Genomic DNA, 223,554 nt, shown 5'->3' with positions numbered 1-223,554 from the left:
TTGACGTTGTTGGCGGTGGTGACGACCTGACCCGCCACGGCGCCTTCGACATTGCCGCCGCGCTCGACGGCGAGGTCGACCAGCACCGAGCCCGGCTTCATCGAAGCGACCATGGCCGCCGAAACCAGCTTGGGCGCCGGCCGGCCGGGAATGAGCGCCGTGGTGATGACGATATCCTGCTTGGCGATGTGCTCTGATGTGAGTGCCGCCTGCTTGGCCTGATATTCCTTCGACATTTCCTTGGCGTAGCCGCCGGCCGTTTCGGCCGCCTTGAATTCCTCGTCCTCGACCGCGAGGAACTTGGCGCCGAGCGAGGCGACCTGTTCCTTGGCGGCGGGGCGAACGTCGGTGGCGGTGACAACCGCACCAAGCCGGCGCGCGGTGGCGATCGCCTGCAGGCCGGCGACGCCAACGCCCATGATGAAGACCTTCGCCGCCGGCACCGTGCCGGCCGCCGTCATCATCATCGGCAAGGCGCGGTCATATTCCGAAGCCCCGTCGATCACCGCCTGATAGCCGGCCAAATTGGCCTGCGAGGACAAGACGTCCATCGACTGCGCGCGGGTGATCCGGGGCATGAATTCCATCGAGAAAGCGGTGACGCCGGCCTTGGCAAGAGCTGCCACGGCGGCATCGTTGCCGTAGGGGTCCATGATGGCGATCACAGCCGCGCCGGGCTTGTAGCTCTTCAGCTCAGCATCACCAGGCCGGCGCACCTTCAGCACCACATCGGCCTTGGCGACATCGGAAGCCTTGCCGATAGCAGCGCCGGCGCTCGCATAGTCGGCATCGATGATGCGCGATTTCAGACCGGCACCGGCCTCGACGACGACGTCGAAGCCCAACGCCGCCAGCCGTTTCACCGTATCGGGCGAAGCCGCGACGCGCGGCTCGTTGACATCGAGCTCACGAGGGATGAAAACCGTCTGTCCCACCGCATGATCCTTTCGGCCGGAAGCTATTTCCCGCAAGACGCCGGCCGGCCTCGCGGCGGCGCCGTGGACAAGATGTCGGAAAAATCTATCGGAGGATAAAGGCGCCGACAGCCAGAATCAGCACGAACAGAATGGTCGCCGAGAAGAAGCCGCCCGCGAAGAAGCCGAAGGCCATCGCCAGGAGCAGGGCGCCACAAAACAGCGAGCCGTACTTGGCCAGCGCGAGGAAGCCCGCATAGGTGCGGTCATGCTCGGCATAGTCCATCTTCGCGCCCAGTTCGACAGGACCAGTCGGCGAGTGATCAGCCATAGGAATACCCCTTCGAAGACATCTTTCAGGCACATAGCGAAAAGCCGCGCCGAGAGCAATGGCGCTATTGCCGCACAACAACCGACAACTGCCTCAAAGAAAGATTGAAGCCAGCAGTCGACGCCGCGACGGAGTCCGATCGCTGGATTCTGATGCTTGATGCGGAACTCCGAAGGGCGGACGCTTGCGTGGCCTAAGCCGGCGCCTCAGCCGGCTAGATGCGGAAATAGCCCGAGCAACCCGACGACGATCAGATAGAGCGCGACGATGTAGTTCAACAGCCTTGGCATGACCAGGATCAGCACGCCGGCGATCAGCGAGATGAGCGGGGTTAGCGCAAGTGTGGAAATGGTCATGGCGGGTTCCCTCAAAAACCTCAGATCGACCCGGAGCGCTGCTCGTGGCCTCACCCAGAACGCCGAAGTCGCCAAAAGGCTCCTGTCGGCCCTGCAAAATCGTGTGGATCCCTGCCGTATCAGGCGGCTTCGTGATAGTATTTTGCCGTCGGCAGGATGGTCAGCGGCGCGAGTTCCCCGACATGCGGCGTATCGAACAGCATGCGCTGCTCCATTGGCGTCGAGCGGAAGAACGGGAACCGTGAGAAGGACCGCTCGCGGATTGCGTTGACGTCGGCGCGGTAGAGCACGACCTTGTTGAAAACGCCCGGATAGGCGCGCGACTCGCTGATCTTCTCCGAGTAGTAGATACGCTTGTAGAAGCCGGCGTGATCCTCGCGAATGGTCGACAGGCAGTAGGGCGCGTTGAAATGGAAGCACGCCATGCCGGCCAGCCGCAGCGTCAGGTAGGGAATCTGCGGGTAGACGCGCGACCATTCGGGATCGGACGCAAACCGGCTGGGACAGATGAAGCTCAGTCCGTCACGAAGCATCGGCATGACGATGTCGCCAAAGGCCTTGGTGGAAGGCGACATCGGCGTCGCCAAGGTGACGTGATGGATACGCAGCGTGCTGACGAGTTCCTGGTCGATATAGACCCCGAAGCGGTACACATTCGGTGCCTCGTCGAGCTCATCGTTAATGGTATGGTTTTCGTTGTCGGGCACCATATCGTTCGAGCGATATGACTTGTAGCGCAGGCGGTAGATGTCCTCGAGATCTTCGCCCTTGTCGCAGCGGCGGTATTCTGTCCGCTCAAGCATCGCCGAGACGTTGCGGGCGAAGCTGGACATGGTGTCGGCGGCGTCCTTGCCGTCCTCGCCCGTCACCGGACGAAGCGAACTCAACTGCACAATCATCAACTCAATCCCCGTACATTGCCGCCGCGATCCGACACTACGACAGGGTCTTGGGATGTAAAAGATGAAAACAGGAAGCAGCCCGTTTACCAGTCGTTAAGGTTAACGATTGCTAAAATAAAACTAAAATTGGTGGTTTTCTTCGTTTTCTGCGTCGCGACGGGGAAAGAGCGTGTCTCGAACATGACGGGAAGCGGCTGAAATTCTGGCATGGCCCGCGATGTGCAAAGAAACCTCGAATGCAGTGAATGCCTAAAGCCTGGGCGCCTGTTCAATCCTGATGGAAACAGGGATGGGCTCTCAGTGCCTGGGCACCATGCGCCAGGCGCCGCAAATCAGCGGCGTACCGCCTTTTTGGCGGTCCTGATATCCTTGGCGAAGGGCCATACCGTGTTCGACATCGTCTCGATGCCGGAAGCGCTGAGCGCCGAACCGAACAGGAACCCCTGGACAAGATCAGGCTTGACCTGCAGCGCCAGGATCTTGAGCTGCTCGAAGGTCTCGACCCCTTCGACGGTCACCGAAAGCCCCAGCGGCCGCGACAGGTTGACGATACCCTTGAGCAGCTCGAGCGAACGGGGATTCTGGGTGACGTCCATCAGGAAAGAGCGGTCGATCTTGATCTTGTCGAGCGGCAGCTTGTGCAGGTAGCTCAGGCTCGAATAGCCGGTGCCGAAATCGTCGAGCGCGATGCGCACGCCAAGCTGCTTCAGCTCCTCAATATACTGGCGCGTCAGCGACTTGTCATCGAGCAGCGCCGTTTCGGTGACCTCGATCTCGAGCCTACTGGCGGCGAGGCCGGAGCCGGCCAACGCATCGCGAACCTTCTGGATGACATCGCGGCTGCGGAAATCCTTGGCCGAGAGATTGACCGAGACGCTGGTCTGGTCGGGCCATTTGGCGCATTCGGCGCAGGCTGCCTGCAGCACGAAGGTGCTGATCTCGGAAATGATGCCCATTTCCTCGGCCAGTGGAATGAAGATGCTGGGCGAGATTGGCCCGAGATCTGGATGATCCCACCGGCACAGCGCCTCGCAACTGGCGATACGCATGGTGCTCATCGCCACGATCGGCTGATAGACCACCCGCAGGCTCTTGCCCTCTACCGCGGTGCGCAGATCCGCCTTCATCAGCTGACGGTTGCGGAAGGCGGCATCCATCGAAGCTTCGAACAATCGCCAGCTGTTCTTGCCGAGTTCCTTGGCCTTGTAGAGCGCCAGGTCCGCCTTCACGATCATGGCGTCGACATCGGTATCCTTGACCCGTGACAGCACCGCGCCGCCGCTGGCCTGAATGCGCAGCCCGTGACCGGCGACGTCGACTTCCCCTTGCAGGCCGGCGAAAATCTCGTCGAGTTGGCTGGTCAGATGGCTCTCATCCTCGACGCGGTCGAAGAAGATCATGAACTCGTCGCCACCGAAACGGCTGACCGTGATATCTTGCTTGGCAATGGCGCCAAGCCGCTCGGCAACGGCATAGATCAAGCCGTCGCCGATCGGATGGCCAAGCGTGTCGTTGACGCTCTTGAAATCGTCGAGATCGAGCACCGCAAGGCCGCAGAGACGGTCGTGATCGCCGGACGCCATGGCCTCGCCCACCAATTCATGGAAATAGGCGCGGTTGGGCAGGCCGGTGAGATTGTCGTAGCGTGCCATGAAGCGGATCTTGTCTTCCGCCTCGACACGGGCGGTGACGTCCTCGAAGGTTATGACGCCCAGTTCCTGGCTGCCTTCGCGAGCCGAGAACTCGTAATGCTGGCCGTTGGCGAGGGAAACCAGCACCTTGCGGTCGCGACCCTCACGCAGCGCACGCGTCAGCTGCGCCTCGATGTAGCGGCAATCCTTGGGCGCCAGCATGCCGCCGGCGACACCGCGCATCAACAGACCGTGGATCGACCGTCCGAGCAGCGCGTCGGGCGACTTGAGCGACATCAGATGCGCGGCCTCGGCATTGGCCACCGCGACGCGGCCGTCCGGACCGAGCATGACAAGGCCGTGCGACATGGTGTTGAGCGCCCGGTTGAAGCGCTGGGCAATGCGGTTGGCCTTCTTCTCTTCCGAGACGGCCGCAAAAAGCACATCGCGTACGGTGTTGGCGAATTTCCGGATGGCGAACAGGAACGGCGCCGACAGGAGCCCGAGGAGGACATGGTAGATGTCGCCGCGCAGCAGGAAGCCAAGCGAGATCGGCCAGGTCAAGGCAATGGTCAGGATGGTGACCATGCGCGGCGAGCCGTAGTTGCGGCCGGCGATGGAGGTCGCCGTCGCGAGCGTCAGGCAAACGGAGGCGATTTCGGCGAAACCATCGCGCGCGAAATAGATGCCGAGCAGGCAGAAAGCGCCAAGCGTCAAGCCATGCAGGGAGCCATAGAGAATGTAGTCATTCTCACGCTTGTGCGCCTCTTCCCAGGTCGTCGGCGACGGCATGCTGTTGTATTTTCGAAAGTTTCTCATGCGGAACACACCGACGAGAACCATCGAGATCGCGACCAGCAAATACCGCGGATCGCCGCTCTTCCACCAGACCAGGCCGATCAGGAAAGTCTGCGCGAGAATGCCGATCGAAAGCGTCAGCCCGTCGCGAAACAGGGTTTCCACGAACGGAATATAGACGTCGACCGGGATCTCGTTCTTTTTTCGCAGATTCAACGCCTGAATCCCAACCCTGGGGAGCCAAGCAGTGCCACATCCGCCTTAAGAAAGATTTAGAGAGACCCTCGCGCTCCTGCCGTCAAGCCGGGTGACGCATCGGAAAGCAAGGAAACTGTCGTTCAGGTAAACAAGGCGTATCGATCATTCGGCGGCCTGAAGTTCGGGCCGCGCCGGCGTACTCGACAGGCGTTCGAGCAGCCTTTGGCGCTCGCCGGCGGCCTTTTGCGCGCTGGCTTGACGGACGTGGCCATAGCCGCGGATGAGGGCAGGCACCGAGGCCAGCGCAACCGCCGCATCGACCCTGGCTGGGGCCAACGATCCGGCGATGAGCTCCAGATCCGCCTCGTACCGCGCCAGCAGCTGCCGCTCCATGCGCCGTTCGGCGGTGTAGCCGAACAGGTCGAAGGCAGTGCCGCGCAGGCCCTTCATCGCCGCCAGCACGCGAAAACCCTTCATCATCCACGGGCCGAAGCTCGATTTCCGCGGGCTTCCGTCATTGCCGCGACGGCCCATGATCGGCGGAGCGAGGTGGAATTCGAGCCTTTCGTAGCTCTGGAACTGCTTGCCCAGTTCGGCGGCGAAAGAGCCGTCCGTGTAAAGACGCGCCACCTCGTATTCGTCCTTGATCGCCATCAGCTTGAACAGGTTCCTGGCGGCAGCCTGCGACACCGCGGTCGAACCAGGCACGGCCTTCGCTTCGGCGGCGCGCAACGCGGCCAGTTTTCCGGCATAACGCCTGCCATAGGCGGCGTTCTGATAGGCGGTCAGGAAGGCGACGCGGCGGGCAATGATGTCGTCCAGCGTCTCGGCGGTATCCGTGGCCTGGCCTGCCTTTCCAGCCGCGGTCGGACCCGGCTGGGCAACCAGCCCGCGCACGAAATCCGGCTGATGGGCAGCGCGACGGCCCCAGCGGAAGGCGGCGATGTTCATCGCCACGGCTTCGCCATTGAGCTCGATCGCCTTCTCGACCGCCTCGGCGGACAGCGGCAGGCCGCTGTGCTGGAAGGCAAAGCCAAGCATGAACATGTTGGCGCCGAGTGAATTGCCGAAAAGTGCCGAGGCAGTGCGGGTGGCATCGAAGAAATGTGCCTTGTCGTCGCCCGCAGCCGCGCGGATCGCCTTTTTCAGCCGCTCTATCGGCAACGAAAAATCGGCCGAGCGGGCGAATTCGCCGGGCATGATCTCGGCGGTGTTGGCGACGAAGATGGTGTGGCCCTCGCGCACCGCGGTCAGCACCTTCTTGGCGCCCGACACGACGAGATCGCAGCCAAGCACGAGATCGGCCTTCCCCGCCGAAACGCGGATTGCATGGATGTCGTCCGGGGTACGAGCGATGCGGACATGGGTGAACACCGAGCCGCCCTTCTGGGCGAGGCCGGCCATGTCGATCATGCCGCAGCCCTTGTCCTCAAGATGCGCCGCCATGCCTAGCACCGCACCGACGGTGACGACGCCGGTGCCGCCGACGCCGTCGATGATCGCCGCCCAGCCCTGCTCGCCAAGCGGGAATTGCGCCGGCACGGGCACGCCTTCCAGCGGATCGGCCTTGCCGGCCAGGCCCTCGGCCTTGCGGATCTTGGCGCCGTGCACAGTGACGAAGGACGGGCAGAAGCCGTTGACGCAGGAGAAATCCTTGTTGCAACTCGACTGGTCGATCTTGCGCTTGCGGCCGAATTCGGTCTCGACCGGCTGGATCGAGACGCAGTTCGACTGTACGCCGCAATCGCCGCAGCCTTCGCAGACCAGTTCGTTGATGAAGACGCGCTTGTCGGGATCGGGGAATGTGCCGCGCTTGCGGCGGCGGCGTTTTTCGGCGGCGCAGGTCTGGTCGTAGAGCAAGACCGAAACGCCCTTGACGTCGCGCAGCTCGCGCTGGACGAGATCGAGGTCGTCGCGGTGATGGATAGTGGCGCCGGCCGGGAATTCGGCTTTGCCAGCATATTTGCCCGGCTCATCCGTGACGATGGCAATGCGGTCGACACCCTCGGCCCGCACCTGCCTGGCAATCATATCGACGGTCAGGCCGCCTTCGTGCGGCTGGCCGCCGGTCATGGCGACCGCGTCGTTGTAGAGGATCTTGTAGGTGATGTTGGCATCGCTCGACAGCGCGAAGCGGATCGCCAGCGTACCGGAATGGTTGTAGGTGCCGTCGCCAAGATTCTGGAAGATGTGCTCGCGCTTGGAGAACGGCGCCTGGCCGACCCATTGCGCGCCCTCGCCGCCCATGGCCGTGAAGCCGACTGTGTTGCGGTCCATCCACAGCGCCATGAAGTGGCAGCCGATGCCGGCCGCGGCGATCGAGCCGTCCGGCACCTTGGTGGACGAATTGTGCGGGCAACCGGAACAGAAGAACGGCGTGCGCGAGCCGATGTCGGTGGCCTCGGTGAGCATTGCCTGGAACTGGCGCAGTTTTGCCACCCGCGCCGAAATCTCTTCGGACGGGCCGATGGTCCTGACGATCCTCTCGCCAAGCGCGATGGCGATCTCGTTGGGATCGAGCGCGCCTTTGGCCGGAAACAGCCAGTCGCCGCGCTCGTCCTTCTTGCCGATAATGACCGGTTGGGTGGCAGTGCCATAAAGGCTTTCGCGCAACTGTACCTCGATCAGCGAGCGCTTCTCCTCGACGACGACGATGGTGTCGAGGCCGCGGGCGAAACCGGCGATGTGATGCAGGTCGAGCGGCCAGGGGCAGCCGACCTTGAACAGCCTCACCCCGATGCGGTTGGCGGCCGCTTCGTCGATGCCGATATCCTCCAGCGCCTGGCGAACGTCGAGATAGCTCTTGCCGAGCGTGATGATGCCGATCTTCGGGTTGCGGCCCCCCGAATAGACGATGCGGTTCAGCCCATTGGCAAGGATGAAGGCGGAGGCCGCGGCGCGCTTGTGTTCATGCAGCCGCTCTTCCTGGCCGAGCATGTCGATCTCGTGGCGGATGTTGAGACCGCCAGGCGGCATGTCGAACTCCGGCACGACGATGTTCAGCCGCTCGAGCGCGGCATCGACCGAGGCGGTCGATTCGATGTTGTCCTTGACGCATTTGATCGCCGCCCACGTGCCGGCAAAGCGCGACATGGCGAAGCCGTAGAGCCCGTAGTCGATGATCTCCTGGACACCGGCCGGGTTGAGGATCGGCACCATCGTGTCGACGAACAGGAATTCGGTGGCGTGCGCATTGGTCGAGGATTCGGCCATATGGTCGTCGCCCATCAGCGCAAGCACGCCGCCATGCTTCGACGATCCGGCGAGGTTGGCGTGGCGGAACACATCGCCTGAGCGGTCGACGCCCGGTCCCTTGCCGTACCAGACCGAAAAGACGCCGTCATGAGTGCCCTCGCCCAGCAGCTCCGTCTGCTGCGCCCCCCAGCAGGCGGTGGCGGCAAGCTCCTCGTTGAGACCCGGCTGGAAGACGATGTCAGCCTGGGCGAGCTGTTTCTTCGCCTTCCACAGCTGCATGTCGAGGCCGCCGAGCGGCGAACCGCGATAACCGGAGACGAAGCCGGCCGTGTTCAAGCCGGCGCGACGGTCGCGCTCGCGCTGCATCAAGAGCATGCGAATGACCGCCTGCGCGCCGGACAGGAAGATGCGCTCCTTTGCGAGATCGAACTTGTCGTCGAGCGCGACGTCGTGCAGCGTCATCAGGCATTTCCTCTGCGGAGGCCACGCGGGGCAGGCAGCCAACGTCGGGGTCGGATGACGCATCCTTTCTCCCCTTGCAAGGCAGGTCAAACAAAATCGCAGATGCCAGGCAACGCGCAACGAACAGTCCGCGGCCATCCTGAATCGGGTATGAAACCGATCCGCGGACATTGCCCGGCGCATGAACATTACAGCTGCGGCACGGGCGGCCGCGACGCGTCAGCCGCCTTTCGAGCAATCTGGCTTCGGCTCGCCCGGCAGCTTGCCGTCGGGATGGCCGACGAGATCGGGATTGGCGGTGTAGAGCTGGTCGATGACCAGCGGCCGGTCGGGCAGGATCGACTGGTCTTCCGTCGACATCAGCGTGGTGTCGATCTTCTGCAGGACCGCGCCGTCGGCGCCCTTGATGCTGATGGCAATCGCATAGGGCTTGTTCTTGACGACGCAGGTCAGTGCCGGGCTCTCCAGCGTCACCTTGTCGAGCTTCGGCCAGACCTTCTGCTCGACCACCAGAGGTGCGCCGCCGGCGGGATCCTGGAAGCTGGCGACCGCCACCTGGCCCTCTCCCATCGGCTTCAGCGGCCGCAGGGTCACCACATAAGTCGCCCTGGCGAGGCGGTAGTTGAAAACGAATATCTTGCCGGAAACCTCGAACAGCTTGCCTTCGGCGTCGCCGGTGTCGCGGCAGGCGCCGAGCGCAACGGCCACGATGAGCGCCGCGCCAACAAGGATCGAACGGGAAAGGCCGCTACGCATTCTTGACCTCATTTTCCGCCATGCGACGGCGGCGATAGTGACGGCTTGCCTTCTGACGGTTGCCGCACACTGCCATGTCGCACCACAGGCGGCTGGAATTGCGGCTTCTGTCGACGAACAGCCAGGTGCAGTTGGGACAGATCCTGAGCCTTGCGACGGTATCGTCGCGCAGAAGCGATAGCGCCGAAACCGCCAGCGCCGCCTCGAAGGCGATCGGCGTCAGGGGATCACCGAACGGCCTTCCCGGCACACCGATCTCGGTCCGGCTGCCGGCCAGACCCTCGGCGCAGGCGCTCAGGAATCCGGGCAGATCAGCGGTGGCGACCGCGCCCTTCGACACCGCTCCACGAAACAGCCGGTCCGTCGCCTCGCGGATCGACAGCACGACGGGTGCGATCGCCACCGCTGAGGATACCGCCAGCGGCCTTTCGCCAAGCTCGGCGGCGCGAAAGCGGCTCGCCGCGTCGGCGAAGCGGGCAATCTCGGCCGGATCTTCGAAGCGGTCGAACGTCCGCTCCGGATCGCCGCGCAGCACGACGGTGTTCGCCGTGTCGAGCGCGAGCAGGCCGCCGGTGAAGCGGTGCGGGGTCCATGATACCGTCATGGCGAAAATCTAACCGATAAATCGTATTTGACAAGTTAGATTCCGCGATGCAACCTCACTCCGGGATGCGGTGGTCTCCGCAGCCTTTTGAGCATGCTGTTGGCCAGGACCGCTTCGCACTTTTGGGCGGCATGCTTCGAGGTTTTGCATGCTCTATTTCTTCCAGCAGGTGCTGAACGGGCTGCATTCGGGCGCGCTGTATGCGTTGCTCGCCTTTGGCTATGTGCTGACCAACGGCATCCTGCACCGCACCAATCTCGCCTATGGCGCGTTGTTCGCCTTTTGCGGCCAGACCATGATCCTGACCGCGGCCTTCGGCTATCAGGTGCTGTGGCTGACGCTGCTGGCGGCGGTGGCGCTCGGCGTCGTCGCTGCGTTCCTCTATGCCGCGCTGATCAGCCACGTGCTGTCGCGCAGTGTCTTCGAACCGTTGGCCGACCGCACGCCCAATGCAATCGTGGTGACGACGCTCGGCATCCTGCTGCTGCTGTCCGAAGCGAGCCGCATCGCCGCCGACACGCATGATCTGTGGCTGCCGCCGATGCTGGCGCAGCCCATCGTTTTCGCGCAGGGCGCGACCTTCAAGGCAACGCTGACGCTCATCCAGCTTATCGACTGCGCCGTGGTGGTGGCGGCAATCGCGCTGGCAAGCTGGGCTTTTGCCCGGTCGAGCTTCGGACGGTGCTGGCGCGCCGTCTCCGACGACCCCAAGGCTGCCGCGATGTGCGGCGTCGACGTACGCACGGTGTTCCGGCACGCGGTGCTGTTCGGCGGCTTCTGCGCCGCGCTGGCCGGTGTCATGGCCGGGCTCTATTACGGCAATGTCAGCTTCGGGTCGGGCCTCGTCTACGGACTGAAGATCCTGTTCGTGACGGCGGTCGGCGGCTATCTCTCGCCACCGCGCGCGGCGCTCGGCGCGGCCGTCTTCGGCATGGCCGAATCACTGTGGGCCGGCTATTTCCCGGTCGAGTGGCGCGACGCGTGGATGTACCTGTTCCTGGTCACGACGCTGATCCTGATCGGCGCCGGCCGCGACACCGGCAAAATCGCCTGAAAACGTCAGACTTTGGTTGCATGACGCGAGGGCAGATCGCCGGTATTGGGCACTGTCTGCGATGCGATGATATTCGCTGCCTCTATCCTTGTTGACCCGTCAGTCCACGCGCGGCATACCGTTGGACCACGTGGCGTGACGGACAAAAAGGGGGAAGCCGGCACGCCTCCGGTACAAGGGAGGAATGCATGGCAGGGCTTCTCGCTCTATCCAGGACTATTGATCGCGCCAACGAGTTCATCGGCAAATGGATATCGTGGCTGATCCTGCTGGCGATCCTGGTGAGCGCCGCCAACGCCATTATCCGCAAGGTGTTCGACATATCCTCGAACGCTTGGCTCGAGCTGCAATGGTATCTGTTCGGCGCCGCCTTCATGCTGGCCGCCGCCTATACGCTGAAGCAGAACGAACATATCCGCATCGACGTCGTCTACGGCCTGTTTCCACGCCGCGTGCAGCACTGGATCGACCTTTTCGGGCATGTCTTTTTTCTGATGCCGTTCGTGACGCTGATGGTGATCTATTTCGTTCCTTATGTGTCGCTGTCGTTTCGCAGCGGCGAGATGTCCAACAATTCCGGCGGCCTGATCATCTGGCCCGCCAAGGCCATCCTGCTCGTCGGGTTTTTCCTGCTGGCGCTGCAGGGCATCTCCGAGATCATCAAGAAGATCGCCATCATGCGCGGAGACATGGACGACCCCAATCCCTTCATATCGGTGCATGAGCAGGCCGAACTCGAAGCCAAGGCGCTGGCCGACGAGGTGCGTTCGTGATGGAGTTCATCGCGCAGAACATGGCGCCGATCATGTTCGCTTCGCTGATCATCTTCCTGCTGATCGGCTACCCCGTCGCTTTTTCCTTGGCCGCCAACGGCTTGATGTTCTTCTTCATCGGTGTGCTGCTGTCTCCCTATTCCGGAGGATCGATCAACCTCGCCTGGCCGCTCCTGCACGCATTGCCGGATAATTTCTACGGCAGCCGGGTGATGTCGAACGACACGCTGCTGGCCATCCCGTTCTTCACCTTCATGGGCATCGTGCTCGAGCGATCGGGCATGGCCGAAGACCTGCTCGACACGATCGGCCAACTGTTCGGGCCAATCCGCGGCGGCCTCGCCTATGCGGTGATCTTCGTCGGCGCGCTTTTGGCGGCGACCACCGGCGTGGTGGCGGCTTCCGTCATCGCCATGGGCCTGATCTCGCTGCCGATCATGCTGCGCTATGGCTATGACCGCCGGCTCGCATCCGGTGTCATTGCCGCCTCCGGCACGCTTGCCCAGATCATCCCGCCGTCGCTGGTGCTGATCGTGCTTGCCGACCAGCTCGGCCGCTCGGTCGGCGATATGTACGCGGGCGCGTTGATCCCGGGCCTCGTGCTCACCGGCCTCTATATGTCCTATATCCTGATCATGTCGATCATCCGGCCGAACTCGATGCCGGCGCTGCCGCTCGAGGCCCGTACACTTGGCCATGGCGTGATGTCGCTGCTGGTGGCTTTGCTGGTCACATCGGCGGTTTCCTACGCGGCGTATCGTTATCTGGCGCCGGCGCATGGCGACAATGCCGACATTCTTGGCGCGACTGCCGGGGTGCTGTTCATCTACATCGTCGCCATTGCCGACAAGCGCCTGAACTTCAACATGATGTCCAGGCTCGCGCAGCAGGTGATCATCGTGCTGATCCCGCCACTGGCGCTGATCTTCCTGGTGCTGGGCACCATCTTCCTGGGCATCGCCACGCCGACCGAAGGCGGCGCCATGGGCTCGGTCGGCGCCTTGTTCATGGCGGCGGCCAAGGGGCGCTTGTCGCTTGACGTCGTCAAGCAGGCACTGGCCTCGACGACAAGGCTGTCGTCCTTCGTGCTGTTCATCCTGATCGGCGCACGGGTGTTCTCGCTGACCTTCTACGGCGTCAACGGCCACATCTGGGTCGAGCACCTTTTGACGTCGCTGCCGGGCGGCGAGGTCGGCTTCCTGATCGGCGTCAACATGCTCGTCTTCTTCCTCGCCTTCTTCCTCGACTTCTTCGAACTGGCGTTCATCATCGTACCGCTGCTGGCGCCCGCCGCCGACAAGCTCGGCATCGACCTGATCTGGTTCGGCGTGCTCCTGGGCGTCAACATGCAGACCAGCTTCATGCACCCGCCCTTCGGCTTCGCGCTGTTCTATCTGCGTTCGGTGGCCGCGCGCGTGCCCTATCTCGATCGTCTCACCGGCAAACAAATCGCGCCGGTGACCACCGGCCAGATCTATTGGGGCGCGGTGCCCTTTGTCTGCATCCAGGTGATCATGATCGGGCTGACCATCGCCTTCCCGCAAATGGTGATGCACTACAAGGGAACGACCGTCGATCCGGGCACCATCGACTACAAGGTACCGGAGGTGCCCGGCCTATCGCCGCTGGGCACGCCGCCGGCGGTTGGAGCGGCGCCCGCTGGTGGCGCCACGGCGCCGGCCGCTCCTGACCTTTCGCAACCGCCCAGTTTCGGCGATCCGACACCGGCAAAGCCGGCAGCGCCGCAGCCCGACTTGTCGCAACCGCCAAGCTTCAACTGAACCGGCATGGTCAAGACCATGAAAGCGGTGCGGCTGGAAGCAGTGGGCGACATCACGCTGCGCGACGTCGACATGCCCGACATCGGTGCGGATGAGCTACTGGTGCGCATCGAAGCCTGCGGCGTCTGCGGCACGGACCGGCATCTGTTTCACGGTGAATTTCCTTGCACGCCACCGGTGACGCCCGGCCATGAGTTTTCCGGCATCGTCGAGGCGATCGGAAAATCGGTCTCGGGTTTTGCCATCGGCGATCGTGTTACCGGCGACCCCAACATAGCCTGCGGGCGCTGCGCACACTGTCACGCGGGACAAGTCAATCTCTGCAGCAATCTGTGCGCGATCGGCATTCATCGCGACGGCGGCTTTGCCGAATATCTTGCCTTGCCGCAGAAGCAGGCTTTCGTCCTGCCTGTAGGCCTGAACCCCCTGCACGGTGCCTTCTGCGAGCCGCTCGGCTGTTGCCTGCACGGCGTCGACCTGGCCGGTATCAAACCGGGCAGGTCGGTGGTCGTGCTTGGCGGCGGCGTGATCGGCCTGCTCACCGTGCAGCTGGCAAGACTGGCGGGAGCCACGACCATCATCCTGTCGACCAGGCAGGCTTCGCGGCGCGCCCTCGCCGAGGACCTCGGCGCGACAGCGACGATCGATCCGACAGCCACCGATGTCATCGATGCGATCGCCGGACCGGCCGGTCTGGCGCCAGGTGGCGTCGACGTCGTCTTCGAATGCGCCGGCGTGCGAGAGACCGTCGAGCAGTCCATGCGGCTGGCCCGAGCCGGCGGCACGGTCGTCATTGTCGGCGTGACGCCGCAAGGCATGAAAGCGGAATTCGAGCCGTTCGACCTGTTGTTCCGGGAACTGAAGGTGCTCGGTTCCTTCCTCAATCCCTACACCCATCGCCGCGCCGCCGAACTCATCGCTTCCGGTGCGGTCGAGATCGACAGGCTGATCTCCAGGCAGGTGTCGCTTGAAGAAGCGCCAGCGGTGATCGCCAATCCGCCGGCGCCCGGCGAGGTCAAGGTTCTGGTGGTGCCGCGCCGCGGCTGAACCGCCGGCTTCGCCTCCCGGCATATACAGAAAAGCTCCCTGAGCGGGTCCGCCCAGAGAGCTTTTGAGCAGAAGTCCGGCCGGCTACAGCTTGCCGTTGCGCTGCTGGACCATCATGAAGGTGTCGTAATTGTATTCGGCCACCTGTGCCCAGAGATAATGCTCCTTGCGGAAGCCCTTGATCGATTCCCAGATCTTCTTGAACGGGGCGTTGGAGGCTTCCATTTCGGTATAGACCTCGTTGGCCTTTTCGAAGCAGGCGGCCATGATCTCCTGGCTGAACGGGCGCAGTTTCGCGCCGCCGGCCACCAGCCGCTTCACCGCCGCAGGGTTCAGATAATCGTATTTCTGCAGCATGTTGGCGTCGGCCGCCTGCGCGGCAGTGTGCAGCAGCGACTTGTACGTCGGCGAAAGCTCTTCGTACTTCGCCTTGTTGAACATCAGGTGGACAGTCGGGCCGCCCTCCCACCAGCCGGGATAGTAATAATAGGGCGCCACCTTGTAGAAGCCGAGCTTCTCGTCGTCATAGGGGCCCACCCATTCGGCCGCGTCGATGGTGCCTTTTTCCAACGCCGGATAGATGTCGCCGCCGGCGATCTGCTGCGGCACGACGCCGAGTTTCTGCACCACCTTGCCGGCAAAACCGCCGATTCGCATCTTGAGGCCGGAAAGGTCGGCCACCGTGTTGATTTCCTTTCGGAACCAGCCACCCATCTGCACGCCGGTGTTGCCGCCCGGCAGGCCGAAAAGACCCTGCGTGGCGAGAAACTCGTTGAACAGGTCGATGCCGCCGCCATGGTAATGCCAGGCATTCATGCCGCGTGCGTTGAGCGAAAAGGGAACCGCCGCACCGAGCGCCCATGTCGGGTCCTTGCCCCAGTAATAATATGCCACCGTATGGCAGGCCTCGACCGTGCCGGCCGTGGTGGCGTCGGCGGCCTGCAGGCCAGGCACCAGCTCACCGGCAGCAAAAACCTGGATCTGGAAATTGCCGTCGGTGGCTTCCGACAGCATCTTCGAGAACACCTCGGCGCCGCCATAGATGGTGTCGAGCGACTTCGGGAAGGACGACGCCAGCCGCCATGTCACCTTGGGATTGGACTGGGCGATTGCAGGCGCCGCCAGCGTGGCCGCCGCCGCCGCGGCACCGACGCCGGTGACACCGGCCTTGCGAATGAATGAACGACGATCCATGAAGTTCCTCCCTTTTGGATGAACAGGCCGACGTCAGAAAATCCTCGGTTTCCGTGTCGGTTCGTTCGAGACAATACACAGGCAAGAAGTCGAGTCCAGCAGGCCGGCCCGATTTGACGGCGAAGCCCGGCTGCACTGCAACTATAGTCTAACAGGCCGTTTCGTGGCCCATGCGACACGCCGAAACTTGGCATGGAAAAATAACGTGGGATCGCCTATTTTGAAGGCAGGTATCCCTTGCCCCGATGGAACATAGAGCCAAAATGCATCAGCCGCTCGTCGCCATATCGACCGACGTCCGTCAGTTCGACAACTACACCTGGCACGCCGCCCCACAACAATATCTGGAAGCGGCGATCGCCGGCGCCGGCGTGTTCCCGGTGCTGGTGCCATCGTTCGGCGACCGGCTCGATTTCGACGAACTCCTGTCGTCGGTCGACGGCGTCATGGTCACCGGCTCGAAATCCAATGTGCATCCCTCGCTCTATGGCGGCGACGCCAGTGAAGCCAATGGCCCCTATGATCCGGCGCGCGACGCCACGACGCTGCCGCTGATCCGCCGGGCGATCGAACGCGGCGTGCCGCTGCTCGCCATCTGCCGCGGCATCCAGGAACTGAACGTGGCGTTGGGCGGCACGCTCGGCACCGAGATCCAGGAGCGCGAGGGCTCGCTCGATCACCGCGCGCCGGTGAGCGAGAAGCAGGACGAACGCTTCGCCATCCACCAGACCATTTCGATCAAACCTGACAGTTGCCTGGCCGGTGTGTTCGGTGCCGGCGACATCAAGGTCAATTCGTTGCACCGCCAGGCGATCGACCGGCTCGGCTCGAAGCTGCAGATCGAGGCCGTCGCCACCGACGGTACGGTCGAGGCGGTTTCGGTGCGGGACGCCCGCGCCTTCGCCGTCGGCGTGCAATGGCACCCGGAATACTGGGTCAAGTCGGACAGCAATTCGGTGAAAATATTCCGTGCCTTCGGCGATGCGGTTCGGCTGCACGCCGCAGCGAAGGCGGGCGCGCGGGCCGCAGCGGAATAATCAGTCGCCGGATTTTTTATCACGGGTGGCCGCCAGCGACAGCAGCGGCAGCGCCGGGGCATAGGATTCGTAGCCGTCGCCATCGGCAGCCGCGAAGGTGACGATTGGATCGGTGCCATTGGCGCTGAAGGCAACGGTGCCATCGTTTTGCTCGCGCCAGAACTTCGCCTGTTCTATGCCCGGCAAGAGCCGACGGCATTTGGGAGCAACGGTGAGCAACGACAAACCGTCCGAAATTTCGGCTCCGCGGCTGACTGCACAGACCGCCTCATCGCCATTGGCGACCAGCCTGTAGCTGTTGGACGGGGCGGCCTCGTTGGCTACGCTTTCCCGGCTGCCGCCATGAAACAGCTGAATGCCACCAAACAGCGCTGCGGCAGCGATCAATGCGGAAAGTGCTTTCATCATTCTTCATCCACGTACACGGACAGGTTGAACAATGATTCCAAAGGGTTAAGCTGACGTTAATAAATGTGGCAGCCACCGATCAGTTTCTAGCCTTCACATGCGCCGTCTCGGGCACCGGCGTCAGCGGCCGGCGCTCGGTGAACCAGGACACCAGATTGTCGACGCACAGATCCGCCATGGCGCGGCGTGTATGGTCCGAGGCCGAGCCGACATGCGGCAGCAGCGAGGTGTTGGGCGCGTCGAGCAGCGCCTTGGGCACGTTCGGTTCGTCGGCAAAGACATCGAGGCCGGCAGCGGCGATGGTGCCGTTGGCAAGGGCTGCCGCAAGCGCTGCCTCATCGACCGTGCTGCCACGGCCGATGTTGACGAAGACGCCGTTGGCGCCAAGCGCCGACAGTATCTCGGCATTGACCGCCTTCTCCGTCGAGGCGCCGCCCGGCGCGACCGAAATCAGCGTATCCACGGCTTCGGCAAGCCCTTTCAGGGTCGCATGATAGTGGTAGGAAAGACCTTCGACACGGCGCCGGTTGTGGTAGGCGACCGGCAAGCCAAAGGCCTCCAGACGCCGGGCAATGGCCTGCCCGATGCGGCCCATGCCGAAAATACCCACACTGCGCCCGCGCAAGGTCAGCCGGCTCAGCGGATAGTTGCCCTTGCGCACCCAGCTGCCGTCGCGCAGCCAGGTCTCGGCGCGCGGCAGGTCGCGGATGGTGTTGATCAACAGCCCGATCGTGGTGTCGGCGACCTCCTCGGTCAACACGTCGGGCGTGTTGGTGACCATGATGTTTTTCGCCGCCGCATGACCGACATCGACCGAATCATAGCCGACGCCGAAGGAAGCGATGAGTTCGAGGTTGGGCAATGCATCCATCATCGCCGCGTTGATGCCGGCGAACGAAGCGACGCCGCGCACATCACTGCGCATCTCGTCGGTGACGAGCGCCGGATCGGCGCGTTCAATTCTGACACGCCTGAACGTGCGGTTGATGCGGTCGACCGCGTGGTCGTTGAAATCGCCCGGCACCAGGATGGCGACGGTCTGCAACTGTTCGGCCTTGGTCATGCACGCTCCACCGGCTTGCCGGTCGACTGACGCACATGCAGTTCCGGCTTGATCAATTCCTGCGAGGGTCGCACCGTCTGCCCGTTGAGCTTGTCGAGCAGCGCGCTGGCGGCGCGGCGGCCCACCTCGCGCTGGCCGTTCCAGACTGTGGTCAGCGCCGGCGTCGCGATCGCCGCCTCTTCGAGGTCGTCATAGCCGGTGACCGAGATGTCGACGCCCGGGACCAGGCCGGCGCGGGCAATGCCGTTCATCAGGCCGATGGCGACGAGGTCGTTCCAGCAGCAGGCTGCCGTCGGCCTGTCCTTCAGCGCCAGGAACTGTCCGGCGGCCTCGAAGCCGGCCTGCTTGGTGCGCGGCCCGGCGATGCGCCAGGATGGCCTGACTTCCAGCCCGGCCGCCTCCATCGCGTTGATATAGCCTTGGTAGCGGTCACGGCCGGTCGAGGTCTGGTCGGTGCCGCCGATCATGGCGATGCGCTTGTGGCCGAGCGAGATCAGGTGGTTGGTGGCGAGGCCTGTTCCATAAGAGTCGTCGCCGCGAAAGACCGGCACGTCGGCACCCTCGACGGTGCGCGCGATCAGCACAGCCGGCAGGCCGTTCTCCTCGGCCATCACGATGTCGGAAGCCGGCGTGCCTATCGCCGGCGACATGATGACGCCGTCGGCGCCGAGTTGCAAAAGCGTATCGATGAAAGTGCGCTGCTTTTCGAGCTGATCATAGTGGTTGGACAGGATGAAGGTTTGCCGGCTGCGGTCGAGCTCGCTTTCGATCGAGCGCAGGATCTCGGCGAAGAACGGGTTCATGATGTCGTGCACGACGACGCCGACAATGCCGGAACGCGAGGTGCGCAGGCTGGCGGCGCGTCGGTTGTAGATATAGCCGATGGCGCGGGCATGTTCCTTGATGCGGTCACGGGTGGTCCCGGCAACAAGAGGGCTGTCGCGCAGCGCCAGCGAGACCGTGGCCGTGGACACGCCGAGCGCATCCGCGATCGTCGAAAGCTTGATTTTTTGTGCCAGCGACGTGTGCTCCCCGGACCTGACTTTCCAGACCTAAACTGTTTAAAGGCGGCGTTATGCCACCGATCGGGGGCAAATCAAAGTTTTTTTGCCAACGCCTCGGCCTCGACGTCCGAGGCCGCGCGGCTCCGCAGCCGAAGCCTATGCTCGCGATGGACGATGTAGAGGCCGCTGGCGACGATGATGGCGGCGCCGACCAGCGTCCAGCGGTCGGGAAACTGCTTGAAGACGATCCATCCGGAAATGATCATCCACACCATCTGCGAATAGGGATAGGGCGCCAAAGCCGTGGTCGTCGCCAGCCGGTAGGCCTGGACGAGCAGCCAGTGACCGACGCCGCCGAACACGCCGAGCATCAGCAGCACGAACCAGTGCCAGCCGTCATGCGGCAAGGAAAACGAAAACGGCAGCAGGGGCAACAGCAGCAGCGCCGGCGCCAGCGCCGAAAACAGGATGAGGCTCTCCGATGTCTCGGTCGCCGACATGCGGCGCGTCATGATGACGTAGAAGCAGTTCGACAGCATCGAGCCGAGCGCGAAGAGATGTCCGATGCCGAACACGCCGACGCCCGGTCGGGTGATGATGAGGACGCCGGCAAAGGCCGCCAGGATGGCCAGCCAGCGCCGCCAGCCCGCCCACTCGCCAAGCAGCGGACCGGCCAGCGCCGTGATCACCATCGGCCCAAAGAAATAGATCGAGGTTGTCTCGGCCAGTTGCAGGGATTTGAGCGCCAGGACATTGAATATGGTCGATCCGAACAGGAAAGCCCCGCGCAGGATATGCGCAGGCAGGTTGACCGGGCGAAACCGCATGGGTTGGCGCCAGCCGCGCAACAGGGTGCCGACCAGGATGACATGCACGGCAAAGCGCACCCAGGCAACGACCAGCACGGAAATGCCGGCGAGGACGAGGTATTTGCTTGATGTGTCGAGGAAGGTGAAGCAGACGTAAGTGGAAAGCATGCACAGGATCGCCACCGGGGGCGTCGCGCTTTCTACATGTCTTTGGGGAGCACTCACTTGCAGGCCGGGTGGGAACTGGGCTGGACCCACCTTTGCGGGAATTGCCGGCTCCCGGCAAGCCAATTGTCGGCTGTCGCCACGCCAAAGCCGGCTGGCACAACAAGTGTCGGCGGCAGGCTTAGTCGATGCCTTTGAAAGCTACGGGTGCATACGGGCGCCCTTGGTGATCTTATCGACCAGCTTCTTGTCGGCGCGAAGCGCGATCCCGACCACCTTGGCATCTTCAGGCGCAAATTCGGCGAAGACGGCCCGGTTGGCCGCGTCAAAGCCGGTCGAAAACATCTCCTCGACATAGAGCGAGGTGGTCACGCCGCGCTCCAATGTGCGCCGGTGGATCGTGCCCAGCGTGGCCTGGTCGGCGGACAAAACGATGACCGGCTGGATCGACAGCGGGTTATAGAGATTGCCGGCGCGGTCGCGATAGGGTTCGCCGATGATGTCGCGAAACTGGGCGACAATGCCGCTGGTCAGGAAGGCGGTGACGTTGAGTTTCTGCCAGACCGGCAGATCCTCCCTGAGCACGATTGCAAATTTCGTATCGAACATGAGACATTGGCCATTCGGTTTGTGCCCCAATGCGAGGCTTAAGGAGACGATGTCGCACGATCTAGACAGCCAGGCCTTCGAGGGTCTTGGACGTTTGTGCATCGATGCGGCGGAAAACCGTATTATCTCCGGTCCCGATCCCGCAGGCATGGAGCGGATCGAGGCACGCTTCCATGGCAGCGCGTTCGACCTGCATCGCCACGACACCTATGCGATCGGGGTAACGCTGCACGGTGTGCAGACGTTTCGCTATCTTGGTGCTGCGCGTCACAGCCTTCCAGGCCAGATCATCGTGCTACACCCCGACGAACTGCATGACGGCGGCGCCGGCACCGAGGACGGCTTGCGCTACCGAATGCTCTATTTGGAGCCGTCGCTGATGCTCGACTGCCTCGGCGGCGCTTCGCTGCCTTTTGTGAGGGATGGCGTGGTGACGGACGCGGCCTTTTGCGCAACGCTGCTTTCGGCTCTGGGGCCGCTGGAGCAGGAACTCGACGACCTGTTCGTCGACGACTTCCTGGTCCAACTGATGCAAAGCCTGACCCGGCACGGCGGCCAGCCGGCAAAGCCGATGACACGGACGGCGTGGCGGGCGGCTGCACTGGCGCGCGGCTATCTCACGGAAAACCTGACCCGGCCGGTGCGCTCCGGCGAACTGGAAGCGATAACCGGGCTCGACCGCTATGCCTTGTCACGGCATTTCCGCGCGGCGTTCTCGACCAGTCCGCATCGCTTCCTGGTGATGCGCCGGCTTCAGCGTGCGCGGCGGATGATCGCCGCCGGCGAACCGTTGGCGCAGATCGCGGTCGAAGCCGGCTTCAGCGACCAGAGCCATTTCATCAGGCAGTTCAAGAAGGCGTTCGGCATGACACCGGGACGCTGGTCATCGCTGATCCAGGGCTCTGCCGCGGCGGCTTGATCGCCTGCCGCGACAATCCGCCGGTCAGTCGTCCGACTCGGCGTCGTCGTCGATGAGCACCAGTTCCTCGTTCGAGAGGTTGGCCTCGATGCGGGCAAGCAGTTTGAACAGCGACTTCTGGTCCTTCTTGTCGAGGCCCTTCAGCGCCTGCTTTTCGGTCTTCTTCACCGATTTCTCGATGGCGTGGATGATGTCGCGGCCTGTATCGGTGAGGAAGATGTGGGCCTGGCGGGCATCGGCTTCAGAAGCGCGCTTCTCCAGGAAACCCTGGGCCTGCAGCCGGTTGATGGTCTTGGTGATCGTCGGCGGGCGCACGCCGAGACGTCCGGCAAGATTGCCCGGCGTCTGGCCGTCCTCACGGTCGAGCGCCAGCATGATCTGGTCCTGGCCGGCATAGAAGCCGTGCGCCAGAAGCCGGGCAGCCAGCGCCGTCCTTGCCAGCCTTGCCGCGGAATGCAGCCGGCTCATTGTCGCAGTCTTGTCCGCCTTGGCCATGGTCTTCCCTCTTCGGCCGTACCGGTGCGGGCAGCATAGAGGCAGCCGGCCGGTTGGCAATCGACGATCAAAAAGATTCCGGTGCTTCAAACAGCTTTGCCGGCAAGCATTGTGGTGTCCGCCGTGGCTAATGCCAGATGTTTATTTCAGTTAGATGACAAACGAATTCCCAGCCGGAGTTTTCGTCGCGAGCAGGGTGGTGGTGGTGGAGTGACCGCCGCTCAGCCGGACTTCACCGCCACGATCATCAGCGCCTGATAGGCATCCTCCAACTCGCGCAGCGCAGCCTGCGATTGCGATCCGGCCCGCCTGGCGATGCCGTCATCGGCATTTGAAGTGTCGCGCTTGCCGGGCCGGTCATTGTAGGGCGCGACAGAGGTGAAGATCTGCTCGCTGAGGCTGTCGGGGAAAAACAACTGGCCGGTCATCACCGACCTGTCGTCAGGGAAGACCTTGAAATGGATATGGGTGGTGCGGCCGCGATACCAGCCGGGATAGATCGTGGCGAAGGAGACGATGCCGCTTGCATCGGTTTTCTGCCAACCACGCAGGAAGGTCTGGCCCGACGTGTCGACGTCGCGGCCGTCACCCTGTCCGGGATAGCCGGAATAGGCGCCCTGCGCGTCGCAATGCCAGATATCGACGCGGGCGCCGGCAAGTGGGCGGCAGTCCACGTCGACAACCTGCAGCCGGACGTCAAGGGCAATACCTTTCTTGCCTTCGGTGACATCGGCACGTTCGAGTTTCGGGTCGAAATAGAACGGTCCCTCGGTCACTTCAGGCGTAATGGTGCAGACACCGGCGCCGTTTTCGAACAAGGCCAGTCCGGCATAGGGTGAAGCCTGGGCAGCCGAAGATTGAGCGGCCATTGCCGAGGCCGGCAGGAAGGCACCACCTCCGGCGGTGACCGCGATCAACCCGAGCGCCTGGCGCCGGCTCAATGAGAAGGAGGATGGCTTGCCGGACATATCATGCCTCTCAAATTGACCTTCCGCATCCCGAGCTAGGCAATCACAGCGGCTTTCGCCAGTCAAAATCCGGTATTGTAGCAAGCCGGTTTGGCCCATCGGTTTGCCCCGTGCAAAAGCCCGGCACACATCCTATATGGAACCGACAATCCCTTTTGAGGGCCGGATCTTTCGCGGCCCAGCACTTTCGAGGCAAGCCATGAGCGACGCACAGACGCAAATCCCCGTAACCGTTCTCACCGGCTATCTCGGCGCCGGCAAGACGACGCTGCTCAACCGCATCCTGTCGGAAAACCACGGCAAGCGCTACGCCGTCATCGTCAACGAGTTCGGTGAAATCGGCATCGACAACGATCTGATCGTGGAATCCGACGAGGAAATCTACGAGATGAACAATGGTTGTGTCTGCTGCACGGTGCGCGGCGACCTGATCCGTGTCGTCGAGGGCCTGATGCGCCGCCCCGGCCGCTTCGACGCCATCGTCGTCGAGACCACCGGGCTCGCCGATCCGGTGCCGGTGGCGCAGACCTTCTTCATGGACGACGATGTGCGCTCCAAGACCAAGCTTGACGCGGTGGTGGCGCTGGTCGACGCCAAGCACCTGCCGTTGCGGCTCAAGGATTCCAGGGAAGCCGAGGACCAGATCGCCTTCGCCGACGTCGTCGTGCTCAACAAGACCGACCTCGTCACGTCAGAAGAACTCGCCAAGGTCGAGGCAACGATCCGCGCCATCAATCCGGCGGCAAAGATCCATCGTACCACCCGCGCCGGCGTCGACCTGACCGAAGTACTCGACCGCGGCGCTTTCGATCTGTCCCGGGCACTGGAAAACGATCCGCACTTCCTCGAGGCGCATGACGATCACGATCATCATGACCACGACGGCCACGATCACCACCACCATGATCATGACGGGCACGACCACCACCATCATGCGCATGCTTCCGACATTCATGACGTGACGGTGCAATCGGTGTCGCTGCGCGGCGGCGAGATGGATCCGAAGAAATTCTTCCCCTGGATCGAGAAGATCACCCAGATGGAAGGCCCCAACATCCTGCGGCTGAAAGGCATCATCGCGCTCAAGGGCGACGACGAGCGCTATGTCATCCAGGGCGTGCACATGATCATCGAAGGCGACCACCAGCGCGCCTGGAAAGACGGCGAAAAGCACGAGAGCCGGCTGGTGTTCATCGGCAGGGAACTCGACGCCGAGCGGCTGAAGAAGAGTTTTGACGCCTGCCAGGCGGCTTGATTTCCAAGCCTTATAACGCTAGCGCTGCCCCTTCTGTCCTTCTCCCCTTGTGGGAGAAGGTGGCCGTGCGAAGCTCGGTCGGATGAGGGGTGCTCCAGCTGGGCACCGACGGCGATCCGTCCAACACCCCTCAACCGTCTCGGCGCTGCGCGCCGATCCACCTTCTCCCACAAGGGGAGAAGGTTGGCGCCACACCCGGCCGCGCTGGCGACTTCCCGGGGATGGCAACAAACTTCATTGGAATGGTTCCCTGATGCCCACAGTCGCCCCCCTAGACCTCGAAGGCCATTGCATCGCCGCCGTCTTTCTCGGCGACGTGCCGCATTTCGCGATGGCCGACGGCGCCATCCATCGGCTCGACCATGGCCACAAGACGGTTCAGGCCAATGACGGGCTGCTCGCCGCCTTCCATGATGCGGCCAATGACCGGCTGATCACCGGCGGCGAGGACGGCAAGGTGTTTGCCGTGAAAACGGGCGGCGAGGCCACGGAATTGGCAAGCGCGGCCAGGAAGTGGATCACCAGCGTTGCCGCCGGGCCGCAAGGCGCCATCGCCTATGCCTCAGGCAAGACTGCCTTCGTGCGCTTCGCCGACGGCAAGACTAGGGAATTCGTCCATCCGCGTTCGGTGGAGGGGCTGGCCTTCTCGCCCAAGGGCATGCGCTTCGGCGTCGCCCGCTACAATGGCGCGACGCTGCATTTCCCGGCCGCCGAGGGCAAGCCGGTGGAACTCGAATGGGCCGGCGCCCATACCGGCATCACCTTCTCGCCGGATGGCGCCTTCCTCATCACCACCATGCAAGAAAACGCATTGCACGGCTGGAAGCTCGCCGACGGCAAGCACATGCGCATGACCGGCTATCCCGGCAAGGTCAAAAGCCTGTCGTGGAGCGTAAAGGGCAAGTGGCTTGCGAGTTCCGGCGCGCCGGCGGCGATCGTCTGGCCGTTTTCCGGCAAGGACGGGCCGATGGGCAAGGCACCGCTGGAACTCGGCACGCGCGGCAACGCCATGGTGACGGCTGTCGCCTGTCACCCGAGCCAGGATGTCGTCGCCGTCGGCTATGATGACGGCATGGTGATGGCGGTGCGTTTTGCCGACGCCAAGGAAGTGCTGTTGCGGCGGCCGGGCAAGGGCGCCATCACCTCGATGATGTGGGACAAGGAAGAACGCCGCGTCGCCTTTGGCAGCGCGGCAGGCGACTGCGGCGTCATCGACATCACGGCCTGACCCCGCTCACTCCGCTCCGCACGACACTTTGCCGCTGATTTCAACCGGTTTGCCGTCCTGGTCCGTATCCGCCGCGGCGTCGTAGATGGAGAGCGTATAGCTCCCGTCGTAGACGCCTTCGTCGCTGGTCCTGGTCAGGATCGTCAGTTCGACCGAGTTGATCTTTTGCGCGGCCTCGTGCTCACGATAGATGTTCAGCCGCAATTCCTTGCCGTCGAGCCAGTACTGCGTCAGGTTGGAATCCTCGAACACAGTCTTGCGCAGGCTGTCGCTGGCAGGCCGGCTCAGAATTTCGAGGTTGCCGCGAAAGTTGAAGGTCGGCCCGCCCATGCCTCTGGTGACGCCGGCCTCGACCTCGAATGTCGCCGCCGTGTCGTCGGTGGAGCACCAGATGCCGCCCGAGGCGAAGGCCGCGCTCGCCGACGACAGGTGCATCGCCACACAGATGACTGTCCTCATCACCCCTCCCCCCTCAATTCCCGCTCATATTGGCGCCGACTTCGGCAGCACGGTCAAGCGCCGCCGCCAAAGGCTGAGCCAACGCAGGACAGATGCGCGGCCAATTGCGGATGCAGACACGGATTGGCTAAGAGGAATCGACCAGAGGGGTTTTCATGCACAGCGATATGTCCAAGACGTCCATCGGCGGCATCGGCCGCGACCGCATTGCCGATCTGCGCGAGACCGAGGGGGCAGCCTTCCGCAAGGCGCGGCCGCAATCTCAGGCGAAGGTCGGCAACGGCCTGCCCGGCTTCTTCGGCGGCGTGCCGATGCACTGGATGAACGACTGGCCGACGCCGTTCCCGATCCTGGTAGACAGCGCCAAGGGCGCCACGATCACCGACATCGACGGAAACAAGCTCGACGATTTCTGCCTTGGCGACACCGGCTCGATGTTCGGCCATTCGCCGCCGCCGGTGGCGCGCGCCATCCGCCGCCAGGCCGGACGTGGCCTGACCTATATGCTGCCTTCGGAAGACGCGCTGGCCATCGGGCCGCTGCTGCAGCAGCGCTTCGGCCTGCCGTTCTGGCAGATCGCGACGACGGCAACCGACGCAAACCGTTTTGCATTGCGCGTCGCCCGCGCCGTCACCGGCCGGGAGAAGATCCTTGTCTTCAACGGCTGCTACCATGGCTCGGTCGACGAGACGATGGTGCGGCTGATCGACGGCAAGCCCGTCAACCGGCCGGGATTGGCGGGCGAGTTCCGCGACCTGACCCGTACGGCCAAGGTCATCGAGTTCAACGATATCTCAGCACTCGAAGCCGCGCTTGGGGATAAGGACGTCGCCTGCGTCATCGCCGAACCGGTGCTGACCAACTCCTGCATGGTGCTTGCCGATCCGGGCTACCATGACGCCCTGCGCAAACTGACACGCCAAGCCGGCACACTGCTTCTGATCGACGAGACGCACACGATCTCGACCGGCCCCGGCGGCTACACGAGGAAATATGGTCTCGACCCGGACTTCTTCGTCCTGGGCAAGCCGATCGCCGGCGGCGTGCCGGCCAGTGTCTGGGGCATGAGCGACGACGTCGCCTCGCGCTACGCGGACTACAATAGGACCAAGGAGCCGGGCTATTCCGGCATGGGCACGACGCTCTCGGCCAACCCGCTGCAGTTCGCGGCGATGCGGGCCGCGCTTGAAGAGGTGATGACGCCGGAAAATTATGACCGCATGGATCACCTGGCGCGGCGGCTCGATGCCGGGTTGACCGGCGTGATCGATCGCTATCGCCTGCCCTGGCATGTTTCCCGTGTCGGCGCCCGCGTCGAGTTCATCTGCGCGCCCGGTCCGCTGCGCAATGGCGCCGAGGCGGAAGTGGCGCATGCGCCGGAACTGGAGGCCGCCATCCATGTCGCGCTGGTCAATCGCGGCGTGCTGATCGCACCCTTCCACAACATGATGCTGATCTCGCCGGCGACCACTGCGACCCAGGTCAACCGGCTGATCACCGCCTTCGGCGCGGTTGCGGCAAAGCTTGCGGCATGAGACAAGCGGCGATGGACAATCCCAATGCCATGATGACCTCACCTTCGGGCTCGACATCAGCCGAGGCGCACGCCTTTCTCGACGCCCATCCCGAGATCGAGGCCTTCGATATCGTGCTGACCGACGCCAATGGCGTCGGCCGCGGCAAGATCGTGCGCCGGCATGAGCTGAAGAGCATCTTCGAGGGCGGCCGCCACATGCCGATCTCGATCCTGGGCCTCGACATCACCGGCGAGGATGTGCACGAGACCGGGTTGATCTGGACTACCGGCGACGGCGATCTCAGGGCATGGCCGATCCCCGGTACGCTGGTGCCGCTCTACGGCACGAGCCCGCCGCGTGGCCAGCTGCTGATGGCGATGTACATGCTCGACGGCCGGCCGATGTCGTCGGATCCGCGGCTGGCGTTGGCTCGGCAAGTCGACATCCTGGCGGCCAAGGGCCTCTATCCGGCTGGCGCCTTCGAACTTGAATTCTTCCTGCTGGCCAATGAGCGCGATGCCGACGGCAAGGTGCAGCCGGCGCGCGCCGTGCTCGACGGCCGCGTCTCGGGCAAGACGGAAGTCTATTCCGTCGACCATCTGCACGGCATGGAGCCGCTGTTCTCCGACATCTATGCCGCAGCCAAGGCGCAAGGCATTCCGGCCGAGACGGTCATTTCCGAATATGCGCCCGGCCAGTACGAATTGACGCTGAACTACCGCAAGGATGTGATGCGGGCGGCCGACGATCTGGTCATGCTGAAGCGGCTGGTGCGGGCGCAGGCGCGCCGCCACGGCGTCACCGCCTGTTTCATGGCCAAGCCGATCGAGAAATATGCCGGCTCGGGCATGCATTTCCATGTATCGCTGCAGGACAAGGCCGGCCGGAACGTCTTTGCCGAAGCCGGCGGCGAGAGCTGGTCGCTGCCGCTGCTGCAAGGGCTCGGCGGCCTCATCCAGACCATGGCGGAATCGATGCTGGTGTTTGCGCCGCACGCCAATTCCTGGCGGCGCTTCGTCTCGCAATCCTATGCGCCGGTGGCACCGACATGGGGCGTCAACAACCGATCGGTGGCGCTGCGTGTGCCGGCCGGCGACGCCAAGAACCGGCGCATCGAGCACCGGCCGTCGGGCGTCGACGCCAACCCCTATCTGATCGCCGCAACCGTGCTCGCCGGCATCATCAAGGGCATGGATGAAGGGCTCGATCCGGGGCCCGAAACGACCGGCAACGGCTATGAGGCAGCGGTCACGCGCACAACCATGCCTGTCGACTGGCGCGCCGCGATCGAATCGGCCCGGGCGTCCAGCTTCCTGAAGAACGCGCTCGGCGAGGACCTGCACCGGACCTTCGTGGCAATCAAACAGTCCGAATACCTGCGCGTGGCACGCACGGTCAGCGAACTGGATTACCACCTCTATCTGCACGAAGTCTAAGGGCCGGGCGGGCGATCACTTTTTCGCCGTTTCCATCAAATGAGGTGGCATAAGGGCGGATAAGAACATATCATGAACGGATGAGCGCACTCACCGTCCGTGAAAAACTGGCTGTCCTCTCCGACGCCGCCAAATACGATGCGTCCTGCGCCTCATCGGGCGCGGCGAAAAAGGACTCGCTGGAATCAGGCGGCATCGGCTCCACCGAGGGCATGGGCATCTGCCATTCCTACGCGCCGGACGGCCGCTGCATTTCGCTGCTGAAAATCCTGCTGACCAATTTCTGCATCTATGATTGCAGCTACTGCATCAACCGATCGTCGTCCAATGTGCGGCGCGCCCGTTTCACCATCGACGAGGTGGTGAAACTGACAATGGATTTCTACCGGCGCAACTATATCGAAGGCCTGTTTCTGTCCTCCGGCGTCGTCCGCTCACCGGACGGGACCATGGGCGAGATGGTCGAAGTGGCACGCCGGCTGCGGCTGGAGGAGAAGTTCTCCGGCTATATCCACCTGAAAACCATTCCGGAAAGTTCGGCCGAACTGGTCGAGAAGGCAGGGCTTTATGCCGACCGGCTGTCGATCAATGTCGAGCTGCCGACCGACGAGGGTGTGAAGCGGCTGGCGCCCGAGAAGAAGCCGGAGACAATCCGGCTTTCCATGGCCAGGCTGCGCCAGAAGATGGAGGAGAAGGCCGAGCCGACTTTGAAGACCAAAAAGCGCGAACGCTTTGCGCCGGGCGGCCAGTCGACGCAGATGATCATCGGCGCCGACAAGACATCTGACGACGGCATATTGCACACGAGCGCCCGGCTCTATGGCAGCTACCATCTGCGGCGGGTCTATTACTCGGCCTTCAGTCCGATTCCGGATTCGTCGTCGTCGCTGCCCCTGCAGAAGCCGCCGCTGATGCGTGAGCACCGGCTTTATCAGGCCGACTGGCTGATGCGGTTTTACGGCTTTTCGCAACCGGAAATCCTCGCCGGCAGCAGCGACGGCATGCTCGATCTCGCCATCGACCCGAAGCTGGGCTGGGCACTGCGCAACCGGGGGCAGTTTCCCGTCGACATCAATCGCGCCGACCGCGAAGCGCTGCTGCGGGTGCCGGGTCTCGGCACCAAGGTGGTGGCGAAGATTTTGGAGACGCGTCGGCACCGGCGCATGCGGCTCGAGGACGTCGGACGGATCTGCCAGTCGATCGCCAAGCTCAGGCCGTTCATCATCGCCGAAGGCTGGTCACCTGGCGCGCTGACCGACAAGGCCGGCCTGCGCGAAAAGATTGCCTCCTCCTGCGAACAGTTGTCGTTGTTCTGATCATGCGGCCGGCGGAACTCGATCTCGCCAGATACAGAGTTCGGCTCGACAGCGAGACGGATTTTGCGGGCTGGCGTGACGCGGCACGGCGGCTGGCCTTGAATGAGGTCAGGCCCGAGGACGTCGACTGGCATGTCGCGCCAGGCTCTGATCAGGCACAATTGCCTGAAGTGCCTGCGGGCGCGCAACTCGTCGTACCGCGCGACTTCCTCGGGCATGCCGAAACGGCGTTCTGCCATTCCGATCCCGGCCGGTTTGCCTTTCTCTACCGAATGCTGTGGCGATTGCGCGACGAGCCTAAACTGCTGGAAATCGCGTCGGATTCCGACACCAGGCGGCTCGAGGCCATGGAGAAGGCGGTGCGGCGCGACAGCCACAAGATGCACGCCTTCGTACGTTTCCGGAAAATCGGCGACGGTGCCGATGAGCGCTATGTCGCCTGGTTCGAGCCGGATCATTTCATCGTCGAGCGCAACGCCGATTTCTTCGTCAGACGTTTCACCGGCATGCGCTGGACGATCCTGACCCCTTATGCCTCTGCCGACTGGGATGGCGAAAGGCTGGCGATCGGGCCGGGCGCGGCCAAGGGCGATGCGCCTGATCAGGACGATACCGAGGCGCTCTGGCGCACCTATTTCGAGAACATCTTCAACCCGGCGCGATTGAAGGTGAAAGCCATGCAGAAGGAGATGCCGAAGAAATATTGGCGGAACCTTCCCGAGGCCTCGCTCATTCCAGACATGATCGCAGGAGCGGACAAGGCCGCCAAGGACATGATTGCGAAGATGCCGACAACACCCGCGCCGCACCACGCAAAGGTGCAGGCACGGCATTGGCCGAAGCAGCCCGTCGAAGCACCGGAAGATGATGCAAGCACGATTCCGGAATTGCGCGAGGCAGCGAAAGGCTGCCGCCGCTGCCCGCTGTGGCGCGACGCGACGCAGACCGTCTTCGGTGAAGGCCCTGACAATGCCAAGGTGATCTTCGTCGGCGAACAGCCGGGGGATCAGGAGGACCTCGCCGGCAAACCTTTCGTAGGTCCGGCCGGCAAGGTGTTCGATGCGATCCTGGACGATGCCGGTGTCGACCGGCAAAAGGTCTATGTCACCAACGCGGTCAAGCACTTCAAGTTCGAGCCGCGCGGCAAGCGCCGCATCCACTCCAAACCGAATTCCGGTGAGATTCAGGCCTGCCGCTGGTGGATCGAACAAGAATTCGAGCTGATCAAGCCGAACCTCGCCGTGGCACTCGGCGCGACAGCGGCGATGTCGCTGCTCGGCAAGGCGATTCCGGTGACAAAGATGCGCGGACAAGTGATCGAGCGCGAGGACGGATTGCGCGTGTTCATCACCATCCATCCCTCCTTCATCCTGCGCATCCGCGAACCCGCGGACAAGGAGGCTGAACGCGAACGGTTCCTGCAGGATATGAAGCTGGTGAAGCGGCTGATGGCCGCCTGATTGTCTGTTTTGCGCGATTCCGGACGGAAAACCGCTTCACGGTTTTCCTGGAATTGCTGCAGCTACCTGATCAGAATTGCCCTGAGATCGTTGACATTCGTACCGGTCGGGCCGGGTACGAAGAGATCGTCAACCGCGTTGAAGGCCGTCCAGGCATTGTTGCCGGCAAGCATAGCCTTGGCGTCCACCCCGGCAGCGCGCATGCGCGACACGGTCGAAGCATCGGCAAAGGCACCGGCATTGTTTTCCGAACCGTCGATGCCGTCAGTGTCGGCGGCCAGCGCATTGATACCGTCGACGCCATTGATGCCGATGGCGAAGGCGAGCAGGAATTCCGAATTGCGGCCGCCCTTGCCTTTTGCGCGCAGCGTCACGGTTGTCTCGCCGCCCGACAGGATCAGCACCGGCTTCGAGAAAGGCCTGTTGCGCGTCGCCACTTCACGCGCGATCGCGGCGTGGACACCGCCAACCTCGCGCGCCTCGCCTTCGATGGCATCGGAGAGGATAACCGCCTCGACGCCTTGCCGTTTCGCTTCCGCAGCGGCGGCTTCCAGCGATACACCGGCCGAAGCGATCAGATGCACCTCGTTGCGCAAAAAGCGCTCGTCATCCGGGCTTGGCGCATCGGCGGCCGGCGAATTGATATGCGCCATCACCGAGGCCGGCAGTTTCATGCCATAGGCCGATATCGAGGCCAGCGCGTCGGCGCGGCTGCCTGTATCCGGTACGGTTGGGCCGGAGGCGACCATTGCCGGATTATCGCCGGGAATATCGGAGACGATCAGCGACACCACCCTGGCCGGCCATGCGGCCGCCGCCAGCCTGCCGCCCTTGATGGTGGAAAGGTGCTTGCGGATAGTGTTCATCGCCGCGATCGGCGCACCCGAGGCGAGCAGCGCCTCATTGACGGCGATCTCGTCGGCCAGCGTCAAGCTGCCGGCCGGCGACGGCAACAGCGCCGAGCCGCCGCCGGAAACCAGCGCCACCACCAGATCGTCCGCCGTCAGCCCTTGCACCTTCGCCAGCAGCCGGCGCGAGGCTTCAAGGCCGGCAGCGTCCGGCACCGGGTGCGCCGCCTCGATGATCTCGATGCGCTCGCAGGTCGCGCCATAGCCATAGCGGGTGACGACCAGCCCTTCGATGGGGGCGTCCCACACTTTCTCGAAGGCTGCCGCCATTTGCGCCGAGCCTTTGCCCGCGCCGATGACGATGGTACGGCCCTTGGGCTTGGCCGGCAGATGATCCCTGATGGTTCGTTCCGGATCGGCGGCGGCGACGGCGGCGTTGAAGATAGAGACGAGGAACGATTTGGGGTCGAGCACGGTCATTCGGCTTCCCGAGGCAATGCCAAGCCGCGCTTGTCGACGCCCAAATGATCGCACAGCGCATCGACGACGACGCCGTGATCCTCGCGCTCCGGCAGTCCGGAAACGGCGATGACGCCAATGACGCCGATGCCCTTGGCGGCCACCGGAAAGCCACCGCCGGCCAGCACGTAGTCGGCAATATCCAGCCCTTCACCAATCTTGAAGGTGCGGTCGGGGCGCTGCTGTTCCAACACCATGCGATAGGTGCTTCTCAGGAACCGTTTGACCACATTGATCTTGCGCCGCGCCCAGTCGGGATTGGAAGCGTTCGAGCCCGGCAGCGCGGCGTAGAACAGCGGCCGGTCCCACAGCCTGATGTCGACTATGATGGGTAGATCTTCGGCGATTGCACGATCGCGAATGGCGGAGCCGATTTTGAAAGCGACGGCCTCGTCGAAGGTCGCGAAGACAAGGGTCTCTTCCTGTCTCTTGATCAGAGCGATGTCGTCAGCAACGGCCATTTTCTTTCTCCGAAATCGTCACACGTCGTGTGTACGACAAGCTCCGCTCGGTCAAGCTTCCGTGGCGTGGCCACCTTCTCCCGAGGGGAGAAGAGACGAGCACGGGCCTCGGCTTCCTCCTCTCCCCTCGGGGAGAGGCCGGATTGCCCCGAATTGCCTTCGCAATTCGGTTGGCAATCCGGGTGAGGGGGTCTTACCCCGCGCTCATGTCAGCCTTGGCTGGCCGCCCCGCCACATAAACTTCGCGGACGGAGCGGTCGTCGCCCAGCGTCTGCAGGAGAAACAGTTCCTGCGCCAGCGTCTCGACCGTCTCCATCCTGAGCCGCATTCCCGGCGTTGCCCTGGCGTCCAGCACGACGATGTCGGCGTCGCTGCCTTCGTCCAGCGTGCCTATCTTTTCCACCACCGACAGCGCCTCGGCATTGCCGCGCGTCGTCTGCCAGAAGGACTGGAACGGGTTGAGCTTTTCGCCATTCAGCGCGATCACCTTGTAGCCTTCGTCCATGGTGCGCAGCATGGAGTAGTTGGTGCCGCCGCCGACATCGGTGGCGGCGGCGATGCGGATCGGCTTGTCGCGTCGGCGAAAGCGCTGATAATCGAAGAGGCCGGAGCCGAGGAAAAGGTTCGAAGTCGGGCAGAACACCGCCACCGAGCCCGAGTCCGAAAGCGCATCCGCTTCGCGCTCCGACAAATGGATGCAGTGGCCGAACAGGCTCTTTTTGCCTAACAGCCCGTAATGCTCGTAGACATCGGTGTAGTCGCGCGCCCACGGGTAGAGTTCCTGCGTGAAAGCGATCTCGGCGTGGTTTTCCGACAGATGCGTCTGCATGTGCAGGCCGGGATGTTCGCGGCACAACACGCCCGCCATCTCCATCTGCTCCGGCGACGAGGTGATGGCGAAGCGCGGCGTGATGGCGTAGTGCTGGCGGCCCTTGCCGTGCCACTCCTTGATCAGCGCCTTTGTGTCGTCATAGCCGGATTGCGGGGTGTCGAGCACGCCGTCGGGCGCATTGCGATCCATCATCACCTTGCCGGCGATGTTGAGCATGTTGCGGTCATGCGATTCTGCGAAGAAGGCTTCGGCCGAGGCCTTGTGCACCGAGCAGTAGGCGGCGACCGTCGTGGTGCCGTGGCGCACCATTTCGTCGAGGAACAGCCGCGCGATGCGGCGGCCGTGCTGGGCGTTGGCGAACTTCGTTTCTTCCGGAAAAGTGTAGGTGTTCAGCCAGTCGAGCAGTTCGGCGCCGTAGGAGGCGATGATCTGCATCTGCGGAAAATGCGCATGGGCATCTATGAAGCCGGGCAGCAGCAGATGCGGCCGGTGGTCAATCCTTTTCACCGTCTCGTCGGCTTGCTTTTCAACATCGGCATAAGTACCCGCGGCGACGATCCTGCCGTCACGGATCAGCAGTCCGCCATCCTCCTCGTAGCGCCAGGCGGAATGGTCTTCGATAGTTTGCGGCCAGCGCACAAAGGACAGCGTGCGGCCGCGCAGAAGTGTCGAATTCATGCTATTTCCCTGCGCCTTCGAACCAGGCCACCAGCAGCGCCCGTTCCTTGTCGGTGATCTGAGAGACGTTGGCGGGCGGCATGGCGTGGCTGCGGCCGGCCTGCAGATAGATTTCGCGGGCGTGGTTGGCGATATCCGCATCGGTGTCGAGCATCACGCCCTTGGGCGCATGATAGATGCCCTCATAGACCGGCTCCGCCGCGTGGCACATCGAACAGCGGCCGAGCACGGTGTCGCGCACTGCCGGGAAATGCGCTGAAGCGACATAGATTTGCGCCGACGCGGATTCCTTGGGTTCGCCGGTCAGCACCTTCGGCGCGGTCGACAGCCAAATGATGACGATGAACAGGACGAGTGCCGCCATCCAGGTCCAGGTCGGATTGCCCTTGCGCGCATGGACCGAGTTGAAATAGTGCCGGATCAGCACGCCGATGATGAACACCAGCGAGGCGATGACCCAGTTGAACTCAGTGCCGAACGCCAGCGGATAGTGGTTCGACAGCATCAGGAACAGCACCGGCAGCGTCAGGTAATTGTTATGGAGAGAGCGCTGCTTGGCGATCTTGCCGTATTTCGGGTCGGGCTTGCGGCCGGCGATGAGGTCGGCGACGACGATCTTCTGGTTGGGGATGATGACCATGAAGACATTGGCCGACATGATCGTGGCGGTGATGGCGCCCAGATGCAGGAAGGCGGCACGGCCGGTGAACAGGTGGGTCAGTCCCCAGGCGATGAACACCAGCACGCAATAGAGCACCAGCATCAGGCCGGTGTCGCTTTTGCCCAGCGGCGAGCGGCACAGCAGATCGTAGACCACCCAGCCGACGCCGATCGTTGCCAGAGACAGCAGGATGCCGACCGGCACCGACATCGGCAGCACGTTCGGATCGATCAGGAACAGATCGGCCCCGGCATAATAGACGACGCACAGCATGGCGAAGCCGGAAAGCCAGGTGGCGTAGGATTCCCATTTGAACCAGGTCAGGTGTTCCGGCATTTCGGCCGGCGCCACCAGATATTTCTGGATGTGATAAAAGCCGCCGCCATGCACCTGCCATTCCTCGCCGAAGGCGCCGACGGGCATGCCGGGACGCTGGCGCAGGCCGAGATCGAGCGCGACGAAATAGAACGACGAGCCGATCCAGGCGATGCCGGTGACGACATGCAGCCAGCGCACGGCAAAACTCAGCCAATCCCAGAAAATCGCGAAATCCATCATTGAAATCGTCCCTGCCGATTGGGTGACTTTACGGGCTGGAGCGCAAACGGAAAGAGGCGAGGCGCACGAGGACTTTCAAAAAAAAATGGAAAATACTAGGTTGATCCTGCAAACCGGCGAAGGTGCTCCGCATGGCCTATCTCGACAACATCGCCGTCTTCGTTCGCGTCGTTGAACTCGGCAATCTGTCGGCGGCCGGGCGCGACATGCGCATTTCGCCGGCGGTCGCTTCCAACCGCATCAAGGAACTGGAGAAGCACCTTGGCGTGCGGCTGTTCAACCGCACCACACGGCAATTGATGCCGACCGAGCATGGCACGGTTTTTTACGGGGGCGCCAAGCAGGTGCTGGAGGCAATCACCGAGGCGGAAGCGGCGGTCTCTGCCCTTTCCGGCCAGCCGCGCGGCACCATCCGCGTCACGGCACCGCTCGGCCTCGGCCGCCGGCTGGTCGCTTCGGGCATCCCCGATTTCCACGACAAATACCCTGATATCGAGGTGCGGCTCAGGCTCTCGGACCACAATGTCGACATCATGAAGGAAGGCATCGACGTCGCCTTCCGGCTCGGCATCATCGAGGATTCCAGCCTCAGGATGCGCGGCATCATGGAATGCGAGCGCGTGCTGGTGGCGGCGCCGAAATATCTCGAAGCGCGCGGCGAACCGTTGGAGCCGCAGGAGCTGATCGGCAAGAAGCACGACTGCCTGATGCTGCGTTATTCCGGCGCGCGCGAATATGTGTGGACGCTGCAGACCCCCACCGGCCCGCAGAAATTCGAGGTACACGGGCCCTACGACACCGACGATGGCGACGTGCTCACCGGCTGGGCGCTTTCAGGCCGCGGCATCATCAACAAGCCGCGCTTCGAGGTCGAGCCATTCATCCGCGACCGGCGGCTGAAGGTGATCCTGCCCAGCACGCCACCGACACCGGTGCAGTTCGCCGCCGTCTATCCGCACAAGAAGCTGCAGGACCCAAAAGTGCGGCTGCTGCTCGACTTCATGGCCGAGCGCTGCCAGCGGCTGATCAACGATCTTCTTGCTGGCAAGTAAAGGCTGGCCGGCAAATAGGGACTGGCCGGTAGGTGAGCGGCGGTTTGGCCCAGCGCCGGCGGTTGCCATCCCAGGATGTGGCGAACATAGTTCGGGTGGCATTTCATCTCATAGGGAACCCTCGATGGACAACGGCGCCACAATGCATCTTGCCGTTTCGCTCGCCGATCCATCACTCGAGACTGGGTTGGAATTCAGCCGCCTGGCTGGTTTCGTACAAAAGGCTGAAGCAGCCGGGCTGGACATGGTGCTGCTTGCCGATGCCGCGCCAGCGTCCGAAAGCGAAGCCGCGAACAAACGGATGCCCTTCGAAGCGACGACCTTGCTGGCCGCTCTGGCGACTGTCACAAGCAGGATCGGCTTGGTTGCCGCTGCCTCGACAATTGCCCACCAACCCTACAATCTGGCACGCCGTTTCGCTTCGCTCGACGTTATCAGCCACGGCCGCAGTGGCTGGAACGCAACCATGACGCAAGCGCCACGGGAAGCAGCCAATTTCAGCCGGCCCGAAGGATTTTCGCCTAACGATTTCCGCCGTCGCAGTGAGGAATATATCGGCATCGTGCAAGGTCTGTGGCAGGGCTGGGATGCGGACGCGCTGCTGTTCGACCAGCGCGGCGGCCGCTTCCACGACCCCGAAAAGATGCACCTGCTGGAGCACAAGGGCGAATTCTTTTCCGTGCGCGGACCGCTGAACGTCGCCCGGTCGCCGCAGGATACGCCAGTGCTCGTCTTGTCGGGCCTGCAGGAATCCGACTTCGATATTGCCACTAGCACCGCCGATGTCATCCTGCTGGACGGCGGACTGGTGGAGGGCGCGACCGAACGCTATGACGATATCAGGCGCCGTGTCACGGCGTGCGGACGCGATCCGGATGCTGTGAAAGTGCTGACGAACGTCGCGCTTATCGCCGATAGTAAGCCGGCTGCCGTCGCCGAGAGGCTGGAAAAGGAATTCCTGGCGAAAAGCTGCGACGGGTTCAACATCCTGATGCCGGCACAGCTTTCAGCGCTCGACGATTTCGTCGGCTTGGTTCTGCCGGAACTGCGGCGGCGTGGCCTGGTTCGAGAAAGCTATCGCGGAAAAACGTTGCGCTCGCATCTCGGGCTTGCCGGCGGAGGTGACCGATGACCGCTCGCCAGATGAGGCTGGGCGCCTTCCTGTGGGCGACAGGCCACCACATCGCCGCCTGGCGCCATCCCAAGGCACACGTCACCGCCGGCATCGACATCGACCATTACATCGCATTGGCGCGCACGGCGGAGACGGCAAAATTCGACATGGTGTTCTGCGAGGACGCCGCCGGCCTGCGTGAAGCCAAATTCGGCATTGCCAGCCAGACGTCGCGCTCGATCGGTTTCGAGCCGATCAGCCTGCTCTCGGCGCTCGCCGTCCAGACCAGCCGCATCGGCCTCGTCTCGACAGCGTCGACAAGCTACAACGAGCCCTATGGGCTGGCACGAACCTTCCTGTCGTTCGACCATCTGAGCGGCGGCCGGGCCGGCTGGAATCTGGTCACCTCGGCCAGCCCCATCGAAGCAGCCAATTTCGGCGCGACGGGCCTCAAGCCCCATGCCGACCGCTACGAACGGGCGCGCGAGTTTGCCGAGGTGGTGACCGGCCTGTGGCACGGCAAGGCTTCCGGCCATAACGGCCAGAGCTTTTCGGTTCGCGATCCGCTCGACCTGCCGCGCTCGCCGCAGGGCGCGCCGGTGATAGTTCAGGCCGGCGCCTCGGATGTCGGCCGCGACCTTGCCGCCCGCACCGCCGATGTGGTGTTCACGGCGGCGCAGACCTTCGAGGAAGCCAAGGCCTTCTATGACGATCTCAAAGGACGTCTGCCGGCCTACGGGCGCGAGCCGGACGACATCAAGATCATGCCGGGCGTCGCACCGGTGGTGGCGGAGACCGAAGCGGAGGCCCGTGAAAAATACGAGGAATTGCAGGAGCTGATCCCCGACGATGTCGGCGTGGCGCTGCTGTCCAGCTATCTCAGCATCTCCGATCTGTGGCGCTATCCGATCGATGGGCCACTGCCGGAACTGCCGGAGAGCGAGGGGATGAAGAGCAGGCAAGCGCTGGTGATCGAGCAATCGCGCCGCGACGGCCTCTCCATCCGCCAGCTCGCCCGGCATTTTGCCGGCGCGCGGGGCCATTGGCGCATCGTCGGCACAGCGGCCCAAGTCGCCGACGAACTGCAGACGCGGTTCGAGGGTGGGGCGGCCGACGGTTTCAACGTCATGCCCTCATATTTCCCCGGGGAACTCGATGCCTTTGCCACGCTCGTCGTGCCGGAGTTGCAGCGGCGCGGCCTGTTCCGGACGGAATACCAGGGCCGCACGCTGCGCGACCATCTGGGTTTGAAACGGCCGGTTTAGCTGCGGCGCAGCTTAGCCTGCCATCACCTTGCCATGCGGAATTTGATGGTCGGCATTTAAGGCTGCGTTGTGATTGACCAGCGCCGTCATGATCTCGGCCGCAGCCAGCGCCGCGATGACCTGAGGGCGCTTGTCCTTGACGGTGTCGCCGCCAATTGGCGAGACGAGGCGGGCAAACTCGGCCTGGCTGCCGTCCGCCGATTTCAGGAACCAAGTCCTGAACGTCGCTTTCTTGGTCTTCGAGCCGATCATGCCGACATAGGCGGTGTCACCGCGTTTCAGCGCTTCCGCGACGATCAGGAAATCCAGCGCATGATCGTGGGTAAGGATGGCGAAGGCGGCGCCGGCGGGGGCATTCCGCACCATCGCTTCCGGCATAGCTGTCAGCCGTGTCTCGATGATTTCGGGCATGCCTTCCAGTGCTTCGGCCCGCGTCTCGATGACGACGCCGTGCACGGGAAGAAGTGCGATCGCCGATGCCAGCGCCTGGCCGACATGGCCGCCACCGAAGATGTAGACGTACGGCAGGTGCGCCTCCTCGGCTTCCGCGGCCGCAACCAGGTCGCCGGCAAGCGCAGCATCGACGAGCCGGATCAAGACTTCGACGCGCCCGCCGCAGCATTGGCCGATCTCGGGACCCAGCGGGACGTCTAGGATAGCGCAGACTTCGTCAACCTCGATGCGGACTTCTTTGCCCAACATCTGCCTGGCCTTGTCGATTGCCATATATTCGAGCTGACCGCCGCCGATGGTGCCAAAGATCGCCGTCTGCGAGACGAGCATGAAGGCGCCCTTCTCGCGTGGCGTCGAGCCTTTTGTTCCGGCCACTTCGACCAGGGCAACCCGACCGGCGCTGGCGAGAAAGGCTTTCAGGCTTTGCACTTTCGAGTTCATGGTTCACGTTCCCGAATGGGAAATATAGGTTTTTTCGGCCCGGATTGCACGCATTGCCGACCCTGGGGCCGGATTCAGGCGCCGGCCTCCTTCTTCAGCCGCTCGATCGCCATTAGAACCCGCTCCGGGGTCGCCGGAGCATCGAGGCGCGGGCAGATCCTGTTGTCGGCGACACTGGCCACCGCGTCCGATAGCGCATGCAGCACCGACATGCCGAGCGGGAACGGCGGCTCGCCGACCGCCTTGGAGCGGTGGATGGTCGGCTCGCCGGCTTCCGGCCAGTCGGCCAAGGTGACGTTGAAGATCTTCGGCCGGTCGGAGGCGAGCGGGATCTTGTAGGTCGACGGTGCATGCGTGCGCAGCCGGCCCTTGGCGTCCCACCACAGTTCTTCCGTCGTCAGCCAGCCCATGCCCTGGATGAAGCCGCCCTCGATCTGGCCGATATCGATCGCCCGGTTCAGCGAGCGGCCACAGTCATGGAGAATATCGGTGCGCTCGACCATGTATTCGCCGGTCAGCGTGTCGACCGAGACTTCCGAGCACGAGGCGCCATAGGCGAAATAATAGAAGGGGCGGCCCTCGCCCTTGTCGCGGTTCCAGTGGATTTTCGGCGTCTTGTAGAAACCAGCCGCCGACAGCTGGATGCGGGCCATATAGGCCTGCTTGACGAGGTCGGCGAAGGCGATTTCCTGGTTGCCGATACGCACCCGGTTGGGCAGGAACAGCACCTGATCACGCGGCACCTGATATTTTTCGGCGGCGAAATCGGTCAGCCGATCCTTGATCTGGCGCGCGCCATTCTGCGCCGCCATGCCATTGAGGTCGGAGCCGGACGACGCTGCCGTAGCCGAAGTGTTCGGCACCTTGCCGGTCGTAGTCGCGGTGATCTTCACCTGGTCGAGATCGATCTGGAACTCTTCCGCCACCACCTGTGCCACCTTGACGTAGAGGCCCTGCCCCATCTCGGTTCCGCCATGGTTCAGATGCACCGAACCGTCGGTGTAGACATGCACCAGCGCGCCGGCCTGATTGTAATGCGTGGCGGTGAACGAGATGCCAAACTTGACCGGCGTCAGAGCGAGGCCCCGCTTGATGAAACGACTGTTGGCATTGAAGGCCGATATTTCACGCCGCCGCCGCGCATAGCTCGCGCTTTGCTCCAGCTCGGCGACGATGCGCTGGATGATGTTATCCTCGACCGTCTGGTGGTAGGGCGTGATGTTGCGGCCCCCCTCGCTACTGGTGCCGTAGAAATTCTTCTTGCGGATTTCGAGCGGATCCTTGCCAACGGCAAAGGCCACCTCGTCGATGACGCGCTCGGCGCCGACCATGCCTTGCGGGCCGCCGAACCCCCGAAAGGCGGTGTTCGACACGGTGTTGGTGTAGAGCGGCGCCGACTGCGCATGCACCGCCGGCCAGAAATAAGTGTTGTCGCAGTGGAACAGCGCGCGATCGGTTACCGGGCCGGAAAGGTCCGACGAAAAACCGCAGCGCGCCGCGAAAATGAAATCGACGCCGAGGATGTTGCCCTCGTCATCGAAGCCGACCTCGTAATCGACGAGGAAATCATGACGCTTTCCGGTGGCGATCATGTCGTCGTCGCGGTCGGGCCGGATCTTCACGGCGCGGTGGTGCTTCTTCGCGGCGATCGCGGCCAATGCGGAAAACTGATTTCCCTGCGTTTCCTTGCCGCCGAAGCCGCCTCCCATGCGGCGGATTTCCACCGTGACGGCATTGCTCGGCACGCCGAGCGCATGGCTGACCATGTGCTGGACTTCGCTTGGATGCTGGGTCGAGGAATAGATGGTGACGTCCTGATCCTCGCCAGGAACGGCCATGGCGATATGGCCTTCGAGGTAGAAGTGTTCCTGGCCGCCGATGCGCATTTTTCCCTTTAGCCGGCGCGGCGCCTGACGGATCGCCGTAGCGGCATCGCCGCGCTTCAGGGTGAGAGGCGGCGTGACGAGCTTGTCCTTCTTCGGATCGAGCGCGCCGATGTCGGTGACGAAAGGCAATTCCTTGTATTCGACCTTTGCCAATCTTGTGGCGCGGCGCGCCTGCTCGCGAGTTTGCGCAATAACGCAGAAGATAGGCTGGCCGTAGAATTGCACCTTGCCGTCGGCAAGCACCGGCTCGTCGTGGCGGCCGGTCGGCGAAATGTCGTTTTCGCCCGGCACGTCACTGGCCGTCAACACGTCGACCACACCGGGCGCTGTACGCACCGCCGAAAGATCCATGCTGGTGATGGTGGCATGCGTGGCACCGGAAAGCCCTAGGCAGCCATGCAGCGTGCCTGATGGTTCCGGCATGTCGTCGATGTAGACGGCGGTACCGCTGACATGTTTGTGCGCGGAATCGTGGCGCTGATCGGTGGCGACGCCGCCAGCGATCTTTTCAGCCTTGAGGTTGGGGGCAGCGTGCTTGTTCATCATGCCGCCTCGTGCCTTGAAACCTGGACCGGCTCTCTGGTGCCGCTGCTCTCGGCAAAAAAGCGCAGCAGCAGGTTTTTCGCTGCCAGGGCGCGATATTCGGCCGAGGCCCGCATGTCGGTCAGCGGGGTGAAATCCCTGGCATATTCGGCCATCGCCGCTTCAACCGTCTGTTCGGTCCATGGCTTGCCGAACAGCGCTTTTTCGACGGAAGACGCCCGCTTCGGCGTCGCCGCCATGCCGCCATAGGCGATGCGCACCTCCGCCACCGTGCCGTCCTTGGCCAGATTCAGGAAAAACGCGCCAAGGGCCGCGGTAATGTCCTCGTCGCGACGCTTGGTGATCTTGTAGACGGCAAACTTCGTTTCCTTGGCCGGCACCGGCACATGCACGGCCTCGACGAACTCACCCGGCTGCCGATCCTGTTTGCCGTAGGCGATGAAGAAGGTTTCCAACGGGATCGTCCGCTGCTTCTTGCCCTTGCGCAAGGTGAGACTTGCGCCAAGCGCGATCAATGGCGGTGGCGTATCTCCGATCGGCGAGCCGTTGGCGATGTTGCCGCCGATGGTGCCCATGTTGCGCACCTGTTCGCCGCCGATGCGATCGAACAATGGCCCCAACGCCGGGATGCGCTTCGCCAATGTCGCGAAGGCGTCAGTGTAGGTGACGCCGGCGCCGATCGAAATGACGCCCTTGTCTTCCGAGATGGTGCAAAGCCCGTCGAGATCGCCGATGAAAATGGCCGGTGAAATATCGCGCATGTGCTTGGTCACCCACAGGCCGACATCGGTCGAGCCGGCCACGATGGTAGCGCCGGGTTCCTTGTCCAGCACGGCGGCGAAATCGTCGACATCGGCCGGCACGACCAGCCGCGCCTTGCCGGTTCCGATCTCGACCCGGGCGCCGTCACGCATGGCCTCGAGCCTTGCGGTGATCGCCTTGCGTTCCGTGGCCAGCGGGTCCTTTGCCGCCTTGCCGTAGCTGGAGATGGCATGCGCGGCGCGCATGATCGCCTCGTAGCCGGTGCAGCGGCAGAGATTGCCTTGCAAAGCCTTTTCGACATCCGCGTTCGAGGGACCAGGCGACTTCATCCACAAGCCATAGAGCGACATGACGAAGCCGGGCGTGCAGAAGCCGCATTGCGAGCCGTGGAAATCGACCATCGCCTGCTGCACCGGATGCAACTGGCCGGGTGAACCGCGCAGATGCTCGACCGTCACGACATGGGTGCCGTCGAGCGAGCCGAGGAAGCGGATGCAGGCATTGACGCTTTCATAGACCAAGCCGCCCTCCGACAGCTTGCCGACCAGCACGGTGCAGGCACCGCAGTCTCCCTCGGCACACCCTTCCTTGGTGCCGCGCAGCGAACGGTCGAGCCGCAGCCAGTCGAGCAAGGTCGCGTCGGGTGCCACCGACGAAAGCGCCACATCCCTGCCATTGAGAATGAAGCGGATTTCGTTGCGGATGCTAATTTTGGTCATACCTCAGCTCCCCCTGTAGGTCGAGTAACCGTAGGGCGAGACCAGCAGTGGCACATGATAATGCACAGGCTCGGCCATGCCGAAGCGGATCGGTATCACATCGAGAAAGGCCGGTTTCGGCAGGCTCAACCCCTGTTGGCGCAAATAGTCGCCGGCGGCGAAGACCAGTTCGTATTCGCCGGTGCGGAATTCCGCGCCGGCGAGCAGCGGCTTGTCGCAACGGCCGTCGGCATTGGTGAGAACGGTCTTCAGATGTGTCCGCGCCTTGCCCTCGAGGTGATAGAGCGCAATCGACAGTCCCGCCGCCGGCTTGCCGGTCGCCGTGTCGAGGACATGGGTCGTCAGACGCCCGCCGTCGGCTTTCGACGTTTCTGCCATTGGCCGCCTCCCATTTCCGGTACGAGCGAATTGGCCCGGTACGGTCAAGTATCAACAGTGAATTGTGCGCCAATTAAAGGCGATGCATAAGTCCCGGTCGAGCGGAGTGCGACAAAAACACTTTCAAAAATTTTCGGGGGAATGCGAGAAGCACCCTTTCGATATTCTGATCATACTTCGGGCCGTGCCCGGCGGGAGGGACGATGCGTTACAGCAGAGACATGCGTGGCTACGGAGCCAATCCGCCGGACCCGAAATGGCCTGGCGGTGCACATGTCGCCGTGCAGTTCGTCGTCAATTACGAGGAAGGCGGCGAAAACTGCGTGTTGCATGGCGACAAGGCGTCCGAAGCCTTCCTGTCGGAAATCGTCGGCGCGGCACCCTGGGTGGGTCAACGCCACTGGAACATGGAATCCATCTACGAATACGGCGCCCGCGCCGGCTTCTGGCGGCTGCTCCGGCTGTTCACCGAGTCGCAAGTGCCGATCACCTGCTACGGCGTCGCCACAGCGCTCGCCCGTTCGCCGGATCAGGTAGCGGCCATGCAGGACGCCGGCTGGGAGATCGCTTCGCACGGCTTAAGATGGATCGACTACCGCGACCACAGCGCCGAGGATGAGCGCCGCGACCTCGAGGCGGCGATCAAGCTGCACTACGAAGTGACCGGCGCGCGCCCGACCGGCTGGTATACGGGTCGCACATCGATCAACACGGTGCGGATTGTGGCGGAAGAAGGCGGCTTCGACTATGTGTCGGACACCTATGACGACGAGCTGCCGTACTGGTTCGAGCATGAGGGCGGCGCGCAGCTCATCATCCCCTATACGCTCGACGCCAACGACATGCGGTTCGCCACGCCGCAAGGTTTCAACTCGGGTGACCAGTTCTTTGCCTATTTGAAGGACAGCTTCGATACGCTCTATGCCGAGGGCAAGGCCGGCCGGCCACGCATGATGAACATCGGCCTGCACTGCCGCCTCGTCGGGCGGCCGGGCCGGGTGGCGGCGCTGAAGCGCTTCGTCGACTATGTGAAGTCGCACGACAAGGTCTGGCTGGCGAGGCGCATCGACATCGCCAAGCACTGGCAAGAGGTCAATCCTTATCAACCGGCGGCACTCCGCCCATCGAAGATGGAATTCGAGACCTTCGTCCACACTTTCGGCGGCGTATTCGAGCATTCGCCCTGGATCGCCGAACGCGCCTACGAACTGGAACTAGGCCCGGCGCATGACACTTCGGGCGGCCTGCACAATGCGCTTTGCCGTATCTTCCGCTCCGCCAGCGAAACCGAGCGGCTTTCGGTGCTCAACGCCCATCCCGACCTTGCCGGCAAGCTGGCCAAGGCCAAACGGCTGACGGCGGAATCGACCAGGGAACAGGCCTCGGCCGGCCTCGACGCGCTGACCGACAAGGAGCGCGAACTGTTTTCCAAGCTCAACGCCGCCTACGTCACCACCTTCGGCTTCCCTTTCATCATCGCGGTGAAGGGCAAGACGAAGCAGGAAATCCTGGCGGAGTTCGAGGCGCGCATCGGCAACAGCCGCGGCGTCGAATTCGAGACCGCCTGCAAACAGGTCGAGCGCATCGCGCTGCTCCGCCTCAAGGACATGCTTCCGCAATAGGTTTGAAACCATGGATACGATCAGGATGCCCGAGCGAACCTATTACGCGCCACATGGCGGTCATTCCGGCCAGAACGAGCTTCTGACCGGCCGCGCCGTCTTCACCGAGGCCTATGCCGTCATTCCCCGGGGTGTGATGCAGGACATCGTCACCAGTGCGTTGCCGTTCTGGGACGAAACCCGCGTCTGGATCTTGTCGCGACCGCTATCGGGTTTTGCCGAGACGTTCTCGCAATACATTGTCGAGGTCGCGCCCGGCGGCGGCAGCGATCGGCCGGAACCCGATGCCGGCGCCGAAGGCGCTCTGTTCGTGGTCGAAGGCGAACTGACGGTTCTGCTTGCCGGCAAGACGCATGTGTTGCGGCCCGGCGGCTTTGCCTTCCTGCCGCCGGCCAGCGGCTGGACGGTTCGCAACGAAAGCAGGGCCGCCGTGCGCTTCCACTGGATTCGCAAGGCTTACGAGGTGGTCGACGGTCTCGATGTGCCGGAAGCCTTCTTCACCAATGAGCAGGAGATCGCGCCAACGCCGATGCCCGGCACCGAAGGCCGCTGGGCGACGACGCGGTTCGTCGATCCGGCAGATTTGCGCCACGACATGCACATGACCATTGTCACGCTGGAACCCGGCGCGGTCATTCCCTTCGCCGAGACCCATGTCATGGAGCACGGTCTCTATGTGCTGGAGGGTAAGGCCGTCTACCGCCTCAACCAGGACTGGGTCGAGGTCGAGGCCGGCGACTATATGTGGCTGCGCGCCTTCTGCCCGCAGGCCTGCTATGCCGGTGGCCCGGGTAAATTCCGCTATCTGCTCTACAAGGACGTCAACCGGCACGCCAAGCTCGGCGGCGCCGGCATCGCAAGGCGCGCGCTGTGACCCGTATCGTCGCGCGGCCGCTGACCCGCGAGGGCTTTGCCCCCTTCGGCGATGTCATCGACATGGGCGGCGACAACCACTACCCGATCAATGGCGGCAGGGCCGAGCGCTATCATGATCTGGCTACCGCCGAAGCAACCGGTCCGAACGCCCGCGTGCTGATCTCGATGGTGCGCGGCACGCCCTACGAATTGCCCCTGAAATTGAGCATGGTCGAGCGCCATCCCTTCGGCAGCCAGGCCTTCATCCCGCTCTCGCCGCGCCCCTTCCTGGTCGTCGTCTGCCATGACGGGGAGCAGGGGCCGGGCGAGCCGCATGCCTTCATCACCGCACCCGGACAAGGCATCAATTACCGGCGCAATCTCTGGCATGGCGTGCTGACGCCGCTCGGCGAGGCTCAGGACTTCCTGATCGTCGACCGTGGCGGCGATGGCTCCAATCTCGAAGAGTTCCATTTCTCGCACGCCTACGAGATCCACTTGCCCAACGAGAGCCTCCTGTGACCGATATTTCACTGATCGACCGCCTGCTCGATGTGATCGAGCACGACATCGTGCCGAAGACGGCCGAGGGCGTTACCTATGGCAACAAGCTGTTCGGCGCGGCGATCCTGCGCAAGGACGACCGTTCGCTGGTGCTGGCTGAAACCAACAACGAGATGGAAAACCCGCTCTGGCATGGCGAGGTACACTGCCTGAAGCGTTTCTACGAAATGCCCAGGGCTGAGCGCGTCGATACGAAAGACGCCATCTTCATCGCCACGCACGAACCCTGCTCGTTGTGCCTGTCGGCGATCACCTGGACCGGCTTCGATAATTTCTACTATCTGTTCAGCCACGAGGATTCGCGCGACAGCTTCGCCATCCCGCACGACCTGAAGATCCTGAAAGAGGTCTTCACCCTCGATCCCGGCGGCTACAATGCCGAGAATGCCTATTGGAAGAGCTTTTCTATCCGCAGGCTGGTGCGAGCGTTGCCCGAGGCAGAGCGGCGACGGCTGGAGACCCGTATCGGCGCGATTTCGGCGCGCTACGATGAATTGTCCAACATCTATCAGGCGAACAAGGACGATAACGATATCCCGCTGAACTGACGCGGATTGACCAGCCGAATTCGTTGGCTGGCCCACGACGCGGCACGGCAGGTTCCATCATCTGGCGATCCTGGAGCATGCCATGAAAACCGTCACCGAATTTGCCCGCAAAATCGTCGAATTCCCGGATATGGGCATCGTCACGCCGGATGGCTGCCGCCTGTCGGCGCGGGTGTGGATGCCGGAGGATGCGGGCGACGATCCGGTGCCTGTCATCCTAGAGCATCTGCCCTACCGCAAGCGCGACGGCACCATCTTTCGCGATCAGCTGACGCATCCTTATTTCGCCGGCCACGGCTATGCTTCGATCCGCGTCGACATGCGCGGCAATGGCGATTCCGAAGGGCTGATGGACGACGAATATTCCGAGCAGGAATTGCAGGACGCCTGCGACGTCATCGCCTGGGCGGCAAGCCAGCCCTGGTGCAACGGCAATGTCGGCATGATGGGCATTTCCTGGGGCGGCTTCAACTGCCTGCAGGTGGCGGCCAAGCGGCCGCCGGCGCTGAAAGCGGTGATCAGCCTGTGCTCGACCGTCGACCGCTATGCCGACGACATCCACTACAAGGGCGGCTGCCTGCTGATCGAGAATTTCGGCTGGGCCTCGACCATGCTGTCCTACTCGTCGCGGCCGCCGGATCCGCTTTTGGCCGGCGACAACCGGTGGCGCGATCTGTGGCTGACCCGGCTGGAGAACCAATCCTTCCTGGCGCCGCTGTGGCTGAAACACCAGCACCGTGATGCCTACTGGAAGCGCGGCTCGATCTGCGAGGATTTTTCCGCCGTCAAAGCCGCCGTGCTGTCGATCGGCGGCTGGCATGACGGCTACCGCAACACCGTCTCGCATCTGGCGACCAACATCCAAGCCCCGGTCAAGGGCATCGTCGGGCCATGGATCCACAAATACCCGCACTACGCCGGGCCCAAGCCTGCCATCGGCTTCCTGCAGGAGGCCTTGCGCTGGTGGGACCGCTGGCTGAAGGGTGTCGACACCGGCGTCGAGGCCGACCCGGCCTACCGCGCCTATGTCATGGACAGCGTGCGTCCGGCGCGCTGGCACCCCGAGCGTCCCGGCCGTTGGGTGGCGGAGCAGGAATGGCCCTCGCCAACCATCAAGATGCAAACGGTTGATCTGATCCCCTCAACGGAAAAACCCGCCATCATCGCCTCTCCGCAAAGCTGCGGCCTGGCCGGCGGCGAGTATTTTCCCTTCACCTTCGGCCCCGAACTGCCCGGCGACCAGCGCCCCGACGATGCCCTGTCGGTGTGTTTCGACCAGCCGGAACTCAGCGAGCCGATCGACATCGTCGGAGCGCCGGAGGTCGAGCTGCGGCTATCCTCTGATCGTCCGCAGGCCAACATCGCGGTCCGGCTTTGCGATGTGCATCCCGACGGCGCCTCGGAGTTGATCTCCTATGGCGTGCTCAATCTGACGCACCGCAATTCGCACGAATTCCCCGAGGCGCTGGTGCCGGGCGAAACCGTCTCGGTGCGCGTCGTGCTCGATCAATGCGCCTATCGTGTGCCGGCCGGCCACCGGCTGCGTGTTGCCGTTTCGAACGCCTATTGGCCTGCCATCTGGCCGTCGCCGGAGCCGGTCCAGCTCACCTTGTCGACGGCGACGCTCAATTTGCCGCTGCGGCCGCTGGCGACAGGCGACGAAGTAACGTTCGCCGAGCCGGAAGGTGCCACCCCCTGGGCAACAGAGACGATCCGCGCCGCCAATTCAGAGCGTCATGTCGATCGTGATGAGAAGACCGGAATGGTGACGCTTTCCATTGTTGACGATTTCGGCGAGGTGCGCGATCTCGCCCATGGCCTCGCCAATGGCAGCATCGCCCGCGAGACCTGGACGATCCATCCCGACGATCCGCTGTCGGCCTCGGGGAAGACGCACTGGACGCAGACCCTGTCGCGAAACGGATGGTCAGTACGCACCGAAACGACAGCCGAAATGCGATCGGATGCGCAAAAATTCATCGTCAGCGCCAGAATCGAGGCCTATGAGGACGAAACTCTCGTCTTCGAGCGCAATTTCGAGGAGAAGGTGCCGCGCGCGCTTCTTTGAATGCCGATTTGATTGGTCCAATTGCGACGTACGATTTACGCCACGGCATGTCGCATTCGGTCTTGCTTACCGCTTTCCCTTGCGGTCATTATTCTCCTCACAAGAAACAAGAAAAACGACCGCAGAGTCGAACCAACAGAGTGAGGAACTCAAAATGTCGAACGAACTGGAATTTCTTAGCCGGCGTGTCGCGTCGGGCAAACTGAGCCGTCGTGATTTTCTCGGCCGGGCGGCGGCGCTCGGTATCTCCGCGCCCTTCGCCAACTCGCTGCTTTCAAGCGCTGCACGCGCGGCAGGCCCGGTCAAGGGCGGCACACTGAAGGCCGGACTTGTCGGCGGCGAATCCACCAACAGCCTTGATCCGGCACTGTTCATGACTCAGGTGCCGTTCGCCTTCGGCAAGATGTGGGGCGAATTGATTGTCGAGCTTTCGCCGGAAGGCAAGCTCGAGAACCGCATCGCCGAGGAGATCGGCTCGTCGGACGACGCCAAGGTGTGGACGCTGAAGATCCGCGACGGCGTCGAATTCCACAACGGCAAGACAGTGACCGCCGAGGACGTGGCCGCCACACTTGAGCGCCATTCCGACGAGAAGTCGAAATCCGGCGCGCTCGGCTACATGAAAGGTATCGAGACCATCAAGGCCAGCGGCAAGGAAGTCGTGCTGACGCTGAAGGAGGCCAATGCCGATCTGCCCTATTTGCTCAGCGACTATCACCTGATCGTCCAACCAAATGGCGGCAAGGACAAGGCTGACGCAGGCATCTCGGCCGGTCCTTACAAGGTCACGACCAATGAGCCCGGTGTGCGCCATGGCGGCGAGCGTTTCGCCAATTACTGGCAGGGCGACAAGATGGGCCATGCCGACCAGATCGAGATCATCGTCATCAACGATGCGACAGCGCGCACGGCCGCCCTGCAGGGCGGCCAGGTCAACGTGATCAACCGCGTCGAGCCGAAGATCGTCGACCTGATCAAGCGCCTGCCGGGCGTCACCATCCGCAACCACGCGGGTCCTGGCCACTACGTGTTCATCATGCATTGCAACACGGCGCCGTTCGACAACGCCGATTTGCGCATGGCACTGAAGCTGGCCATCGACCGCGAGGAAATGCTGGACAAGATCCTGCGCGGCTACGGTTCGCTCGGCAACGACTTCCCGATCAATGCGTCCTATCCGCTGTTTACCGAGATCGAGCAGCGCAAGTACGATCCCGACAAGGCCAAGTTCCACTTCAAGAAGTCCGGTCACGACGGCGCCGTCCTGCTGCGGACCTCGGACGTCGCTTTCCCGGGTGCCGTCGATGCATCGCAGTTGTTCCAGCAGAGCGCGGCCAAGGCCGGCATTCAGATCGAGCTGAAGCGTGAGCCCGGCGACGGCTATTGGAACGAGGTCTGGAACAAGCAGCCCTTCTGCGCGTCCTACTGGGGCGGCCGCTCGACCCAGGACCAGATGTACTCCACCGCTTATCTGTCGACCGCCGACTGGAACGACACGCGCTTCAAGCGTCCTGACTTCGACAAGATGGTGCTGGCGGCGCGCGCCGAGCTCGACGAGACCAAGCGCAAGCAGATGTATCATGACATGGCTGTCCTGGTACGAGACGAGGGCGGCCTGATCCTGCCGATGTTCAACCAGTTCATCGACGCTACCGGCGCCAAGGTCGGCGGCTGGGTCGACGATCCGCATCAGGAGCTGATGAACGGCTACGCGCTGGCGAAGTGCTGGCTCGAAGCCTGAGCTTGGCCTTGCGGATATGTCCTCACCCATCTTGAAACTGGTGGCCCAGCGCGTTGCGCTGGGCATTCTGCTCTTGTTGGCCGTTTCGGTCCTGATCTTCGCCGGCACCCAGATCCTGCCCGGCGACGTCGCGCAAGCCATTCTCGGACAGTCGGCGACGCCGGAGTCGCTTGCCAATCTGCGCGAGCAGCTCGGACTCAACCAGCCAGCCTATCTCAGGTATTTTCATTGGCTGGGCGGCGTGCTGACCGGAGATCTCGGCACGGCCATGTCGAGCGGGCAGGACATCGCCACGTCGATCAAGGGACGGCTGTGGAACACGCTGTTCCTCGCCTTCTGGGCGGCGATCGTCGCCGTGCCGCTGGCGATCATCCTCGGCCTGATCGCGGTGCGCTACCGCAATGGCTGGGTCGACAAGCTGATCTCCGGGCTGGCGCTGGCCTCGACCTCGTTTCCCGAATTCTTCATCGGCTATGTGCTGGTCTATTTCTTCGCCGTGAAATGGCAGATATTCCCCGGCATTTCGACCGTCTATGACGGCATGCCTTTTGGCGAACGGATGCAGGCGATCGCCTTGCCGGCGACGGCGCTGACGCTGGTCGTGCTCGCCCACATGATGCGCATGACACGCGCGGCGATCCTCAATGTCATGCAGTCGGCCTATGTCGAGACGGCGGAACTGAAGGGCCTGTCGGCCTTCAACGTCATCCGCAAGCACGCCTTCCCCAATGCCATCGCGCCGATCATCAATGTCGTCATGCTCAACCTCGCCTACTTGATCGTCGGCGTCGTCGTGGTCGAGGTGATCTTCGTCTATCCGGGCATGGGACAGTATCTGGTCGACCACGTCACCAAGCGAGACGTGCCGGTGGTGCAGGCGGTCGGCCTGATCTTCGCCGCCGTCTATATCAGCCTGAACATCATTGCGGACATAGCGGCGATCGTCGCCAATCCGCGTCTCAGACATCCGAAATAAGGGGCGGATATGCTCGATATCAAACGCATCCCCATCCCTGCGCTGATCGGCATCGTGCTGACGGCACTGTTCGTGCTTGCGGCGGTCTTCGCCCCCTGGATCGCGCCGCACGGCAATGGCGAGATCGTCGGCGACGTCTGGGAACCGATGTCGGCTGCCCATTTGCTGGGCACCGATAATCTCGGCCGCGATCTGCTGTCGCGCATGATCTACGGCGCCCGCATCACTTTGTTCATCGCGGTGCTGGCCACCGCGCTGTCGTTCTCGCTCGGCGCCATCCTCGGCTTCTCGGCGGCGGTGTTCGGCGGCTGGTTCGATACGCTGCTGTCGCGTCTTGTCGACCTCTTGATGTCGATCCCGACGCTGATCATGGGTCTCGTCGTGCTGTCCGTACTGCCGACCAATCTGGTGACGCTGATCCTGGTGATGGGCATTCTGGATTCGACCCGCGTCTATCGCCTGTCGCGCGCGGTCGCCGTCGACATCAACGTCATGGACTATGTCGAAGCGGCGAAACTGCGCGGTGAGGGCAGCGGCTGGATCATCTTCCGCGAGATTCTCCCCAACGCATTGTCGCCGCTGGTTTCCGAACTCGGTCTGCGCTTCATCTACGCGGTGCTGTTCCTGTCGACGCTGTCGTTCCTCGGCCTTGGCGTGCAGCCACCGGACGCCGACTGGGGCGGCATGGTCAAGGAAAACAAAGACGGCATCGTGTTCGGCATCGCGGCCGCACTCATCCCAGCGGGGGCGATCGCGCTGCTGGCGATTTCCGTCAACCTGGTTGCCGACTGGGTGCTCAACCGGACGACAAGCCTCAAGGGAGGACGCGGGTGATGGCCGACACCAAAGCGAAGCTCGGGCAACCGAAGTCAGGCCTGCTGCTCGACATCCGCAATCTGCGCATCGAGGCTACCGTCTTCCCGCCCGGCGAACCGCCGAAGAACATCGTGCTGGTGCACGATGTCTCGCTGACGCTCGAGAAGGGCAAGGTGCTCGGCCTGATCGGCGAATCCGGCGCCGGCAAGTCGACTATCGGCTTGTCGTCTATGGGCTACGGCCGCGGCGGCGTGCGCATCACAGGCGGCGAGGTGATCCTGAACGGCCGCGACATCCTCAAGGGCGGCAAGGACGGCTTCCGCAAATTACGCGGCCGCGAGGTCTGCTATGTCGCGCAGTCGGCGGCCGCGGCCTTCAACCCGGCGCACAGACTGATGGACCAGGTGGTGGAAGCCACCCTGCTGCACGGCACCGCGACACGCGCCGAGGCCGAGAAGCGCGCGGTTGCGCTGTTCAAGAAGCTCAGCCTGCCGAACCCTGAAACCATCGGCGAGCGTTTTCCGCACCAGGTTTCGGGCGGCCAGTTGCAGCGTGTGATGACGGCGATGGCCCTGTGCTCCGAGCCGGACCTGATCGTCTTCGACGAGCCGACCACGGCGCTCGACGTGACGACGCAGATCGACGTGCTGGCGGCGATCAAAGACGCCATCCGCGACACCCATGTCGCTGCGCTCTACATCACGCACGACCTTGCCGTCGTCGCCCAGGTCTCCGACGAGATCATGGTGCTGCGCCATGGGAGGCTGGTCGAATGGGGCGGCACAAGGCAGATCATCAAGGAGCCGCGCCAGGAATACACCAACGCGCTGGTCTCGGTGCATGAGATCGAACACCAGGAGCAGAAGCCCGGCACGTCGCCGTTCCTGTCGGTGAAGAACGTCACCGCCGCTTATGGCCGCAGCCATATCAAGGTGCTGAAGGACGTATCCGTCGACATCTATCCGGGCCAGACGCTGGCCGTGGTCGGCGAGTCCGGCTCCGGCAAGTCGACGCTGGCGCGCGCCATCACGGGACTTTTGCCACCCGAACAGGGCACCGTCACCTTCGACGGACGCCCGCTGGCCAACAGGCTGGCCGACCGGCCGAAGGAGGATCTGCGCCAGTTGCAGATGATCTACCAGATGGCCGATGTGGCGATGAACCCGCGTCAGACCGTCGGCACCATCATCGGCCGGCCGCTGGAGTTTTATTTCGGCATGCGCGGCCGTGAGCGCGACAGACGCGTTGCCGAACTGCTCGACAAGATCGAGATGGGCAAGGGATTTTCCGACCGCTACCCGGCCGAGCTTTCCGGCGGCCAGAAACAGCGTGTCTGCATCGCCCGGTCGCTTGCCGCCAAGCCGAAGCTGATCATCTGCGACGAGGTGACCTCGGCGCTTGATCCGCTGGTGGCACACGGCATCCTCGAGCTGCTGCTGGAGCTGCAGAAGGAAGAGAACGTCGCCTATCTGTTCATCACGCATGACCTTGCCACGGTGAAGTCGATCGCCGATTCAATCGCGGTTATGTATCGCGGCGAGGTGGTGCGTTACGGCCCCAAGGGCAAGGTGCTGAGCCCGCCCTTCGACGCCTACACCGACCTGCTGCTCTCCTCGGTTCCAGAGATGGAAATCGGCTGGCTGGAAAAGGCAATCAAGGGACGGCGCATGGCCAGCGCGGGGAACTAAAGCAATTCCGGGAAAACTGGGAACCAATACTGCCGGAAGAAAAAGGCAGGCGCTTCCCCTGGAAATTGTGTCAGACCAAGCTGCCACATAGGGGCGTCAGCGACCGTCATCCGGATGCAACACTAGAGCGCCACACGTCCTTCGGGACGAGCGCCGCTCGCACGACTTTTAAACAGGGGTAGGACATGAAAACTGAACTCGATTATCTCGCCGAACTCGCCGGTCACGGCCGGATATCGCGCCGTGCCTTTCTTGGGCGCGCCGCCGCGCTCGGCGTATCGGCGGCCATGATGCCGGCGCTGGCCGGCAAGGCATTTGCCCAGACGGCGGTGAAGGGCGGTATCATCAAAGCTGGCCTGCAGGGCGGGGAATCCACCAACAGCCTCGATCCGGCGCTGAATCTCAGCCAGGTAACCTTCAGCTTCGGCAAGCTTTGGGGCGAGTATCTTGTGCGCCTCACACCGGACAACAAGCTGGTCAACCTGATTGCCGAAGAGATTGGCGCCTCAGCCGACGCCAAGACATGGACGATCAAGATCCGCGATGGCATCGAGTTCCACAATGGCAAGACGGTCGGCGCGGAGGACGTTGCCGCCACCATCGAGCGCCATGCGGACGAGAAGTCCAAGTCCGGAGCACTCGGCATCCTCAAGAACATCAAGGGCGTCAAGGCGAGCGGCAAGGAAGTCATCGTCACGCTCGGCGACGCCGATGCCGACTTCCCCTATCTGATGGCCGACTACCATCTCGTCATCCAGCCGAATGGCGGCAAGGACGATCCGAATGCCGGCATCAGCGCCGGACCCTACAAGGTTAGCGTCAACCAGCCAGGCGTGCGCCATGGCGGCGAGCGTTTCGCCAATTACTGGCTTGGCGACAAGGCCGGCCATGCCGACCAGGTCGAGATCATCGTCATCAATGATGCGACCGCACGGCTTGCAGCCTTGCAAGGCGGCCAGGTGCACATGATCAACCGCGTCGAACCCAAGGTCGTCGATCTGGTCAAGCGCATCGCGGGCGTTTCCATCGAGAACGTCTCGGGCAAGGGCTACTATCCGTTCAACATGTTCTGCGACACCGCACCTTTCGACAGCAACGATCTGCGCATGGCGCTGAAGCTAGCCATGGACCGCGACGAGATGCTGGAAAAGATCTTGCGCGGCTATGGCTCGGTGGGTAACGACTTCCCGATCAACGAGGCCTATCCGCTGTTTTCCGCCGATATCGAACAGCGCAAGTTCGATCCGGACAAGGCGGCGGCAGCCTACAAGAAATCAGGCCACAGCGGCTCGATCGTGCTGCGCACCTCGGACGTCGCCTTCCCGGGCGCCGTCGATGCCGCACAGCTCTATCAGCAGTCCTGCGCCAAAGCCGGCATCAAGATCGAGATCAAGCGCGAACCCGGCGACGGCTACTGGTCGGAGGTCTGGAACAAGCAGCCCTTCTCGCTCTCCTACTGGGGCGGACGCGCCACGCAGGACCAGATGTATTCCACCGGCTATGTCTCGACCGCCGACTGGAACGACACGCGCTTCAAGCGGCCGGAATTCGACAAGATGCTGTTTACCGCGCGCGGCGAGCTCGACCAGGCCAAGCGCCAGGCGATCTACCACGATATGGCAGTGATGATGCGTGACGAAGGCGGGCTGATCGTGCCCTTCTTCAACCAGTTCATCGACGCGGCCGCCACCAACAAGATCGGCGGCTATGCCAAGAGCCCTATCGGCGAAATGATGGACGGCTACGCGCTTGCCGAGTGCTGGCTCAACGCTTGAGCGGACCCTGATCGGCCGATTTCATCTATCAGAACGCCGTGTGCCCGGGACGGCACACGGCGTTCCCGTTTCAACCGCCAACCGCATGGAGCAGCCCGTGGCGCTCAAATCCAAGCTTCTGCTGATCATCCTCGATGGCGTGCCTTACCGGAACTGGCGCCGGCTGATGGGCAATCTCGAAGGCTGGGTGCAATCGGGCGAGGCGCAGGTCTGGAAGATGCGCTCGGTGCTGCCGTCGACCTCGGCCTGCTGCTATGCCTCGATCCACACCGGGGTTTCGCCGCAGGTGCACGGGATTCTCTCCAATGAGAACCGTTTCCGCGTCGAGCAGCCCGATATCTTCTCCGAGGTCAGCAAGGCAGGCGGCAAGACGGGGGCGGTGACCCATTCCTACTGGTCGGAATTCTTCCGCGCCTACCCGTTCGACCTGGTGGAGGGCATGGAATTCGACGAGCCAGGCGGGCCGATCACGCATGGCCGCTTCCACACCATGACCGGTTACAATCTTCGCAACCAGATGACGCCGAGCGATGTCGACCTGTTCGCGACGCTGACCATGCTGACGAAACGCCATGGCATCGACTACGGCATCCTGCACACCTGCACGCTGGATTCGATGGGACACCGCTTCGGCCACGACTGCCACGAGATGGACCATGCCGTCTATGCGATGGACGGCATGCTGGCCGCCTTCCTGCCGCGCTGGATCGAAGCCGGCTATGAGGTGATCGTGACCGCCGATCACGGCCAGACCGATCGTGGCCATCACGGCGGCCATGACGACGAGATGCAGGATTTCGCGCTGTATTATTTTGGACAAGGCAAAGGGCCGGATGCGGACACACTACTCGACCAGCTGCAGCTGGCGCCGACGGTGCTGAGCCGACTGGGCGTTCCCGTGCCCGCAACGATGAAGGCGAAGTCTTTCTTGGAGTGAGAAGCGATCCGCGAAGCTCTTCCCTTCTGCCCTTATGGGAGAAGGAAGAGGCGCACCTCTGGCAACCTCCGCGCTCTTCGGTTAGCCTCCGCAAAATTCCTTGGCGGAGGATGAACCTTTTTGGGCCGATCAGCGACAGAGCAGACAGGAGCCAGGCGGCTCGACCGGCCATGACGGCAGCGACGGAGACCGATCGCGCGCTTGTCGACCGGGTCGCGAAGGGCGACCGAGCCGCCGTGCGGCTCCTGTTCATGCGTCACCACGCGCGGGTCTACCGCTTCGTGGCGCGCCAGACGGGATCGGAAATGATGGCCGACGATATCGCCAACGAAGTCTTCCTCGAGCTGTGGCGCCAGGCGCCCGGCTTCGAAGGGCGTTCCGAAGTCTCGACATGGCTGCTCGGCATTGCCCGTTTCAAGGCGCTGTCCTTTCTGCGCAAGAAAAAGGAAGACTGGATCGACGACGAGGCCGCCGCCGCAGTGCCCGACGGCGCCGACACGCCGGAAGTCGTCACCATGAAGGAAGACAAGGCGGCCGCCCTGCGGCGCTTCGTCGACGCCTTGCCGGAAGAGCATCGCGTCGTCATCGATCTTGCCTATTATCACGGGCAGTCGGTGAGCGAGATCAGCGAGGTGCTCGACATTCCGGTCGCCACCGTCAAGACCCGGATGTTCTACGCCCGCAAGAAACTCGGCGAGGCTCTCAAGGTGGCCGGTTACGACAGGGGGTGGCCATGAGCGCCGCTGAAAAGATGTCGCGCCGCGACGAAATGGAAACGCTGCTGCCGTTCTACCTGAACGGCTCGCTGGAAGGTTCCGACCTGGAAGCGGTCGAGGAATGGCTGGCCAGCGATCCGGCCGCACTTGCCGCCCTTGGCGAAGCTGAAGCCGAATTCTCCGGCGCCACGGCCGCCAACGAAGCAATCCGGCCGCCGGCCGATGCGCTCAGCCGCTTTGCCAAGGCACTCGACGCCGAGGCCGGGCCTGCGCGCAAGCCGGCAGGATCGTCCTGGCTGGCGCAGGCCTGGGGCCGCTTCATGGCGGTGCCGGTCGGCGTCGCCTGGGCGGCAGCCGCGGTTCTGCTGGCGCTGGTCATGGTGCAGTCGTTTGTCGAACCCGGCGGAAAGGGCAATGATTTCGAGATTGCCGGCGCGCAAGACGATCTGGCGAAAATGCCGTACGCCCTGGTCAAGTTCAAGCCGGATGCGAAGATGTCGGACATTTCCGCCTTCCTCGGCAGCAACGGGCTGAAGATCGTCGGCGGACCGACCGCCGACGGCGTGTTCCGGCTTGGCATCCCTGCTGCCAACGCAGCCGACTACACCAGGCAAATCGGCCTTGTTGCCGCCCAGGCTTTCACGGAGACTGTGATCGAGGGAAGGAAACCGGTTGATGGCGGCTGAGGCGGTCATTCGATTTGCGGCAATGCTTGCGGCGGCGATGATAACCGTCGCCGTGCCCGCGTCGGCGCAGACCAAAGATCCCAATCCCGACCAGACGAAAATCGACTGCCGCGACGGGACCAATGCGGCAGGCGCCGACTGCGCCAAGGATGGCAGCGACACAGAGGGCGGATCGGATGCGGCGCAATCCGGCGCGGTGTTCCTGCCGGCCCTGATCGTCGACCTGTTTCCCAGCCCGGCGGCGCCCCCGACCCCTGTGCCGACGCCACGGCCCGAACCGGCGATGCCGCCGGCCGATACTCAAGCCGGCCCCCCGCCCGGTGGCCCGATCGTCTCGCCGACCGATCTCATTGCCGTTCAGCCGCGGCGCGCGGTGGTTGGCGACTTCGTACCCGACGAGGTGCTGGTGACCGTCGACGGCGATGCCGGCGCTATCCAGCAGATCGCCGCCTCCTTCGGCCTGCAGGTGCGCTCGCAGCGCCAGTCGCGCCTGCTTGGCACCACGCTGGTGCGCTTCGGCATTCCCGACGGCCGGCCCGTCGGCGTCGTGCTGGCGCAACTGGCCGCCGACGGCCGCACCCAGCGGCGCGAGCCCAATCACGTCTATTCGCTGCAGCAGGCCGCCGGCATCGTCAACTATGCGTTCGACCGCATTGCACTCGATTCCAAGCAGGCCAGCGGAGAAAACGTCCGCATCGCGGTGATCGACACAGGCATCGACGACACCAACCCGGCGCTCTCGGGCGTCATTGCCGGGCAGTTCGACGCCATGCCCGACGTGCCGATCGAAAAGCGCGATCACGGCACGTCGATCGACGGGCTGATCGCCGGCGTCGGCGCGCTGGAAGGCATGGCACCGGGCGCAAAAATCTATCACGCCCGCGCCTTCGAGGGCGGCAAGTCGACCATGGACGTCATCCTGTCGGCGCTCGACTGGGCGGCGGAACAGGACGTGCGCATCATCAATATGAGCTTTGTCGGGCCGAAGAACGATTTGCTCGGCGTCGCCTGCCGCAATGCCCGTGCGCTCGGCATGGTGCTGGTCGCCGCAGCCGGTAACAACGGGCCGAAGGCGCCCTATGGCTATCCGGCCGCCTTCGATGGTGTCATCGCGGTGACCGCCACCGATGCCAAGGACGGGCTGATGCCGCAGGCCAATCGCGGCGCCTATGTCTTCATCTCGGCACCCGGCGTCGAGATGGTGGCGCCGAGCGGCGCCGGCTCGGATGTGGTCACAGGCACCTCGTTTGCCGCGGCGATCGTGAGCGGCGCCATCGCCAATCTCATCCATGCCGCGCCCGATCGCTCGGCCGACGACATCGAAAAGGCGCTCGCGGCAACGGCCAGGGATCTCGGCCCCAAGGGACGCGACAATGATTTCGGCTACGGCCTGCTGGACATCAAGGCGGCGGCGGCAAAGGACTAGTCTGCGACAGTCCAAGCCGCGGCTTGCGGAGGACGCACCAGAAAATAGAACGCGACGATGTGCGTGATCATCAGCAGCGGCACGTAGATGATCGGGATCGCGTAGGTGGCGCCCAGTTCGCCCGCACGCTGGGGGAGGCCGACCTGGATGGCGTGGTAATAGTCTACGATCAGATCAACCGCCCCGACCAGATTGAAGGCGACGACGAGCGCCCAGAAGAGCCGAGGTATCCTTGCCGTGAGCAGCGCCAGCATGGCCAGCACTCCTGTTGCAAGGTCGCCGTAGGCAGCAAACACGGCAAAGCCGGCAGGCAAATCGGGGCTGACGACACCCGGAACGAGGAAGACCAGCCCGAAGAAGCGGAAGCTGTGCAGAGCGGCAACAGCGCGCTGCGCCGCGACCCGGTCCATCGACCTGAGCCACGGCAAACCGTATGTAGCGAAGCAAAGCAGCCACGCGACATAGCCCAGAACAAGATGGATTTGGAATAGGACTTCGGTGGACATCTGGCCTCCTCTCGACAATTGGTTCATGCGGCCTCGAACACTGCGGTCAGGATACCGAGCCGACCTTGCATAAGATTTCGTCCGAGGTTGGCCGCAAGCTCAGCGAAGTCCGGTCCCATCACCACGCCGAGATTGGGCGAAGGCGGCGGCCCCGACGCGCGCAACTGTGCGAACCACGCCTTGGCGGCGTCGGTGTCGTCTTGCCATGCCAGCATGCGGAAGCTGGCCGGTTCGATCGCCTCGCGCGTCGCACCGGCTGTTAGGAGAAAGCTCGTCGCCGGCGTTCTCGCCCAGGGAAGCGGATAGTGCGGCTCGCCTCCAGACAACACGACGTCGTATGTGGCAAACCTGCCGCCTGGCTTCAGCACGCGCCGAATCTCGCTGTAGAGCAGCGTCCGGTCAGAGATGTTCATCGCCACGTGCTGCAACAGCACCGCGTCGAAACGGCCATCGTCGAATGGGAGCTCCAATGCGCTGGCGGTCTGGAACGACAGCTGCCCGCTCTGTCCCGTGCGCTCGGTCAGATAGCGCGCGGCATCCACGAAAGGCTCGCTGAGATCCACGCCAGTAACCCGGCAGCCATAGGTCGCAGCCAGAAAGCGCGCCGGCCCACCGACGCCCGAGCCGACGTCCAGTATCGACATGCCGGCAGCGATCCCCGCCAATTGGGCAAGCTCGGCGGTGGCAGCTAGCCCACGGGTGTGAAACTGGTCCAGAACGCCCAATTGTTGGGGCGTGAGGAGCTGGTCCTCCGGGCCGAGGGCAGCCAACACCGTCTTCAGCCGCTCGGTCAGGCCCGTCGCGCGATAATGGTCGCGTACCCCTTCAAGTTCATCGGTCATCGCATGATGTCTCCTAGGTTCAGCTCATACCTAGGCCCACTTCCATAATTCGACTACCCGGCGTAATAACAACAACCTATGAAGCAGAACTACACAGTCCGACATGGTGCGCTGGAGGGCATCGAGGCGTTCCTGGCTGTCGCCAGGCACCGCAACTTCCGCCGCGCCGCAGCGCAACTCGGCGTGACACCGTCCGCCGTGAGCCAGGCGGTGCGCGCGCTGGAGGCACGCATGGGTGCGGCGCTGTTCGTCCGCACGACACGGAGCGTCGGCTTGACCGAGCCTGGCCAGCGGTTCCTCGATCGTGCCGGCCCTGCTTTCGAAGAACTCGTCGCGGCCGGCGAGGCCGTGCGTGACATCGGCCAACGGCCGACCGGTCTGCTGCGCCTGTCCGTGCCCCGCGCTGTCGTGCCGTTGATCCTGGAGCCAATGATCGCGTCGTTCTGCCGGGCTTACCCCGAGATCGAACTGGAGATCGCCGCGAGCGACGAGATGGTCGATCTCGCGGCCGGCGGGTTCGATGCCGGCATCCGTCTCGGCCAGTTCATCGCGGTCGACATGATCGCGGTGCGGCTAACCCCATCGTTCTCGTTCGTGGTCGTCGGCAGCCCTGACTATCTCAAACGCCACGGCCGCCCCGAACGCGTCGATGATCTGCGCAACCACGCCTGCCTGCGCTTGCGCCGTTCGAATGGCGCCATAGCGCCCTGGGCTTTCGTCGACGGCAACGAGGCGATCGAGGCGATGCTCTCAGGCCCGCTGATAGCGCACGATTATCCGACATTGCTCGGGGCCGCGATGCGGGGCGTCGGGCTGGCGCAGACGCCTCGACCAATCGCTGAAGCTCCGATAGCCGAAGGTAAACTGGAACCGGTGCTGGACGGCATCGCCGCCACGACGCCGGGCGTCTTCCTGTATCATCCCGGCAAGCGCCAAGTCCTGCCGAAGCTGCGCGCCTTCATCGACCACCTCAAATCCGCGGCGTGAGATATCGGAATCCGGCCCCCTTGCGGTGGTCTCCCTACTGCCGGCGTCGGGCGAGATTGATGCGGCGTGAGTGTCGCGTCTCAACTCGATCCCGCAGAGCACATGGATTTGATCTCCAGCTACGCCGGCGCACCGGCGACTGACCCTCTCACCACCAGGTCGACCGGCCAGACCTCGCCTCGCGCGCCCTCCTCCAGTCCTGAAATCCGTGCCGCCAGCCGCTCGGCGACACGGGCGCCGGCGAGACGGATCGATGAACGCGTCGTCGACAGCGGCACCGAGAAATTCTCCGGCCTCAGCCAGGGGAAGACATCGTCATGGGCGATCAGCGAGACGTCGCCCGGAATGCTCAAGCCGAGGTCGCGCACCGCACGCACGACGCCCAGCGCCATGATCAGGCTGGAGCAGGCGATCGCCGTCGGCGCATCGTCCCCTTCCAGCAAACGCCTGGTGGCGCGGTAGCCGTTCTCCTCGGTCATGTCGACCGAGCAGACATGGCGTTCGATCAATGTCAGTCCGCTCGCGGCGAGTGCCCGGCGCACGCCGCGTTCGCGATGGATGGCGAAGGTCTCGCGGTCGTCACCGTTGATCAGCGCCAGCCGCCGATGACCGAGCTGGATCAGCAGCCTGGCCGCTTCGTGGAAGGCGCCCTCATTGTCGATATCGGTGAAGGCGTAGTCGAAATCGAAGCCCTCACTGCGGCCATGGACGATGAAGGGAATGCCGAGCGTGTTGACCAGCGCCACGCGCCGGTCGGCGGGCCTTGGAGAGGAGATATAAACAGCGTCGACCTGCCGGTTGGCGACGATGCGCCGGTAGGTCGTCTCCTGGTCGTCGGCGTCGGCCGGCGACAGCACAAGGTCGAGCTCGTGCGAGCGGGCATAGTCGCCAAGGCCGGACAGGAACTCGACGAAATGCGGATCGATGTCGACGGACGCACCGGTCGGCAGGACATAGCCGATCATGCCGGTCTTGCCGGTCGCCAGCCGGCGCGCGCTCGGGTTGGGCCGATAGCCATGGCGCTTGGCGGCATCCATGACACGCCTGCGCGTCTCCTCGTTGACCTCGGGATAGCCGTTCAGCGCGCGGCTTACCGTGGTTTGCGAAAGTGCCAGCATGTGGGCGAGCTGCTTGAGGTTCACGAAAGTCTCCATTCCCTCAAAGCGCTTTTAAATTGAATCGACCCAAGTGCCACCGGGGCCGAGCCATACGAAGCCCAACCATAGACGCGGTTTGGGCATGTTTGAAACAAAAATTGCTGCTGCACTGCCATAATAGCGTGCTGCGACGCACTTTTTGGGCGCAAATGCGCGAACCTAAATCGATTGATTCGCCAGCCCCTTGACTTCCCCGCGATTCAATGGCGTGATCGAAAAAGCCAAAGCGCTTTGGAAGACTCTTCGAAAGGTTGCGGTTCCTTTCCGACTGAGTCACAGTCCTGCGGCGTCGGCGGGCGGAATGGAGGTTCCGTCCGGTGTGTGAGACCCACTGGGAGGAATACCGATGAAGAAAATGCTTTTGCTGGGTGCTGCGTTTGCCACGTTCGCCCTGAACGCGCCCGCGCAGGCCGAACTGAAGTTCAAGCCCGGCGAAGACAAGCGCTTCAACTGGGCGAACTACGAAGAGCTCAAGAAAGTCGACCTCAAGGGTGAAACGCTGTCGATCTTCGGACCGTGGCGCGGCGAGGACGAAGGCCTGGTGCGCGGCGTCCTCGACTATTTCTCGGAAGCCACCGGCGTCGAGATCAAATACTCCTCCTCGGAGAATTACGAGCAGCAGATCGTCATCGACACGCAGGCCGGCAGCCCGCCGAACATCGCCGTGCTGCCGCAGCCGGGCCTCATCCAGGACCTGGCGTCGAAGGGCCTTTTGACGCCGCTCGGTGACGACACCGCCAAATGGGTCAAGGACAATTACGGCGCCGGCCAGTCATGGGTCGATCTCGGCACCTTCAAGGACAAGGACGGCAAGCCGGGCTTCTTCGCCTTCCCTTACAAGGCCGACGTGAAGTCGCTGGTCTGGTACTCGCCGGATAATTTCGAGGAAGCCGGCTACAAGGTGCCGAAGACCCAGGAAGAACTCGCCGATCTCGAAAAGAAGATCATCGCCGATGGCGGCAAGCCGTGGTGCATCGGCCTCGGCTCCGGCGGTGCCACCGGCTGGCCGGCAACCGACTGGGTCGAAGACCTGATGCTGCGCACCCAGCCTCCGGAGGTCTACGACAAATGGGTGAAGAACGAGATCCCGTTCAACGATCCGGCGGTGGTCAACGCCATCGACATTTTCGGCAAGATCGCGACCGACGACAAGATGGTCGACGGCGGCGCCAAGGCGGTTGCGGCGACCGACTTCCGCGACAGCCCGAAGGGCCTCTTTTCGGTGCCGCCGAAATGCTACCTGCACCACCAGGCATCGTTCATTCCGACCTTCTTCCCGGAAGGCACCAAGGTCGGCCAGGACGCGGACTTCTTCTACTTCCCGCCCTATGCCGCCAAGCCTGAACTGGGCACGCCCGTGCTCGGCGCCGGTACGCTGGCGATGATCACCAAGGACAGCAAGAGTGCGCGCGCGTTCATCGAATTCCTGAAGATGCCGCTCGCCCACGAGATCTGGATGGCCGAGGGCGGCTTCGTGACGCCGCTCAAGTCGGTCAACAAGGATGCCTATGCCAGCGACGCGCTGAAGAAGCAGGGCGAAATCCTCGCCAATGCCTCGACTTTCCGCTTCGACGGTTCCGACCTGATGCCGGGCAAGATCGGCGCCGGCGCCTTCTGGACCGGCATGATCGACCTGGTCGGCGGCAAGTCGGCGCAGGACGTCGCCACCGACATCCAGAAGAGCTGGGACGCCATCAAGTAGACGGCTGGCACGTAGACGACCAACCATTCTCGCACTGGATCCGGACCGTACCGGCCCGGATCCGACGGCGGCCCGTGCCGCAGCCTTTCGTCATGAGCGCATTGACATGAAGCGCGATCGGCAATGTGCGCAAGCCGCCGATGACGCGCTCCAAACAACTGAATCGGCGCCTGGTCCCCGTCACCAAGGTCATTCCTTGTCGGGTCATGCGCAGGGGGAGAGGGACCCATGGCGGCTCAGATTTTCTCGGCCATATTCGTCATCATCGTCGGCGTCGGCGGTTGCGTCGCCTATTTCTGGGGCGCCAACAAACTGGTCGACCTGATATTCCCATCACGCGGCGTCGCCGGTGCCGCGGCCATCGACAATCTACGCCGGCAAGGGTTGGTCCGCCCATGGCTGTTCGTCGGCCCGGCGATGATCATCCTCACCATCTACCTGATCTATCCGGTGGTCGAGACGCTGCGGCTGTCGTTCCTCGATCGCGGCGGCATCAATTTCGTCGGCCTGGCGAACTATGAATGGGCGTTCGGCGACCGCGAGTTCCGCAACTCGATCCTCAACAACATCATCTGGCTGGCGGTGGTGCCGGCCGCCTGCACCTTCCTCGGGCTGATCATCGCCGTGCTTACGGACAAGATCTGGTGGGGCACGATCGCCAAGAGCCTGATCTTCCTGCCGCTGGCGATCTCCTTCGTCGGCGCCAGCGTGATCTGGAAATTCATCTACGAGTATCGGGGCGAGGGCCAGACGCAGATCGGCATCCTCAACGCCATCATCCAGCATTTCGGCGGCCAGCCGCAGGTCTGGATATCGCTGCCGTTCTGGAACAATTTCTTCCTGATGATCATCCTGATCTGGATCCAGACCGGCTTTGCCATGGTCATCCTGTCTTCCGCCCTGCGCGGCATCCCCGAGGAAACGCTGGAAGCCGCCGTCATCGACGGCGCCAATCCGTTCCAGATCTTCTGGAAGATCATGGTGCCGCAGATCTGGGGCACCATCGCCGTGGTCTGGACCACGATCACCATTCTGGTGCTCAAAGTATTCGACATCGTGCTGACCATGACCAACGGCCAGTGGAACAGCCAGGTGCTGGCCAATCTGATGTTCGACTGGATGTTCCGCGGCGGCGGCGATTTCGGCCGCGGCGCCACCATCGCCATCATCATCATGATTGCGGTCATTCCGATCATGGTCTGGAACATCCGACAGGCGAACAAAGAGACGGGAGGACATTGAGATGGCAGTCGCGACCGGAAATTCCTTCGCCAGCCGCTTTGGCGTCCACATCGCCGTGCTCATCTTCGTCGCGATCTGGACCATACCGACCCTCGGCATCCTGGTTTCATCGCTGCGCGACAAGAACCAGATCATCGCCTCGGGCTGGTGGAACTCGTTCGCCAGTTCCACCCAGACCGAAGCCGGCCGGCTGCCGCCCGCCTCGGCGCAAGTCGAGAAGGACGGCAAGTTCGTGCTCGAGGGCAATATCTTCGGCGACGGCGCCAAGCGCGACATCAGCGCCTTCGGGGTCAAATCGGCGGCACCGACGCAGTATCCCGCCGGCACCACAGCCGATCTCGGCGACGGCGTGACCTTGCAGCTCAATGCCGACGGCAGCTTCGTCATGCAGTCCCCGAAAGCGTTCGAAGGCGATCGCGGCCAGCGCGTCTATTATGCTTCGTCGGCGCCGCCGAAATTCACCACCGATAATTACAAAACCGTGCTGTTCTCCGAAGGCATCGGACGGTCTTTCATGAATTCCCTGACCGTCACCATTCCGGCAACCGTCATCCCGATCCTGATCGCCGCCTTTGCCGCTTATGCGCTGGCCTGGATGCGGTTTCCCGGCCGGGCGCTGCTGATCGCGGTCATCATCGGCTTGCTGGTGGTGCCGTTGCAGATGTCGCTGATCCCGCTGTTGAAACTCTACAACGGCGTCGGCGCTTTCTTCGGCATGCCGTCGAAGACCTATCTCGGCATCTGGCTGGCGCATACCGGCTTCGGCCTGCCCTTCGCCATCTACCTGCTGCGCAGCTACATTGCCGGCCTGCCGCGCGAAATCATGGAATCGGCGCGCATCGACGGCGCCAGCGATTTCGAGATCTTCGTCAAGATCGTCTTGCCGCTGTCGTTTCCGGTGCTGGCTTCGTTTGCCATCTTCCAGTTCCTGTGGGTATGGAACGATCTGCTGGTGGCGATGGTTTTCCTCGGCACAGAGGCAGACCAGATCGTGCTGACCGCCAAGCTCAACGCGCTGTTGGGCTCACGCGGCGGCGACTGGGAGATTCTGACGACATCGGCTTTCGTGACCATCATCGTGCCGCTGATCGTGTTCTTCTCGCTGCAGCGCTATTTTGTCCGCGGGCTGCTTGCCGGCTCGGTGAAAGGAGGCTGAGACGATGCAATCCGCTTTGAAGGCCAGCTCGAAGCCTGACCTCGCCATCGATCGCGACTGGTGGCGGGGCGCGGTGATCTACCAGATTTATCCGCGCAGCTACCAGGACTCGAACGGCGACGGCATCGGTGACCTTAAGGGCATCATCGGGCGGCTACCCTACATCGCGGCACTCGGTGCGGACGCCATCTGGATTTCGCCGTTCTTCAAGTCGCCGATGAAGGATTTCGGCTATGACGTGTCGGATTACTGCGACGTCGATCCGATGTTCGGCACGCTGGCCGACTTCGACGCGCTGACCGCCGAGGCACACAGGCTGGGCTTGAAGGTGATGATCGACGAGGTGCTGTCGCACACCGCCGACAACCACCCATGGTTCAAGGAAAGCCGGTCGAGCCGCAGCAACCCGAAGGCCGACTGGTACGTCTGGGCAGACGCCAGGCCGGACGGCACGCCGCCCAACAACTGGCTGTCGATCTTCGGCGGCTCGGCCTGGCAATGGGACACCAGCCGCCAGCAATATTACATGCACAATTTTCTGGCCGAGCAGCCCGACCTCAACTTCCACAACCACGAGGTTCAGGACGCGTTGCTCGACGTCACCCGCTTCTGGCTGGAGCGCGGCGTCGATGGTTTCCGGCTCGACACCATCAATTTCTACTTCCACAGCCAGGGGTTGGAAAACAACCCGCCGCTGCCGCCGGAAGAGCGCAACGACCAGACCGCGCCGGCGGTCAACCCCTACAACTACCAGGACCATCTCTACGACAAGAGCCGGCCCGAGAATCTCGGCTTCCTCGAACGGTTCCGTGCCCTGCTCGATGAATATCCGGCAACGGCAGCGGTCGGCGAGGTCGGCGATTCGCAGCGTGGGCTTGAAGTGGTGGCCGCCTACACCGCCGGCGGCAAGCGCGTGCACATGTGCTACTCCTTCGATTTCCTGGCGCCGGAAAAGATCAGCGCGGGCAAGGTCCGCTCGGTGCTGGAATCCTTCGGCAAGGTCGCCAGCGATGGCTGGTCGTGCTGGGCCTTCTCCAACCACGATGTAATGCGCCCGGCCTCGCGCTGGGCCGCCAATGAGCCCGACCCGACCGCCTACCTGAAGGTCATCTCGGCGCTGCTGATGTCCTTGCGCGGTTCGGTCTGCATCTATCAGGGTGAGGAACTTGGGCTCGGCGAGGCCGACCTTCGGTTCGAGGATTTGCAGGATCCCTACGGCATCCGCTTCTGGCCTGAATTCAAGGGCCGCGACGGCTGCCGCACACCGATGGTGTGGGACGGCGGCGCCAAGAATGGCGGCTTCTCCCAGGCAAAACCCTGGCTGCCGGTGCCGGCCAAGCATTTGGCGCAAGCGGTCAATGTCCAGCAGGGCGACGAGGCTTCGCTGCTCGAGCACTACCGGCGCTTTCTTACCTTCCGGCGTGCCCATCCGGCGCTGGCCAAGGGCGACATCACCTTCATCGAAAGTGAGGGAGATACCGTCGCCTTCACGCGCCGCGCAGGCAACGAGCAGATCGTCTGCGTCTTCAATCTGGGAGCCGGGCGGGCCAAGGTTGACCTTGGCGGCCGATCGCTGCAACCTCTGCCCGGGCACGGATTTTCGGGGCAGGCGAGCAGCGGTTCCATCGAGCTTGGCGGCTACGGCGCCTGGTTCGGGCGTCTCGACTGAATTTCCAATCACTGGAGGAAACCAATGGCCGATGTCACGCTAAGACAAGTGAAGAAGTCCTACGGCAATCTGAACATTCTCCACGGCATCGACCTCGATATTAAGTCGGGCGAGTTCATCGTCTTCGTCGGCCCGTCGGGCTGCGGCAAGTCGACATTGCTGAGGTCGATCGCCGGGCTCGAGGAAATCACCTCCGGCGAACTCAGAATAGCCGGCGAAGTGGTGAACGACGTGCCGCCGTCGAAGCGGGGCATCGCCATGGTGTTCCAGTCCTACGCGCTGTACCCGCACATGACCGTCTACGACAACATGGCGTTCTCGATGAAGATCGGCAAAGAGAACAAGGCCGAGATCGACCGCCGCGTGCGCCAGGCCGCCGAGATCCTGCAGCTGACCAAATATCTCGACCGCCTGCCCAAGGCGATGTCGGGTGGCCAGCGCCAGCGCGTCGCCATCGGCCGCGCCATCGTGCGCAATCCGAAGGTGTTCCTGTTCGACGAGCCGCTTTCGAACCTCGACGCCGCGCTGCGCGTCGCCACCCGCATCGAGATCGCCAAGCTCAAGGAATCGATGCCCAACACGACCATGATCTACGTTACCCACGACCAGGTCGAGGCGATGACGCTGGCCGACCGCATCGTGGTGCTCAAGGACGGCCATATCGAGCAGGTCGGCACGCCGATGGACCTCTACAAGAAGCCCGGCAATCTGTTCGTTGCCCAGTTCATCGGCTCGCCGGCCATGAACATCCTGCCGGCGACCATCGAAAAGACCGGAAACCCGACCGTCGTCAGCCATGTCGGCGGACGCAAGGCGACCGTGCCGATTGCGACGCCGGCTTCGGCAAAGGGCGCTGCGGTGAGCTTTGGCGTGCGGCCGGAGGACCTGATCATCGCCAGCGGCGCGGACTATCTGTTCGAGGGGACGGTCGACTATGTCGAGCAACTCGGCGAGGTGCAGCTTGTCTATGTCGACATCGGCCGCGCCGATCTGCCGCTGGTGACCAAGCTGCCCGGCAATGTCGAGGTCAAGCGCGGCTCGACATTGCGGCTGAGCGCCAATGGCGAGGACCTGCATATCTTCGACGCGGATGGACGTTCTTTCGCGTTGCATGAAGTGGAAGCAAAGGCGGCTTAACCGCAATTACCGTGTCAGGCACAAAAAGAGCGGCGGGCCGGGCCCGCCGCTCTTTGACTTGGAGATCGACTTCGGTTGTTAGTTGTTGCCGAAGAGGTTGCGGTCGGCACCTTGCGGAGCAGACTTCTGGGTGGTGTCACCCGACGAGTTCAGCAGCTTGTAAACCGGCGAACCGGTGTTGCGTACCGAAGAGGTGCGCGTGCTGTCGACCGAAGTCGTGGCGGCAGGCTGATTGGCACCATTGGAGCCAAAGTTGTCGCTGCCGGCGAAGGCACTGCCGGTGATGGCCAGAACGGCGGCGGCAGCAATAAGGATCTTGTTCATTTTAGTCTCCTGAATTCTGGATTTCGCCAGGACGGCAGACACAGCTGCCGTCGGTTGCGAAATTGGTTGTTAGCGACCGAAGAGGTTACGGTCGCTGCCCTGAGCGGGCGTCTGGGCAGCCGGTTCCGAGGTCTTGGTGGAAGCCGTGTACGACTGGTCCACAGCGGCGGCAGGCTGGTTGGGGCCGTTCGAACCGTAGTTGTCGCTGCCCGCGAAAGCGCTGCCGGTGATGGCCAGAACGGCGGCGGCAGCAATGAGGATCTTGTTCATCTTGAATACTCCTGAATGTCTGGATTTCGCCAGGGCGGCGGGCGAGCCCGCCGTCGACCGGGAAACTGGGAATCGGCTGTTAGTTGTTGCCGAAGAGGTTGCGGTCAGCACCCTGGGCAGGCGCCTGAGCAGCCGGTTCCGACTTCTTGGTCGAAGCGGTGTACGAGCTGTCGACAGCAGTGGCTGCCGCGGCGTTGGAACCGTAGTGGTCGCTACCAGCGAAGGCGCTGCCGGAAATGGCCAGAAGGGCTGCGGCAGTGAGAATGATCTTTTTCATTTTTGGTACTCCAGTATCGTCTTTTTTCCGTCCGTCTAGCGGCGTGTCTTGGAAATGAAATCGCGTCGTTCGGACAGCCCCGATGTGGGAGGGCAAGGTCGTCTTTTCCAATCACGAAGTTGTTCCGTGTGGACCATGAATCCACACCTTGAAATTGTGCCAATGGAATCTAGGGATGCATTTTTCTTCTTCATATCAGTGTGTTAGGTGTAGCCACCTGATGGATCACTGACTGTTTCAGAGGCCCAGCGTTCACACCGTCCTGCACGCACCGTCAACAGAAACGAACCGTTCGGTTCGATTTTAGGGCGAGCTAATAGTCACTTTTCGAAACCATTAACCTTTTTTGATCCCCGCGAAGGGTCGGATTCGGGAAGATCGCAGCCGGCAAATGGCCGCCCGGGAGGTGAGATCTCGGCCCGCGACGATCTGCAGTAGCGTTTCGCATGCCGTGTCGCGCCGCATGGATACGATGTCGTTTTCATGCCGACGGCGCGCCCGCGATCGTGGTTAGATCATACCATCTCAGGTGCCGCTTCGTGACGACGAGGCGGAGAATTGGGAAGCCGGTCAGAATCCGGCGCTGCCCCCGCAACGGTGGTGGAGTTCAAGTCGCAACGGGAGACCACTGGGCAACCGCCTGGGAAGGTGTCGCGATGGTCCGCAAGGACAACTCCAGAGCCCGGAAACCAGCCCGAGATTTTTAGACTCGACTGATCGCGGTGGGCGGTCAAGAGGTGGATAGCGCATGTCCGGCACACAGCCGGCCTGCGTTTCAATCCTTCCTCCGTCACCACCAGTTCAGTCCTTAGGAACGAGGACAGGACATGGATATCCGCAACGACATGCTGAGGCTCCTGAAGGGGCGCCGGCAAGGCTTTTCGCTGGAGCAGCCCTTCTACACCGATCCGGACTACTTCAAGCTCGACATGGAGCTGATCTGGTATCGCGACTGGCTGTTCATCGGCCATGATTGCGAACTGCCGAAGCCGGGCAGCTACATCACCGTGCAGGTCGGCGATTATCCGGTCGTCCTTGTCCGCGACCAGCACGGCAAGATCAACGCCTTCCACAATTCCTGCCGCCATCGCGGCAGCCGCGTGTGCAACACGGAGAAGGGTACCGCGGCAAAGCTCGTCTGCCCGTATCATCAGTGGACCTACGAGCTGGACGGCCGCCTGCTGTTTGCCCGCCAGATGGCCGACGGTTTCGACAAGAGTGATTTCGGCCTGAAGCCGGTCGCTTGCGAGAGCGTCGGCGGCTACTTCTTCATCTGCCTGGCCAAGGAACCGGCAGATTTCGCGCCGATGCGGGCGATGATCGAACCCTATCTTTTGCCGCACCGGCTGCGTGAAGCAAAGATCGCCTTCGAGAGCACGATCGTCGAGAAGGGCAACTGGAAGCTGGTCTGGGAAAACAACCGCGAGTGCTACCACTGCGCCGCCAATCATCCCGAGTTGTGCAAGACCTTCCCCGAGGCTCCAACCATAACCGGCGTCCATGGCGCCGACAGCGACCCTGAAATGGTCGCACACTGGGCCAAATGCGAGGCATCAGGCTTGCCGAGCAAATTCCGCATCGATCCGGCAGGGCAGTACCGCGCCACCCGCGCGCCGCTGCTGCGCGATGCCGTCAGCTACACCATGACGGGAAAACGGGCGGTCCAGAAGAACTTGTCCGACAGCGTTTCAACCGACCGCATCGGCTCCTTGCTGCTCTATCACTATCCGACGACCTGGAACCATATCCTCGGCGACCACGCCGTTACCTTCCGCGTGCTGCCGATCAGTGCCACGGAAACCGCGGTGACAACGAAATGGCTCGTCCACAAGGATGCGGTCGAAGGCGTCGACTACGACCTCGCTGAGCTCACCCATGTCTGGACCGAGACCAACGACCAGGACCGCCGCATCGTCGAGGAAAACGCCTTCGGCATCCTGTCGCCGGCCTATGAACCAGGCCCCTATTCGGAGCTGCATGAGGGCGGCGTGATCCAGTTCGTCGAGTGGTACGCGTCGTTCATCGGGCCGCGCCTTGCCGAAGGCGGCCGGCCGGCCCTGCGCAGCGTCGCCTAGCCCAGGGGATAAGAGGATGAATGCGATGACGGACCTTGGCCTCTATCGCCATCTCGACCAGATGACGCCCTGGAACGACAGGCTGCAGGTGCTGGAAGTGATCGGCGTCAGCGACGAAGCGCCTGACGTGAAGACCTTCACCTTCCGCTCCGACAACCAGACCTGGTTTCGCTACAAACCGGGGCAGTTCGTGACTCTGGAATTGCCGACATCGGACGGGCCGCTGATGCGCACCTACACGCTGTCGTCCTCGCCGTCGCGGCCGTTCTCGATCGCGGTGACGGTCAAGGCGCAGGCGGGCAGCACCGGTACGCGCTGGATGTTCGACCATCTGACGCCCGGTTCGCACGTCAAGGCCTATGGGCCGACCGGCGACTTCTCGCTGCACAGCCACCCGGCCGCCAAATACCTGTTCATTTCGGCCGGTTCCGGCGTGACGCCGATGATGTCGATGCTGCGCTGGCTGAACGACTGCGCGCCATGGACCGATGTCGGCTTCGTCAACTGCGCGCGCCGCCCGGAAGAGATCATTTTCCGCAAGGAGCTCGAACTGCTCGGCAGCCGCATGCCTGGGCTGTCGCTCGGCTTCATGATCGAGGAGCGGTCGAGCCGCGAGGGCTGGTTCGGCCATATGGGCCGCATCGACGCGATCCGGCTGCCATTGCTGGCGCCCGATTTCCGCGAGCGCGAGATTTTCTGCTGCGGCCCCGATCCTTTCATGCGCGCCGTGCGCGGCATGCTGGACGCAGCCGGCTTCGACATGGCGAAATACCATCAGGAAAGCTTTGCCGCGCCTGCCGTGGAGGAGATCCCGGCGCCGTTCTCGCCGCCGGCGGACGACGGCGCCGCTGCCACCGTGGAGGCCGTGACACCGATCCGGTTCTCGCATTCCGATGTCGATGCCGAATGCGTCGCCGGCCAGACCGTGCTGCAGACGGCACGCGCCTCGGGGGTGCGGATTCCCGCCGCCTGCGAGTTCGGCCTGTGCGGCACCTGCAAGGTGAGGAAGGTCGCGGGCGACGTCGAGATGAGCCACAATGGCGGCATCCTCGATCACGAAATCGAGGACGGCTTTATCCTCGCCTGTTGCTCGAAGCCGCTTTCGGCGCTTGAAATCGAGGCGTGACCGGCAGGCACGGTCAGAGACTGTCCATGCCCGCGCGGCCTGCAGCTGCGCTCGCCCGGGCCTAAGCCATCTTGCCAAAAACCCTGCAAATGGTTAGACGCCTGCAACGGTGGGGTTGACCGTAGGGCCCGAAGATCATCTCCGCGGCCTGCTTCGGCGGGGAGCAAACATGCGACAATCCGGCGTATATGCCATTGCCAGCAAGGATATCGTCTTTGAATCCTTCGATGGCGAAGCCGTCGTTCTCGACCTGACCACCGGTAAATATTTCGGCTTCTCTGATTCAGGCAGCAGGCTTTGGGATGCACTGTCGTCCGGCGTGCCTGCCTCCGAACTGGTCGGCGCCGCGACCGGAATTGGCGCCCTCGATGCCGCCGCGATTGACGGCTTTGTTTCACAATTGCTCGAATTCGGTTTGCTGGCGGCCGCAACCGATGGCGTGGCAAGACCGGTTCCCAGCGAATTGCTGGCTCAGCTCGCCGCTGCCGGCGAGCCCCTCAAGGTCGACATCCATGACGACCTTGCCGACCTCATTGTCGTCGATCCCATCCACGAGGTCGAGGAGCCCCTCGGCTGGCCCGCGGTGAAGCAGGCCAACTGAGGCGCCCGCCAGGCTCTCGTTGCCGGACAGCTCCGGAACAGGCAGACCATGCCAAACGTCACTCTCGAAAACCTGACTGACTACGCACGTCATGTCCTGGCGCAAGCGCAGAGCAGCGCCGCGCATTATCCACTGACCTGCAAGGTGGGCTTGCCGCATCTGGAGTTGACCGCGCTTGTGAGTGCCGGCGCGTTGGCGGATGCCTTCGCTCATGGCTTTGTCACGGCTCCGGACAACCGAGCGCCTGCCGACATCTGCCGCATCTTCGTCGCACATCCCGGCATTGACGGCATCGCGGCACCGGCCAGATGGGGCCAAGGACCCTTCACGCAGCATGGCTTCGCCACCAGGCTGGCGGAAGCCGGATTGCGCGGCAACCATTTCCATGACCTGGATTTCTGGCAGTTCTATGATCCGCAACGTCGCGTTGGCGTGCAATTGATGGCCTCGGCCGATGCCTTTCCACCGTGGGAGCCGGGAGCGCCGCTGCGCCCCTTCCTCCATTGGGAATATGCGGCACGTGGCATGCGGCTGGCCCATGCGGGGACGCTCGGCACCAAAGGCAGGGGCGTACTGCTGGCCGGCGCGGGCGGCGCCGGGAAATCCGGGACCGTCGCCGCCGGCCTCCTCCACGGGCTGGACAGCGTCGGCGACGATTATGTGCTGGTCGACCTCTCCAACGGCGTGACTGCCCGCCCGTTGTTTTCAACACTCAAGCAGGATCCCCAGGGATTCGCGCGACTTGGGCTGAAGCACCGGCTGAAGGCGCACGGTCCGCTCAACTGGCAAGGCAAGCATGCTTTTCACATTGACGACATCGCGCCACGGCCGGTGCCCGAAACTCTGGACATCGTTGCGCTGCTGGTGCCACATATCGGCGGAGGCGAGGCAAGTTCGATCGTGCCGGTGTCGCGCAGGGATGCCATGATTGCCTTGGCGCCGTCCGGCATAGCGCAGATGCCGGGCGAGCGGGAGAGCGGCTTTCGCTTCTTCAGCGACCTGACCCGCCTGCTGCCGTGCTATCGTCTGTCGCTGGGGACGCAGCCACAGGAGATAGCCGGCACGATTGCGGACTTTCTTGTGCGGGGCGCTTCGTGAAACTGAGCGTGATAATGCCCGTCTACAACCGTGAGCGCTATGTCGTTTCGGCATTGCGCTCGCTGGTGCGGCAGCGGGACGCCGCCGATCTCGACATCATCGTCATCGACGACGGTTCGACCGACGGCTCTGCTGAGGCCGTACGCTCGATGATGCGCGAAAACCCCTGCATCCGACTCTTCCAGCAATCGAACATGGGCGTGGCCAGGGCGCGCAACGCCGGGCTGCGGCAACTGCCGCCGGATGCGGAGTTCGTTTCATTCCTGGATTCTGACGACATCTCGCTGGCCGGACGGTTCAAGGCCGATCTCGCCCGCTTCGAGGCTACCTCCGGGCTTGAGCTAACCTATTCGCTGATGACGCTGGTCGACCGGATCGACGACGAGAAGCTCGAGCCGGAGGCGGACTGCTGTACCATGACGCTTCGCGGAATTTCGCTGAGCACCGCTCTCTTCAGTCGAACGCTTGTCGATCGCATCGGCCATTTCGACGAGGACTTTGAGCAGTCCGAGGACACGGATTATCTGTTGCGAGTCTTCGAAACCGGTCCGCGCTACGAATTGCCGAACACCGTCGCGATCTACTACCGACGCCACGCCGGAAATGTCACCAAGGAACATAGCGGCAGGGTCCGCAACCACTTGCGTGCAATCCACAAGTCGATGCGGCGGCGCAAGGCCGATCCGTCACGGCGAGAGGTCCAGGGTATCTTCGAATTGAAGAGTCCCGCCGATTGGCGGATGCCATGATGCTCGACACAATCGGCTCGGATCAGCCAAGCCCGCAACGCTGCTGGAGACGCCGATGAGGCTGAGCGTCATCATGCCGGTCTACAATCGCGAACAATTCGTTGGCCTGGCGCTGCGCTCGTTGCTCAGGCAGCGCGAAGACATCGATCTCGACATCATCGTCATCGACGACGGGTCGACCGATGGCTCGGCAGCCGTCGTACGGTCGTTGATCGACGAGGCCCCATGCATTCGTCTTTTCCAGCAGATCAATGGCGGGGTCACCAAGGCGCGCAATGCCGGGCTGAAGCAGTTGCTGCCGCAGACGCGTCTGGTGTCGTTTCTCGATTCGGACGACATCTCCCCGATAGGCCGCTTCAAGGCGGATCTCGCCTGCTTCGAAGAGGATCCTGGCCTCGAGCTGACCTATTCGCGCATGACGCTGATAGACAAGATAGATGGCGAGACACTGGAACCGGCCGCCGACAGCCACTCCATCACCGTGCGAGGAATCCACCTGTCCGCCGGGATCTTCGCGCGAGACCTCATCGAGCGCACCGGTGGTTTCGACGAGGATTTCAAACAGGCCGAGGACACCGACTATCTGTTGCGTATCTTTGAGAGCCAGGCAAAATACGTTATGCCCGATACGGTGGCTCTCTATTACAGGCGTCATCCCGGCAACATGACCAAGGAAGCCGATGTGCCCTTTCGCGAGTTCATGCGCGCCATTCACAAGTCGATGAAGCGTCGCAAGGCCGATCCCAGCTTGCGCCGGGTGGAGGGGATCTTCGACTTCAAGGATCTCGCGCAGTGGCGGTTCCTTTGATGGCAGGCTACGGCGTCGTCATTCCGGCTTTCAACGCGGCCGCCACCATAGGCGCGGCCCTGAACTCCGTTCTGGCCCAGACGGCAAAGGCGGAGGCCATCGTCGTGGTCGACGACGGTTCGACCGATGATACGGCCGCGGTGATCGATGCGATGAACCTGCCGGTGACGGTGCTGCGACAGGACAATGCCGGACCCGGCAGCGCAACGACCCGTGGCATTGCGGCACTCTCGACGCCGCTCATCGCGACGCTCGATGCCGACGATTTGTGGTTGGCGGACAAGATCGAACAGCAGCTGGCCTATCTCGGCCGTCATCCCGGGACAGCGGGCGTCTTTACGCACTGGCGGACGTTTCGCGGCGACAGCCCCGATTTGCCCGATGCGGCCAGTGGAGCGGGCTGGTCGCGCACGACGATGATGATCCGCCAGGAGGTGGTGCAGAGCGTCGGTTCCATCATCGACCCACCAGGCGGTCGCGGCGAGATGATCGACTGGATCGCCCGGGTTCGTGAGGCAGGCTTTGTACTTGCCATGCTCGACGACGTGCTTGCATTGCGCCGCATCCGTCCGGGCAGCCTTTCCTACGGCCGCGATCCGGCACGCGACCGGGGCTATCTCCAGGTCGCAAGGCTCGCCATGCAGCGGCGGGCCCAGAACAAGGCGGGCTCCAGTTGAACGCCAGGCCTGTTCGCCGCATCAGCCGCCGCTTCCCGGACTATGGCTGGTCGTGGCCCACCGGCCAGTTGGACCTGTTGCTGAAGGCGGCGCTGCTCTCCGATGAGGACGCAGCCGCTGCCTGCGCCGCGCGCTGGCTCGACGAGAACGACATCGACCTCGTCTCGTTTCGAGAACATCGTCTGCTCGCCGCCATCTCCGACAGGTTCGGCAGAAAACTGGCCGGGCATACCGCGCACCCGCGCCTCGTCGGCCTGCAGAAGATGCTGTGGACGAAGTCGCGCATGGCGATGCGCGAGGCCGAGCCGGCGCTGAAGGCGATGGCCGACGGCGGCGCCGACATCATGCTGATCAAGGGCGCCAGCCGCATTGCGTTGAACGCGTCGGCGCAGCGTGGTCGGGTGGCGCATGACATCGACATACTGGTGCGCCCGCGCGACATGGCTGCCGTCTTCGACATCTTGCGCGACCGCGACTGGCAGATCGCCTCGGGCGTCAGCGCGCAATATCTGCGAACCCGGTTGGCGTCGCTGCGGTCGATGAACTTCTTCAAGGGCCGTTTCGGCGACATCGACCTGCACCAGCTCGGCTATGATGGGTCGCAGACGAGCGCGGAAGACGACCTGGCGATCTGGCAACGGGCGGTCCCGGCACAATTCAGCGGCGTCGCGGTCTTCGTGCCATCGCCGGCCGATCGCATGGCACTGGCCATCGCCCATGGCGGCCTCGACGCCCACACCCACAGCGACTGGCTTGTCGACTGCGCGGTCGCCATTCATGCCGAAGACGTCGATTGGGGGATGTTCCTCGACATCGTCGGAAGACGCGGCCTGGCGGTTCCAGCGGCGGTGGCGTTATCCTATCTGGCGTTCGAGATCGGCATTCCGGTGCCGGAACGGACAATGGCCAGAATCTTCGAGATGGCCGACCGGGCTGGCCTGTCGCGTTGGTCGTCGGTTCTGCAAGCCAAGCCGCGCACGGATTTCGGCGGCCTGGTCTGGCTGTCGCGCGGCCTTGCCAAGCAGTTGCGCCTGAAGCGGAAGAAGGGCCGGTTGCAGCAGGAGCCGCCCGCCAAACCCTGGCGCGGGAGACCGGCCGCGGGCAAGCCGCAAGCCGCATCGGCGCCTCTGGTGTTTTCGCAGGCCATCGCCTGTCCGCAAACGACCGGCGACATGATGCTCGACATCACCGTCAGGATCGGCGTTCCGCCGGTCCGGCGCCGCATCGAAATGGAGATCAATGACGGTGGCGAGCATATCGCTCGCCTGCGTGCCGTGGCTATCAGCCGATCCGGCAGGGAACGCGTGCTGCATTTTCGCGGCAAGGTGACGCTCGACGGCGCGCGAGTTGCCTTGACGCTCGAGGCGCGACCATCGCGACAGTTTCGCGAGTGGAACGACGCGGCCACGGTGGCCGCCTATGGCGCCTTGCCTTTCCAGTTGCTGTCGGCGGGTTTCTTGCCGATCGGCTGAAGGCGAATCCGACGAACCTTTCTCGCAAGGCGGCGTCCGCTCAAACTCCGTAGCGTTCGGTGCGGATGATTTCGGCTGCAACGCCGGCATCGATCAGCGCCTGGGCTGCCGCGGAAACGAAGGCATTGGAGCCGCAGACGAAGGCGAGACCGGGCGGCTCGGGCAGCCGCGCCATGGCTTGCGCCATCATCGCGACGTCCACCCGCCGCGCATAGTCGGCCGGGCGGCGTGCGGCTTCGCGGGTCAGTGTCAGCACCAGCTCGAAGCCGTCCTGACGCTCGTCGAGGGCGATCAGCTCGTCACGAAAGATCACTTCGTCCCAGACCCGGACCGAAAAGACCAGGACGACGGGCACCGCTGAATTCCGTGCGGCGCGGTGGCGGATCATCGACATCAAGGGCACGACGCCCGAACCGCCGCCGACCATCACAAGCGGCCCACTCTCATCCTTCGGCCAGACGAAATGCCCGCCAAGCGGCCCGCGCAGTTCGATTTCGTCGCCAATTGCCGCGACTTCGTGGAAGAAGGGCGAAACCTCGCCATCGTCGAGTTTTTCGATCGCCAGTTCGATTGCGCCATTCGTTTCGGGCGCGGAGGCGATGGAATAGGAGCGGCGCGCCTGATAGCCGTCCGGCGCCGTCAGCCTGACGTCGACATGCTGCCCGGCGCGATAGGCGAAGGGCCGAGACGGCTGAAAAAAGAAGCTGGTGACACGCGGCGTGCGCTTTTCGATGCGGACGATGCCGGCTGTTTGCCAGGGCGACTGCACTGCCGCCGTATCGCTCACGGATCGTCCGTGTAGCGTTGCTCGCGCCATGGGTCGCCATAGATATGGTAGCCGCGCAATTCCCAGAAACCGGGCTCGTCGCGCGTGGTGAATTGCAGGCCGTTCAGCCATTTGGCCGACTTCCAGAAATAGAGATGCGGCACCAGCAGCCTTGCCGGGCCGCCATGATCCGGTGAGATCGGCTTGCCTTCGTAGAGCAGCGCGACCATGGCCTTGCCGGCGGTGAGATCCTTGACCGGCACATTGGTGGTGTAACCGTCGAACGCGTGCGCCAGCGTGAAGCCGGTCGGCGGCTCCACACCCGCGTCGGCAAGGATATCGTCGACCAGCACGCCCTGCCACGGCGTGTCGAACTTGGTCCATGCGGTCACGCAATGGATATCGCGCGTCATCTTGGTCAACGGCAGCGCGTTGAACTCGGCCCAATTCCATTTCTTGATCGGGCGTGGCCCATGTTTCAGCGTGAAAGACCAATCCTCGGTGCGCACGCGCGGCGTCGGACCGGCCGACAGCACCGGAAAACCCTGTTCAAGATGTTGGCCGGGCGGGATGCGGGCATCGTCATCGGTTGGCGGGCGCCGTCCTGAAGAGAAACCTCGGGTGACCATCGCGGCAATCTCCCTGCATCGGGCCGACATCAACCTGATGCAATGTTCTCGAAGATGTCGTGGCGGGCAACCAAAATCTTGACGGGCGGAGGCCGGAGGGGATCGTCGCCGACGAACCCTGCCGGTCCCGTTCACGTCAAGGCCATTACTCAGCCATTGGCAAAAGGCACCGCGATGTAGATCTGAGCGTCGCCACGCTCGACCAGCAACAGCACCGACTTGCGGCCAGACTTGCCGGCTTGCGCGATTGCCTGGGTTACCTGCCTGGCGTTCTTAACCGGCACCTGATTGACGGCAACGATGATGTCGCCGGCCTGTATTCCGGAAGCGGCGGCAGCTTTGTCGGGATTGACGCTGGCAACCACCGCGCCGTGCTGCTTGCCGGCTAGGTTCATCTGCTGGCGAATGTCGGGCGTTATATCCATCAAGCCGAGCCCTATCGCCGGAGCGCGCCCGGCACTGGGCGTGTCGGACCCGTCATCCAGCGACGCGGTCTTCGCATCGGCGCTGTTCTGGCCGACATCGACGGAAATCCGCATCGGCTTGCCTTTGCGCCAGACATCGACCGTTTCCGTGGCGCCCGGCGCGACATCGGCGACCGCCCGCGACAGGTCCTTGGGGTCCTTCACGTCCTGCCCGGCAAAGCTGGTGATGACGTCGCCCGTCTCGATGCCGGCCTTGGCCGCCGGCGAGCCGTCATTGACCTCTGAAACCAGCGCGCCGCCGGGATGGTCGAGCCCGATGGCGCTCGCGACATCCGGTGTCACCTCCTGGATCTGAACGCCGAGATAGCCGTACTGGATGGAGCCGCCCTTCATCAGCTTTGCCACCACCTTCTGGGCCTGGTCCGACGGAATGGCAAAGCCGACGCCGACGCTGCCGCCATTGGGCGAATAGATCGCCGTGTTGATGCCGACGACATTGCCGGCGACATCCACCAGCGGACCGCCGGAATTGCCGTGGTTGATCGGCGCGTCGATCTGGATGAAATCGTCGAACGGGCCGCTATGCAGGTCACGGCCGCGCGCCGAGACGATACCTGCCGTGACGGTGGTGCCGATGCCGAACGGGTTGCCGAAGGCCAGCACCTGGTCGCCTGGCATAAGCTTGTCGGAATCGCCCCATTTGACGGTCGGCAGGGGTTTGTCCGACTTGATCTTCAGCACGGCGAGATCGTTCTTGGCATCGCGGCCGATGAGCTTGGCCGGAAGTTCGGTGCCGTCGTCGAGCGTCACCTTGATCGAAGAGGCCCCATCGATGACGTGATTGTTGGTGACGATGGTGCCGTCGGAGGCGACGATGAAGCCGGAACCCAGCGCCTCGGCGCGCTGCGGTTGCTGTTGCGGCGGCGTCTTGGGCGTCGGCATGCCCTGGTCACCGAAGAACTGGCGGAAATAGTCGTCGAAAGGCGAGCCGCCGTCGAAAGGAGAGGCATCGCTCATCGTTTCAGGCTGTGCCTTCATGACCGTGGTGACCGTCACCACCGCCGGCTTGTCGGCGGCCACGATGGGTGCGAACGAGCCATTGGGCGCTGTGATGCCGGCGACAGGTGTCTGGGTCGTCGGAACGGTGTTGCCCGCGCTTTGGGCGAAAGACATGACGAAGGGGGATATGATCAGCGCAGCGCCCAGCAAGGCCGCGACGCGATGCCTACGAAGGATATCTGACATGGTCGTTTGTCCGGGCGAGAGTTGATCCAGCGCCGTGGCCTCCCATGCGGGAAATCGGTCATCGGCGTGTCGAGGTTGCAATTGCCCGTCTCGCCTACATGGCAGCCAACCGGATCGACGGCCTTGCATCTAGGGCGCGGATTGGCCCGATTTAGGGTTTTCGGGCGACCTTACGAAGATTTAATATCCGCACGGCGGCAGGGTCACAAAGTCGTCGGGTCGCGCCTTGCTGCCTCGCTGAAGCCTCAGCCACCGGCGGTTCGTCCGAGATAGGCCGTGGCAATCTCGCGCATGCGCTTGCCGTCGAAGCTCGGTCCGTGTCCTCCATGACCGATACGGATCGGCAGGTCGAACAGGCGCCGCATCGTACTGATATAGGCGGCCCGGTCGGAATCCGGCAGGTCGTCTATCAGCATGGCGTCGTAGATGGCATCGCCGCTGAAGAACAGTCCGTCGGCCTCGTCGAACAGCGCGATCGAATCCGGTGAATGGCCCGGCAAATGCAGCACGCGAAATTGCCGGTCGCCAAGATCGACGACATCGCCCTCGTCCAGGGTTCGCGTCAACGGCGCGGGCGGGATCCTGTAGTCGGCCGACTTCCATCCGGGCGCCGGCAGTTTCGAGACGGCACCCTCGAGGTCGTGGAACATGTAGGCGTAGGTCGCGGCCTCATGCATGGTCTCGAACCGGGCCGCGCTCATTCTTGGCCCGGCCCGCAACGGGAATTCATGCAGCGAGCCGACGTGGTCGAGATGGATGTGGGTGGCAACGACCAGCAACGGCTTGCCCTGCGGCGTCTCGATCTGCGGCGCCAGCGGACAGATGCCCATACCGGTGTCGACGAGCAGGTCGGCATCGCGTCCGCGCAGATGCCAGATATTGGCCCGAACATAGGCATGCACGAAGGGCTCGGTCAGCATCGTCGTCTTGCCGTCGACCACGCTCCTGCTGAACCAGCTCGGCATCAAGTGTGAGTCCGGTATACGAAGTGAGCCGGGCATCAGGTGTGAGCCCGGCATCAGACGAAGGGCTTCCCGACCTTGTACTTTTCCGGCACCAGCCGCTTGAGATAGGCCATGCCGGCATCCGACAGCTGATTGACGTCGGGCTTCATGAAATCGTCCGGCATGTGGCGGGTCTTGCCGGCGACGTTCTTGAGCGGCACTTTCTTCAGCACCGTTCTGGTGCCGTCATATTGCAGCGCCACCGAGCCGCCGCCCTGTTCGGCGACGGTGACGGCGAAAGCGCCGGCATCGAAAGCCTCCTGCGCGTCGACCGCGCTGATAGCGCCGATATAGCCGCGCGGCATGTAGCCGAGCGCGTCGACGCGGGCACGTTTGCCCGGCAGGCCTTCCGCCAACGCGCGCTCGAGTGCGGCCGGCAGATCGCTGCCCGACAGCTTGACGTTGCCATGCGCGTCGCGCTCAAGCTTGTCCGGCGGCACCAGGCTTTCGACCAATGCCTTGCCGTCGGCGGTGCTGACGCCTTCCGAAACGGCGACGATGCAGCGCTTGTGGCGATCGAGCGTGGCACGCACGTCGTCGATGAAGCCAGCGGCCGAGAACGGCCGCTCGGGCACGTAGACGAGATGAGGGCCGCTGTCGGGGTCGAGCTGCCAGGCAGCGGCAGCCGCGGTCAGGAAGCCCGCATGCCGGCCCATGACGATGCCGACATAGATGCCGGGCAGCGCGCGAAAATCGAGATCGACGGACAGGAAGGCGCCGGCGACGAACTCGGCCGCCGAAATGAAGCCCGGCGTGTGGTCGTTTTCCTCGAGATCATTGTCGATGGTTTTTGGCGCATGAACAAAGGCAATTGAGCCGCCGGCGGCGTCGGTCAGGATCTGCTGGGTACCCGACGTGTCGTTGCCGCCGATATAGATGAAGGCGTCGGCGCCGGCCTTCTTCAGGCCGTTGAGGATGACATCGCAATAGGTGGCGTCGGGCTTGTCGCGCGTCGAGCCGAGGGCGGCGCTCGGCGTGCCGGCAATCAGCCGCAGGCGGTCTTCCGGAATGGCGGAAAGGTCGACATAATTGCCGTCACGGATGCCGCGCACGCCATGGATCGAGCCCAGCACCTTGGCACCGGGATGCCGCTTGCGGATCTCCAGCGTCGCCCCGACAACCGTCTGGTTGATGACGGCGGTTGGGCCGCCGCCCTGCGCGATGACAAACGTTCCAGCCATGCTTGATTTCTCCCGGCGCGATGGTTTTCAAGGCACCTTGGCCTGTCTTGCCGCATCGCGCAACGGGAGTTTCGAGCGGCGCCAACACGCCGCATAAGCGTCAGACGACGACGACCGGATTTTTCTTGGAGACGCGGCTGTAGAGGTCGATGATGTCCTGGTTGATCAGGCGCACGCAGCCCGACGACATCGCTTGCCCGATGCTCCACCATTCGGGCGAGCCGTGGATGCGATAGCCGGTGTCCTTGCCGTCCTGGTAGATGTAGAGGGCACGCGCGCCGAGCGGATTGGTTAGGCCGCCGGGCTGTCCGGCCTGCCATTTCACCAGTTCAGGCTTGCGGGCGATCATCTCCGGCGGCGGCGTCCAGGTCGGCCATTCCCTGCCGTACTGGATGTTGGCGCGGCCGGACCAGCGGAAACCGTCCTTGCCGATGCCGACGCCATAACGGATGGCATCGCCACCCGGCTGGACGAGATAGAGCATGCGCTCCTTGAGATGGACGACGATGGTGCCGGGCGCCTCGCCTGTCGTGTCGACGACGATCTGGCGGCGGAATTCCGGCTTGACCTTCAGATATGGCACTTCCGGCACGTTGAAGCCGCCGTCGGTCAGCCCGGCATACATGACCCCGGGGCTGGTGACGTTCTTGTCGACGCTGATGCTTGGCCGGATCGGCCGCACGGAACCCGTGGTGACGTCGTCGAGCTCGAGCGCCGGCAGGCCGCCGCCCGAGGTCGAGCAACCGGCGGCGCTCAGCAGCGCAAGCGCCCCTGCCCCGGACAGGATGGCGCGGCGGGAAAGATGATGATCGGTTTCGATTGCGTCGCCATTTCGCGGCGGCGTCAGACCTTGCGGCAACTCACGCATATACCCAGACCCTACGCTGTCGGCGGGAAGCACGGTCCGGCCGGATAGCGGGCATTTTCCTCATTCATGGTTGATAAAGCGTGAAGACCTTGCACAGCCTGCATTTGCGCATGGCCTTGACGATGTTCGACCTTCTTGCCTGAACTTGAGCGCAGGCTGCTGCACAAAAAGACCTCGGTCGAGTCATATTCCCGGCGCCGGCGTCTCCTACTCCTCGAACCATCAGCGAGGGGCCTCCATGTGCAAGACCTTAAAAACCGACATCAAGCTTTTTGCCGCTGCCATTGTCGCGGCGGCTACCGTTCTCGGTGCCAATGTCAGCCTGGCCGATATAGTGAGCACGCTGAGCGGCGCGAACTGACACCGATCTGCCGCTGGCGCAGTTAGGGAAATCGCCTCTTTACATTCTCCCGGGCCTAAGGATTTATCCTCTTCTTTAAGCTCAAAGGAGACGAGCATGTCCTTCGAAAACTGGGCCGCCTTCGCTGCCGCATCGACGATCCTTCTCATCATTCCGGGACCGACCATCCTTCTCGTCGTGTCCTATGCGCTGGGCCAGGGCTGGCGTACCGCTCTGCCGATGGCCGTCGGCGTGGCGTTGGGGGATTTCACTGCGATGACGTTGTCGATGCTGGGTATCGGCGCGCTGCTGGCGGCCTCGGCGACCGTCTTCACCATCCTGAAGCTGATCGGCGCCGGTTATCTGATCTATCTTGGCGTGAAACTGTTTCGCGCCGGCGGCGCGTTGAAGGCCGAACCGCGCACCGACGCGGTCTCCTCGGCCAAGATGATGGCGCACGCCTGGCTGGTCACCGCGCTCAACCCGAAAAGCATCACGTTCTTCGTTGCTTTCCTGCCGCAGTTCCTCGACCGGCACGCCGATTTCTGGACGCAGATGCTGATCTTCGAGACGACCTTCCTGGCGCTCGCCTTCGCCAATGCCTTCGGCTATGCGCTGATCGCGGCACGCGCACGCAACGTGGTGCGCAATCCCAAGGCGATCCGCATCTTCAACCGCACCGGCGGCACGCTGCTGGTCGGCGCCGGCATCGCCACGGTGGCGATGCGTTCCAGCAATTAAGCTGTCTTTTTGATCATGATCCCGAAACTGGTTTTCGGGATCATGAACGGCCTTACCATTTGACGCTGAAGCCCAGATTGCCTTCGAGGATCCGACGCTTGTCGCCACCGAGATTGGTGGTGTAGTCGCCGGTGGCGAAGATGCTGACCTTGTCCGTCACCTTGGCAATCACGCCGCCGCCGAACTCGAACGAGGTCGATCTGCCCTCGGTCGAGATGTCGGTGGTGTCGAAATTCACATGGCTGGTGCCGCCGAAATCGTGCCAGATGTTGGCCTTGAGATACGGCTGCAGCGCCATGCCATTGATCGCTGTTTCGCCTTGCAGCCGTGCGCCGAGCCGGCCGGTCACGCTGCCGTCCGTATCGAAGGAAACCGAAGCAAAGCGGTCCGACGCATCGTCGAGCGACAATTGCTGCCAGACCAGTTGCGCCTGCGGTTCAAGCGTCCAGCCTTGCGCCAGCGCGATGGGATAGCCGCCTTCCAGCGAAGCGGTGACGCCGGTCCCGCCGACGTCGATGCCAATGTCGCGCGACGATGTTGCGTTGCCGCCGAAGAAGGTGGCCATGAGGACGCCGTCCAGGTACCAGCCACCCTGACCGATCCGGGTCCAGTAGCCGCCGATACTGGTGCCGTTGATATCCATGCTGCCGACGGACAGATTGTCCCTGCCCAGCGCCTGGCCGCGCACGTCGCCATTCATGCTGGCATAGGCGACGAACAGGCCGGCGCGATCGGTCTGGCCCGACGCGGTTTCGCGGCCGAACAGATCGAAGCCCGCCTGGAGGCCGAACAGGGTGCCGTCAAAGGACGGCGATACCGTTCCTGAATAGGCCATCTTGCTGTCCTGACCGAAGATGCGGCCCCAGACCGGCGACAGCTCGGTGTTCGACAACAGGCTCTGCTCGCCGCGCCGTTCGTGGAATGTGCCGAGCGTCGTCATCGCCAGATGTTCGGCGACCGGCGGCAAGGCCGAATAGACCGGAACCTCGATGCGATAGAGCAGGATTTCCTCGCCCGCCGACGGTGTCGGCAGGTCGGGCACCTCAGTTGGCACCACCGGCGGCGGCGGGGGCGGATCCGCCACTGGTGCCGGTGGTGGTGCCGGTGGTGTCGCGGGCGGCGGATCGGTCGGCACGACCGGCGGCGCCGGATCAACCGGATCGGGATCGCCGGGGGTGGATTCCGGCGGAGGCGGCGGCGCAGGGTCGATGGGCGGCGGCGGCGGCGGTTCGGCCGCCGGCGGCTCAGGTGCCGGCGGCGGAGCAGGCTCCAGCGCCGGCGGGGCTGCGGCCGGCGGGGCCGGCGTGTTCAGCGTCGAGCGCAGGTACCAGTTCTCCTCGCTGCCGGCGCTGACGCCGCCCTTGAACAGATAATATTCAAAGGCCCCGGCGGCGACCGGGGCGTCGAGCGCGAATGTCGTGGCGCCCGAGGTGGCGCCGTTGATTGCCTGGATGACCATGATGCCGTCCTGCGTGGTCGCAGCCCCCGCGCCGCCGAGATTGACCACGGAGATGCCGGTCGAACCGGAAGCCGTTCCGCTCGACAGGACCAACTTGTCGGATGCGGAGGAATCGTCACCGAGCTCGGTCTGGATAAGCAGCAGGCCACCCAGGCCGACATAATTGCCCGAAATCGTCAGGCTGTCGGTGGCGCCGGTGCTGCCATTGGTCAGGTCGATGCGGCCGGCATTGGTGACCTGAGCCAGCTGGCCTGCCGTAAACGCCTGGATCGCCGCATTGAAGCCGCCGCCATAGAGCGTGCTTGCGGCATCGACACTGAGCGAACCCGTGCCGGTGCCGCTGTCGCCGAGCACCAGATTGCTGTCCATCGTCAGCTGGGTGTCATTGGTGGCGTCGATGCTTTCCCAGTTCTGGAGCCGGCTGACGCCATCCAGTTTGACGTTGTCCAGGGTCAGCGCATCGGTGCCGGCACCACCTGATATGGCATCCGTGGCACCGAGATTGGCGTTGGTGAGGTTGCTGAGCCTGGCGGTGTCGTTATCGCCGCCGAGATCGACGGAACCATAGACGATGCCGCCACCGTTCCAGACGAAATTGTCGGCGCCAAAGCTCATCAGTATATCGCCACCGACCGTGCCGCCGGTGACCGTGACGCTGTCATTGCCGCCGCTGACGCTGATGTTGCCGCCGATGGTGCCGCCCGACAGGATGATCGTGTCCTTGTCGAAGCCAGTGACGAGGTTGCGGTCGATGGTGCCGCCTGACATGTTGAAATAGTTCTGATCGAGCTTCATGTTGACCCGGCCGATGCGGCCACCGGTCATCACGGCGTGGTCGCCATCGTCGAAGAAATCGACGATGCGTCCGCCGGTCATGGTGAAGGTGTCGAGGCCGTCGCCCTGGTTGAGCGAGCCGATCTGGCCGCCGCTCATGTTGAAGTCGTCGATGCCGGCGCCCTGCTGGACATTGCCGGTGACGGTGCCCGCGCCAATTTTGAAGAAATCCGTGCCGCCACCCTGATCGACGGTGCCGGTTATGGTGCCTGACTGCATGTCGATGCGGTCCGTGCCGACGCCAAAGGTCACATTGCCTGATATCTGCCCGGTGCCGCCGGCGGGAAAATTCAGCGTGTTGTCGCCGTCGAGATCGGTGAGGCTGCCGCCTGAGTCGCCGCTGTCACAGGTGTAGACGGTGTTTCCGGCGGATGGAGCCAGCACGCATGCGGCAAACGCGGCGGAGTTGGGCAGCAACGCAAAAGCTGTAGTTGAGAGGATGCTAATAAGCCACGGATGTAACGGATGCGGCTTTCGCCATTGCGAAGCAATTGTCACCTGCGCATCCGCCGAACGACTGTTCGGAAGCGAGTTCTTCACATGCCGCATCGCGTCCCCTCTCGATTCGCGATTTCCAGCCCCCGCCAGCCGCCGCAATGAAGACACAATTCATTCAATTTTACAAAGCCTAATCTGCCCCGCATGGTTGCTAAACTGCAAAGACTACTGAAAGGTCTGGCGTAGCGCACGGTTGGCGTGTCCGTGGCCTATGCTTTAGGATCGGTTTGGGCCGAAGGATCAAGGGCCTGTCACGGGTCGATAAAGGACATCGCATGGCAATCAGGGACGCATTCGGCCTGGCACTTTCGGGCGCGACGGAGGCGGGATTCACGCCTTACAACCAGGCAGTGCGTGAACTGCAGTGCTTCATCGGCGATCCCGTAGCCTCCGTCGACCGGGCCATCGCGGAAGATCCCGGCTTCGTCATGGCCCATGTCTTCAAGGGATACCTGTTCGGCCTCGCCACCGAGCGGGAGGCGACGGCCGTGGCCAAGGCTTGCCATGAGGCCGCACTGCCGCTTGCCGCGACCACGCGCGAGCGGGCGCATGTCTCGGCCCTTGGCCATCTCGCCAGCGGGCGCTGGCATGAGGCCAGCCGCGTTCTCGAGGACATCACCATCGAGACCCCGCGCGACGGGCTGGCGCTGCAGGTCGGCCACCAGATCGATTTCTTCACCGGCAATGCCCGCATGCTGCGCGACCGCATCGCTCGTGCCCTGCCTTCGTGGCAAAGCGGCATGCCCGGCTACCACGCCATGCTCGGCATGCAGGCTTTCGGGCTGGAGGAAATGGGTGACTATGTCAGGGCCGAGCAGCTTGGCCGCGAGGCAGTCGACATCGAGCCGCGCGACGGCTGGGCGCAGCACGCCGTCGCCCATGTCATGGAGATGCAAAGCCGGCAAAGGGATGGCATTGCCTGGATGCGCGCCAATCCGGAAGCGTGGACACGGGAGAGCTTCCTGCAGGTCCACAATTGGTGGCACCTGGCGCTGTTCCACTATGATCTCGGCGAGACCGACGCGGTGCTGGCCCTCTATGACGGCCCTATCTACAGCGTGCAATCGACGATGGCGCTCAACATGGTCGATGCCTCGGCAATCCTGTGGCGGCTCCACCTCGGCGGCGTCGATGTCGGCGACCGCTGGGCGGCGCTCGCCGCCAACTGGGGCAAGGCGGGAGCGGGCCTTTATGCCTTCAACGACGCCCACGCGATGATGGCCTTCGTGGGTGCCGGGTTAGATGCGCCGGCCCTCGCCTTGCTCGAGGCTCAGCGCGAGGCCATGCGTGGCATCGACGACAATGCGGCTTTCACGCGGGATGTCGGCCATCCGCTGACGCTCGCCATCAAGGCATTCGGTGAGGGCAGCTATGCCGAGACCGCGCGCCTGATCCGGCCGATCCGCGCGATCGCACATCGTTTCGGTGGCAGCCACGCCCAGCGCGACGTCATCGACCTGACGCTGATCGAGGCGGCCTTGCGCGCCGGTGAGGGTGCGCTGGCCAGGGCGCTCACGGCGGAGCGTTCGATGGCGCGGCCCGACAGTCCGCTGTCAGCGCTGTTTGTGCGACGCGCCGCCGATTTGTCGGAGAATTGACCCGAAGCGGATCTTGTTTTAAAAACTGGCCAAGCCAGATTTTTTCGAGACCCGAAAAAATTAACTGGCGTGGGAGGAAGACATGTATCTGGGCCTCGATCTCGGGACGTCGGGCGTCAAGGCGCTGCTGATCGATGCCGGGCAAACCGTCATCGGTTCCGGCCATGGTTCGCTTGATGTTTCACGGCCGCACCCCGGCTGGTCGGAACAGAATCCCGAGCACTGGATCCGGGCCTGCGAAGACGCAATCGCCGAGCTCAAATCCTCCCATCCGCATGAACTCGCGGCAGTCAAGGGCATTGGCCTGTCCGGCCAGATGCATGGCGCCACGCTGCTTGACGCCGCCGACAAGGTGCTGCGCCCCTGCATCCTGTGGAACGACACGCGCAGCCATGCCGAGGCCGCCGTCCTCGATGCCGATCCGCGTTTCCGCGTCCTGACCGGCAACATCGTCTTTCCCGGGTTCACCGCGCCGAAACTGGCCTGGGTGAAGAACAACGAGCCCGCTGTCTTCGCCAAGGTCGCAAAAGTGCTGCTGCCCAAGGATTTCCTGCGGCTCTGGCTTTCGGGCGAGCACATTTCGGAAATGTCGGATTCTGCCGGCACGTCCTGGCTCGATGTCGGCAAGCGGCGCTGGAGTGCGGATTTGCTCGCGGCGACATCGCTCGATGAAAAGCAGATGCCGTCGCTGGTCGAGGGTACGCAGAAGGCAGGCGCGTTGCGCAGCGAATTGGCATCGAAGTGGGGCGTTCAGGCCGGCATTCCGATCGCCGGTGGCGCCGGCGACAACGCGGCCTCGGCCTGCGGCATGGGCACGGTTGGCGCCGGCCACGCTTTTGTTTCGCTCGGCACGTCGGGTGTGCTGTTTGCCGCCAACGCTTCCTACCTGCCCAACCCGGCTAGCGCGGTTCACACCTTCTGCCACGCGCTTCCGAACACCTGGCACCAGATGGGGGTCATCCTGTCGGCAACCGATTCGCTCAACTGGCTGTCGGAAATCACCGGGAAGAGCGCCGGCGAGTTGACCACTGAGCTCGGCGACACATTGAAGGCGCCGAGCGGCGTGTCCTTCCTGCCATACCTCTCGGGTGAGCGCACGCCCTACAATGATTCCGCCATTCGCGGCGCGTTCACCGGGCTGGCGCATCAATCGAGCCGTGCCGTGCTGACCCAGGCCGTGCTGGAGGGTGTAGCCTTTGCCTTCCGCGACAGCCTCGAAGCGCTGGCCACGGCCGGCACAGCCTTGACGCGGGTGACGGCGATCGGCGGCGGTTCGCGCTCACGCTACTGGTTGAAGGCGATTGCCACCGCGCTTCAACTGCCTGTCGACATTCCTGCCGACGGCGATTTCGGCGCCGCCTTTGGTGCCGCGCGGCTCGGCCTGATCGCGGCGACGGGTGCCGATCCGCTCGAAATCTGTACGGCCCCGAGGACGGACGCAACTATCGAACCGGATGCGGCGCTCGGCGGCGCCTATGCCGATGCCTATCAGCGCTACCGGGCGCTTTATCCGGCAATCAAGGTCGCCACGGCGTGAGCGATCTTTCGCCCACGCCGCGGCTGTCCGGCTCACTGCGCCGGCACCTTGTCGAGAAAACCGGTGACGCTCTTGAGGCGGCCGTTCTCGATGATTCCGATGTCGGTACCTTCGATCACCGAAGGCGTCCCCTCAGGTCCGAGATTCCACGAGAAGCGGATCTTGTCGGCAAAACCGTCCGGCGTACCCTTCAGCGAGAACCGGAAACCGGCAAAGCGCTGCTGCACGCCGTCGATCAGAGCCGCGACGCCTTCATGGCCATCACCCTGCATGAGCGGATCGCGGTAGCTGACGTCTTCCGTGAAGGTCGCCTTGAGCAATTCGGCCCGGCGGCCGGCATCGCTTTCGTTCCAGGCGGTGATGTAGTTTTTAGCGATCTTGGTGAGGTCGGTCATGGTCTGTCTCCTTCGTTTGGTGGCTTTGACATGACCCTTTTCAACCAGCGCCGGCGTGAAACCAATTACGCCTGAGGTAATGGCGTCAGAACTTTGTGAGAGGACAGAAATCATGAGCAGTGGATTTTTCGGCGACATCCAGAAGATCAAATATGAAGGGCCGGATTCGACCAATCCGCTGGCCTATAGGTTCTACAATCCCGATGAGGTCGTCGCCGGCAAGCGGCTGGAAGATCATCTGCGCTTCGCCGTTGCCTACTGGCACTCCTTTGCCTGGCCGGGTGGCGATCCGTTCGGCGGCCAGACTTTCGACCGGCCGTGGTTTCCCAAGGCCGGCGGCGTCGACACGATGGAGCTGGCAAAACTGAAAGCAGACGTCGCCTTCGAGATGTTCTCGTTGCTCGGCGCGCCCTACTTCTGCTTCCACGACGCCGATGTACGGCCGGAAGGCAAGGATTTTTCCGAGAGTGCGGCGCGCCTCGATGAGATCGCCGACTACTTCGCGGGCAAGATGAAGCAGACCGGCGTCAAGCTGCTTTGGGGCACCGCCAATCTGTTCTCCAACCGCCGCTTCATGTCGGGCGCGGCCACCAATCCCGATCCGGATGTCTTTGCCTACGCGGCGGCGACGGTGAAAAGCTGTATCGACGTCACCAAGCGGCTGAAGGGCGAAAACTACGTGCTGTGGGGCGGGCGCGAAGGCTATGAGACCCTGCTCAACACCGACCTTGCGCGCGAGCAGGAACAGGCCGGCCGGTTCCTCAGCATAGTCGTCGACTACAAGCACAAGATCGGCTTCAAGGGCACGATCCTGATCGAGCCGAAGCCGCAGGAGCCAACCAAGCATCAGTACGATTACGATGTCGCCACGGTCTACGGCTTCCTCAAGCGCTTCGGGCTGGAGAAGGAGGTCAAGGTCAATATCGAGCAGGGCCACGCCATCCTGGCCGGCCATTCCTTCGAGCACGAACTGGCTCTGGCCAATGCGCTCGGCATTTTCGGTTCGATCGATATGAATCGCAACGACTACCAGTCGGGCTGGGACACCGACCAGTTCCCCAACAACGTGCCGGAAATGGCACTGGCCTACTACCAAGTCCTGCAGGCTGGCGGCTTCAAGACCGGCGGCACCAATTTCGACGCCAAGCTGCGCCGCCAGTCGCTCGATCCGCAGGACCTGCTGATCGGCCATATCGGCGGCATGGACTCTTGCGCTCGCGGCCTGAAAGCCGCGGCGCGCATGGTCGAGGACAAGGCACTGTCGGCGCCGCTGGCCGAACGCTATGCCGGCTGGAACACGGCCGAGGGCAAGGCGATGCTTGCCGGCAAGCGCACGCTTGAGGATATCGCCGAGCGTGTCGTCAAGAAGAAGATCGAGCCGCAGCCGAGGTCCGGCCGCCAGGAACTGCTGGAAAACATCGTCAACCGCTACGTGTAGGGCGAGCGCCGCTTCATCTTTGGACCGACATCCGGCGCCACTGGCTGAAAGCCGCCGCCATCGCCATCTGCTAGTCAGCCCACTTCGCGACAAGCTGCCGAGGATCGCACAGATCTTCGGCAGCCTGCGTGGGACCAGGACGCTACACGTGTCACCGAAAGAGGGCCCGTGCGGCGGCATGTCGTCGTCCCAAATCGCTGTGCACTTTGGGCGACATGCATTGGCAGGAGACGGAAATGGCAGAGGATCGAATCATCGTGCGCCCGGCGCAGGCGAGCGATATTCCGGCGCTGAAGCAGGTGCTGCAGGAAACCTTCGAAGGCACCTGGCTGCCGAACATCACCGAAGCAGCCGCGCAACGCTATGTCGAGACGGATATTGGCGGGCGCTATGTCGACCAGAGCTGGCCTGAATTCGCCGTTGCCGAGATCGATGGCGAGGTCGCCGGCTTGATCCATTGGCGCGCGGATTTCATCGAGGCCCTGCACGTGATGGCATCCCGTCAAGGCCAAGGTGTCGGCCGCAAGCTGCTTTCCCATGCCGAACAGGCGGTCAGTGCGGCCGGATTGGCGCAGGCGCGGCTGGAGACCGACACGTTCAACCTGCCCGCACAAGCACTCTACAAAGCGGTCGGCTATATCGAGAAAAGCCGCTATCCCGATGACGAATGGGACAGTGGCTTCACCACGGTGCTGTTCGAAAAGCGGCTTTGAGCAATTCCAGGAAAAGTGGGTAACGGTTTCCCCGGGAAAAGCGTACAGCGCTTTGCCTTGGGAATTGCGCAATCCAACAATAGATTTCTCGTTGACCTGACCTGCCTGGGCGCAGGAACAGCTTTGCGCATGGCCCGGTCCAGCGACATGGTTTTGCCCTTCGACGCCCTTCAATGACCTCGCTCTTGCCTTCAAACTGCCGTCACGAATCTCGTATAAGAGTGGCTCGTGGCGGGAGAGGAAGAAGGAGGCGAACCGATATGCAGAACGAACGTGAAATCGACGCCCTGCTCTCACCTGGCGAGGCTGGATCGATCATCGACCGGCTGATGGCAATGCCGCATCCGAAGGACGGCACGCGCCGCTCGAACGAATGGGATCGCGCTGTGGCCAGCCGTTTCGAGACCCATCTTGCCAAGCAAATGCGCTCGCAGATCGACGGCGGCAGCGACCGTCAGAACGCTGCCTGATTCTATCATAGTCAGCTCCGGCGCAGCCTGACCGGCGCTTCGCCGAAAGCCCTTGAAAACGCTCTTGAAAACGCCGCGGCGGATGAGAATCCGGTCCGCCCGGCAATATCGGCCATGGCGATCCTTGTATCGACCACCAGCCGGCGCGCGGCGCCCAGGCGCAGCCTGAGGTAATAGGCGCCCGGTGTCTCGCCGATCGATTTGCGAAAGATGCTCTCCAGCGTCCGTGCCGTCACGCCGGCGCGCTTGGCCACCGCTTCAATGGTCAGCGGCTGGTCGACATGCGCTTCCATCAGCCGGATCGCTTGCGCCAGCCGCGGATCGTAGCCATCGAGCCGGCCGAGCGAGACCAGCGGCTGTGCGTCGGTGGCGGCGCGCGCCTGGTCGTAGATGAAGACGCTGGCGACATCGAGCGCGACGGCCATGCCGAGCCTCGTGCGGATGAGATGCAGCATCAGGTCGAAGGTCGGCGACGCGCCGCCCGAGGTGAACACCGGCCCGTCGATAACATAGCGGTCAGGGCGGACATCGACGCCGGGGAATGCCGAGGAAAAATCCTCCATGTCCTCCCAGTGGGTGGTGGCGCTGCGTCCTTCCAGCAGGCCGGCGCGCGCCACCAGCCAGGTGCCGGCTTCGACACCGCCGCAAGCGCGTGCTGTCCGTGCGGCCCGGCGCAGGCCGGACAACAGAGCCGAGGTTGCATAGTTCTGGGTGCCGAAGCCGGCGACGACGACAAGAACGTCGGTCGACTCGCCCGCATCGAAGCGGCCGCCGACCGCCACCGGCAGGCCGCAAGTGGTGACTGGAGCCTCGCCGGTCACCGAGACCAGCTTGAAATCGAACAGGGTCTCGCCGGAGATGCGGTTGGCCGCGCGCAGTGGATCGACGGCGGATGCGACGCACATGATCGACGAACCGGAAAATACCAGCAGCGTCACCCTAAGCGGCGAGCGCTCGGCGCGAAAGATCGTTGGTTTTTCGCTTTTCGTCATGGAAGCTTCGTAAAACGCAAAACAGTTTCCGGCAAGTCGGGCATTGTTGAGGGCTATTTCTTTCGGAGGAGAGTTCCATGCCGCTTGCGATGAACCGTGAGGTCTTCATTACCTGTGCCGTGACCGGGTCCGGCGGGTCGCAGGACCGCAGCCCGCATGTGCCGCGCTCGCCCAAGCAGATCGCGGATTCCGCCATCGATGCGGCCAAGGCGGGCGCCGCCATCGTGCATTGCCATGTGCGCGATCCCGAGACCGGTAGGCCGAGGCGCGACGTACATCTCTACCGCGAAGTGACCGAGCGCATCCGCGCGGCAGAAGTCGACGTCATCCTGAACCTGACCGCCGGCATGGGCGGCGACATGGTGTTCGGATCGCCGGAAGCGCCGCTGCCGCTCAACGAAAAAGGCACCGACATGGGCGGTGCCACCAACCGCATGGAACATGTGCGCCAATGCCTGCCGGAAATCTGCACACTCGACTGCGGCACCATGAATTTCGCCGAGGCCGACTATGTCATGACCAACACGCCCGGCATGCTGCGCGCCATGGGCGGCATGATGACGGCGCTCGGCGTCAAGCCGGAGATCGAGGCTTTCGACACCGGCCATCTGTGGTTCGCCAAGCAACTGGTCGAGGAAAAGGTGCTCAACCCGGATGCGCTGGTGCAGCTTTGCATGGGCGTGCCGTGGGGTGCGCCTGACGACCTCAACACCTTCATGGCCATGGTCAACAATGTGCCGTCGACCTGGAACTGGTCGGCCTTCGCCATCGGCCGCAATCAGATGGCCTATGCCGCGGCGGCGGTGCTGGCCGGCGGCAATGTCCGCGTCGGCCTCGAAGACAATCTGTGGCTCGACAAGGGCGTGCTGGCCACCAACGCACAGCTGGTCGAGCGCGCCGCCAGCATCGTCACCAATCTCGGCGCCAGAATCATTGGACCGGAAGAGGTACGGCAGAAGCTCAACCTCACCAAGCGGGCGCCGATCGCGGCATAGATTATTCGTCGGGAGGGTCGGCATGACTACCGTAAAATTCACCGCGATGAAGGATGGCGACCGGGACGACTACGAGTTCCTGACCGCGCATGAAATCGACTATGCGGCCAGGACCGGCGAGCGGCTGGTCGACGCGCTGGTGCAGCTCGACGCGGGTCTTTCCGGCTACAAGATCACCCGGCTCGGCCATTCGCTGCAGGCAGCGACACGTGCCTGGCGCGACGGCGCAGACACCGACTGGATCGCTTGCGCGCTGCTGCACGACATCGGCGACATCTATGCGCCTTACAATCACGACGAATATGCCGCTTCGATCCTGAAACCTTTCGTGCGCGAGCAATGCACTTGGGTGGTGGAAAAGCATGGCGACTTCCAGCGGCTCTATTATGCCCATCATCTCGGCGGCAACCGCCACGCCCGCGACCGCTTTGCCGGCCATGCTTATTTCGACGATTGCGACCAGTTTTGCGAACGCTGGGACCAGTCCAGCTTCGACCCCGACTATGACACGCTGTCGATGGAATTCTTCCGGCCCTTCGTGCTCGAAGTCTTTGCCCGCAAGGCCTACGATCCCTCGGTGATCCGAGCCGGCGAGCGCGTGCCCCTCATCGATCCCGCAACCGCCGCGACAAGAACCGGAGCTTCAGCATGAGCATCATCAACAAGGCAGCCGCCATCGGCGGCGGTGTGATCGGCGCCGGCTGGGTGGCGCGCCTGCTGCTCAACGGCATCGACGTGTCGATCTTCGATCCCGATCCCGAGGCGTCGCGCAAGGTCGGCGAAGTGATGAAGGGCGCGCGCCGCGCCTACAAGCAGATGGTGCCCGGCGGCCTGCCGAAAGAGGGCAAGCTGACCTTCGCCAAGACCATCGCCGAAGCGGTCGCCGATGCCGATTTCATCCAGGAGAGCGTGCCGGAGCGGCTCGACCTGAAACACCGCGTGCTGGCCGAGATCGACGCTCACGCGCCGGCCAACGCGATTGTCGGCTCCTCGACTTCCGGCATCAAGCCGACCGACATGCAGGTGGCGATGAAGAAGCATCCGGAGCGGCTGGTCGTCGGCCATCCGTTCAACCCGGTCTATCTCCTGCCGCTGGTGGAGATCGTCGGTGGCGAGCAGACCTTCCCCGAGGCGATCGAGGTCGCCAAGGAGATGTATGCCTCGATCGGCATGAAGCCTGTCGTCATCCGCAAGGAGATCGAGGCCTTCGTCGGCGACCGCCTGCTCGAAGCGGCATGGCGCGAGGCGCTGTGGCTGATCAAGGACGGCATCTGCACGGTCGAGGAACTCGACGACATCATGCGCTACGGCTTCGGCCTGCGCTGGGCGCAGATGGGCATGTTCCAGGTCTATCGCGTCGCCGGCGGCGAGGCCGGCATGCGCCATTTCATGGCGCAGTTCGGGCCGTGCCTGAAATGGCCATGGACCAAGCTGATGGACGTGCCTGAGTTCAACGACGAACTGGTCGACCTGATCGCCACGCAGTCGGACGAACAGGCGCATGGGCTGTCGATCCGCGAGCTGGAAAAGATCCGCGACGACAATCTGGTCGCCATCATGGATGCGCTGTCGAAACAAAACAAAGGCAAGGGCTGGGGCGCCGGCGCGCTGCATAAGGACTATACCAGGCAGCTGGCCAAGCTGGCGGCGAAGAAGCCCATGGCCTCCAAGGCGGCCGAGAAGGCCAAAGCCTTGAAACCGGTCAAGAAAGCCGAAAAGCCGAAGAAAAAGACCGGCAAGAAGAAAGGCTGAGAGCATGGATTTCGGGCTGTCGGAGGAACAGAAGCTCATCGTCGAGACGACGCGCGCGTTCGTCGAGAACGAGCTTTACCCGCATGAGCGCGAGGTCGAGCGCACCGGCGTGCTGCGCCGCGACCTGATCGAGGAGATCAAGGTAAAGGCGATCGAGGCAGGGCTCTATGCCGCCAACATGCCGGCCGATGTCGGCGGAGCCGGCCTCGATACGGTGACCTGGCTGCTCTACGAGAAGGAACTCGGCCGCGCCAATTACGCGCTGCACTGGACCTGCGTGGCGCGCCCCTCCAACATCCTCCTGGCCGGCACGCCCGAACAGCGCGAAAAGTATCTGTTCCCCTGCATCCGTGGCGAGAAATGGGACTGCCTGGCGATGACCGAGCCGGGCGCCGGCTCCGATTTGCGTGGCATGAAGGCAACCGCCGTGCAGGACGGTGACGACTGGGTGCTGAACGGCACCAAGCATTTTATCTCCCACGCCGACCTCGCCGACTTCGCCATCGTTTTCATGGCCTCAGGCGAAGAGGATTCGCCGCGCGGCAAACGCAAGAAGATCACCGCCTTCTTCGTCGATAAGGGCACCAAAGGCTTCACCGTCCGTGACGGCTACCGCAACGTCTCGCATCGCGGCTACACCAACGCCATCCTCGAATTCGACGATTGCCGGCTACCCGGAGCCCAAGTGTTGGGCGAAGTCCACAAGGGGTTCGATGTCGCCAATTCCTGGCTAGGCGCCACCCGGCTGCAGGTCGGCGCCACCTGCCTCGGTCGCGCCGAGCGTGCGCTTGGCCATGCCGTCGAATACGCCGCGCAACGCCAGCAGTTCGGCCAGCAGATCGGCAAGTTCCAGGGCGTATCGTTCAAGCTTGCCGACATGGCGACCGAATTGAAGGCCGCCGACCTGATGGTGTTCGAAGCCGGCTGGAAGTACGATCAGGGCACCGTCACCGACCAGGACATGGCCATGGCCAAGCTGAAGGCCACCGAAATGCTCGCATACGTCGCCGATGAAGCGATCCAGATCCATGGCGGCATGGGGCTGATGGACGATCTGCCGCTGGAGCGCATCTGGCGCGACGCGCGCGTCGAGCGCATCTGGGAAGGCACATCCGAGATCCAGCGCCACATCATTTCAAGGGCGCTGCTGCGCCCGTTCGGGGCATAACATATGCATAAACTGGAGCGTCTCCTGCGGCCTAAATCGATCGCCGTCTTCGGCGGCGCGCAGGCCGCAGCCGTCGTCGCGCAATCGATCAAGATGGGTTTTGCCGGCGAGATCTGGCCGGTGCATCCGACCAAGGACGAGGTTGCCGGTCGCAAGGCCTATCGTTCGGTGGCTGACCTGCCCGGCGCGCCGGATGCTGCCTTTGTCGGCGTCAACCGGCATTTGACCATCGAGGTGATCAAGGCGCTGGCCGAACGCGGCGCCGGCGGCGCCGTCTGCTTTGCCGCCGGCTTCCTCGAAACCGAGGCCTATGACGATGATGGCGAGCGGCTGCAGGCCGAGCTGGTCGCGGCGGCCGGCCAGATGCCGATCATCGGGCCGAATTGCTACGGCCTGATCAATTATGCCGACGGCGCGCTGCTGTGGCCCGACCAGCATGGCGGCATAAGACTGGCCGAGGGCGGCAAGGGCGTCGCCATCATCACCCAGTCCTCCAACATCGCCATCAACATGACCATGCAGAAGCGCGGCCTGCCGATCGCCTTCCTGATGACCGCCGGCAACCAGGCGCAGACCGGCCTATCCGAAATGGCGCTCGGCCTGATCGAGGATGAGCGCGTCACGTCGCTCGGCCTGCACATCGAGGCCTTCGATTCGGTAGCCGGCTTCGAACGGCTGGCGGCACGAGCCCGCGAGCTGAAGAAGCCGATCATCGCCATGAAGGTCGGCCGTTCCGAACAGGCCAGGCAAGCGACTGTCTCGCATACCGCGTCGCTCGCCGGCTCGGACGCGGCCTCGGGTGCGTTCCTGCGGCGGCTCGGCATTGCGCGTGTCGATTCGATCCCCGCCTTCATCGAGGCGCTGAAGCTGCTGCACATCACCGGACCTTTGCCCGGCTATAGGCTGTCGTCGATGAGCTGCTCCGGCGGCGAGGCCTCCGTCATGGCCGACAGCGCCGAAGGCCGCTGGGTCAATTTCCCTGTGCTGACCGACAGCCATCGCGCCCATGTCAAATCGACGCTCGGGCCGCTGGTCGCGGTCGCCAATCCCTTGGACTATCACACCTTCATCTGGAACAACGAGCCGGCGATGACCGCCACCTTCACCGCCATGGTGTCGGGCGGTTTCGACCTCAACATGCTGGTGCTCGATTTTCCGCGACCCGACCGCTGCTCGGTCACCGACTGGTGGGCGACGTTGCGCGCTTTCGAATCGGCGCTCAAGACCAACAAGGCGCATGGTGCGATCGTCTCCTCGCTGCCGGAGAACCTGCCGGAGGAATACACCGCCGAACTGATGGCGCGCGGCATGGTGCCGTTGTTCGGCATTTCGGAAGCGATGGATGCAGCCGGCGCAGCAGCCTTCATCGGCTGGGCTTGGGCTGAACCGCAGGCGCAGCCGATCGACACGTCGGCCTCCGGCGCCTCTGGCGGGGACCACGTCACGCCCGACGAAGCCGAGGCGAAGTCACGGCTGATCAAAGCCGGCCTGCCGGTGCCGAAGGGCGAGCGCGCCGCCAATGCCGTCGAAGCGGTGATTTCGTCGATGGCGCTCGGCTTTCCCGTCGCGTTGAAGGCGCTCGGCGTCACCCACAAATCCGAAGTTGGCGCTGTCAGGCTCAATCTCAGGGATGCCGAATCCGTCAGCACCGCAGCGCATGACCTGTTGCCGCTCGGCACCGGGCTCTATGTCGAGCGCATGGTGCGCGACGGTGTTGCCGAACTCATCGTCGGCTTCACCCGCGATCCGATGTTCGGCGCGGTGATGACGCTCGGCACTGGTGGCGTGCTGGTCGAACTGTTGCGCGACAGCGTCACGCTGATGCTGCCGGCGACCCGCGACGATATCGAGGCGGCGCTGCGCGGCCTGAAACTGTTCCCGCTGCTCGAAGGCTATCGCGGCCGGCCGAAGGCCGATGTCGCGGCTGCCATCGATGCTATCTCTGGCATTGCCGCCTTCGTGCAGCAGAATGCCGGTGAGATCGAGGAACTGGACATCAACCCGCTGATCGTCTGTGCAGAGGGCAAGGGCGCCTGGATCGCCGACGCGCTGCTGGTGCTGGGAGAGAACAAGAATGTCTGACGTCATTTCGACCCGCCGCGAGGGCACCATCCTCGAAGTCACCCTCGACCGGCCCAAGGCCAACGCCATCGACCTGAAGACCTCGCGGCTGATGGGCGAGACCTTCAAGGCGTTCCGAGACGATCCGGAATTGCGCGTCGCCATCGTCAAGACCGCTGGCGACAAGTTCTTCTGCGCGGGCTGGGACCTCAAAGCAGCTGCCGGCGGCGATGCGGTCGACGGCGACTATGGCGTCGGCGGCTTTGCCGGCCTGCAGGAGCTGCGCGACCTCAACAAGCCGATCATCGCGTGCGTCAACGGCATGGCGGTCGGCGGCGGCTTCGAGCTGGCGCTGTCCTGCGACCTCATCTACGCCTCCGATCATTCCTCCTTCGCGCTGCCCGAGATCCGAGCCGGCACGCTGGCCGACGCGGCGACGATCAAGCTGCCGAAGCGCATCCCCTACCATGTCGCCATGGACCTTCTGCTCACCGGCCGCTGGATGGATGTCGCTGAAGCGCATCGCTGGGGCTTGGTCAACGAAGTGCTGCCCAAGGAAAAGCTGGAAGATCGCGTCTGGGAGATCGCCCGGCTGCTCGCAGGCGGCCCACCGCTGGTGTTTGCCGCGATCAAGGAGACGGCGCGCGTGGCCGAGGCGCTGACCTTCCAGGACGCCATGAACAAGGTGACCCGCCGGCAATTGCCGACGGTCGATGCGCTCTATGGCTCCGAGGACAATATGGAGGGTTTTCGGGCTTTTGCGGAGAAGCGTGAGCCGGTGTGGAAGGGGAAGTAAGGATTGTTGCCGAAATGACGGCGCTCACCCCCCTCTGTCCTGCCGGACATCTCCCCCTCAAGGGAGGAGATTGGCAGCTTCGATCTCTGCACTCTTCTTGCGACGCAGAAGGTTGGCGAAAGCCTTCGCAACATCCGATCTCCCCCCTTGAGGGGGAGATGTCCGGCAGGACAGAGGGGGGCGCCCAGGCTCAGCCTTGGCCGCCTCTCCAGCACCCATGACCGACTACATCAAGCTCATCGATGCCGAGACCTGGGCCTTCATCGAGCGGACCAATTCCTATTACCCGCCCGATACGATCGACTACACGATCGCGCAGCAGCGCGAGATTTACGACCGCATGTGCCGGGAATTCTTTGCCGGCTACCCCGAGGGCGTCGCTGTCGAAACCTCCGCCATTGCAACGCCGACGCATGACATCCCGATCCGCATCTACCGAAGCACACTTCAGGAAGCCGTGACGGTGCTCTATGTCCATGGCGGTGGCTTCATCCTTGGTGGGCTGGACAGCCACGACGATGTTTGCGCGGAGCTGTGCTCGCGCACAGGCTATGAGGTGGTCTCCGTAGATTACCGGCTGGCGCCGGAACATTTGCATCCAGCCGCCTTTGACGATGCCATGAGCGCCTTCGAATGGGCCGCCGCCAATCGCGATCATCCTATCGTGCTCTGCGGCGACAGCGCCGGCGGCAATCTCTGCGCCGCCGTCAGTCACGCCACGCGCGGCCATTCGAAAAGGCCGGTCGGCCAGGTGCTGATCTATCCCGGCCTCGGCGGAGACCGCTCGAAAGGCTCCTATGTCAAGCACGCCGAAGCGCCGATGCTGACCGTGCGCGATCTCGAATTCTACAAGCACATTCGCACTGGAGGGCAAGACCGTAGCGGCGATGCGACGCTGGCCCCGCTTGCCGACACCGATTTCTCCAACTTGCCGCCGACAGTGCTGATCACCGCCGAATGCGACCCGCTGTCATCGGATGGCGAGACCTATCGCGACCTGATCATCACGGCAGGTGGCCACGCGACGTGGTTCGAGGAGCCGGGATTGGTTCACGGCTATCTCAGAGCCCGGCACACGGTTGGCCGCGCCCGCACCAGCTTCACCCGGATCGTCGATGCGGTGACCGCGCTTGGACGGGGCGGCTGGCGCTGGTGATCGCGGCAAAACTCTGAGGACCAAGTGGCGCCCCTTCACGCCACCGAGGCAGCCGCTGCCCGGCCGGCGCTGCGGCCGGAAAAGATGCAGCCGCCGAGGAAGGTGCCTTCGAGCGCCGCATAGCCATGCACGCCGCCGCCGCCGAAACCGGCGGCTTCGCCGACGGCATAGAGCCCGGCGACCGGCTGCCCATCTGCCCCCAGCACGCGGCTGTCGAGATCGGTCTGCAGGCCGCCCAGCGTCTTGCGGGTCAGGATGTTAAGCCGCACCGCGATCAGCGGGCCATTTGCCGGATCGAGCATCTTGTGCGGCTTGGCCGTGCGGATCAGCCGGTCGCCGAGATAGGCGCGCGCGCCGCGCAGAGCGGTGATCTGCATATCCTTGGAGAACGGGTTGTCGAGCTGCCTATCGCGGGCGCGGATCTCGCGCTCGACTTGAGCCACCCCAAGCAGCGCCTCGCCGCCGGCCAGCGCGTTCATGCGCGCGACCAGCGCCGGCAAATCGGCCTCGACGATGAAGTCTTCGCCCTTTTCCATGAACGCCTTGACGGGGCCCGGAATGCCCGATGTGGCGCGGCCGAGCACCTGGCGCCAGCTCTTGCCGGTCAGATCGGGGTTCTGCTCGGAGCCCGACAGCGCGAACTCCTTCTGGATGATCTTCTTGGTCAGGATGAACCAGGAATAGTCGAAGCCGGTGCTCATGATGTGGGAGAGCGTGCCCAGAGTGTCGAAGCCGGGATAGAGCGGCACCGGCAGGCGCTTGCCGCGCGCATCGAGCCACAGCGATGATGGGCCGGGCAGGATGCGTATCGCATGGTCGGTCCAGATCGGCGCCCAGTTCTTGATGCCCTCGACATAGTGCCACATGCGGTCGCGGTTGATGATCGAACCGCCGGCCTGTTCCGTGATCGCCAGCATGCGGCCGTCGACATGGTCGGGCACGCCGGTGATCATGCGCTTGGGCGCCGCGCCCAGCCGCTGCGGCCAGTTTTCCCGTACAAGCTGATGGTTGGCGCCGATGCCGCCGGAAGCGACGATCACGGCTTGCGCGCGAAGCTCGAAATCTCCTGATATTTCGCGCGAACTCTTGTGGCCGCGCTCGGCGGTGCTCGGTTGCAGGATGTCGCCGCGCACCCCGTCGACAGTCGCACCCGTGCGGGTCAATTCATCGACCCGATGGCGGAATTTGAAACTGATCAGTCCGCGCTTCTGCGCCTCGCGCACGCGCTGTACGAAAGGTTCGAGAACGCCGGGGCCCGTGCCCCAGGTGATGTGGAAGCGCGGTACCGAATTGCCGTGGCCGATGGCATTGCCGCCGCCTCGCTCGGCCCAACCGACCACGGGAAAGAATTTCAGGCCGCGCTGTATCAGCCAGGAGCGTTTTTCGCCGGCGGCAAAGCCGACATAGGCTTGCGCCCATTTGCGCGGCCAGAAATCCTCGGGCCGATCGAAAGCCGCGGTGCCCAGCCAGTCTTCCAGCGCCAGGTCATGCGAATCGCGGATGCGCATGCGCCGCTGCTCGGGCGAATCGACGAGGAAAAGGCCGCCGAACGACCAGAATGCCTGGCCGCCGAGCGACTGCTCCGGCTCCTGGTCGACGATGATGGTTTTCTTGCCGGCCTCGGCGAGCTCGGCGGCGGCAACCAGCCCTGCAAGGCCGGCGCCGACAATGATCACGTCCGCATCGTCAGCCATTTTTCCTCCCAGAATTAGCCGGCTATTTCAATGCGAGGAATTCAGACGGTCTCCCAGCCTTCTTTGCCGCCGGCGCGGAAGATGGCGTCGATGACTTTCTGGTTGAGCACCGATTCCTCCAGCGTGAAGACGCGCTCCTTGCCGCCCTGTGCCGCGCGCGCGAAGGTCTCGACCTCCAGCCGGTACTGCTGCGTGCCGGGAAAGCGGAAAACCTGCGCCTCGGTGTGGTTCTGGTTGTGCAGTTCGACGCGGTGGTGGTCGTAGAGCCCGGCATTGAAAGGCGAGAACAACTCGATGAAACCCTTCTCGCCGTGGAACACCATCACCTGGCGCGCCGCCATCTGCGTCGACAGATAGAACGACAGCTCGAAGTCACCGAAATCGGCACGGATCGAGGAGTAGATGTCGGTGCCGAATGTCTTGTCGCGCTCGATCGTCGCCTGCACGCGCAGCGGCTCCTTGCCGGTGGAAAAGCGCGTCGACACGGTCGGGTAAACGCCGATGTCGGGCAGCGCGCCGCCGCCGAGGTCGAGCTGGTTGCGCATGTTGCTGGGGTCGACGTTGTAGTAGGAGAACGCGCCCTGCACATGGCGCAGCCGGCCGATGGCGCCGCTGGCGATGAGCTCGCGCACCTTGATCCATTGCGGGTGGTAGATGACCATGAAGGCTTCGCAGACCAGCACCTTTTTCTGGTCGCGCAGCTTGATCAGCGGCAGGATGTCCTTGGCGTCGAGCGCCAGCGGCTTTTCGACCAGCACATGCTTGCCGGCTTCGATGGCCTTGGCCGACCACTCGACATGCTGCGAGGTCGGCAGCGGGATGTAGACGCCGTCTACTTCTTTCGAGGCGAGCAGTTCCTCATAGGAGCCGAAGGCATGGCGTGCACCGAAGCGGTCGGCCAGCGCCTTGGCCTTCGACAGGTCGCGGCTGGCGATCGCCGACAGCACGCCATTCTCCGCCTCGACCATCGCCGGCAACAAATGCTCGCGGCCGATCTTGGCCGTCGACAACACACCCCATCGGAACATCAGGTTTCTCCATCACGATTACAGGCGACGAGGTTTGCCCGAAATCGCCGGAAAAGCCAATGACGAGGTCAGCCCCTTTTGCCGGTCAGCGTCATGTCGAAGTCGACGATGTTGGAATAGATCGGCGTGCCGACATCCATGCCGTAGCGCGACCTCAGCACCTTGCCGGTGACATGGAATTTGATCATGCCGGCCTTGAGACCGCCGAGCTCGGCCGTGAATTTTTCCGGGAACGTCTTGCCGCGCGCCGTCAGCCGGCCGCTGACCAGAGCCGTGGTGTCGCTGGTTCGGGTCACGCTGGTAGAGCGGAACTGGATTTCCGGGCTGTTGGCGGCATCAAACACCGCGTCGGAGCGCAGGAAGGCATCGATACGGCCCTGGCCGGTGCCGACGCTTTCGGGAAAAATGGTGAAATTGACAGCTGAGCGCCCGACATCGCTGTTGTCGATGCGGATCGAGCCCTTGAAGCGGGCGAAGGTGCCATTGAGGCCGCCGCCGCCGACCTTGCCGATGGAGAAGCGGATGCTGGAACTGGCCGGGCTGATCGAATAGCTGCCGGCGGCGTCACCCAGCGCGACGGCCGCAGAAACAGGCATGGCAAGGCAAGCGGCGACCGCCGCAAATCCGAGGATGCGCGTGTACATGGGGATGTTCCTTGTTGGAGGCAGCGCATTTCTTGCGCCCTCACTCCATGAACGAATGAACCGCTCGCTCTATTCCGAATCTGACGAAGGCGTGACCATGCGCGTGAGCACGCCATCCCTGAGCTGGAAATGATGCCGCAGCGCCGCCGCGACGTGGAGAGCCACAAGCGTCATGCCGGCATAGGCGAGATACCAATGTGCCGCCGCCCAGAAGCTCTCGGCACCATCCGATTCGGCCAGCGGCAGGTTCGGCATGACGAACAGGTTGAATGGCAGGCTGGGGATCTCCAGCATCGAGACCGACACCAGCGCCCAGCCGGACAAGGGCAAGGCAAGCTGAAACGCGTAGAGCGCAAGATGGGCCAACGGTGCTGCCCGACGCTCCAGGGTTCCGACCGAGCGCGGCAGCGCCGGCGTTGCATTGCCAAGACGCCAGGCGATGCGCAGCAACACAAGCCCGAGCAGCAGGAAGCCGAAAGATTTGTGCAGTTGGATCAGCTCGAAGGCGGTGCGCTGGCTGGTCAGCCGCACCATGACGAAGCCGAGCCCGAACTGGCCGATGAAAATGAGCGCAATCAGCCAGTGGAGAAGGATCGCGCCCCAGCCATAGCGGGTGGCGCTGTTGGTGATCGATGTTTGCATGGGGAGTGAACGAATGTTGGTTCGGCTTTCTTCCAGCGCGCTTCACCCTCCCCCTTGTGGGGAGGGGCGCGCAGCAAATGCCGCGAAGCGGCTTTTGCGAGGCGGGGTGGGGGTCTCGTAGGGCGCTACCCACCCCGTCCCTCAGCCGACCTATCGGGGCGAGCCGCCGATCTCGCCCGTCCTTCGGACTCCCATCAGGGCCCTCCGGAGGGAGACGAAAGGCGCGAGCTTATCACAGCCGGTGCCCTTCCTCTCCCTCCGGAGGGCCACAAGGGGAGGGGCGAGCCCGCTCTATCCACTCACCTTGAAGAAATCGACAAACGCCCGGAGCGCCGGGCGCATTTGCCGGCGGCTCGGATAATAGACGAAGAAGCCGTCGAAGGAGGGGCACCAGTCCTCCAGCACACGGATCAGCCTGCCGTCGGCGAGCGGCGCGCGGACATAATCCTCAAAGACGAAGGCGAGCCCAGCGCCGTCGACCGCCGCCTGGGCGATCAAGTGGTCCTCGTCGAGGATCAGCGGTCCCTCCACCGCCATCTCGATCGCCTCGCGGCCTTTCTCGAACTCCCAGCGGTAGAGGATGCCGCTGGAGAAGCGGAAGCGGATGCAGCGGTGGTCAGCCAGGTCGCGCGGGTGACGCGGCTTGGGGTTGACCTCGAAATAGACCGGGGCGCCGACCACCGCGCCGCGAAGGTCCGGCCCGATGCGCACCGCGATCATGTCGCGCTGCAGGCTCTCGCCTAGCCTGACGCCAGCATCGAAGCCCCCTTCCACCACGTCGGTGAAACGGTCCTCGATGACGATCTCCAGCACGATATCGGGATAGGCCGACGCAAAGGCGCCCAACCGTGGCGTCAGCGCCAAATGGGCTGCGGTGCGCGGCACGGTCAGGCGCAGATTGCCGGCCGGCCGGTCGCGTGTCTCGATTGCCGTCTCCAGCGCCAGATCGATCTCCGACAGCGCCGGCCGCAGCCGTTCCAGCAACTGCGCACCTTCTTCGGTCGGCGCGACGCTGCGTGTGCTGCGCGCCAGCAGCCGAACGCCAAGCCGCGCCTCTAGGCTGGACACCGCATGGCTGACCGCCGAAGGCGCGATGGCCAATTCCCTGGCCGCGCCGCGAAAGCTGCCGCATTGGGCAACGGTTGCCAGCACGGCCAGTTGGGAAAGATGCGCGCGATTCATTGATCTATCTTTTAGAACAGCCCGTGCAAATGAGAGCCGATTATCGAACACAAGGCAAGGCGCTATTTCTCCCGCATCGCAACAAGGAGACGCGTTATGCAAACCCGCAAGCTAGGAACTGAATTGAACGTCTATCCCGTCGGCCTCGGCTGCATGGGCATGAGCTTCGCCTATGGCGGCCAGGCGGAAGCCGACGCAATCGCCACGCTGCACCGCGCCATCGATATCGGCGTCAATTTCTTCGACACGGCGGAGGTCTATGGCCCGTTCGAGAACGAGATCCTGCTCGGCAAGGCGCTGAAGTCCGCGCGTGACAAGGTGACGATCGCGACAAAATTCGGCTTCAGGATTTTGGAGGAAGGTACAGGCCTCGACCGCATGGCCGGCGTCGACAGCCGCCCCAAGCACGTCAAGGCGGTCGCCGAGGCGTCGCTGAAGCGGCTCGGCACGGATGTGATCGACCTCTACTACCAGCACCGTGTCGACCCCAACGTGCCGATCGAAGACACGGTCGGTGCCATGGCCGAGCTGGTGCGCGAGGGCAAGGTGCGCGCGCTCGGCCTGTCGGAGGCGAGTGCGGCGACCATCCGCCGGGCCCATGCCGTGCATCCAATTGCTGCCGTGCAGAGCGAATATTCGCTGTGGAGCCGCGACCCGGAAGACGAGGTGTTCGCCGTCTGCCGCGAACTCGGCATCGGTTTTGTTCCCTACAGCCCGCTCGGCCGTGGCCTGCTGACCGGCACGATCGCCAAGCCCGAGGCGCTGAGCGACGACGACTGGCGCCGGACCTTGCCGCGCTTCCAGGCCGAGGCGATGGAAGCCAACGCCGCTGTCATCGCGACGCTGGAAAAGCTGGCAGCTGAAAAGGGGGTAACTTCGGCCCAACTGGCGCTGGCCTGGGTGCTGCACCAGGGCGATTTCATCGTGCCGATCCCCGGCGCAAGAAGGATACGCCATCTGGAGCAGAATGCGGCGGCTGCCGGGATCGCGCTGAGCGCGGTCGAGGTGCAGGCGATTGGTGACGCGCTGTCGCCCGACAAGGTGGTCGGTAGGCGCTATGCGGAGAAGGAGCTGACGCTGGTCAATGGTTGAAAACTGGTGAGTAATCGGAAGGGGCGCCGCGCGCCCCTTTTTCGTACGCAGCGCGGTGCAGAAGGTGGGGACGCTGACGTGAAGCGCCCCCCTCTGCCCTGCCGACATTTTTACCAAGGCTCGACACTAATCTCCGGCCAGTTCTCCCTTGCACGCTTACCCTTCGCCTCATGCGTGCGCTGATTGTCCATCACCCGGTTCGGCGTGATGCGAAACGAGAAAATGTCGTCAAGACCAAACGGTGCCACGATCTCGAGCTGCCCGTCAGCGTCGTATCGAACCCCGACGGCGTGCGTCTTCGAGGCAAAATGGCTGACGGATTCGCTGGCGCTCGAATAGCGCGGGCACGGCCGTCCGAACTTCTGCGGATACCACAGATGCACCCGCGCCTGGTTGCGCACCTCGACCGGCAACGCCAGCCCCTCGAAATGCTTCTCCGCCCGGCGGATCACCGCGTCCTCGGCCTCATAGGACAGGTCGCTGTCATCGAAGTAGAAAAGATCAACATCCTTGATGCCGTAGCCCGACGGTTTGCCGGTCAGGTGGTTCCAGATGCTGTTGTAGAGAGCGCCGGATACCGCCAGCCAGTCCGGCAGGTCGAGCGTGCGAGCCCGCGCCACCGCGTCGCATAACAGCGGGTCGGCAGACACGATGGCGAGAAACGCCGCGCGCTGTTCTTCAAGGGGAAGGCCGGAATACCGCAGATGGTCCATCGCCCTTTGGAGGGCGATTCGCCATCTGCTCGCAAGTTTTTTAGCCCCGCAGAACGCCCCCGGTCTGCTTGCCGACATTCTCGATGATGCGCTTGGCCAACGCCTCGAAATCCTCGTCGGTGAGCGTCTTTTCGACCGGCTGGATCGACACTTCGATGGCGATCGATTTTTTGCCCTCGCCCAGCGAAGCGCCTTCGAAAATATCGAAGACCGAGACGGCGGTGATGAGCTTCTTGTCGGCGGCGAGCGCTGCGCGCACCAGCGTGCCGGCCTCGACCGACTTGTCGACGACGAAAGCGAAATCGCGCTTGACCGCCTGGAAGGGCGACAGTTCCAGTTTCGGCTTGGTTTTCGTCGGCTTGGCCTTCGGTTCAGGCACGGCATCGACGAAGACCTCGAAGCCGCACAGCGGGCCGGAAACATCGAGGCCCTCCAGCGTCTTCGGATGGAATTCACCGAAAGTGCCGAGTACGGTTTTCGGGCCGAGCTTGATCGTGCCGGAACGGCCGGGATGATACCAGGCCGGGCCGCCGGCCTCGATCTGCAGCCGGTCGACAGGCGCACCGCAGGCTTCAAGTGCGGCGATCGCATCGGCCTTGGCGTCGAACACGCCGACCGGGCCGGAATTGCCGGCCCAGTTGCGGCCGGAACCGTCGAGCTTGGCGGTGCCGCGGCGCACGCCGGCGGCGACGCGCCGCTGCTGGTCGGCGCCGTCGCCCTCATAGGTGCCCGACACTTCGAACAGCGCCACGTCGCCAATACCCTTGTCGGCATTGCGCTGGGCAGCCGCGATCAGCCCCGGCAGCAGTGAGGGCCGCATGTCGGACATGTCGGCGGCGATCGGGTTGGCGAGCTTCAGCGCGGTCTGGCCGCCGCCGAACAGCTCGGCGTGCTTGGCCGGAATGAACGACCAGGTAACGGCTTCCATCATGCCGCGCACGGCAAGCGCGCGCTTGGCCGTGCGGGTACGGACCTGCAGCGTGGTGAGGATCTTTGCATTGACCGCGTCATGCGCACCGAGCGGCTGCGGCGCGATGTTGTCGACACCGTGGATGCGCATGACCTCCTCGACCAGGTCTGCCTTGCCATCGACGTCGGGGCGCCAGGACGGCACGGCGACATCGACGACATCGCCCGAGCCCTCCGGCTTGAAGCCGAGGCGCGACAGGATGTCGAGGCTTTCCGCGCTGGGAACCTCGATGCCGGTCAGCCGCTTCACTTCCGAAAGCGGGAAGGAAACGATCTTCGGCGTGTGACCGGCATAACCGACGACCTCCATTTCGGTCGGCGTGCCGCCGCAGAAATCGAGCACCAGTTTCGTTGCCAGTTCGACGCCCGGAACCATGAATTCGGGGTCGACGCCGCGCTCGAAGCGGTAGCGCGCATCGGTGATGATGCCGAGCGTGCGGCCGGTGCGCGCCGTGGTGATCGTATCCCAAAGGGCGGATTCGATCAGCACATCTGAGGTGTTCTCGTCGCAGCCCGAATGCTCGCCGCCCATAATGCCGGCGATCGACTCGACGCCGTTGTCATCTGCGATGACGCACATTTCCGGCGTCAGCGTGTATTCGCGGCCGTCGAGCGCCTGCACCTTTTCGCCATCGCGCGCGCGGCGCACGACGAGATTGCCGGCAACCTTGCTGGCGTCGAACACATGCAGCGGGCGGCCGCGGTCGAAGGTGACGTAGTTGGTGATGTCGACCAGTGCGCTGATGGGTCTCAGCCCAATGGCGATCAGCCGCTGCTGCAGCCATTTTGGCGAGGGTCCATTCTTGACGCCCTTGACCAAGTTGAGCGCGAAGCCGGGGCAAAGCTCCGGCGCTTCGATCGTCACCTTGACCGGACACATGCCATTGCCGACATGCGGCATGATGGCGCCGCCGACGAGGCGGCCAAGCCCGCTCGCCGCCAGATCCCTGGCGATGCCGTAGACGCTGGTGGCATCCGGCCGGTTCGGCGTCAAGTTGATCTCGATGACCGGATCGTCGATGTGCGCATAGGCGGCGAAGCTGGTGCCGACCGGCGCATCCTCAGGCAGGTCGATGATGCCATTGTGTTCGTCGGACAGCTCCAGCTCGCGCTCGGAACACATCATCCCGTGGCTTTCGACGCCCCTGATCTTGCCGACCGTCAGCGTTACGTCGATGCCGGGCACATAGGTGCCGGGCGCGGCAAAGGCGCCGATCAGGCCCGCGCGAGCGTTTGGCGCGCCGCAAACGACCTGCACCGGAGGCTTGCCGTCGCCGGTGTCGACGGTCAGCACGCGCAGCCGGTCGGCATCGGGATGCTGAACCGCCGTCAGCACCCTGGCGATGACGAATGGTTTCAGGCTCGACTTGTCGTCGACATGCTCGACTTCGAGACCGATCGAAGTCAGCCGCTCGACGATCTCGTCGAGCGTGGCGTCGGTCTCGAGGTGGTCCTTGAGCCAGGAGAGGGTGAATTTCATGGGACTGTTCCGTCTGGTCTTTTGACGCTTGATTTCAGATGTCTCGGCAGGTCGTCGGACATATGCAGGAAGGCAAGCTGCTCGCCGATATAGGCATGCAGCGTCGGCTGGAAATCGGCCGGCATGTCCATGGCGCCGAGCATGAAGTAGATGTCTTCTTCCAGCTGCTCGTCGACATAGGCGATGGGTGAGCCGCAGGTGCCGCAGAAAGAGCGCGTCACCGGGCCGTTCTCATACATCTTCAGCGCCTTGCCGGTGAACGCGACCTGATCGACCAGGAAGCCGACAAAGGCCGACACCGGCGCGCCGCTGGCCCGCCGGCAATCGCCGCAATGGCAGTAGCTGACGTGATGCGGTTCGGCAGAGGCCTCGAACCGCACGGCGCCGCAGCGGCAGCCGCCGGCATAGGGCGCTGTCATGCGCTCAGGCCTCCGAACAAAGTCGGCATGTCGAGCGGCCGGAAGCCGTAATGCGACAGCCAGCGCACGTCTGCATCGAAGAAGGCGCGCAGGTCCGGCATGCCGTATTTCAGCATGGCGATGCGGTCGATGCCCATGCCCCAGGCAAAACCCTGATATTCGTCCGGATCGAGACCGCCATGGCGCAGCACGTTGGGATGCACCATGCCACAGCCGAGGATCTCCATCCAATCGGAGCCTTCGCCGAAGCGCACTTCGCCGGGCCGCGAGCGATCGCACTGGATGTCAACCTCGAGGCTTGGCTCGGTGAACGGGAAGAAGGACGGCCGGAAGCGCATCTTGACCTGCGGCACCTCGAAGAAGGCCTTGCAGAACTCCTCCAGCACCCATTTCATGTTGGCAACGTTGGCGGTCTTGTCGATCACCAGCCCCTCGACCTGATGGAACATCGGCGAGTGGGTGGCGTCCGAATCCTGCCGGTACGTCTTGCCAGGTATGACGATGCGGATCGGCGGCTTCTTCGTTTCCATGGTGCGGATCTGCACCGGCGAAGTGTGCGTGCGCAAAAGCTTGCGCTCGCCCTTCTCGTCCGGCTGGAAGAAGAAGGTGTCGTGCATCTCGCGCGCCGGATGGCCTTCGGGGAAATTCAGCGCGGTGAAATTGTAATAGTCGGTCTCGATGTCGGGACCTTCCGCGATGGAAAACCCGAGGTCGCCGAAGATCGCAGCAATCTCGTCGATGACCTGGCTGATCGGATGGATACGGCCGCGCTCGGCCGGCGACTGCCGCACCGGCAGCGTCACGTCGACCTTTTCGGCGGCGAGGCGGGCGGTGATCGCCACATCCTTGAGCTCAGCCTTGCGGGCAGTCAGCGCGTCGGTGACGCGGTTCTTGAGGCCGTTGATGGCTGGGCCTTTGATCTGGCGCTCCTCGGCGGTCATGGCGCCAAGTGTCTTCAGCATCTCGGACACGCTGCCCTTCTTACCGAAAGCAGCGATGCGCACGGCCTCGATGGCCGGCTCATCGGCGGCCGAGGCGATCTCGGCCAGAAGTGAGTTTTCAAGCGTATCCAGGCCAGTGGTTGCGTCGTTCACGGTCAAACTCGCTGCGTTGGGAGGTCGGCCTCAAAGTGAAAGTCACTCCTAAAGTGAAATCACTCCAAGGATCAGGCAAAAGAAAAACCCGCGCCAGCCGTGCCAGCGCGGGTTCCCCAAATCAGAATTGCGAATGCTTGGGAAGCGCTGGTCTTAGGCGACAGCGCTTTCAAAAGCGTTCGGCGTGGTGTTCTTCAGATATTCGAGCGCCACCTTGGCCTTGGCGACCAGGGCCGCGAAAGCCTGCGGCTCGTGGATGGCCATGTCCGACAGGATCTTGCGATCGATCTCGATGCCCGACTTGTTGAGGCCGTCGATGAAGCGGCCATAGGTCAGGCCATGCTCGTGGGTCGCGGCGTTGATACGCTGGATCCACAGCGCGCGGAAGGAGCGCTTGCGGTTCTTGCGGTCGCGGTAAGCGTATTGCAGCGACTTTTCCACCGCCTGCTTGGCGATGCGGATGGTGTTCTTGCGGCGGCCGTAGAAGCCTTTCGCGGCTTTCAGGACCTTCTTGTGCTTGGCGTGCGAAGTGACGCCTCTTTTTACGCGTGCCATGTCATGATCTCCTTAAAAGCAATTCCAGGAAAAGTGCCTTGCGGTTTTCCGTTCGGAATTGCGTAAAACAAATGCGTGTCCGGACCGAATGCCTTAGAGGCCGTTCGGCAGAAAATTCTTGATGACCTTCTTGCCATCCGGTTCAGCCAGAACCATCGTGCCGCGGGCATTTCGAATGAACTTGTTGGAACGCTTGATCATGCCGTGACGCTTGCCGGCCGCAGCCGACAGGACTTTACCCGTACCTGTGATCTTGAACCGCTTCTTGGCGGCCGATTTGGTCTTCATCTTGGGCATTTTGCTACTCCGTATTGTTGGCGCACTATCGCGCTTCTTGTTCGCTTCAGGCCGACCAAAGCCCGAAAAGCAAATGAAACCGCCACGGCATGCCCTGCCGGGCGGTTTTCTTGAACGGCGGTGCTATACGTCAAAGACGGCCCGCGCGCAACACCTGTGGAGATGCGGCGCTGTGTCCTCGTCAGGGCAGCGTGAACCAGACCGGCAACATGCCTGACAGCTGGGCGCCGTCGATCAATTCGAAGGCCGGCAGCGCGATCAGAAACACCAGGCCGTCGAGCAGCGTGGTCAACAGCAGGCGCGGCTTGAAGTTTCCGGTATCGCCCTCCTGGTAGAGCGACAGTTTTGGGAAGAAGCGCGGCACCCGCGCCAGATAGGCCTGATACGGCGCGCCGAGCGCTTCCTTGAGGAACTTCTCCTCGCGCAGGATGACGATATGGAACGCCCCCGCGCACAAAAGCCCGAAGAGGATGATACCGGAGAACGAACCGATCTGCGCGCCGACACCGGCTGCGGCTACGGTCGAGAACACATAGAGCGGGTTGCGAGTGATCGAGTAAGGCCCGCCAGTCACCACCTCGGACGATTTGCGCCCGCCTATGTAGAGTGTCGCCCAAAGGCGGCCCACGATGCCGAGGAAAATCAGCAGCACGCCGAACATTTCGATCGTCTCGTGCACGGCTGTGTCGGGCGGAAACGTCGATTGGCCAAATAGCAATGCTGCAAACAGCACGACCACGAGAACGGCAAGCACTATCCGGCGCATATGCTGGTAATTGCCCAGCCCGTGTTTGAAGTCCACGTCCGAAACCTTGACTTCATCGACCATAGTGAATCCGATCGTCAGGAATTTTGCCGGCGATCGCAGCGTCTGAACAAGAAGAAGGCGTCCCGCCGATCGCCGGGACGCCTTGCGATGTGATTCAGGCGGATTTAAGCGCGATGGCCAAGCCTGACGTCATCGTGATCCTAGATACGCGCCGATGCAGATCTTAGCGCGGCGACAGCACCATCATCATCTGGCGGCCTTCGAGCTTCGGTTCCGCTTCGACCTTGGCAATCGTCGCCACTTCCTCGCGGACCTTGTTCAGAAGCTGCATGCCGAGTTCCATATGCGCCATCTCGCGGCCACGGAACCGCAGCGTCAGCTTGACCTTGTCGCCTTCCTCGAAGAAGCGGCGAACCGCCTTCATCTTGGTCTCGTAGTCATGGCTGTCGATGTTCGGGCGCATCTTGATCTCCTTGATCTCGATGACCTTCTGGTTCTTGCGCGCCTCGGCCGCCTTCTTCTGGTTGGCGTATTTCAACTTGCCGAGATCAAGGATCTTGACGACGGGGGGCACCGCGTTGGGCGATATCTCGACGAGATCGAGCCCGGCCTCTTCGGCCAGCAGCAATGCGTCGTTGATGGAAACATCGCCGCGGTTCTGGCCTTCGGCGTCGATAAGCTGGACCCGGGGAACCCGGATGTCACGGTTGGAGCGCGGGCCATCCTTGGTCGGCGCCGCTGCTTTGAAAGGTCTGCGAATGGTCGTGGTCTCCTTGGCCGTTTCGTTCAGGATTTGTCAGTGTTGATGCATGGACGCGCCAATGTGGTGAGCGCGCGGGCGGAGTCAATAGCACAGCATTGACAGAAAATCACCCTGATCGCTGCCCTGCACCAAACAAAGAACATAGTGAGCACTTTTCGCCACGCCACCGACCGTGCCACAAGAATCCCGCGCCAGAAGAGGGCCTGAGGAAAAAGCCATGACCGCAACGCCCCCCGTCTTTATGGATGTCGACGGATCGCGCATCGCGGTGCGCCATACTGCTGGCTCTGCGCCCGGCATCGTCTGGTTCGGCGGCTACAAGTCGGACATGCTGGGCGCGAAGGCGCAGACGCTGTCGGGCTGGGCGGCAAAAGAAGGCCGCGCCTTTCTGCGCCACGATTATTCCGGCCATGGCGAATCCGGCGGCGCCTTTGCCGACGGCACGATTTCGACATGGCTTGCACAAAGCCTTGCCGTGTTCCGGCATTTCACCAAGGGCAAACAGATCCTGGTCGGCTCCTCGATGGGCGCCTGGATCGCGCTGCGCATGGTGCAGGAATTGCGCAAGGCTGATGACAGCAACGTCGCCGGCCTGGTGCTGCTGGCGCCGGCACCGGATTTTACCGCTGAACTGATCGAACCGGTGCTGACCAAGGCGCAGAAGCGCGATCTCGCCAAAAAAGGTTTCTTCGAAGAGCCGTCGGACTATTCCACGGAACCCTACATCTACACCCGCGCCCTGATCGAGGACGGGCGCGACAACCTGACAATGACAGGCCCGATCGACACCCATTGCCCGGTGCATATCCTGCAGGGCCTGGCCGATGCGGATGTGCCGGCAAGCCATGCACTGAAGCTGGTCAGCCTGCTGCCCGCCGACGACGTGACCCTGTCGCTGATCCCTGACGGCGACCATCGCCTGTCGCGACCGCAGGATCTCGACATGCTGGTGCGGGCCGTCGATGCGATGGCGCAGAGGGGAAACTGATGCGCCTTTCCATTCCGATATCCGCCTTCGTCGCGGCGATCGTCGGCTTCGGCGGCACGCTGGCCATCGTCATCGCCGCCGCCAACGCAGTCGGCGCGACGCAGATCGAGACGGCAAGCTGGGTGACGACGATCTGCCTGGCCATGGCGATCGAGAGCCTGTGGCTGTCATGGCGCACGAAAATGCCGGTCATCACCGCCTGGTCGACACCGGGCCTGGCGCTGATCGCGGCATCGAGCGGCTTTTCGATGGGTGAGGCCGTCGCCGCCTTCATCGTCACCGGCGTCCTTCTGATCGCCACCGGGCTGTTTCGGCCCCTGACGAAGCTGATCTCGAGAATACCGCCTTCCGTCGCCTCGGGCATGCTGGCCGGTATCGTCGTCACCTTCGCGCTCAATGCGGTGAAGACCATTCCCATCGACCCGTGGCTGATCCTGCCGCTGATTGCAGCCTTCTTCGTCATCCGGCTGTTCAACCCGGCGCTGTCGGTGCTGGCGGTGCTGATCGGCGGTGGCCTTGCCGCTTTCCTCACCGGCCGTGTCGGCGGCCTGCCGACACCGGAACTGTCGACGCTGACGCTGATTGCGCCTGATTTCACCGCCAAGGCGATGATCGGGCTGGCACTGCCGCTCTATCTCGTCACCATGGCTTCGCAGAACCTGTCCGGCCTCGCCGTGCTGCGCGCCGCCGGCTACCATCCGGAGCCCGGCCCGCTGATCGGCGTCACCGGCCTGTTTTCGCTGCTGTCGGCGCCGTTCGGCGGCTCGACCACAAATCTGGCGGCGATCTCGGCCGCGATCTGCACCGGGCCGGACGTCCACCCCGACCCCGCCGAGCGCTGGAAGACCGGGCCGTTCTATGCGCTCGCCTATCTCATCTTTGCGATTTTCGGCGCTTCGCTGGTGGCGATCTTCGCGGTGCTGCCACAGAGCCTGATCGTGCTGGTGGCGGGCCTGGCGCTGATGGCTTCCCTCGCCAACGCGCTGTCTATCGCGCTGAAGGAAGAGGCGGATCGCATGGCCGCCACCGTCACCTTTGTCGTCACCGCGTCGGGTCTGACGTTGTTCGGCGTTGGCGCCGCATTCTGGGGCCTGGTTGCCGGGCTGGTCGTGCTTTTCCTCGATATGATCAAAAAGCGATAAACATTTCAGATGCTTGTCCGGATTTGGCGGACATTGTCTTGAATCGCCGTTTTTCTCTTCCCATTTCGATTCCACGCAGCCGGGTTTGGCTGTCTCCAACCGAAGGAATGGGAGAAAATGAACACATCCGCATTGATCCGTCCGGCCTGGACGCCGGCAACCATCGCGTTGATGGTTGTGGGTTTCATGGTGTTCTGGCCACTCGGCTTCGCCATGCTCGCCTACATCATCTGGGGCGACCGCCTCGATGGCTTCAAGCGTGACGTCAACCGCGCGACCGACGGCATCTTCGCCGGTTGCCGCCGCGGTTCCGACAAGGCCGCGCGCTGGGGCAATGGTTCCGCCCGCACCGGCAACGTCGCTTTCGACGACTGGCGCGAAAAGGAACTTGAGCGGCTGAACGAAGAGCGCCGCAAGCTCGACGAGATGCTGACCCAGTTCGACGAATACGCCCGCGAATTGCGCCGCGCCAAGGATCAGGACGAGTTCGACCGCTTCATGGCCAACCGCAACAAGTCGACGGCGCCGACGAAGACCGATCCGAGCACCGGAACGACGACCACCAAGCGTGGCAAGGGTTCGAACCTGCTTGACGACTGAGATCCGGCGACTGGTCACATCGTGAAAAAACGGCGTCGCGCGAGCGGCGCCGTTTCTTTTTTGTTCTAGTCGTTTTTCTCGAATCGCGTATCGTCCCGCCATGACTCTCGGCTTCTTTCGCAATCTGACAAAGCCCAAGCCCACGCCTGTCGTGGAGCGCGAATATTGCGTCGCCGGTCGCACGCTGCCGCTCAAGATCGTCGAGAGCGCCAGGGCGCGCCGAATGACGCTGCGTATCGATTCAGGCGGCCAGGGTCTGCGCATCACCGTGCCGCCAGGCCTGCGCCGCGGCGAAGTAGACAGGTTCCTCGAGCGGCATCAGGACTGGCTGGAGCAGCGACTGGCCAAGGTGCCGACGCGGCCGCAGGTGCGGCCCGGCATCAGGATCCCGGTGCGCGGCGTGCCGCACCGCATCGTCCATGAACCGTCAAAGCGCGGCACCGTCACCGTGTCGCGCGACGAACGTGGTCCGCTCTTGATCGTGCATGGCGACCGCATACATCTGCCGCGCCGCCTCGCCGATTTCCTCAAGCGCGAGGCCAAGAAGGAAATCGAGAAGCTGGTGGCCAAGCACACCGAGGCGCTTGGCAAGCGCGCCAAGGCGATCCGCTTCAAGGACACGTCAAGCCGCTGGGGGTCATGCACCTCCGAAGGCAATCTGTCCTTTTCCTGGCGCATCATGATGGCGCCGTCGCCGGTCATCAACTATCTCGTCGCGCATGAAGTGGCGCATCTCAAGGAGATGAACCACGGCCCGAAATTCTGGAAACTGTGCGAAAAGCTCTGCCCCGACACCGATCGCTGCAAGGACTGGCTGAAGCGCAATGGCGGTGCGCTGCAGGCGATCATGTTCGAGTAGATCGCTCAATCGTCGTTGGCGGCGTTCAAGTCTTCGGGCCGCAACCCCTCATCGCCATGATGCGGCCACGGCAGGAAATTGCCGTCGAACTCATCGCCGCCGAAATAGTCGAGCGCGCGGTGCGCCTCGGCGCCATTGAAGGCGGCCTTGTCGATCAGGTGCGCGATGACCTCGCGCGCCTGCGCAATCTTCTGCCTGAGTTCGGCTACGGTTCTGTCGGCCATGATCGTGCTCCCGCCTTGCGTCCTGTCCATCCATAGATAGCGCCTTTGGCCGTGCCGGCAAACAGCATGCTTTTTCTCGACTCTTATCGCTTTTCATGCCAATTCCCGCGCCATGGCACTCGACATCAAGATCTGCGGCTTGAAGACCGACGCGGCAATGGCCGCGGCGCTGGCCGGCGGCGCCAGCCATGTCGGGTTTATCTTCTTCGCCAAAAGCCCGCGCTATGTCGAACCTGCCGAGGCTGGCCGTCTGCGCGAGGGCGCGCGCGGCAAGGCGATGGCGGTTGCCGTCACCGTCGATGCCGGCGACGCCTTCCTGGATGAAATCGTTGCCAAAATGCAGCCCGACATGCTGCAGCTGCACGGCGCGGAAACGCCCGAGCGCGTCGCCGAGGTCAAAGCCCGCTATGGCCTGCCGGTGATGAAGGCGCTGCCGCTCAGCGAGGCCGCCGATCTCGAACGAATGAAGCCATTCATCGGCATAGCCGACCGGTTCCTGTTCGACGCCAAGCCACCGAAAGGCTCCGAACTGCCGGGCGGCAATGGTGTTGCCTTCGACTGGCGCATTCTCGCCGGCCTTGACGGCGGCGTCGATTACATGCTTTCCGGTGGGCTCAACGCCGCCAATATCGGCGATGCCCTTCGGCTTGCCAACCCGCCTGGGATCGACATTTCTTCAGGCGTGGAAAGCGCGCCGGGCGTCAAGGATCCGGCGCTGATCGAACAGTTTTTCCGGGCCGTCAGGGCCGCGCGGAACACCCGCGCAGCCTAGTGGTGCCTCAAACCAGAGCATGTCCCGGAAAAGTGGGAACCGGTTTTCCGACAAGGACATGCCTCATAGTCAAGATGCTAGGAGATCGGCGATGAACAAGCCGGCGACACCCAATTCCTTCCGCACCGGGCCCGACGAACAGGGCATGTTCGGCATTTTCGGCGGTCGTTTCGTTGCCGAAACGCTGATGCCGCTGATCCTCGATCTGGAGCGGCACTGGAACGAGGTCAAGAACGATGCGGATTTCAGGGCTGAGCTGACTGACCTGTCGACCCACTATGCCGGACGGCCGTCGAAGCTTTATTTCGCCGAAGGCCTCACGAAGCATCTTCGTGAGGTTTCCTCGGCCAGGGGCCTCGCGGGCGGCGCGAAGGTCTACTTCAAGCGGGAGGATTTGAACCACACCGGTTCGCACAAGATCAACAACTGCCTCGGCCAGATCCTGCTGGCCAAGCGCATGGGCAAGAAGCGCATCATCGCCGAGACCGGCGCCGGCCAGCACGGCGTGGCCTCGGCCACGGTTGCGGCCCGCTTCGGCTTTCCCTGCGTCGTCTACATGGGCGCCACAGACGTTGCCCGGCAAAGCCCGAACGTCTTCCGCATGAAGCTGCTCGGCGCCGAAGTGCGCCCGGTGACCGCCGGCCACGGCACGCTGAAGGACGCCATGAACGAGGCGTTGCGCGACTGGGTCACCAATGTCGAGGACACTTATTACCTGATCGGCACCGCCGCCGGCCCGCATCCCTATCCGGAGCTGGTGCGCGACTTCCAGTCGGTGATCGGCATCGAGGCGCGGGCACAGATCCTCGAGCAGGAAGGCCGGCTGCCCGACACCATCATCGCCGCTGTCGGCGGTGGTTCGAACGCCATCGGCCTGTTCCATCCCTTCCTCGACGACAAGGAGGTCCGCATCATCGGCATCGAAGCCGGCGGTCGCGGTCTCGACGGCATCGAGCATTGCGCCTCGATGAATGCCGGCGCGCCGGGCGTGCTGCATGGCAACCGCACCTATCTCCTGCAGAATTCCGACGGCCAGATCATGGACGGCCATTCGATCTCGGCCGGCCTCGACTATCCCGGCGTCGGGCCGGAGCATTCCTGGCTGCGCGATTCAGGCCGGGTCGAATACGTGCCGATCCTCGATGACGAGGCGCTGGAGGCTTTCAAGCTGACGACGCGCGTCGAAGGCATCATCCCGGCGCTGGAATCGGCGCATGCCATCGCGCATGCGGTGAAGATCGTGCCTGCCATGAACAAGGATCAGATCGTCATCGTCAACCTGTCCGGCCGTGGCGACAAGGACGTGCACACGGTGGCCAGCATGCTGGGCATGGAGATCTGATCATGGCCACCCGCATCGACCGCCGCATGGCGAAGCTCAGGAACGAAGGCCGCCCGGCGCTCGTCACCTATTTCATGGGCGGCGACCCCGACTACGACACCTCTTTGTCGATCATGAAGGCGTTGCCGGGCGCAGGTTCCGATATCATCGAGCTCGGCATGCCGTTCTCCGATCCGATGGCCGACGGCCCGGCGATCCAGGCGGCGGGCTTGCGGGCGCTGAAAGGCGGTCAGACGCTGGCCAAGACGCTGAAGATGGCGGCCGACTTCCGCGCCGGCGACAATGAAACGCCGATCGTGCTGATGGGCTACTACAATCCGATCTACATCTATGGCGTCGACCGCTTCCTCAAGGACGCGATCGCCAGCGGCATCGACGGGCTGATCGTCGTCGACCTGCCCCCGGAGATGGACGAGGAACTGTGCATTCCGGCATTGAAAGCCGGCATCAACTTCATCCGGCTGGCGACGCCGACGACCGACGACAAACGCCTGCCCAAGGTGCTGCAGAACACGTCGGGCTTCGTCTATTACGTGTCGATGACCGGCATCACCGGCTCGGCACTGGCCGACACCGGCAAGGTGGCGGCGGCGGTCAAGCGCATCAAGGGCCACACCGACCTGCCGGTCTGCGTCGGCTTCGGCGTCAAGACCGCCGAGCAGGCCCGGGTGATCGGCGCCAATGCCGACGGCGTCGTCGTCGGCACCGCGATCGTCAATGCGGTGGCCAATGTGCTGGGGCCGAAGGGCGAGAAGACCGCCGATCCGGCCGAGGCCGTCGCCACGCTGGTCAGCGGCCTAGCGCAAGGCGTGCGCTCGGCCCGCCTTGCTGCTGCCGAATAGTTTCCCTACGTCAGGTCTTGTGCATGCCGTTATCCCAGAACCGGTTCCCACTTTTGGGCGACATGCATTAGCAACTCTTCGTCAGGACAGGAGCCGAAGCGATGAACTGGATCACCAATTACGTTCGCCCGAAGATCAATTCGATGCTCGGCCGGCGCACCGACATGCCCGAGAATCTCTGGATCAAGGATCCGGAGACCGGCGAGATGGTGTTCCACAAGGACCTGGAATCGAACCAGTTCGTCATTCCCTCGTCCGGTCATCACATGAAGATCTCGGCCAAGGAGCGGCTGAAATTCTTCTTCGATGGCGGCAAATACGAGACCCTGGACAACCCCAAGGTCATGCAGGATCCGCTGAAATTCCGCGACGAGAAGCGCTATGTCGACCGGTTGAAGGACGCCAAGGCCAAGACCGGCCTTGAGGACGCGATCATCAATGCGCTGGGCACCGTCGAGGGTCTGCCGGTTGTGGTCACGGTGCAGGACTTCGCCTTCATGGGCGGTTCGCTCGGCATGGCCGCCGGCGACGCCATCGTGCACGGCTTCGAAGTGGCCCTGCAGCGCAAGCGGCCGCTGATCCTGTTTGCTGCTTCCGGCGGCGCCCGCATGCAGGAAGGTATTTTGTCCCTGATGCAATTGCCGCGGACAACGGTCGGTGTCGACCGGCTGAAGGAAGCCGGCCTGCCCTACATCGTCGTTTTGACCAACCCGACCACGGGCGGCGTGACCGCCTCCTACGCCATGCTGGGCGACGTGCACATCGCCGAGCCCGGCGCGCTGATCGGCTTTGCCGGACCGCGCGTCATCGAACAGACCATCCGCGAGAAACTGCCCGATGGCTTCCAGCGCTCCGAATATCTGATGGAGCACGGCATGGTCGACATGGTCGTATCCAGGCTGGAAATGCGTGAAACGATCGCGCGCCTGCTCAAGATGCTGCTCAAGCTGCCGGAAGAGCAAAAAACGCTGGAGCCGGAAATCCTGCCGCCGGCGGTGGTTGCCGCGGAAGCTCGGCCGCAAGCCTGAAGCGACACGAAGCGCCGCGACCGCGATTGCACGAGGGCTTCGGCGCGCTGTAGCCTTTGATTGCCATGGCCATTCGAAACCGATTCTGGTTTTCAGGCCCATGCGCTAGGATTCCACCATGACGACGCTTGCCGCCGACCGCGAAATCGAAGCCCTGATGGCGCTTCATCCGAAAGGCTTCGACCTTTCGCTCGACCGCATTTCGCGGCTGCTGGAGCGGCTTGACAATCCGCAGGACCGGCTGCCCCCGGTCATCCACATCGCCGGCACCAACGGCAAAGGTTCGTGCGCAGCCTTTTCACGCGCCCTGCTCGAGGCTGCGGACTACCGCGTCCATGTCCACACCTCGCCGCATCTGGTCAACTGGCATGAGCGTTACCGGCTGGCCGCCGATGGCGGCGGCAGGCTGGTCGAGGACAGGGTTTTCGCCGATGCCATTGCCCGTGCGGCCAGGGCCAATGAAGGCGAGAAGATCACCGTCTTCGAGATCCTCACCGCCGTCACCTTCCTGTTGTTTTCCGAACACCAGGCCGACGCTGCGATCATCGAAGTCGGGCTCGGCGGCCGCTTCGACGCGACCAATGTCATCAAGGAGCCGGCCGTGTCGGTGATCATGCCGGTGTCGCTCGACCACGAGGCCTATCTCGGCGACCGGGTCGAACTGATCGCGGCCGAAAAGGCCGGTATCATCAAGCCCGGCTGTCCGGTGGTCATCGGCGCGCAGGAGAGCGAAACGGCGCTGCAGGTGCTGATCGAAACCGCCGAGCGGCTTGAATGCCCCACCTTCGTCTACGGCCAAGACTTCCTTGCCTTCGAGGAAAACGGCCGCATGGTCTACCAGGACGAAGACGGCTTGATGGACCTGCCGCCGCCCAGGCTGCCCGGCCGCCACCAGTTCGCCAATGCGGCGGCGGCGATCGCCGCGGTCAAAGCGGCCGGTTTCGAGATCAGCCATCGCGCCGCCGAAAAGGCGATGGTCAATGTCGCCTGGCCCGGCCGCATGCAGAAGCTGGTGCAGGGCCGGCTGGCCGAACTGGCACCCAAGGGCGCCGATATCTGGCTCGACGGCGGCCACAATCCCGGTGCCGGCGTGGTGGTTGCCGAAGCGCTGGCCGAGCAGGAAGAGAAGAACCCGCGTCCGCTGTTCCTCATCTCGGGCATGATCAACACCAAGGACCAGAGCGGCTATTTCCGTGCCTTCAAGGGCCTCGCCCGGCATGTCTACACGGTGCCGGTGAGCCTCAGCGAGGCCGGCGTGCCGAACGACGAACTGGCGATCCGCGCAACGGAAGCCGGGCTGACCGCCGAGCCGGTGAGTTCCGTCGCCAGCGCGCTGATGCTGCTGCGCGACACCTGGGACGGCCCGTCGCCACGCATCCTGATCAGCGGTTCGTTGTATCTGACCGGAGCGGTGCTGGCCGAGAACGGCACCCCGCCGACCTGAAGCAGGCGACTATTCATGCCTTGGGTGGCTGCGGCGGCTGAGGCCGAACCTTGGCTTTCGACCTTCAGAAATCCCACGGTGAGATCAGATCAAGGCTGGTGGTGCCAAAGTCGCTGAGATTGCGCGTTGCCAGCCGGCCACCGTTCACGCGCGCTATCGCCGCAATCATGCCATCGGGGGCTGACATGCCGCGACCTTGGCGTGTCGCGGCCCCCATGATCTCGCCGTAAGCCAAGGCAGCATCTTCAGTCAATCCAAAAATCCGGCCGGCAAATCGATGGCGCCACCGGGAAAGTCCCTGCTCCAGCCGATCGGCACGCTCATCAGGCCGTATTTTTTGGATGCCGAAGGCGATTTCAGCAATCGTCACTGTGGGAAGGGCCAGTTCAGCGTCATTGCGGACAAGCCACGCCAGGACAGCTTGGTCCGGCGCCTTCTTCAGACTCTCCGAAATCACGTTGGTATCGACGAAAATCAAAGCTCAAGTCCCGAATGAACCTGGCGGCCTTCGCGAATGATCTTTTCCAGATCGATGTCGGCGCCATGGTTTGCAGTCAAGCTGGCATAGAAGGTGGAAGCAGGTTCACGGCCAGCTTCACGAATTTCGTAGGATTCGAGCGCACGTTCGACCACATCGGCTATCGAACGATTTTCACGACGAGCAAGTCTATGAGCCAGGTCGCGTGCTTTTGCGCTTCGGACTGAGAGTTGTGGTTCGGCCATTTCGAACTCCCTTTTAGAACGGATATAGGCCGATCCACCGCTGCCATCAAGGTGGCAGTTGATGGCGTGCCATCACGCGGTGGATTTCCAGCGCATTGATAGGCGGCGTTACTTCAACTCTATCTCGATAAAGGCGTATTCGCCTTCATTGGCGTTGATGACGTCGTGCTCTACGCCCTCCTTGCGGAAATAGGGCGCGCCCTTCTTCATCTCGGCAAAGGATTCGCCGTCCTTGGTCAACAGCTTCACCTTGCCGTCCATCAGCGGCACGACGACATAGTCGTGGCCGTGGCGATGCCAGCCGGTGTTCTCGCCCGGCGCGAAGCGGTATTCGGTGACGATGACACGCTCGTTGTCGATGAAGACGGTGGCCTTGGCGGATCCGGTCATGGAGTTCTCCTGTCTGCCTCGAGCAGATGACATGGAGTGCCCGGATGCGAGAGCCAGAGCCACGCACCGATGACGCCAACAAAAAGCCCGGCGCGAGGCCGGGCTTGATACCAGGAATTTCAGATGGGTCAGGCGAGGTTGCCATTGATCCAGTGCGACAGCGCGGTCTTCGGCGCGGCACCGACCTTCATGTCGGCCATTTCGCCGCCCTTGAAGATCATCAGCGTCGGGATCGAGCGCACGCCGAACTGGGCGGCAAGCTCCGGATTCTCGTCGATGTTGAGCTTGGCGATCTTGACCTTGGCGCCAAGTTCGGTGGCGATATCTTCGAGCGCCGGCGCAATCATCTTGCAGGGACCGCACCATTCCGCCCAGAAATCGACGACGACCGGTACGTTGGCGTCAAGCACGTCAGCCTGGAAGTTGCTCTTGTCGACCTTCACGGTTGCCATATGGAAAAATCCTTTTGAAAGTTTTTGTCCCACCAAATGTGGTGGTGATCGCGCCCTTCTTCAAGCAGGTGTTGTGTCACGCTCCCGTGAGTCGAGCAAGGGCGTCGTCCATGGCGCTGGCAGGCAGTTCGATCAGCTGCGGCGCCTCGGTGAACAGCAAGGCCGCCTTGACCGTGCGGCCGGGATAGAGCGGCTGCAACAGCGCGCGGTAGAGCGCCAACTGCAGGACATAGGCCGGCGGCACCTCGGCCAGACTGGCGGGCGCCGGCCGGTTGGTCTTGTAGTCGACAATCGATACCGTGTCCGGCGTTACCGCCAGCCGGTCGATCTTGCCGGAAATCGAGCGCTTCTTGCCCTTGACCTCCAGGCTGCCCATGATCGCAACCTCGGCACGCGACGATGGCGCAAACAGCTGACCGAAGCCGGGATCGGCAAGGATCGATGTGACCGACGCCAGGGCCTTTTCACGCTCTGATGGCGGCCAGTCCGCACCGGTTCGCAAGAGATAGCGTTCTGCCGCTCCCGCACGTTCGGGCTCGGCAATACCGGGCAGCATCTGCAGCAGTTTGTGGAGGGCGAGCCCACGCAGCACGGCAAAGCCGGGCTCGGCGTCGGCGTCGAGCACCGGCGACGCCTTGTCGACAACGGCTTGCTTGCCTTCGTCGATCAGCGCCGAGGCGCCCGATGGCGACAACGGACGCGGCAGATCCTCGAAGGGCAGCAAGGGCCGGAACAGCGTCGCCGGCAAAGGCGCGAAAGCGTCGGCCTGCCGTACCTGCTCGGCGGAACTTGGCGCGACGGGGGGCAGCTTGGTGACATGGAAACGGTGCACCGGCTCGCCGCCGGCGGGATGCGCACGCTGCTCGCTCTCCGACGCGCCGATCAGCGCGCGGCTGACGATCGAGTGCCAGGTGCCGGCGTTCGGCGCCCGCTTGCCATGATAGCCGCAGACGATCAGCCGGTCCTCGGCACGGGTCATGCCGACATAGAGCAGCCGGCGGTATTCGTCGTCGGCGAGTTCCCGTGCCCTTGAGGCCGCTGCTTTCGAAAAACCGTTGGCGACCTCGCTGGCCGAGCGCCAGAGATAGCCCTTGCCGTCCCAGTTCGCGCCGGAGCCATCGAAGGGCATCAGGCGCGGCAAATGCTGGTCGCTGAACGGCGCGGAACCGCCATCGACCAGGAACACGACGGGCGCTTCCAAGCCCTTGGCGGCGTGCACGGTCATGACCCGGACCTCGTCGCGGGTCTGGTCCATCTCGCGCTTGATCTCGGGACCGGCGTTTTCCAACGTCGACAGGAAGGCTTCCAGCCCCGGCAGGCCGGTTCGCTCCTCGGCGAGGCAGAAGCTCAGGAACTCGTCGAGAATATCGCCGGCTTCGGGCCCGAGCCGCGCGATCATCTTGCGGCGCACGCCATCGCGCGCCAGCAGGGCGGCATAGAATTCGAACACCGGCTTAAACGCGGCTTCGTTCGTCCAGATGTCGACCTGGGCGACGATCTTCGCCAGTCTCTCGCTGTCGCCGGCGTGCTGTCGCAGCGACGCGATCAGCGACAGACCCGACGGCCTCTGCGCGGCGAGCATGAACAGCGTCTCTTCCGGCAGATCGAAGATCGGGCTGCGCAACACGGCGGCAAGCGACAAATCGTCCTGCGGCTGGATGAGGAGGTGACCGAGCGCGATCAGGTCCTTGACCGCGATGTGCCCGGGCAGGCTCAGCCGGTCGGCGCCGGCAACCGGAATGTCGCGGCGTTTGAGTGCGCGGGTCAGGGCATGGACGAAGCGATCGCGCTTGCGCACCAGCACCAGCACATCGCCCGGCCGCAGCCGCTTGCCGCGGCCCTCGATGATTTCGCCACTGCCGATCCAGCCGGCGATGGTGGCGGCGACGTTCTCGGCCACGCGCACCGCCGGCGCATGGGCATGGTCGATGGCTTGTGTCCAGTCATCTGGCTCATCGACGGCTTCAGCGCCGACCGACGGCCACACCTCGACATAGCCCGGCGCGTCGGTGCGGATCGCCTGGTGGCGAAGCGGATCGGGATCATGACTGATGCCGCGCCGCACGGCTGGATCGGCGAAGACGCGGTCGACCGCGGTCAGAACATCGTCGGTCGAGCGGAACGACCAGGTCAGCTTGAGATCGGCGAAGGACGCCTCGGCGTCACGCACTCGTCCGGCAAACAACAGCCGGCTGTCGGCGAAGGAGTCCGGGGCCGCACCCTGGAACGAATAGATCGACTGCTTCTCGTCGCCGACGGCGAACACCGTGCGATGGACCCTGTCGCGTGCGCCAAAGCCGGCAAAGAATTCCTCCGCCAGCCGTTTCACCACTTCCCATTGGTCCGGACTGGTGTCCTGCGCCTCGTCGAGCAGGATGTGGTCGATGCCCTGGTCGAGCTTGTACTGCACCCAGGGGCCGGCGTCCGGCCGCGCCAGCAGGTTGACGGTGCGGGTGATCAGGTCGTTGAAATCGAGGAAGCCGCGGCTGCGCTTCAGCATTTCGTAGCGGGCGATCAGCCAGTCGGCGATGGTCAGCGCGGCAGCCGTGCCTTCAAGCATCCGGAACAGGGCCAGCCGATCGGTGGTTTCGACTATGGCGTTGGCGGCCGAGAGATAACGCTCCGCCAGATCCGGCAACCGGTCGACCAGGGCCTTCTTGAAGGCCTTTGCCGGGTCGTAAGCGTCGCCATCGGTCTTGAGGAAGGCTCGCGCGAGCAGTTGCAGGCGGCGAATGGGATCGCCCTCGGCAAAAGCCTGCCGCGCATAGGGCAGGATGTTGTTCAGTACCGATCTGGCGTCGGTGGCCTCGGCGGCGTGGGCGAAGCCGGCAAAATAGTCGGGCAGGAAGCCCGGCAACGGCCATACCGAAGCGGCTATGCCCTCGGCTGTCTGGCCTGGATGGAAATGGAATTCGTCGAACAGGGCCTGGAAGTGCGTGCCATCGCGCCCGACCGCGTCGATGAAATGGCGCAAGCCGTCGCGCTTGCGCACAATCTCACCCAGCAAGGCGTCGAGCCCGGCTTCGCCGCCCCGATCGAGAATGGCGGCAAAAGCCTCGGCCAGATCCCTGTCACCGGCGGACGTGCCCGAAATCATCTCGCGGCGCGCCGCGGCAAACAGCGATGCCTCCATCTGGCCGTCGAGCATCTCGAAATGGGCCGGGATGTTGGCCTCCAGCGGGAACTGGTGCAGCACCGATTCGCAGAAGGCGTGAATGGTCTGGATCTTCAGCCCGCCGGGCGTTTCCAGCGCCTCGGCGAACAGGCGCCGCGCCCGGCGCATGGTCTCGAGATCGGGCCGGCGCCCCTCCAGCGCCTCGACCTTTGCCGCCAGATCCACGTCACCAAGCGTCGTCCACTCCGACAGTGTCGAAAAGACCCGGTTCGACATGTTGGCGGCGGCGGCGCGCGTATAGGTCAGGCACAGGATCTTCGACGGATCGGTGCCGCGCAGCAGCAGCCGGATGACGCGCTGCGCCAGCACATGGGTCTTGCCGGAGCCGGCATTGGCCGACACCCAGGCGGAATTGCCGGGGTCGGCGGCGCGGGCCTGGCTGGTCGCGGTGTCGCTGGGAATGGGATAGGCCTTCTTCATGCCTCCCCTCCCTCGTCGCCGCCATCGCCGCCTGCCGACCATTCGAGCACGCGGGCAAGATGGTCGTAGTCGCCATCCGTCTCGCCTTCGCGGAACGGCAGCGCGCGCGACAGATACCCGGTCGCAGGGTCTGCATAGTGGATCAGCAGCTTTTCCAGCCGTGCCCAAGCCTCTTCGGCAAGATCGGTCGCGGTTCGCGGCTGGCGGTTGTGTTCGAGGATGGATTCCTCGAACACCTCGCCATTCGGCTTCAGCCTGATGAAAGCCAGCTGAGAGGGCTCACGCACGCCCAAATCCTTGAAGGCGCCGCGCCTGAGCAGCGCGCCCTCCAGCGCCAGTTGCGGCGCAAGCAGTGTGTGCGCCTGCGCCTTGGACGGCGAGGAGCCGGTCTTGTAGTCCAGTATGTCGGCCATGCCGCCGGCCAGAAGGTCGACCCGGTCGGCGTAGCCGGACAGCGTCACGCCGGACTGGCCGACAACGGTCTTTCCGGCGCGCTCCTCGGCATGGCGCCTTGTCACAGCATCAGCGCGCGTGCGCTCCCACTCGATGATGTTGGCGGCGAGTTTTTCGAAGCGCGGCCACCACACCGCCTCGACGTCGGCCGGAAGGGCGGCTTCGGCAAAGCAGGCGCGGCCGGCGGCGATGAGGCCCGCAAGCGCATCGGGAGCGCGCGGATCGGCGACGCTGCCTGAGAACAGGTACAGGATGGCGTGAAACAGCGTGCCGCGCTCGGCCGCACCGGGGTCGCGAATAACCAGATCGAGCGGCATCAGGCCGAGGATGCGTCTTGCATAGACGGCGTAGGGATCACGGCGCAGGGTCTCGATCTCGGTGACCGAGAAATGCGTCGGGCGCACCGACAGCGGCGGCTTCGGCTGCGGCCGTGGCGCGAAATCCTGCCTTGGGCCGGTATCGAGCGCGCGCGCCCAGGTAAGCAATTCGTCGCCGCGCCGGCGCAGCGCGGCCGCCTGGTCATTACCTATGAAGGTGAGCAGCCGCTGAAGCCAGCGCGACGGCACGGCGGGTGCATCGCCGGCACGTGCCGAGCGGGACAGAACCACCTTCCCGGCGCCCATGGCCATCTGGAAATCATGCGCGGCAAGGCCGATACGCCGCTCGGGCGGCTCGAGGTCGATGCCGGTCTTCATCAGCCGCGACATGAAGCGGTCGCTCTCTGGCTTGCGCGGCCATACGCCCTCGTTGAGCCCGCCGATGACCAGCGTGTCGACCGTCTGCAACCGGGCTTCCAGCGCGCCCCAGATGGCGATGTTCCGGTCGGTGCCTTGTGCCGGCTTGACCGTTTCAGGCGCGATCAGCGCCGCCATGATGTCGGGCCACTCGGTCGCCGCGAAGGACAGCGAAGCCGAAGCCGCGACCAGCCCGCGCAGCAGTTCGGCAAGCTTCTCGCCGGCGTCACCGGCATAGATCTCGCCAAGACCCCCGTCGGCGGAGCGGCCGAGATTTTCGAGTGTCACGACACTGGCCCTGACAAGCGCGGCAAGGTCGGCGTCATCCCGGCCTCGGAAGGCTGCGAGCGGCGCCAGCGCCTGCTTGAGACGTTCGAGCAAATTCCGCGCAGTTTCGATAGAGCGCACGGTCAGCCGGGAAAACCAGAAGGGCTGTCGGCTGCCGCCGCCCAAGCCGGTGAGGCGGGCTTCGAACAGTTCCGGTAGCGAAACGATGTCGGGGCGGCCTGTGCCGCCGCGCAACGCCACCAGTTCGATCAGCTCCGCCGCGTGGCGCACATCGGCCCGTTCGAGGCCGAGGCCGAGCAGCGGATGCTTGAGCAGCGACAGCAGGCCAACCGGATCGCCTGGCCGGAACAGTGCCTCGAGCGCCAGCCTGAGCAGGCTGGCCGCCGGGGTGTTGGCGAGCGGTGTGCCACCGGAATCGTCGGCAACGACGCCGAAGCGCTGGAGCTCGATCGAGACGCGCCGCGCCAATGCGCGGTCGCCGGTGACGAGAGCCGCCCTTTGGCCGGGATGTTCGACCGCGCGCTTGAGCGCGACGGCGATGGCCACGGCCTCATCACGTTCGCTGGCGGCTTCGAGCAAGGTCACCTCGGCGAAGGCGCCGGCAATGTCGGACGCCGGGAAACCGGCACGTGTCTCGGCCCAGAGTTCGGTGGTTTCGGCCGGCCGCAGCGCTTCGCCGACAAGGGCAGCGCGAAGCGCACGTCGCGGTTCGGCCACGCCAATCTCCTCGACGTCGCCGCGCAATACGCCGATCTTGCCGATCAGCCTGGCCAAGCCATATTGCGGGTGGCCGAGTACGGCTGGACGCGCGCCAGGCGCGGCAATCGCCTGGAACGACGCTTCGTCCAGCGTCCGGTCGAGACCCGGCAGCACGATGGCGCCGCCGGGCAGGCGCGCGATCGCGGCAAGCAATTCGGCCGTCGCTGGTATCGAGCCGGTCGAGCCTGCGGCGATGACCGGGCCGACGGGCGGATTGCGCTGCAGCCGCGCCGCCTCGGCGCGGATCAGCGCGCTGCGATGCGCGGCCGGATTGGAGCAGTCGCTTTCCGCGAGGAATTTCGGCCAGGCTTCGGTGACGATGCCGAGGAATTCGAGCGTCACCTGCCACCATCCGGCAAGATTGCCGGTCACCAGATCGGTGAGCTTGGCCCAGTCGGTGCCTTCCGTCTCGATCTCGTCCATCAGCCGGGCGAGATCGCGCGCCAGCCAGATCGCGTCGGCGGTGGAAGCCGGGATGACGATCTCCTCGGCGAAAAGGGCGGCGACATGCGCCGGCAGCCGGCGTTTCCAGGCGCGCACCAGCGGCGTCAGCAGCAACAGGCGTTCGGTTGCCGAAATCGGCGGCGCCAGATCGATGGCCGCCGATGCCTCGGTCTCGAACGCGGCCTCATCCTCGTCGAATTCGCCGAGTGGCCGGATGACCGGCAGGATCGCCGAGCCGCCGCCGCCGCGTGCCGCCAGGCTGTCGACGAAGACACCCCGCAAGGCACGCGCGGCACGGCGTGTCGGCACATAGATGGTGGCATCGGCCAAACCGAGCGGGTCGCCGTCGAATCGAAACCCCGGAACAAGACGGCCGGCAAGCAGCGCCTCGGCAAGCGTCGGCAGAAACGGCGCTCCGGGCGGGATCGAGAAAACGCGGCTGGAGCCGCTCATTGCGACTCGATGAGCGCACCGGCGACCGCCGCTTCCGCGAGCGGTACGGCATCGGGCGTGCCGACGGTGATCCAGTGGCCATGCAGGGGCATGCCGAACAGGCGCCCTGCGGCGATGGCGGAATCGAAATAGGCGTTGAGCGAGTGCGGCCCGGCCGGTGCGCCCTTGAACAGGCGCGGATGGACGATCGCCGCGCCGGCATAGATCAGCCCCGCCGGATCCCCCTTTGAACGCCGCAAGCCGCCATCCGGCGCCACCAGGAAATCGGTGCTGCCGCAGTGTCCGGTCGCCTGTTGGAGATCCGCCAGCATCAGCAGAATATCCATTTTCGCCGCGTCCCATGCAAGGGCGAGGCGCTGGAGATTGAGAGGACCGTCATCGATCCAGAAGGTGTCGGCATTGAGGATGTAGAAGGGTCGCTCGCCCAGTTCCGGCAGCGCCTTGACGATGCCGCCGGCGGAATCGAGCAGTTGTTCGCTCTCATCGGAAATGACGATTTTTGGCGCGCGGCGGGCGGCGACATGGGCGACGATCTGTTCGGGAAAATAGTGGACGTTGACCACGGCCTTCGCGACACCGGCGGCAGCCAGGCTGTCGAGGCTCCAGTCGAGCAACGTCTTGCCGGCAATCCTGACCAGCGGCTTGGGAATGGTGTCGGTAATCGGCCGCATGCGTTTGCCAAGGCCGGCGGCAAGTACGATGGCGGTGTCCGGTCCTGCTGTCACAGCGCTCGCTCCTCCAGCAAACCGTGGGCGTCGTAGAACTCGCGCAGGCTTGCCAGCGCCGGATGAGACAAGGCCCGGCGCAGATAATCGCGAATGCGCGGCAGGTGTTTTAGATAATAGGGCTTGCCGTCGCGCTTTTCGAGGCGGACGAAGATGCCGAGGATCTTGGAATTTCGTTGCGCCGCCATGATGGCGTAGGATTCCAGGAAGCTTGCCTCGTCGAAAGCACCGGCTGCGTGGCGCGCCGCGACATAGGCATCCAGCGTCTTTCTCTCGATCTCGGGCGACATCGTAACACGCGCGTCCATGGCCAGCGAGGCGACGTCATAGGCGGACGGGCCGATCAGCGCGTCCTGGAAATCGACGATGCCCAGCCGATCATGCCCTGAACGGTCGCCGCGCCAGATGATGTTGGGCGAATGGAAGTCGCGCAGCATCAGCGTATATTCGCGGCCGTGCAGCCGGTCGAGGAGCGCGCCCCATTGCTTGTGGTAGCCGGCGCGCAAGGCACCGCTTGCCGGGCTGCCCGTTATTGCCGGCACGTACCAGTCGACCAGCAGATCGGCCTCGATCATCATGGCCTCGCGGTCGAAAGGCGGGACATCGTGGAAGCCGCCATGCCCTGTTTCCAGGCGCTGCGGCCAGGTCCTGCCATGCATCATGGCCAGCAGCTCGGCCGCCGCCGCGCAGCGCTCGGGCAGCGGCTGGCCATCGCTGCCGAGGAACCCTTCCGAGCCAAGATGTTCGAGTAGCAGGAATCCCTGCTCCTGGTCCTCGGCATGGATTTCCGGAACGCTGACGCCGCCTGCCTTCAAGGCGCGGTCGATGGCGACGAAAGCGGAAACCGACTGGGCGGTGTGGGCGATCTCGGCATAGGGCTTGCCGTCGCGGACCGGCGGGCCGAGCACCAGCCGTGGCGAGTTCATCAGCACTTGCGGCTTTTGGCCCGGCAGCGAAACGATCTCGTAAGAGCGGGCAGAAGCATCGCCAATGAAATGGCGGCGCTGCGCTTGCGCCCAGCCGGCGCTCACGAGAAAGTCGCGCATGGCCAGCGACCGTGCGGCCCGATCGAAGGCAGGTCCCTGCCCCGACAATCGTGCCAGCCGGCCGTCGCCATGCTGGACGAGCTCGATCAGGACCGTGGTTTTCGGCAGATGGGCTTCCGCCCGCTCCGGCCATTCGACCAAAGCAGCACCTTGCGCCAAGGCTTCGTCGAAACCAAGCTCATCGATCTCGTCGGCCGAGGACAGGCGGTAGAGATCGAAATGATGCACCGGAATGCGGGTGTCGTAGCTCTGCACCAGCGTGAAGGTCGGGCTCGGAACGTCGAGGCCGGCATCGTCGGCCAAGGTCCTGATCAAGGCCCGCGCCAGCGTCGACTTGCCGGCGCCCAGATCGCCCTTCAGGGCAAGCACGTCGCCTGGGCGCAGCGACAGCGCCAGATCTTCGCCCAGCCGCGCTGTCTGGGTCTCGTCGGCGAGTAATCGCTCCAGCACCAGTCCGGTCATCGAACGCGCTACTCGGCCGCGGCACGGATGCCCGGCATGTCTGGAAAGGTGCAGATGACGGTCGTGCCCTTGTCCTTGCCGGTTTCGATGCGAACGCTGCCGCCATGCAGCTCGACGAAGCTCTTGACGATCGACAGGCCGAGGCCGGCGCCGCGCCGGCGGCCACCATTGGCGCGCGGCTCGAAACGGCGGAACACCGAATCGAGCACATCGGGCGGCATGCCGGGACCGTCGTCATGGACCGAGAATTCCACCCCATCCGCCAGATGGCGGCAAGTGAGCCGGATGGTGCTGGCTTCCGGGGCGTAATTGGCGGCATTGCTGAGCAGATTGTAGAGGATCTGGCGGACGCGGACCTCATCGCCGTGAAACGTCTTCGGCGCCGAGGCTGCTTCGACCTCGAGCCTGATCGAATGCTCTTCCAGGCGGTCGGCCACCAGTTCGGCCGCAGCGGCGATGGTGCGATCGACCTGCACCTCGGAAATATCGAGCTGCATGATGCCGGCGTCCACCGTCGCCAGGTCGAGTATGTCGTTGACGATGGTGAGCAGGACCGCGGAGGAGGAGCTGACATGCTCGACATATTCCCGCTGCTTCTGCGTCAGCGGACCGGTCGTGGGCTGTGACAGGAGTTCGGTGAAGCCGATGATGTTGGTCAGCGGCGAGCGCAGTTCATAGGAAACATGCTGGACGAATTCGTTCTTGAGCTGGTCGGATTTTTGCAGCGCCTCGTTCTTGTCCTTCAGCGCCCGCTCGACATGGACGCTGTCGGTGACGTCGACGAAGGTCATCATCACCTGCCCGTTGGGCAGCGGGATCATGGCGTAACTCAACACGTTGCCGTTGTTGAGCTCGGTCTGTCCGTGGCGGTCGCGGCGCTCGTCGTCGAAGCCGGTGACGGCGGCAACAAAGCCGGGCCAGGGGCTGTCCGCCGCCTGCCGGTCGCAAAGGTCGCGGATGGTGGAAACATGGACGCTGGGCTTGGCCGCTTCGCCGCTCAATCCCCAGAGCGTGGCAAAGGCAGGATTCGACAGCCGGAGCCTGCCGTCGGGTCCGAACACCGCTACGCCTTCGGCAAGATTGTCGAGCGTCTCGCCCTGGACCCGCACCGCTGTCTGGTAGCGGCTCTCGAGGTCCATCTTCTCGGTCAGGTTCTCGAACACCCAGGTCACGCCGCCCTTGGGCTGGGGGTTGGCGACGACGCGGATGGTCTTGCCATCCGGCAGATGCCACCAATGTTCCTGGGATTCCACAGCGCGATAGGCGCCGAGCAGGCCTTCCTTCCAGCGGCGCCATTCAGGCTGTTCGGCGATCTTGCCTTCGCTGCGCAGCCGGTCGAGCAGCAAGGCATTGTCTGGAGCGCTGTGCAGGAAGCCTGCGTCCAGGCCCCAAAGCTTCTGGAAGGCCTGGTTGAAGAACCGCAGCTTCTCGTCGGTGTCGAAAATGGCGACCGCCGTGTTGAGCTGGTCGAGCGTGTCGGCGTGGCTTCGCACCGTCCGTTCGTATTCGCCGCGAACGGCTTCGATGGCACTGGTGTCGCAGGCAAGGCCGGCCGAGCCATCGCTGCCGGCGAAATCGGTGACCGCGAACACACGGCGATCGCCTTCGATCACGGTGGACAGCGACTGCTCGAAAACCGGATGCGTCCTGTGCTGGGCGGCAATCGCATCGCGCGCCTGGCCGCCGAGGAACTCTTTCTTCTCCCGAACCGCGGCTTCGGCATTTTCGGCTTCGACGGCATCGGCATAGGCGCGGTTGACCCACTTCAGCCCGCCATCCTCGCCGCGGAGCCACGCCGGCATGTTCAGCGCGTCGAGCAGGCCGATCATCGTGTCGTGGTCGGCGGCCAGCCGCTGGTTCTCGATCTTCAGTCTGGCCTGGCTGCGCTGCGTCTCCGAGAGCGAGAGGAAACGCACGAGCACATGCGCGGCACTCTTGCGGCCATGCACTTCGAGCGGCGCACCGGCCTGCGATTCGATGACCAGGTCGAAGGGTTTGGCCTTTTCGCGCAATCCCGCGACGGCATGTTCGAGTGCCGCCGCCGAACGCGGCATCAGCCAGCGGCCGAAAGCAAGAAAAGCGGCCCTATCCTCGGGAGCGCCGCTTTCGACGGGCAATGTGCCGATGAGCTCGGGCTTCTTGTTTTCCGCAGCCCAGACGACGACGCGCTGGTCGCGCAGATTGAGCAGCGCCTCGGAACGGCGGAGCGCCGCGTTGATGTCGGCGAGGCGGCTCCTGAGTTCGACATTCTCCGCCGAGGTGCGGGCTCTTTCGCGGATGAGAACGATGGCCGATATCAGTGCGGCACCCGTCACGCCGACGAACACTGCAAGCTGCATGACATCAATGGCGCTCACCGACAGTCCGGCGACGCTGGCAACAGCGGTCTCGGCATGCGCGGCGGCGCCGGCCAAGGGCCCCGCGAGCGCGGAGGTGGCAAGGAATGTCGACGCGCGGGCGCGCCAGGACAGGCTCCCCCCTTCCAGGGCGGAGCCAGCAATCCCCGAATCGTCATGGCCGCCGGAAACGGCCCGTCCCGCTCTGTGCGGGTGTTGCCCCGGCATGTCTTGGTCCTCTCCGCCGCCTGAATGCAAGACCGCCCTGATGCGTGCCTCTCTTGACCCTCTCGGGCTGGAAGCATCGCCGAATCACCTGACAATAACCCCTCGCCGAATCGGCGTGAAGGCTGATGGCGCGCAAAAATAAGGCCGGGCGAAAAGTCAATCGCCCGGCCTCAATATCTGGTAGTAATTTTAGCTTTGGTTAATAGCGGTAGTGTTCCGGCTTGAACGGACCCTGCGGCGTGACGCCGATATAGGCGGCCTGTTCACCCGACAGTTCGGTCAGGCGGGCGCCGAGCTTGTCGAGATGCAGGCGGGCGACCTTTTCGTCGAGATGCTTGGGCAGGACATAGACCTGGTTCTCGTACTGGCCGGGCTTGGTGTAGAGCTCGATCTGCGCCAGCACCTGGTTGGTGAAGGATGCCGACATGACGAAGCTCGGGTGGCCGGTGGCGTTGCCGAGATTGAGCAGCCGTCCTTCCGACAAAAGGATCATCCGCTTGCCGTCCGCGAAGGTGATCATATCGACCTGCGGCTTGACGTTGGTCCATTTCAAATTGCGCAGCGCGGCGACCTGGATCTCATTGTCGAAGTGGCCGATGTTGCCGACGATGACCATGTCCTTCATAGAGCGCATATGGTCGAGGGTGACGACATCCTTGTTGCCGGTGGTGGTGATGACGATATCGGCGGTGGGGGCTGCATCTTCCAGCGTGACGACTTCAAAACCGTCCATCGCAGCCTGCAGGGCGCAGATCGGATCGACCTCGGTGACCTTGACGCGGGCACCGGCGCCCTTGAGCGAGGCCGACGAGCCCTTGCCGACGTCGCCATAACCGCACACGACAGCGACCTTGCCGGCCATCATCGTGTCGGTGCCGCGGCGGATGCCGTCGACCAGCGATTCCTTGCAGCCATACTTGTTGTCGAACTTCGACTTGGTGACCGAGTCGTTGACGTTGATGGCAGGGAAGGGCAGCAGGCCCTTCTTCTGCAGCTGGTAGAGCCGGTTGACGCCGGTGGTCGTCTCTTCGGTGACGCCGCGGATCGCCGCCTTCTGCTTGGTGAAGAAGCCGGGCGAAGCCTTCAGGCGCTTCTTGACCTGGGCGTAGAAATATTCCTCTTCCTCGCTCTGCGGGTTGGACAGCACGTCCTCGCCGGCCTCGGCGCGGGCGCCGATCAGGATGTACATGGTGGCGTCGCCGCCATCATCGAGGATCATGTTGGAGAGGCCGCCATCGGCCCACTGGAAAATCTTGTCGGTGTAGTCCCAATACTCCTCGAGCGACTCGCCCTTGACGGCGAACACCGGGATGCCGGCTTCGGCGATGGCCGCAGCCGCGTGATCCTGGGTCGAAAAGATGTTGCAGGAGGCCCAGCGGATGTCGGCGCCCAGTGCCTTCAGCGTTTCGATCAGCACCGCCGTCTGGATGGTCATGTGCAGCGAGCCGGTGATGCGCGCGCCCTTGAGCGGCTGCTTGGGACCGAATTCCTCACGGCAGGCCATCAGGCCCGGCATTTCGGTTTCGGCGATCTCGAGTTCCTTGCGGCCCCAGCCGGCAAGCGAGATGTCGGCGACCACATAGTCCTTGCTACCCGTCATGGCAGTACTCCGATGCGAATGTTGTGCTTGCGAATTTGTTGCGGACACGTCCGCGCCGGTCGGCGCGTCCAAGGGCGCGAATTGCCGGCCTGACTAGCAGATCGGAGCAAGGACGACAATGGGATATAAAGAAATCTTTATCCCTGCATGTCTCGCGGACGCATATCGCGCTCTACCAGATCAGCATTCCTCGCCGAAGCGGGACGCCACCAACTGCTCCAGCGCGTCGATGACCTGCCGGGCCTCCGGGCCGCTGGCGGTGACGCGGATCGAATAGCCGGGGCTTGCCGCCAGCATCATCAGGCCCATGATCGAGGTGCCGCCAACCTTGACGCCATCCTTCTCGACATGCACCGAGGCATCGAAGCCGCTGGCCAGCTGGACGAACTTCGCCGAAGCGCGCGCATGAAGGCCGCGCTGGTTGATGATGGGAAAATCCCGGACTATCTGATCTTTTTCCGGGGACAGCGCGGTCATTTGCTGCTCAGGAGCTGGCTGGCAACATTGATGTATTTGCGACCGGCGGCCTGGGCCTCATCAAGGGCGGCCGCCATGTTGTCGCCCTTGCGGATCGAGGAAAGCTTGATCAGCATCGGCAGATTCATGCCGGCGATCACCTCGGTGCGGCCGGACTCCATCACCGAGATGGCAAGATTGGAGGGCGTGCCGCCGAACATGTCGGTCAGCACGATGACGCCCGCCCCGGTGTCGACACGGGCAACCGCGTCGACGATGTCGCGGCGACGCTGCTCCATATCGTCGTCGGCACCGATCGCCACGGTTTCGAAATTGTCTTGTGGCCCGACGACATGTTCGACGGCATGTCGGAACTCGGTGGCCAGTTGACCGTGCGTTACAAGCACGAGTCCGATCATTCTTTGGTGGCTCCCGTCATCGCCGCTTCACAGGCGCATTTTATGCTCGCCAGCCAATCCAGGCGGCGGGAGCGCTATCTTGTCGACGCGCGGCCCGTTGACAAGCCCAAAATTGCGCAGGCGCATGCCATTTTGACGCATTGCAGCAAAAAACCCGGAGCGGATCATAGAAAAGGCGCGATCGACAGCCGCGCCATCACGACCGGTAAGGCCGCCGGGATATTGCGTTCGACCACATCGACCTGTGGCACCAGACAACCCACGATGCTGCTTGCGGCATCCTCCTGGAAGCGCGGCGCTTCATCGGCCGGCACCAGGTGGACATGCAAGTCGACGAGGCCTGCCGGCTCGAATGGCAGAGGCCGGGGGCCGAGCCCAGGCACCTCGACGAGGCCTTCTATGGCGGCGGGAGCGCGGCACAGCAGCCGCCCGGCATGCGCCTCGACAAAGAGCTGATCGTCACCGACGAGCCGCGCGAACGATCCGCGCTGGCGACAATGATCGATGAGCGCCAGCGCCAGCGCCGTCTTGCCCGAGCCGGAGGCTCCGGTGATGAGAATGCCGCGCTCGCCGATCAAAACCATTGTCGCGTGAATGTTTTCAGGCTGCACGGCTGGACCAGGCATGGTTGGAATTCATGCTCTCAGCCTTCGGCCGGCAACGTCACCACAAAACGCGCGCCTTTGATCTCGCCGGGTTTGGTGCCGGGGATGTTTTCGGCGGTTAGCGTGCCGCCATGGGCCTCGACGATTTGCCTGGATATCGACAGGCCAAGGCCCGAATTCTGGCCGAATGCCTCGCCGGCCGGCCGATCCGTGTAGAAGCGCTCGAAGATGCGGTCGATGTTGTCGGCGCGGATGCCGGGGCCATTGTCGTCGATGGTGACGATGTTGAACTTGCCGGCACGCGCCAGCGACAGGCTGATGTGGCCATGATCCTCGGGAACGAAGGAACGGGCGTTCTCGATCAAATTGGTGATGACCTGGCCGATGCGCAGATCATGGCCGACGACGACATAGCCTTTGACGCCCTGCGGCAGTTTGGCGGCCTTGAACTCGATCTCGACCGCCTTCTTGTTGCGCGTCGCTTCGCGCGAAACGGCGACCAGATCGGTGATGAATTTCTTCAAATCGACCGTTCCCGCATCTTCACGCGCGAGTTCCGCGTCCAGGCGCGATGCGTCGGAAATATCGGTGATGAGCCGGTCGAGCCGCCTGACATCGTGCTGGATGATATCCATCAGCCGGCCGCGCGAATCGTCGTTCTTGGCCAGCGGCAGGGTCTCCACCGCGCTGCGCAGCGACGTCAGCGGGTTCTTCAGCTCGTGCGAGACATCGGCCGCGAAGCTTTCGATCGCCTCGATCCGGGCGTAGAGCGCGTTGGTCATGTCGCGGATGGCGATCGACAGATTGCCGATCTCGTCCTGGCGGTCGGAAAAGTCGGGGATCTCTTCACGGCTCTTGACGCCGCGCCGCACTCGCACCGCCGCCGCCGACAGCCGGCGCAGCGGATTGGCGATGGTCGAGGCGAGCAGCATCGACAGGATGGCGGTGACAAGGGCCGCGATGCCGAAGACGCGCAGGATCGCCTTGCGCTCGGCGGCGACGATCTTGTCGATGTCGCCGCCTTCGGTCGACAGCATCAGCACGCCCAGGACGGCACGAAAGCGCTGGATCGGCACCGCCACCGAAACGATCTGCTCGCCCTGCTCGCTGACGCGCACGATGGTCGAAGGGCTGCCGGTGAGCGCCTTGACCACTTCCGGGAAAGCGGCGCCATTGCCGCCCGGCTGCTCGTGATAGACCGGCAGCTCGGTGTTGCGGAAGAAGTCGAAGACGAATTTCTGGATGCGCTCGACCAGATCGGGCTCTTCTTCCTCGACCGGCGGCAGGTCGTAGCGCAGGATCTGGCCACGCGAATAGAGGTGGCGCGAATCGAGCAGCAGATTGGCGTCGCGGTCATAGATGCGGGCGCGGGTCCTGGTCGGCGAGATCAGCCTTCGCAGCACCGGGGCGACACGCTCCGGGTTGATGGGGAAATCGAGATTGTCGAGCTGGTCGGAGCCCGGCCCCAGGCTTTCGCCGGCCTGCAGTTCAAGCAGCTTTTCCGGGTCGATGCTGATCGAATCCGTCTCGACCGTCGCCGAAGCGGCAATGGCGCCGGCGATGATCTCGCCCTGGGTCATCAGGCTTTCGACGCGGGCGTCGATCAGCCCGTCGCGGAAGGTGTTGAGATAGAGGATGCCGGTCACCAGCACGGCGAGGCCGGCAAGGTTGAGGAACAGGATACGCCGCGTCAGGCTGGAAAAGATGTGATGGCCAAGGAAGCGGCGCATCGGCACCGTGATCTTCGAGACGAAGGACGGCATGATCCGCGACGGCCGCCTGGAGGCGCCCGCCGGTCTTGTTCGCTGTGCTTCCACTGCCATCGAATAGCAGGCCCTGCTACTTATGCTTCGCGGAACCGGTATCCGACTCCGTAAAGGGTTTCGATCATCTCGAAGTCGTCGTCGACGGCCTTGAACTTCTTGCGCAGCCGCTTGATGTGGCTGTCGATGGTGCGGTCGTCGACATAGACCTGTTCATCATAAGCCGAATCCATCAGCGCATCACGGCTTTTTACGACACCGGGACGCTGCGCCAGCGAATGCAGGATCAGGAACTCGGTGACGGTGAGCGTCACCGGCTCGCCCTTCCAGGTGCAGGTGTGGCGCTCCTGGTCCATGACGAGCTGGCCGCGCTCGAGAGAGCGGGCCTGCTGGCTGGGTGTCTTGGCGGCGGCCTCGCGGGCACTGGCGCGGCGCAGCACGGCGCGCACGCGCTCGACCAGCAGGCGCTGTGAGAAGGGTTTGCGGATGAAATCGTCGGCACCCATCTTGAGGCCGAACAATTCGTCGATCTCGTCGTCCTTGGAGGTCAGGAAGATCACCGGCAGGTCGGACTTCTGGCGCATCCGGCGCAGCAGTTCCATGCCGTCCATGCGCGGCATCTTGATGTCGAGGATGGCAAGGTTCGGCGGGCGTGCCGCCAGGCCTTCCAGCGCCGACGCACCATCCGTGTATGTCTCGACGCGATACCCCTCGGATTCCAGGGCGATCGACACCGATGTCAGAATGTTGCGGTCGTCATCGACAAGCGCGATTGTTGCCATTTCAAGCGGCTCCCTCATGAGCTGTCCCTTCTGTCGTAGAGAAGGGGCTTTTGCAGGACAAATTAGGTACAAAATGTGGCATAGGCCTTGTCCGCTGTCACGCGCGGCATGCCGGCGGCCACAATCCTACCTCGACATGGATTGGACGAACGTACATCGCCAATCCTTTGGGCAACCGCGAAACTTTTTGCACATATAAACGATTTAAACAACTTTCAAAATATTTAAATCGATTAATGATTTGATATCATTTGGCTTTTCTGGTTCTGACCATCTCAGCCCGCGTAGTGGGCGTGCCGGGAAGGTGCCGGCAAAGATGCGGCAAATCCAAGAGGGACACTCGATGTCGGAAGTCGGCAAACGCAATTCCGCCTGCGCGATCGATCATATCGGCCTGAAAACCACCGGCGTGGTGCGCTATAATTTCGGTGCGGCTGCCCTTTATGAGGACTCGATCCGGCGCGGCGAAGCCCGCTTGACGGCACATGGCGCGCTGGTCGCCGAAACAGGCCAGCACACCGGCCGCTCGCCCAAGGACAAGTTTGTCGTCCGCAACAGTGACACCGAACCGCACGTCTGGTGGGACAACAACAAGGCAATTTCACAAGCCCAGTTCGACACGCTGCTCGCCGATTTCCAGGCGCATGCCGCGGACAAGGATCTATACGTCCAGGACCTGATCGGCGGCGCCGATGCGGAGCTGAAGCTGCCGACCAGGGTGGTCACCGAATTTGCCTGGCACTCGCTGTTCATCCGCAATCTGCTCATTCGTCCCGATGCCGCCGAGCTCGAGCATTTCGTGCCTGATATGACGATCATCGACCTGCCGTCCTTCCGCGCCGATCCCGCCCGCCACGGCAGCCGCACCGAAACGGTGATCGCCGTGGATCTCACGCGCAAGGTCGTGCTGATCGGCGGCACCTCCTATGCCGGCGAGATGAAGAAGTCGGTGTTCACCATGCTCAACTATCTGCTGCCGGCGAAAGGCGTGATGCCGATGCATTGCTCGGCCAACGAGGGTACGTCCGGCGACGCCGCCATCTTCTTCGGCCTGTCGGGCACCGGCAAAACGACACTCTCGGCCGATCCCTCGCGCACGCTGATCGGCGACGACGAGCATGGCTGGGGACCCCACGGCATCTTCAATTTCGAAGGCGGCTGCTACGCCAAGACGATCAAGCTGTCGGCGGAAGCCGAGCCGGAAATCTTCGCCACCACGCAGCGCTTCGGCACGGTGCTGGAAAATGTCGTGCTCGACGCTGATGGCGTGCCGGATTTCAACGACGGAAGGCTGACCGAAAACACACGCTGCGCCTACCCGCTGGATTTCATCCCCAACGCCAGCAAGACCGGCCGCGCCAACCATCCGAAGAACATCATCATGCTGACCGCCGATGCGTTCGGCGTGATGCCGCCGATCGCGCGGCTGACCCCGGCGCAGGCGATGTATCATTTCCTCTCCGGCTACACCGCCAAGGTGGCCGGAACCGAAAAGGGCGTGACCGAGCCCGAAGCGACGTTTTCGACCTGTTTCGGCGCCCCGTTCATGCCGCGCCATCCATCGGAATACGGCAATCTGCTGCGCGAGCTGATTGCCCACCACGGCGCCGATTGCTGGCTGGTCAACACCGGCTGGACCGGCGGCGCCTACGGCACCGGCAAGCGCATGCCGATCAAGGCGACGCGGGCCTTGCTTGCCGCCGCACTCGACGGCTCGCTCAAGACGGCCGAGTTCCGCACCGACCCTCATTTCGGTTTCGAGGTGCCGGTGGCGGTTCGAGGCGTCGACAGCGCCATTCTCGACCCGCGCTCCACCTGGGCCGACAAGGCCGGCTATGACCGGCAGGCGGCAAGGCTGGTCGGCATGTTCGCCGTCAATTTCGAGAAATTCGAAAGCCATGTCGATGCCGTGGTGCTGGGTGCGGCGCCGCGCATGCAGGAAGCGGCGGAGTAATCGCGCTACGGGGTTCAGCTTCGTTGAAAGGCCCGGTTCGATCGGGCCTTTTCTTTTTCGATCCGCCGCGCCATGACTGCGGCATGGCGAGCGACGACAATATCTTCATATCAGGCGATGCGGTGATCCATCCGGGCGACCTGCACGAGGATTTCATCCGCTCGTCCGGTCCCGGCGGCCAGAACGTCAACAAGGTGGCGACGGCGGTGCAACTGCGCTTCGACGCCGCCAACGCAGCGGGTCTGTCGGAGCGCGTGCGCGAGCGGACGATCAAGCTTGCCGGCCAGCGTGCCACCAAGGACGGCGTCATCGTCATCGAAGCGGGCCGCTTCCGCACCCAGGAACAGAACCGGGCGGACGCCCGGGCACGGCTGACGGCATTGGTCGCCAAGGCCGCCGAGCCGCCACCGCCGCCGCGCAAGAAGACGCGGCCGTCGAAAGGTGCCGTGGAACGGCGGCTGAAGAGCAAGGCCGGGCGCGGCACGATCAAGAAACTGCGCGGCCGGGTGGAGAACGATTAAGCACCACACCAATCACGCGCACAAAACGACTTCCCAAGCACGCTCACTCAAAGGAAATATTGCGCCCTGGCGGAAATTCTCCCGGATCGGGCAGAGCGTCCGTAGACGCGGCGCGTCCACGTCTGATTGCATTGCATTCATGAAAGTTGGCTTGCAAATAGCAAGACCGTATGCAGAACGCCGGACGCCGGCGGGAATATTCCATAGCTTGGCTCTCGGCCCTGCGAGCAGCGGGAGTGCCGCAGCATCGGTCAAACAAGACCGGGGATCGGCCTCGTCTTGCCGCTCATATGGGCGCCCAGTGTCAATGCTCGCGGGAAATTCCGAACAGCCGCCGCCATCAAGGCGGGACCGGCGGGGCTGAGGGCTATTCGGGCGAGGACTGCAGCTGCGTGAACCCGCGTCGAAAACAATTCTCTCCAGGCCGCTTGATAGCGTCTGCCGGCCAGTTCGCGCCCGGCTCGGCCGCGTGGCGCGCGCGCGAGTTCCTCGGCCAGCAGCCAACCGGACTGAAGCGCCATTGAAATGCCTTCGGCGATGATCGGATGCGACTCGCCTGCGGCGTTGCCGACGCGGAAGATATCCCGCTCGTAACAGGAGCGGATGCCAGGCTGGATTGGACCTGCGGCAAGCCACGGACCATCGAGGTGGACTCCATCCAGAGCATCGCTCACGCCTCGGCAAGAAGCCATGAGATGGCGAAACACCGCTTCAGCAGCCGACACTTGGCCATCCTGTTTGGGGCCATCCCATCCGGAGCTACGGTTCCTGCGCAGTCGGGCGAGCATGTCGCGCCTTATGCAGCACGAGATCGACAGCCGGCCATGATCGGCCAGGACCATGCCGCCGTAGCCGCCGGGAAACGCCAGCAACGGCATCAGATCAGGCGCGAGTGACGACCCGGTGAAATGCGCCTTGAAGCCAAGCAAGTCCGACGGGTGGCTGGTCTTTTGGAGTTGGCTTGGCAGCGGTCCCGGTTCCCAGGAACCGTGCGCTCCAACAATTACCGGCGCCCGCAAGGTCGTCGTCTCGTCGCCCGAATTCTCGTCCCTCGCCTGAATGCGCACCCTTTGCATGTCCTCGTCCCGCTCGATGGCGACCGCCCGGCAAGGCTGGAATATCTCGGCGCCCGCCGATCGCGCCGCCTGCAAGAGCAGAGCGTCGAGAACGTCCCGGCCCAGCGCCCGGCCGAAGCCGTCGTTTGCAGCGAGCCCATATTTTGCACCCGGCATAGGCGCCTCGACGCAGGTCTCGCTGGAAAAGAAACCGACGCGGCGGACTTCGGGGCCGGCGTTGGCGCGCCAAGCATCGCCGATGTCCAGACGGTCGAGCAGAGCGATGTTACTCGCCGAGATGTACTCGCCGCAGACTTTGCGGCGGGGGAATGCACTCTTTTCCACAATGGCCACGGCCCATCCGCGCAGGGCCAGCGCCAGCGCGACGGAGGAACCTGCGGGGCCTGCGCCTATGATGATGGCATCGTAGGTCGACAATCGCGTCATGGGTCACTACCGGCATTGGTACTGGCGCCGACGAATACGTGCGAAAAGGGACCAACGCGCCGCTCTCTCAATGACTTGCCATTCGCTGCAAGCCAGAGAGCAGATAGCTCCCTGCCGCGAAAGCCGGCGCGCACGCTCTGGGCCGCGTCATGTCGGGTGACGTCGTTGGCGCCGATCGCCAGGAGAAGCCGGGCTGCGGCGAGCGCCGACATTGCCCTCTGCGGTTCGATCGCCAGGAGCAGCGGGGCCTTCGGCGCCAGCAGCAAAAACAGACGCACCAGCTCTGCGTCGTCGAAATGATGCAGGAAAAGATTCACAGTGATAGCGTCGAAGCCCCTGCCGTCAGTTCTTTCCATCCAGTCGAAGACGTCGGCGGTGATACCTTCGACAGCCCATCCCAGCCTGTCGAACTCGGCCGAAAGTTCAGTGGTGACGAGGCCGACGCGATCGAGGAGCGTCAGTTCGACCTCAGGCCAATGCCTGGCGATGCGCCGCGCCACTGCGAGCATGGAGGTACCGTCGCCAGCGCCGATCTCCAGAATGCGACGTGGTGGCGTTGGCACGAATTTCCGCAACAATGACGCCATGATCGGCGCCTGAAACATCAACGCATTAATACGTCGAAGGTCACGGCGCGACGCGCGCGCCCGCGGATCGTCGGCTGCAAGCCCGTCAAGGATTTCCGGGACAAGGCTGCGGTGGCTGAGCGAATTCATGACACGGTTCGAAAAAGCATGGTTTCGGCCGTCAATCCGGGTCCGAACGACATGCCGCAGCCAAGCAGTCCGGACGGCGCCCTCAGCATCTCTTCCATCACAAACATGACCGTCGCCGACGACATGTTGCCGTATCGGCGCAGCACATCGCGCGATGGAGTGAGCGCGGTGGGCGCGAGGTTCAGCGCCCTTTCGACGGCGTCAAGAATCGAACGTCCGCCGGGGTGTATGGCCCAGAGATCGATCGCTTCGGTTGGCCGGTTGCCGAGGATGGCGCCCTGGTTGGTCCGCACAATTTCATGAACCGTCGCCGGCACCTGACCGGAAAGAACCATATCGAAGCCGTGGTCGCGAATGCCCCACCTCATCAGGTCCCGCCGCTCGTAGGCGACGGTGCAATGAAAGCTGTCGAGTTCGATGCCGGGCGGCTCGGCGGTGACAAGTGCTGCCGCGCAGCCGTCGCCCCAGAGGCAGAAGGACAGCAGTTTTTCCAGCTCGGCGGTTTCCCTGAGATGCAACGTGCAGAGTTCGATATTGACCAGCAGGACCCTCGATTGCGGGTCGGAGCGAACGATGTGACGGGCCAGCTTGAGGGCGTTGACCGCGGCATAGCAACCCATGAACCCGATCATCGTGCGCTCGACCCTGTCCGACAGACCGCAGCGCTGAATCAGGTCCAAGTCGATACCTGGCGCGGAAAACCCTGTGCAGGTGGTGACGATGAGATGGGTGATGCGTGATGCTTCGTCGCCAAGCTGCAATCCGTCGACGCCTTTTTGTGCCAGCACAGGCGCGGCTTCGCAAAACATCGCCATTCTCGCGGCCGTTCCGGGGAATGCACCACGGACAAAGGTTCCGGCACGATCTACATAGGCCCCCTCGGGGTCGAGGGCGGGCGCAAAGCAGGAATAACGGCTTTCGATGCCGGCAAGGCCGGCCATGCGTTCAAAAATCCTCCGGTGATCGGCAGCAAGCATGGAAGCCGCGAATTGCAGATAGAATTGATGAACCTCATGTTCCGGAACCACTGTCGCGATCCGGTTGATATAGGCGTTGGCAGACATTTCCGGTCTCCCTGGGCGTCGTGCGGCGTCGCGCTGCCGCCAAAGGGTCTTTGCTCAATAGGCACCAATGTTGGTCGCCGGGCTTTGAGCGTTGCCTGTTCCATAAACGTTTCAGAAAACGAGTTTCGTCCCGGACGGGGCGGCCGCCTGCCGGCCCGGCTGACATTGCAGCAGCATTTTCTGCTCAGGGCTGATGTCAATGGGTGGCGCAGCTCATCCCAGCGTACCACCAAGGACGGTATCATCGTCATCGAAGCGGGCCGCTTCCGCACCCAGGAACAGAACCGGGCGGATGCGCGGGCACGGCTGACGGCATTGGTCGCCAAGGCCGCCGAGCCGCCACCGCCGCCGCGCAAGAAGACGGGGCCGTCGAAAGGTGCCGTGGAACGGCGGCTGAAGAGCAAGGCCGGGCGCGGCACGATCAAGAAGCTGCGCGGCCGGGTGGAGAACGATTGAGCACCGCGAAGCTGCAACGCGCGGGTGGCTTCCAATTCTGGGTTGCAGATGGCAAGCTGCGATCACCCACCACAGCAATGGAGACCAACGATGGGCATGTTCGATTTCGTCAAGAGTGTCGGCAAGAAACTGGGCATCGGCGGTGACGACGAAGCCGCACCCACGGCCGACACACTCAAGAAGGAGCTCGATTCGCACAAGCTCGGCACCGATGGCGTCGAGGTCGTCGTCAACGGCGATACGGCGGTGCTGAAGGGTGTGGTCAAGGACCAGTCGATTTTCGAGAAGGCGGTCATCGCCGTCGGCAACACGCTCGGCGTCTCCAAGGTGCAGGCGGACGAATTACAGGTCGCGCCAGCACCTGGCACGGCCGCCGCCCCGGCCAAGGAGCCCACCTTTTACACCGTGAAGAAGGGCGACAATCTCTGGAAGATCGCCGAGAAAAGCTACGGCAAGGGCCAAGGCGTCAAGAACACGGTCATATTCGAGGCCAACAAGCCGATGCTGACCCATCCCGACAAGATCTATCCGGGCCAGGTGCTGCGCATCCCCGACCTCGCCTGATCGGCGACTGCCAATTCGACAAGAGCGGCGGCTTTCGGGTCGCCGTTTTCATTTGATCGTGACATTTTACGGTTCCGAACCATCCAAAAGGTGATCGAATCCGTGCTCGTTCTGCCCAAAGGCGTCCGCCACATGCCGGCCTACCTGTCACGCACCGTGCAGGAAGAACTGGTCGACGAGGTGAGACGGATCGTGCAGCAGGCGCCGCTGTTCGTGCCGGCCATGCCGCGCACCGGCAAGGAGATGAGCGTGCGCATGACCAATTGCGGGCCGCTGGGCTGGGTCACCGACAAGGAGCACGGCTATCGTTACCAGCCGGCGCATCCGCTAACCGGGGCGCCTTGGCCGCCAATTCCGGATGCGCTGCTCGACCTGTGGCGCGAGGTCTCGGGCTATCCGCATCCGCCGGAAGCGTGCCTGATCAATTTCTACACGGCGGATGCGAAGATGGGCCTGCATCAGGACCGCGACGAGGCCGACTTTTCGGCGCCGGTCGTCTCCGTCTCGCTCGGCGACGACTGCCTGTTCCGGGTTGGCCAGACCACGCGTGATGGCGCCACCAAGTCGTTCAGGCTGCAAAGCGGTGATGTCGTGGTGCTCGGCGGCGAGGGGCGGCTGTGCTTTCACGGCGTCGATCGGATCTATCCCTCGACCTCGGCGCTGCTGAAAAACGGTGGGCGGATCAATCTGACATTGCGACGGGTGACGAAGCCGGCCGTCACAGCTTCCTAAGCGCCACTTCCTCGATCAGGTGGTCGGCGCCCTTGCGCAGGATCAAGTCGGCGCGGGCCCGCGTCGGCAGGATGTTCTCGCGCAGATTCTTCAAATTGATGTTGGTCCACAGGCCTTCGGCGATGGCGCGCGCCGAACCCTCCGACAGCTGCGAGTAGCGGTGAAAGAAGGAGTCCGGATTGCGGAATGCGGTCTCACGCAGCCGCATGAAGCGGGAAATGTACCAGTTGTGGATCAGCTTCTCGTCGGCATCGATGTAGATGGCGAAGTCGAAGAAGTCCGACAGGAAAGGCACGATCTTGCCGTCCTGCGGCAGCTTGCCGGGCTGCAGGACATTGATGCCTTCGAAGATCAATATGTCGGGCCGGTCGATGGTGACGAACTCGCCGGGAATGACGTCATAGGTGAGGTGCGAATAGACCGGCGCGCGGACATCGGGCAGCGCCGACTTGATGCCCGACAGGAAGCGCAGCAGCGCGCCGACATCGTAACTGTCTGGAAAACCCTTGCGCTCCATCAGGTTCTCGCGGCGCAGGACCTCGTTGGGCAGCAGGAAGCCGTCGGTGGTGATGAGATCGACCTTGGGGCTCGACGGCCAGCGCGCCAAAAGCTCCTTCAGCACGCGTGCGGTGGTCGATTTGCCGACCGCGACGGAACCGGCGATGCCGATGATGAAGGGCGTCTTGACCACGTCGACCGCGTTGAAGAAGGCCTGGCGTTGCCGAAACAGCAGCTGGCTCGCTTCGACATGAGCCGACAACAGCCGCGACAGCGACAGATAGATGCGCGTGACCTCTTCGAGATCGATCGGATCGTTGAGCGACCGCAGGCGGCGGAATTCGTCCGCGCTCAGCGTCAGCGGCGTGTCGGCGCGGAATTGCGACCATTGCTCGGCGGAGAAGAAGCGAAACGGGGAATACTTCTCGGTCGGCGCGAGCTGATCCATCGAGATACCTGCCCTTCCTCGCGGTCAGCCCTTGGGCCGTGACGCCTTCTCGGCGATGCCCGAACGCCGGGTGCGGCCTTCGAGCTCCTTGAGCACGTCGCTCAGCAAAACCCCCGAGAGGCCGAGAACGACGAGCCAATGATATATAAGATCGGCACTTTCCGAAACGAGGGCCTGTTTGTCGCCCTTGACGGCGGCAATCACCGTCTCGACCGCTTCCTCGCCGAGTTTCTGCGCCGCCTTGTCGATGCCGCGCGCGAACAGTTTTGCCGTCCACGAGTCCGGGTCGCCGGAATGGGCGCGTTCCCTGATGGTTTCTTCAAGATCTGACAGCGAAAACTCAGCCATGGCGCCATCTATCTGCTTGTTTAGGCATGATCTTTTCCGAAAACCGGTTCCCATTTTTCGGGATCATGCTTTAGGGCCGATTATTCACAGAGTCCAGCCGCATCGGCAGCCCTGCGGCGGCCATATGCGCCTTGGCCTGCGCTATCGTGTAGGTACCGAAATGGAAGATGGACGCGGCCAGCACCGCACCGGCATGGCCGTCGCGAATGCCTTCGACCATGTGGTCGAGCGTGCCGACGCCGCCGGAAGCGATGACCGGCGCGCGCACGGCGTCTGATATCGCGCGGGTCAGCGCGATGTCGTAGCCGGCCTTGGTGCCGTCGCGATCCATCGAGGTCAGCAGGATCTCGCCGGCGCCGCGATCGACCATTTTCCGCGCGAACTCGACCGCGTCGATGCCGGTCTTTTCGCGCCCGCCATGGGTGAAGATTTCCCAGCGGTCGGCCTCACCGGTGGCGGACACTTTCTTGGCGTCGATGGCGACGACGATGCACTGGTTGCCGAACTTGTCGGCGGCCTCGGCAACGAAATCCGGGTTCTTCACCGCCGCCGTGTTGATCGACACCTTGTCCGCGCCGGCCAAGAGCAGCTTCCTGATGTCGGCGACCTGGCGCACGCCGCCGCCGACGGTCAGCGGCATGAAGCATTGTTCGGCGGTGCGTGCGATGACGTCGAAGATGGTTTCGCGATTGTCCGACGAAGCAGTGATGTCGAGGAAGCAAAGCTCGTCGGCGCCGGCCGCGTCATAGGCCTTGGCCGCCTCGACCGGATCGCCGGCGTCGACGAGATCGACGAAGTTGACGCCCTTGACGACACGGCCGTTCTTGACGTCGAGACAGGGGATGACACGGGCTTTCAGCATCAGCGGCCCTCTATCGTGGCGATGAGATCGTTCAGCAACTGGCCGACCAGCGGCGGAACATCGGCCTGCGCGTCGAAAGCCGGATCGTAGGCGGAGACGGTGATGCCGACGACCGGCACCGCAAGCGCCATGGCGCAAGTGGCGTCGCGCAACTGCTCCGGGCTCGGGCCGCCCGAAGTGATATAGCGGTTGGCCTGCAACTCGCGGGGATCATGCACGTCCATATCGAGGTGCATGTGCACGCGTTTGGCGCCGGCGATCTTCAGTCTTTCGGTCGCCTGGGCCACCCCGGCGCATTCCGTCCGCACGATCGGCAGCGTCTCCAGCAGCCGCTTCTCGTCCGGATCGAGATCGCGCGCGTTGACGAGCACGCAACGCGACGGATCGATCGGCTTGAAGCCGGGAATGGCCGACGCCATCGGCCTCCAGCACAGGCCAAGCACCGTCGCCAGCGCCATGCCGTCGAGAAAGCCGTATGCCGATGTCTCGGGCGTGTTGAGGTCGCCATGCTGGTCGGCCCAGATGATCGCATCGGCGTCCTCGCCGGCGACCGCACCGGCTGATGTCAGGCAATTTCCCGCAAGGACGATGGGAAACCGACCGGCGTCACGGGCAAGGCGAACCTCGGTCGCAACCGCGTTGCAGACAGCAAAGCCGGTGGCGATCTCGCGCTCCTGGATGTCTCCGACCCTGCCGATGTCTTCCACCGTAACGTCATGGCCGGCCATGGTCAGCCCGTCGACGAGCCCGCCTGATATCAGTGCGTCCGGGCCCTGGCCCATGCCGCCATGGTAATGACCGCTGTCGTAGGAGGCCAGGATGATGGAGATTTTCACGTCCGCGTCTCCGCCCTGCCCTGCAGGATCGCCAGGGCCTCGGCCGGATCGATGCGGCCGTCATAGAGCGCGCGCCCGGAGATCGCCCCTTCGAGCTTTTGCGCATCGGGCATGGTCATGCGCACGATGTCGGCGATCGAGGCGAGGCCGCCCGACGCGATGACCGGGATCGATACGGCATCGGCGAGATCGATGGTGGCGTCCCAGTTGATGCCGGTCAAAACGCCGTCGCGGTCGATATCGGTGTAGATGATGGCGGCGACTCCGGCGCCCTCGAATTTCCTCGCCAGTTCGACGACGCCGAGGCTCGACGCCTCGGCCCAGCCCTCGACGGCGACCTTGCCGCCCTTGGCGTCGATGCCGACGGCGACCTTGCCCGGAAACGCCTTGCAGGCCTGTCTGACCAGGTCCGGGTCACGCACCGCCACCGTGCCGAGGATGACACGGGCCAGCCCGCGATCGAGCCAGTCCTCGATCTGCGCCAGCGTGCGGATGCCGCCGCCGAGCTGCACAGGGTTCTTCGTCGCCTTGAGGATGGCGCCGACCGCCGCGCTGTTGACGCTCTGGCCCTGGAAGGCGCCGTTGAGGTCGACGACATGCAGCCATTCGAAGCCCTGTTGCTCGAAGGCCCGCGCCTGCGCTGCAGGATCATCGTTGTAGATGGTCGCGGTGGCCATGTCGCCGTGCTTCAGGCGCACGCACTGGCCGTCCTTGAGATCGATGGCGGGGAAAAGGATCATCCGTTCAGGCGCCTTCCACAATGGCGAAATGCGATGTCGAATAGAGACGTCGGAACTTCAGCGCCGCCTGGTATTCGGGCGAATGGAAGCAGGCGAGTGCGACCGCGTAGCTCTCGAACTCGATGATGACATGGCGATTGCCCGACGACCCTTCCGGGCTCGACGACTGACCGCCGCGGGTCAGGAATTTTGCGCCATATTTGTCGAAAGCCGCTTTGTTGGCGGCAATGTATAGCGGATAGTTTTCCGGATCGGTCACCTCGACCATCGCCATCCAGTAACCCTTCTTGCTCATCGGTTTCCCCTTTGCTTGAGCATGATCTCGGGACAAACGGGACCGTTTGTCCGAGAAAACCGGGGTCCACTTTTCGGGATCATGCTCTAGGGCCTCCAGCGCAGGAAATTGGTGATCAGGGCGAGGCCCAGCGCCTGGCTCTTTTCCGGGTGGAATTGCGTGCCGACGAGATTGTCGCGGGCGACGGCCGCCGTCACCGGGCCGCCATAATCGGCGACCGCCAGCACTTCGTCCGGCTTGCGCGCATCGAGGTGGTAGGAGTGCACGAAATAGGCGTGCAGCCCGTTGGTCCCGGTGGGAATGCCGGCAAACAGTGGATGCTGGCGTTTGAGTTCGATCGTGTTCCAGCCGATCTGCGGGATCTTCAGCGCCGGATCGGAAGGCATGATCTCCTTGACGTCGCCCGATATCCAGCCGAAGCCCTCGGTAATTGTCTTTTCAAGGCCGCGCTGCGACATCAGTTGCATGCCGACGCAGATGCCGAGGAAAGGCCGGCCCTTGACGATCGCGACATCCCCGACGGCTTCCCACATGCCTTCGACGGCCTGCAGGCCGGCCGCGCAATCGGCATAGGCGCCGACGCCGGGCAGGACGATGCGATCGGCCGTGCGCACCCGCTCGGCATCGGCCGTCAGGTCGATCTGCGCCGCGATGCCGGCTTCGCGCGCGGCGCGCTCGAAAGCCTTGGTGGCCGAGCGCAGGTTGCCCGAGCCGTAGTCGATGATCGCAACCCGCATCTCAGCTTCTTCCCGGAATCATGTCAGTTTCTTCCCGGTATGTGGGTCAGCCCCAGCGCAATGCCCGGCAGCGCTGGCCGCGCGAGGGCAGCATCGGGGACCATGCGCGGCGCCGGCACAACCTCATCGGCAAGCGCTTCCGCCTCCAGCGCATAGCGTGTGTCGGCTTCGTCGAGCCAACCGGCTTCGACCGCGCCCCACTCGTGCCAACCACGCCGGCGAAGTGCCGCGATGCGCAGGCCTTGCCCTTCCAGGCCGACATAGAGCGAAACCAGCAACGACAGCAGCGACCCGGCCACACCAAGGCCGAGCTTCTGGCCCAGCATCGAAAGCAGGCCCATGACGACGAAGGCAAGTGCTGCTTCGATCCACAGCCGATGCCAGGCGAACCATAGCGGCGGCACCAGGAGGCCCAGCCAGGTGAAGCCATCGCGGACAAAGGCCGTCGCATCAGCCTTTTCGCTGCGGCCTGGCGGTTCCATCACGACGTAGGTGGCCATGGCCTTATCCCTTCAACGATCCTTTGGTGGAGGGAACCGCATCCGGCTGGCGCGGATCGCGTTCGAGAGCAGCGCGCAGCGCGCGCGCCACCGCCTTGAAGCAGGTCTCGGCGATGTGATGGTTGTTGGCGCCATAGTGGTTGGTGACATGCAGCGTAATGCCGGCATTCTGCGCCAGCGCCTGGAAGAACTCGCGCACCAGTTCGGTGTCGAAGGTGCCGATCTTCGGCGACGAGAAGGAAACGTTCCAGACCAGGAAGGGACGGCCGGACACATCGATCGCGGCGCGCGTCAGCGTCTCGTCCATGGCAAGGTCGATCGAGGCATAGCGCATGATGCCGCGCCGCTCGCCGAGCGCCTTGGTCAAGGCCTGGCCGAGCGCGATGCCGGTGTCCTCGACCGTGTGGTGATCGTCGATATGCAGGTCGCCCTTGGCCCTGACCGTCATGTCGATCAGGGAATGGCGCGACAGCTGGTCCAGCATATGATCGAAGAAGCCGACTCCCGTAGCGATATCCGACTTGCCGGAACCGTCGACATGGATCGACACGGAGATGTCGGTTTCCTTGGTCTTACGGCTCGCTTCGGCGGAACGGGGCGGCATCACTCTATCCTTGTCCAGAGGTTCACATCGTGACCGGCTCAGAGGCTTCAAGCGCTCGCAGGCTTGAAAACGAAAGCCTTCTAGCAGCATGATCCGGCGATTGCCAGTTGCCTCCGGCAGCGGTATCGGCCTTGCCAGAGAGCGATTTGCAATCACCGGCCCCATGCATACATATGGCCGATCAAAGTTACTCGTACCGCGCCAATCGCCTTATCGGGATGGCGCTGCTCGGAGCCCAAGAAATGTCCAATGAACTGACCATGCACGCCACGACCATCGTGACGGTGCGCAAGGGCAACAAGGTGGTGATCGCCGGCGACGGCCAGGTCAGCCTTGGCCAGACCATCATGAAGGGCAACGCCAAGAAGGTGCGCCGCATCGGCAAGGGCGGCAATGTGATTGCCGGTTTCGCCGGCGCCACCGCCGACGCCTTCACGCTTTTGGAGCGGCTCGAGGCCAAGCTCGAACAATATCCCGACCAGCTGACGCGCGCCTGCGTCGAGCTCGCCAAGGACTGGCGCACCGACCGCTATCTGCGCCGGCTGGAAGCGATGATGCTGGTGGCAGACAAGTCAGTCTCGCTGGCGCTGACCGGCACCGGCGACGTGCTCGAACCCGAATTCGGCGTCATGGCCATCGGTTCGGGCGGCAATTACGCGCTGGCCGCGGCCCGCGCGCTGATGGACAGCGACAAGGATGCCGAGGAGATCGCCCGCAAGGCGATGCAGATCGCATCCGACATCTGCGTCTACACCAACAACAATTTCGTCGTCGAAACGCTCGATGCCGCCTGAAGAGGTGGTGACCTATGATTTTCGGCCGGTGACGGAGAAAGACCTGCCGATGATCGCCGGCTGGCTTGCCCAGCCGCATGTTGCAGAGTGGTGGGACGATCCGGAGACGGAAATCGCCGGGATTAGCGATCATATCGACTCGATTTCCGTCGAGCCGCTGATCGTCGAGCTCGACGGCAAGCCGATCGCCTATCTGCAGAGCTACGATCCGCATCTGGAAGACGACCACCCCTACGCCGACCAGCCGTTCGGCACGCTCGGCATCGACGTGTCGATAGGCGTGCCGGAGCTGGTCGGGCGTGGCCATGGCTCGGCGATCGTGCGCCAATTCGTCGAACAGCTTTTCGAGGAAGGTGTTCCGCGCGTCATCATCGACCCGGATCCCGCCAATGTCAGGGCGATCCGCGCCTACGAAAAGGCCGGCTTTGTTGCCTTTGACACCAGAACATCGGAGTACGGGCCAGCCCTGATGATGGCGCGCGACGCGACGCAGGAGCCCAATTGATCAGCGCCGAAACCCTCGACAAGGCAGTCGCGAAAGGTTTGATCTCGCAGACCTTGCGCGATCAGTTGGAGGCCATGGAACGCGCGGTCGCTCTCGCCCCCGAGGCCAGGCGCGCCGATGACGAGCGTGACGAGGAAAACCTGCGGCTGGTCGGCGGCGGCAACGATCTGTTCGTCACCGTCGGAACCGTTCTGCTCAGCGCCGGCTTCTTCTTTGTCCTCACCACCTTGCTTCCAGGCCAGACATTCTGGATCGCCGGCATCCTTGCGGTTTTCGCCTGGGGGCTCGCCGAAATCGTCACGCGTCAGCACCGGATGAAGCTATCGTCGTCCGTGCTTGCCCTGATTTTCATGGCCGCCATTCTGGCCGCTCTGGCGCTGCAAGTGGAGGCCAGCTTCGGCATACGCAAGCCGGAAACCATCTGGCAGCTATTGGCGTTGCGCCAGACGGCGTCCCGGGCCGGATATCTGTTCCTGGGCGGAGGAATAATCGCGGCGGCAATCTATTTCTGGCGCTTTCGCGTCCCCATCATTGCCGGGACCATCGCCATCGCCTTCACACTGCTTGCCTTCCTGCAAACGGCGATAATCCTGTATGACAGTGTGACAACCGGCGCGATTGCGCCGCCGCGCCTCGAGGACGTTCCCGAATTGCTTCGCGCGGCTCTTTACATGCCGCTGATCTGCGGCCTGATCGTGTTCGCAACGGGTGTCGCTTTTGACATTTACGACAGGGATCGACGCAAGATCTGGTCCGATTGCGCTTTCTGGCTGCATGTCGTCTCGGCGCCGATGCTGGTGCATCCGCTCTTTATCATGGCAACCGGCCAAAACGTCGTATTCGGACATATCGCGCCGGATGCCAATGCAACCATCATGCTGACGATTCTGATCCTTGGCTTCCTCTATGTCGCGCTGGCCATAGACCGCCGTTCGCTTCTGGTTCCTACATTGGCTTACTTCGGCTCGCTGGGCATCTATTATCTGGTGAATTCCGCCTCCGATTCGACGGGCATCCCGCCTTTTGCCTTGATCCTGGTCGTTGTTGGCGCGCTGATTATCCTGTTCGGGGCCGGCTGGCAGCGTATCCGGCGGATTGTGGTCAACCCCACCTTGCCGGCGGCCGTGATCCGCCGGCTACCGCCGCTGAAGGCGTGACAGGGCTTTGTGATGGTCGAGACGGCGACGCGAAACGAGGGGGAATGAACCGATGACGACACCGGCCACGGAAAACAGCTATTCGGCCTACGAAGACAGCTGGCGGATGGGGCTTCTGCTGGTGCTTGCCCTGGTCATCTTCCAGGCCGGGGCGCTCTACGGCATGGGGCGGACGCCGATCTGCACCTGCGGCTACGTCAAGCTCTGGCATGGCGTGGTGAACAGTTCGGAGAATTCCCAGCACATTTCGGACTGGTACACCTTCTCGCACATCATCCACGGCTTCCTGTTCTATGCGCTGGCGCGGTTCCTGTTCCCGCGTTCGCCGATCGGCCTGAGGCTGGCGTTCGCCGTCTTCATCGAGGGCGGCTGGGAGCTGCTGGAAAACAGCCCGTTCATCATCGACCGCTACCGCGCCGGCACCATTTCGCTCGATTACTATGGCGACAGCATCATCAATTCGGTGTCGGACACACTGGCCATGGTGCTGGGATTTGTGATGGCGCGAAGGCTACCTATATGGGTGATCGTCAGCCTCGCCATCATCTTCGAACTCGGCACCGGCTACCTCATCCGGGACAATCTGACACTCAACGTGATCATGCTGCTGCATCCGTTCGAGGCCATCAAGCAGTGGCAAAGTGGAATTTAGTGATATGAGCACATTTTCTCCCCGCGAAATCGTTTCGGAACTCGACCGCTTCATCATCGGCCAGAAGGACGCCAAGCGCGCCGTGGCCATTGCCTTGCGCAACCGCTGGCGCCGCCAGCAGCTGGAAGGCCAGATGCGCGAAGAGGTGATGCCCAAGAACATCCTGATGATCGGGCCGACCGGCGTCGGCAAGACGGAAATCTCGCGCCGCCTGGCGCGGCTGGCCGGTGCGCCCTTCGTCAAGGTCGAGGCGACCAAGTTCACCGAAGTCGGCTATGTCGGCCGCGATGTCGAGCAGATCATCCGCGACCTGGTCGAGATCGCCATCGGCCTGGTGCGCGAGAAGATGCGTGAGGACGTCAAGGCGCGCGCCCACGTCAACGCCGAGGAACGTGTGCTGGAAGCACTGGTCGGCAAGACGGCGAGCCCGGCCACCCGCGACAGTTTCCGCAAGAAGCTGCGCGACGGCGAGCTCGACGACAAGGAAATCGAGGTCGAGGTTGCCGACACCGGCAGCGGCGGCATGCCCGGATTTGAAATCCCCGGCATGCCGGGCGCCAATATCGGCGTGCTGAACATCAACGACATGCTGTCGAAGGCGATGGGCGGCAAGAAAACCAAGATGCGCAAGACGACGGTGAAGGAGTCCTACGACCTGCTGGTCAATGACGAGTCCGACAAGCTGCTCGATCAGGACGAGGTGGTGCGCCGGGCGCTCGATGCCGCGGAAAACGACGGCATCGTCTTCCTCGACGAGATCGACAAGATCGCGGCGAGATCGGACATTTCCGGCGGGCCCTCGCGCGAAGGCGTGCAGCGCGACCTGCTGCCGCTGGTCGAAGGCACCACGGTGGCGACCAAATACGGACCGTTGAAGACGGATCACATCCTGTTCATCGCCTCCGGCGCCTTCCACGTCTCGAAGCCGTCCGACCTGTTGCCGGAATTGCAGGGCCGCCTGCCGATCCGCGTCGAACTGCGGGCGCTGGAGAAGGACGATTTCGTGCGCATCCTGACCGAGACCGAGGCCAGCCTGATCAAGCAGTATATCGCGCTGATGAAGACCGAGGGCGTCGAGTTGACCTTCACCGACGACGCCATCGATTCGCTCGCCGGCATCGCCGTCGATCTCAACGCCAGCGTCGAGAACATAGGCGCCAGGCGCCTGCAGACGGTGATGGAGCGGGTGCTGGACGAAATCTCCTACGATGCGCCCGACCGCAACGGAACGAGCGTCACTATCGACGCCGCCTATGTCGAAAAGCATGTCGGCGATCTGTCCAGGAATACCGACCTGTCGCGGTTCATCCTTTAAACGACGGCGCCGAAACGTTCCGGCGCCGGTCCAGGCAACATTTTCCGGCAAGCAAAATCATGTGTGGCCAGATGGTACCATCTGGCCACCTTTCGTCCTGCCGGGTGAAGGGGCGCTCTCGACTCGACCAAGAGCTTTACCTAGTTTGCGCGGCAATTCTCGATCTCTTGGTTGACGCAATTCCGGAAAACCGTTTCACACTTTTCCTGGAATTGCTTGGGCGGCGGGTGCATGAAAAAACTGATCCTGGTCATTCTCGGCTTGACGCTGGCGGCGACGCTGTTCGCCGCCGAGGCAGCGACATTGGTGCCGCCGGGAAATCGCAATGCCGTGCAGCCCGACATTCCCGGCGCCTCCAGCCGGCGCACGCAGGCGACCAACACCAGCTTCCAGGCGAAGTACCGCAAGGTCTATGCCCTGCTGCAGAACGACGCCGATCTGCGCGGCAAGATCAGGAAGGCGGCGGCCGCCTACGGCATCGATCCCCTGCACATCGTCGGCGCCATCGTCGGCGAGCACACCTACAACGTCGATGCTTATGACCGGCTGCAGACCTACTATGTCAAGGCGATCTCCTATCTCTCCAGCAAGCTGTCCTTCGCCTATGACGGCGAGGACATCACCGACTTCGTGCAACGGCCGGAATTCAAGAAATGCGCGGGGATGTCCGACAGCTACGATCTGTGGGAATGCCGCGAACAGGTGTGGAACCGTTCGTTTCGCGGCAAGTCGGTCGGCGGGACCAGCTTTCCCGACGACCGCTTCGGCGCCACCTTCTTCCAGCCTTATTATGCCGGCCAGACCTTCGGCCTCGGCCAGCTCAATCCGCTGACCGCCCTGCAGATGAGCGATCTGGTGCACAAGGTTTCGGGCCTGCCCAAGCTCGACGTCGGCGATCCCAATTCGGTCTACAAGACCATCATGGATCCCGACCTGACGCTCCCCTACGTCGCCGCGACGATCAGGAAATCGATCGATGCCTATAAAAGCATTGCCGGCTTCGACATTTCGGGCAATCCTGGGCTGACCGCTACGCTCTACAATGTCGGCAATCCGGAGCAGCGCGCTTATGCGTTGAAGGCGGAGAACGACAGGCGCCGCGCCGCCGGTGAGCCCGAAAAGCTGCCGGAAGAGAATTATTATGGTTGGCTGGTGAACGACAAACTGCCGGAGCTGAAGGCGCTGTTTTAGGGCTGGGGTTCAGAGCCTTTACCTGCCCCTTGTAGGGCAGGTCGGACCGAAGGTCAGGGGCGGTGCCGCACTCCCATCCCGCAGCTGCGCAGCGGCCCCCAAAAAGGGGGAGCGTAGGCTCAGGCGGCCAACAACGACTTCAGCTTCACATCCGGTGATCCCAGCGCTTCCGGCGCCGGCTTGGCCCGCTTGGCGATCAGCATTTCGGCCAGCCTGATGTCGCGGGCGACCGCGTTGCCGGGGCCGATGCCGCTGGCCGCGACCAGCCTGCCGTCTTCAGCCAAATGGAAGAGGATGAAGGCGCCGTCGCCGAGATCGCGGCGCACGGTGTTTTTGCCCTCGTCGGAGAGCCCGGCGATCTGCAGCGACAGACCATATTGATCCGACCAGAACCACGGCACCGCCGCATGCGCCTCGCCGGCGCCGAGCATGTTCCTGGCCGCCAGCGCGCCCTGTTCCTGGGCGTTGCGCCAGGCTTCCAGCCGCACCCGGCGGCCGCCATAGACGGCGAGCGGAAACGAGCAGCAATCGCCGGCGGCAAAGATGTCGGGATCGCAGCTGCGCAGCTCGGCATCGACTGCAATTCCATTGTCGATCGTCAGCCCCGCTTCGGCCGCAAGCCCGGTCACCGGCACGGCGCCGATGCCGATGATCGCGAGGTCGGCGACGATTTCCCGGCCGCCGGCAAGTGTGGTGCGCACCTCGTTGCCATCGTCGGCGATGGACGCGATGCCGTCGCCGCACAGGATGTCGACGCCCTCGGCGACATGCGCCTCATGGATGATTTCCGCGATCTCCGCCGGCACGCCGCGAATCAGGATGCGAGGCTGCGCCTCGATGACGGTGACCGCGGCACCGAGCTTGCGGGCCGCGGCGGCGAGTTCGAGGCCGATAAAGCCGCCGCCGATGATGGCGATACGGTTGCCGGGGGTGAGATGCGCGCGAATGGCGAGCGCATCAGCGAAGGTTCTAAGATAGACGCAGCGCGGACCCAGGCCCGGCATCGGCAGCTTGCGCGGCGTCGAACCGGTTGCCAGCAGGAGCTTGTCGTAAGGCAGGACCGATCCGTCCGACAGGCGCACAGTATGCGCCGCGCGGTCGATCGCGACGGCCTGGACGGAATGGATATGCCGGATCGACTTCTCGGCCAGAATTGCGTCGCTGGCGATCGCCTTGATCTCGGGCGCATCGCTGGCCATCGCCTCCTTGGACAGAGGCGGGCGCTCATAGGGCAGATGCGGCTCGTCGCCGACCAGCGTCACCGGCCCCTGATAATCGAGGTCGCGCAGCGCCAATGCCGCCCGCCCGCCGCATTCGCCGGCGCCGATGATGAGCATCCCCCCCGCCATGTCAGTCATCCGATCTGGATCAGGACTTTGCCGGCATCGACCTTGACCGGATAGGTCTTGAGATTGATGCAGACCGGGGCGCCGCGGGCGTCACCCGTCTTGTAGTTGAAGCGCCCATTGTGCTTGGGGCATTCGATGATGTCATCCATCACCAGCCCGTCGGCCAGGTGCACCTTTTCATGCGTACAAAGGCCGTCGGTGGCGAAGAACTCGTCGTCGGGGCTGCGATAGATGGCGAAGGTGCGGCCGCCGTGGTCGAAGCGCATCACATCCTCCTCGTCTATGTCGCCGGTGGCGCAGGCCTCGACCCAGTCGCTCATTCAAGTCCTCCCAAAAGCAAAAAAGTGCGCAGCGGTTTTCCGTCCGGAATTGCGTTAAATAAACAGTCTGGATCGGATGGAAGCACGATCATTCCGCCGCGGCGGCGATAGTGTCGTTGTGGAATTCCTCGCGATATGGCCGTGCGCTCGGCGGCAGCTCGCGCTTGAGGAAATAGTCCTCGTTGCGCAGCTGGCGCAGGAAGACCGGGATCATCTCGCGGTAGCCGGCCAGGATCGACGGTGTCGCTTCCGGCAGATCGTGCTTGATCAGCTCGTGCAGCCTCGGCAGCGCATGATAGGGCACCATCGGAAACATGTGATGCTCGACATGGTAGTTCATGTTCCAGTAGATGAAGCGGCTGATTGGGTTCATGTAGACGGTGCGGCTGTTCAGCCTGTGGTCGGTGACATTGTCGGCCAGGCCGCCATGCTGCAGCAGCCCGACCATGACATGGTGCCAGGCGCCGTAGAGCCTGGGCAGGCCGACCAGCATCAGCGGCAGGAACGAACCGGTGTAGAGCGCCAGCCCGACGGTGGCGGCATAGATCGCCGTCCAGATGCGGGCGACGCGGATCGCCTTGGGCTGTTCCTGTTCTGGAATGAAGGTCTTTTCGGCGGCGCTGACGGTGCCGGCGGCGTTGCGCAGCATATCGCTCATCGCATGCCAGGCGTCGAGCACGCCGACGAAGCCCAGCATGGCGCGAACCAGATCCGGCGGCCGCATCACCGAGATTTCCGGGTCGCGGCCGACGATGACGGTGTCGGTGTGGTGGCGCGTGTGGCTCCAGCGCCAGGTCACCGGATTGCGCATGATCATGAAGCAGGCGATCTGATAGACCACATCGTTCATCCATTGCGTGCGGAAGGCGGTGCCGTGACCGCATTCGTGCCAGCGTGAATCCGTCGAGGAGCCGTAGAGCACGCCATAGACGAAGAAGAACGGCACGCACCACCATGTGCCCCAGAGCCAGGCGCCGCCGGCGCCACTGACGATCAGGGCGGCGAACCAGATCGCGGTATCGCGGATCGCCGGCCCGTCGGAGCGCTGCATCAGCTCCTTCATCTGCTTGCGCGGTATGTCGGTGTGATACCACTCGGCCGCCGACAGGCCGGTCTCGACGGCGAGCTTGGCGTCGCGGCCGATCAGGCTGTAGTCACGCCGGGACGGCGCAGTGGACATGATTGCCTCCCTCGGCAAAGGCATCCGCCAGAGCGAATGCCATGAAATCCCTTGGCTTCAGGCGTCAAAGTAACGCCGACCGATGATAGACTCAACATCATAAAGATAGTTTCTATCATTTCCCATCAGGATGATGTACGAAGGGCTCGAGCAAACCCGACGAGGCAAGCATGGTGAAGCGGCCGACAATATCCGATCTGGCGCGCATCTCGGGCGTCAGTGTCGCCACCGTCGACCGCGTGCTGAACAACCGGCTGCCGGTGCGCGAAGAGACAGCGCGCCGCGTCTACGAGACCGCTACCGACATCGGCTACCACGCCGCCGGCCTTATCAAGCAGCGCATGCGCCAGGAGTTGCCGGAGTACCGCCTGGGCTTCCTGCTGCTGCGGGGCAATGATGCCTTCTACGGTGACTTCGCGCGGGAACTCGAACTGGCCATCTCGCAATCGCAGCGCTTCCGCGGCGTTGCGAGCATCGATTTCGCCAGCTCCCTGGCTCCCGACGAGATCGCCTTGCAGATGCGCAGGCTGGCGGCGAAATCGAGGGCCATCGCCGTTGTCGGTCCGGACCATCCGACCCTGACAGCGGTCGTGGAAACCTTGAAGGCGAGAGGACAGCCGGTCTTTTCGGTGCTGTCCGATTTTGCCGCCGGTATCCGGGAGGGCTATATCGGCCTCGACAACCGCAAGGTCGGGCGCACCGCCGCATGGATGATCTCCAAGGCAGCCAAGCGGCCCGGCAAGGTCGCCCTCTTCGTCGGCAGCCACCGCTTCCACGGCCATGAGCTGCGCGAGATCGGCTTTCGCTCCTTCTTCCGCGAGCATGCGCCGGAGTTCAGCGTGCTTGAAACGCTGGTCAATCTGGAAGCCAACCAGGTGACCCATGACGCGATGATCGATCTTCTGGCGCGCTATCCGGATCTTGCCGGCTGCTACGTCGCCGGCGGTGGCATGGAAGGCGCGGTCTCGGCGCTGCGGGCAGCGAAGCCCGCGACCATGCCGGTGGTCGTCTGCAACGAGATCAACGCCGAGTCGCGCGCGGCGCTCGCCGACAACATCCTCACCATGGTGATCTCGACCCCGCTCGCCGCTTTATGCCGTGAGCTCGTCGACCTGATGGCGCATGCCATCGAAACCGGCGCCGCCAACGCTCCGGGCCAGACCTTTCTGCCCTTCGACATCTATCTGCCGGAAAACATCTAGCCAGCCGCCGCGCAAGGTGCCGAGGCAAATGATAGAATCCATCAGAGCGATGCGTAAATCGGCCGGCAGGCCGCGGAATCGCCCTTGACGCCCCGATGTGAAATGGAATAAATATTTCATCATCTGTATATTTTGGTTCTTTCGTTCCGGAATATCTGTTTCAAACAGAGGGTTTGACGTTCCAGCCAACGGCAAGCGTCACCCGGAATAGAAACGACATCAGGGAGAGATTCCCCGGGGAGATCGGGGATTCCGGATAAATCGGTGAAACCGGACACCAATATGTGGAGGAGAAACACAATGAAGAAATTGATTTTAGGCGTCGCCTTCGCGGCGCTGATGAGTTCATCCGCCCTGGCCGCCAAGGTTGGCGTGTCGATGGCCAAATTCGACGACAACTTCCTGACCGTGCTGCGCAACGGCATGATCGAGCAGGCCAAGGGCATGAGCGGCGTCGAGCTGCAGGTCGAGGACGCGCAGAACGACGTTGCCAAGCAGCTTGACCAGATCAAGAACTTCGCCGCTTCGGGCGTCGACGCCATCATCGTCAACCCGGTCGACACTTCGGCCACGCAGGCGATGTCGGATGCCGCCGCCGCAGCCAAGATCCCGCTGGTCTATGTCAACCGCGAGCCGGTCAATGTCGACACGCTGCCCGACAACCAGGCCTTCGTCGCTTCGAACGAAGCCGATTCCGGCACGCTCGAGACCAAGGAAGTCTGCCGCCTGTTCAAGGAAGCCGGCAAGAAGGAAGCCAATGTCTATGTGATCATGGGCGAGCTTTCCAACCAGGCCGCCGTGCAGCGCACCAAGGACATCGACGATGTGATCGCGACGCCGGATTGCAGCTTCATCAAGATCATCGACAAGCAGACGTCGAACTGGAACCGCGACGAGGCGCAGAACCTGATGACCAACTGGCTGTCGACCGGCAAGCCGTTCGATGGCGTCATCGCCAACAATGACGAAAGTGCCATCGGCGCCATCCAGGCGATGAAGGCCGGCAACATCGACATGAAGGCGGTTGTCGTCGGCGGCGTCGATGCCACCCAGGACGCGCTGGCGGCCATGCAGGCGGGCGACCTCGACGTAACCGTGTTCCAGGACGCCGCCGGCCAGGGCGCCGGCGCTCTCGATGCGGCGCTCAAGCTCTCCAAGGGCGAGAAGGTCGAGCACAAGGTCTACGTGCCCTTCCAGCTGGTGACGCCAGCCAACATCGACAAGTTCCTGAAGAAGAACTGAGCCGCCAGCGGTTCGATACGGAGCGGCGCTCTCGATCAAGACAGCGCCGCTCCCCTCTCTCCCTCAGCGCCGGCACGGCGCGAGGGCGACCGCGGCTGATGGAGGACAGAATACGTGGCACAGACATCTCATGGCGTCGGCGGCGTCGGTTATGATGCGAAGAAGCGCACATGGCCGGCCGAGTTCAATGTTTTCCTGGCCCTGGTCATTCTCGTCGTCATCTTCGAACTGATCGGCCGCATCTTTCTCGGCGACAGCTTCCTGTTCAACACACGCAGCGATGTCGGCGGCATCTTCAACGAAGCGCGCCTGCAGATCATCATCCTGCAGGTGTCGATCGTCGGCATCATCGCCATCGGCGTGACACAGGTCATCATCACCGGCGGCATCGACCTGTCCTCGGGCTCGATCGTCGGCGCGACCGCCATGATCGCCATGAGCTTCGCCCAGGTGGCGACGGTCAACGGCAACCCCAATCCCAAGGCGATGTTCCTGGCGCAAGGCTGGACCGACCTGCCTGTCATCGTGCCGCTGCTGGTGGCGATCGCCTGCGGCCTCTTCGCCGGCCTGGTCAATGGCGCGCTGATCGCCTACACGCGCATTCCGCCGTTCATCGCCACGCTCGGCATGATGGTGACCGCGCGCGGCATCGCCAAATGGTGGTCCAAGGGCCAGCCGATCTCGTTTCCCACCGAGAGTTTCGCCAGCATCGGCAAAGGCCTGATGCCGGTCGTCATCTTCCTGTCGCTGGCCATCCTGTTCCAGCTGATCATGACCTATACGAGGTACGGCAAGCACTGTTACGCGATCGGCTCCAACGAGGACGCCGCGCGTATGTCCGGCATCAAGATCGCCAATCACAAGATCCTGGTCTACGTCATCGCCGGCATTCTCGCCGCGCTCGCCGCCGTGGTGCTGAGCTCCAAGAACCTGACCGCGCAGTCCGGCATGGGCGTGATGTACGAACTCGACGCCATCGCCATGGCGGTCATCGGCGGGGTCTCGCTGTCGGGCGGCCGCGGCTCGATCATCGGCACGGTGATCGGCTCGCTGATCTTCGGCGTCATCATCTCCGGCTTCACCTTCCTGCGCCTCGACGCCTACTACCAGGAGATGGTCAAGGGCGTGATCATCGTCGGTGCGGTGGTTCTCGACCAGTGGCGCCAACGCCTGCGGGCAATGAGGGCATGACCATGTCAGACATCGTCCTGAAGACCGAAAACCTGACCAAGCGCTATGGCGGCGTGCATGCGCTGGAAGGCGCGAACTTCGAGCTGCGCAAGGGCGAGCATATCGCCATCATGGGCGACAACGGCGCCGGCAAATCGACCTTCGTGCGCCAGATCACCGGCGTCGAGCAGCGCACCAGCGGCCAGATCTGGTTCGACGGCAAGGAAGTGAATTTTGCCGGGCCGATCGAGGCCCGCACGGCGGGCATCGAGACCGTGTTCCAGAATCTGGCGCTGGCCGACGATCTCGACGTGCCGTCGAACCTGTTCCTCGGCCGCGAGAAGGTTTTGTTCAACCTCGGCCCGTTCTCGATCCTCGATCGCAAATACATGCGCAAGGCGACCGAGGCGGCATTGGTCCGCACGGCGGTGAAGATCCCCAATCTGTCCAACACCATCCGCCACATGTCGGGCGGTCAGCGCCAGTGCGTGGCGATCGCCCGGACCGCGACCTTCGCCTCCAAGCTGATCATCATGGACGAGCCTACCGCCGCCCTTGGCGTGCAGGAGACCGCCCAGGTCGAAAACATCGTGCGTACGCTGAAGGACAATGGCGAGCCGCTGATCCTGATCAGCCACAATATGCGCCAGGTGTTCGATCTCTGCGACCGTATCGTCGTGTTCCGGCGCGGCCGCATCGTCGCCAATCTGCGCAAGGAGAACACCGACGGAAACGATATCGTCTCCTACATCACCGGCGCCAAGACCGGGGAGGCGGAACTCGCGGCCTAAAACAGGATGGTCATCCTGTTTTCTGGCGCGCTCGAAAAATAGCCTTGCCACCTTTCCCCAAAAGCAAGGTGTGGACAACTCTCTCCAACCCATTCCCCCAGAGGAAATACCCATGACCGTTCGCTTCGCTCTCCTCGGTGCCGGCCGCATCGGCAAGGTCCACGCCCGTGCCGTCGGCTCCAATCCGCAGGCCAAACTGGTTGCGGTTGCCGATGCGTTCGAGAAGGCGGCCACCGAACTGGCCAGCGCCTATGGCGCCGAGGTGCGCAGCATCGAGGACATCGAGAAAGCCGGAGATATCGACGCCGTCATCATCTGCACGCCGACCGACACCCATGCCGATCTGATCGAGCGCTTCGCCAAGGCCGGCAAGGCGATCTTCTGCGAGAAGCCGATCGACCTCGACGTCAAGCGCGTCGAGAAATGCCTGGCCGTGGTCGAGAAGACCAAGGCGACGCTGATGGTCGGCTTCAACAGGCGCTTCGATCCGCACTTCGCCGCCGTGCGCAAGGCGATCGACGACGGCGCCATCGGCACCGTCGAGATGGTCACCATAACCTCGCGCGATCCGGGCGCGCCGCCGATCGATTACATCAAGCGCTCGGGCGGCATTTTCCGCGACATGACCATCCATGATTTCGACATGGCGCGCTTCCTGCTCGGCGAAGAGGTCGTGGCGGTCAGCGCCCATGCCTCGGTGCTGGTCGACAAGAAGATCGGCGCTGCCGGCGATTTCGATAGCGTCAGTGTCATCCTCGAAACCGCTTCCGGCAAGCAGGCCGTCATCTCCAACTCGCGCCGCGCCACCTATGGCTACGACCAGCGCATCGAGGTGCATGGCTCGAAAGGCATGGTCGCGGCCGAGAACCAGCGCCCGGTGTCGATCGAGCTGGCCAACGAGAAGGGCTATACCCGCCCGCCGCTGCACGACTTCTTCATGACCCGCTATCTCGACGCCTATGCCAATGAGATCGCTGCTTTCATCGCCGCAGCGACATTAGGCAAGAAGGCCGCGCCGAGCGGTGCGGACGGACTGGTGGCGCTGAAACTGGCCGACGCAGCGCTGAAATCAGCAACGACCGGCAAGACCGTCAGTCTCGACAAGTAAGAGAACCCTTAGGAAAAACCACAGGAGCAGAGCGATGAGCGCATCAGCCGATCGCAATTCACAGACACGCGCCATCGTCACCGGCGGCGCGCAAGGCATTGGCTTTGCCGTCGCCGAGGCCTTGGCCGATGAAGGCTGCCGGGCACTGGCGCTCATCGGCCGCTCGCAGGAGAAGGGCGACAGGGCCGTCGCCCATTTCAAGAAAGCCGGCGTCGATGCGATCTTCATCAGCGCCGATGTGTCAAAAGTGGCGGACTGCAAGCGCGCGGTCGCCACCGCGATCTCGCATTTCGGCACCGTCAACGCGCTGGTCAACGCCGCCGCCACTTCGGCGCGCGGTTCGCTGGTCGAAACCTCCGAAGAGTTGTTCGATACGATTTTCGATACCAATGTGCGCGGCCCGTTCTTCCTGATGCAGGGCGTGGTGGCGCATCTCCTTGAGAAGAAGGCACCCGGCTCGATCGTCAACGTGCTGTCGATGTCGGCGCATACCGGCCAGTCGTTCCTGACGCCCTATTCGACCAGCAAGGGCGCGCTGATGACACTGACCAAGAATGTCGCCAATGCCTATCGCTACAACCGCATCCGCTGCAATGCGGTGCTGCCCGGCTGGATGGACACGGAAGGTGAGGACATCGTGCAGAAGAAGTGGCACGACGCGCCGGACGACTGGCTGGCGAAGGCCGAAGCGACGCAGCCGATGGGCCAGTTGGTCAAGCCGGACCAGCTTGCCCGTCTGATCAGCTACATGGTCAGCCCACAGTCCGGTGTCATGACCGGGTCGCTGGTCGACTACGATCAAAGCATTGCGGGGGCGTCACCGGAGTAACGCCGGCGAGTCTCAAACGCCCATCACTTCGTCATCCACGGGCGGAGCAAGGAGCGTAGCGACGCGGCGCAGACCCGAGGATCCATGCCGCGACTTCTGAGCGGTGCTGCGGTGCGGAATTCTGCTCCGCTGCACCATTCGGCCAAAGTCACGGAATGGATCCCAGGGTCTCCGCGACGGAGCTTCGCTCCTGCTCCGCCCAGGGAGCACGAAGTTTGGGTGCTTCGGCCATCCCGAATTGTCTCCGCATCAGGGCACGTGACAAGTGCCTCCGCATCGACTATATGAGCCTCATGATCAACCTGACCGCCACATATTGGTACTTTAGGAGCTCGCTGGCGGCGGGAGGATTGCGCTCGATCTGAAGATTGCAGCAACAAGATCCGAACAGCCGCCATACCTGGCGGCTTTTTTGTTTTCAGCCGGCAGGTTCCCTCTAAATCAAAGAGGAGCATGATGTCGTCCGAAAACCGCTTCACACTTTTCGGCATCATGCTCTCGACAGGAGCAGAAAGCCGTGTTGACCACCACAGACGACCTCCGGGTCAAAGAAATCCGAGAACTGAGCACACCGGACGAGGTGATGCGGGAGATACCGCGCACTTTGACGGCGACGCGCACCGTCAGCGCATCGCGCAACGCAATCCATGCCATCTTGAACGGGACCGACGACCGGCTGCTCGTCATCGTCGGCCCGTGTTCGATCCACGATCCGGTCGCGGCGGTCGATTACGCCAGCCGTCTCGCGGCGCTGCGCGAGAGCCTGTCGGACCGGCTGGAGATCGTGATGCGGGTCTATTTCGAAAAGCCGCGCACGACGGTCGGCTGGAAAGGCCTGATCAACGATCCCGACCTCGACGGCAGCTTCAACATCGACAAGGGGCTGCGGATGGCACGCAATGTGCTGTCGGCCGTCAACAATCTCGGCCTGCCGGCGGCGACCGAATTCCTCGACATGACCACCCCGCAATACATTGCCGACCTCGTGGCCTGGGGCGCGATCGGCGCGCGCACGACCGAGAGCCAGATCCACCGCGAACTGGCCTCGGGCCTCTCCTGCCCGGTCGGCTTCAAGAACGGCACCGACGGCAATCTGCGCATAGCCGCCGAGGCGGTGAAATCCGCCGCGCAGCCGCATCATTTCATGGCGGTGACCAAGGGCGGGCGCAGCGGCATCGCCACGACCACGGGCAATGAGGACTGCCACGTTATCCTGCGCGGCGGCGTTCAGCCCAACTATGACGCGGCGAGCGTCGAGGCCGCCGCTGTGGAACTCGCCCGCATCGGCATTGCGCCCCGTCTGATGATCGATGTCAGCCACGCCAACTCGGCCAAGAAGCCCGAGAACCAGCCCAAGGTGGCGGCAGATGTCGCCGGCCAGGTCGCGGCAGGCGACGAGCGCATCATCGGCCTGATGATCGAGAGCAATCTCGTCGCCGGCCGGCAGGACGTGGTGCCGGGCAAGCCGCTGGTCTATGGCCAGAGCATCACCGATGGCTGCATCGACTGGGCGACCACCGAGACCGTGCTGCACGGCCTTGCCGGCGCCGTCGAGTGGCGCCGCTCGGCACGCCGCGCCATGATCGACAACCGGCAGGGAGCTGCCTGACAGGGCATAGGGAAGTGGGCGGCGGTGACCGGGATTACGCCGCCCTTAATCCTTCCCATGCCATGAACACCGACACGGCAAAGAGCAGCAGTCCGGCCGCCCGGCCGGCAAAAATGGTCGCCCGCGGATTGGCGATCAGAACGTTGCGGCTGCGGCCGGCCGTGATCGCCAGCCCGCCATAGATCGCAGCCTGCGTCACCACGGTCAGCAGCCCCATGACCGTCGCCTGCATCCAGATCGGACCGTAGTCCGGTTTCAGGAACTGCGGGTAGACGGCAAGCACGAACAGGTATGCCTTCGGGTTGATCAGGCAGGTCACAAACCCCTGGCGAAACGCCTTCCATGCGGAACGGCTGCCGGCAGGCCCCTCCTGGCCGACGATGATGGAACTGCGCATCAGCGTGATGCCTATGAAGGCCATGTAGGCGGCGCCGGCAAGCAGCAGCGGCTTGAACAGGATCGGCACGAAATGCATCAGCAGGCCGACGCCGATGGCGCCGTTCAGCGTGTGCACCATGCCGCCGACCATGATGCCGCCGGTCGCGGCAAGGCCTCGGTCGCGGCCGCCCGTCAGTGCATTGGCAAGCACGAAGAGCATATCCATGCCCGGAACGGCGATGATGCCTAACAGCAGGATAAAGAAAAGCCAGAGATTTTCCGCATAGCCCATGTCAGTTGCCTGCCGCCTCGCTCCGCCAAACCGCAGCGGAACCTGTTGATTTTCAATTCGATAGGCGCTCCTATAGGTCAGCCCAACTGACGATGGTGTGTCAGTTGTGATGGAAACCGGGCGAGAAAAATGCGCAAGGCGTCGCGCCTGTTCGAGATCATCCAGATCCTGCGGCTGGCGCGGCAGCCGGTGACGGCAGCGACGATCGCCGAGCGGCTGGAGGTGACGGTGCGCTCGATCTATCGCGACATTGCCGCCCTGCAGGCGATGCGCGTGCCGATCGAGGGCGGGCGCGGCATCGGCTACATCCTGCGTCCCGGCTTCGACCTGCCGCCGCTGATGTTCTCGATCGAGGAGATGGAGGCGATCGTCCTGTCGCTGGCGCTGCTGGAGCGCACCGGCGACAGCGAGCTCAAGCAGGCGGCCAAGCGCGTCAGCGCCAAGATCGCCGGCGCGGTGCCGCCGCCCTTGCGCCAGGTATTCGACGCCAATGCGCTGCATGCGTGGGGGTTCGCCGCGCCTTCGACCGGCGCGATCGACCTTGCGCTGGTGCGACGCGCCATCCGCGACGAGGAAAAGCTCGACCTCTCCTATCGAGACGAAATGGGCCGCGCCTCCGAGCGCCTCATCCGCCCGATCGCGCTCATCTACTACGCCGAAACCGCCAACATCGTCGCCTGGTGCGAGCTGCGCCAGGCGATCCGCAATTTCCGCAGCGACCGGATCGCGGATTGCCAGGCGACCGGGTTACGCTTCAAGGGCGAAGGCGACCGCTTGCGGCAGGTCTGGGTGAATGGATGGGAGACGAACGTCGCTGCCACGGTCGTTTGAGCGGGCTTATATCACCGTACGTCCACCCAGCGCTTTTCCTCGAACGAGCGCGCCATCGCGTGCACCGTGCGCTCGATCTCCAGCCCTTCGGCAAACTCGATGAGCCGCGCCGGCCTGCCCTCAAGCCGCGTCAGCAATTCGTGGCACTCGATGATCTTGAGATCGTTGAAGCCGAGGCCATGGCCCGGCGCCGGCACGAAGAGGTCATAGGGCTTGTGGTGCGGCGCCACCAGGATGGTGCGGTAGCCCTGTTCGGTCGGCCGATCTGATGTGAGGTAGAGCTGGAATTCGTTCGATCGTTCCTGGTCGAACAGGATCGACCCCTTCGAGCCGAAGATCTGGACGGCGATGCGGCCCTTGCGGCCCCAGGCCGAGCGGTTGACCAGCAGCGTGCCGGCAATGCCGTTTTCCAGATGCATCAGCACGCTGGCGATGTCGTAGGTCTCCACCGCGCGACGGCCGCCACTGGCCAGCTTGCGGTCGGCATAGGGTTTGGCCATGTCGCAGATGACACTGGCGACGCGGCCGAACAGGGCTGAGACCAGCGACAGCGGATGCACGGCGAAATCGTCGAGCGCGCCATAGCCGGAAGCTGCTTCGTGCTTCCAGAAGAACAGCGCCTCCGGGTCGGCCATGAAGTCCTCGTCCATCTCGATGCGCAGATGGTTGACCTCGCCGATGATCTTCTCTTCCAGCAGCGCGCCGATATGGCGGATGGCCGGGCTCTGGATGTAGTTGTAGCCGAGGGCCGCGACCTTGCCGGACTTTTTCGCCGCGTCCGCCATCGCCTCGGCCTCGGCAAAGCTCGGCGCCATCGGCTTTTCGCACCACAGATGCTTGCCTGCCTGAAGAACCGCGATGGCCATTTCCGGATGGAACTGGTTGGGCGTGGTCAGCGAGACGATGTCGACTTCGGGATCGTTGACGACGGCGCGCCAGTCGCCCGACGCCTTGGCGAAACCGAACTCGCCCGCCTTGCGCCGGGCAAGCTCTTCATTGACCTCGCCGAGATGGACCAGCCGTGGCTTGGCCACGTCGGGAAAGACGGCGCTGACGGCACTCCATGCAATGGCGTGACACTTGCCCATGAAACCCGTACCGATGAGACCGACGCCGACCATTTTCCGTTTCTCCACTGCTTGAAGCGCTGCGTGGATGAATTAGTCCATTTTCTCCTGAAATGGAATGTCTGCCTCATTTTTTATGGTGTTCTTGCGCAGGCTCGCTATGATGAGGCACAGAGGACGCTTCACGCATGAGCCTGGACAGAGCGACGATGGACGAACGGGTACCTCGCGATTTCGAGACGCTGCGCACCACCATCCTGGAGCGACGCGAAAGCCTGCCGAAACGCATCGCCCAGATCGCTGCCCATGCGCTCGACAATCCCGACGATATCGCCTTCGGCACCGCCGCCAGCATCGCCGCTTCGGCGGGCGTGCAGCCTTCGACCCTGATCCGATTTGCCCAGCAGCTTGGCTTCGATGGTTTCACCAGCCTGCAGCAGGTGTTTCGCGAGCGGCTGCGCGAGCGCAACTCATCCTATGACGAAAGGCTGCAGGCGCTGCGCGTCAAGGCTGAGGGAGGCGCCGGCCACCGGGCGATCTTCGACGGCTTCGTCGCCGCCGCCTCGACCTCGCTCAACGACATCTCGCGCACGCTGGACGAAGCGCATCTGGAAGACGCTATTTCCCTGCTGGCAAAGGCGGAAACCATCTATGTGCTGGCCAAGCGGCGCTCCTATCCGGTGGCGTCCTACATCGCCTATGCACTGGGCAAGCTGAAGATCCGCAACCAGCTGATCGAATCGGCGGCCGGGCTGAATGCCGAGATGATCGGCTTCGCCACGCCGGCGGATGCCGTCATCGCCATCTCCTTCTCGCCCTACGCGCCCGCCACGATCGAGGAGGCGCGCAGCATTTCGGAACAGGGCGTGCCGATCGTCGCCATCACCGACAGCTCGTTTTCGCCGCTCGCCCAGTTCGCCAAGGTCTGGTTCGAGGTTGCCGAGGCCGATTTCGCCGGCTTCCGCTCACTGTCGGCGACAATGGCGCTGGCCATGGCACTGACCGTCGGCGTCGGCGAGAAGCGGCGCGATACGGGCCGCAAGCGCAAGGCCTGATCCACCGCCGAAAAGGTACTTTTCACCGAAGGAATGCTCATTCCATATTGACTATGGATTGGAATTATTATTTCATATTCCCGGCGCCACGCTGCCGCTCGCGCGTGTACCCCAACACAACAAGGCCGACGGGAGGTTCCAATGAGCGAAGCCGTGGACGCTGAATACGCGCCGCTCGACGTCATCACCATCGGTCGCGCTTCCGTCGACCTTTACGGCCAGCAGATCGGCTCGCGGCTGGAGGACATCACCTCCTTCGCCAAGTCGGTCGGCGGCTGCCCGGCCAACATCTCGGTCGGCACCGCCAGGCTCGGCCTGCGCTCGGCGCTGCTCACCCGCGTCGGTGACGAGCAGATGGGCCGCTTCATCCGCGAGCAGCTGACGCGTGAAGGCGTCAATGTCGACGGGCTCAAGACCGACAAGGAGCGGCTAACCGCGCTGGTGCTGCTGTCGGTCGAGGACGAAGGCGTCTCGCCGATGATCTTCTATCGCTCGGACTGCGCCGACATGGCGCTGGCGCCGGAAGACATCGATGAGGCCTTCATCGCCTCGGCGCGCTCGATCGTCGTCACCGGCACGCATTTTTCCAGGCCCAACAGCGATGCCGCGCAGCGCAAGGCGATCGGCATCATGAAGGCCAAGGGCGGCAAGGTGGTGTTCGACATCGACTACCGGCCGAACCTGTGGGGCCTCGCCGGCCATGCCGAAGGGTTCGAGCGCTATGTGAAATCGGACCGGGTCTCGGCGCAGCTGAAGACGGTGCTGCCCGACTGCGACCTCATCGTCGGCACCGAGGAAGAGATCATGATCGCGTCGGGCGCCGATGATTGCCTGAGCGCCTTGAAGACAATCCGCTCGCTGTCGTCCGCCACCATCGTCCTGAAGCGCGGCGCGATGGGCTGCATCGTCTATGACGGACCGATCAGCGACGATCTCGAGGACGGCGTCGTCGGCAAGGGATTTCCGATCGAGATCTACAATGTGCTCGGCGCCGGCGACGCCTTCATGTCGGGCTTCCTGCGCGGCTGGCTGGGCGGCGAAGACCATGCGACGGCGGCGACCTGGGCCAATGCCTGCGGCGCCTTCGCCGTGTCGCGGCTGCTCTGCGCGCCGGAATATCCGACCTTCGAGGAGCTGCGGTTCTTCCTCAAGAACGGCAGCAGGCATCTGGCGTTGCGCAAGGACGAGGCGATCAACCACATCCATTGGGCAACGACGCGCCGGCGCGACATTCCCTCGATGATGGCGCTCGCCTGCGACCACCGCGTGCAGCTCGAGGATGTGGCGGCGAAGGCCGGTGCCGATCCCGCACGCATCCAGGATTTCAAGGTGCTGGCGGTCAAGGCGGCGGCGAAGGTTGCCGCCGGCCGCGACGGCTACGGCATGCTGATCGACGAGAAACACGGCCGTAAGGCGATGTTCGAATTCGCCAGGCATTCCTTCGCCTGGCTCGGGCGGCCGGTGGAGCTGCCGGGTTCGCGGCCGCTGCGCTTCGAATTCTCGCAGGACATCGGCTCGCAGCTCACCGAGTGGCCGGTCGACCATTGCATCAAATGCCTGTGCTTCTATCATCCCGACGATCCGGCGGCGCTCAAGGACGAACAGCAGCAGAAGTTGCGCGCGCTGTTCGAAGCCGCGCGGAAGGTAGGCAGGGAGCTTCTCATCGAGATCATTGCCGGCAAGCATGGCAAGCTCGACGACACGACGATCCCGCGCGCGCTGGAGGAACTCTATGCGCTCGGCATCAAGCCGGACTGGTGGAAGCTCGAGCCGCAGGCGTCGAGCGGCGCCTGGGCGAAGATCGAGGCCGTGATCCTGAAGCACGACCCCTGGTGCCGCGGCGTCGTGCTGCTGGGCCTGGAAGCGCCGCAGGACGAACTGGAAGCGGCATTCGCCGCCACCGCCAAGGCACCCATCGTCAAGGGTTTTGCCGTCGGCCGCACCATCTTCGTCCATGCGGCCGAACAATGGCTGGCCGGCAGGATATCGGATGACGAGGCTATCGCCGACATGGCGCAGCGCTTCGAACAGTTGACGGATGCGTGGCTTGCCGCGCGCGGCCGCAAGGCGGCATAAGAAGGCGCGGAATAGGACTGCGGAGGAAAACACCATGAGCAAGACAATCCGCCTGACGATGGCGCAGGCGCTGACCCGCTTCCTGTCGCGCCAGATGACTGAGATCGACGGTAGCAAAGTCCCGATCTTCGGCGGTCTCTGGGCGATCTTCGGCCACGGCAATGTCGCCGGCATCGGCGAGGCGCTCTATCAGGTGCGCGACGAACTGCCGACCTTTCGCGCCCACAACGAACAGGCGATGGCGCATGCGGCAATCGCCTACGCCAAGGCCAATTTCCGCCGCCGCTTCATGGCCGCGACCTCTTCGATCGGCCCCGGCGCGCTCAACATGGTGACGGCGGCGGCGCTCGCCCATGTAAACAGGTTGCCCGTCCTGTTTTTGCCAGGCGATGTCTTCGCCAACCGCATCCCCGACCCGGTGCTGCAGCAGGCCGAGGATTTTTCCGACGGCACGGCGACGGTCAACGACTGCTTCCGTCCGGTTTCGCGCTATTTCGACCGCATCACCCGGCCGGAGCAGATCATTCCTGCGCTGAGCCGTGCCATGGCCGTGCTGACCGATCCGGCCGAATGCGGCCCGGTGACGCTGTCGCTCTGCCAGGACGTCCAGGCCGAGGCCTATGACTATCCCGAGAGCTTTTTCGCGGAGCGGGTCTGGCACCAGCGCCGGCCGCGCCCGGATCGCCAGGAACTGGCGGCCGCGGTCGCCGCGCTCAAGGGTGCAAAAAAGCCGTTGGTGATCGCCGGCGGCGGCGTCCTCTATTCGCAGGCGTCGGACGAACTGGCGAAATTCGCCGAGAGCGGCGGCATCCCGGTCTGCGAGACGCAAGGCGGCAAATCCTCGCTGCCGGACAACCACCCGCTCAACATGGCGGCGGTCGGCGTCACCGGCACTTCTGCCGCCAACCGACTGGCTGAGGAAGCCGATGTCGTGCTGGCCATCGGCACGCGCCTGCAGGATTTCACCACCGGTTCGTGGGCGCTGTTCAAGAATTCGGGCAAGACCATCATCGGACTCAACGTGCAGCCCTTCGATGCCGGCAAGCACCGCGCCCTGCCGCTGGTGGCCGATGCGGCCGAGGGCCTGGCGGAACTCGGTGCTGCGCTGAAGGGCTGGAAGGCGCCGGCAAGCTGGACCGACAATGCGTCCTTCGGCAAGAAGGCCTGGACGGTCGAGGCGGCCAAGGTGACGGCGTCGACCAATGCCGCCTATCCGTCCGATGCGCAGGTGATCGGCGCGGTGCAGCGCGCCATGGGCTCCGGTGTGACGCTGCTGAATGCCTCCGGCGGGTTGCCGGGCGAATTGCACAAGCTTTGGCAGGCGGGCGCGCCCGGCTCGTACCATGGCGAATACGGCTTCTCGACCATGGGCTACGAGATTGCCGGCGGGCTCGGCGCCAAGATGGCGAAGCCCGGCGAGGAGATCGTCGTCATGATCGGCGACGGCTCCTACCTGATGATGAATTCGGAGATCGCCACCTCGGTGATGCTCGGCCTCAAGCTGACCATCGTGCTGCTCGACAACCGCGGCTATGGCTGCATCAACCGGCTGCAGATGGCGACCGGCGGCGCCAACTTCAACAATCTGCTGAAGGACTCGCGCCACGAGGTTCTGCCCGACATCGACTTCGCCGCGCATGCGGCGAGCATGGGGGCGATTGCCGAGAAAGTGCCGTCGATCGCCGGGCTGGAAAACGCGCTGGCACAAGCCAGGAAGAATACGCGCACCACGGTGCTCGTCATCGACACCGACCCGCTGGTTTCCACCGATGCCGGCGGTCACTGGTGGGATGTGGCGGTGCCGGAAGTGTCAGTGCGGCCGCAGGTCAACGCGGCGCGCAAGGCGTATGACGAAAAGCGGCAGATGCAGACCATCGGCGATTGATAGAGGCGCCGAAGCTCCTCCTTCTCCCCGTCTCTACACGGGGAGAAGATGCCGGCAGGCAGATGAGGGGCGGCGCCAACGAGCAAGAAACTGTTTTAGGACCGGAGTGACGACTTGAAAGCCAAACTGGGCATGTCCCCCATTGCGTGGTGGAACGACGATCTTGCGGAGCTCAGCGATGACGTGTCGCTGGAAGAATGTCTGCGCCAGTCGCGCTCGGCCGGCTTCACCGGCATGGAGATGGGCCGGCGTTTTCCCAATGACCCCGAAATCATGCTGCCGATCCTGAAGGCCGCCGACGTCACGCTGTGCGGCGGCTGGTTCTCGGGCACGCTGGTCGATGGGGAGATGGCCGACAACAAGGATCGCATCCAGCCGATGATCGACCTGTTCAAGGCGGTGAACGCGCCTTGCATCGTCTATGGCGAGGTTGGCCGTTCGATCCAGGGCGACCGCTCGAAGCCGCTGGCGACCAAGCCGAAGCTGTCGGACGACGAGATGAAAGCCTATGCGAAGCGCCTGACCGAATTTGGCGAATGGTGCGCCGAACAGGGCATGCCGCTGTCCTACCACCACCACATGGCGGCGGTGGTCGAGACCGAGCCGGAACTCGATGCCTTCATGCGCTATTCCGGAGCCGGCATTCCGCTGCTGCTCGATGCAGGCCATCTGGCATTCGCCGGCGGCGACGTGCTGCGCGCCATCGACAACCACCATACCCGGATCAGCCATGTGCATGTGAAGGACGTCCGCATGGGGGTGATCGAAAAGCTCGACCGCACGAAGCAGTCCTTCCTCGACGCGGTGGCGCTCGGCGCCTTCACCGTGCCGGGCGACGGTTCGCTGGACTTCGGCGCCATCGTGCAGCGCTTCGCCGACCATGGCTATGAGGGCTGGTTCGTGGTCGAGGCCGAGCAGGACCCGAAGAAGAACCCGCCGCTCAGGATGGCGCAAGTGGGCTACAAGGAATTGATGCGCGTCATGACGGCGGCCGGATACACGGTCGAGACGCAAGGCTTTCCAAATGTCTAGTCTCCCAATGGCTGGTGCGACGGGTTCCCGGCGAGGCCGATTGCTGTAGATTGGCCCGATGAAAGATTCCGAACACCCCTTCTTCCGGCCTTTGTGGCGGCGTGTCGCCGTCGTCGCGGTCTGCGTCATCTGGTCGATCATCGAGTTCGCCACCGGCACGCCGTTCTGGGGCATGATCGCGCTCGGCTTCGCCGGCTACGCCGTCTGGCAGTTTTTTTATCTCTACAAGCCTGCTGACGAGGCGAGGCCTCCGGTCGGGCCCGAGCCGAAGGAGTGACTGATCGCATGCGTCGGCGGTTAGCTTCCAGTGCTTCTAACTTCGTCATCCTAGGGTCTCCGCGACGGAGCTTCGCTCCTGCTACGCCCTAGGGTGACGAAGTTGAGAGGCTTCGGCCGATCTCGAAGATTTGCGATAGGAGAGACAAAAATGTCGAAGCTGCTCGTCAAAGCCGACAAGGGCCACGGTCGCGTCGCCCATGTGACGCCGAAAAGCGCCGGCTGGACCTATGTCGGTTTCGACCTGCATCGGCTGAAGCCCGGCGAGAGCGCCTCCGGCAAGACGGAGGATCGCGAAGTCTGCCTGGTGTTCGTCACCGGCAAGGGCAAGGCTTCAGCCGGCGGCAAGGATCTCGGCCTGCTCGGCGAGCGCATGTCGCCCTTCGAGGGCAAGCCGTGGTCGGTCTACGTGCCTGAGGGTTCGGACTGGTCGGTGACCGCGGACACCGAGCTGGAGCTCGCGGTCTGCTCGGCGCCGGGTCTTGGCAGCGGCCTGCCGGTTCGCGTCATCGGACCGGACGATCTCGGCCAGGAGGTGCGCGGCAAGGGCACCAACACGCGCTATGTCACCAACATATTGCCGGAGGGCAAGCCGGCCGATTCGCTGCTGGTGGTCGAGGTCATCACGCCCGGGGGGCATACGTCGAGCTATCCGCCGCACAAGCACGACCAGGACAATCTGCCCGCTGAATCCTACCTCGAGGAAACTTACTATCACCGCCTCAACCCGCCACAGGGCTTTGCCTTCCAGCGCGTCTACACCGACGCCGACAAGAACGGCCATCGCGCGCTCGACGAAGCAATGGCGATCGAGGATGGCGATGTCGTGCTGGTACCCAGGGGTTATCACCCCTGCGCCGCCTGCCATGGCTACGACCTCTATTATCTCAACGTCATGGCAGGACCGAAACGGACGTGGAAGTTCCACAATGCGCCCGAGCATGAATGGCTGATGAAGGCCTGATCGGTCGCTGCGTGAGCACTCGCTCCCTGGTCCAGCACGAAAAAATCGTCGGCTAATGACCCCGCCGCAGCGTTTTGTTACCTGAAAGCCAGCAAGGCTTCGTCAATTCGTCATGGAAATCACCTATGGCAGCGAAGCTGACAAGGACTTTCCATGCGCTACGCCCTCTATTTCACTGCCCGGCAGGACGAGCCACTGGCGCGGATTGCCGCCGACTGGCTGGGCCGCGACCCGTTTGGCGCCGCCACGAGGCCGGTCGAAGCGGTGGCCGACCTGTCGGCGGCGGAAGTCGCTTTCCACACCGCTTCGGCGCGCCGCTATGGTTTCCATGCGACGCTGAAAGCACCGTTCCGCCTGGCTGCCAACGAGACGGAAGTCTCGCTGCGCGCCGCACTCGACCATTTTGCCGAGGTGACGCCGGTGGTGACCATCCCCCGTCTGGTGGTCAGCCAGATCGACGGCTTCTTCGCACTGGTGCCGGAAGGGCCAGTGCCTGCGCTCAACCGGTTCGCCGATGACGTGGTGCGCGACTTCGACCGGTTTCGCGCACCGCTGAGCGAGGCGGAAATCGAGCGGCGCAGCCCGGATTCGCTGAAGCCGGCCGAGTTCCGCAATCTCTGCCAATGGGGCTACCCCTATGTCTTCGAAACCTTTCGCTTCCACATGACGCTCTCCGGCCGGGCGGGGTCACAGGAGAGCCCGCGTTTGCGCGCAGCGATCGACAGCCTGTTCGCGGAAGTGCTGCAACAGAAGGTGCTGGTGGATGCGCTGACCTTATTTGTCGAAACCGAACCGGGTGCGCCGTTCATGGTGCTCTCGCATCACGCGCTCGGGCGCCGCCCGGCCAGAAAAACCGCCTGAAGGACTGCCTGAAATGACCGCCGAGACTGTTCTCCACAATGCCCGCATCGTGGTTGCCGACGAGATCGTCGAAGGTTCGCTGGTGCTGCGCGACGGCTTTATCGCCGGCATCGAAGCCGGCGCAAGCCTTGGCTCTGGCCGCATCGGCGAGGATATGGGCGGCGACTATATTATTCCCGGGCTGGTCGAGTTGCACACCGACCATCTCGAAGGCCATTACGCGCCGCGGCCCAAGGTGCGCTGGAATCCGATCGCCGCCGTGCTCGCCCATGACGCGCAGGTGGCAACCGCCGGCATCACCACCGTGCTGGACGCCTTGCGCGTCGGCATGGACGAAGACGCCGACCTGACATCGGCCGACATCCGCAAGCTGGCCGACGCGATCGAGGACAGTGTGAAGCAGGACCGTCTGCGCGCCGACCATTTCATCCACCTGCGCTGCGAGGTTTCGGCTCCGGACTGCCTCAGGGCTTTCGCCAATTTCGACGGCGACGAGCGGGTGAAGCTGACATCGCTGATGGATCATGCGCCAGGCCAGCGCCAGTTCGTCAATCTCGAAACCTATGCCTACTATTACCAGCGCAAGCTGAAGCTGACCGATCGCGACTTCAAGGTGTTCTGCGAAAAGCGGATGGCCGAATCGGCGCGCAATTCGGCGCCGAACCGGGCGGTGATCGCCGCCGCCTGCCAGGAGCGCGGCATCGTGCTGGCCAGCCACGACGACGCCACATCGGGCCATGTCGACGAAGCGATCGAGCAGGGCGTGCGGGTCGCCGAATTCCCGACCACGGAAGAGGCCGCCAGGGCCTCGAAAGAGGCCGGGATGGGTGTGCTGATGGGCGCGCCAAACGTTATGCGCGGCGCCTCGCATTCGGGCAATGTCTCGGCCCGTACGCTGGCCAGCGACGGCCTGCTCGACATCTTGTCGTCCGACTACATTCCCTTCAGCCTGATCCAGTCGGCGTTCTTCCTCGGCGATGTCGTCGAAGGCATTTCCCTGCCGCAGGCCGTCGCCATGGTGTCGAAGAACCCGGCCGATGCGGTTGGCCTGACCGACCGCGGCGTCATCGAGCAGGGCCGCCGCGCCGATCTGGTGCGGGTGCGCGTCGACGACCATGTTCCGGTCGTGCGCACCGTGTGGCGGCAGGGACGCCGGGTGGCATGATGGTGTCGGCACTGATCGAGCGGGAACTTTCGGCCGAGACGTTTCCGATCCGCGATGGCGTTTTCGTGGCCGTCGTCGGCCCAAGCGGCGCCGGCAAGGACACGGTGATCGGCTACGCCCGCAACCATTTTGCCGACGAAACGCGGCTGGAGTTCGTCCGCCGGGTCATCACCAGGCCGAGCGATGCCGCAAGCGAGGATCACGACACGCTGGCCGACGCTGCCTTCGCCGAAGCCGAAGCCGATGGCGCCTTCGCCATTTCCTGGGAAGCACACGGCTTGCGCTACGGCATCCCCGCCGATGTCGACTGGTCTGTCGCCAATGGCCGTGTCGCTGTCGCCAATGTGTCGCGCGCGATCATCCCCTCCTTGCGCGAACGCTATGCCAACCTGGCCGTCGTCGAGATCACTGCCTCGCCTGAAGTGCTGGCCGAGCGTCTGGCGATGCGCGGCCGGGAGTCCCGCGGCGAAGTGCTGGCGCGGCTGGCACGCAGCGCCAATGTCACTCTGTCCGGGCCCGGCGTCACCTCGATCGACAACAGCGGCCCGCGCGAAGCCGCCGGCGAACGCTTCGCCGAGGTGCTGCGCAAGGCGATGGCCTTTTCCGACATGTCGGGCCTGATCTAGGCTAGCTATTCCGCAGCCTGGCCCGCCACGCCCTTGCGGGTGGCGTCGACCATCAGCCGCCGTTCCCGGAACACGCCCCATTGCTGGTCGACCAGCACGCCGATGAGGATGACGCCGCCCATCACCGCGAAGTTGAGCGAGGACGGGATGCCGAGCAGGTTGACGAGATTCTGCAGCTCCTGCAGCAGCACCGTGCCGAGGATGACGCCGATCAGCGAGCCTTCGCCGCCGCGCAGCGAGAAGCCGCCGAGCACGGCGGCGGCGATGGCGTAGAGTTCGTAGAACTGGCCGTGGCTGGCCGGCGAGATCGAGCGCGTGTACATGGCGAAATAGATCGCCGACAGCGCCGTCAGCACACCGCAGATGACATAGGCGGCGATGACGACACGGCCGGTGCGGATACCCGAATATTTCGCCGCCTCCTCGTTCTTGCCGATGGCGTAAAGATAGCGGCCGAACACCGAGCGGTGCAGCACCACCCACATGACGATCGAAATAACGATCAGCGCGATGAAACTGTTCGGCACGCCATAGGAGCGGCCGGCGGTGAGGAATTCGAGCTCGGGAAAATTCTGGCCGAACGCAAAACCCGCCGTGCCGTCGGCAGTGTAGAAGCGGGCGACACCGCGGTAGATCAACAGGCCGCACAAAGTGACGACGAAAGGCTGCAGCTTGAGCCTTGTGATCAGCCAGCCATGCACCAGGCCTATGATGGCGCCGAGGAACAGGATCAGCACGAAGGCCAGCGGCCAGCCCACCTCGCGCACGGCGATGAAGTCGATGAACAGCGTTCCAAGCAGCGCGACCACCGAGCCGACCGACAATTCGATGCCGCCGGTGATGATGACGAAGGCCTGGCCGATCGACAGGATGCCGAACAGGCCGATCAGGTTCGAGGTGTTGGCGAGGTTGATCGGCAGCAGGAAGCGCGGATTGATGATCGCCACGATCGCCCCGACCACCAGGATCAGGATCAGCAGGCCGAGATCTTTCTTGCTCATCGTCGTCTCCCCAATGCCTGAGCAGATCGCGCTTGCGCGACCCCGGCAAAACTACTTCGGCTGCTTGCCCACCGCCAGCAGCAGCACGTTTTCCTGGCTGAACCGGTCCTTGTCGAGAATGCCGGAGATTTGGCCCTCATGCATGACGGCGATGCGGTCGGACACGCCGATCACCTCTTCCATGTCCGACGAGATCATCAGCACGGCGACGCCGGCATCGGCCAATGCGCGCATCAGGCCGTAGATTTCCGCCTTGGCGCCAATGTCGATGCCGCGCGTCGGCTCGTCGAGGATCATCACCTTGGGGTTCATGGCCAGCCACTTGCCGAGCACGACCTTCTGCTGATTGCCGCCCGACAGCGTGCCGGTGCGCGTCTGCACCGAAGGCGCCTTGATGCCGAGATCTTTCTTCTGCTTCTCGGCGGTGGAGGTCTCGGCGCTTGAGGACACCAGGGAGCGGCGCGCATGCGCGGGCAGATTGGGCAGCGAAATGTTCTGAGCGATCGACAGGTCGAGCAGGATACCGGTGAGCTTGCGGTCTTCCGGCACCAGGAAGATGCCGTGCGCGACGGCGTCGGCCGCGGAGCCCAGCGCAAGCGGCTTGCCGTCGAGTTCCAGCGCGCCGCCGAGCTTCGAATCGATGCCGAAGAACACCCGCGCCAGCTCGGTGCGGCCGGAACCGACAAGACCGGCGAGGCCGAGGATTTCGCCGCGCCTGACGTCGAGATCGACCGGGCGGCCGGGATAGGCAGGGGTGCGGATGGCCTTGGCCGCAAGTGCTACGGCGCCGGGCGCACGCGCCGCTTCCGAGGCCTTCTCGCGCTCCTTCAGCATGCGGCCGATCATCAGCTTGACCATCTGGTCGTGGCCGATATCGCTCTTCGGCAAGGTGCCGGCCAGCATGCCGTCGCGCAGCACCACGACGCGGTCGGCGACGCGCTCGACCTCGTGCAGGCGGTGCGAAATGAAGATGACGCTGATGCCGTCGGCCTTCAGCGCCTTGATGACGTCGAGCAATTTGTCGGTCTCGGCGAGCGGCAGGCTGGATGTCGGCTCGTCGAGGATGACCAGCCGCGCCTCGATCGACAGCGCCTTGGCGATCTCGACCATCTGCTGCTGCGCCAGCGACAGGGTCGCAACCGGCGTGTCGGCGGAAAAATTGGCGCCGACGCGCTTCAAAAGCGGCGCCACCATGGTGCGCAGCTTTGCGCGGTCGACGAGCTTGAGCGGCCCGGCGCGCAACGGCTCGCGGCCGAAGAAGATGTTGGCGGCGACGTCCAGATTTTCGAACAGGTTGAGTTCCTGGTGGACGAAGGCGATGCCCGATCCCAGGCTGGCTTCGACGGAGAGCCTGTCATGCGCGGTGCCGTCGACGGTGATCGTGCCGCTGTCGGGCCTGGTGACGCCGCCGAGGATCTTCATCAACGTCGATTTGCCGGCGCCGTTTTCGCCGACAAGGCCGATGACCTCGCCCGGCCTGACCTCCATGGAGAAGCCGTCGAGCGCGACGACGCCCGGATAGGTCTTGCGCACGTTCTCAAGGCTGAGGAACGGGGCGGTCACGGACGCAGCAATGGATGTGTCGGAATAATTCATCATGCCTGACAGCGATTGGCGGGCCAATTTCTGAGCATGATCTTTTCCGAGAACCGGCTTCCACTTTTCGGGATCATGCTCTTGGCTTTTGGCAGACTGACGATCCTCGCGGTGTTCGTCAATGCGAGCAGCCGGCCCAAGCGACGTTGAGCCGGCTGAACTGCTTCAAGTCTTAGTTTCCGGCCATCGCCTTCAGATTGGCGGCGTAGGCGTCGACGTCATCCTTGCCGATGATCTTGGTCGGGATGATGATGAGGTTGCCTTCCGGGATGCCCGACTTGTCGCCCTTGAGATAGGCAGCCATCAGCTTCATGCCCTGATAGGCCCATTCGAAGGGCTGCTGCACGACGGTGGCGGCAATGGTGCCTTCCTTGACGCCGCCCAGCGTGATCGGATCGTCATCGAAGCCGACGACGGTGATCGAGCCGAGCTTGCCGGCATCGCGCAGCGCTTCATAGATGCGCGGCGTGTTGTAGGAGTAGAAGCCGACCATGCAGGTGACGTCGGGGCTGGCGACCAGCGCGTCCTCGACATTCTTCTTGGCGCGCGCCTGGTCGATGTCGTCGCCGCGCACGTCGATCAGCTCGATCTTGGTGCCGGCGAGGCCGTCCTTCATGCCCTGGATGCGCTCCTTGGCATTGTCGGCGCCGAGCAGGCCGACGAAGCCGAGGCACTTGCCGCCATTGGGCATCGCCTTCTTGGCGATTTCGGCCGCCTGCTTACCGGCATCGACATTGGACGAGCCGATATAGGCGACGCGCTTGGTCTGCGGGGCGTCCGAGTCGGTGGTGAACAGCGCCGTTTCCGAGGCGATCTTGTTGAGGCCGTCGGTCGAGGTCTTGGGATCGACGGCCGAGACCATGATGCCCTTGACGCCGGCGGTCACCAGATCGTCCATCAGCCGCTGCTGGATGGCGACCGAGGACTGCTCGGGGTATTTGAGCTCGAGCGTGTAGTCGGGCAGTTCGCCCTGCGCCTTCTTGACGCCGGCTTCGGCGGCCTTCCAGAAATCGGAAGCGCCGTTGACGACGAAGGCCAGCGTCGGCTTGTCGTCGGCGCGCGCGATTGCCGTGGCCGACAGGCCAAGCAGCAGCGCGGTCGCGGCTACGGATGCATTTCGTATCAAGGATTTCATGTTCAACCTCCCGTTTGGCTCAGTCGTTGGACCGGCCGATCTTGCACTGACCTGATTTGCCGTTTGCAGCGTGGACGCCCTCCTCCTCAAAGGGATTCCCGGCACCGAAAGAATGGCGTCGCTCCAGCCACGACAGTGACCTTAGAGACTCATCCTTCGTTCGTAAATAGTCCGATTTGTCTGACATATCACATATCCGAGACAAGGTTTGCGGAGATAGGATCCGCTCGCCACCGGGCCATTTGTCGTACTCTCCCGCCGCGCCGGACGTGACCGGCCGGACGCGACGATCGACGGTACAGCGCATTTTTGTATTAGTAAACAGTATTAGTTCCGATCCAATGCCAGCGGTTTCGCGGTGTGCCCGCTGGCGTGCCGACCTCACCGCTGGGCCGCCGCCCAAGCCTTTTGTTAATTGAGCTTTCGCTTGTATGGAGATGCGTGGTGGATGGACCTTCGGCGTACTAATAGTTATAAACGAGCCTGACGTTATCCCTATAAATCGACGGCGTCACGCCACCTTGCCGGCCTGACCGGCCTGCCAGACTGGGATTTGCCATGAGCGAGACGACGGATCAGGTAATCGACACGGCGAGGCGCCGCAAGGCGCCGGCCAAGGGCGCCAAGGGCCGCGTCACCATGATCGATATCGCCAGGGCAGCCGGCTGCTCGCAGGCGACCGTTTCCTTCGTGCTCAACAACTCGCCGGGGATCAAGCTGTCGCAGCAGACCCGCGAACGGGTGATCGAGACCGCACGGACCCTTGGCTACACCGCGCCTGCTTTCGAGGCGCTTCACCCGGCGTTGCCTGCCTTCGGGGGGCCGGCTTTCGAAGGGCTGGACGGCGTGATCGGCTTTGCCGTCGACCAGCTGGCCACCAGCCCGGAAGCCGTGGTCGCCATCGAGGGCGCGCGCCAGGCCTCGTGGAATGCCGGCAACGTGCTTCTGGTGGCGCAGACGCTGGGCGATTCCGTCATGGAGCCGCGCGCCATTTCAGCACTGACCAAGCGGGGCATTTCGGCGCTGATCTACATGACCATCTTCACCCGCGAGATCACCGCGCCCGACTATCTCTACGGCCTCGACATCCCGGTGATCCTGCTCAACTGCTACACGGCGGACTATGCCTTCCCGGCCGTGGTGCCGAGCGAGATCGCCGGCGGCCAGAGCTCGACCCGCCATCTGATCAGCCACGGCCACCGCCGCATCGCCACCATCACCGGCGAGCCGTGGATGCAGGCGGCACAAGACCGGCTGAAAGGCTACCGCCGCGCGCTCGCCACCGCCGACATCCCGTTCGATCCCGAACTGGTGGTCGAGGGCGACTGGTCGGCCAGCGCCGGCTACGCCGCCACCGTCAAACTCTTGGCGCTGAAGGACCGGCCAACCGCCATCTTCTGCCAGAACGACCGCACCGCGATCGGCTGCTACGAAGCGCTGAAGGAAGCCGGCCTGCACATCCCTGGGGATATTTCCGTGGTTGGCTACGACGACGAGGAAATCGCCAGGCATTTGTTCCCGCCGCTGACGACCTCGATCCTGCCGCACATGGCGATGGGCCAATGGGCGATCGAGCAACTGGAAGCGCCGGCAGCGCCTGGACGGGGGCGGTATCCGATCACGAAGCTGGAGTGCCCGCTGGTGGAGCGGGAGAGTGTGCGGGGAGTGGTAGGGTAACGCGACTCGGCGGGCCCGCGCTGGCTTACCTTCGACCGTTAGGGAAACCTGACCAGTGGGACGAAGAGCTGATGGCGGCAATGCAGACAATTCTTGCGCGGAAGGGGGTCAAGGTCGAAGCCCGAGACATTCATTCCCATTGGTGCAACAGACCGGCACGGTTGCGAATTTGGGGTTGGACACGCCGTGCCGGCCAGTGCTGGACACCCCAGCCCGATTACGCTACCGGCACAACAGGAATCCAGCAATTAAGCCTGATGGTCTAGATCGCGAGTACAGAGCCTGTTCTCGCGCTTCAGGGGGCCTTTTTACCACGGGCATTACTTCTCCTCCGGGCAGTCCAGCAGCTTCGCATGGCGATGCATTTCTTCGCACCCGTCCGACAAGGCCGGGCTTGAACCATTCCGCTTTGTCTTTCTTCAGGCCTTCGGCACTGGTCCGCTAACGTGCCCTGCACGCGGTCCCACAGGCAGTTGCGTCTGCCGAACTTGAAATTGACGTTGGCGGTGCCGACTTGCGGAATCGGCTGTCGTTTCCTGGAGAAAGCAAAAAGCCCGCCACCTTTCGGCAGCGGGCTTTCCAAAACTGTAACTCTCTTGGTTAATCGATAATCCCGGATGAGCTGGGCGAAGCCGTCACTGACGACAGTCGCTCACGCTTCGTGAAAACGGGCTTCTGATAGATTTTCTTCATCGACATTCCCCTTTGCCAATAATGTGTCACTCTTTGCCTTCCGCCGGGCAGCGTGTCAATCGCGCAACAAAATGCCGCCACCTTTCGGCAGCAGGCCGGTCACGGCGGTATGTCGATGGCCGTCACCGCCTCCACGGAAGGGACGCTGATGGCATTCCAACTTGCCCATCGTTTTCGGATGATTAACAAAAAGGGCAATTATGTAACTGACAAACCCGGCTCTTATTGGCGCTGGCTGTCAGGAAAGATCTGCCTGCGCCTTGCCCTTGCCGATAACCTTTGCTTGCCTACTGTCCCGACCATGAGAGGAGGCAAACATGGAACGGCTTTACCCGGTAGCTCTCGTGACGCTGTTTTGTAGCTTGATGATATTCGGAATGGCGGTGACGGTCGCGAGAACCCATAAGAAGACTGGCATACTGGCGCCCGCAATGACCGGCGACCCGCTCCTTGAACGAACCATCCGGGCACATGCCAACGCGGTGGAATGGTTTCCTATCTTTATGCCGTCGATGTGGCTGTTCGCGATCTACTGGAATGCCGCGTGGGCTTCCGGCCTTGGGCTGCTCTGGATGATAGGTCGGATTGCATATTTCGTAGGGTATCGCACCGCACCCTTGAAGCGCTATCCCGGCTTCTTCGTCCAGTCGATTGCAGCCTTCGCGCTGCTTTTTGGCGCTCTGGGCCGGATCATCTATCTGATGCTCTAGGCGCTCCCCAGCCGCGGGAGAACGGCACGGTGCCTCATAAGTGGAGATAGGGCGCACCCCCTCCGGTCGGTGTCGGGTCGGTAACATTGCTGGACGCGTTCGAGGGGCGCCAAATGCTCATCGCCTCCTATTACATGTGGTTCGACGGCCGGCCGGCAGCCGAGCAATGAGGGGTGCACCTTCTTCACGACGCAGGTGGCCCATTCGCGGGCTCGCGACACCCTCGCCGCCGAACGCTGGCGGTTGCCCTGGCTGGCGGTTGAGAAGAATTATGCCTTTGAAGGGCTGAAGGGCCGCGTGAGCCTGCTCGACCGCAAAGCTGCCCACGACAAACGCAGTGCCCCGAAACGGTCCTGAAATCATTGGCGCACCCGACAGGATTCGAACCTGTGACCTCTGCCTTCGGAGGGCAGCGCTCTATCCAGCTGAGCTACGGGTGCTTTCCGGAATCCGGAAAACGAACCAGCCGGTGAACCGGCAAGTCACGGCTTCTTAGCGGAAGCGGGCGCGGGCTTCAACGGGCAATTGGCGATTGGCGTAGCGACTTGGGCCGGGTGCGTCCAGGCTGCGGCCTATGAGGTTCCCGCCCCCGCCTTCACCGTCCGCCTTCCGCGCACCGCCCGCTTCGGCTTCTTGGCGCCCGCCAGTTCGTGCATCGCGTCCAGCTGCATCTGCTGCATTTCGGCCAGGCGCGTCCATTGGCGCGAGATGAGGTAGTCGAGCTTTTCGTGCAGATGGCGCACTTCGAGCTCGGCCTTGAGGTTGACGCGGTAGTCGTTGAAGGAGCGCAGGCGGTCCTTGGACTCCTGCCGCCGCTGGCTCATCATGATGATCGGCGCCTGGATGGCGGCGATGCAGGAGAGCAGCAGGTTGAGCAGGATGAAGGGATAGGGATCGAAAGCGGCGCTCATGCCGGCGACCAGATTGATGCCGATCCACACCAGAAGCACGCTGCCGAACGAGATCAGGAACCACCAGCTGCCGCCGAAGGCCGCCATGCTGTCGGAGACGCGGTCGGCGAAGGTGCGGTGCTCCTCGAATTCTTCTTCCGAGTTTTCGGAAATCGTGTCCTGCCTGGCGATCGATTCGACCACCTGGCGGTCGAGCTCGGAGAATTCGCCGTGCTCCTGCTGCAGCAGCTCCTCCATGTAGCGCATGCGGTAGCGGCCGAGCTCGGCGCGGCTGATGCGGGCGCCGGCCGGCAGGTCGGGATGGTCCGAGCGGATGCGGTCGGCGAGGCTCGGGCGCAGCGTGTCGATGCGCACCAGATCGCGCTTGCGGAATTTGCGGCCCGATATCGCCGACGGCTTTTTCTTCGGCTTGCCACGGTGGGCGCCGGGGCCTGCCGGTTCGGAGTCCGGCACTTCGGGCGTGTCGAAGTGTTCGTCCGATACCGGATCGGCCTCCAGCTCACCGACGATCGGCGCCTCGAAATACTCGCCGCCGTCATCGTTCTGATTGTCTGCCGCCTGTTCGGGCGTTTTGGGGACGGTGCTCATGGTGGGCTCCTGAGGGTGCTGGGCGACGATAGACAGAGGTGGCGGCGCATAGCCAGCGCCGGGCACGGATTTCGCAGGCCGGACAAGTGTTTTTGATCGGAGAAGGCGATGTGGCTGGCGGCGGCTCGCGCCTCGGGGCGGGTGGAGACGTTCGAAATTGGCCGGAGCGGGAAGAACTTGCCCGATGTTTGCGCCAATCACCCCCCTCTGTCCTGCCGGACATCTCCCCCTCAAGGGGGGAGATTGGCTGTTGTCCCGGCTTTCGCCAATTTCCACCGTCACAGGAGTGAGCGGAGCGCCGAAGCTGCCAATCTCCCCCCGGGTTGAGGAGCGGTCCGCGCAGCGGGCGGAAAGCCAATTGCTTGGCTTTCCGAGCGACGAAGATCCGGCAGGACAGAGGGGGGCGCTGTCCCCGCCAAGGTGCACAAGGTTCTGCAGGGCGGCGGGCAACAAAAAACCCGCCTTGCGGGCGGGTCACGTTTCCAGTCGATCAATTGGCGCGACTCAGCACCATACCGAAAACAGTAGCATAGCTGCCCTCAGGGTCAAGAAAAAATTCCTATCGACATCCATCCCCGCGCAGCCAAGCGCGATGCTTGCTACCGGCAGCTCGCCCTTCGCAGGCTCAGGGCGTTCGTCGTTCAAAAAGCCAAGCAATTGGCTTTTTGTCCGCTACGCGGACCACTCCTCACTGTTCCGCGAACATCAGCCTGGTCTTGGCGCCGTCCGTGGTCGGCGACAGGCTGCGCTGGATCAGCGCTTCGACATGGTCGTTGCGCTGGCGGGCTGAGTCGGCGCCCATCACCACGACGATCAGATTGCGGCCGTCGGCATTGTAGGAGGTGACGATGTTGAAGCCGGACGCCCTGATGTAGCCGGTCTTGATGCCGTCGACGCCGCGCACGCGGCCGAGCATGTCGTTGTGGCCGCGCACCAGCCGGCCGCGGAACATGAAGTCGCTTTCGGAGAAATAGTGGAACTGCTGGGGAAAGCGCTGATGCAGCGCCATGCCGAGCACCGCCATGTCGCGCGCCGTCGTCATCTGGCCATCGTCGGGCAGGCCCGACGCGTTGCGGAAGGTGGTGCTGGTCATGCCGAGCTGGCGCGCCTTGGATGTCATCATGGCGGCGAACTGATCCTCCGAGCCGCCGAGATATTCGCCGACCGCCACCGCCACGTCGTTGGCCGATTTGACGACGATGGCGCGGATCGCGGAATCGACGTCGATGCTTTCGCCGCGCCGGAAGCGCATCTTGGTCGGCGGCTGCGAGGCGGCATGGTCCGACACCGGGATCTGCGTCTGCTTGCTGACGCGGCCGGAGTCCAGCGCCTCGAACAAAAGATACAGCGTCATCATCTTGGTCAGCGAGGCGGGGTAGCGCTGCGCCGTCGAGCTGACCTCGAACAGCTGCTTGCCGGTCCTGGCGTCAACCACGATGGCCGCATATTTCTGCGCCGGCGCCGGCACGGCCAGCACGCTGTCGGGCGGCGTCGTGGCGCAGCCGGCCAGCAGCACCAGCAGGGCTAGTGCCGCAAAAACTCTCTGGATGAGCGGAAGGGGACGCAGGTAGGACAAGGGCTGGACTGTTCTGGGTCGGCTGTTGCTGAGATGAGACGACGCTAACGTAACGCGGCTGTTGCGTCCATTTGGTTAATGCCGGTTAGCCCCAGGATTGTCGAGCCTCGCAAGCTTGGCATCCGCCCCGAAAACGCCGGTTTTCCCGTGTCTTTGCTTGCCAAGGCCGCGTTTCCCGTGGGAAGGGGCGTGGTATCGAGGGCTTGGGGGCTTGGCATGACGAACATCGGGGCCGGGGGCGCTGCGCCCTCGCTTATCAGGGCATCACTCAGCCGCACCGGCAAATGGGCCGGCAGCGTCGCCTTTGTCGGGGGTGCCGTATCCGACATCCTCAATCCGCTGGCGCCGTTCGCCGCCTATATCGCGCTGGTCGCCGCGGTGGCCGCAATCATCATCGCCATTGCCATCGTGCTCCGGCTGGTGCTGGCGGCCAAGGCGCTGCCGGCCTTGATCTTCGCCACCAGTGCGGCCGCCGTCGCCGGCGGCGTCTACGGCCTGCAGCAGCAGACCAACGCCCAGCACGGGGTGATCGCCAGCCTGGTGCCGGCCATTGCCGGGCTGCAGCAGTCGATGGGCATCGTTACCGAGAAAGTTGCGAAGATCGAGCAGACCGTCACGCAGACGCAAAAGACGGTGGAGGCGGTCAAGCAGTCGACCGACACGGTGGCGAAAAAGACCGACGAGATCGCGTCCGTCCAGCAGCAGCAGACTGAGCAGACGGCGGAAGTGCAGAAGACCACCGACGAGGTGAAGAAGGAGACCGAGACGCTGGTCGCCGGCCAGGCGCAGCAGCAGGCCCAGACCGAGAAGCTGCAAGCGACGACGCAGCAGATCGCCGCCTCGATCGACATCATCGCCAAGGGCTTTGCCGCCTTGGCCGCGCAGGGCGGGGCGATCGCCGAGCCGAAGCGGCCGGACGAATTCTACCACAATGCCCGAGTCTACGAGCTGTCCGGCGACATGCTGAATGCGCGGCGCTCCTACCTCGCCTTTGCCGGCTTCGACGTCGACGCCATCGACCCCTACACGCGCTTTGCCACGCTGCTTCGGGTGCAGGACGGCAAGGCCGGCGCCCGCGAGGTGTTCGGCGCGCTTGCCGACAAGGGCAAGGCGCTGTCGATCAAGCTCGTGCATATCCAGCAGTTCGACGACGCCCAGCGCCTGGACAAGCTCAACGCCTTCATATCAGCCAATCCGGATTTCGCGCCGGCCTATTTCCTGTTGGCGCAGGAGTTTTCCGAAGACCGCCTCGGCGCCCAGACGCTGGCCGACAAGCGCAACGAGGCCAAGGCGCTGACCAAGTTCACGTCCTACGAGAAGGATGGCGGGCTGCTCAAATATTTCGTCGACCAGACGCAGTTGGCCGACTGGCTGGACCGCAGCCGCAGCCGGCTGGCGGCGCTTGGCGACGTGCTCGACCCCGCCCGCTTCGTGCCTTCGCTGACGCCGATGCGCTCCAACCAGGGCTGGTCGATGACCATCTCGCTGCCCGAGCCGGCGACCGCCATCTCCTGGCGCATGGGCGACAGCGGTCCGTTCACCGACACCGGTTTCCTGGCCATGAACGACCAGACGACCGGCAAGCCGATGGCCAATCCGAGCTTCGAGATGCCGGACAGCACGGTGGCGGGGATCATTGCGATCAAATATCTCGACATCAGGGGCCGCGAGACCGGCCCGTTCGACATCCGCTTCGACCCCGAGACAGCGCTTCAGCAAGGCAACAAGCAGATCCTCGACCAGTTCTGGACCTCGTGGATCGCCTTCGATGCCAGCGGCAACCACGGCCTGGTCTATTTCACCCAGATGCTGTCCTACCGCTGCGCCATCAAACAGGTGCATTACAGCCTGAACGGCGCGGCACTCGACAAGGAGATCAAGATGCCGCCTTGCGACAAGAAGGACCCCTACGCCATCCCCTACGATTACCAGCCCTATTTCAAGGTCGCCGACAGCGTGAAATCGATGTCGGTGCAGGTTACCTACACCGACGACACCAAGTCGCCGGTGCGGGAATACAAGCGACAGTAGCTCACCCTCCCCTTTGTGGGGAAGGTGAAAGGGCGCTGATGCAAAATGCCTGTCGCGGCGCTTGCGCAACCGCCGCCGAACGGTTCAGTTTGCGCCTTCAGAATCGGTGACAGCGCAAATGACCATCCACACCATCAAGGCCAGAGGCATTTCGGTTTCGCTCGACCTCACGGTCGGCCACATCGCCGACATGGTCGTCGAGGGCGGCGGGCGGCAGCTGAAGCCGCTGCATCGCGCGCCCTGGGTCGATGCGAACGAGACGCTGCCGAAAGACCTGCCGGAAGGCACGGTTCGGCTGTCCGGCGATTTCCTCTGCGCGCCGTTTTCGCGCAGCGATGTCGAGGAAGCGCCGCTGCATGGCTGGACGGCCAACAGCGCCTGGGATGTCGTCGAAAGTGTCGCGACCGACGATGGCTGGCGCGCCGTCTACCGCTTGCGGCACGAGGTGATGGGCGCTTCGGTCGACAAGATCCTGACTCTGCGCGACGGCCATCCCTTCCTCTACCAGGAGCATGTATTTTCCGGCGGTCATGGTGCCATCTCGGTCGCCCATCACCCGATGACGGCCATGACCGGCGGCGGCAGGCTGGCCTTTTCGCCCAAACGTTTTGCCGCGACGCTGGACGATCCGCTGGAGCCCGATCCCGCACGCGGCCGCTTCATGCTCGCCTATCCGGCTCGCTCCACCGATCTCGGTCATTTTCCCGCCGCTGGCGGCGGCACGCTCGACCTGACGGAATACCGCATGGATGACCGCCGCGAGGATTTCATCACGCTGGTCGAAGCCGACCATGGCGGGCCGGGATGGACCGCGCTTGCACGACAGGCCGAGGACGATCTGGTGCTGGTGCTGAAGAACCCGGCCGAACTGCCAATCACCATGCTGTGGTTCAGCAATGGCGGGCGCGACTACGCCCCATGGAGCGGCCGCCACCTTGGCGTGCTCGGCATCGAGGATGGCCGCGCTGCCGTCGGCCATGCCGCCTCGATCGGCGACAACTGGCTGAAGCGCGAAGGGGTGGCGACCGCTTTTGCGCTGGGCGAAGGCCAAAGCGTGTCCTTTCGCCACGTCATCGGCGTCCTGCCGCTGTCGGGCGGCGAGCCGCCGCGGGACGTCACGACGGCGGATGGCCGCATGCGGCTGCAAGCCGGTGGTTCGACGCGGGAGGTTCCCTTCGACAGCGATTTCCTGCGCATTGGCCAGCCGCTGGCCTCGTAGGTGTGATTGCGCGGCCGCAGGGTTTGAAATTTCCGTGAACTGTCGCCAAGATGTGGCCGAAATCATCATGCGGAACATGGTGGATCTGAAGCTCTGCCAGAGAGGCTCTCATGTCCGAAATCGCCCATCTCGCCGCCACCATCTTCAAGCGTGCCGGCAAGGCAAACCGCTTCATCGTCGCCATTGCCGGTCCACCGGGCGCCGGCAAGTCGACGCTGTCGGCAAGGCTGCATGAACTGCTGCCCGAAGGTGCAGCGGAGGTCGTACCGATGGACGGCTTCCACTATGACGACGCCGTGCTCGAGCGGCGCGGTCTGCGCGCGCGCAAGGGCGCGCCGGAAACCTTCGACTTTGCCGGTTTTGAGGCCTTGCTGAAGCGTATCCGTGCCGGTGAACCCGACATCGCCATTCCGGTCTTCGACCGCAGCATGGAACTGTCGCGCGCCGCAGCCTCGATCGTCGCCACAGAAACCAAGTTCATCCTGGTCGAGGGCAATTACCTGCTGCTCGACGAAGAGCCGTGGTCGCGGCTGGCGCCGCTGTTCGATTTCTCGATCTTCGTCGACGTGCCGCGCAACGAGCTCGAGCGCCGCCTGATGGAGCGCTGGCACGAGCATGGCCGCTCCGATGAAGATGCGCGCGCCTGGATCGCTTCCAACGACCTGCCCAACATCGAGCGCGTGCTCGCGCGGCGCAGTGCCGCCGATCTGGTGATCGGCCTTTCCGCTTGATTCGACGGATTGTGCAAGGGGAACCTTAAGACTTTCAGGCCGTTATCCCGACATGACAATTGTGCCAAAAGAGGGATTCGGTCCAATGGCAACCAAGGCAAAAAAGCCTGCGCCCGCCAAGGGCAAGGCGACCCAATCCAAAATCGGCGCCGGCCCGGCGATGACAGCCCGTTCAAAGGACGCCAAGCCGGCTTTCGGCAAGGCAGCGCCGAAGAAAGTGGTGCCGGCCGCAGCGAAAGCCGCGCCAAAAGCCGCAAAGCCGAAGAAGCCCGCGAGTTCCAGCGACTCCTTAGGCGGCAGTGCGATGCGCACGGCCAAGGCCACGGCCAACGTCGCTGCCGGCGCGGTCATGGTCGCCGCCCGAGGTGCTGCGTCGCTCGCTGCTTCCGTCATGGGCAAAGGCGGTTCGAAAGCTAAAGCGAAGGCGAAATAGCCGCGCTTCGGAGGCTGGTTTTTCTATCCCTTGGCCGGGATGGTCAGGCCTTTTTGCACCGCCGGCCGCGCCAGGCCGCGCTCCAGCCATGTTCCCAGATGGGCGAAATCGTCAAAGCCGACGAGTTCGCGCGCTTCGTAGAATCCGATCAGGTTGCGCACCCAACCGAGCAGCGAGATGTCGGCGATGGTGTAGTCATTGCCCATGATCCACTTGCGCCCTTTCAGCCGGCCGTCGAGCACGCCGAGCAGTCGCTTTGACTCGTCGCGATAGCGCTCGAGAGGGCGTTTGTCGGCGATCTCGCGGCCGGCGAATTTGTGGAAGAAGCCGACCTGGCCGAACATCGGCCCGACCGAGGCCATCTGGAAGAACACCCACTGGATGGTCTCGTAGCGGCGCGCGCCATCAATGGGCATGAGCAGGCCGGTCTTTTCAGCAAGGTAGAGCAGGATGGCGCCGGATTCGAACAGGCCGATCGGCTTGCCGTCCGGGCCGTTGGGATCGATGATCGCCGGTATCTTGCCGTTGGGATTGAGCGACAGGAATTCCGGTGTCCAGCTTTCGTTCTGGCCGATGTTGACCCAATGCGGCTCGTAAGGAAGGCCGAGTTCCTCCAGGGCGATCGATATCTTCGCCCCGTTCGGCGTTGTCGCCGAATAGAGCTGGAGCTGGTCCGGATGCTTGGCCGGCCAACGCGTTGCGATCGGAAAGGCGGACAGGTCTGCCATGGAAACTCCTGGATGAGGATTCGCGCCGAGCGGCGCGGTTTTGGCGGGTCGGCCAAGGATTAGACGCGGCGCACGGCACGATCAATATGGCGGCGAAGGGTTTCATCGAGCACGGACAGTCAACGGAATGGCCGGCCTGGGGCAGATCCGCCCGCCCCTTAGATCAGACAGCCTTGAAGGCCAGCACGGCATTGGTGCCGCCGAACGCGAAGCCGTTGCTGATCGCGGCGCGCACCTTGCGCTCGCGCGGCACATTCGGCGTGACGTCGAGGTCGCAATCGGGATCGGCCTCACGAAAATTGGCCGTCGGCGGCACGATGCCTTCGCGGATCGCCATCACGCAGGCGATCATCTCCAGCGCACCCGATGCGCCGAGGCAATGGGCGTGCATCGACTTGGTCGACGACACCGAAAGCTTGTAGGCATGGTCGCCGAAGACGCGCTTGATCGCTGCCGTCTCGATCTGGTCGTTGGCCTTGGTGCCGGTGCCATGGGCATTGAGGTAGTCGACATCCTCGGGATTGAAGCCGGCATCGGCGAGGCAGGCGCGCATGGCCGCCGTCGGCCCTTCGACGGTCGGCGCGACAATGTCGGAGGCGTCGGCGGAGAGGCCGGCGCCGGCGACCTCGGCAAGGATGGTGGCGCCGCGCGCCATGGCGTGCTCGTACGTCTCCAGGACCGCCATGCCGGCGCCCTCGCCGAGCGACAGTCCCTGGCGGTCGGCCGAGAATGGCCGGCAGGTGTCGGGCGCCAGCACGCGCAGTGCTTCCCAGCCCTTCAGGATGCCCCAGACCAGCGGCGCATCGGTGCCGCCGGCGACCATCACGTCGGCGCGGCCAAGTCTGATCTGGTCGACGGCCGAGGCGATGGCGTGGTTGGACGATGAGCAGGCCGAGGTGACGCCGAAGACCGGGCCGCGCAGGCCCAGATTCATGCTGACATGGCCGGAGGCCGCGCTTGGCATGACCTTTGGCACGGTGAAGATGCCGGCGCGGTTCTTGCCCTCGACCAGGATGGCGCGATAGCTCTCTTCGATCGCCTCCCAGCCGCAGACGCCGACACCGACGACCGTGCCCATCCGATAGGTGGTGGCTTCATTCGAGACCAGGCCGGCGTGCTGCATGGCTTCCCTGGCTGCGATCGTCGCCAGCAGGCTGAAGCGGTCCATCGACACGGTCTGCTTGCGGTCGATGCCGTGATCGGGAAGCGTCTTGATTTCGCAGCCGACCTTGACCTTCAGATCATGCAGTTGGGGACTTGTGATCTGGCCGATGGCCGAGCGGCCGGCGCGCATCTCGTTCCAGATCGCGGGCGCGCTGGTGCCGAGCCCGCAAATGCCGCCCATGCCGGTGATGACAACGCGCTGCCGCATTCAGTTCAGGCTTTTTTCGCGATCAGCGCGCGCACAGCTTCGACCATGTCGCCGACGTTCTTCAGATTGCTCCAGGCGTCGACCGTGTTCATCTCGATCTCGATGCCATACTCTTCCTCAAGATCGAAGATAATCTCCGTCAGCTCGAGCGAATGGATGCCAAGCGAGGTCAATTCGGTGGTGGTGGTGATTTCTTCGCCGCCCGGCTCGGCATGAGCCTTGATCTTCGCGATGATATCCGTTGCCAGCTGGTCGGCCATTCGGTTCCTTCCCCACTATCTCGCGTTTCCCGACGCCGACTGAGCAGCGCCCCTTTTCTCCTGGTATCAAGCCGCCGTCGTCGTTTAATACCCCCGCCAAGCGCAGCATGACCGTACCAAGGTGGTTCCCTCTATAGAAACCGAAACGTTGTCAAGCAACAAGCTATATCGAACTCCATATCGACAAAGCCGCCGGAGTGCTTAACGTGCAGGCATGGATATGGGCGAACATGGCGGGATTTCGACGCAGCGCGTTGCGGGCGTGGCGCGGCTTTCCTGTGCGCTCAGCGAGGGCCGCACGCGCCTGCGGCGCCTCTATCAGGACGGCGCCGCCAAGATAAGAATGCCGGCCGTCTCGGCCGATCCGCTCGAAGCGGTGCTGATCAACACCGCCGGCGGAATGACGGGCGGCGACCGTATCGCCTGGGACGTGGATGTCGGCGCGGCCGCTTCGGCATCGATCACCACGCAGGCCTGCGAGAAGATCTACCGGGCGTCATCCGACCATGCCGAAGTGCGGGTCAATTTGTCGGTCGGGGAAAACGGCCGCATCGCCTGGCTGCCGCAGGAAACCATCGTCTTCGACAGGGCGGCCTTTGCCCGTACGCTCGACGTCGAGCTTGCCGTCGGCGCCGAGGCGCTGGTGCTGGAAGCCACCGTCTTCGGCCGCCTGGCGATGGGCGAACGCGCCACGCAGGGCAACTTCCATGACCGCTGGCGTGTGCGTCAGGATGGCGCCCTCGTTCATGCCGAGGATTTCCGCATCGGACCCGATATCGCCGCAACGCTCGATCGCCCGGCGGTTGCCGGCGGCGCGATCGCGGTGGCGACATTGCTTCTGGTGTCGCCGCGCGCCGAAGCCCTGCTCGATCCGGTTCTGGAGATCGTCGGCGACCAGGGCAGCGCCAGCGCCTGGCGCGTGAAGAAATCTGGCAAGCTTCTTGCGAGGCTCTACGCCGGGGATGGCTACCGACTGCGCCAGCGGCTGGTTCCACTCGTCGAATTGCTCAACGGAAGGGCGGGGTTGCCCAAATTATGGTCACTATAGGCCTGCCTCTACCAATCCAGGGAAACGCATGAACCTGACGCCGAGGGAAAAGGACAAGCTGCTGATCGCCATGGCGGCGATGGTGGCGCGCAAGCGGCTCGAACGCGGCGTCAAGCTCAACCATCCGGAAGCGATTGCGCTGATCACCGATTTCGTCGTCGAAGGCGCCCGCGACGGCCGTCCGGTTGCCGAACTGATGGAAGCCGGCGCTCATGTCGTCAGCCGCGCGCAAGTCATGGAAGGCATCGCCGAGATGATCCATGACGTGCAGGTCGAGGCGACGTTTCCCGACGGCACCAAGCTGGTGACCGTGCACGAACCGATCCGTTGAGGAGGACAGGATGCTGGAGCTGCGTCCCAACTGCGAATGCTGCGACAAGGACCTGCCGCCCGAGGCGACGGATGCGCTGATCTGCACCTTCGAGTGCACCTTTTGCGCCGGATGCGTGGAACAGGTGTTGGGCGGCATCTGCCCCAATTGCGGCGGTGGTTTTTCGGCGCGGCCGATCCGCCCGGCAGCGATGCTGAAGAAATATCCGGCGTCGAGCAAACGCGTTCTCAAGGCCGAAGGCTGCGGCCCCCGCAAGGCGGCGTGAACACCAGACCGAGCAAAACGAAAGGCAAACAGAATGATATCCGCCAAACGCCTCTGCCTGTCGGCGATCCTGCTGCTGGCCGCCGCCCTGCCGGCCTATGCCCATGTCGGCCTGGGTACCACCTCCTCCTTCACGGCCGGCTTCATGCACCCGCTCTCCGGCCTCGATCACATGACGGTGATGATCGCGGTCGGGCTGTGGGCGGCGCTCAAGGGCGGCAAGGCGGTTCTTGCCTGGCCGGCTGCCTTTGTCGGCGTCATGCTGGTCGGCGGCGCGCTGGGCATGCTGCATATGCCGCTGCCCTTCGTCGAACCGGGCATACTGGCATCGGTCGTGACACTCGGACTGCTGGTGGCGCTGGCGATCGATCTGCCGGTCTCGGCCGGCGTCGCCATCATCGGCCTGTTCGCACTTTTCCACGGCCACGCGCATGGCACCGAGGTGCCGGAGAATGCCGGCGGGCTTGAATACATGGCCGGCTTTGCCATCGCCACGCTGTTGCTGCATGCCACCGGCATCGCCGCCGGTCTCGGTCTCGGCATCCGGTTTCGTGGCCTGGCCCGCGCTGCCGGTGCCGCCTGCGCGGCGATCGGCATCGGTCTCGCCTTCGGCATCGTGTGAGGGTGACCATGATCCCCGGTGAAATCATCACGGTGGGCGGCGACATCGAGCTCAACAAGGGCCTGCAGACCGTCACCCTGAAAGTCGCCAACAGCGGCGACCGGCCGATCCAGGTCGGCAGCCACTACCATTTCTTCGAAACCAATGAGGGGCTGAAATTCGACCGCGAACGGGCGCGTGGCATGCGCCTCGACATTGCCGCGGGCACGGCCATGCGCTTCGAGCCGGGCCAGGAGCGCGACGTCACGCTGGTGCCGCTCGGCGGCAAGCGCGAGGTCTACGGATTTCAGCAGAAGGTGATGGGCAAGCTGTGAAATCTTCCGGCGCGCTCAGCTCAGTTCGATGGCTTGGCCGCGGCGTAGATGACGATCTTTCCGGGATTGTCGAATTCGACGGCGAGGACATCCTGCGCCTGCACGCGCCGCGATTCGATGGCGTTGAACAGCAGCGCGTTGGCCTCGATCTCCTTGCGCAGCTCCGTAATGTCGTCCTGATGCTGCTTGACCTTGGCCTCGATCTCCGGCGGCGGGCCGCCTTCGCTGCGCGCGGCGTCGGTGAGGAACACGATGTCGACCTTGTCGAGCTTGGATGTCTTGCGCACCGTGCCGATGTTTTCACGCGTGCGGTCGATCGCCGTGTTGACGTTGCCGGCCTCAGAGTTGGCCTTGGCCTCTTCCTGCTTGACCTGCGAGCCGACGATGCGATTGACGGTCTCCGTGCTTTCCAGTCCTTGCGCCTTCAGTCCGGCAGCAGGACCAGCCGCCGCCAGGAACGCCATGGCGGCGACTGCCTGCATTCTGGTCGAGAAAGAAGTGATCGCCATCGCTCGCTCCTGAGAGAAATCGTTTCGGGGCGCGGGTTAGCGCGAAAAGAACAAAACGAATCCGGCCCGGCGAAGGTTCCTTTCCCGATGCGGCCGGCCGGCCGGATGCCGGCCCGCCATGCCGTGGCGTCAGCTCGCCTTCTTGGTGATCAGGGTCAGTGCGCCATTGGGTTCCATACTGGCTGCGACCACCTGCGCCGAGGTCATTCCCTTGGCCTCGAGCGCCGACTTGACCTTGGGTGTGGCGTCGATCGAGCTGCGCAGTTTCTTCAAGCCGTCATCGCCGCGCTGGGCGATCACCTGGTTGACCTGCGTCTGGGTGTCCTTTGGCAGCTCCGTGATGTCGACGATGTTGACGCTCTGGATCGTCGGAACGGCCGGCTGAGCCTGGGGCGTGGCTGGAGCAGGCGTTGCCGGCGCCGGAGCGGGCTGTGGCGCGGGTTGCTGCTGGGCACTGGCGGCGCCCGCCAGCATCAGGCTGGCGGCGGCGGCAAGAACTATCGTTTTGCGCATGGATTTTCCTTTCCATCGATTGGCAAACGGTCGGTCTGGGGTGACGCCCTAACCTCAACCGCCAAATGGGATCAGAAGGTGTCGCCCAGCAGGTCATTGCGTGACCATAGGATGGCAGCAATGTGCAGCCGCGCTTCAATCCAACCGCATTTCGGCAAACCGCATTTCGGGAGCAATCGCTGATGGCCAGAATTACCCGCGCCGCCTACGCGCAGATGTACGGCCCGACGGTCGGCGACAGAGTACGGCTTGCCGACACCGAACTGTTCATCGAGGTCGAGAAGGATCTCACCATCCATGGCGAAGAGGTGAAATTCGGCGGCGGCAAGGTGATCCGCGACGGCATGGGCCAGAGCCAGGTTTCCAGGGCGCAAGGCGCCGTCGATACCGTGATCACCAACGCGCTGGTGATCGATGCCAGTGCAGGCATCTTCAAGGCAGATGTCGGGCTTCGCGACGGGCGCATCGCGGCCATCGGCAAGGCGGGCAATCCGGACACGCAGGATGGCGTTACCATCATCATCGGCCCCGGAACCGAGATCATCGCCGGCGAAGGCAAGATCCTGACATCAGGCGGCTTCGACGCGCATATCCACTTCATCTGCCCGCAGCAGATCGAGGAGGCGCTGATGTCAGGCATCACCGCCATGCTCGGCGGCGGCACCGGTCCGGCGCACGGCACGCTGGCCACCACCTGCACGCCGGGGCCATGGCACATGGCCCGCATGATCCAGTCCTTCGACGCCTTTCCGATGAACATCGGCCTGTCGGGCAAGGGCAATGCCTCGCTGCCCGCCGCGCTCGAGGAAATGGTGCTGGGCGGCGCCTGCTCGCTGAAGCTGCACGAGGACTGGGGCACGACGCCGGCGGCCATCGATTGCTGCCTGTCGGTCGCCGACGATTACGACGTGCAGGTGATGATCCACACCGACACGCTGAACGAATCCGGCTTTGTCGAGAACACGGTCGCCGCCATCAAGGGCCGCACCATCCACGCCTTCCACACCGAGGGCGCCGGCGGCGGCCATGCGCCCGACATCATCAAGGTCTGCGGCCTGCCCAACGTCATTCCGTCTTCGACCAATCCGACGCGGCCCTACACGGTCAACACGCTGGCCGAGCATCTCGACATGCTGATGGTCTGCCATCATCTGTCGCCGTCGATCCCCGAAGACATCGCCTTTGCCGAAAGCCGCATCCGCAAGGAGACCATCGCGGCGGAAGACATTTTGCACGACATCGGCGCCTTCTCGATCATCTCGTCGGATTCGCAGGCCATGGGCCGCGTCGGCGAAGTCGCGATCCGCACCTGGCAAACGGCCGACAAGATGAAGCGCCAGCGCGGCTCGCTGCCGCAGGAGACCGGCAACAACGACAATTTCCGCGTCCGTCGCTACATCGCCAAATACACGATCAACCCGGCCATCGCGCATGGGCTGTCGAAAGACATCGGCTCGATCGCGGTCGGCAAACGCGCCGACCTGGTGCTGTGGAACCCGGCCTTCTTCGGCGTCAAGCCGGACATGGTGCTGATCGGCGGCATGATCGCCGCCGCCCCGATGGGCGACCCCAACGCCTCGATCCCGACGCCGCAGCCGATGCATTACCGGCCGATGTTCGGCGCCTATGGCAAGGCCAGGACCAACTCGTCGGTGACGTTCGTTTCGAAGGCAGCGCTCGAGTCGGGACTGCATGGCAGGCTCGGTGTCGACAAGCAGTTCGTCGCCGTCGAAAACACCCGCGGCGGCATCGGCAAGCATTCGATGGTGCTCAACGACGCCACGCCGCATGTCGAGGTCGATCCGGAAACCTACGAGGTGCGCGCCGACGGCGAGTTGCTGACCTGCGAGCCGGCGACGGTGCTGCCGATGGCGCAACGGTATTTTCTGTTTTGAAGCGGCGCTTCCACCGGGCGAGCATTATCCGTTGCAGCCCTTGGTGGAAGGCAGCACTATGCGGCCAACCAACAGCTGCATTGTGATCGAGCATGACCACCGAAATCGCTTCCGCCCACGACATCTTCCCGCACATCCGAATCGTCATGGGCATGGTGATCGGGCTTGGTGTCGCCCGCCTGCTGTCGGGGGTGGCGCGCATCGTCCAGCATCCCGGCCAGTACAAGCTCTATACCGTGCATCTGGCCTGGGTCGTCTCGGTGCTCCTGATGCTGGTGCATTTCTGGTGGTGGGAGTTCGGCCTCTACGCCGTCGAGACCTGGACCTTCGGCAAATATTTGTTCATCATTTTCTACGCGATCACGCTGTTCCTGCTGTGCGCGCTTTTGTTCCCAGATTCGATGCTGGACTACACCAGCTACGAGGATTTTTTCTATTCGCGCCGGGCGTGGTTCTTCGGCCTGCTGGCGGCGACCTATCTGCTCGACGTGGTCGACACGCTGCTGAAGGGGCCGGAGCATTTCGCCCGCTTCGGCAGCGAATATCTGTTCCGCACGCCGGTCTTCGTCGTGCTCTGTATCATCGCGATCCTGGTGCGCGACCGCCGCTTCCACATCGCCTTTGTCACGGCGGCGCTTATCTACCAGATATCGTTCATCCTGCGGCTCTTCGACACCATCGTCTGAACGAACGCGATGGTCTAGCTTTGTTGGGGAAAGGCAGGGTTCGACATGTACAAGGCCATTGGATCGCGTGTGTGCGGGCACAAGCAAATGGGAAATCCATGAAATGAAACTCAACCTCAACACCGACTTCACCAAATTCCCGCGCGCCGTCTCGGTGCTGTCCGCCGGCGCTGCCGGAACCACCCTACCGTCCGGCCGGGCCATTCTCGCCCATGACGAGCGGCATCTGCGCCGCCGGGCCATCGAACTTGCCGACGGCGGCAAGGTGCTGGTCGACCTGCCCGAACCCGTCGCCTTGAACGATGGCGACCGGCTGGTGCTGGAGAATGGCGGCCATATCGAGATCATCGCGGCACCGGAAGAGGTCTACGACATCCGCGCCCGCGATGGCGTGCATCTGGCCGAGCTCGCCTGGCATATCGGCAACCGCCATCTCGCGGCAGGCATCGAGGCCGGACGCATCCTCATCCTGCGCGACCATGTCATCAAGGCGATGCTGGAGGGGCTGGGCGCCACCGTGACCGACGTTTCCGAACCGTTCAAGCCGGTGCGCGGCGCCTATTCCGGGCATGGCAGGCAAAGCCACGATCACGGCCATGCGCATGCCCACGCCGAAGCGCACAGCCATTCTCATGGCGAATCGCGTTCCCATTCGCACAGTCATGCCGGCCATCACCACGATCATGACTGACCAGCCTTCGAACATCGCCCTGCTGCGGCTGATGGCGTGGCTGTCGCCTGCCTTTCCGGTCGGCGGCTTTTCCTACAGCCATGGTCTCGAGCGGGCGGTGCAGGACGGGTTGGTTGCCGATGCCGGGAGCCTCGCCGGCTGGCTGGAGACGCTGGTCGAGATGGGCTCGGGCTGGAACGACGCCGTGCTGTTCGCCGAGAGCTGGCGCCGGGCACGCGGCACCGGTGATCTCGATGAAGTGGCGGCACTCGCCGAAGCCCTGGCCGGCTCGCGCGAACGCCATACCGAGACCATGCTGCAGGGTGGAGCCTTCCTCAAAGCGGCGGCCGCCTGGCCTAATCCGGTGCTGGAGCGCCTGCCGGCCGGATGCGCCTATTGCGTCGCCGTCGGCGCCATTGCGGGTGGCAACGGCATCGCGCTTCAGGATGCGCTGTCAGCCTTCCTGCAAACCTTCTTCTCCAACCTTGTGCAGGCAGCGATCCGGCTTGGCATCGTCGGCCAGAGGGGCGCGACCACGTTGTTAGCCGGCTTCGAGCCGCTGGCCCTGGCGACCGCAAGCCGCGCCGCGCGCTCGACACTCGACGATCTCGGTGGCTGCGCCTTCGTCTCCGATGTCATGGCGATGAAGCATGAAACCCAGTATTCGCGACTGTTCCGCTCATGATTTTTCTCGCCTTCTCGCTTTCGACTGTTTTGCTCCTGATCACCGCGCTGCATGTCTATTGGGGTCTTGGCGGCATCTGGCCGGGCCAGGACGCAGCCTCCTGCGCTCGCGCCGTGGTCGGCTTTCGCGGCGTCGATGAGATGCCAACGCCGTTTGCCAGTTTCGCCGTTGCCGCGTGCTTGTGCCTGGCGACACTATGGCCGCTGGCGCTCATGGGAGTCTTCGCTTCACCCTTCCCCAAGGAGGGTCTCGCCGCCACGTCGCTGCTCATCGGTCTGGTGTTCCTGGGGCGCGGCATAGCCGGCTTCACGCCATGGTGGCGGCGGCTGACGCCTGAACAGCCTTTCGCGCGGCTCGATGTCCGCTATTATTCGCCGCTGTGCCTGTTGATCGGGCTCGGCTTTGCCATCCTCGCCATCACGGAGTTTCCCGCATGACACAGACAAATGGTCCGCTGCGCGTCGGCATTGGCGGCCCGGTCGGTTCGGGCAAGACGACGCTGACCGAAAAACTGTGCAAGGCGCTGCGCGACGAGTTTTCCATCGCCGTCGTCACCAACGACATCTACACCAAGGAAGACGCCATGATGCTGGCGCGGCTGCAGGCGCTGCCCGAGGACCGCATCATGGGTGTCGAGACCGGCGGCTGCCCGCATACCGCGATCCGCGAGGATGCCTCGATCAATCTGCAGGCGATCGCGCAGATGAACAGGAAATTCCCGGATCTCGACATCGTCTTCATCGAATCCGGCGGCGACAACCTTGCCGCCACCTTCTCGCCGGATCTCGCCGACCTGACGCTCTATGTCATCTCGGTCTGCCAGGGCGAGGAGATTCCGCGCAAGGGCGGGCCGGCGATCACCCGCTCCGATTTCCTGGTCATCAACAAGAGCGATCTGGCTCCTTACGTCAACGTCAACCTCGACGTGATGGAGAGCGACGCCGGCCGCATGCGCGGCAAGCGGCCGTTCGGCTTCACCGACCTGTCGCGCGGCAAGGGTCTGCAGGAGGTGATCGATTTCATCGTCGAGCATGGCGGCCTGCGAGCCGGCGCTGCCGCTGCCAGCACGGCGGCGTGAGCATCCCTGCACCAACCAAAACCGGTTGCGGGAATGGGCTGGCCACGGCATTCTTGCCGAAACCGGAGGATTTTTCGATGAGCCTTGCCCGCTTGCAAAAGGAAACGCTGACCAACCTGCCCTACTATGAGGAGCGCGTCGATCTCGCCTGCGCCTTCCGCTGGACGGCGCGGCTCAATATGCACGAGGCGGTGGCCAATCATTTCTCGCTGGCTGTCAACGATGAGGGCACACAATTCCTCATGAACCCCAACCAGGTGCATTTCTCGCGTATCAAGGCGAGCGACCTTCTGATGATCGATGCCAACGATCCGGAAACGCTCTCCGGCCCCAATGCGCCCGACCCGACGGCGTGGGGGCTGCATGGCGCCATCCATCGCAATGTGCGTCACGCGCGCTGCGTCATGCATGTGCACTCGATCCACGCTACGGTGCTGGCATCGCTCGCTGACTCGACATTGCCGCCGATCGACCAGAATTCGGCGATGTTCTTCAACCGCCATGTGGTCGACGCGCACTATGGCGGGCTGGCCTTCGAGGAGGAGGGCGAGCGCTGCTCGCAGCTTCTCGTCGATCCCAAGGTCAAGGTGATGGTGATGGGCAATCACGGCGTACTGGTCATCGGCGACACGGTCGCCGATGCCTTCAACCGCATGTTCTATTTCGAACGCGCCGCGGAGACCTACATCAAGGCGCTGTGGACCGGCCGCCCGCTGCGCACGCTGTCCGACGCGATCGCCGAAAAGGCGGCGAGCGAGATGGACGATTACCCCGGCCAGGCCGAACGCCATCTCAGCGAGTTGAAGGCGATCCTCGACGAGCAGGAACCGGTCTACCGGAATTGAGCGTCCTTCTCCCCGTGCCGTCACTATACGGGGAGAAGGTGCCGGCAGGCGGATGAGGGGCGGCGCCGACCTGGGCGGTTTTCCTCAGAGCCCCAGCTCTTTCCCCAATTCCTCGGCGCTGTTGATGACGACGGCGCCAGGCGGGCCTTCCATCGGCTTTTCCGGCCAGAAAATCGTCTTCATTCCCGCTGCCAGCCCTGCCATGGCGCCCGGCCAGCTATCGTCGATCGCCACCGCCTGCGCGGGGTCGACATCGGCCAGATACGCGGCGCGCAGGAATGGCTCGGCGTGCGGCTTGCCTTCGCGCACGTCGTTGCGGCTGATCGTCTTCATGCCGGGGTAGATCAGGCCGACCATGCTCAAATTGGCGTCGACGATCATCCTGTCCGAATTCGAGACCACGGCCTGCTGGATGCCTCTTGCACGCAGCTCGTTGAAGATCTCGATCGCGCCGGGGCGCGGCTTCAAGCTCTCCACCAGCGGCAGGTAGTGTTCGTATTTGCGCAGGATCCAGTCGTCGAAAGGCAGGTCCAGGCCGAACTCGTCGCGCATCATCTCGTAGACCGGCCAGGCGGCGACGCCGAGCACGCGCTCATGCAGATCGTCCGGCGGGACAAGGCCGACATTGCGCATCGCCGCCACCAGGGCAGCTTCGTGCAGCGGTTCGCTGTCGACCAGCGTGCCGTCCATGTCCCAGAAAACCGCTTTCGGCGTCATGCGAGGCTCCTTTTTGCCATCCCTTAAAGGGTTTGAGCCGGGAGATAAACCTTCGGAGCGCAAGAACGTGCCGCCTGCCGGGACCGCAGCCAAGTCTCTTGGCGAGACAGACATCGTGGGGAGACGAGAAACTGGGCCGTGCCTACGCCGAGGGACAGCAAGCAATTGCCCCCGAGATTTGACAATTGCGCAGCAGGCCGTTCCCTGCGAAAGTGGGCATGGGCCGCTCTCATGACCGGCGGTCTCGGGAGGCAGGACTTTGAATAGCCGGCAGGATGGTGGCAGCAACAGGCTGGACGATGCGGCACGCGCCGGCTGGCTTTATTATGTTGCCGGCAACACACAGGACCAGATCGCTTCGACGCTTGGCATCTCGCGGCAAACGGCGCAGCGGCTGGTATCGCTGGCGGTGTCGGAGGGCTTGATCAAGGTTCGCGTCGACCATCCGATCGCCAACTGCCTCGATCTGGCGGCACGGCTGAGATCGCGCTTTGCGCTCGATCTGGTCGAAGTGGTGCCGAGCGACCCCAACTCGTCCTCGACCACGATCGGCATCGCCGAGGCGGCTGCCGCCGAGATCGAGCGACGGTTGCGTTCACCGACGCCGATCGTCATGGCGATCGGCACCGGGCGCACGCTGAAGGCGGCGATCGAGCAGCTGCCGCCGATGGAATGCCCGCAGCACAAGGTGGTGTCGTTGACCGGCAACATCTCGCCGGACGGCTCGGCCGCTTTCTACAACGTCATCTTCACCATGGCCGACAGGGTCAAGGCGCGTTCTTTTCCGATGCCGCTGCCGGTCATCGCCTCGTCGCCGGAGGAGCGTGAGATGCTGCTCAACCAGCCGATGATCCAGCCGACGCTTGCGCTTGCGGCCGAGGCCGACGTCACCTTCATCGGCATCGGCGACCTCGGCCCCAAGGCGCCGCTCTACGAGGACGGCTTCATTTCGGAGAGCGAATTGAAGGCGCTGCAGAAGGCCGGGGGCATCGCCGAGATCGTCGGCTGGGTGTTCGATAGGGAAGGCCGCATGATCGAGGGGATCACCAACGACCGGGTGTCGTCGGCGTCGCTGCCGTCACGCGAGAAATCGCTGGTCATCGCACTGGCGATGGGAGAACGAAAGCTGCCGGGCATTCTGGCGGCCGCGAACCGGCGGCTGATCAACGGCCTCATCACCGATGAACGGACCGCCGCCGCGCTGCTCGCCAGCATCTGACCGGAAGCACAACTGATTTGCGATAAAACCAACCGCGCTAGCTGTGCCGCCCGAAAGGGTCGTTGCCATCGAGAAAACCGAGATCGCGCTGCAGATGCGGCGACAGGTCCCTGATGTCGAGATGTGCCCGTTTTTTGGCTGCGAACCAGCCGAATCCATCCGTCAGCCACGAAAACCAGCGATGATCGGGTGCGGAAGTGCATTTTTGCTGCGCCATGGTCATGATCGTCAACCTTCGCTATCCTGAACCCGAATGACGGGTTGACTGGAAATGTCGGTCTTGACGGCGGCCTTTGCCAATCGAACGTCGATAAGGACCCATAAGGAGGCTTTATGCCGGACCTCAGCTCTCGGCAGGTTTCACAGCTTCCGCCGCTGCAGGCGATCCGGGTGTTCGAAGCGGTGGCGCGGCATCTTTCCTTCACCAAGGCGGCCGAGGAACTTGCCATGACGCAAGCGGCGGTCAGCTATCAGATCAAGGTGCTGGAGGAACGGGTCGGCGCGCCGCTGTTCCTGCGCCGGCCGCGCCAGATCGCACTCACCGAGGCTGGACAGCGCCTTGCGCCAGCGGTCAGCGAGGCCTTTGCCATTCTCGGCCAGGCCTATGCGGCGGCGCGTGGCGGCGCCGACGGATTGCTGTGCGTCACGACGGTGCTGACCTTTGCCTCGAACTGGCTGGCGCACCATCTGGGCTCATTCCAGATCGCTCATCCCTCCCTTGCCGTGCGGCTCGAAACATCGAGCCGGCTGACGGATTTCGCCCGCGAGGATGTCGACCTCGCCATCCGGTCGGGCGGCGGCAAATGGCCGGGGCTGGAAGCCTACAAGCTGCTCGATGCCGATTTCACGCCGATGCTGAGCCCGAAGCTCGCGGCAAGCATCGGCGGCGTCAGGGAACCGGCGGACCTGTTGCGGCTGCCGATCCTCGATCCCGGCGACATCTGGTGGACGCAATGGTTCGAGGCTGCCGGCGTGCACTCGCACGATCTCGCCAAACGGCCCGGCAGCAGCATGGGCGCGCAGGCCTATGAGGCCAATGCGGCGATCGCCGGTCATGGCGTCGCGATCCTGACCAGGGCGCTGTTCAAGGCGGAACTTGCCGGTGGGCGCCTGATCCAGCCTTTCGATCTGGTTGGCGACGACGGCCATGCCTTTTGGCTGGTCTACCCCGAAGCGCGCCGCAACGTGCCGAAGATCCGTGCCTTCCGCGACTGGCTGCTGGCCGAGATCGCCTGCTGACCGGCAGGCTTGCGGGCTGCACCTGGTCTCACAGATCCATCCGCTGTTGCCGCACTGTATCCGGCCGGGACGCTCTTCGTCCTGGCAATTTCCGCTCGTCCCGGCCTGCGGTGTCGCCCGGGTGCTGCGCTGCAGCATCGAATCCGACTTGACATAATTCACGCCAAGTGAGTAATTGCCCAAAGCCAAGGCAAATGCTCATCTTGGTTCAAGGGAGGAATTTGATGAAACTTCGCACGCTCACCCTGGGCTTGTTGTCGGCCAGCACGCTTGCGTTCGCCGCACACGCCGAATCCATCACCATCGCCACCGTCAACAATGGCGATATGGTCCGCATGCAAAAGCTGACCGAGGACTTCACCAAGGCGAACCCCGACATCCAGCTCAACTGGGTTACGCTCGAAGAGAATGTGCTGCGCGAGCGCGTCACCACCGACATCGCCACCAAGGGCGGCCAGTACGACGTGATGACCATCGGCACTTATGAGGTTCCGATCTGGGCCAAGCAGAGCTGGCTTTTGCCGCTCGACAAGCTCGGCGACGACTACGACGCCAAGGACATCATCCCGGCCATTGCTGGCGGCCTTTCGGTCGACGGCAAGCTCTATGCCGCGCCCTTCTACGGCGAAAGCTCCTTCGTCATGTACCGCAAGGACCTGATGGACAAGGCCGGGCTGAAGATGCCCGACGCGCCGACCTGGGACTTCATCAAGCAGGCCGCCGACAAGATGACCGACCGCGCCAATGGCGTGAACGGCGTGTGCCTGCGCGGCAAGGCCGGCTGGGGCGAGAACATGGCTTTCCTGACCGCCATGTCGAACTCCTTCGGCGCCCGCTGGTTCGACGAGAACTGGAAGCCGCAGTTCGATCAGCCGGAATGGAAGAACACGTTGCAGTTCTATGTCGACCTGATGAAGGCCGACGGCCCCGAGGGGGCTTCCTCCAACGGCTTCAACGAAAACCTGGCGCTGTTCCAGCAGGGCAAATGCGGCATGTGGATCGACGCCACGGTCGCCGCGTCCTTCGTTTCGGACCCGAAGAACTCCACCGTCGCCGACAAGGTCGGTTATGCGCTGGCGCCCGACAATGGCCTGGGCAAGCGCGGCAACTGGCTGTGGGCCTGGTCGCTGGCCATCCCCGCCGGCACGCAGAAAGCGGATGCCGCCGAGAAGTTCGTCTCCTGGGCGACCAGCAAGCACTATGCGGAGCTCGTCGCTTCGAAGGAAGGCTGGGCCAACGTTCCTCCGGGCACGCGCTCCTCGCTCTACGCCAATGCCGAGTACCAGAAGGCGGCTCCGTTCGCCAAGATGACGCTGGACTCCATCAATGCCGCCGATCCGACGCATCCGACGGTCAAGCCGGTGCCCTATGTCGGCGTCCAGTTCGTCGCCATCCCTGAGTTCCAGGGCCTTGGCACCACGGTCGGCCAGCTCTTCTCGGCGGCGCTTGCCGGCCAGTCGAGCGTCGACGACGCGCTGAAGCAGGCCCAGGACGCTGCCACCGCGGCAATGACCGAGGGCGGATACATCAAGTAAGGCTCCTCCCGGTGCCGACTGCCGGTCGCCTCCTTGACCGGCAACGGCCGCCCGAGTTCCCAGTTCGGGCGGCCGCCTTTAACGCCTTTTGAAAATTCCGTCTGACCAGTGAGGGTGACCGTCATGGCTACTCAGCAGACCCGTTCGCTTGCCCGTTTCATGATGGCGCCATCCGTGGTGCTGCTGTTCGTCTGGATGATCGTGCCGCTGGTCATCACCATCTGGTTCTCCTTCCAGCAGTACAACCCGCTCAATCCGATCCGCGACGGCTTCGTCGGCTTCTCGAATTACGCGCTGTTCTATTCCAACCCGGCCTTCCTGCAGTCGATCCTCAACACGCTCACCTTGGTGGTCAGCGTGCTCCTGATCACGGTGATCGGCGGCATCCTTCTGGCGCTGCTGATCGACCAGCCGATGTGGGGCCAGGGCATCGTGCGCATCCTCGTCATCTCTCCGTTCTTCGTCATGCCGCCGGTGGCCGCATTGGTCTGGAAGAACATGATCATGCACCCGCAATACGGGGTGTTCGCCGACATAGCCCGCTTCTTCGGGGCCCAGCCGATCGACTGGTTCGGGCAACATCCGATGCTGGCGATCATCATCATCGTCGCCTGGCAGTGGCTGCCCTTCGCGACGCTCATTCTTCTGACCGCATTGCAGTCGCTCGACGGCGAGCAGAAGGAAGCCGCCGAGATGGACGGCGCCGGGTTCATCAGCCGCTTCATCTATCTGACGCTGCCGCACATGTCGCGCGCCATCACGGTCGTCATCCTGATCCAGACGATCTTCCTTCTCTCGGTCTATGCCGAGATCCTCGTCACCACCAATGGCGGCCCGGGATACGCCTCCACCAACCTGCCCTTCCTCGTCTACCAGAAGGCGTTGCTGGAGTTCAAAATCGGCCAGGCATCCGCCGGCGGTGTGATCGCCGTCATTCTCGCTAACATCGTTGCCTTCTTCGCCATGCGCGCCGTCGGCAAGAACCTGGACAAGTAAGGGAGGCTACGATGGCACGCTCAGTCACCACCCGGCACAAGACGATCGCGACGGTTGCCGCCTGGATCGTCGCCCTGCTGATCTTCTTCCCGATCCTCTACACGATCATCACCTCGTTCAAGTCGGAGCAGGAAGCCATCCAGGGCTTCAGCATCATCCCGTCGGGAACGTTCGAGAGCTATACCGAGGTCCAGGCGCAGAGCGGCTACTTCAAGTTCTTCTTCAACTCGGTGCTGCTCTCGGTCGGCTCGACCATCCTGGCCCTGCTGGTCGCCATACCGGCGGCATGGTCGATGGCCTTCTCGCCGACCAAGCGGACCAAGGACATCTTGATGTGGATGCTGTCCACCAAGATGATGCCGGCGGTCGCGGTGCTGTTCCCGATCTACCTGATCTTCCGCGACACAGGCCTGCTCGACAGCCGCATCGGCCTCATGATCATGCTGATGCTGATCAACCTGCCGATCGTGGTGTGGATGCTCTACACCTATTTCCGCGAAATCCCTGGCGAGATCCTGGAAGCGGCGCGCATGGACGGCGCATCGCTGTGGAACGAGATCGTCTATGTGCTGACGCCGATGGCGGTGCCGGGCATCGCCTCGACAATGCTGCTCAACATCATCCTGGCCTGGAACGAGGCGTTCTGGACGATCCGGCTGACGACGACGGAAGCCGCACCCCTGACCGCCTTCATCAGCTCGTTCTCAAGCCCGCAAGGCCTGTTCTGGGCCAAGCTTTCGGCCGCCTCGACGCTGGCCATCGCGCCGATCCTGATCATGGGCTGGTTCAGCCAGAAGCAGCTGGTGCGCGGCCTGACATTTGGTGCGGTGAAATAACGGAATTGCCCGAAGCAATCGGCAGAAATAACCCCTCGGGGAGGAAACCATGGGAAACATCACGCTCAAGAACGTCTCGAAATCCTTCGGAGCGACGTCCATCATCCCCGGTCTCGACCTGGTGATCGAGAATGGCGAGTTCGTCGTCTTTGTCGGCCCGTCGGGTTGCGGCAAGTCAACGCTGCTGCGCCTGATCGCCGGGCTCGAGGACACCAGCGGCGGCTCCATCAACATCGACGGCCGCGACGTCACCGGCGAGGCACCGGCCAAGCGCAAGCTCGCCATGGTGTTCCAGTCTTACGCGCTCTATCCGCACATGACGGTGGCCAAGAACATCGGGTTCCCGCTGAAGATGGCCGGTGAGGACAAGGCGACCATCGACAAGAAGGTGGGAGACGCGGCGCGCGTGCTCAACCTGACCAACTATCTCGAACGCCGGCCCGGCCAGCTTTCAGGCGGCCAGCGCCAGCGCGTCGCGATCGGCCGCGCCATCGTGCGTCAGCCGACCGCCTTCCTGTTCGACGAACCGCTGTCCAATCTCGATGCGGCACTGCGCGGCACCATGCGGCTGGAGATCAGCGAGCTGCACCATCAGCTCAAGACCACCATGATCTACGTTACCCACGATC

At 63.5% G+C, this 223,554-nt stretch carries 216 protein-coding genes, 1 tRNA gene, 2 pseudogenes and 1 riboswitch (1 of these 220 running past the window's edge); of the genes and pseudogenes, 119 read left to right on the top strand and 100 right to left on the bottom strand.

Translation table 11 applies throughout. The features are described from left to right. The 8 genes from P3C39_RS13550 to P3C39_RS13515 form a co-directional block, all read right to left on the bottom strand. The coding region (locus tag P3C39_RS13550; RefSeq protein WP_275953169.1) for an NAD(P) transhydrogenase subunit alpha at positions 1–935 on the bottom strand (935 nt) is incomplete at its 3' end. 85 nt (positions 936–1,020) lie between these two features. Continuing rightward, entirely contained in the window at positions 1,021–1,245 is a 225-nt protein-coding gene (locus P3C39_RS13545) for an aa3-type cytochrome c oxidase subunit IV (RefSeq protein ID WP_013528204.1), read from the bottom strand. Positions 1,246–1,451: 206 nt separating this feature from the next. Next, complete coding sequence (locus P3C39_RS13540; RefSeq protein ID WP_013528205.1) at positions 1,452–1,601, bottom strand: DUF3096 domain-containing protein; 150 nt, start codon at positions 1,599–1,601, stop codon at positions 1,452–1,454. A gap of 119 nt (positions 1,602–1,720) precedes the next feature. Further along, entirely contained in the window at positions 1,721–2,500 is a 780-nt protein-coding gene (locus P3C39_RS13535; RefSeq protein WP_275953170.1) for a hypothetical protein, read from the bottom strand. A 335-nt stretch (positions 2,501–2,835) separates the two neighbouring features. Continuing rightward, positions 2,836–5,148 (bottom strand): EAL domain-containing protein, encoded by a 2,313-nt coding sequence (locus P3C39_RS13530; RefSeq protein WP_275953171.1) that lies wholly within the window; start codon positions 5,146–5,148, stop codon positions 2,836–2,838. A gap of 144 nt (positions 5,149–5,292) precedes the next feature. Continuing rightward, positions 5,293–8,787: an indolepyruvate ferredoxin oxidoreductase family protein gene (locus P3C39_RS13525; RefSeq protein WP_275953172.1), complete on the bottom strand. Its 3,495-nt coding sequence runs from the start codon at positions 8,785–8,787 to the stop codon at positions 5,293–5,295. A gap of 219 nt (positions 8,788–9,006) precedes the next feature. Further along, positions 9,007–9,543 (bottom strand): hypothetical protein, encoded by a 537-nt coding sequence (locus P3C39_RS13520; protein ID WP_084652797.1) that lies wholly within the window; start codon positions 9,541–9,543, stop codon positions 9,007–9,009. After that, on the bottom strand, positions 9,536–10,147 hold the full coding sequence (locus P3C39_RS13515) for a CGNR zinc finger domain-containing protein (protein WP_063169838.1): 612 nt from the start codon (positions 10,145–10,147) through the stop codon (positions 9,536–9,538). The genes P3C39_RS13520 and P3C39_RS13515 overlap by 8 nt, the downstream gene beginning before the upstream one ends. A 148-nt stretch (positions 10,148–10,295) precedes the next feature. Here P3C39_RS13515 and P3C39_RS13510 point away from each other — a divergent pair, with 148 nt between their 5' ends. From P3C39_RS13510 to P3C39_RS13495, 4 genes are all read left to right on the top strand, one after another. Continuing rightward, a complete protein-coding gene (locus P3C39_RS13510; protein WP_275953173.1) occupies positions 10,296–11,201 on the top strand; it encodes a branched-chain amino acid ABC transporter permease in 906 nt (301 codons plus the stop codon). Between the two features lie 188 nt (positions 11,202–11,389). Beyond that, complete coding sequence (locus tag P3C39_RS13505) at positions 11,390–11,974, top strand: TRAP transporter small permease subunit (protein ID WP_013528212.1); 585 nt, start codon at positions 11,390–11,392, stop codon at positions 11,972–11,974. After that, positions 11,974–13,755: a TRAP transporter large permease subunit gene (locus P3C39_RS13500; protein ID WP_275953518.1), complete on the top strand. Its 1,782-nt coding sequence runs from the start codon at positions 11,974–11,976 to the stop codon at positions 13,753–13,755. The genes P3C39_RS13505 and P3C39_RS13500 overlap by 1 nt, the downstream gene beginning before the upstream one ends. Before the next feature lie 18 nt (positions 13,756–13,773). Beyond that, positions 13,774–14,802, top strand: a complete 1,029-nt coding sequence (locus P3C39_RS13495) for a zinc-dependent alcohol dehydrogenase family protein (protein WP_275953519.1) — start codon at positions 13,774–13,776, stop codon at positions 14,800–14,802. An 84-nt stretch (positions 14,803–14,886) separates the two neighbouring features. Here P3C39_RS13495 and P3C39_RS13490 read toward each other — a convergent pair whose 3' ends face one another. Then, positions 14,887–15,996: a TRAP transporter substrate-binding protein gene (locus P3C39_RS13490; protein ID WP_013528215.1), complete on the bottom strand. Its 1,110-nt coding sequence runs from the start codon at positions 15,994–15,996 to the stop codon at positions 14,887–14,889. A 263-nt stretch (positions 15,997–16,259) separates the two neighbouring features. On the opposite strand from P3C39_RS13490, the gene P3C39_RS13485 reads away from it, so the two are divergent. Then, entirely contained in the window at positions 16,260–17,033 is a 774-nt protein-coding gene (locus P3C39_RS13485; RefSeq protein WP_275953174.1) for a gamma-glutamyl-gamma-aminobutyrate hydrolase family protein, read from the top strand. Here P3C39_RS13485 and P3C39_RS13480 read toward each other — a convergent pair whose 3' ends face one another. From P3C39_RS13480 to P3C39_RS13460, 5 genes are all read right to left on the bottom strand, one after another. Further along, positions 17,034–17,438, bottom strand: coding sequence for a hypothetical protein (locus tag P3C39_RS13480; RefSeq protein WP_024501916.1), 405 nt, complete (start codon positions 17,436–17,438; stop codon positions 17,034–17,036). Between the two features lie 82 nt (positions 17,439–17,520). Next, positions 17,521–18,504: a 2-hydroxyacid dehydrogenase gene (locus tag P3C39_RS13475; RefSeq protein WP_127369338.1), complete on the bottom strand. Its 984-nt coding sequence runs from the start codon at positions 18,502–18,504 to the stop codon at positions 17,521–17,523. Then, the gene (locus P3C39_RS13470; protein WP_081714208.1) at positions 18,501–19,523 is read right to left on the bottom strand and encodes a LacI family DNA-binding transcriptional regulator; all 1,023 of its coding nucleotides are present in this window, start codon (positions 19,521–19,523) and stop codon (positions 18,501–18,503) included. The genes P3C39_RS13475 and P3C39_RS13470 overlap by 4 nt, the downstream gene beginning before the upstream one ends. A 77-nt stretch (positions 19,524–19,600) precedes the next feature. Then, positions 19,601–20,485 carry a DMT family transporter gene (locus P3C39_RS13465; RefSeq protein ID WP_063173523.1) on the bottom strand — a complete coding sequence of 295 codons (885 nt, stop codon included), beginning with the start codon at positions 20,483–20,485 and terminating at the stop codon, positions 19,601–19,603. 198 nt (positions 20,486–20,683) lie between these two features. Beyond that, entirely contained in the window at positions 20,684–21,091 is a 408-nt protein-coding gene (locus P3C39_RS13460) for a DUF2000 family protein (protein WP_024501919.1), read from the bottom strand. Positions 21,092–21,140: 49 nt separating this feature from the next. Here P3C39_RS13460 and P3C39_RS13455 point away from each other — a divergent pair, with 49 nt between their 5' ends. Then, positions 21,141–22,010, top strand: a complete 870-nt coding sequence (locus P3C39_RS13455) for an AraC family transcriptional regulator (RefSeq protein WP_275953175.1) — start codon at positions 21,141–21,143, stop codon at positions 22,008–22,010. Positions 22,011–22,034: 24 nt separating this feature from the next. Here the strand turns inward: P3C39_RS13455 and P3C39_RS13450 are convergent, their stop codons facing one another. Beyond that, on the bottom strand, positions 22,035–22,505 hold the full coding sequence (locus P3C39_RS13450) for a MarR family winged helix-turn-helix transcriptional regulator (RefSeq protein WP_013528223.1): 471 nt from the start codon (positions 22,503–22,505) through the stop codon (positions 22,035–22,037). Positions 22,506–22,726: 221 nt separating this feature from the next. Then, positions 22,727–23,473, bottom strand: a complete 747-nt coding sequence (locus P3C39_RS13445) for an intradiol ring-cleavage dioxygenase (RefSeq protein WP_063169833.1) — start codon at positions 23,471–23,473, stop codon at positions 22,727–22,729. Between the two features lie 199 nt (positions 23,474–23,672). Between P3C39_RS13445 and P3C39_RS13440 the strand changes: the two genes are divergently transcribed. Further along, a complete protein-coding gene (locus tag P3C39_RS13440; protein ID WP_275953176.1) occupies positions 23,673–24,728 on the top strand; it encodes a GTP-binding protein in 1,056 nt (351 codons plus the stop codon). A 253-nt stretch (positions 24,729–24,981) separates the two neighbouring features. Next, positions 24,982–25,956 (top strand): WD40 repeat domain-containing protein, encoded by a 975-nt coding sequence (locus P3C39_RS13435; RefSeq protein WP_275953177.1) that lies wholly within the window; start codon positions 24,982–24,984, stop codon positions 25,954–25,956. 6 nt (positions 25,957–25,962) lie between these two features. Here P3C39_RS13435 and P3C39_RS13430 read toward each other — a convergent pair whose 3' ends face one another. Continuing rightward, complete coding sequence (locus tag P3C39_RS13430) at positions 25,963–26,415, bottom strand: hypothetical protein (protein ID WP_013528227.1); 453 nt, start codon at positions 26,413–26,415, stop codon at positions 25,963–25,965. 155 nt (positions 26,416–26,570) lie between these two features. Between P3C39_RS13430 and P3C39_RS13425 the strand changes: the two genes are divergently transcribed. From P3C39_RS13425 to P3C39_RS13410, 4 genes are all read left to right on the top strand, one after another. Continuing rightward, positions 26,571–27,950, top strand: a complete 1,380-nt coding sequence (locus P3C39_RS13425) for an aspartate aminotransferase family protein (protein WP_127369174.1) — start codon at positions 26,571–26,573, stop codon at positions 27,948–27,950. Positions 27,951–27,961: 11 nt separating this feature from the next. Next, entirely contained in the window at positions 27,962–29,368 is a 1,407-nt protein-coding gene (locus tag P3C39_RS13420) for a glutamine synthetase family protein (protein ID WP_275953520.1), read from the top strand. An 80-nt stretch (positions 29,369–29,448) separates the two neighbouring features. Continuing rightward, positions 29,449–30,684 (top strand): putative DNA modification/repair radical SAM protein, encoded by a 1,236-nt coding sequence (locus P3C39_RS13415; RefSeq protein WP_275953178.1) that lies wholly within the window; start codon positions 29,449–29,451, stop codon positions 30,682–30,684. A gap of 2 nt (positions 30,685–30,686) precedes the next feature. Beyond that, entirely contained in the window at positions 30,687–32,144 is a 1,458-nt protein-coding gene (locus tag P3C39_RS13410; protein ID WP_275953179.1) for a UdgX family uracil-DNA binding protein, read from the top strand. Positions 32,145–32,206: 62 nt separating this feature from the next. On the opposite strand, the gene P3C39_RS13405 is transcribed toward P3C39_RS13410, so the two are convergent. The 4 genes from P3C39_RS13405 to P3C39_RS13390 all read right to left on the bottom strand — a co-directional run bounded on the left by P3C39_RS13405 (position 32,207) and on the right by P3C39_RS13390 (position 36,701). Continuing rightward, positions 32,207–33,472: a glycerate kinase gene (locus P3C39_RS13405; RefSeq protein WP_275953180.1), complete on the bottom strand. Its 1,266-nt coding sequence runs from the start codon at positions 33,470–33,472 to the stop codon at positions 32,207–32,209. Beyond that, on the bottom strand, positions 33,469–33,972 hold the full coding sequence (locus tag P3C39_RS13400) for a heme-degrading domain-containing protein (RefSeq protein WP_275953181.1): 504 nt from the start codon (positions 33,970–33,972) through the stop codon (positions 33,469–33,471). Before P3C39_RS13400 ends, P3C39_RS13405 begins: the two co-directional genes overlap by 4 nt. A 193-nt stretch (positions 33,973–34,165) precedes the next feature. Beyond that, positions 34,166–35,482 carry a guanine deaminase gene (gene guaD, locus P3C39_RS13395; RefSeq protein WP_275953182.1) on the bottom strand — a complete coding sequence of 439 codons (1,317 nt, stop codon included), beginning with the start codon at positions 35,480–35,482 and terminating at the stop codon, positions 34,166–34,168. A 1-nt stretch (position 35,483) separates the two neighbouring features. Next, positions 35,484–36,701 carry a urate hydroxylase PuuD gene (locus P3C39_RS13390; RefSeq protein ID WP_027163804.1) on the bottom strand — a complete coding sequence of 406 codons (1,218 nt, stop codon included), beginning with the start codon at positions 36,699–36,701 and terminating at the stop codon, positions 35,484–35,486. A 131-nt stretch (positions 36,702–36,832) separates the two neighbouring features. Between P3C39_RS13390 and P3C39_RS13385 the strand changes: the two genes are divergently transcribed. From P3C39_RS13385 to P3C39_RS13375, 3 genes are all read left to right on the top strand, one after another. Then, entirely contained in the window at positions 36,833–37,753 is a 921-nt protein-coding gene (locus tag P3C39_RS13385; RefSeq protein WP_013528236.1) for a LysR family transcriptional regulator, read from the top strand. Between the two features lie 124 nt (positions 37,754–37,877). Further along, positions 37,878–38,885: an LLM class flavin-dependent oxidoreductase gene (locus tag P3C39_RS13380; RefSeq protein ID WP_275953183.1), complete on the top strand. Its 1,008-nt coding sequence runs from the start codon at positions 37,878–37,880 to the stop codon at positions 38,883–38,885. Continuing rightward, positions 38,882–40,132, top strand: coding sequence for an LLM class flavin-dependent oxidoreductase (locus P3C39_RS13375; protein WP_275953184.1), 1,251 nt, complete (start codon positions 38,882–38,884; stop codon positions 40,130–40,132). Before P3C39_RS13380 ends, P3C39_RS13375 begins: the two co-directional genes overlap by 4 nt. 12 nt (positions 40,133–40,144) lie before the next feature. On the opposite strand, the gene xdhC is transcribed toward P3C39_RS13375, so the two are convergent. From xdhC to uraH, 4 genes are all read right to left on the bottom strand, one after another. Then, positions 40,145–41,026 (bottom strand): xanthine dehydrogenase accessory protein XdhC, encoded by an 882-nt coding sequence (gene xdhC, locus P3C39_RS13370; protein WP_275953185.1) that lies wholly within the window; start codon positions 41,024–41,026, stop codon positions 40,145–40,147. Between the two features lie 74 nt (positions 41,027–41,100). Next, on the bottom strand, positions 41,101–43,455 hold the full coding sequence (gene xdhB, locus P3C39_RS13365) for a xanthine dehydrogenase molybdopterin binding subunit (RefSeq protein WP_275953521.1): 2,355 nt from the start codon (positions 43,453–43,455) through the stop codon (positions 41,101–41,103). Further along, on the bottom strand, positions 43,455–44,936 hold the full coding sequence (gene xdhA, locus P3C39_RS13360) for a xanthine dehydrogenase small subunit (RefSeq protein ID WP_275953186.1): 1,482 nt from the start codon (positions 44,934–44,936) through the stop codon (positions 43,455–43,457). Before xdhA ends, xdhB begins: the two co-directional genes overlap by 1 nt. Positions 44,937–44,939: 3 nt before the next feature. After that, the gene (gene uraH, locus P3C39_RS13355) at positions 44,940–45,314 is read right to left on the bottom strand and encodes a hydroxyisourate hydrolase (RefSeq protein WP_013528242.1); all 375 of its coding nucleotides are present in this window, start codon (positions 45,312–45,314) and stop codon (positions 44,940–44,942) included. Positions 45,315–45,517: 203 nt separating this feature from the next. Here uraH and puuE point away from each other — a divergent pair, with 203 nt between their 5' ends. From puuE to P3C39_RS13285, 14 genes are all read left to right on the top strand, one after another. Beyond that, positions 45,518–46,936, top strand: a complete 1,419-nt coding sequence (puuE, locus tag P3C39_RS13350; protein ID WP_013528243.1) for an allantoinase PuuE — start codon at positions 45,518–45,520, stop codon at positions 46,934–46,936. 10 nt (positions 46,937–46,946) lie between these two features. Next, positions 46,947–47,810, top strand: a complete 864-nt coding sequence (locus tag P3C39_RS13345; RefSeq protein WP_024501939.1) for a bifunctional allantoicase/(S)-ureidoglycine aminohydrolase — start codon at positions 46,947–46,949, stop codon at positions 47,808–47,810. Beyond that, positions 47,807–48,313 carry an ureidoglycolate lyase gene (locus P3C39_RS13340; protein ID WP_013528245.1) on the top strand — a complete coding sequence of 169 codons (507 nt, stop codon included), beginning with the start codon at positions 47,807–47,809 and terminating at the stop codon, positions 48,311–48,313. The genes P3C39_RS13345 and P3C39_RS13340 overlap by 4 nt, the downstream gene beginning before the upstream one ends. Beyond that, positions 48,310–48,903, top strand: coding sequence for a nucleoside deaminase (locus P3C39_RS13335; RefSeq protein ID WP_024501941.1), 594 nt, complete (start codon positions 48,310–48,312; stop codon positions 48,901–48,903). The genes P3C39_RS13340 and P3C39_RS13335 overlap by 4 nt, the downstream gene beginning before the upstream one ends. A gap of 82 nt (positions 48,904–48,985) precedes the next feature. Beyond that, positions 48,986–50,971, top strand: a complete 1,986-nt coding sequence (locus tag P3C39_RS13330) for a CocE/NonD family hydrolase (RefSeq protein WP_275953187.1) — start codon at positions 48,986–48,988, stop codon at positions 50,969–50,971. A 154-nt stretch (positions 50,972–51,125) separates the two neighbouring features. Beyond that, positions 51,126–52,712, top strand: coding sequence for an ABC transporter substrate-binding protein (locus tag P3C39_RS13325; RefSeq protein WP_013528248.1), 1,587 nt, complete (start codon positions 51,126–51,128; stop codon positions 52,710–52,712). Positions 52,713–52,728: 16 nt separating this feature from the next. Then, positions 52,729–53,688: an ABC transporter permease gene (locus P3C39_RS13320; protein ID WP_013528249.1), complete on the top strand. Its 960-nt coding sequence runs from the start codon at positions 52,729–52,731 to the stop codon at positions 53,686–53,688. Positions 53,689–53,697: 9 nt separating this feature from the next. Next, positions 53,698–54,522 (top strand): ABC transporter permease, encoded by an 825-nt coding sequence (locus tag P3C39_RS13315; protein WP_013528250.1) that lies wholly within the window; start codon positions 53,698–53,700, stop codon positions 54,520–54,522. After that, the gene (locus P3C39_RS13310; RefSeq protein ID WP_275953188.1) at positions 54,522–56,192 is read left to right on the top strand and encodes an ABC transporter ATP-binding protein; all 1,671 of its coding nucleotides are present in this window, start codon (positions 54,522–54,524) and stop codon (positions 56,190–56,192) included. Before P3C39_RS13315 ends, P3C39_RS13310 begins: the two co-directional genes overlap by 1 nt. Before the next feature lie 185 nt (positions 56,193–56,377). After that, positions 56,378–57,967: an ABC transporter substrate-binding protein gene (locus P3C39_RS13305; RefSeq protein WP_024501943.1), complete on the top strand. Its 1,590-nt coding sequence runs from the start codon at positions 56,378–56,380 to the stop codon at positions 57,965–57,967. A gap of 97 nt (positions 57,968–58,064) precedes the next feature. Beyond that, positions 58,065–58,904: an alkaline phosphatase family protein gene (locus tag P3C39_RS13300; protein ID WP_024501944.1), complete on the top strand. Its 840-nt coding sequence runs from the start codon at positions 58,065–58,067 to the stop codon at positions 58,902–58,904. A 170-nt stretch (positions 58,905–59,074) separates the two neighbouring features. Next, positions 59,075–59,641, top strand: a complete 567-nt coding sequence (locus tag P3C39_RS13295) for a sigma-70 family RNA polymerase sigma factor (RefSeq protein WP_275953189.1) — start codon at positions 59,075–59,077, stop codon at positions 59,639–59,641. Further along, on the top strand, positions 59,638–60,306 hold the full coding sequence (locus P3C39_RS13290) for an anti-sigma factor (RefSeq protein ID WP_082826721.1): 669 nt from the start codon (positions 59,638–59,640) through the stop codon (positions 60,304–60,306). Before P3C39_RS13295 ends, P3C39_RS13290 begins: the two co-directional genes overlap by 4 nt. Next, positions 60,296–61,732 carry a S8 family serine peptidase gene (locus P3C39_RS13285; RefSeq protein ID WP_275953190.1) on the top strand — a complete coding sequence of 479 codons (1,437 nt, stop codon included), beginning with the start codon at positions 60,296–60,298 and terminating at the stop codon, positions 61,730–61,732. Before P3C39_RS13290 ends, P3C39_RS13285 begins: the two co-directional genes overlap by 11 nt. Here the strand turns inward: P3C39_RS13285 and P3C39_RS13280 are convergent. Further along, on the bottom strand, positions 61,729–62,238 hold the full coding sequence (locus tag P3C39_RS13280; protein WP_027163786.1) for a hypothetical protein: 510 nt from the start codon (positions 62,236–62,238) through the stop codon (positions 61,729–61,731). The genes P3C39_RS13285 and P3C39_RS13280 overlap by 4 nt on opposite strands. 23 nt (positions 62,239–62,261) lie before the next feature. After that, complete coding sequence (locus P3C39_RS13275) at positions 62,262–63,080, bottom strand: class I SAM-dependent methyltransferase (protein ID WP_024501949.1); 819 nt, start codon at positions 63,078–63,080, stop codon at positions 62,262–62,264. Between the two features lie 78 nt (positions 63,081–63,158). Here P3C39_RS13275 and P3C39_RS13270 point away from each other — a divergent pair, with 78 nt between their 5' ends. Further along, positions 63,159–64,067 carry a LysR family transcriptional regulator gene (locus P3C39_RS13270; protein WP_275953191.1) on the top strand — a complete coding sequence of 303 codons (909 nt, stop codon included), beginning with the start codon at positions 63,159–63,161 and terminating at the stop codon, positions 64,065–64,067. Positions 64,068–64,186: 119 nt separating this feature from the next. Here P3C39_RS13270 and P3C39_RS13265 read toward each other — a convergent pair whose 3' ends face one another. After that, positions 64,187–65,209: a substrate-binding domain-containing protein gene (locus P3C39_RS13265; protein ID WP_224618329.1), complete on the bottom strand. Its 1,023-nt coding sequence runs from the start codon at positions 65,207–65,209 to the stop codon at positions 64,187–64,189. A gap of 361 nt (positions 65,210–65,570) precedes the next feature. Here P3C39_RS13265 and P3C39_RS13260 point away from each other — a divergent pair, with 361 nt between their 5' ends. The 5 genes from P3C39_RS13260 (at position 65,571) to ugpC (ending at position 72,130) form a co-directional block, all read left to right on the top strand. Then, on the top strand, positions 65,571–66,926 hold the full coding sequence (locus P3C39_RS13260; protein ID WP_013528261.1) for an ABC transporter substrate-binding protein: 1,356 nt from the start codon (positions 65,571–65,573) through the stop codon (positions 66,924–66,926). Positions 66,927–67,154: 228 nt separating this feature from the next. Then, positions 67,155–68,168, top strand: coding sequence for a sugar ABC transporter permease (locus P3C39_RS13255; protein ID WP_013528262.1), 1,014 nt, complete (start codon positions 67,155–67,157; stop codon positions 68,166–68,168). Between the two features lies 1 nt (position 68,169). After that, positions 68,170–69,324, top strand: coding sequence for a carbohydrate ABC transporter permease (locus P3C39_RS13250; protein ID WP_063171027.1), 1,155 nt, complete (start codon positions 68,170–68,172; stop codon positions 69,322–69,324). Positions 69,325–69,328: 4 nt separating this feature from the next. Continuing rightward, complete coding sequence (locus tag P3C39_RS13245; protein WP_275953192.1) at positions 69,329–70,993, top strand: alpha-glucosidase; 1,665 nt, start codon at positions 69,329–69,331, stop codon at positions 70,991–70,993. 24 nt (positions 70,994–71,017) lie between these two features. After that, positions 71,018–72,130 carry a sn-glycerol-3-phosphate ABC transporter ATP-binding protein UgpC gene (gene ugpC / locus P3C39_RS13240; RefSeq protein ID WP_013528265.1) on the top strand — a complete coding sequence of 371 codons (1,113 nt, stop codon included), beginning with the start codon at positions 71,018–71,020 and terminating at the stop codon, positions 72,128–72,130. A 78-nt stretch (positions 72,131–72,208) separates the two neighbouring features. On the opposite strand, the gene P3C39_RS13235 is transcribed toward ugpC, so the two are convergent. The 3 genes from P3C39_RS13235 to P3C39_RS13225 all read right to left on the bottom strand — a co-directional run bounded on the left by P3C39_RS13235 (position 72,209) and on the right by P3C39_RS13225 (position 73,001). Next, positions 72,209–72,454 carry a DUF680 domain-containing protein gene (locus tag P3C39_RS13235; RefSeq protein WP_013528266.1) on the bottom strand — a complete coding sequence of 82 codons (246 nt, stop codon included), beginning with the start codon at positions 72,452–72,454 and terminating at the stop codon, positions 72,209–72,211. Between the two features lie 69 nt (positions 72,455–72,523). Further along, a complete protein-coding gene (locus tag P3C39_RS13230; RefSeq protein WP_013528267.1) occupies positions 72,524–72,724 on the bottom strand; it encodes a DUF680 domain-containing protein in 201 nt (66 codons plus the stop codon). Between the two features lie 79 nt (positions 72,725–72,803). Continuing rightward, positions 72,804–73,001 carry a DUF680 domain-containing protein gene (locus P3C39_RS13225; protein ID WP_013528268.1) on the bottom strand — a complete coding sequence of 66 codons (198 nt, stop codon included), beginning with the start codon at positions 72,999–73,001 and terminating at the stop codon, positions 72,804–72,806. 510 nt (positions 73,002–73,511) lie between these two features. After that, positions 73,512–73,714, top strand: a riboswitch (cobalamin riboswitch). Positions 73,715–73,828: 114 nt separating this feature from the next. Between P3C39_RS13225 and P3C39_RS13220 the strand changes: the two genes are divergently transcribed. The 8 genes from P3C39_RS13220 to P3C39_RS13185 all read left to right on the top strand — a co-directional run bounded on the left by P3C39_RS13220 (position 73,829) and on the right by P3C39_RS13185 (position 81,607). Then, positions 73,829–75,076 carry an aromatic ring-hydroxylating dioxygenase subunit alpha gene (locus P3C39_RS13220; RefSeq protein WP_275953193.1) on the top strand — a complete coding sequence of 416 codons (1,248 nt, stop codon included), beginning with the start codon at positions 73,829–73,831 and terminating at the stop codon, positions 75,074–75,076. 25 nt (positions 75,077–75,101) lie between these two features. Continuing rightward, positions 75,102–76,202: a hybrid-cluster NAD(P)-dependent oxidoreductase gene (locus P3C39_RS13215; RefSeq protein WP_275953194.1), complete on the top strand. Its 1,101-nt coding sequence runs from the start codon at positions 75,102–75,104 to the stop codon at positions 76,200–76,202. Between the two features lie 169 nt (positions 76,203–76,371). After that, positions 76,372–76,803 carry a PqqD family protein gene (locus P3C39_RS13210; RefSeq protein ID WP_013528271.1) on the top strand — a complete coding sequence of 144 codons (432 nt, stop codon included), beginning with the start codon at positions 76,372–76,374 and terminating at the stop codon, positions 76,801–76,803. A 48-nt stretch (positions 76,804–76,851) separates the two neighbouring features. Continuing rightward, on the top strand, positions 76,852–77,901 hold the full coding sequence (locus P3C39_RS13205) for a serine kinase (RefSeq protein ID WP_224675065.1): 1,050 nt from the start codon (positions 76,852–76,854) through the stop codon (positions 77,899–77,901). Next, positions 77,898–78,650: a glycosyltransferase family A protein gene (locus P3C39_RS13200; protein WP_027160995.1), complete on the top strand. Its 753-nt coding sequence runs from the start codon at positions 77,898–77,900 to the stop codon at positions 78,648–78,650. Before P3C39_RS13205 ends, P3C39_RS13200 begins: the two co-directional genes overlap by 4 nt. A gap of 55 nt (positions 78,651–78,705) precedes the next feature. After that, on the top strand, positions 78,706–79,458 hold the full coding sequence (locus tag P3C39_RS13195; RefSeq protein ID WP_275953195.1) for a glycosyltransferase family A protein: 753 nt from the start codon (positions 78,706–78,708) through the stop codon (positions 79,456–79,458). Then, positions 79,458–80,135: a glycosyltransferase family A protein gene (locus P3C39_RS13190; protein WP_275953196.1), complete on the top strand. Its 678-nt coding sequence runs from the start codon at positions 79,458–79,460 to the stop codon at positions 80,133–80,135. The genes P3C39_RS13195 and P3C39_RS13190 overlap by 1 nt, the downstream gene beginning before the upstream one ends. Beyond that, positions 80,132–81,607: a nucleotidyltransferase family protein gene (locus P3C39_RS13185; protein ID WP_027160997.1), complete on the top strand. Its 1,476-nt coding sequence runs from the start codon at positions 80,132–80,134 to the stop codon at positions 81,605–81,607. The genes P3C39_RS13190 and P3C39_RS13185 overlap by 4 nt, the downstream gene beginning before the upstream one ends. Before the next feature lie 40 nt (positions 81,608–81,647). On the opposite strand, the gene P3C39_RS13180 is transcribed toward P3C39_RS13185, so the two are convergent. The 6 genes from P3C39_RS13180 to P3C39_RS13155 form a co-directional block, all read right to left on the bottom strand. Continuing rightward, positions 81,648–82,394, bottom strand: a complete 747-nt coding sequence (locus P3C39_RS13180) for an FAD-binding oxidoreductase (protein WP_013528277.1) — start codon at positions 82,392–82,394, stop codon at positions 81,648–81,650. Next, positions 82,391–83,002, bottom strand: coding sequence for a sulfite oxidase-like oxidoreductase (locus tag P3C39_RS13175; RefSeq protein ID WP_275953197.1), 612 nt, complete (start codon positions 83,000–83,002; stop codon positions 82,391–82,393). Before P3C39_RS13175 ends, P3C39_RS13180 begins: the two co-directional genes overlap by 4 nt. Before the next feature lie 149 nt (positions 83,003–83,151). Further along, positions 83,152–84,672, bottom strand: a complete 1,521-nt coding sequence (locus tag P3C39_RS13170; protein ID WP_275953198.1) for a DegQ family serine endoprotease — start codon at positions 84,670–84,672, stop codon at positions 83,152–83,154. A gap of 245 nt (positions 84,673–84,917) precedes the next feature. Next, the gene (locus P3C39_RS13165) at positions 84,918–85,637 is read right to left on the bottom strand and encodes an MBL fold metallo-hydrolase (RefSeq protein WP_275953199.1); all 720 of its coding nucleotides are present in this window, start codon (positions 85,635–85,637) and stop codon (positions 84,918–84,920) included. Between the two features lie 53 nt (positions 85,638–85,690). Further along, entirely contained in the window at positions 85,691–86,857 is a 1,167-nt protein-coding gene (locus tag P3C39_RS13160) for a diphosphate--fructose-6-phosphate 1-phosphotransferase (protein ID WP_275953200.1), read from the bottom strand. A gap of 100 nt (positions 86,858–86,957) precedes the next feature. Continuing rightward, positions 86,958–87,725: a L,D-transpeptidase gene (locus P3C39_RS13155; RefSeq protein ID WP_024501964.1), complete on the bottom strand. Its 768-nt coding sequence runs from the start codon at positions 87,723–87,725 to the stop codon at positions 86,958–86,960. A 238-nt stretch (positions 87,726–87,963) separates the two neighbouring features. Between P3C39_RS13155 and P3C39_RS13150 the strand changes: the two genes are divergently transcribed. Both P3C39_RS13150 and P3C39_RS13145 read left to right on the top strand, forming a co-directional pair. After that, complete coding sequence (locus P3C39_RS13150) at positions 87,964–88,086, top strand: hypothetical protein (RefSeq protein WP_013528283.1); 123 nt, start codon at positions 87,964–87,966, stop codon at positions 88,084–88,086. A 96-nt stretch (positions 88,087–88,182) separates the two neighbouring features. After that, positions 88,183–88,806 carry a LysE family translocator gene (locus tag P3C39_RS13145; RefSeq protein WP_023761181.1) on the top strand — a complete coding sequence of 208 codons (624 nt, stop codon included), beginning with the start codon at positions 88,183–88,185 and terminating at the stop codon, positions 88,804–88,806. Between the two features lie 52 nt (positions 88,807–88,858). On the opposite strand, the gene P3C39_RS13140 is transcribed toward P3C39_RS13145, so the two are convergent. Further along, positions 88,859–91,648: an autotransporter outer membrane beta-barrel domain-containing protein gene (locus tag P3C39_RS13140; RefSeq protein WP_275953201.1), complete on the bottom strand. Its 2,790-nt coding sequence runs from the start codon at positions 91,646–91,648 to the stop codon at positions 88,859–88,861. A 224-nt stretch (positions 91,649–91,872) separates the two neighbouring features. Between P3C39_RS13140 and P3C39_RS13135 the strand changes: the two genes are divergently transcribed. Both P3C39_RS13135 and xylB read left to right on the top strand, forming a co-directional pair. Continuing rightward, on the top strand, positions 91,873–93,195 hold the full coding sequence (locus tag P3C39_RS13135) for a tetratricopeptide repeat protein (RefSeq protein ID WP_275953202.1): 1,323 nt from the start codon (positions 91,873–91,875) through the stop codon (positions 93,193–93,195). Between the two features lie 82 nt (positions 93,196–93,277). Further along, a complete protein-coding gene (gene xylB, locus P3C39_RS13130; protein WP_275953203.1) occupies positions 93,278–94,732 on the top strand; it encodes a xylulokinase in 1,455 nt (484 codons plus the stop codon). 32 nt (positions 94,733–94,764) lie between these two features. Here xylB and P3C39_RS13125 read toward each other — a convergent pair whose 3' ends face one another. Continuing rightward, complete coding sequence (locus P3C39_RS13125) at positions 94,765–95,127, bottom strand: nuclear transport factor 2 family protein (protein ID WP_013528288.1); 363 nt, start codon at positions 95,125–95,127, stop codon at positions 94,765–94,767. 112 nt (positions 95,128–95,239) lie between these two features. Here P3C39_RS13125 and xylA point away from each other — a divergent pair, with 112 nt between their 5' ends. The 3 genes from xylA to P3C39_RS13110 all read left to right on the top strand — a co-directional run bounded on the left by xylA (position 95,240) and on the right by P3C39_RS13110 (position 97,748). Continuing rightward, on the top strand, positions 95,240–96,565 hold the full coding sequence (gene xylA / locus P3C39_RS13120) for a xylose isomerase (protein WP_013528289.1): 1,326 nt from the start codon (positions 95,240–95,242) through the stop codon (positions 96,563–96,565). A 236-nt stretch (positions 96,566–96,801) separates the two neighbouring features. Beyond that, on the top strand, positions 96,802–97,278 hold the full coding sequence (locus P3C39_RS13115) for an N-acetyltransferase (RefSeq protein ID WP_013528290.1): 477 nt from the start codon (positions 96,802–96,804) through the stop codon (positions 97,276–97,278). A gap of 260 nt (positions 97,279–97,538) precedes the next feature. After that, positions 97,539–97,748, top strand: a complete 210-nt coding sequence (locus P3C39_RS13110) for a hypothetical protein (RefSeq protein ID WP_013528291.1) — start codon at positions 97,539–97,541, stop codon at positions 97,746–97,748. Between the two features lie 11 nt (positions 97,749–97,759). Here P3C39_RS13110 and P3C39_RS13105 read toward each other — a convergent pair whose 3' ends face one another. Continuing rightward, on the bottom strand, positions 97,760–98,740 hold the full coding sequence (locus P3C39_RS13105; protein ID WP_275953204.1) for a GlxA family transcriptional regulator: 981 nt from the start codon (positions 98,738–98,740) through the stop codon (positions 97,760–97,762). A 77-nt stretch (positions 98,741–98,817) separates the two neighbouring features. On the opposite strand from P3C39_RS13105, the gene P3C39_RS13100 reads away from it, so the two are divergent. The 7 genes from P3C39_RS13100 (at position 98,818) to P3C39_RS13070 (ending at position 106,668) form a co-directional block, all read left to right on the top strand. Then, positions 98,818–99,735, top strand: a complete 918-nt coding sequence (locus P3C39_RS13100) for a 3-keto-5-aminohexanoate cleavage protein (protein ID WP_275953205.1) — start codon at positions 98,818–98,820, stop codon at positions 99,733–99,735. Between the two features lie 22 nt (positions 99,736–99,757). Then, positions 99,758–100,387 carry an HD domain-containing protein gene (locus P3C39_RS13095; RefSeq protein ID WP_027161008.1) on the top strand — a complete coding sequence of 210 codons (630 nt, stop codon included), beginning with the start codon at positions 99,758–99,760 and terminating at the stop codon, positions 100,385–100,387. Beyond that, complete coding sequence (locus tag P3C39_RS13090) at positions 100,384–101,487, top strand: carnitine 3-dehydrogenase (protein ID WP_024501970.1); 1,104 nt, start codon at positions 100,384–100,386, stop codon at positions 101,485–101,487. Before P3C39_RS13095 ends, P3C39_RS13090 begins: the two co-directional genes overlap by 4 nt. 4 nt (positions 101,488–101,491) lie before the next feature. After that, positions 101,492–102,655 (top strand): acyl-CoA dehydrogenase, encoded by a 1,164-nt coding sequence (locus P3C39_RS13085; RefSeq protein ID WP_013528296.1) that lies wholly within the window; start codon positions 101,492–101,494, stop codon positions 102,653–102,655. A gap of 3 nt (positions 102,656–102,658) precedes the next feature. Then, positions 102,659–104,737 carry an acetate--CoA ligase family protein gene (locus P3C39_RS13080; RefSeq protein ID WP_013528297.1) on the top strand — a complete coding sequence of 693 codons (2,079 nt, stop codon included), beginning with the start codon at positions 102,659–102,661 and terminating at the stop codon, positions 104,735–104,737. Then, positions 104,730–105,512, top strand: coding sequence for a carnitinyl-CoA dehydratase (locus tag P3C39_RS13075; protein ID WP_013528298.1), 783 nt, complete (start codon positions 104,730–104,732; stop codon positions 105,510–105,512). Before P3C39_RS13080 ends, P3C39_RS13075 begins: the two co-directional genes overlap by 8 nt. A 217-nt stretch (positions 105,513–105,729) precedes the next feature. After that, the gene (locus P3C39_RS13070) at positions 105,730–106,668 is read left to right on the top strand and encodes an alpha/beta hydrolase (protein ID WP_027161011.1); all 939 of its coding nucleotides are present in this window, start codon (positions 105,730–105,732) and stop codon (positions 106,666–106,668) included. A gap of 35 nt (positions 106,669–106,703) precedes the next feature. Here P3C39_RS13070 and P3C39_RS13065 read toward each other — a convergent pair whose 3' ends face one another. The 5 genes from P3C39_RS13065 to P3C39_RS13045 all read right to left on the bottom strand — a co-directional run bounded on the left by P3C39_RS13065 (position 106,704) and on the right by P3C39_RS13045 (position 111,858). Next, positions 106,704–108,362, bottom strand: coding sequence for an FAD-binding dehydrogenase (locus P3C39_RS13065; RefSeq protein ID WP_275953206.1), 1,659 nt, complete (start codon positions 108,360–108,362; stop codon positions 106,704–106,706). Positions 108,363–108,403: 41 nt separating this feature from the next. Then, entirely contained in the window at positions 108,404–109,390 is a 987-nt protein-coding gene (locus P3C39_RS13060) for a Gfo/Idh/MocA family oxidoreductase (protein ID WP_063169794.1), read from the bottom strand. A 68-nt stretch (positions 109,391–109,458) separates the two neighbouring features. Next, positions 109,459–110,034, bottom strand: coding sequence for a YceI family protein (locus tag P3C39_RS13055; protein WP_013528302.1), 576 nt, complete (start codon positions 110,032–110,034; stop codon positions 109,459–109,461). A 69-nt stretch (positions 110,035–110,103) separates the two neighbouring features. Further along, a complete protein-coding gene (locus tag P3C39_RS13050) occupies positions 110,104–110,676 on the bottom strand; it encodes a cytochrome b (RefSeq protein WP_013528303.1) in 573 nt (190 codons plus the stop codon). Between the two features lie 291 nt (positions 110,677–110,967). Further along, positions 110,968–111,858, bottom strand: coding sequence for a LysR family transcriptional regulator (locus tag P3C39_RS13045; RefSeq protein ID WP_224675075.1), 891 nt, complete (start codon positions 111,856–111,858; stop codon positions 110,968–110,970). 96 nt (positions 111,859–111,954) lie between these two features. On the opposite strand from P3C39_RS13045, the gene P3C39_RS13040 reads away from it, so the two are divergent. Next, positions 111,955–112,950 carry an aldo/keto reductase gene (locus P3C39_RS13040; RefSeq protein WP_275953207.1) on the top strand — a complete coding sequence of 332 codons (996 nt, stop codon included), beginning with the start codon at positions 111,955–111,957 and terminating at the stop codon, positions 112,948–112,950. A gap of 110 nt (positions 112,951–113,060) precedes the next feature. On the opposite strand, the gene P3C39_RS13035 is transcribed toward P3C39_RS13040, so the two are convergent. The 8 genes from P3C39_RS13035 to infC form a co-directional block, all read right to left on the bottom strand. Further along, positions 113,061–113,663, bottom strand: coding sequence for a nucleotidyltransferase family protein (locus P3C39_RS13035; protein WP_275953208.1), 603 nt, complete (start codon positions 113,661–113,663; stop codon positions 113,061–113,063). Between the two features lie 40 nt (positions 113,664–113,703). Continuing rightward, positions 113,704–116,112, bottom strand: coding sequence for a phenylalanine--tRNA ligase subunit beta (pheT, locus tag P3C39_RS13030; protein ID WP_275953209.1), 2,409 nt, complete (start codon positions 116,110–116,112; stop codon positions 113,704–113,706). Next, the gene (locus tag P3C39_RS13025; protein ID WP_275953210.1) at positions 116,109–116,531 is read right to left on the bottom strand and encodes a GFA family protein; all 423 of its coding nucleotides are present in this window, start codon (positions 116,529–116,531) and stop codon (positions 116,109–116,111) included. Before P3C39_RS13025 ends, pheT begins: the two co-directional genes overlap by 4 nt. After that, entirely contained in the window at positions 116,528–117,625 is a 1,098-nt protein-coding gene (gene pheS, locus P3C39_RS13020; protein ID WP_013528309.1) for a phenylalanine--tRNA ligase subunit alpha, read from the bottom strand. Before pheS ends, P3C39_RS13025 begins: the two co-directional genes overlap by 4 nt. A gap of 153 nt (positions 117,626–117,778) precedes the next feature. Continuing rightward, positions 117,779–118,180, bottom strand: a complete 402-nt coding sequence (gene rplT, locus P3C39_RS13015) for a 50S ribosomal protein L20 (RefSeq protein ID WP_013528310.1) — start codon at positions 118,178–118,180, stop codon at positions 117,779–117,781. 93 nt (positions 118,181–118,273) lie between these two features. Then, positions 118,274–118,477 (bottom strand): 50S ribosomal protein L35, encoded by a 204-nt coding sequence (gene rpmI / locus P3C39_RS13010; RefSeq protein WP_006201248.1) that lies wholly within the window; start codon positions 118,475–118,477, stop codon positions 118,274–118,276. Positions 118,478–118,658: 181 nt separating this feature from the next. After that, a complete protein-coding gene (locus P3C39_RS13005) occupies positions 118,659–119,306 on the bottom strand; it encodes an isoprenylcysteine carboxylmethyltransferase family protein (RefSeq protein WP_013528311.1) in 648 nt (215 codons plus the stop codon). A 163-nt stretch (positions 119,307–119,469) separates the two neighbouring features. Further along, entirely contained in the window at positions 119,470–120,006 is a 537-nt protein-coding gene (gene infC / locus P3C39_RS13000; RefSeq protein ID WP_013528312.1) for a translation initiation factor IF-3, read from the bottom strand. A gap of 220 nt (positions 120,007–120,226) precedes the next feature. Here infC and P3C39_RS12995 point away from each other — a divergent pair, with 220 nt between their 5' ends. From P3C39_RS12995 to P3C39_RS12980, 4 genes are all read left to right on the top strand, one after another. Continuing rightward, positions 120,227–120,997, top strand: coding sequence for an alpha/beta hydrolase (locus P3C39_RS12995; RefSeq protein WP_275953212.1), 771 nt, complete (start codon positions 120,227–120,229; stop codon positions 120,995–120,997). After that, entirely contained in the window at positions 120,997–122,139 is a 1,143-nt protein-coding gene (locus tag P3C39_RS12990; protein WP_275953213.1) for a benzoate/H(+) symporter BenE family transporter, read from the top strand. The genes P3C39_RS12995 and P3C39_RS12990 overlap by 1 nt, the downstream gene beginning before the upstream one ends. A gap of 117 nt (positions 122,140–122,256) precedes the next feature. Beyond that, positions 122,257–122,739, top strand: coding sequence for a DUF2852 domain-containing protein (locus P3C39_RS12985; RefSeq protein WP_063169787.1), 483 nt, complete (start codon positions 122,257–122,259; stop codon positions 122,737–122,739). A 100-nt stretch (positions 122,740–122,839) separates the two neighbouring features. Beyond that, entirely contained in the window at positions 122,840–123,598 is a 759-nt protein-coding gene (locus tag P3C39_RS12980) for a M48 family metallopeptidase (protein WP_013528316.1), read from the top strand. A gap of 5 nt (positions 123,599–123,603) precedes the next feature. Here P3C39_RS12980 and P3C39_RS12975 read toward each other — a convergent pair whose 3' ends face one another. Beyond that, complete coding sequence (locus tag P3C39_RS12975; RefSeq protein WP_013528317.1) at positions 123,604–123,822, bottom strand: hypothetical protein; 219 nt, start codon at positions 123,820–123,822, stop codon at positions 123,604–123,606. A 112-nt stretch (positions 123,823–123,934) separates the two neighbouring features. On the opposite strand from P3C39_RS12975, the gene P3C39_RS12970 reads away from it, so the two are divergent. From P3C39_RS12970 to P3C39_RS12950, 5 genes are all read left to right on the top strand, one after another. Then, a complete protein-coding gene (locus P3C39_RS12970; protein ID WP_275953214.1) occupies positions 123,935–124,594 on the top strand; it encodes a phosphoribosylanthranilate isomerase in 660 nt (219 codons plus the stop codon). Between the two features lie 91 nt (positions 124,595–124,685). After that, a complete protein-coding gene (gene trpB / locus P3C39_RS12965) occupies positions 124,686–125,936 on the top strand; it encodes a tryptophan synthase subunit beta (protein WP_275953215.1) in 1,251 nt (416 codons plus the stop codon). A 2-nt stretch (positions 125,937–125,938) separates the two neighbouring features. Further along, entirely contained in the window at positions 125,939–126,778 is an 840-nt protein-coding gene (trpA, locus tag P3C39_RS12960; protein ID WP_013528320.1) for a tryptophan synthase subunit alpha, read from the top strand. Between the two features lie 101 nt (positions 126,779–126,879). Then, positions 126,880–127,806: an acetyl-CoA carboxylase, carboxyltransferase subunit beta gene (accD, locus tag P3C39_RS12955; RefSeq protein ID WP_013528321.1), complete on the top strand. Its 927-nt coding sequence runs from the start codon at positions 126,880–126,882 to the stop codon at positions 127,804–127,806. A gap of 118 nt (positions 127,807–127,924) precedes the next feature. Next, entirely contained in the window at positions 127,925–129,250 is a 1,326-nt protein-coding gene (locus P3C39_RS12950; RefSeq protein ID WP_024501984.1) for a folylpolyglutamate synthase/dihydrofolate synthase family protein, read from the top strand. Positions 129,251–129,314: 64 nt separating this feature from the next. On the opposite strand, the gene P3C39_RS12945 is transcribed toward P3C39_RS12950, so the two are convergent. The 15 genes from P3C39_RS12945 to P3C39_RS12875 all read right to left on the bottom strand — a co-directional run bounded on the left by P3C39_RS12945 (position 129,315) and on the right by P3C39_RS12875 (position 147,963). After that, positions 129,315–129,728: a type II toxin-antitoxin system VapC family toxin gene (locus P3C39_RS12945; protein WP_013528323.1), complete on the bottom strand. Its 414-nt coding sequence runs from the start codon at positions 129,726–129,728 to the stop codon at positions 129,315–129,317. Continuing rightward, positions 129,725–129,973, bottom strand: coding sequence for a type II toxin-antitoxin system VapB family antitoxin (locus P3C39_RS12940; protein ID WP_013528324.1), 249 nt, complete (start codon positions 129,971–129,973; stop codon positions 129,725–129,727). The genes P3C39_RS12945 and P3C39_RS12940 overlap by 4 nt, the downstream gene beginning before the upstream one ends. 108 nt (positions 129,974–130,081) lie before the next feature. Then, positions 130,082–130,363: a cupin domain-containing protein gene (locus P3C39_RS12935; protein ID WP_013528325.1), complete on the bottom strand. Its 282-nt coding sequence runs from the start codon at positions 130,361–130,363 to the stop codon at positions 130,082–130,084. 128 nt (positions 130,364–130,491) lie between these two features. After that, positions 130,492–130,815 (bottom strand): thioredoxin, encoded by a 324-nt coding sequence (trxA, locus tag P3C39_RS12930; protein WP_013528326.1) that lies wholly within the window; start codon positions 130,813–130,815, stop codon positions 130,492–130,494. 76 nt (positions 130,816–130,891) lie between these two features. Next, a complete protein-coding gene (gene addA / locus P3C39_RS12925) occupies positions 130,892–134,410 on the bottom strand; it encodes a double-strand break repair helicase AddA (protein ID WP_063171002.1) in 3,519 nt (1,172 codons plus the stop codon). Then, positions 134,407–137,541 (bottom strand): double-strand break repair protein AddB, encoded by a 3,135-nt coding sequence (addB, locus tag P3C39_RS12920; RefSeq protein WP_275953216.1) that lies wholly within the window; start codon positions 137,539–137,541, stop codon positions 134,407–134,409. The genes addA and addB overlap by 4 nt, the downstream gene beginning before the upstream one ends. Then, complete coding sequence (locus tag P3C39_RS12915) at positions 137,538–138,266, bottom strand: nucleotidyltransferase family protein (protein WP_224675084.1); 729 nt, start codon at positions 138,264–138,266, stop codon at positions 137,538–137,540. The genes addB and P3C39_RS12915 overlap by 4 nt, the downstream gene beginning before the upstream one ends. Next, complete coding sequence (gene tsaE / locus P3C39_RS12910) at positions 138,263–139,774, bottom strand: tRNA (adenosine(37)-N6)-threonylcarbamoyltransferase complex ATPase subunit type 1 TsaE (protein WP_224675085.1); 1,512 nt, start codon at positions 139,772–139,774, stop codon at positions 138,263–138,265. Before tsaE ends, P3C39_RS12915 begins: the two co-directional genes overlap by 4 nt. Positions 139,775–139,782: 8 nt before the next feature. After that, a complete protein-coding gene (locus tag P3C39_RS12905) occupies positions 139,783–142,338 on the bottom strand; it encodes a PAS domain-containing sensor histidine kinase (RefSeq protein WP_275953217.1) in 2,556 nt (851 codons plus the stop codon). A gap of 199 nt (positions 142,339–142,537) precedes the next feature. Continuing rightward, on the bottom strand, positions 142,538–143,938 hold the full coding sequence (gene ahcY / locus P3C39_RS12900; RefSeq protein ID WP_013528332.1) for an adenosylhomocysteinase: 1,401 nt from the start codon (positions 143,936–143,938) through the stop codon (positions 142,538–142,540). Between the two features lie 180 nt (positions 143,939–144,118). After that, complete coding sequence (locus P3C39_RS12895) at positions 144,119–144,415, bottom strand: HPr family phosphocarrier protein (RefSeq protein WP_027039963.1); 297 nt, start codon at positions 144,413–144,415, stop codon at positions 144,119–144,121. Beyond that, entirely contained in the window at positions 144,412–144,813 is a 402-nt protein-coding gene (locus tag P3C39_RS12890; protein ID WP_010912939.1) for a PTS sugar transporter subunit IIA, read from the bottom strand. Before P3C39_RS12890 ends, P3C39_RS12895 begins: the two co-directional genes overlap by 4 nt. A gap of 164 nt (positions 144,814–144,977) precedes the next feature. Continuing rightward, positions 144,978–145,439, bottom strand: coding sequence for a hypothetical protein (locus tag P3C39_RS12885; RefSeq protein WP_013528335.1), 462 nt, complete (start codon positions 145,437–145,439; stop codon positions 144,978–144,980). 17 nt (positions 145,440–145,456) lie between these two features. Further along, the gene (locus tag P3C39_RS12880) at positions 145,457–147,241 is read right to left on the bottom strand and encodes a sensor histidine kinase (RefSeq protein WP_024501992.1); all 1,785 of its coding nucleotides are present in this window, start codon (positions 147,239–147,241) and stop codon (positions 145,457–145,459) included. 20 nt (positions 147,242–147,261) lie between these two features. Further along, positions 147,262–147,963: a response regulator transcription factor gene (locus tag P3C39_RS12875; protein ID WP_013528337.1), complete on the bottom strand. Its 702-nt coding sequence runs from the start codon at positions 147,961–147,963 to the stop codon at positions 147,262–147,264. Positions 147,964–148,306: 343 nt separating this feature from the next. On the opposite strand from P3C39_RS12875, the gene P3C39_RS12870 reads away from it, so the two are divergent. Both P3C39_RS12870 and arfB read left to right on the top strand, forming a co-directional pair. Beyond that, positions 148,307–149,917 carry a phosphoenolpyruvate carboxykinase gene (locus tag P3C39_RS12870; protein WP_027161030.1) on the top strand — a complete coding sequence of 537 codons (1,611 nt, stop codon included), beginning with the start codon at positions 148,307–148,309 and terminating at the stop codon, positions 149,915–149,917. 83 nt (positions 149,918–150,000) lie between these two features. Continuing rightward, positions 150,001–150,438 carry an alternative ribosome rescue aminoacyl-tRNA hydrolase ArfB gene (gene arfB, locus P3C39_RS12865; RefSeq protein WP_027161031.1) on the top strand — a complete coding sequence of 146 codons (438 nt, stop codon included), beginning with the start codon at positions 150,001–150,003 and terminating at the stop codon, positions 150,436–150,438. Positions 150,439–150,689: 251 nt separating this feature from the next. Here arfB and P3C39_RS12860 read toward each other — a convergent pair whose 3' ends face one another. The 3 genes from P3C39_RS12860 to P3C39_RS12850 are packed head-to-tail and all read right to left on the bottom strand — an operon-like array spanning position 150,690 to position 153,720. Beyond that, complete coding sequence (locus P3C39_RS12860; protein WP_275953218.1) at positions 150,690–151,940, bottom strand: NAD(P)/FAD-dependent oxidoreductase; 1,251 nt, start codon at positions 151,938–151,940, stop codon at positions 150,690–150,692. After that, positions 151,937–152,656 carry a methyltransferase domain-containing protein gene (locus tag P3C39_RS12855; protein ID WP_275953219.1) on the bottom strand — a complete coding sequence of 240 codons (720 nt, stop codon included), beginning with the start codon at positions 152,654–152,656 and terminating at the stop codon, positions 151,937–151,939. The genes P3C39_RS12860 and P3C39_RS12855 overlap by 4 nt, the downstream gene beginning before the upstream one ends. After that, positions 152,653–153,720, bottom strand: a complete 1,068-nt coding sequence (locus P3C39_RS12850; protein ID WP_275953220.1) for a type III polyketide synthase — start codon at positions 153,718–153,720, stop codon at positions 152,653–152,655. Before P3C39_RS12850 ends, P3C39_RS12855 begins: the two co-directional genes overlap by 4 nt. Positions 153,721–153,939: 219 nt before the next feature. On the opposite strand from P3C39_RS12850, the pseudogene P3C39_RS12845 reads away from it, so the two are divergent. From P3C39_RS12845 to P3C39_RS12835, 3 genes and pseudogenes are all read left to right on the top strand, one after another. Then, positions 153,940–154,176: pseudogene (locus P3C39_RS12845) on the top strand (aminoacyl-tRNA hydrolase); the annotation flags it as partial. Between the two features lie 90 nt (positions 154,177–154,266). Then, on the top strand, positions 154,267–154,740 hold the full coding sequence (gene lysM / locus P3C39_RS12840) for a peptidoglycan-binding protein LysM (RefSeq protein WP_013528340.1): 474 nt from the start codon (positions 154,267–154,269) through the stop codon (positions 154,738–154,740). Positions 154,741–154,842: 102 nt separating this feature from the next. Then, positions 154,843–155,472: an alpha-ketoglutarate-dependent dioxygenase AlkB gene (locus tag P3C39_RS12835; protein ID WP_013528341.1), complete on the top strand. Its 630-nt coding sequence runs from the start codon at positions 154,843–154,845 to the stop codon at positions 155,470–155,472. Here P3C39_RS12835 and coaA read toward each other — a convergent pair. From coaA to hisB, 9 genes are all read right to left on the bottom strand, one after another. Next, positions 155,459–156,418, bottom strand: coding sequence for a type I pantothenate kinase (gene coaA, locus P3C39_RS12830; RefSeq protein ID WP_275953221.1), 960 nt, complete (start codon positions 156,416–156,418; stop codon positions 155,459–155,461). The genes P3C39_RS12835 and coaA overlap by 14 nt on opposite strands. A gap of 24 nt (positions 156,419–156,442) precedes the next feature. Beyond that, the gene (locus P3C39_RS12825) at positions 156,443–156,766 is read right to left on the bottom strand and encodes a phosphoribosyl-ATP diphosphatase (protein ID WP_275953222.1); all 324 of its coding nucleotides are present in this window, start codon (positions 156,764–156,766) and stop codon (positions 156,443–156,445) included. 70 nt (positions 156,767–156,836) lie between these two features. Then, the gene (gene hisF / locus P3C39_RS12820; protein ID WP_024501998.1) at positions 156,837–157,631 is read right to left on the bottom strand and encodes an imidazole glycerol phosphate synthase subunit HisF; all 795 of its coding nucleotides are present in this window, start codon (positions 157,629–157,631) and stop codon (positions 156,837–156,839) included. Further along, positions 157,628–158,464, bottom strand: a complete 837-nt coding sequence (locus P3C39_RS12815) for an arginase family protein (protein ID WP_275953223.1) — start codon at positions 158,462–158,464, stop codon at positions 157,628–157,630. The genes hisF and P3C39_RS12815 overlap by 4 nt, the downstream gene beginning before the upstream one ends. After that, entirely contained in the window at positions 158,461–159,204 is a 744-nt protein-coding gene (hisA, locus tag P3C39_RS12810) for a 1-(5-phosphoribosyl)-5-[(5-phosphoribosylamino)methylideneamino]imidazole-4-carboxamide isomerase (protein ID WP_013528346.1), read from the bottom strand. Before hisA ends, P3C39_RS12815 begins: the two co-directional genes overlap by 4 nt. A 4-nt stretch (positions 159,205–159,208) precedes the next feature. Then, positions 159,209–159,499 (bottom strand): DUF1330 domain-containing protein, encoded by a 291-nt coding sequence (locus tag P3C39_RS12805; RefSeq protein WP_013528347.1) that lies wholly within the window; start codon positions 159,497–159,499, stop codon positions 159,209–159,211. A gap of 86 nt (positions 159,500–159,585) precedes the next feature. Beyond that, a complete protein-coding gene (gene hisH / locus P3C39_RS12800; RefSeq protein WP_275953224.1) occupies positions 159,586–160,236 on the bottom strand; it encodes an imidazole glycerol phosphate synthase subunit HisH in 651 nt (216 codons plus the stop codon). A gap of 23 nt (positions 160,237–160,259) precedes the next feature. Then, positions 160,260–160,736, bottom strand: a complete 477-nt coding sequence (locus tag P3C39_RS12795; protein ID WP_275953225.1) for a DUF2628 domain-containing protein — start codon at positions 160,734–160,736, stop codon at positions 160,260–160,262. A 4-nt stretch (positions 160,737–160,740) separates the two neighbouring features. Beyond that, positions 160,741–161,340, bottom strand: coding sequence for an imidazoleglycerol-phosphate dehydratase HisB (hisB, locus tag P3C39_RS12790; protein WP_024502002.1), 600 nt, complete (start codon positions 161,338–161,340; stop codon positions 160,741–160,743). Between the two features lie 242 nt (positions 161,341–161,582). Between hisB and hslV the strand changes: the two genes are divergently transcribed. The 6 genes from hslV (at position 161,583) to P3C39_RS12760 (ending at position 166,954) form a co-directional block, all read left to right on the top strand. Then, positions 161,583–162,134 (top strand): ATP-dependent protease subunit HslV, encoded by a 552-nt coding sequence (gene hslV, locus P3C39_RS12785; RefSeq protein ID WP_013528351.1) that lies wholly within the window; start codon positions 161,583–161,585, stop codon positions 162,132–162,134. Next, positions 162,124–162,639, top strand: coding sequence for a GNAT family N-acetyltransferase (locus tag P3C39_RS12780; RefSeq protein ID WP_024502003.1), 516 nt, complete (start codon positions 162,124–162,126; stop codon positions 162,637–162,639). Before hslV ends, P3C39_RS12780 begins: the two co-directional genes overlap by 11 nt. Continuing rightward, positions 162,636–163,796 carry a hypothetical protein gene (locus P3C39_RS12775; RefSeq protein ID WP_275953226.1) on the top strand — a complete coding sequence of 387 codons (1,161 nt, stop codon included), beginning with the start codon at positions 162,636–162,638 and terminating at the stop codon, positions 163,794–163,796. Before P3C39_RS12780 ends, P3C39_RS12775 begins: the two co-directional genes overlap by 4 nt. A 106-nt stretch (positions 163,797–163,902) precedes the next feature. Further along, complete coding sequence (locus P3C39_RS12770) at positions 163,903–164,448, top strand: DUF2585 domain-containing protein (RefSeq protein WP_224618702.1); 546 nt, start codon at positions 163,903–163,905, stop codon at positions 164,446–164,448. 4 nt (positions 164,449–164,452) lie between these two features. Then, positions 164,453–165,763, top strand: a complete 1,311-nt coding sequence (gene hslU, locus P3C39_RS12765; RefSeq protein ID WP_013528355.1) for an ATP-dependent protease ATPase subunit HslU — start codon at positions 164,453–164,455, stop codon at positions 165,761–165,763. Between the two features lie 231 nt (positions 165,764–165,994). After that, positions 165,995–166,954: a DUF1402 family protein gene (locus tag P3C39_RS12760; protein ID WP_064992846.1), complete on the top strand. Its 960-nt coding sequence runs from the start codon at positions 165,995–165,997 to the stop codon at positions 166,952–166,954. Between the two features lie 119 nt (positions 166,955–167,073). Here P3C39_RS12760 and P3C39_RS12755 read toward each other — a convergent pair whose 3' ends face one another. From P3C39_RS12755 to P3C39_RS12745, 3 genes are all read right to left on the bottom strand, one after another. Continuing rightward, complete coding sequence (locus tag P3C39_RS12755; protein ID WP_275953227.1) at positions 167,074–168,312, bottom strand: FAD-dependent oxidoreductase; 1,239 nt, start codon at positions 168,310–168,312, stop codon at positions 167,074–167,076. After that, positions 168,309–168,623 carry a MocE family 2Fe-2S type ferredoxin gene (locus tag P3C39_RS12750; protein ID WP_013528358.1) on the bottom strand — a complete coding sequence of 105 codons (315 nt, stop codon included), beginning with the start codon at positions 168,621–168,623 and terminating at the stop codon, positions 168,309–168,311. Before P3C39_RS12750 ends, P3C39_RS12755 begins: the two co-directional genes overlap by 4 nt. Before the next feature lie 88 nt (positions 168,624–168,711). Continuing rightward, the gene (locus P3C39_RS12745) at positions 168,712–169,803 is read right to left on the bottom strand and encodes a fatty acid desaturase family protein (protein WP_275953228.1); all 1,092 of its coding nucleotides are present in this window, start codon (positions 169,801–169,803) and stop codon (positions 168,712–168,714) included. A gap of 170 nt (positions 169,804–169,973) precedes the next feature. On the opposite strand from P3C39_RS12745, the gene P3C39_RS12740 reads away from it, so the two are divergent. The 7 genes from P3C39_RS12740 (at position 169,974) to P3C39_RS12710 (ending at position 177,754) form a co-directional block, all read left to right on the top strand. Continuing rightward, positions 169,974–171,005, top strand: coding sequence for a LacI family DNA-binding transcriptional regulator (locus tag P3C39_RS12740; RefSeq protein WP_013528360.1), 1,032 nt, complete (start codon positions 169,974–169,976; stop codon positions 171,003–171,005). 300 nt (positions 171,006–171,305) lie between these two features. Then, positions 171,306–172,247, top strand: a complete 942-nt coding sequence (locus P3C39_RS12735) for a sugar ABC transporter substrate-binding protein (RefSeq protein ID WP_024502009.1) — start codon at positions 171,306–171,308, stop codon at positions 172,245–172,247. 114 nt (positions 172,248–172,361) lie between these two features. After that, positions 172,362–173,438 (top strand): ABC transporter permease, encoded by a 1,077-nt coding sequence (locus P3C39_RS12730; protein ID WP_013528362.1) that lies wholly within the window; start codon positions 172,362–172,364, stop codon positions 173,436–173,438. A gap of 2 nt (positions 173,439–173,440) precedes the next feature. After that, the gene (locus P3C39_RS12725) at positions 173,441–174,208 is read left to right on the top strand and encodes an ATP-binding cassette domain-containing protein (protein WP_013528363.1); all 768 of its coding nucleotides are present in this window, start codon (positions 173,441–173,443) and stop codon (positions 174,206–174,208) included. Positions 174,209–174,320: 112 nt separating this feature from the next. Next, entirely contained in the window at positions 174,321–175,316 is a 996-nt protein-coding gene (gene iolG, locus P3C39_RS12720; RefSeq protein ID WP_275953229.1) for an inositol 2-dehydrogenase, read from the top strand. Between the two features lie 34 nt (positions 175,317–175,350). Then, on the top strand, positions 175,351–176,145 hold the full coding sequence (locus tag P3C39_RS12715; protein WP_275953230.1) for an SDR family oxidoreductase: 795 nt from the start codon (positions 175,351–175,353) through the stop codon (positions 176,143–176,145). Positions 176,146–176,662: 517 nt separating this feature from the next. Beyond that, positions 176,663–177,754, top strand: coding sequence for a 3-deoxy-7-phosphoheptulonate synthase (locus P3C39_RS12710; RefSeq protein ID WP_224618266.1), 1,092 nt, complete (start codon positions 176,663–176,665; stop codon positions 177,752–177,754). Positions 177,755–177,788: 34 nt separating this feature from the next. Here P3C39_RS12710 and P3C39_RS12705 read toward each other — a convergent pair whose 3' ends face one another. Next, positions 177,789–178,424: a LysE family translocator gene (locus tag P3C39_RS12705; protein ID WP_275953231.1), complete on the bottom strand. Its 636-nt coding sequence runs from the start codon at positions 178,422–178,424 to the stop codon at positions 177,789–177,791. 129 nt (positions 178,425–178,553) lie between these two features. On the opposite strand from P3C39_RS12705, the gene P3C39_RS12700 reads away from it, so the two are divergent. Beyond that, positions 178,554–179,255: a YafY family protein gene (locus P3C39_RS12700; protein ID WP_127370704.1), complete on the top strand. Its 702-nt coding sequence runs from the start codon at positions 178,554–178,556 to the stop codon at positions 179,253–179,255. An 11-nt stretch (positions 179,256–179,266) separates the two neighbouring features. On the opposite strand, the gene P3C39_RS12695 is transcribed toward P3C39_RS12700, so the two are convergent. Continuing rightward, entirely contained in the window at positions 179,267–180,376 is a 1,110-nt protein-coding gene (locus P3C39_RS12695; protein ID WP_275953232.1) for a Gfo/Idh/MocA family oxidoreductase, read from the bottom strand. Between the two features lie 155 nt (positions 180,377–180,531). On the opposite strand from P3C39_RS12695, the gene P3C39_RS12690 reads away from it, so the two are divergent. The 9 genes from P3C39_RS12690 to phnN all read left to right on the top strand — a co-directional run bounded on the left by P3C39_RS12690 (position 180,532) and on the right by phnN (position 190,262). After that, the gene (locus P3C39_RS12690) at positions 180,532–181,377 is read left to right on the top strand and encodes a MurR/RpiR family transcriptional regulator (RefSeq protein ID WP_024502014.1); all 846 of its coding nucleotides are present in this window, start codon (positions 180,532–180,534) and stop codon (positions 181,375–181,377) included. A gap of 141 nt (positions 181,378–181,518) precedes the next feature. Further along, entirely contained in the window at positions 181,519–183,453 is a 1,935-nt protein-coding gene (iolC, locus tag P3C39_RS12685; protein ID WP_275953233.1) for a 5-dehydro-2-deoxygluconokinase, read from the top strand. A gap of 34 nt (positions 183,454–183,487) precedes the next feature. Beyond that, a complete protein-coding gene (iolD, locus tag P3C39_RS12680) occupies positions 183,488–185,338 on the top strand; it encodes a 3D-(3,5/4)-trihydroxycyclohexane-1,2-dione acylhydrolase (decyclizing) (protein ID WP_275953234.1) in 1,851 nt (616 codons plus the stop codon). A gap of 114 nt (positions 185,339–185,452) precedes the next feature. Next, entirely contained in the window at positions 185,453–186,370 is a 918-nt protein-coding gene (gene iolE, locus P3C39_RS12675; protein WP_063169768.1) for a myo-inosose-2 dehydratase, read from the top strand. Positions 186,371–186,428: 58 nt separating this feature from the next. Then, the gene (locus P3C39_RS12670; protein ID WP_027161053.1) at positions 186,429–186,647 is read left to right on the top strand and encodes a hypothetical protein; all 219 of its coding nucleotides are present in this window, start codon (positions 186,429–186,431) and stop codon (positions 186,645–186,647) included. A gap of 150 nt (positions 186,648–186,797) precedes the next feature. Beyond that, positions 186,798–187,610: a 5-deoxy-glucuronate isomerase gene (gene iolB, locus P3C39_RS12665; protein ID WP_275953237.1), complete on the top strand. Its 813-nt coding sequence runs from the start codon at positions 186,798–186,800 to the stop codon at positions 187,608–187,610. A 153-nt stretch (positions 187,611–187,763) separates the two neighbouring features. Beyond that, the gene (locus P3C39_RS12660) at positions 187,764–188,471 is read left to right on the top strand and encodes a DUF1045 domain-containing protein (RefSeq protein ID WP_275953238.1); all 708 of its coding nucleotides are present in this window, start codon (positions 187,764–187,766) and stop codon (positions 188,469–188,471) included. 13 nt (positions 188,472–188,484) lie between these two features. Then, positions 188,485–189,636 carry an alpha-D-ribose 1-methylphosphonate 5-triphosphate diphosphatase gene (locus P3C39_RS12655; RefSeq protein ID WP_275953239.1) on the top strand — a complete coding sequence of 384 codons (1,152 nt, stop codon included), beginning with the start codon at positions 188,485–188,487 and terminating at the stop codon, positions 189,634–189,636. Continuing rightward, complete coding sequence (phnN, locus tag P3C39_RS12650; RefSeq protein ID WP_024502021.1) at positions 189,633–190,262, top strand: phosphonate metabolism protein/1,5-bisphosphokinase (PRPP-forming) PhnN; 630 nt, start codon at positions 189,633–189,635, stop codon at positions 190,260–190,262. Before P3C39_RS12655 ends, phnN begins: the two co-directional genes overlap by 4 nt. A 5-nt stretch (positions 190,263–190,267) precedes the next feature. Here the strand turns inward: phnN and P3C39_RS12645 are convergent, their stop codons facing one another. The 3 genes from P3C39_RS12645 to P3C39_RS12635 all read right to left on the bottom strand — a co-directional run bounded on the left by P3C39_RS12645 (position 190,268) and on the right by P3C39_RS12635 (position 193,994). Beyond that, positions 190,268–191,263, bottom strand: coding sequence for an ABC transporter permease (locus P3C39_RS12645; protein ID WP_027161057.1), 996 nt, complete (start codon positions 191,261–191,263; stop codon positions 190,268–190,270). A 51-nt stretch (positions 191,264–191,314) separates the two neighbouring features. Further along, positions 191,315–192,859 (bottom strand): sugar ABC transporter ATP-binding protein, encoded by a 1,545-nt coding sequence (locus tag P3C39_RS12640; RefSeq protein ID WP_275953522.1) that lies wholly within the window; start codon positions 192,857–192,859, stop codon positions 191,315–191,317. A 172-nt stretch (positions 192,860–193,031) separates the two neighbouring features. Continuing rightward, positions 193,032–193,994, bottom strand: a complete 963-nt coding sequence (locus tag P3C39_RS12635) for a sugar-binding protein (protein WP_013528381.1) — start codon at positions 193,992–193,994, stop codon at positions 193,032–193,034. Between the two features lie 558 nt (positions 193,995–194,552). Here P3C39_RS12635 and P3C39_RS12630 point away from each other — a divergent pair. From P3C39_RS12630 to P3C39_RS12620, 3 genes and pseudogenes are all read left to right on the top strand, one after another. Further along, entirely contained in the window at positions 194,553–195,671 is a 1,119-nt protein-coding gene (locus tag P3C39_RS12630; RefSeq protein WP_275953241.1) for a LacI family DNA-binding transcriptional regulator, read from the top strand. Between the two features lie 1,010 nt (positions 195,672–196,681). Beyond that, positions 196,682–197,074 carry an MAPEG family protein gene (locus P3C39_RS12625; RefSeq protein WP_013528384.1) on the top strand — a complete coding sequence of 131 codons (393 nt, stop codon included), beginning with the start codon at positions 196,682–196,684 and terminating at the stop codon, positions 197,072–197,074. Between the two features lie 192 nt (positions 197,075–197,266). After that, positions 197,267–197,386: pseudogene (locus P3C39_RS12620) on the top strand (DUF899 family protein); the annotation flags it as partial. A gap of 51 nt (positions 197,387–197,437) precedes the next feature. Here P3C39_RS12620 and P3C39_RS12615 read toward each other — a convergent pair. From P3C39_RS12615 to P3C39_RS12605, 3 genes are all read right to left on the bottom strand, one after another. Continuing rightward, positions 197,438–197,514 (bottom strand) — tRNA-Arg (locus tag P3C39_RS12615). Positions 197,515–197,646: 132 nt separating this feature from the next. Next, the gene (locus tag P3C39_RS12610; protein ID WP_275953242.1) at positions 197,647–198,573 is read right to left on the bottom strand and encodes a DUF1003 domain-containing protein; all 927 of its coding nucleotides are present in this window, start codon (positions 198,571–198,573) and stop codon (positions 197,647–197,649) included. Positions 198,574–199,261: 688 nt separating this feature from the next. Then, a complete protein-coding gene (locus P3C39_RS12605) occupies positions 199,262–200,149 on the bottom strand; it encodes a D-alanyl-D-alanine carboxypeptidase family protein (RefSeq protein ID WP_127366568.1) in 888 nt (295 codons plus the stop codon). Between the two features lie 216 nt (positions 200,150–200,365). Here P3C39_RS12605 and P3C39_RS12600 point away from each other — a divergent pair, with 216 nt between their 5' ends. The 3 genes from P3C39_RS12600 (at position 200,366) to P3C39_RS12590 (ending at position 204,130) form a co-directional block, all read left to right on the top strand. Beyond that, positions 200,366–202,180, top strand: coding sequence for a methyl-accepting chemotaxis protein (locus P3C39_RS12600; RefSeq protein ID WP_275953244.1), 1,815 nt, complete (start codon positions 200,366–200,368; stop codon positions 202,178–202,180). A gap of 118 nt (positions 202,181–202,298) precedes the next feature. Then, positions 202,299–203,399 carry a hypothetical protein gene (locus P3C39_RS12595; RefSeq protein ID WP_275953245.1) on the top strand — a complete coding sequence of 367 codons (1,101 nt, stop codon included), beginning with the start codon at positions 202,299–202,301 and terminating at the stop codon, positions 203,397–203,399. Positions 203,400–203,509: 110 nt separating this feature from the next. Next, positions 203,510–204,130, top strand: coding sequence for a nucleoside triphosphate hydrolase (locus tag P3C39_RS12590; RefSeq protein WP_013528389.1), 621 nt, complete (start codon positions 203,510–203,512; stop codon positions 204,128–204,130). 42 nt (positions 204,131–204,172) lie between these two features. Here P3C39_RS12590 and P3C39_RS12585 read toward each other — a convergent pair whose 3' ends face one another. From P3C39_RS12585 to P3C39_RS12570, 4 genes are all read right to left on the bottom strand, one after another. Further along, positions 204,173–204,481, bottom strand: coding sequence for a hypothetical protein (locus P3C39_RS12585; RefSeq protein ID WP_275953246.1), 309 nt, complete (start codon positions 204,479–204,481; stop codon positions 204,173–204,175). Between the two features lie 105 nt (positions 204,482–204,586). After that, positions 204,587–205,291: a glutathione S-transferase N-terminal domain-containing protein gene (locus tag P3C39_RS12580; RefSeq protein WP_275953247.1), complete on the bottom strand. Its 705-nt coding sequence runs from the start codon at positions 205,289–205,291 to the stop codon at positions 204,587–204,589. A 163-nt stretch (positions 205,292–205,454) separates the two neighbouring features. After that, positions 205,455–206,663, bottom strand: coding sequence for a beta-ketoacyl-[acyl-carrier-protein] synthase family protein (locus tag P3C39_RS12575; RefSeq protein ID WP_063170976.1), 1,209 nt, complete (start codon positions 206,661–206,663; stop codon positions 205,455–205,457). Positions 206,664–206,668: 5 nt separating this feature from the next. Continuing rightward, complete coding sequence (locus tag P3C39_RS12570; protein WP_013528393.1) at positions 206,669–206,923, bottom strand: acyl carrier protein; 255 nt, start codon at positions 206,921–206,923, stop codon at positions 206,669–206,671. Positions 206,924–207,143: 220 nt separating this feature from the next. On the opposite strand from P3C39_RS12570, the gene P3C39_RS12565 reads away from it, so the two are divergent. From P3C39_RS12565 to P3C39_RS12545, 5 genes are read left to right on the top strand one after another with little or no spacing between them, the layout of a single operon-like run. Continuing rightward, positions 207,144–207,971 (top strand): urease accessory protein UreD, encoded by an 828-nt coding sequence (locus P3C39_RS12565; RefSeq protein ID WP_275953523.1) that lies wholly within the window; start codon positions 207,144–207,146, stop codon positions 207,969–207,971. A gap of 28 nt (positions 207,972–207,999) precedes the next feature. Continuing rightward, positions 208,000–208,302 (top strand): urease subunit gamma, encoded by a 303-nt coding sequence (locus tag P3C39_RS12560; RefSeq protein ID WP_013528395.1) that lies wholly within the window; start codon positions 208,000–208,002, stop codon positions 208,300–208,302. Positions 208,303–208,312: 10 nt separating this feature from the next. Next, entirely contained in the window at positions 208,313–208,567 is a 255-nt protein-coding gene (locus tag P3C39_RS12555; RefSeq protein ID WP_027161066.1) for a DUF1272 domain-containing protein, read from the top strand. A gap of 33 nt (positions 208,568–208,600) precedes the next feature. After that, positions 208,601–209,188 carry a HupE/UreJ family protein gene (locus P3C39_RS12550; protein ID WP_013528397.1) on the top strand — a complete coding sequence of 196 codons (588 nt, stop codon included), beginning with the start codon at positions 208,601–208,603 and terminating at the stop codon, positions 209,186–209,188. 8 nt (positions 209,189–209,196) lie between these two features. Continuing rightward, entirely contained in the window at positions 209,197–209,502 is a 306-nt protein-coding gene (locus tag P3C39_RS12545) for an urease subunit beta (RefSeq protein ID WP_013528398.1), read from the top strand. Between the two features lie 20 nt (positions 209,503–209,522). Here P3C39_RS12545 and P3C39_RS12540 read toward each other — a convergent pair whose 3' ends face one another. Both P3C39_RS12540 and P3C39_RS12535 read right to left on the bottom strand, forming a co-directional pair. Next, positions 209,523–210,011, bottom strand: coding sequence for a hypothetical protein (locus tag P3C39_RS12540; RefSeq protein WP_275953248.1), 489 nt, complete (start codon positions 210,009–210,011; stop codon positions 209,523–209,525). 129 nt (positions 210,012–210,140) lie between these two features. Then, on the bottom strand, positions 210,141–210,524 hold the full coding sequence (locus P3C39_RS12535) for a hypothetical protein (RefSeq protein ID WP_013528400.1): 384 nt from the start codon (positions 210,522–210,524) through the stop codon (positions 210,141–210,143). Positions 210,525–210,703: 179 nt separating this feature from the next. Between P3C39_RS12535 and ureC the strand changes: the two genes are divergently transcribed. From ureC to P3C39_RS12500, 7 genes are all read left to right on the top strand, one after another. Further along, a complete protein-coding gene (gene ureC / locus P3C39_RS12530) occupies positions 210,704–212,419 on the top strand; it encodes an urease subunit alpha (protein ID WP_275953524.1) in 1,716 nt (571 codons plus the stop codon). A 92-nt stretch (positions 212,420–212,511) separates the two neighbouring features. Beyond that, on the top strand, positions 212,512–213,105 hold the full coding sequence (locus P3C39_RS12525; RefSeq protein WP_024502037.1) for a hypothetical protein: 594 nt from the start codon (positions 212,512–212,514) through the stop codon (positions 213,103–213,105). Between the two features lie 103 nt (positions 213,106–213,208). Then, complete coding sequence (ureE, locus tag P3C39_RS12520) at positions 213,209–213,796, top strand: urease accessory protein UreE (RefSeq protein ID WP_275953249.1); 588 nt, start codon at positions 213,209–213,211, stop codon at positions 213,794–213,796. Beyond that, on the top strand, positions 213,789–214,460 hold the full coding sequence (locus P3C39_RS12515; RefSeq protein ID WP_275953250.1) for an urease accessory protein UreF: 672 nt from the start codon (positions 213,789–213,791) through the stop codon (positions 214,458–214,460). The genes ureE and P3C39_RS12515 overlap by 8 nt, the downstream gene beginning before the upstream one ends. Further along, positions 214,457–214,897, top strand: coding sequence for a DUF3995 domain-containing protein (locus P3C39_RS12510; RefSeq protein ID WP_275953251.1), 441 nt, complete (start codon positions 214,457–214,459; stop codon positions 214,895–214,897). Before P3C39_RS12515 ends, P3C39_RS12510 begins: the two co-directional genes overlap by 4 nt. Next, positions 214,894–215,538, top strand: a complete 645-nt coding sequence (gene ureG / locus P3C39_RS12505) for an urease accessory protein UreG (protein WP_027161074.1) — start codon at positions 214,894–214,896, stop codon at positions 215,536–215,538. Before P3C39_RS12510 ends, ureG begins: the two co-directional genes overlap by 4 nt. Before the next feature lie 77 nt (positions 215,539–215,615). After that, entirely contained in the window at positions 215,616–216,383 is a 768-nt protein-coding gene (locus tag P3C39_RS12500; protein ID WP_024502042.1) for a class II aldolase and adducin N-terminal domain-containing protein, read from the top strand. Positions 216,384–216,467: 84 nt separating this feature from the next. Here the strand turns inward: P3C39_RS12500 and P3C39_RS12495 are convergent, their stop codons facing one another. Further along, entirely contained in the window at positions 216,468–217,100 is a 633-nt protein-coding gene (locus tag P3C39_RS12495) for an HAD family phosphatase (protein ID WP_275953252.1), read from the bottom strand. 259 nt (positions 217,101–217,359) lie between these two features. Here P3C39_RS12495 and P3C39_RS12490 point away from each other — a divergent pair, with 259 nt between their 5' ends. After that, positions 217,360–218,319, top strand: coding sequence for a sugar-binding transcriptional regulator (locus P3C39_RS12490; RefSeq protein ID WP_013528410.1), 960 nt, complete (start codon positions 217,360–217,362; stop codon positions 218,317–218,319). 37 nt (positions 218,320–218,356) lie between these two features. On the opposite strand, the gene P3C39_RS12485 is transcribed toward P3C39_RS12490, so the two are convergent. Next, positions 218,357–218,542: a hypothetical protein gene (locus tag P3C39_RS12485; RefSeq protein WP_013528411.1), complete on the bottom strand. Its 186-nt coding sequence runs from the start codon at positions 218,540–218,542 to the stop codon at positions 218,357–218,359. Between the two features lie 110 nt (positions 218,543–218,652). Here P3C39_RS12485 and gcvA point away from each other — a divergent pair, with 110 nt between their 5' ends. From gcvA to P3C39_RS12460, 5 genes are all read left to right on the top strand, one after another. Next, a complete protein-coding gene (gene gcvA, locus P3C39_RS12480) occupies positions 218,653–219,558 on the top strand; it encodes a transcriptional regulator GcvA (protein ID WP_013528412.1) in 906 nt (301 codons plus the stop codon). Between the two features lie 224 nt (positions 219,559–219,782). Then, positions 219,783–221,093: a sugar ABC transporter substrate-binding protein gene (locus tag P3C39_RS12475; RefSeq protein WP_013528413.1), complete on the top strand. Its 1,311-nt coding sequence runs from the start codon at positions 219,783–219,785 to the stop codon at positions 221,091–221,093. A gap of 123 nt (positions 221,094–221,216) precedes the next feature. Further along, the gene (locus P3C39_RS12470) at positions 221,217–222,089 is read left to right on the top strand and encodes a sugar ABC transporter permease (protein WP_013528414.1); all 873 of its coding nucleotides are present in this window, start codon (positions 221,217–221,219) and stop codon (positions 222,087–222,089) included. A gap of 11 nt (positions 222,090–222,100) precedes the next feature. Next, positions 222,101–222,925, top strand: a complete 825-nt coding sequence (locus P3C39_RS12465) for a carbohydrate ABC transporter permease (protein ID WP_013528415.1) — start codon at positions 222,101–222,103, stop codon at positions 222,923–222,925. 49 nt (positions 222,926–222,974) lie between these two features. Further along, positions 222,975–223,554 carry the 5' portion of an ABC transporter ATP-binding protein gene (locus tag P3C39_RS12460; RefSeq protein ID WP_013528416.1) on the top strand. The gene runs 419 nt beyond the window's last position, so the window shows 580 of its 999 coding nt (coding positions 1–580); the start codon lies at positions 222,975–222,977; its stop codon lies beyond the right edge, outside the window.

Origin of the sequence: Mesorhizobium sp. XAP4 (assembly GCF_029269325.1) — a bacterium.
In the GTDB taxonomy this organism is placed as follows: domain Bacteria; phylum Pseudomonadota; class Alphaproteobacteria; order Rhizobiales; family Rhizobiaceae; genus Mesorhizobium; species Mesorhizobium ciceri.
The sequence above is the reverse complement of the archived record's forward strand: the minus strand, read 5'-3'. Positions and strand labels throughout refer to the sequence as shown.

Coding starts and splice junctions, on each gene's coding strand:
- iolD (WP_275953234.1), top strand. CDS start 183,488: ATGAGCAAGACAATCCGCCTGACGATGGCGCAGGCGCTGACCCGCTTC.
- P3C39_RS12700 (WP_127370704.1), top strand. CDS start 178,554: ATGCGCAAGGCGTCGCGCCTGTTCGAGATCATCCAGATCCTGCGGCTG.
- P3C39_RS13385 (WP_013528236.1), top strand. CDS start 36,833: ATGGCCTATCTCGACAACATCGCCGTCTTCGTTCGCGTCGTTGAACTC.
- P3C39_RS12875 (WP_013528337.1), bottom strand. CDS start 147,963: ATGGCAACAATCGCGCTTGTCGATGACGACCGCAACATTCTGACATCG.
- trpB (WP_275953215.1), top strand. CDS start 124,686: ATGAACAAGCCGGCGACACCCAATTCCTTCCGCACCGGGCCCGACGAA.
- P3C39_RS13505 (WP_013528212.1), top strand. CDS start 11,390: ATGGCAGGGCTTCTCGCTCTATCCAGGACTATTGATCGCGCCAACGAG.
- P3C39_RS13050 (WP_013528303.1), bottom strand. CDS start 110,676: ATGCAAACATCGATCACCAACAGCGCCACCCGCTATGGCTGGGGCGCG.
- P3C39_RS13025 (WP_275953210.1), bottom strand. CDS start 116,531: ATGACAGCGCCCTATGCCGGCGGCTGCCGCTGCGGCGCCGTGCGGTTC.
- P3C39_RS13500 (WP_275953518.1), top strand. CDS start 11,974: ATGGAGTTCATCGCGCAGAACATGGCGCCGATCATGTTCGCTTCGCTG.
- rplT (WP_013528310.1), bottom strand. CDS start 118,180: ATGGCACGCGTAAAAAGAGGCGTCACTTCGCACGCCAAGCACAAGAAG.
- P3C39_RS12760 (WP_064992846.1), top strand. CDS start 165,995: ATGAAAAAACTGATCCTGGTCATTCTCGGCTTGACGCTGGCGGCGACG.
- P3C39_RS12585 (WP_275953246.1), bottom strand. CDS start 204,481: ATGACCGCGCCGGCAGCGACGTTGGCCGTGGCCTTGGCCGTGCGCATC.
- P3C39_RS12475 (WP_013528413.1), top strand. CDS start 219,783: ATGAAACTTCGCACGCTCACCCTGGGCTTGTTGTCGGCCAGCACGCTT.
- coaA (WP_275953221.1), bottom strand. CDS start 156,418: ATGGATCAGCTCGCGCCGACCGAGAAGTATTCCCCGTTTCGCTTCTTC.
- P3C39_RS13315 (WP_013528250.1), top strand. CDS start 53,698: ATGCTCGATATCAAACGCATCCCCATCCCTGCGCTGATCGGCATCGTG.
- P3C39_RS12645 (WP_027161057.1), bottom strand. CDS start 191,263: ATGAGCAAGAAAGATCTCGGCCTGCTGATCCTGATCCTGGTGGTCGGG.
- P3C39_RS12510 (WP_275953251.1), top strand. CDS start 214,457: ATGATTTTTCTCGCCTTCTCGCTTTCGACTGTTTTGCTCCTGATCACC.
- hslV (WP_013528351.1), top strand. CDS start 161,583: ATGTCCAATGAACTGACCATGCACGCCACGACCATCGTGACGGTGCGC.
- P3C39_RS13430 (WP_013528227.1), bottom strand. CDS start 26,415: ATGAGGACAGTCATCTGTGTGGCGATGCACCTGTCGTCGGCGAGCGCG.
- P3C39_RS13170 (WP_275953198.1), bottom strand. CDS start 84,672: ATGTCAGATATCCTTCGTAGGCATCGCGTCGCGGCCTTGCTGGGCGCT.
- P3C39_RS13305 (WP_024501943.1), top strand. CDS start 56,378: ATGAAAACTGAACTCGATTATCTCGCCGAACTCGCCGGTCACGGCCGG.
- tsaE (WP_224675085.1), bottom strand. CDS start 139,774: ATGACCGGACTGGTGCTGGAGCGATTACTCGCCGACGAGACCCAGACA.
- ureG (WP_027161074.1), top strand. CDS start 214,894: ATGACACAGACAAATGGTCCGCTGCGCGTCGGCATTGGCGGCCCGGTC.
- P3C39_RS12465 (WP_013528415.1), top strand. CDS start 222,101: ATGGCACGCTCAGTCACCACCCGGCACAAGACGATCGCGACGGTTGCC.
- P3C39_RS12470 (WP_013528414.1), top strand. CDS start 221,217: ATGGCTACTCAGCAGACCCGTTCGCTTGCCCGTTTCATGATGGCGCCA.
- P3C39_RS12860 (WP_275953218.1), bottom strand. CDS start 151,940: ATGACGCGATTGTCGACCTACGATGCCATCATCATAGGCGCAGGCCCC.
- P3C39_RS13375 (WP_275953184.1), top strand. CDS start 38,882: ATGACCGCTCGCCAGATGAGGCTGGGCGCCTTCCTGTGGGCGACAGGC.
- P3C39_RS13190 (WP_275953196.1), top strand. CDS start 79,458: ATGGCAGGCTACGGCGTCGTCATTCCGGCTTTCAACGCGGCCGCCACC.
- ahcY (WP_013528332.1), bottom strand. CDS start 143,938: ATGACGGGTAGCAAGGACTATGTGGTCGCCGACATCTCGCTTGCCGGC.
- P3C39_RS13040 (WP_275953207.1), top strand. CDS start 111,955: ATGCAAACCCGCAAGCTAGGAACTGAATTGAACGTCTATCCCGTCGGC.
- lysM (WP_013528340.1), top strand. CDS start 154,267: ATGGGCATGTTCGATTTCGTCAAGAGTGTCGGCAAGAAACTGGGCATC.
- P3C39_RS12580 (WP_275953247.1), bottom strand. CDS start 205,291: ATGGCAGACCTGTCCGCCTTTCCGATCGCAACGCGTTGGCCGGCCAAG.
- P3C39_RS13420 (WP_275953520.1), top strand. CDS start 27,962: ATGGACAATCCCAATGCCATGATGACCTCACCTTCGGGCTCGACATCA.
- P3C39_RS13380 (WP_275953183.1), top strand. CDS start 37,878: ATGGACAACGGCGCCACAATGCATCTTGCCGTTTCGCTCGCCGATCCA.
- P3C39_RS12850 (WP_275953220.1), bottom strand. CDS start 153,720: ATGTCTGCCAACGCCTATATCAACCGGATCGCGACAGTGGTTCCGGAA.
- P3C39_RS12780 (WP_024502003.1), top strand. CDS start 162,124: ATGCCGCCTGAAGAGGTGGTGACCTATGATTTTCGGCCGGTGACGGAG.
- phnN (WP_024502021.1), top strand. CDS start 189,633: ATGATGGTGTCGGCACTGATCGAGCGGGAACTTTCGGCCGAGACGTTT.
- P3C39_RS13460 (WP_024501919.1), bottom strand. CDS start 21,091: ATGTTCGATACGAAATTTGCAATCGTGCTCAGGGAGGATCTGCCGGTC.
- uraH (WP_013528242.1), bottom strand. CDS start 45,314: ATGGCAGAAACGTCGAAAGCCGACGGCGGGCGTCTGACGACCCATGTC.
- P3C39_RS12935 (WP_013528325.1), bottom strand. CDS start 130,363: ATGACCGGATCCGCCAAGGCCACCGTCTTCATCGACAACGAGCGTGTC.
- P3C39_RS13135 (WP_275953202.1), top strand. CDS start 91,873: ATGGCAATCAGGGACGCATTCGGCCTGGCACTTTCGGGCGCGACGGAG.
- P3C39_RS12545 (WP_013528398.1), top strand. CDS start 209,197: ATGATCCCCGGTGAAATCATCACGGTGGGCGGCGACATCGAGCTCAAC.
- P3C39_RS13110 (WP_013528291.1), top strand. CDS start 97,539: ATGCAGAACGAACGTGAAATCGACGCCCTGCTCTCACCTGGCGAGGCT.
- P3C39_RS13035 (WP_275953208.1), bottom strand. CDS start 113,663: ATGGACCATCTGCGGTATTCCGGCCTTCCCCTTGAAGAACAGCGCGCG.
- P3C39_RS13400 (WP_275953181.1), bottom strand. CDS start 33,972: ATGGCCGTTGCTGACGACATCGCTCTGATCAAGAGACAGGAAGAGACC.
- P3C39_RS13445 (WP_063169833.1), bottom strand. CDS start 23,473: ATGTCCGGCAAGCCATCCTCCTTCTCATTGAGCCGGCGCCAGGCGCTC.
- P3C39_RS13165 (WP_275953199.1), bottom strand. CDS start 85,637: ATGCCGAGCTGGTTCAGCAGGAGCGTGGTCGACGGCAAGACGACGATG.
- P3C39_RS12950 (WP_024501984.1), top strand. CDS start 127,925: ATGACGACGCTTGCCGCCGACCGCGAAATCGAAGCCCTGATGGCGCTT.
- P3C39_RS13145 (WP_023761181.1), top strand. CDS start 88,183: ATGTCCTTCGAAAACTGGGCCGCCTTCGCTGCCGCATCGACGATCCTT.
- P3C39_RS13280 (WP_027163786.1), bottom strand. CDS start 62,238: ATGTCCACCGAAGTCCTATTCCAAATCCATCTTGTTCTGGGCTATGTC.
- P3C39_RS12725 (WP_013528363.1), top strand. CDS start 173,441: ATGTCAGACATCGTCCTGAAGACCGAAAACCTGACCAAGCGCTATGGC.
- trpA (WP_013528320.1), top strand. CDS start 125,939: ATGGCCACCCGCATCGACCGCCGCATGGCGAAGCTCAGGAACGAAGGC.
- P3C39_RS13255 (WP_013528262.1), top strand. CDS start 67,155: ATGGCGGCTCAGATTTTCTCGGCCATATTCGTCATCATCGTCGGCGTC.
- P3C39_RS13205 (WP_224675065.1), top strand. CDS start 76,852: ATGCCAAACGTCACTCTCGAAAACCTGACTGACTACGCACGTCATGTC.
- P3C39_RS13290 (WP_082826721.1), top strand. CDS start 59,638: ATGAGCGCCGCTGAAAAGATGTCGCGCCGCGACGAAATGGAAACGCTG.
- accD (WP_013528321.1), top strand. CDS start 126,880: ATGAACTGGATCACCAATTACGTTCGCCCGAAGATCAATTCGATGCTC.
- P3C39_RS12880 (WP_024501992.1), bottom strand. CDS start 147,241: ATGGCAGTGGAAGCACAGCGAACAAGACCGGCGGGCGCCTCCAGGCGG.
- P3C39_RS12755 (WP_275953227.1), bottom strand. CDS start 168,312: ATGACTGACATGGCGGGGGGGATGCTCATCATCGGCGCCGGCGAATGC.
- arfB (WP_027161031.1), top strand. CDS start 150,001: ATGGCGAGCGACGACAATATCTTCATATCAGGCGATGCGGTGATCCAT.
- hisB (WP_024502002.1), bottom strand. CDS start 161,340: ATGCCGCCCCGTTCCGCCGAAGCGAGCCGTAAGACCAAGGAAACCGAC.
- P3C39_RS13150 (WP_013528283.1), top strand. CDS start 87,964: ATGTGCAAGACCTTAAAAACCGACATCAAGCTTTTTGCCGCTGCCATT.
- P3C39_RS12600 (WP_275953244.1), top strand. CDS start 200,366: ATGACGAACATCGGGGCCGGGGGCGCTGCGCCCTCGCTTATCAGGGCA.
- P3C39_RS13485 (WP_275953174.1), top strand. CDS start 16,260: ATGCATCAGCCGCTCGTCGCCATATCGACCGACGTCCGTCAGTTCGAC.
- P3C39_RS12735 (WP_024502009.1), top strand. CDS start 171,306: ATGAAGAAATTGATTTTAGGCGTCGCCTTCGCGGCGCTGATGAGTTCA.
- P3C39_RS12975 (WP_013528317.1), bottom strand. CDS start 123,822: ATGGCCGACAGAACCGTAGCCGAACTCAGGCAGAAGATTGCGCAGGCG.
- P3C39_RS13495 (WP_275953519.1), top strand. CDS start 13,774: ATGAAAGCGGTGCGGCTGGAAGCAGTGGGCGACATCACGCTGCGCGAC.
- P3C39_RS12555 (WP_027161066.1), top strand. CDS start 208,313: ATGCTGGAGCTGCGTCCCAACTGCGAATGCTGCGACAAGGACCTGCCG.
- P3C39_RS13060 (WP_063169794.1), bottom strand. CDS start 109,390: ATGTTCCGATGGGGTGTGTTGTCGACGGCCAAGATCGGCCGCGAGCAT.
- P3C39_RS13095 (WP_027161008.1), top strand. CDS start 99,758: ATGACTACCGTAAAATTCACCGCGATGAAGGATGGCGACCGGGACGAC.
- xdhC (WP_275953185.1), bottom strand. CDS start 41,026: ATGAACTCGAAAGTGCAAAGCCTGAAAGCCTTTCTCGCCAGCGCCGGT.
- P3C39_RS12805 (WP_013528347.1), bottom strand. CDS start 159,499: ATGAGCAAGAAGGGTTACTGGATGGCGATGGTCGAGGTGACCGATCCG.
- P3C39_RS12705 (WP_275953231.1), bottom strand. CDS start 178,424: ATGGGCTATGCGGAAAATCTCTGGCTTTTCTTTATCCTGCTGTTAGGC.
- P3C39_RS12565 (WP_275953523.1), top strand. CDS start 207,144: ATGGGCGAACATGGCGGGATTTCGACGCAGCGCGTTGCGGGCGTGGCG.
- P3C39_RS13310 (WP_275953188.1), top strand. CDS start 54,522: ATGGCCGACACCAAAGCGAAGCTCGGGCAACCGAAGTCAGGCCTGCTG.
- P3C39_RS13320 (WP_013528249.1), top strand. CDS start 52,729: ATGTCCTCACCCATCTTGAAACTGGTGGCCCAGCGCGTTGCGCTGGGC.
- P3C39_RS12590 (WP_013528389.1), top strand. CDS start 203,510: ATGTCCGAAATCGCCCATCTCGCCGCCACCATCTTCAAGCGTGCCGGC.
- P3C39_RS13330 (WP_275953187.1), top strand. CDS start 48,986: ATGAAAACCGTCACCGAATTTGCCCGCAAAATCGTCGAATTCCCGGAT.
- P3C39_RS13345 (WP_024501939.1), top strand. CDS start 46,947: ATGGATACGATCAGGATGCCCGAGCGAACCTATTACGCGCCACATGGC.
- hisA (WP_013528346.1), bottom strand. CDS start 159,204: ATGATCCTTTTCCCCGCCATCGATCTCAAGGACGGCCAGTGCGTGCGC.
- P3C39_RS12610 (WP_275953242.1), bottom strand. CDS start 198,573: ATGAGCACCGTCCCCAAAACGCCCGAACAGGCGGCAGACAATCAGAAC.
- P3C39_RS12500 (WP_024502042.1), top strand. CDS start 215,616: ATGAGCCTTGCCCGCTTGCAAAAGGAAACGCTGACCAACCTGCCCTAC.
- P3C39_RS12575 (WP_063170976.1), bottom strand. CDS start 206,663: ATGCGGCAGCGCGTTGTCATCACCGGCATGGGCGGCATTTGCGGGCTC.
- P3C39_RS13490 (WP_013528215.1), bottom strand. CDS start 15,996: ATGGATCGTCGTTCATTCATTCGCAAGGCCGGTGTCACCGGCGTCGGT.
- hisH (WP_275953224.1), bottom strand. CDS start 160,236: ATGCGGGTTGCGATCATCGACTACGGCTCGGGCAACCTGCGCTCGGCC.
- iolG (WP_275953229.1), top strand. CDS start 174,321: ATGACCGTTCGCTTCGCTCTCCTCGGTGCCGGCCGCATCGGCAAGGTC.
- P3C39_RS12770 (WP_224618702.1), top strand. CDS start 163,903: ATGGGGCTTCTGCTGGTGCTTGCCCTGGTCATCTTCCAGGCCGGGGCG.
- iolC (WP_275953233.1), top strand. CDS start 181,519: ATGAGCGAAGCCGTGGACGCTGAATACGCGCCGCTCGACGTCATCACC.
- P3C39_RS13230 (WP_013528267.1), bottom strand. CDS start 72,724: ATGAACAAGATCCTCATTGCTGCCGCCGCCGTTCTGGCCATCACCGGC.
- P3C39_RS13455 (WP_275953175.1), top strand. CDS start 21,141: ATGTCGCACGATCTAGACAGCCAGGCCTTCGAGGGTCTTGGACGTTTG.
- P3C39_RS12655 (WP_275953239.1), top strand. CDS start 188,485: ATGACCGCCGAGACTGTTCTCCACAATGCCCGCATCGTGGTTGCCGAC.
- P3C39_RS13100 (WP_275953205.1), top strand. CDS start 98,818: ATGCCGCTTGCGATGAACCGTGAGGTCTTCATTACCTGTGCCGTGACC.
- P3C39_RS13125 (WP_013528288.1), bottom strand. CDS start 95,127: ATGACCGACCTCACCAAGATCGCTAAAAACTACATCACCGCCTGGAAC.
- P3C39_RS12870 (WP_027161030.1), top strand. CDS start 148,307: ATGTCGGAAGTCGGCAAACGCAATTCCGCCTGCGCGATCGATCATATC.
- P3C39_RS13480 (WP_024501916.1), bottom strand. CDS start 17,438: ATGAAAGCACTTTCCGCATTGATCGCTGCCGCAGCGCTGTTTGGTGGC.
- P3C39_RS12715 (WP_275953230.1), top strand. CDS start 175,351: ATGAGCGCATCAGCCGATCGCAATTCACAGACACGCGCCATCGTCACC.
- P3C39_RS13260 (WP_013528261.1), top strand. CDS start 65,571: ATGAAGAAAATGCTTTTGCTGGGTGCTGCGTTTGCCACGTTCGCCCTG.
- P3C39_RS13540 (WP_013528205.1), bottom strand. CDS start 1,601: ATGACCATTTCCACACTTGCGCTAACCCCGCTCATCTCGCTGATCGCC.
- P3C39_RS12895 (WP_027039963.1), bottom strand. CDS start 144,415: ATGACCGCGCTGTCCCCGGAAAAAGATCAGATAGTCCGGGATTTTCCC.
- xdhA (WP_275953186.1), bottom strand. CDS start 44,936: ATGACCAAAATTAGCATCCGCAACGAAATCCGCTTCATTCTCAATGGC.
- P3C39_RS13070 (WP_027161011.1), top strand. CDS start 105,730: ATGACCGACTACATCAAGCTCATCGATGCCGAGACCTGGGCCTTCATC.
- P3C39_RS12690 (WP_024502014.1), top strand. CDS start 180,532: ATGGACGAACGGGTACCTCGCGATTTCGAGACGCTGCGCACCACCATC.
- P3C39_RS13510 (WP_275953173.1), top strand. CDS start 10,296: ATGCTCTATTTCTTCCAGCAGGTGCTGAACGGGCTGCATTCGGGCGCG.
- P3C39_RS13415 (WP_275953178.1), top strand. CDS start 29,449: ATGAGCGCACTCACCGTCCGTGAAAAACTGGCTGTCCTCTCCGACGCC.
- P3C39_RS13515 (WP_063169838.1), bottom strand. CDS start 10,147: ATGACGGTATCATGGACCCCGCACCGCTTCACCGGCGGCCTGCTCGCG.
- P3C39_RS12985 (WP_063169787.1), top strand. CDS start 122,257: ATGAACACATCCGCATTGATCCGTCCGGCCTGGACGCCGGCAACCATC.
- hslU (WP_013528355.1), top strand. CDS start 164,453: ATGAGCACATTTTCTCCCCGCGAAATCGTTTCGGAACTCGACCGCTTC.
- P3C39_RS12495 (WP_275953252.1), bottom strand. CDS start 217,100: ATGACGCCGAAAGCGGTTTTCTGGGACATGGACGGCACGCTGGTCGAC.
- P3C39_RS13220 (WP_275953193.1), top strand. CDS start 73,829: ATGGATATCCGCAACGACATGCTGAGGCTCCTGAAGGGGCGCCGGCAA.
- P3C39_RS13225 (WP_013528268.1), bottom strand. CDS start 73,001: ATGAAAAAGATCATTCTCACTGCCGCAGCCCTTCTGGCCATTTCCGGC.
- P3C39_RS13140 (WP_275953201.1), bottom strand. CDS start 91,648: ATGCGGCATGTGAAGAACTCGCTTCCGAACAGTCGTTCGGCGGATGCG.
- P3C39_RS12670 (WP_027161053.1), top strand. CDS start 186,429: ATGAAAGATTCCGAACACCCCTTCTTCCGGCCTTTGTGGCGGCGTGTC.
- P3C39_RS13285 (WP_275953190.1), top strand. CDS start 60,296: ATGGCGGCTGAGGCGGTCATTCGATTTGCGGCAATGCTTGCGGCGGCG.
- P3C39_RS13545 (WP_013528204.1), bottom strand. CDS start 1,245: ATGGCTGATCACTCGCCGACTGGTCCTGTCGAACTGGGCGCGAAGATG.
- P3C39_RS13250 (WP_063171027.1), top strand. CDS start 68,170: ATGGCAGTCGCGACCGGAAATTCCTTCGCCAGCCGCTTTGGCGTCCAC.
- P3C39_RS13235 (WP_013528266.1), bottom strand. CDS start 72,454: ATGAACAAGATCCTTATTGCTGCCGCCGCCGTTCTGGCCATCACCGGC.
- P3C39_RS13055 (WP_013528302.1), bottom strand. CDS start 110,034: ATGTACACGCGCATCCTCGGATTTGCGGCGGTCGCCGCTTGCCTTGCC.
- P3C39_RS13045 (WP_224675075.1), bottom strand. CDS start 111,858: ATGAATCGCGCGCATCTTTCCCAACTGGCCGTGCTGGCAACCGTTGCC.
- P3C39_RS12695 (WP_275953232.1), bottom strand. CDS start 180,376: ATGGTCGGCGTCGGTCTCATCGGTACGGGTTTCATGGGCAAGTGTCAC.
- P3C39_RS13405 (WP_275953180.1), bottom strand. CDS start 33,472: ATGACCGTGCTCGACCCCAAATCGTTCCTCGTCTCTATCTTCAACGCC.
- P3C39_RS12515 (WP_275953250.1), top strand. CDS start 213,789: ATGACTGACCAGCCTTCGAACATCGCCCTGCTGCGGCTGATGGCGTGG.
- P3C39_RS13245 (WP_275953192.1), top strand. CDS start 69,329: ATGCAATCCGCTTTGAAGGCCAGCTCGAAGCCTGACCTCGCCATCGAT.
- xylA (WP_013528289.1), top strand. CDS start 95,240: ATGAGCAGTGGATTTTTCGGCGACATCCAGAAGATCAAATATGAAGGG.
- P3C39_RS12560 (WP_013528395.1), top strand. CDS start 208,000: ATGAACCTGACGCCGAGGGAAAAGGACAAGCTGCTGATCGCCATGGCG.
- P3C39_RS12795 (WP_275953225.1), bottom strand. CDS start 160,736: ATGGCCACCTACGTCGTGATGGAACCGCCAGGCCGCAGCGAAAAGGCT.
- P3C39_RS12525 (WP_024502037.1), top strand. CDS start 212,512: ATGACCACCGAAATCGCTTCCGCCCACGACATCTTCCCGCACATCCGA.
- P3C39_RS13295 (WP_275953189.1), top strand. CDS start 59,075: ATGACGGCAGCGACGGAGACCGATCGCGCGCTTGTCGACCGGGTCGCG.
- P3C39_RS12630 (WP_275953241.1), top strand. CDS start 194,553: ATGAGCGAGACGACGGATCAGGTAATCGACACGGCGAGGCGCCGCAAG.
- P3C39_RS12890 (WP_010912939.1), bottom strand. CDS start 144,813: ATGATCGGACTCGTGCTTGTAACGCACGGTCAACTGGCCACCGAGTTC.
- iolB (WP_275953237.1), top strand. CDS start 186,798: ATGTCGAAGCTGCTCGTCAAAGCCGACAAGGGCCACGGTCGCGTCGCC.
- P3C39_RS13085 (WP_013528296.1), top strand. CDS start 101,492: ATGGATTTCGGGCTGTCGGAGGAACAGAAGCTCATCGTCGAGACGACG.
- P3C39_RS13215 (WP_275953194.1), top strand. CDS start 75,102: ATGACGGACCTTGGCCTCTATCGCCATCTCGACCAGATGACGCCCTGG.
- P3C39_RS13195 (WP_275953195.1), top strand. CDS start 78,706: ATGAGGCTGAGCGTCATCATGCCGGTCTACAATCGCGAACAATTCGTT.
- P3C39_RS13390 (WP_027163804.1), bottom strand. CDS start 36,701: ATGATGGATTTCGCGATTTTCTGGGATTGGCTGAGTTTTGCCGTGCGC.
- xdhB (WP_275953521.1), bottom strand. CDS start 43,455: ATGAACAAGCACGCTGCCCCCAACCTCAAGGCTGAAAAGATCGCTGGC.
- P3C39_RS13080 (WP_013528297.1), top strand. CDS start 102,659: ATGCATAAACTGGAGCGTCTCCTGCGGCCTAAATCGATCGCCGTCTTC.
- P3C39_RS13175 (WP_275953197.1), bottom strand. CDS start 83,002: ATGGTCACCCGAGGTTTCTCTTCAGGACGGCGCCCGCCAACCGATGAC.
- P3C39_RS12740 (WP_013528360.1), top strand. CDS start 169,974: ATGGTGAAGCGGCCGACAATATCCGATCTGGCGCGCATCTCGGGCGTC.
- P3C39_RS13520 (WP_084652797.1), bottom strand. CDS start 9,543: ATGCGTAGCGGCCTTTCCCGTTCGATCCTTGTTGGCGCGGCGCTCATC.
- P3C39_RS12995 (WP_275953212.1), top strand. CDS start 120,227: ATGACCGCAACGCCCCCCGTCTTTATGGATGTCGACGGATCGCGCATC.
- P3C39_RS13275 (WP_024501949.1), bottom strand. CDS start 63,080: ATGACCGATGAACTTGAAGGGGTACGCGACCATTATCGCGCGACGGGC.
- P3C39_RS12825 (WP_275953222.1), bottom strand. CDS start 156,766: ATGGCTGAGTTTTCGCTGTCAGATCTTGAAGAAACCATCAGGGAACGC.
- P3C39_RS12635 (WP_013528381.1), bottom strand. CDS start 193,994: ATGAAATCCTTGATACGAAATGCATCCGTAGCCGCGACCGCGCTGCTG.
- P3C39_RS13425 (WP_127369174.1), top strand. CDS start 26,571: ATGCACAGCGATATGTCCAAGACGTCCATCGGCGGCATCGGCCGCGAC.
- P3C39_RS13210 (WP_013528271.1), top strand. CDS start 76,372: ATGCGACAATCCGGCGTATATGCCATTGCCAGCAAGGATATCGTCTTT.
- P3C39_RS12970 (WP_275953214.1), top strand. CDS start 123,935: ATGGCACTCGACATCAAGATCTGCGGCTTGAAGACCGACGCGGCAATG.
- P3C39_RS13155 (WP_024501964.1), bottom strand. CDS start 87,725: ATGCGTGAGTTGCCGCAAGGTCTGACGCCGCCGCGAAATGGCGACGCA.
- P3C39_RS12750 (WP_013528358.1), bottom strand. CDS start 168,623: ATGAGCGACTGGGTCGAGGCCTGCGCCACCGGCGACATAGACGAGGAG.
- P3C39_RS13450 (WP_013528223.1), bottom strand. CDS start 22,505: ATGGCCAAGGCGGACAAGACTGCGACAATGAGCCGGCTGCATTCCGCG.
- P3C39_RS12885 (WP_013528335.1), bottom strand. CDS start 145,439: ATGCCTGGTCCAGCCGTGCAGCCTGAAAACATTCACGCGACAATGGTT.
- P3C39_RS13075 (WP_013528298.1), top strand. CDS start 104,730: ATGTCTGACGTCATTTCGACCCGCCGCGAGGGCACCATCCTCGAAGTC.
- P3C39_RS12980 (WP_013528316.1), top strand. CDS start 122,840: ATGACTCTCGGCTTCTTTCGCAATCTGACAAAGCCCAAGCCCACGCCT.
- P3C39_RS13465 (WP_063173523.1), bottom strand. CDS start 20,485: ATGCTTTCCACTTACGTCTGCTTCACCTTCCTCGACACATCAAGCAAA.
- P3C39_RS12595 (WP_275953245.1), top strand. CDS start 202,299: ATGACCATCCACACCATCAAGGCCAGAGGCATTTCGGTTTCGCTCGAC.
- addA (WP_063171002.1), bottom strand. CDS start 134,410: ATGAAGAAGGCCTATCCCATTCCCAGCGACACCGCGACCAGCCAGGCC.
- P3C39_RS13090 (WP_024501970.1), top strand. CDS start 100,384: ATGAGCATCATCAACAAGGCAGCCGCCATCGGCGGCGGTGTGATCGGC.
- P3C39_RS12570 (WP_013528393.1), bottom strand. CDS start 206,923: ATGGCCGACCAGCTGGCAACGGATATCATCGCGAAGATCAAGGCTCAT.
- P3C39_RS12660 (WP_275953238.1), top strand. CDS start 187,764: ATGCGCTACGCCCTCTATTTCACTGCCCGGCAGGACGAGCCACTGGCG.
- puuE (WP_013528243.1), top strand. CDS start 45,518: ATGCGTTACAGCAGAGACATGCGTGGCTACGGAGCCAATCCGCCGGAC.
- P3C39_RS12640 (WP_275953522.1), bottom strand. CDS start 192,859: ATGAATTATTCCGACACATCCATTGCTGCGTCCGTGACCGCCCCGTTC.
- trxA (WP_013528326.1), bottom strand. CDS start 130,815: ATGGCAACCGTGAAGGTCGACAAGAGCAACTTCCAGGCTGACGTGCTT.
- P3C39_RS13440 (WP_275953176.1), top strand. CDS start 23,673: ATGAGCGACGCACAGACGCAAATCCCCGTAACCGTTCTCACCGGCTAT.
- P3C39_RS13005 (WP_013528311.1), bottom strand. CDS start 119,306: ATGGTCGATGAAGTCAAGGTTTCGGACGTGGACTTCAAACACGGGCTG.
- P3C39_RS12855 (WP_275953219.1), bottom strand. CDS start 152,656: ATGAATTCGCTCAGCCACCGCAGCCTTGTCCCGGAAATCCTTGACGGG.
- P3C39_RS13105 (WP_275953204.1), bottom strand. CDS start 98,740: ATGACGAAAAGCGAAAAACCAACGATCTTTCGCGCCGAGCGCTCGCCG.
- P3C39_RS13115 (WP_013528290.1), top strand. CDS start 96,802: ATGGCAGAGGATCGAATCATCGTGCGCCCGGCGCAGGCGAGCGATATT.
- P3C39_RS12940 (WP_013528324.1), bottom strand. CDS start 129,973: ATGGCCGAACCACAACTCTCAGTCCGAAGCGCAAAAGCACGCGACCTG.
- P3C39_RS13525 (WP_275953172.1), bottom strand. CDS start 8,787: ATGACGCTGCACGACGTCGCGCTCGACGACAAGTTCGATCTCGCAAAG.
- addB (WP_275953216.1), bottom strand. CDS start 137,541: ATGAGCGGCTCCAGCCGCGTTTTCTCGATCCCGCCCGGAGCGCCGTTT.
- rpmI (WP_006201248.1), bottom strand. CDS start 118,477: ATGCCCAAGATGAAGACCAAATCGGCCGCCAAGAAGCGGTTCAAGATC.
- gcvA (WP_013528412.1), top strand. CDS start 218,653: ATGCCGGACCTCAGCTCTCGGCAGGTTTCACAGCTTCCGCCGCTGCAG.
- P3C39_RS13160 (WP_275953200.1), bottom strand. CDS start 86,857: ATGGCTGGAACGTTTGTCATCGCGCAGGGCGGCGGCCCAACCGCCGTC.
- P3C39_RS12745 (WP_275953228.1), bottom strand. CDS start 169,803: ATGTCCACTGCGCCGTCCCGGCGTGACTACAGCCTGATCGGCCGCGAC.
- P3C39_RS12540 (WP_275953248.1), bottom strand. CDS start 210,011: ATGGCGATCACTTCTTTCTCGACCAGAATGCAGGCAGTCGCCGCCATG.
- P3C39_RS12905 (WP_275953217.1), bottom strand. CDS start 142,338: ATGCCGGGGCAACACCCGCACAGAGCGGGACGGGCCGTTTCCGGCGGC.
- P3C39_RS12625 (WP_013528384.1), top strand. CDS start 196,682: ATGGAACGGCTTTACCCGGTAGCTCTCGTGACGCTGTTTTGTAGCTTG.
- P3C39_RS13475 (WP_127369338.1), bottom strand. CDS start 18,504: ATGACCAAGGCCGAACAGTTGCAGACCGTCGCCATCCTGGTGCCGGGC.
- P3C39_RS13270 (WP_275953191.1), top strand. CDS start 63,159: ATGAAGCAGAACTACACAGTCCGACATGGTGCGCTGGAGGGCATCGAG.
- pheT (WP_275953209.1), bottom strand. CDS start 116,112: ATGAAATTCACCCTCTCCTGGCTCAAGGACCACCTCGAGACCGACGCC.
- P3C39_RS13435 (WP_275953177.1), top strand. CDS start 24,982: ATGCCCACAGTCGCCCCCCTAGACCTCGAAGGCCATTGCATCGCCGCC.
- guaD (WP_275953182.1), bottom strand. CDS start 35,482: ATGAATTCGACACTTCTGCGCGGCCGCACGCTGTCCTTTGTGCGCTGG.
- P3C39_RS12990 (WP_275953213.1), top strand. CDS start 120,997: ATGCGCCTTTCCATTCCGATATCCGCCTTCGTCGCGGCGATCGTCGGC.
- ureE (WP_275953249.1), top strand. CDS start 213,209: ATGAAACTCAACCTCAACACCGACTTCACCAAATTCCCGCGCGCCGTC.
- P3C39_RS13410 (WP_275953179.1), top strand. CDS start 30,687: ATGCGGCCGGCGGAACTCGATCTCGCCAGATACAGAGTTCGGCTCGAC.
- P3C39_RS12485 (WP_013528411.1), bottom strand. CDS start 218,542: ATGACCATGGCGCAGCAAAAATGCACTTCCGCACCCGATCATCGCTGG.
- P3C39_RS13535 (WP_275953170.1), bottom strand. CDS start 2,500: ATGATTGTGCAGTTGAGTTCGCTTCGTCCGGTGACGGGCGAGGACGGC.
- P3C39_RS12535 (WP_013528400.1), bottom strand. CDS start 210,524: ATGCGCAAAACGATAGTTCTTGCCGCCGCCGCCAGCCTGATGCTGGCG.
- ugpC (WP_013528265.1), top strand. CDS start 71,018: ATGGCCGATGTCACGCTAAGACAAGTGAAGAAGTCCTACGGCAATCTG.
- xylB (WP_275953203.1), top strand. CDS start 93,278: ATGTATCTGGGCCTCGATCTCGGGACGTCGGGCGTCAAGGCGCTGCTG.
- P3C39_RS13325 (WP_013528248.1), top strand. CDS start 51,126: ATGTCGAACGAACTGGAATTTCTTAGCCGGCGTGTCGCGTCGGGCAAA.
- P3C39_RS12550 (WP_013528397.1), top strand. CDS start 208,601: ATGATATCCGCCAAACGCCTCTGCCTGTCGGCGATCCTGCTGCTGGCC.
- P3C39_RS13065 (WP_275953206.1), bottom strand. CDS start 108,362: ATGGCTGACGATGCGGACGTGATCATTGTCGGCGCCGGCCTTGCAGGG.